The 224,970-nt window shown below is 67.3% G+C and carries 233 protein-coding genes, 2 tRNA genes and 4 pseudogenes (2 of these 239 running past the window's edge); 101 read left to right on the top strand and 138 right to left on the bottom strand.

From position 1 onward, the window contains the following. Positions 1-1,545, top strand: the 3' portion of a protein-coding gene (locus tag ACIUM1_RS18160) for a gamma-glutamyltransferase family protein (RefSeq protein ID WP_406814009.1). Its footprint begins 39 nt before the window's first position; the window shows 1,545 of its 1,584 coding nt (coding positions 40-1,584); its start codon lies beyond the left edge, outside the window; its stop codon occupies positions 1,543-1,545. Between the two features lie 16 nt (positions 1,546-1,561). On the opposite strand, the gene purD is transcribed toward ACIUM1_RS18160, so the two are convergent. Further along, positions 1,562-2,830 (bottom strand): phosphoribosylamine--glycine ligase, encoded by a 1,269-nt coding sequence (gene purD / locus ACIUM1_RS18155; protein ID WP_406814008.1) that lies wholly within the window; start codon positions 2,828-2,830, stop codon positions 1,562-1,564. Positions 2,831-2,881: 51 nt separating this feature from the next. After that, positions 2,882-3,289, bottom strand: a complete 408-nt coding sequence (locus tag ACIUM1_RS18150; RefSeq protein WP_406814006.1) for a MarR family winged helix-turn-helix transcriptional regulator — start codon at positions 3,287-3,289, stop codon at positions 2,882-2,884. A gap of 73 nt (positions 3,290-3,362) precedes the next feature. Here ACIUM1_RS18150 and ACIUM1_RS18145 point away from each other — a divergent pair, with 73 nt between their 5' ends. Continuing rightward, positions 3,363-4,457, top strand: a complete 1,095-nt coding sequence (locus ACIUM1_RS18145) for an aldo/keto reductase (RefSeq protein WP_406814005.1) — start codon at positions 3,363-3,365, stop codon at positions 4,455-4,457. A gap of 10 nt (positions 4,458-4,467) precedes the next feature. Here the strand turns inward: ACIUM1_RS18145 and ACIUM1_RS18140 are convergent, their stop codons facing one another. From ACIUM1_RS18140 to ACIUM1_RS18125, 4 genes are read right to left on the bottom strand one after another with little or no spacing between them, the layout of a single operon-like run. Further along, complete coding sequence (locus ACIUM1_RS18140) at positions 4,468-4,896, bottom strand: carboxymuconolactone decarboxylase family protein (protein ID WP_044487447.1); 429 nt, start codon at positions 4,894-4,896, stop codon at positions 4,468-4,470. Then, positions 4,896-5,753: an NAD(P)-dependent oxidoreductase gene (locus tag ACIUM1_RS18135; protein ID WP_406814004.1), complete on the bottom strand. Its 858-nt coding sequence runs from the start codon at positions 5,751-5,753 to the stop codon at positions 4,896-4,898. The genes ACIUM1_RS18140 and ACIUM1_RS18135 overlap by 1 nt, the downstream gene beginning before the upstream one ends. Then, entirely contained in the window at positions 5,750-6,499 is a 750-nt protein-coding gene (locus tag ACIUM1_RS18130; protein WP_406814003.1) for an SDR family oxidoreductase, read from the bottom strand. Before ACIUM1_RS18130 ends, ACIUM1_RS18135 begins: the two co-directional genes overlap by 4 nt. 30 nt (positions 6,500-6,529) lie before the next feature. Then, a complete protein-coding gene (locus ACIUM1_RS18125) occupies positions 6,530-7,999 on the bottom strand; it encodes an aldehyde dehydrogenase (RefSeq protein WP_406814002.1) in 1,470 nt (489 codons plus the stop codon). A gap of 210 nt (positions 8,000-8,209) precedes the next feature. Here ACIUM1_RS18125 and ACIUM1_RS18120 point away from each other — a divergent pair, with 210 nt between their 5' ends. The 9 genes from ACIUM1_RS18120 to ACIUM1_RS18080 all read left to right on the top strand — a co-directional run bounded on the left by ACIUM1_RS18120 (position 8,210) and on the right by ACIUM1_RS18080 (position 15,211). Beyond that, entirely contained in the window at positions 8,210-8,839 is a 630-nt protein-coding gene (locus tag ACIUM1_RS18120; RefSeq protein WP_406814000.1) for a TetR family transcriptional regulator, read from the top strand. Continuing rightward, positions 8,840-10,057 carry a cytochrome P450 gene (locus ACIUM1_RS18115; protein ID WP_406813999.1) on the top strand — a complete coding sequence of 406 codons (1,218 nt, stop codon included), beginning with the start codon at positions 8,840-8,842 and terminating at the stop codon, positions 10,055-10,057. It abuts the gene before it with no gap. Then, positions 10,058-10,888, top strand: a complete 831-nt coding sequence (locus tag ACIUM1_RS18110; RefSeq protein ID WP_406813998.1) for an SDR family oxidoreductase — start codon at positions 10,058-10,060, stop codon at positions 10,886-10,888. It begins immediately after the preceding gene. After that, positions 10,881-12,251 carry a cytochrome P450 gene (locus ACIUM1_RS18105; protein ID WP_406813997.1) on the top strand — a complete coding sequence of 457 codons (1,371 nt, stop codon included), beginning with the start codon at positions 10,881-10,883 and terminating at the stop codon, positions 12,249-12,251. Before ACIUM1_RS18110 ends, ACIUM1_RS18105 begins: the two co-directional genes overlap by 8 nt. 12 nt (positions 12,252-12,263) lie before the next feature. Beyond that, complete coding sequence (locus tag ACIUM1_RS18100; RefSeq protein WP_406813996.1) at positions 12,264-12,473, top strand: ferredoxin; 210 nt, start codon at positions 12,264-12,266, stop codon at positions 12,471-12,473. Between the two features lie 2 nt (positions 12,474-12,475). Next, complete coding sequence (locus ACIUM1_RS18095; protein ID WP_406813995.1) at positions 12,476-13,021, top strand: nuclear transport factor 2 family protein; 546 nt, start codon at positions 12,476-12,478, stop codon at positions 13,019-13,021. 152 nt (positions 13,022-13,173) lie between these two features. Further along, positions 13,174-14,301: an NDMA-dependent alcohol dehydrogenase gene (locus ACIUM1_RS18090; protein WP_406813994.1), complete on the top strand. Its 1,128-nt coding sequence runs from the start codon at positions 13,174-13,176 to the stop codon at positions 14,299-14,301. Between the two features lie 29 nt (positions 14,302-14,330). Then, positions 14,331-14,768: a ketosteroid isomerase family protein gene (locus tag ACIUM1_RS18085; protein WP_406813993.1), complete on the top strand. Its 438-nt coding sequence runs from the start codon at positions 14,331-14,333 to the stop codon at positions 14,766-14,768. 38 nt (positions 14,769-14,806) lie between these two features. Then, positions 14,807-15,211, top strand: coding sequence for an HIT family protein (locus ACIUM1_RS18080; protein WP_406813992.1), 405 nt, complete (start codon positions 14,807-14,809; stop codon positions 15,209-15,211). Here ACIUM1_RS18080 and ACIUM1_RS18075 read toward each other — a convergent pair. Together ACIUM1_RS18075 and phoP are read right to left on the bottom strand one after the other, a co-directional pair. Then, positions 15,199-16,641 (bottom strand): sensor histidine kinase, encoded by a 1,443-nt coding sequence (locus tag ACIUM1_RS18075; RefSeq protein ID WP_406813990.1) that lies wholly within the window; start codon positions 16,639-16,641, stop codon positions 15,199-15,201. The genes ACIUM1_RS18080 and ACIUM1_RS18075 overlap by 13 nt on opposite strands. Before the next feature lie 39 nt (positions 16,642-16,680). Continuing rightward, the gene (gene phoP / locus ACIUM1_RS18070; protein ID WP_406813989.1) at positions 16,681-17,400 is read right to left on the bottom strand and encodes a two-component system response regulator PhoP; all 720 of its coding nucleotides are present in this window, start codon (positions 17,398-17,400) and stop codon (positions 16,681-16,683) included. Between the two features lie 157 nt (positions 17,401-17,557). On the opposite strand from phoP, the gene ACIUM1_RS18065 reads away from it, so the two are divergent. Both ACIUM1_RS18065 and ACIUM1_RS18060 read left to right on the top strand, forming a co-directional pair. Further along, on the top strand, positions 17,558-18,274 hold the full coding sequence (locus ACIUM1_RS18065; RefSeq protein WP_406813988.1) for a hypothetical protein: 717 nt from the start codon (positions 17,558-17,560) through the stop codon (positions 18,272-18,274). A 27-nt stretch (positions 18,275-18,301) separates the two neighbouring features. After that, positions 18,302-18,373 (top strand) — tRNA-Thr (locus ACIUM1_RS18060). A gap of 75 nt (positions 18,374-18,448) precedes the next feature. Here the strand turns inward: ACIUM1_RS18060 and ACIUM1_RS18055 are convergent. Both ACIUM1_RS18055 and ACIUM1_RS18050 read right to left on the bottom strand, forming a co-directional pair. Beyond that, a complete protein-coding gene (locus ACIUM1_RS18055) occupies positions 18,449-19,633 on the bottom strand; it encodes a tyrosine-type recombinase/integrase (protein ID WP_406813987.1) in 1,185 nt (394 codons plus the stop codon). A 4-nt stretch (positions 19,634-19,637) separates the two neighbouring features. Then, entirely contained in the window at positions 19,638-20,285 is a 648-nt protein-coding gene (locus ACIUM1_RS18050) for a hypothetical protein (RefSeq protein WP_406813986.1), read from the bottom strand. Positions 20,286-20,474: 189 nt separating this feature from the next. Here ACIUM1_RS18050 and ACIUM1_RS18045 point away from each other — a divergent pair, with 189 nt between their 5' ends. The 15 genes from ACIUM1_RS18045 to ACIUM1_RS17975 all read left to right on the top strand — a co-directional run bounded on the left by ACIUM1_RS18045 (position 20,475) and on the right by ACIUM1_RS17975 (position 28,417). Next, entirely contained in the window at positions 20,475-20,669 is a 195-nt protein-coding gene (locus ACIUM1_RS18045; RefSeq protein ID WP_406813985.1) for a helix-turn-helix transcriptional regulator, read from the top strand. Between the two features lie 292 nt (positions 20,670-20,961). Next, positions 20,962-21,279, top strand: coding sequence for a DUF2742 domain-containing protein (locus ACIUM1_RS18040; RefSeq protein WP_406813984.1), 318 nt, complete (start codon positions 20,962-20,964; stop codon positions 21,277-21,279). Beyond that, complete coding sequence (locus ACIUM1_RS18035) at positions 21,276-21,773, top strand: hypothetical protein (RefSeq protein ID WP_406813983.1); 498 nt, start codon at positions 21,276-21,278, stop codon at positions 21,771-21,773. The genes ACIUM1_RS18040 and ACIUM1_RS18035 overlap by 4 nt, the downstream gene beginning before the upstream one ends. Further along, the gene (locus ACIUM1_RS18030; RefSeq protein ID WP_406813982.1) at positions 21,770-22,978 is read left to right on the top strand and encodes an AAA family ATPase; all 1,209 of its coding nucleotides are present in this window, start codon (positions 21,770-21,772) and stop codon (positions 22,976-22,978) included. Before ACIUM1_RS18035 ends, ACIUM1_RS18030 begins: the two co-directional genes overlap by 4 nt. A gap of 157 nt (positions 22,979-23,135) precedes the next feature. Beyond that, on the top strand, positions 23,136-23,504 hold the full coding sequence (locus ACIUM1_RS18025; protein ID WP_406813981.1) for a hypothetical protein: 369 nt from the start codon (positions 23,136-23,138) through the stop codon (positions 23,502-23,504). After that, positions 23,501-23,764, top strand: coding sequence for a hypothetical protein (locus tag ACIUM1_RS18020; RefSeq protein WP_406813980.1), 264 nt, complete (start codon positions 23,501-23,503; stop codon positions 23,762-23,764). Before ACIUM1_RS18025 ends, ACIUM1_RS18020 begins: the two co-directional genes overlap by 4 nt. Before the next feature lie 124 nt (positions 23,765-23,888). Beyond that, positions 23,889-24,173, top strand: coding sequence for a hypothetical protein (locus tag ACIUM1_RS18015; protein WP_406813979.1), 285 nt, complete (start codon positions 23,889-23,891; stop codon positions 24,171-24,173). Positions 24,174-24,290: 117 nt separating this feature from the next. Next, the gene (locus tag ACIUM1_RS18010) at positions 24,291-24,599 is read left to right on the top strand and encodes a hypothetical protein (protein WP_406813978.1); all 309 of its coding nucleotides are present in this window, start codon (positions 24,291-24,293) and stop codon (positions 24,597-24,599) included. Continuing rightward, a complete protein-coding gene (locus ACIUM1_RS18005; protein WP_406813977.1) occupies positions 24,596-24,787 on the top strand; it encodes a hypothetical protein in 192 nt (63 codons plus the stop codon). Before ACIUM1_RS18010 ends, ACIUM1_RS18005 begins: the two co-directional genes overlap by 4 nt. Then, entirely contained in the window at positions 24,784-25,227 is a 444-nt protein-coding gene (locus tag ACIUM1_RS18000) for a helix-turn-helix domain-containing protein (protein WP_406813976.1), read from the top strand. The genes ACIUM1_RS18005 and ACIUM1_RS18000 overlap by 4 nt, the downstream gene beginning before the upstream one ends. A 2-nt stretch (positions 25,228-25,229) precedes the next feature. Further along, entirely contained in the window at positions 25,230-25,931 is a 702-nt protein-coding gene (locus ACIUM1_RS17995; RefSeq protein ID WP_406813975.1) for a hypothetical protein, read from the top strand. 28 nt (positions 25,932-25,959) lie between these two features. After that, positions 25,960-26,397, top strand: a complete 438-nt coding sequence (locus ACIUM1_RS17990) for a hypothetical protein (protein ID WP_406813974.1) — start codon at positions 25,960-25,962, stop codon at positions 26,395-26,397. A gap of 178 nt (positions 26,398-26,575) precedes the next feature. Then, on the top strand, positions 26,576-26,758 hold the full coding sequence (locus tag ACIUM1_RS17985; protein ID WP_406813973.1) for a hypothetical protein: 183 nt from the start codon (positions 26,576-26,578) through the stop codon (positions 26,756-26,758). 14 nt (positions 26,759-26,772) lie between these two features. Then, positions 26,773-28,173 (top strand): hypothetical protein, encoded by a 1,401-nt coding sequence (locus ACIUM1_RS17980; protein WP_406813972.1) that lies wholly within the window; start codon positions 26,773-26,775, stop codon positions 28,171-28,173. A 13-nt stretch (positions 28,174-28,186) separates the two neighbouring features. Then, a complete protein-coding gene (locus ACIUM1_RS17975; RefSeq protein ID WP_406813971.1) occupies positions 28,187-28,417 on the top strand; it encodes a hypothetical protein in 231 nt (76 codons plus the stop codon). A 48-nt stretch (positions 28,418-28,465) separates the two neighbouring features. On the opposite strand, the gene ACIUM1_RS17970 is transcribed toward ACIUM1_RS17975, so the two are convergent. Both ACIUM1_RS17970 and ACIUM1_RS17965 read right to left on the bottom strand, forming a co-directional pair. Continuing rightward, positions 28,466-28,825 carry a hypothetical protein gene (locus ACIUM1_RS17970; RefSeq protein ID WP_406813970.1) on the bottom strand — a complete coding sequence of 120 codons (360 nt, stop codon included), beginning with the start codon at positions 28,823-28,825 and terminating at the stop codon, positions 28,466-28,468. An 11-nt stretch (positions 28,826-28,836) separates the two neighbouring features. Further along, positions 28,837-29,658, bottom strand: coding sequence for a zeta toxin family protein (locus tag ACIUM1_RS17965; RefSeq protein ID WP_406813969.1), 822 nt, complete (start codon positions 29,656-29,658; stop codon positions 28,837-28,839). A 271-nt stretch (positions 29,659-29,929) separates the two neighbouring features. Here ACIUM1_RS17965 and ACIUM1_RS17960 point away from each other — a divergent pair, with 271 nt between their 5' ends. Further along, a complete protein-coding gene (locus ACIUM1_RS17960) occupies positions 29,930-31,459 on the top strand; it encodes a serine/threonine-protein kinase (protein WP_406813968.1) in 1,530 nt (509 codons plus the stop codon). Between the two features lie 689 nt (positions 31,460-32,148). On the opposite strand, the gene ACIUM1_RS17955 is transcribed toward ACIUM1_RS17960, so the two are convergent. The 4 genes from ACIUM1_RS17955 to ACIUM1_RS17940 all read right to left on the bottom strand — a co-directional run bounded on the left by ACIUM1_RS17955 (position 32,149) and on the right by ACIUM1_RS17940 (position 36,516). Further along, the gene (locus ACIUM1_RS17955) at positions 32,149-33,183 is read right to left on the bottom strand and encodes a putative sugar O-methyltransferase (RefSeq protein WP_406813967.1); all 1,035 of its coding nucleotides are present in this window, start codon (positions 33,181-33,183) and stop codon (positions 32,149-32,151) included. Positions 33,184-33,438: 255 nt separating this feature from the next. Further along, positions 33,439-34,284 carry a hypothetical protein gene (locus ACIUM1_RS17950; protein ID WP_406813966.1) on the bottom strand — a complete coding sequence of 282 codons (846 nt, stop codon included), beginning with the start codon at positions 34,282-34,284 and terminating at the stop codon, positions 33,439-33,441. Next, positions 34,281-35,714, bottom strand: a complete 1,434-nt coding sequence (locus ACIUM1_RS17945) for a tyrosine-type recombinase/integrase (RefSeq protein ID WP_406813965.1) — start codon at positions 35,712-35,714, stop codon at positions 34,281-34,283. Before ACIUM1_RS17945 ends, ACIUM1_RS17950 begins: the two co-directional genes overlap by 4 nt. A gap of 382 nt (positions 35,715-36,096) precedes the next feature. Next, entirely contained in the window at positions 36,097-36,516 is a 420-nt protein-coding gene (locus ACIUM1_RS17940) for a hypothetical protein (RefSeq protein WP_406813964.1), read from the bottom strand. Between the two features lie 822 nt (positions 36,517-37,338). Between ACIUM1_RS17940 and ACIUM1_RS17935 the strand changes: the two genes are divergently transcribed. Then, positions 37,339-37,839 carry a universal stress protein gene (locus ACIUM1_RS17935; RefSeq protein ID WP_406813963.1) on the top strand — a complete coding sequence of 167 codons (501 nt, stop codon included), beginning with the start codon at positions 37,339-37,341 and terminating at the stop codon, positions 37,837-37,839. A gap of 51 nt (positions 37,840-37,890) precedes the next feature. Here ACIUM1_RS17935 and ACIUM1_RS17930 read toward each other — a convergent pair whose 3' ends face one another. From ACIUM1_RS17930 to ACIUM1_RS17900, 7 genes are all read right to left on the bottom strand, one after another. Then, positions 37,891-38,928, bottom strand: coding sequence for an NAD(P)-dependent alcohol dehydrogenase (locus tag ACIUM1_RS17930; protein WP_406813962.1), 1,038 nt, complete (start codon positions 38,926-38,928; stop codon positions 37,891-37,893). 73 nt (positions 38,929-39,001) lie between these two features. After that, positions 39,002-39,229 (bottom strand): hypothetical protein, encoded by a 228-nt coding sequence (locus tag ACIUM1_RS17925; RefSeq protein ID WP_406813961.1) that lies wholly within the window; start codon positions 39,227-39,229, stop codon positions 39,002-39,004. After that, positions 39,219-39,347 (bottom strand): hypothetical protein, encoded by a 129-nt coding sequence (locus tag ACIUM1_RS17920; RefSeq protein ID WP_406813960.1) that lies wholly within the window; start codon positions 39,345-39,347, stop codon positions 39,219-39,221. Before ACIUM1_RS17920 ends, ACIUM1_RS17925 begins: the two co-directional genes overlap by 11 nt. Beyond that, complete coding sequence (locus ACIUM1_RS17915) at positions 39,344-40,339, bottom strand: hypothetical protein (protein WP_406813959.1); 996 nt, start codon at positions 40,337-40,339, stop codon at positions 39,344-39,346. The genes ACIUM1_RS17920 and ACIUM1_RS17915 overlap by 4 nt, the downstream gene beginning before the upstream one ends. A 31-nt stretch (positions 40,340-40,370) precedes the next feature. Continuing rightward, positions 40,371-40,943: a carboxymuconolactone decarboxylase family protein gene (locus ACIUM1_RS17910; protein ID WP_406813958.1), complete on the bottom strand. Its 573-nt coding sequence runs from the start codon at positions 40,941-40,943 to the stop codon at positions 40,371-40,373. 151 nt (positions 40,944-41,094) lie between these two features. Next, entirely contained in the window at positions 41,095-41,958 is an 864-nt protein-coding gene (locus ACIUM1_RS17905) for a helix-turn-helix domain-containing protein (RefSeq protein ID WP_406813957.1), read from the bottom strand. 101 nt (positions 41,959-42,059) lie between these two features. After that, a complete protein-coding gene (locus tag ACIUM1_RS17900; RefSeq protein WP_406813956.1) occupies positions 42,060-42,848 on the bottom strand; it encodes a DUF732 domain-containing protein in 789 nt (262 codons plus the stop codon). 155 nt (positions 42,849-43,003) lie between these two features. Here ACIUM1_RS17900 and ACIUM1_RS17895 point away from each other — a divergent pair, with 155 nt between their 5' ends. Beyond that, positions 43,004-43,939 carry a transglycosylase SLT domain-containing protein gene (locus tag ACIUM1_RS17895; protein ID WP_406817731.1) on the top strand — a complete coding sequence of 312 codons (936 nt, stop codon included), beginning with the start codon at positions 43,004-43,006 and terminating at the stop codon, positions 43,937-43,939. A 14-nt stretch (positions 43,940-43,953) separates the two neighbouring features. On the opposite strand, the gene ACIUM1_RS17890 is transcribed toward ACIUM1_RS17895, so the two are convergent. The 5 genes from ACIUM1_RS17890 to ACIUM1_RS17870 form a co-directional block, all read right to left on the bottom strand. After that, a complete protein-coding gene (locus ACIUM1_RS17890) occupies positions 43,954-44,193 on the bottom strand; it encodes a hypothetical protein (RefSeq protein ID WP_406813955.1) in 240 nt (79 codons plus the stop codon). 109 nt (positions 44,194-44,302) lie between these two features. Continuing rightward, positions 44,303-45,328, bottom strand: coding sequence for an MAP_0585 family protein (locus ACIUM1_RS17885; RefSeq protein ID WP_406817730.1), 1,026 nt, complete (start codon positions 45,326-45,328; stop codon positions 44,303-44,305). A 40-nt stretch (positions 45,329-45,368) separates the two neighbouring features. Then, positions 45,369-45,845, bottom strand: coding sequence for a lipoprotein LpqH (locus tag ACIUM1_RS17880; protein WP_406813954.1), 477 nt, complete (start codon positions 45,843-45,845; stop codon positions 45,369-45,371). Positions 45,846-46,016: 171 nt separating this feature from the next. Further along, a complete protein-coding gene (locus ACIUM1_RS17875; protein ID WP_406813953.1) occupies positions 46,017-46,685 on the bottom strand; it encodes a S1 family peptidase in 669 nt (222 codons plus the stop codon). A gap of 88 nt (positions 46,686-46,773) precedes the next feature. Next, positions 46,774-47,649 carry an alpha/beta fold hydrolase gene (locus ACIUM1_RS17870; protein ID WP_406813952.1) on the bottom strand — a complete coding sequence of 292 codons (876 nt, stop codon included), beginning with the start codon at positions 47,647-47,649 and terminating at the stop codon, positions 46,774-46,776. Between the two features lie 129 nt (positions 47,650-47,778). On the opposite strand from ACIUM1_RS17870, the gene ACIUM1_RS17865 reads away from it, so the two are divergent. Next, positions 47,779-49,269, top strand: a complete 1,491-nt coding sequence (locus ACIUM1_RS17865; protein ID WP_406813951.1) for an amidase — start codon at positions 47,779-47,781, stop codon at positions 49,267-49,269. A gap of 16 nt (positions 49,270-49,285) precedes the next feature. Here the strand turns inward: ACIUM1_RS17865 and ACIUM1_RS17860 are convergent, their stop codons facing one another. From ACIUM1_RS17860 to ACIUM1_RS17850, 3 genes are read right to left on the bottom strand one after another with little or no spacing between them, the layout of a single operon-like run. Beyond that, positions 49,286-49,462, bottom strand: a complete 177-nt coding sequence (locus ACIUM1_RS17860; protein WP_406813950.1) for a hypothetical protein — start codon at positions 49,460-49,462, stop codon at positions 49,286-49,288. A 22-nt stretch (positions 49,463-49,484) separates the two neighbouring features. After that, positions 49,485-49,670 (bottom strand): hypothetical protein, encoded by a 186-nt coding sequence (locus ACIUM1_RS17855; protein ID WP_406813949.1) that lies wholly within the window; start codon positions 49,668-49,670, stop codon positions 49,485-49,487. A 57-nt stretch (positions 49,671-49,727) separates the two neighbouring features. Further along, positions 49,728-50,879, bottom strand: coding sequence for a TDT family transporter (locus tag ACIUM1_RS17850; protein WP_406813948.1), 1,152 nt, complete (start codon positions 50,877-50,879; stop codon positions 49,728-49,730). Between the two features lie 107 nt (positions 50,880-50,986). Here ACIUM1_RS17850 and ACIUM1_RS17845 point away from each other — a divergent pair. Together ACIUM1_RS17845 and ACIUM1_RS17840 are read left to right on the top strand one after the other, a co-directional pair. Continuing rightward, positions 50,987-51,208 (top strand): annotated as a pseudogene (locus ACIUM1_RS17845) (hypothetical protein); the annotation flags it as partial. Positions 51,209-51,560: 352 nt separating this feature from the next. Next, positions 51,561-53,129 carry an LCP family protein gene (locus ACIUM1_RS17840; RefSeq protein WP_406813947.1) on the top strand — a complete coding sequence of 523 codons (1,569 nt, stop codon included), beginning with the start codon at positions 51,561-51,563 and terminating at the stop codon, positions 53,127-53,129. Positions 53,130-53,220: 91 nt separating this feature from the next. Here the strand turns inward: ACIUM1_RS17840 and ACIUM1_RS17835 are convergent. The 6 genes and pseudogenes from ACIUM1_RS17835 to ACIUM1_RS17810 all read right to left on the bottom strand — a co-directional run. Then, a pseudogene (locus ACIUM1_RS17835) lies at positions 53,221-53,316 on the bottom strand (hypothetical protein); the annotation flags it as partial. After that, a complete protein-coding gene (locus ACIUM1_RS17830; protein ID WP_406813946.1) occupies positions 53,288-54,079 on the bottom strand; it encodes an SDR family NAD(P)-dependent oxidoreductase in 792 nt (263 codons plus the stop codon). The gene ACIUM1_RS17830 and the pseudogene ACIUM1_RS17835, both read right to left, overlap by 29 nt. Positions 54,080-54,093: 14 nt before the next feature. Then, the gene (locus ACIUM1_RS17825; RefSeq protein ID WP_406813945.1) at positions 54,094-54,939 is read right to left on the bottom strand and encodes an SDR family oxidoreductase; all 846 of its coding nucleotides are present in this window, start codon (positions 54,937-54,939) and stop codon (positions 54,094-54,096) included. A 102-nt stretch (positions 54,940-55,041) separates the two neighbouring features. Next, positions 55,042-55,977, bottom strand: a complete 936-nt coding sequence (locus tag ACIUM1_RS17820) for an enoyl-CoA hydratase (RefSeq protein WP_406813944.1) — start codon at positions 55,975-55,977, stop codon at positions 55,042-55,044. Positions 55,978-56,087: 110 nt separating this feature from the next. Next, positions 56,088-56,876 carry an ABC transporter permease gene (locus ACIUM1_RS17815; RefSeq protein ID WP_406813943.1) on the bottom strand — a complete coding sequence of 263 codons (789 nt, stop codon included), beginning with the start codon at positions 56,874-56,876 and terminating at the stop codon, positions 56,088-56,090. Beyond that, entirely contained in the window at positions 56,876-57,640 is a 765-nt protein-coding gene (locus tag ACIUM1_RS17810) for a phosphate ABC transporter ATP-binding protein (protein ID WP_406817729.1), read from the bottom strand. Before ACIUM1_RS17810 ends, ACIUM1_RS17815 begins: the two co-directional genes overlap by 1 nt. A gap of 79 nt (positions 57,641-57,719) precedes the next feature. Here ACIUM1_RS17810 and ACIUM1_RS17805 point away from each other — a divergent pair, with 79 nt between their 5' ends. The 3 genes from ACIUM1_RS17805 (at position 57,720) to ACIUM1_RS17795 (ending at position 60,020) form a co-directional block, all read left to right on the top strand. Further along, positions 57,720-57,884 (top strand): hypothetical protein, encoded by a 165-nt coding sequence (locus ACIUM1_RS17805; RefSeq protein ID WP_406813942.1) that lies wholly within the window; start codon positions 57,720-57,722, stop codon positions 57,882-57,884. Then, positions 57,885-59,366 carry a trehalose-6-phosphate synthase gene (locus ACIUM1_RS17800; RefSeq protein WP_406813941.1) on the top strand — a complete coding sequence of 494 codons (1,482 nt, stop codon included), beginning with the start codon at positions 57,885-57,887 and terminating at the stop codon, positions 59,364-59,366. It abuts the gene before it with no gap. Positions 59,367-59,441: 75 nt separating this feature from the next. Next, entirely contained in the window at positions 59,442-60,020 is a 579-nt protein-coding gene (locus ACIUM1_RS17795) for a hypothetical protein (protein ID WP_406813940.1), read from the top strand. Positions 60,021-60,035: 15 nt separating this feature from the next. Here ACIUM1_RS17795 and ACIUM1_RS17790 read toward each other — a convergent pair whose 3' ends face one another. From ACIUM1_RS17790 to ACIUM1_RS17735, 12 genes are all read right to left on the bottom strand, one after another. Then, on the bottom strand, positions 60,036-60,527 hold the full coding sequence (locus ACIUM1_RS17790) for a mammalian cell entry protein (protein ID WP_406813939.1): 492 nt from the start codon (positions 60,525-60,527) through the stop codon (positions 60,036-60,038). Beyond that, entirely contained in the window at positions 60,527-61,234 is a 708-nt protein-coding gene (locus ACIUM1_RS17785) for a mammalian cell entry protein (protein WP_406813938.1), read from the bottom strand. The genes ACIUM1_RS17790 and ACIUM1_RS17785 overlap by 1 nt, the downstream gene beginning before the upstream one ends. Beyond that, positions 61,234-62,961 (bottom strand): virulence factor Mce family protein, encoded by a 1,728-nt coding sequence (locus ACIUM1_RS17780; protein WP_406813937.1) that lies wholly within the window; start codon positions 62,959-62,961, stop codon positions 61,234-61,236. The genes ACIUM1_RS17785 and ACIUM1_RS17780 overlap by 1 nt, the downstream gene beginning before the upstream one ends. A 13-nt stretch (positions 62,962-62,974) precedes the next feature. After that, positions 62,975-64,129, bottom strand: a complete 1,155-nt coding sequence (locus ACIUM1_RS17775; protein ID WP_406813936.1) for an MCE family protein — start codon at positions 64,127-64,129, stop codon at positions 62,975-62,977. Beyond that, positions 64,126-65,568, bottom strand: coding sequence for a virulence factor Mce family protein (locus ACIUM1_RS17770; RefSeq protein WP_406813935.1), 1,443 nt, complete (start codon positions 65,566-65,568; stop codon positions 64,126-64,128). Before ACIUM1_RS17770 ends, ACIUM1_RS17775 begins: the two co-directional genes overlap by 4 nt. After that, positions 65,565-66,629, bottom strand: coding sequence for a virulence factor Mce family protein (locus ACIUM1_RS17765; protein WP_406813934.1), 1,065 nt, complete (start codon positions 66,627-66,629; stop codon positions 65,565-65,567). The genes ACIUM1_RS17770 and ACIUM1_RS17765 overlap by 4 nt, the downstream gene beginning before the upstream one ends. Further along, positions 66,619-67,671, bottom strand: a complete 1,053-nt coding sequence (locus ACIUM1_RS17760; protein WP_406813933.1) for a virulence factor Mce family protein — start codon at positions 67,669-67,671, stop codon at positions 66,619-66,621. The genes ACIUM1_RS17765 and ACIUM1_RS17760 overlap by 11 nt, the downstream gene beginning before the upstream one ends. Further along, positions 67,671-68,873 carry an MCE family protein gene (locus ACIUM1_RS17755; protein ID WP_406813932.1) on the bottom strand — a complete coding sequence of 401 codons (1,203 nt, stop codon included), beginning with the start codon at positions 68,871-68,873 and terminating at the stop codon, positions 67,671-67,673. Before ACIUM1_RS17755 ends, ACIUM1_RS17760 begins: the two co-directional genes overlap by 1 nt. 20 nt (positions 68,874-68,893) lie before the next feature. After that, positions 68,894-69,736: an MlaE family ABC transporter permease gene (locus tag ACIUM1_RS17750; protein ID WP_406813931.1), complete on the bottom strand. Its 843-nt coding sequence runs from the start codon at positions 69,734-69,736 to the stop codon at positions 68,894-68,896. Between the two features lie 19 nt (positions 69,737-69,755). After that, positions 69,756-70,520, bottom strand: a complete 765-nt coding sequence (locus tag ACIUM1_RS17745; protein WP_406813930.1) for an MlaE family ABC transporter permease — start codon at positions 70,518-70,520, stop codon at positions 69,756-69,758. Between the two features lie 236 nt (positions 70,521-70,756). After that, positions 70,757-71,671, bottom strand: a complete 915-nt coding sequence (locus ACIUM1_RS17740) for a 3-oxoacyl-ACP reductase (protein ID WP_406813929.1) — start codon at positions 71,669-71,671, stop codon at positions 70,757-70,759. 44 nt (positions 71,672-71,715) lie between these two features. Further along, positions 71,716-71,907, bottom strand: coding sequence for a ferredoxin (locus ACIUM1_RS17735; protein ID WP_064951960.1), 192 nt, complete (start codon positions 71,905-71,907; stop codon positions 71,716-71,718). Positions 71,908-72,119: 212 nt separating this feature from the next. Here ACIUM1_RS17735 and ACIUM1_RS17730 point away from each other — a divergent pair, with 212 nt between their 5' ends. From ACIUM1_RS17730 to ACIUM1_RS17710, 5 genes are all read left to right on the top strand, one after another. Then, positions 72,120-73,298: an acyl-CoA dehydrogenase gene (locus ACIUM1_RS17730; RefSeq protein ID WP_406813928.1), complete on the top strand. Its 1,179-nt coding sequence runs from the start codon at positions 72,120-72,122 to the stop codon at positions 73,296-73,298. Between the two features lie 38 nt (positions 73,299-73,336). Continuing rightward, positions 73,337-74,434, top strand: a complete 1,098-nt coding sequence (locus ACIUM1_RS17725) for an acyl-CoA dehydrogenase family protein (protein WP_406813927.1) — start codon at positions 73,337-73,339, stop codon at positions 74,432-74,434. Positions 74,435-74,439: 5 nt separating this feature from the next. Then, positions 74,440-75,951, top strand: coding sequence for a long-chain-fatty-acid--CoA ligase FadD17 (fadD17, locus tag ACIUM1_RS17720; protein WP_406813926.1), 1,512 nt, complete (start codon positions 74,440-74,442; stop codon positions 75,949-75,951). A 58-nt stretch (positions 75,952-76,009) separates the two neighbouring features. Further along, complete coding sequence (locus ACIUM1_RS17715) at positions 76,010-76,243, top strand: hypothetical protein (protein ID WP_406813925.1); 234 nt, start codon at positions 76,010-76,012, stop codon at positions 76,241-76,243. Between the two features lie 139 nt (positions 76,244-76,382). Next, a complete protein-coding gene (locus ACIUM1_RS17710) occupies positions 76,383-77,096 on the top strand; it encodes a hypothetical protein (protein WP_406817728.1) in 714 nt (237 codons plus the stop codon). Here ACIUM1_RS17710 and ACIUM1_RS17705 read toward each other — a convergent pair. From ACIUM1_RS17705 to ACIUM1_RS17690, 4 genes and pseudogenes are all read right to left on the bottom strand, one after another. Further along, a complete protein-coding gene (locus ACIUM1_RS17705) occupies positions 77,082-78,632 on the bottom strand; it encodes an acetolactate synthase large subunit (RefSeq protein WP_406813924.1) in 1,551 nt (516 codons plus the stop codon). The two genes, ACIUM1_RS17710 and ACIUM1_RS17705, sit on opposite strands and share 15 nt — an antisense overlap. Then, positions 78,629-79,456 (bottom strand): amidohydrolase family protein, encoded by an 828-nt coding sequence (locus tag ACIUM1_RS17700; protein ID WP_406813923.1) that lies wholly within the window; start codon positions 79,454-79,456, stop codon positions 78,629-78,631. Before ACIUM1_RS17700 ends, ACIUM1_RS17705 begins: the two co-directional genes overlap by 4 nt. Positions 79,457-79,495: 39 nt before the next feature. Continuing rightward, positions 79,496-80,263, bottom strand: a pseudogene (locus ACIUM1_RS17695) (fructosamine kinase family protein). Positions 80,264-80,293: 30 nt separating this feature from the next. Next, the gene (locus tag ACIUM1_RS17690; protein ID WP_406813922.1) at positions 80,294-81,952 is read right to left on the bottom strand and encodes an acyl-CoA synthetase; all 1,659 of its coding nucleotides are present in this window, start codon (positions 81,950-81,952) and stop codon (positions 80,294-80,296) included. A 163-nt stretch (positions 81,953-82,115) separates the two neighbouring features. Between ACIUM1_RS17690 and ACIUM1_RS17685 the strand changes: the two genes are divergently transcribed. Next, positions 82,116-82,850 (top strand): crotonase/enoyl-CoA hydratase family protein, encoded by a 735-nt coding sequence (locus tag ACIUM1_RS17685; protein ID WP_406817727.1) that lies wholly within the window; start codon positions 82,116-82,118, stop codon positions 82,848-82,850. A 71-nt stretch (positions 82,851-82,921) separates the two neighbouring features. Here ACIUM1_RS17685 and ACIUM1_RS17680 read toward each other — a convergent pair whose 3' ends face one another. Then, the gene (locus ACIUM1_RS17680) at positions 82,922-84,145 is read right to left on the bottom strand and encodes a cytochrome P450 (protein ID WP_406813920.1); all 1,224 of its coding nucleotides are present in this window, start codon (positions 84,143-84,145) and stop codon (positions 82,922-82,924) included. Positions 84,146-84,187: 42 nt separating this feature from the next. Between ACIUM1_RS17680 and ACIUM1_RS17675 the strand changes: the two genes are divergently transcribed. Further along, positions 84,188-84,910 carry an acetoacetate decarboxylase family protein gene (locus ACIUM1_RS17675; RefSeq protein WP_406813919.1) on the top strand — a complete coding sequence of 241 codons (723 nt, stop codon included), beginning with the start codon at positions 84,188-84,190 and terminating at the stop codon, positions 84,908-84,910. A gap of 149 nt (positions 84,911-85,059) precedes the next feature. Here the strand turns inward: ACIUM1_RS17675 and ACIUM1_RS17670 are convergent, their stop codons facing one another. Beyond that, positions 85,060-86,091, bottom strand: coding sequence for an LLM class F420-dependent oxidoreductase (locus ACIUM1_RS17670; RefSeq protein ID WP_406813918.1), 1,032 nt, complete (start codon positions 86,089-86,091; stop codon positions 85,060-85,062). 66 nt (positions 86,092-86,157) lie between these two features. Between ACIUM1_RS17670 and ACIUM1_RS17665 the strand changes: the two genes are divergently transcribed. The 5 genes and pseudogenes from ACIUM1_RS17665 (at position 86,158) to ACIUM1_RS17645 (ending at position 89,936) form a co-directional block, all read left to right on the top strand. Continuing rightward, a complete protein-coding gene (locus ACIUM1_RS17665; RefSeq protein WP_406813917.1) occupies positions 86,158-87,153 on the top strand; it encodes a Zn-ribbon domain-containing OB-fold protein in 996 nt (331 codons plus the stop codon). A gap of 15 nt (positions 87,154-87,168) precedes the next feature. Next, positions 87,169-88,233 (top strand): thiolase domain-containing protein, encoded by a 1,065-nt coding sequence (locus ACIUM1_RS17660; RefSeq protein ID WP_406813916.1) that lies wholly within the window; start codon positions 87,169-87,171, stop codon positions 88,231-88,233. Continuing rightward, on the top strand, positions 88,233-89,432 hold the full coding sequence (locus tag ACIUM1_RS17655; RefSeq protein ID WP_406813915.1) for a thiolase domain-containing protein: 1,200 nt from the start codon (positions 88,233-88,235) through the stop codon (positions 89,430-89,432). The genes ACIUM1_RS17660 and ACIUM1_RS17655 overlap by 1 nt, the downstream gene beginning before the upstream one ends. Continuing rightward, positions 89,425-89,530, top strand: a pseudogene (locus tag ACIUM1_RS17650) (hypothetical protein); the annotation flags it as partial. The gene ACIUM1_RS17655 and the pseudogene ACIUM1_RS17650, both read left to right, overlap by 8 nt. Then, positions 89,529-89,936 (top strand): nuclear transport factor 2 family protein, encoded by a 408-nt coding sequence (locus ACIUM1_RS17645; protein WP_406813914.1) that lies wholly within the window; start codon positions 89,529-89,531, stop codon positions 89,934-89,936. The pseudogene ACIUM1_RS17650 and the gene ACIUM1_RS17645, both read left to right, overlap by 2 nt. Here the strand turns inward: ACIUM1_RS17645 and ACIUM1_RS17640 are convergent. After that, positions 89,933-90,457, bottom strand: coding sequence for a gamma carbonic anhydrase family protein (locus tag ACIUM1_RS17640; RefSeq protein WP_007772475.1), 525 nt, complete (start codon positions 90,455-90,457; stop codon positions 89,933-89,935). The genes ACIUM1_RS17645 and ACIUM1_RS17640 overlap by 4 nt on opposite strands. Before the next feature lie 126 nt (positions 90,458-90,583). Here ACIUM1_RS17640 and ACIUM1_RS17635 point away from each other — a divergent pair, with 126 nt between their 5' ends. Next, entirely contained in the window at positions 90,584-91,762 is a 1,179-nt protein-coding gene (locus tag ACIUM1_RS17635) for a Rieske 2Fe-2S domain-containing protein (protein WP_406813913.1), read from the top strand. Positions 91,763-91,767: 5 nt separating this feature from the next. After that, positions 91,768-92,220, top strand: coding sequence for a hypothetical protein (locus ACIUM1_RS17630; RefSeq protein WP_406813912.1), 453 nt, complete (start codon positions 91,768-91,770; stop codon positions 92,218-92,220). A gap of 92 nt (positions 92,221-92,312) precedes the next feature. Here ACIUM1_RS17630 and ACIUM1_RS17625 read toward each other — a convergent pair whose 3' ends face one another. From ACIUM1_RS17625 to ACIUM1_RS17595, 7 genes are all read right to left on the bottom strand, one after another. Then, the gene (locus tag ACIUM1_RS17625; protein WP_406813911.1) at positions 92,313-93,458 is read right to left on the bottom strand and encodes a sulfotransferase family protein; all 1,146 of its coding nucleotides are present in this window, start codon (positions 93,456-93,458) and stop codon (positions 92,313-92,315) included. Next, the gene (locus ACIUM1_RS17620; protein WP_406813910.1) at positions 93,458-94,240 is read right to left on the bottom strand and encodes an SDR family oxidoreductase; all 783 of its coding nucleotides are present in this window, start codon (positions 94,238-94,240) and stop codon (positions 93,458-93,460) included. Before ACIUM1_RS17620 ends, ACIUM1_RS17625 begins: the two co-directional genes overlap by 1 nt. Continuing rightward, entirely contained in the window at positions 94,237-95,364 is a 1,128-nt protein-coding gene (locus ACIUM1_RS17615; RefSeq protein WP_406813909.1) for a hypothetical protein, read from the bottom strand. Before ACIUM1_RS17615 ends, ACIUM1_RS17620 begins: the two co-directional genes overlap by 4 nt. 88 nt (positions 95,365-95,452) lie before the next feature. After that, positions 95,453-95,764 carry a hypothetical protein gene (locus ACIUM1_RS17610; RefSeq protein WP_406813908.1) on the bottom strand — a complete coding sequence of 104 codons (312 nt, stop codon included), beginning with the start codon at positions 95,762-95,764 and terminating at the stop codon, positions 95,453-95,455. A 62-nt stretch (positions 95,765-95,826) separates the two neighbouring features. Next, positions 95,827-96,885 carry a 4-hydroxy-2-oxovalerate aldolase gene (gene dmpG / locus ACIUM1_RS17605; RefSeq protein ID WP_406813907.1) on the bottom strand — a complete coding sequence of 353 codons (1,059 nt, stop codon included), beginning with the start codon at positions 96,883-96,885 and terminating at the stop codon, positions 95,827-95,829. A gap of 81 nt (positions 96,886-96,966) precedes the next feature. Then, positions 96,967-97,899, bottom strand: coding sequence for an acetaldehyde dehydrogenase (acetylating) (locus tag ACIUM1_RS17600; RefSeq protein WP_406813906.1), 933 nt, complete (start codon positions 97,897-97,899; stop codon positions 96,967-96,969). A 52-nt stretch (positions 97,900-97,951) separates the two neighbouring features. Then, on the bottom strand, positions 97,952-98,737 hold the full coding sequence (locus tag ACIUM1_RS17595; RefSeq protein WP_406813905.1) for a 2-keto-4-pentenoate hydratase: 786 nt from the start codon (positions 98,735-98,737) through the stop codon (positions 97,952-97,954). Between the two features lie 72 nt (positions 98,738-98,809). Between ACIUM1_RS17595 and kstD the strand changes: the two genes are divergently transcribed. Both kstD and ACIUM1_RS17585 read left to right on the top strand, forming a co-directional pair. Next, positions 98,810-100,492 carry a 3-oxosteroid 1-dehydrogenase gene (kstD, locus tag ACIUM1_RS17590; RefSeq protein ID WP_406813904.1) on the top strand — a complete coding sequence of 561 codons (1,683 nt, stop codon included), beginning with the start codon at positions 98,810-98,812 and terminating at the stop codon, positions 100,490-100,492. Position 100,493: 1 nt separating this feature from the next. Continuing rightward, positions 100,494-101,354 carry a MaoC/PaaZ C-terminal domain-containing protein gene (locus tag ACIUM1_RS17585; RefSeq protein WP_406813903.1) on the top strand — a complete coding sequence of 287 codons (861 nt, stop codon included), beginning with the start codon at positions 100,494-100,496 and terminating at the stop codon, positions 101,352-101,354. A gap of 64 nt (positions 101,355-101,418) precedes the next feature. On the opposite strand, the gene ACIUM1_RS17580 is transcribed toward ACIUM1_RS17585, so the two are convergent. From ACIUM1_RS17580 to ACIUM1_RS17550, 7 genes are all read right to left on the bottom strand, one after another. Then, a complete protein-coding gene (locus ACIUM1_RS17580; RefSeq protein WP_406813902.1) occupies positions 101,419-102,264 on the bottom strand; it encodes a hypothetical protein in 846 nt (281 codons plus the stop codon). A gap of 152 nt (positions 102,265-102,416) precedes the next feature. Continuing rightward, positions 102,417-103,586, bottom strand: a complete 1,170-nt coding sequence (locus tag ACIUM1_RS17575) for a lipid-transfer protein (RefSeq protein ID WP_406813901.1) — start codon at positions 103,584-103,586, stop codon at positions 102,417-102,419. After that, positions 103,586-103,987 (bottom strand): MaoC family dehydratase, encoded by a 402-nt coding sequence (locus tag ACIUM1_RS17570; protein ID WP_064935917.1) that lies wholly within the window; start codon positions 103,985-103,987, stop codon positions 103,586-103,588. The genes ACIUM1_RS17575 and ACIUM1_RS17570 overlap by 1 nt, the downstream gene beginning before the upstream one ends. Continuing rightward, the gene (locus tag ACIUM1_RS17565; RefSeq protein ID WP_406813900.1) at positions 103,984-104,937 is read right to left on the bottom strand and encodes a bifunctional MaoC family dehydratase N-terminal/OB-fold nucleic acid binding domain-containing protein; all 954 of its coding nucleotides are present in this window, start codon (positions 104,935-104,937) and stop codon (positions 103,984-103,986) included. Before ACIUM1_RS17565 ends, ACIUM1_RS17570 begins: the two co-directional genes overlap by 4 nt. Next, complete coding sequence (gene fadE29, locus ACIUM1_RS17560; RefSeq protein ID WP_406813899.1) at positions 104,934-106,097, bottom strand: acyl-CoA dehydrogenase FadE29; 1,164 nt, start codon at positions 106,095-106,097, stop codon at positions 104,934-104,936. Before fadE29 ends, ACIUM1_RS17565 begins: the two co-directional genes overlap by 4 nt. Then, positions 106,088-107,113, bottom strand: a complete 1,026-nt coding sequence (locus tag ACIUM1_RS17555) for an acyl-CoA dehydrogenase family protein (RefSeq protein WP_406813898.1) — start codon at positions 107,111-107,113, stop codon at positions 106,088-106,090. The genes fadE29 and ACIUM1_RS17555 overlap by 10 nt, the downstream gene beginning before the upstream one ends. After that, entirely contained in the window at positions 107,113-108,363 is a 1,251-nt protein-coding gene (locus ACIUM1_RS17550) for a cytochrome P450 (protein WP_406813897.1), read from the bottom strand. Before ACIUM1_RS17550 ends, ACIUM1_RS17555 begins: the two co-directional genes overlap by 1 nt. 133 nt (positions 108,364-108,496) lie before the next feature. Between ACIUM1_RS17550 and ACIUM1_RS17545 the strand changes: the two genes are divergently transcribed. Genes ACIUM1_RS17545 through ACIUM1_RS17535 form a run of 3 tightly spaced genes read left to right on the top strand, consistent with a single transcriptional unit; the run spans position 108,497 to position 110,577 of the window. Next, positions 108,497-109,660, top strand: a complete 1,164-nt coding sequence (locus ACIUM1_RS17545) for a steroid 3-ketoacyl-CoA thiolase (protein ID WP_406813896.1) — start codon at positions 108,497-108,499, stop codon at positions 109,658-109,660. Between the two features lie 23 nt (positions 109,661-109,683). Continuing rightward, the gene (locus tag ACIUM1_RS17540; RefSeq protein ID WP_406813895.1) at positions 109,684-110,076 is read left to right on the top strand and encodes a hypothetical protein; all 393 of its coding nucleotides are present in this window, start codon (positions 109,684-109,686) and stop codon (positions 110,074-110,076) included. 45 nt (positions 110,077-110,121) lie between these two features. After that, complete coding sequence (locus tag ACIUM1_RS17535; RefSeq protein WP_406813894.1) at positions 110,122-110,577, top strand: nitroreductase family deazaflavin-dependent oxidoreductase; 456 nt, start codon at positions 110,122-110,124, stop codon at positions 110,575-110,577. Here ACIUM1_RS17535 and ACIUM1_RS17530 read toward each other — a convergent pair. After that, positions 110,574-111,479: an SDR family oxidoreductase gene (locus ACIUM1_RS17530; protein ID WP_406813893.1), complete on the bottom strand. Its 906-nt coding sequence runs from the start codon at positions 111,477-111,479 to the stop codon at positions 110,574-110,576. The two genes, ACIUM1_RS17535 and ACIUM1_RS17530, sit on opposite strands and share 4 nt — an antisense overlap. Positions 111,480-111,493: 14 nt before the next feature. Beyond that, complete coding sequence (locus ACIUM1_RS17525; RefSeq protein ID WP_406817726.1) at positions 111,494-112,252, bottom strand: SDR family oxidoreductase; 759 nt, start codon at positions 112,250-112,252, stop codon at positions 111,494-111,496. A 98-nt stretch (positions 112,253-112,350) separates the two neighbouring features. Between ACIUM1_RS17525 and echA20 the strand changes: the two genes are divergently transcribed. From echA20 to ACIUM1_RS17495, 6 genes are all read left to right on the top strand, one after another. Then, the gene (gene echA20 / locus ACIUM1_RS17520) at positions 112,351-113,109 is read left to right on the top strand and encodes a (7aS)-7a-methyl-1,5-dioxo-2,3,5,6,7,7a-hexahydro-1H-indene-carboxyl-CoA hydrolase (protein ID WP_406813892.1); all 759 of its coding nucleotides are present in this window, start codon (positions 112,351-112,353) and stop codon (positions 113,107-113,109) included. Further along, positions 113,106-113,990, top strand: a complete 885-nt coding sequence (ipdA, locus tag ACIUM1_RS17515) for a cholesterol ring-cleaving hydrolase subunit IpdA (RefSeq protein WP_406813891.1) — start codon at positions 113,106-113,108, stop codon at positions 113,988-113,990. Before echA20 ends, ipdA begins: the two co-directional genes overlap by 4 nt. Positions 113,991-113,998: 8 nt before the next feature. Continuing rightward, positions 113,999-114,742 carry a cholesterol ring-cleaving hydrolase subunit IpdB gene (gene ipdB / locus ACIUM1_RS17510; RefSeq protein WP_406817725.1) on the top strand — a complete coding sequence of 248 codons (744 nt, stop codon included), beginning with the start codon at positions 113,999-114,001 and terminating at the stop codon, positions 114,740-114,742. An 85-nt stretch (positions 114,743-114,827) separates the two neighbouring features. Beyond that, entirely contained in the window at positions 114,828-115,901 is a 1,074-nt protein-coding gene (ipdC, locus tag ACIUM1_RS17505) for a (3aS,4S,5R,7aS)-5-hydroxy-7a-methyl-1-oxo-octahydro-1H-indene-4-carboxyl-CoA dehydrogenase (protein WP_406813890.1), read from the top strand. A 63-nt stretch (positions 115,902-115,964) separates the two neighbouring features. After that, the gene (locus ACIUM1_RS17500) at positions 115,965-116,612 is read left to right on the top strand and encodes a SatD family protein (RefSeq protein ID WP_406813889.1); all 648 of its coding nucleotides are present in this window, start codon (positions 115,965-115,967) and stop codon (positions 116,610-116,612) included. Continuing rightward, positions 116,609-117,349, top strand: coding sequence for a hypothetical protein (locus ACIUM1_RS17495; protein WP_406813888.1), 741 nt, complete (start codon positions 116,609-116,611; stop codon positions 117,347-117,349). Before ACIUM1_RS17500 ends, ACIUM1_RS17495 begins: the two co-directional genes overlap by 4 nt. Before the next feature lie 248 nt (positions 117,350-117,597). Here the strand turns inward: ACIUM1_RS17495 and fadA6 are convergent, their stop codons facing one another. From fadA6 to ipdE1, 4 genes are all read right to left on the bottom strand, one after another. Beyond that, a complete protein-coding gene (fadA6, locus tag ACIUM1_RS17490) occupies positions 117,598-118,758 on the bottom strand; it encodes a steroid 3-ketoacyl-CoA thiolase FadA6 (RefSeq protein WP_406813887.1) in 1,161 nt (386 codons plus the stop codon). Position 118,759: 1 nt separating this feature from the next. Beyond that, the gene (gene kstR2, locus ACIUM1_RS17485) at positions 118,760-119,362 is read right to left on the bottom strand and encodes a TetR family transcriptional regulator KstR2 (RefSeq protein ID WP_406813886.1); all 603 of its coding nucleotides are present in this window, start codon (positions 119,360-119,362) and stop codon (positions 118,760-118,762) included. 65 nt (positions 119,363-119,427) lie between these two features. Then, positions 119,428-120,216, bottom strand: coding sequence for a (5R,7aS)-5-hydroxy-7a-methyl-1-oxo-2,3,5,6,7,7a-hexahydro-1H-indene-carboxyl-CoA reductase (gene ipdF, locus ACIUM1_RS17480; RefSeq protein ID WP_007772408.1), 789 nt, complete (start codon positions 120,214-120,216; stop codon positions 119,428-119,430). Then, on the bottom strand, positions 120,213-121,361 hold the full coding sequence (gene ipdE1, locus ACIUM1_RS17475) for an acyl-CoA dehydrogenase IpdE1 (protein ID WP_406813885.1): 1,149 nt from the start codon (positions 121,359-121,361) through the stop codon (positions 120,213-120,215). The genes ipdF and ipdE1 overlap by 4 nt, the downstream gene beginning before the upstream one ends. 84 nt (positions 121,362-121,445) lie before the next feature. On the opposite strand from ipdE1, the gene fadD3 reads away from it, so the two are divergent. From fadD3 to ACIUM1_RS17450, 5 genes are all read left to right on the top strand, one after another. Next, the gene (gene fadD3 / locus ACIUM1_RS17470) at positions 121,446-122,981 is read left to right on the top strand and encodes a 3-((3aS,4S,7aS)-7a-methyl-1,5-dioxo-octahydro-1H-inden-4-yl)propanoate--CoA ligase FadD3 (RefSeq protein WP_406813884.1); all 1,536 of its coding nucleotides are present in this window, start codon (positions 121,446-121,448) and stop codon (positions 122,979-122,981) included. Then, the gene (locus tag ACIUM1_RS17465) at positions 122,981-124,126 is read left to right on the top strand and encodes an acyl-CoA dehydrogenase family protein (protein WP_406813883.1); all 1,146 of its coding nucleotides are present in this window, start codon (positions 122,981-122,983) and stop codon (positions 124,124-124,126) included. Before fadD3 ends, ACIUM1_RS17465 begins: the two co-directional genes overlap by 1 nt. Next, positions 124,123-125,067, top strand: coding sequence for an acyl-CoA dehydrogenase family protein (locus tag ACIUM1_RS17460; RefSeq protein WP_406813882.1), 945 nt, complete (start codon positions 124,123-124,125; stop codon positions 125,065-125,067). Before ACIUM1_RS17465 ends, ACIUM1_RS17460 begins: the two co-directional genes overlap by 4 nt. Before the next feature lie 79 nt (positions 125,068-125,146). Beyond that, positions 125,147-126,097: an acyl-CoA dehydrogenase family protein gene (locus ACIUM1_RS17455; RefSeq protein WP_406813881.1), complete on the top strand. Its 951-nt coding sequence runs from the start codon at positions 125,147-125,149 to the stop codon at positions 126,095-126,097. Next, on the top strand, positions 126,094-127,260 hold the full coding sequence (locus tag ACIUM1_RS17450) for a pyridoxal phosphate-dependent aminotransferase (RefSeq protein ID WP_406813880.1): 1,167 nt from the start codon (positions 126,094-126,096) through the stop codon (positions 127,258-127,260). The genes ACIUM1_RS17455 and ACIUM1_RS17450 overlap by 4 nt, the downstream gene beginning before the upstream one ends. Before the next feature lie 18 nt (positions 127,261-127,278). On the opposite strand, the gene ACIUM1_RS17445 is transcribed toward ACIUM1_RS17450, so the two are convergent. Continuing rightward, positions 127,279-128,112: an arylamine N-acetyltransferase gene (locus tag ACIUM1_RS17445; RefSeq protein ID WP_406813879.1), complete on the bottom strand. Its 834-nt coding sequence runs from the start codon at positions 128,110-128,112 to the stop codon at positions 127,279-127,281. Between the two features lie 130 nt (positions 128,113-128,242). Here ACIUM1_RS17445 and ACIUM1_RS17440 point away from each other — a divergent pair, with 130 nt between their 5' ends. Then, a complete protein-coding gene (locus ACIUM1_RS17440) occupies positions 128,243-128,731 on the top strand; it encodes a hypothetical protein (protein WP_406813878.1) in 489 nt (162 codons plus the stop codon). A gap of 7 nt (positions 128,732-128,738) precedes the next feature. Here ACIUM1_RS17440 and hsaB read toward each other — a convergent pair whose 3' ends face one another. From hsaB to hsaA, 4 genes are read right to left on the bottom strand one after another with little or no spacing between them, the layout of a single operon-like run. Then, positions 128,739-129,305, bottom strand: coding sequence for a 3-hydroxy-9,10-secoandrosta-1,3,5(10)-triene-9,17-dione monooxygenase reductase subunit (hsaB, locus tag ACIUM1_RS17435; protein WP_406813877.1), 567 nt, complete (start codon positions 129,303-129,305; stop codon positions 128,739-128,741). A gap of 10 nt (positions 129,306-129,315) precedes the next feature. Beyond that, entirely contained in the window at positions 129,316-130,218 is a 903-nt protein-coding gene (gene hsaC / locus ACIUM1_RS17430; protein WP_406813876.1) for an iron-dependent extradiol dioxygenase HsaC, read from the bottom strand. After that, positions 130,215-131,090, bottom strand: coding sequence for a 4,5:9,10-diseco-3-hydroxy-5,9,17-trioxoandrosta-1(10),2-diene-4-oate hydrolase (gene hsaD, locus ACIUM1_RS17425; RefSeq protein WP_406813875.1), 876 nt, complete (start codon positions 131,088-131,090; stop codon positions 130,215-130,217). The genes hsaC and hsaD overlap by 4 nt, the downstream gene beginning before the upstream one ends. 2 nt (positions 131,091-131,092) lie before the next feature. After that, positions 131,093-132,277 (bottom strand): 3-hydroxy-9,10-secoandrosta-1,3,5(10)-triene-9,17-dione monooxygenase oxygenase subunit, encoded by a 1,185-nt coding sequence (gene hsaA, locus ACIUM1_RS17420; RefSeq protein WP_406813874.1) that lies wholly within the window; start codon positions 132,275-132,277, stop codon positions 131,093-131,095. A 158-nt stretch (positions 132,278-132,435) separates the two neighbouring features. Here hsaA and ACIUM1_RS17415 point away from each other — a divergent pair, with 158 nt between their 5' ends. Both ACIUM1_RS17415 and ACIUM1_RS17410 read left to right on the top strand, forming a co-directional pair. Then, a complete protein-coding gene (locus ACIUM1_RS17415) occupies positions 132,436-133,530 on the top strand; it encodes a 2Fe-2S iron-sulfur cluster-binding protein (protein WP_406813873.1) in 1,095 nt (364 codons plus the stop codon). Positions 133,531-133,577: 47 nt separating this feature from the next. Further along, a complete protein-coding gene (locus tag ACIUM1_RS17410) occupies positions 133,578-134,111 on the top strand; it encodes a hypothetical protein (RefSeq protein ID WP_406813872.1) in 534 nt (177 codons plus the stop codon). A gap of 5 nt (positions 134,112-134,116) precedes the next feature. On the opposite strand, the gene ACIUM1_RS17405 is transcribed toward ACIUM1_RS17410, so the two are convergent. Next, entirely contained in the window at positions 134,117-135,274 is a 1,158-nt protein-coding gene (locus ACIUM1_RS17405) for a transcriptional regulator (RefSeq protein WP_406813871.1), read from the bottom strand. Positions 135,275-135,752: 478 nt separating this feature from the next. On the opposite strand from ACIUM1_RS17405, the gene ACIUM1_RS17400 reads away from it, so the two are divergent. The 3 genes from ACIUM1_RS17400 to ACIUM1_RS17390 all read left to right on the top strand — a co-directional run bounded on the left by ACIUM1_RS17400 (position 135,753) and on the right by ACIUM1_RS17390 (position 138,096). Continuing rightward, the gene (locus tag ACIUM1_RS17400) at positions 135,753-136,175 is read left to right on the top strand and encodes a hypothetical protein (RefSeq protein ID WP_406813870.1); all 423 of its coding nucleotides are present in this window, start codon (positions 135,753-135,755) and stop codon (positions 136,173-136,175) included. Further along, positions 136,172-136,549, top strand: coding sequence for a hypothetical protein (locus ACIUM1_RS17395; RefSeq protein ID WP_406813869.1), 378 nt, complete (start codon positions 136,172-136,174; stop codon positions 136,547-136,549). The genes ACIUM1_RS17400 and ACIUM1_RS17395 overlap by 4 nt, the downstream gene beginning before the upstream one ends. Positions 136,550-136,617: 68 nt before the next feature. Continuing rightward, positions 136,618-138,096 (top strand): ThiF family adenylyltransferase, encoded by a 1,479-nt coding sequence (locus ACIUM1_RS17390; RefSeq protein WP_406813868.1) that lies wholly within the window; start codon positions 136,618-136,620, stop codon positions 138,094-138,096. A gap of 68 nt (positions 138,097-138,164) precedes the next feature. Here ACIUM1_RS17390 and ACIUM1_RS17385 read toward each other — a convergent pair whose 3' ends face one another. Continuing rightward, on the bottom strand, positions 138,165-140,288 hold the full coding sequence (locus tag ACIUM1_RS17385) for an acyl-CoA dehydrogenase family protein (RefSeq protein WP_406817724.1): 2,124 nt from the start codon (positions 140,286-140,288) through the stop codon (positions 138,165-138,167). Between the two features lie 341 nt (positions 140,289-140,629). Here ACIUM1_RS17385 and kstR point away from each other — a divergent pair, with 341 nt between their 5' ends. Beyond that, positions 140,630-141,229, top strand: coding sequence for a cholesterol catabolism transcriptional regulator KstR (kstR, locus tag ACIUM1_RS17380; RefSeq protein ID WP_406813867.1), 600 nt, complete (start codon positions 140,630-140,632; stop codon positions 141,227-141,229). 12 nt (positions 141,230-141,241) lie between these two features. Here the strand turns inward: kstR and ACIUM1_RS17375 are convergent, their stop codons facing one another. Continuing rightward, complete coding sequence (locus ACIUM1_RS17375) at positions 141,242-142,321, bottom strand: LacI family DNA-binding transcriptional regulator (RefSeq protein WP_406813866.1); 1,080 nt, start codon at positions 142,319-142,321, stop codon at positions 141,242-141,244. Positions 142,322-142,462: 141 nt separating this feature from the next. Here ACIUM1_RS17375 and ACIUM1_RS17370 point away from each other — a divergent pair, with 141 nt between their 5' ends. From ACIUM1_RS17370 to ACIUM1_RS17355, 4 genes are read left to right on the top strand one after another with little or no spacing between them, the layout of a single operon-like run. Further along, entirely contained in the window at positions 142,463-143,173 is a 711-nt protein-coding gene (locus ACIUM1_RS17370) for a sensor domain-containing protein (RefSeq protein ID WP_406813865.1), read from the top strand. Between the two features lie 60 nt (positions 143,174-143,233). Next, positions 143,234-143,992: a LamB/YcsF family protein gene (locus ACIUM1_RS17365; RefSeq protein ID WP_406813864.1), complete on the top strand. Its 759-nt coding sequence runs from the start codon at positions 143,234-143,236 to the stop codon at positions 143,990-143,992. Beyond that, on the top strand, positions 143,992-144,909 hold the full coding sequence (locus tag ACIUM1_RS17360; RefSeq protein WP_406813863.1) for an MBL fold metallo-hydrolase: 918 nt from the start codon (positions 143,992-143,994) through the stop codon (positions 144,907-144,909). Before ACIUM1_RS17365 ends, ACIUM1_RS17360 begins: the two co-directional genes overlap by 1 nt. Before the next feature lie 11 nt (positions 144,910-144,920). Next, positions 144,921-146,162: an SLC13 family permease gene (locus ACIUM1_RS17355; protein WP_406813862.1), complete on the top strand. Its 1,242-nt coding sequence runs from the start codon at positions 144,921-144,923 to the stop codon at positions 146,160-146,162. Here the strand turns inward: ACIUM1_RS17355 and ACIUM1_RS17350 are convergent. Next, positions 146,159-148,801: a LuxR C-terminal-related transcriptional regulator gene (locus tag ACIUM1_RS17350; protein ID WP_406813861.1), complete on the bottom strand. Its 2,643-nt coding sequence runs from the start codon at positions 148,799-148,801 to the stop codon at positions 146,159-146,161. The two genes, ACIUM1_RS17355 and ACIUM1_RS17350, sit on opposite strands and share 4 nt — an antisense overlap. Before the next feature lie 170 nt (positions 148,802-148,971). Here ACIUM1_RS17350 and ACIUM1_RS17345 point away from each other — a divergent pair, with 170 nt between their 5' ends. After that, positions 148,972-150,381, top strand: coding sequence for an FAD-dependent oxidoreductase (locus ACIUM1_RS17345; protein WP_406813860.1), 1,410 nt, complete (start codon positions 148,972-148,974; stop codon positions 150,379-150,381). On the opposite strand, the gene ACIUM1_RS17340 is transcribed toward ACIUM1_RS17345, so the two are convergent. The 6 genes from ACIUM1_RS17340 to carD are packed head-to-tail and all read right to left on the bottom strand — an operon-like array spanning position 150,378 to position 155,471. Further along, positions 150,378-151,370 carry a glycerophosphodiester phosphodiesterase gene (locus ACIUM1_RS17340; protein ID WP_406813859.1) on the bottom strand — a complete coding sequence of 331 codons (993 nt, stop codon included), beginning with the start codon at positions 151,368-151,370 and terminating at the stop codon, positions 150,378-150,380. The genes ACIUM1_RS17345 and ACIUM1_RS17340 overlap by 4 nt on opposite strands. Before the next feature lie 5 nt (positions 151,371-151,375). Then, positions 151,376-152,308: a 23S rRNA (guanosine(2251)-2'-O)-methyltransferase RlmB gene (gene rlmB, locus ACIUM1_RS17335; RefSeq protein WP_406813858.1), complete on the bottom strand. Its 933-nt coding sequence runs from the start codon at positions 152,306-152,308 to the stop codon at positions 151,376-151,378. Next, entirely contained in the window at positions 152,309-153,727 is a 1,419-nt protein-coding gene (cysS, locus tag ACIUM1_RS17330) for a cysteine--tRNA ligase (RefSeq protein WP_406813857.1), read from the bottom strand. 49 nt (positions 153,728-153,776) lie between these two features. Beyond that, positions 153,777-154,256 carry a 2-C-methyl-D-erythritol 2,4-cyclodiphosphate synthase gene (ispF, locus tag ACIUM1_RS17325; protein WP_406813856.1) on the bottom strand — a complete coding sequence of 160 codons (480 nt, stop codon included), beginning with the start codon at positions 154,254-154,256 and terminating at the stop codon, positions 153,777-153,779. Next, on the bottom strand, positions 154,253-154,966 hold the full coding sequence (gene ispD / locus ACIUM1_RS17320; protein ID WP_406813855.1) for a 2-C-methyl-D-erythritol 4-phosphate cytidylyltransferase: 714 nt from the start codon (positions 154,964-154,966) through the stop codon (positions 154,253-154,255). Before ispD ends, ispF begins: the two co-directional genes overlap by 4 nt. 16 nt (positions 154,967-154,982) lie before the next feature. Beyond that, positions 154,983-155,471 (bottom strand): RNA polymerase-binding transcription factor CarD, encoded by a 489-nt coding sequence (carD, locus tag ACIUM1_RS17315; protein ID WP_003419482.1) that lies wholly within the window; start codon positions 155,469-155,471, stop codon positions 154,983-154,985. A gap of 322 nt (positions 155,472-155,793) precedes the next feature. On the opposite strand from carD, the gene ACIUM1_RS17310 reads away from it, so the two are divergent. The 3 genes from ACIUM1_RS17310 to disA are packed head-to-tail and all read left to right on the top strand — an operon-like array spanning position 155,794 to position 158,917. After that, a complete protein-coding gene (locus ACIUM1_RS17310) occupies positions 155,794-156,351 on the top strand; it encodes a hypothetical protein (RefSeq protein WP_406813854.1) in 558 nt (185 codons plus the stop codon). Between the two features lie 49 nt (positions 156,352-156,400). After that, positions 156,401-157,837, top strand: coding sequence for a DNA repair protein RadA (radA, locus tag ACIUM1_RS17305; protein WP_406813853.1), 1,437 nt, complete (start codon positions 156,401-156,403; stop codon positions 157,835-157,837). Between the two features lie 6 nt (positions 157,838-157,843). After that, on the top strand, positions 157,844-158,917 hold the full coding sequence (gene disA, locus ACIUM1_RS17300) for a DNA integrity scanning diadenylate cyclase DisA (protein ID WP_406813852.1): 1,074 nt from the start codon (positions 157,844-157,846) through the stop codon (positions 158,915-158,917). A 21-nt stretch (positions 158,918-158,938) separates the two neighbouring features. Here the strand turns inward: disA and ACIUM1_RS17295 are convergent, their stop codons facing one another. Together ACIUM1_RS17295 and ACIUM1_RS17290 are read right to left on the bottom strand one after the other, a co-directional pair. Further along, positions 158,939-159,748: a hypothetical protein gene (locus ACIUM1_RS17295; protein WP_406813851.1), complete on the bottom strand. Its 810-nt coding sequence runs from the start codon at positions 159,746-159,748 to the stop codon at positions 158,939-158,941. Positions 159,749-159,874: 126 nt separating this feature from the next. Continuing rightward, entirely contained in the window at positions 159,875-160,492 is a 618-nt protein-coding gene (locus tag ACIUM1_RS17290; RefSeq protein WP_406813850.1) for a carbonic anhydrase, read from the bottom strand. Between ACIUM1_RS17290 and ACIUM1_RS17285 the strand changes: the two genes are divergently transcribed. Next, the gene (locus tag ACIUM1_RS17285) at positions 160,491-161,390 is read left to right on the top strand and encodes an A/G-specific adenine glycosylase (protein WP_406813849.1); all 900 of its coding nucleotides are present in this window, start codon (positions 160,491-160,493) and stop codon (positions 161,388-161,390) included. The genes ACIUM1_RS17290 and ACIUM1_RS17285 overlap by 2 nt on opposite strands. Positions 161,391-161,507: 117 nt before the next feature. Here the strand turns inward: ACIUM1_RS17285 and ACIUM1_RS17280 are convergent, their stop codons facing one another. From ACIUM1_RS17280 to ACIUM1_RS17270, 3 genes are all read right to left on the bottom strand, one after another. Beyond that, the gene (locus tag ACIUM1_RS17280; protein WP_406813848.1) at positions 161,508-161,960 is read right to left on the bottom strand and encodes a DUF1931 family protein; all 453 of its coding nucleotides are present in this window, start codon (positions 161,958-161,960) and stop codon (positions 161,508-161,510) included. A gap of 82 nt (positions 161,961-162,042) precedes the next feature. After that, complete coding sequence (locus ACIUM1_RS17275) at positions 162,043-162,231, bottom strand: hypothetical protein (protein WP_406813847.1); 189 nt, start codon at positions 162,229-162,231, stop codon at positions 162,043-162,045. A gap of 311 nt (positions 162,232-162,542) precedes the next feature. Further along, positions 162,543-163,313: an alpha/beta fold hydrolase gene (locus tag ACIUM1_RS17270; protein WP_406813846.1), complete on the bottom strand. Its 771-nt coding sequence runs from the start codon at positions 163,311-163,313 to the stop codon at positions 162,543-162,545. Positions 163,314-163,376: 63 nt separating this feature from the next. Between ACIUM1_RS17270 and mhuD the strand changes: the two genes are divergently transcribed. Next, positions 163,377-163,697, top strand: a complete 321-nt coding sequence (mhuD, locus tag ACIUM1_RS17265; RefSeq protein WP_406813845.1) for a mycobilin-forming heme oxygenase MhuD — start codon at positions 163,377-163,379, stop codon at positions 163,695-163,697. Next, positions 163,672-165,036: a serine hydrolase gene (locus ACIUM1_RS17260; protein WP_406813844.1), complete on the top strand. Its 1,365-nt coding sequence runs from the start codon at positions 163,672-163,674 to the stop codon at positions 165,034-165,036. Before mhuD ends, ACIUM1_RS17260 begins: the two co-directional genes overlap by 26 nt. 3 nt (positions 165,037-165,039) lie before the next feature. On the opposite strand, the gene ACIUM1_RS17255 is transcribed toward ACIUM1_RS17260, so the two are convergent. The 18 genes from ACIUM1_RS17255 to ACIUM1_RS17170 form a co-directional block, all read right to left on the bottom strand. Beyond that, entirely contained in the window at positions 165,040-165,588 is a 549-nt protein-coding gene (locus tag ACIUM1_RS17255; RefSeq protein ID WP_406813843.1) for a histidine phosphatase family protein, read from the bottom strand. After that, entirely contained in the window at positions 165,585-166,376 is a 792-nt protein-coding gene (locus tag ACIUM1_RS17250) for a CbtA family protein (protein ID WP_406813842.1), read from the bottom strand. Before ACIUM1_RS17250 ends, ACIUM1_RS17255 begins: the two co-directional genes overlap by 4 nt. A 9-nt stretch (positions 166,377-166,385) precedes the next feature. Further along, entirely contained in the window at positions 166,386-166,601 is a 216-nt protein-coding gene (locus ACIUM1_RS17245) for a CbtB-domain containing protein (protein WP_406813841.1), read from the bottom strand. A gap of 236 nt (positions 166,602-166,837) precedes the next feature. Next, positions 166,838-169,384, bottom strand: coding sequence for an ATP-dependent protease ATP-binding subunit ClpC (gene clpC1, locus ACIUM1_RS17240; RefSeq protein WP_406813840.1), 2,547 nt, complete (start codon positions 169,382-169,384; stop codon positions 166,838-166,840). Positions 169,385-169,718: 334 nt separating this feature from the next. Continuing rightward, positions 169,719-170,057: a histone-like nucleoid-structuring protein Lsr2 gene (gene lsr2, locus ACIUM1_RS17235; protein ID WP_008263502.1), complete on the bottom strand. Its 339-nt coding sequence runs from the start codon at positions 170,055-170,057 to the stop codon at positions 169,719-169,721. Between the two features lie 128 nt (positions 170,058-170,185). Continuing rightward, positions 170,186-171,682 (bottom strand): lysine--tRNA ligase, encoded by a 1,497-nt coding sequence (lysS, locus tag ACIUM1_RS17230; protein WP_406813839.1) that lies wholly within the window; start codon positions 171,680-171,682, stop codon positions 170,186-170,188. Positions 171,683-171,758: 76 nt separating this feature from the next. After that, positions 171,759-172,574, bottom strand: a complete 816-nt coding sequence (locus ACIUM1_RS17225) for a type III pantothenate kinase (protein WP_406813838.1) — start codon at positions 172,572-172,574, stop codon at positions 171,759-171,761. 2 nt (positions 172,575-172,576) lie between these two features. Beyond that, positions 172,577-173,005: an aspartate 1-decarboxylase gene (gene panD, locus ACIUM1_RS17220; protein WP_406813837.1), complete on the bottom strand. Its 429-nt coding sequence runs from the start codon at positions 173,003-173,005 to the stop codon at positions 172,577-172,579. Then, entirely contained in the window at positions 173,005-173,940 is a 936-nt protein-coding gene (panC, locus tag ACIUM1_RS17215; RefSeq protein ID WP_406813836.1) for a pantoate--beta-alanine ligase, read from the bottom strand. The genes panD and panC overlap by 1 nt, the downstream gene beginning before the upstream one ends. Further along, the gene (locus tag ACIUM1_RS17210; RefSeq protein WP_406813835.1) at positions 173,937-174,848 is read right to left on the bottom strand and encodes a Rossmann-like and DUF2520 domain-containing protein; all 912 of its coding nucleotides are present in this window, start codon (positions 174,846-174,848) and stop codon (positions 173,937-173,939) included. The genes panC and ACIUM1_RS17210 overlap by 4 nt, the downstream gene beginning before the upstream one ends. A gap of 115 nt (positions 174,849-174,963) precedes the next feature. Continuing rightward, positions 174,964-176,394: a DUF6779 domain-containing protein gene (locus ACIUM1_RS17205; protein WP_406813834.1), complete on the bottom strand. Its 1,431-nt coding sequence runs from the start codon at positions 176,392-176,394 to the stop codon at positions 174,964-174,966. 123 nt (positions 176,395-176,517) lie between these two features. Continuing rightward, positions 176,518-176,994, bottom strand: a complete 477-nt coding sequence (locus ACIUM1_RS17200; protein ID WP_406813833.1) for a DUF3180 domain-containing protein — start codon at positions 176,992-176,994, stop codon at positions 176,518-176,520. Continuing rightward, positions 176,994-177,542 (bottom strand): 2-amino-4-hydroxy-6-hydroxymethyldihydropteridine diphosphokinase, encoded by a 549-nt coding sequence (gene folK, locus ACIUM1_RS17195; RefSeq protein WP_406813832.1) that lies wholly within the window; start codon positions 177,540-177,542, stop codon positions 176,994-176,996. The genes ACIUM1_RS17200 and folK overlap by 1 nt, the downstream gene beginning before the upstream one ends. A gap of 43 nt (positions 177,543-177,585) precedes the next feature. Continuing rightward, the gene (gene folB / locus ACIUM1_RS17190) at positions 177,586-177,987 is read right to left on the bottom strand and encodes a dihydroneopterin aldolase (RefSeq protein ID WP_406813831.1); all 402 of its coding nucleotides are present in this window, start codon (positions 177,985-177,987) and stop codon (positions 177,586-177,588) included. After that, positions 177,980-178,831, bottom strand: coding sequence for a dihydropteroate synthase (gene folP / locus ACIUM1_RS17185; RefSeq protein WP_406813830.1), 852 nt, complete (start codon positions 178,829-178,831; stop codon positions 177,980-177,982). Before folP ends, folB begins: the two co-directional genes overlap by 8 nt. Beyond that, positions 178,828-179,442: a GTP cyclohydrolase I FolE gene (folE, locus tag ACIUM1_RS17180; RefSeq protein WP_406813829.1), complete on the bottom strand. Its 615-nt coding sequence runs from the start codon at positions 179,440-179,442 to the stop codon at positions 178,828-178,830. The genes folP and folE overlap by 4 nt, the downstream gene beginning before the upstream one ends. A 16-nt stretch (positions 179,443-179,458) precedes the next feature. Then, the gene (ftsH, locus tag ACIUM1_RS17175; protein ID WP_406813828.1) at positions 179,459-181,885 is read right to left on the bottom strand and encodes an ATP-dependent zinc metalloprotease FtsH; all 2,427 of its coding nucleotides are present in this window, start codon (positions 181,883-181,885) and stop codon (positions 179,459-179,461) included. 349 nt (positions 181,886-182,234) lie between these two features. Further along, on the bottom strand, positions 182,235-182,648 hold the full coding sequence (locus ACIUM1_RS17170) for a VOC family protein (RefSeq protein ID WP_406817723.1): 414 nt from the start codon (positions 182,646-182,648) through the stop codon (positions 182,235-182,237). Positions 182,649-182,751: 103 nt separating this feature from the next. Between ACIUM1_RS17170 and ACIUM1_RS17165 the strand changes: the two genes are divergently transcribed. The 5 genes from ACIUM1_RS17165 (at position 182,752) to ACIUM1_RS17145 (ending at position 188,485) form a co-directional block, all read left to right on the top strand. Then, on the top strand, positions 182,752-183,714 hold the full coding sequence (locus ACIUM1_RS17165; protein WP_406813827.1) for an alpha/beta fold hydrolase: 963 nt from the start codon (positions 182,752-182,754) through the stop codon (positions 183,712-183,714). Next, positions 183,711-184,898 carry an LLM class flavin-dependent oxidoreductase gene (locus ACIUM1_RS17160; RefSeq protein WP_406813826.1) on the top strand — a complete coding sequence of 396 codons (1,188 nt, stop codon included), beginning with the start codon at positions 183,711-183,713 and terminating at the stop codon, positions 184,896-184,898. The genes ACIUM1_RS17165 and ACIUM1_RS17160 overlap by 4 nt, the downstream gene beginning before the upstream one ends. Continuing rightward, positions 184,898-185,911 carry a zinc-binding dehydrogenase gene (locus ACIUM1_RS17155; RefSeq protein WP_406813825.1) on the top strand — a complete coding sequence of 338 codons (1,014 nt, stop codon included), beginning with the start codon at positions 184,898-184,900 and terminating at the stop codon, positions 185,909-185,911. The genes ACIUM1_RS17160 and ACIUM1_RS17155 overlap by 1 nt, the downstream gene beginning before the upstream one ends. A 53-nt stretch (positions 185,912-185,964) precedes the next feature. Beyond that, on the top strand, positions 185,965-187,548 hold the full coding sequence (locus tag ACIUM1_RS17150) for a DUF222 domain-containing protein (RefSeq protein ID WP_406813824.1): 1,584 nt from the start codon (positions 185,965-185,967) through the stop codon (positions 187,546-187,548). 196 nt (positions 187,549-187,744) lie between these two features. Next, positions 187,745-188,485, top strand: a complete 741-nt coding sequence (locus tag ACIUM1_RS17145; protein ID WP_406813823.1) for an SIMPL domain-containing protein — start codon at positions 187,745-187,747, stop codon at positions 188,483-188,485. 23 nt (positions 188,486-188,508) lie between these two features. Here the strand turns inward: ACIUM1_RS17145 and hpt are convergent, their stop codons facing one another. From hpt to dacB, 4 genes are read right to left on the bottom strand one after another with little or no spacing between them, the layout of a single operon-like run. Continuing rightward, a complete protein-coding gene (gene hpt, locus ACIUM1_RS17140) occupies positions 188,509-189,120 on the bottom strand; it encodes a hypoxanthine phosphoribosyltransferase (RefSeq protein WP_406813822.1) in 612 nt (203 codons plus the stop codon). A gap of 50 nt (positions 189,121-189,170) precedes the next feature. Further along, entirely contained in the window at positions 189,171-190,145 is a 975-nt protein-coding gene (gene tilS, locus ACIUM1_RS17135; protein WP_406813821.1) for a tRNA lysidine(34) synthetase TilS, read from the bottom strand. After that, a complete protein-coding gene (locus ACIUM1_RS17130; protein ID WP_406817722.1) occupies positions 190,124-191,197 on the bottom strand; it encodes a zinc-dependent metalloprotease in 1,074 nt (357 codons plus the stop codon). Before ACIUM1_RS17130 ends, tilS begins: the two co-directional genes overlap by 22 nt. Further along, on the bottom strand, positions 191,194-192,579 hold the full coding sequence (gene dacB, locus ACIUM1_RS17125) for a D-alanyl-D-alanine carboxypeptidase/D-alanyl-D-alanine-endopeptidase (protein ID WP_406813820.1): 1,386 nt from the start codon (positions 192,577-192,579) through the stop codon (positions 191,194-191,196). The genes ACIUM1_RS17130 and dacB overlap by 4 nt, the downstream gene beginning before the upstream one ends. Positions 192,580-192,732: 153 nt before the next feature. Between dacB and ACIUM1_RS17120 the strand changes: the two genes are divergently transcribed. After that, positions 192,733-193,221 carry an inorganic diphosphatase gene (locus ACIUM1_RS17120; RefSeq protein WP_065030725.1) on the top strand — a complete coding sequence of 163 codons (489 nt, stop codon included), beginning with the start codon at positions 192,733-192,735 and terminating at the stop codon, positions 193,219-193,221. Between the two features lie 89 nt (positions 193,222-193,310). Further along, entirely contained in the window at positions 193,311-194,003 is a 693-nt protein-coding gene (locus ACIUM1_RS17115; protein WP_406813819.1) for a hypothetical protein, read from the top strand. Positions 194,004-194,070: 67 nt separating this feature from the next. On the opposite strand, the gene ACIUM1_RS17110 is transcribed toward ACIUM1_RS17115, so the two are convergent. Beyond that, positions 194,071-195,144: a DUF475 domain-containing protein gene (locus ACIUM1_RS17110; RefSeq protein WP_406813818.1), complete on the bottom strand. Its 1,074-nt coding sequence runs from the start codon at positions 195,142-195,144 to the stop codon at positions 194,071-194,073. A 130-nt stretch (positions 195,145-195,274) separates the two neighbouring features. Between ACIUM1_RS17110 and ACIUM1_RS17105 the strand changes: the two genes are divergently transcribed. Genes ACIUM1_RS17105 through ACIUM1_RS17095 form a run of 3 tightly spaced genes read left to right on the top strand, consistent with a single transcriptional unit; the run spans position 195,275 to position 197,635 of the window. Then, positions 195,275-196,543: a hypothetical protein gene (locus tag ACIUM1_RS17105; RefSeq protein WP_406813817.1), complete on the top strand. Its 1,269-nt coding sequence runs from the start codon at positions 195,275-195,277 to the stop codon at positions 196,541-196,543. Positions 196,544-196,578: 35 nt separating this feature from the next. Next, positions 196,579-197,280 (top strand): glycosyltransferase family 2 protein, encoded by a 702-nt coding sequence (locus ACIUM1_RS17100; protein WP_406813816.1) that lies wholly within the window; start codon positions 196,579-196,581, stop codon positions 197,278-197,280. Between the two features lie 13 nt (positions 197,281-197,293). Further along, positions 197,294-197,635 (top strand): DUF2304 domain-containing protein, encoded by a 342-nt coding sequence (locus tag ACIUM1_RS17095; RefSeq protein WP_406813815.1) that lies wholly within the window; start codon positions 197,294-197,296, stop codon positions 197,633-197,635. Here the strand turns inward: ACIUM1_RS17095 and ACIUM1_RS17090 are convergent. Beyond that, the gene (locus ACIUM1_RS17090) at positions 197,632-198,576 is read right to left on the bottom strand and encodes an NAD-dependent epimerase/dehydratase family protein (RefSeq protein ID WP_406813814.1); all 945 of its coding nucleotides are present in this window, start codon (positions 198,574-198,576) and stop codon (positions 197,632-197,634) included. The genes ACIUM1_RS17095 and ACIUM1_RS17090 overlap by 4 nt on opposite strands. Here ACIUM1_RS17090 and ACIUM1_RS17085 point away from each other — a divergent pair. Next, complete coding sequence (locus ACIUM1_RS17085) at positions 198,542-200,359, top strand: hypothetical protein (protein WP_406813813.1); 1,818 nt, start codon at positions 198,542-198,544, stop codon at positions 200,357-200,359. The two genes, ACIUM1_RS17090 and ACIUM1_RS17085, sit on opposite strands and share 35 nt — an antisense overlap. A gap of 15 nt (positions 200,360-200,374) precedes the next feature. Here ACIUM1_RS17085 and ACIUM1_RS17080 read toward each other — a convergent pair. Together ACIUM1_RS17080 and ACIUM1_RS17075 are read right to left on the bottom strand one after the other, a co-directional pair. Next, positions 200,375-200,450 (bottom strand) — tRNA-Thr (locus ACIUM1_RS17080). 64 nt (positions 200,451-200,514) lie between these two features. Next, positions 200,515-201,723 (bottom strand): DNA polymerase III subunit delta', encoded by a 1,209-nt coding sequence (locus tag ACIUM1_RS17075; RefSeq protein ID WP_406813812.1) that lies wholly within the window; start codon positions 201,721-201,723, stop codon positions 200,515-200,517. Positions 201,724-201,876: 153 nt separating this feature from the next. Between ACIUM1_RS17075 and ACIUM1_RS17070 the strand changes: the two genes are divergently transcribed. Next, the gene (locus tag ACIUM1_RS17070; protein ID WP_406813811.1) at positions 201,877-203,505 is read left to right on the top strand and encodes an adenylate/guanylate cyclase domain-containing protein; all 1,629 of its coding nucleotides are present in this window, start codon (positions 201,877-201,879) and stop codon (positions 203,503-203,505) included. On the opposite strand, the gene topA is transcribed toward ACIUM1_RS17070, so the two are convergent. From topA to cspA, 3 genes are all read right to left on the bottom strand, one after another. After that, a complete protein-coding gene (gene topA / locus ACIUM1_RS17065) occupies positions 203,502-206,309 on the bottom strand; it encodes a type I DNA topoisomerase (protein ID WP_406813810.1) in 2,808 nt (935 codons plus the stop codon). The two genes, ACIUM1_RS17070 and topA, sit on opposite strands and share 4 nt — an antisense overlap. Before the next feature lie 203 nt (positions 206,310-206,512). Then, the gene (locus ACIUM1_RS17060; protein ID WP_406813809.1) at positions 206,513-207,112 is read right to left on the bottom strand and encodes a hypothetical protein; all 600 of its coding nucleotides are present in this window, start codon (positions 207,110-207,112) and stop codon (positions 206,513-206,515) included. A gap of 168 nt (positions 207,113-207,280) precedes the next feature. Then, a complete protein-coding gene (cspA, locus tag ACIUM1_RS17055) occupies positions 207,281-207,484 on the bottom strand; it encodes a cold shock protein CspA (RefSeq protein ID WP_007166602.1) in 204 nt (67 codons plus the stop codon). A 283-nt stretch (positions 207,485-207,767) separates the two neighbouring features. On the opposite strand from cspA, the gene ACIUM1_RS17050 reads away from it, so the two are divergent. Together ACIUM1_RS17050 and ACIUM1_RS17045 are read left to right on the top strand one after the other, a co-directional pair. Further along, positions 207,768-210,107: a DEAD/DEAH box helicase gene (locus ACIUM1_RS17050; protein WP_406813808.1), complete on the top strand. Its 2,340-nt coding sequence runs from the start codon at positions 207,768-207,770 to the stop codon at positions 210,105-210,107. Positions 210,108-210,388: 281 nt separating this feature from the next. Further along, positions 210,389-211,426 carry a PAS domain-containing protein gene (locus ACIUM1_RS17045; protein ID WP_406813807.1) on the top strand — a complete coding sequence of 346 codons (1,038 nt, stop codon included), beginning with the start codon at positions 210,389-210,391 and terminating at the stop codon, positions 211,424-211,426. On the opposite strand, the gene ACIUM1_RS17040 is transcribed toward ACIUM1_RS17045, so the two are convergent. The 7 genes from ACIUM1_RS17040 to ssd are packed head-to-tail and all read right to left on the bottom strand — an operon-like array spanning position 211,423 to position 215,922. Then, on the bottom strand, positions 211,423-211,725 hold the full coding sequence (locus ACIUM1_RS17040; protein ID WP_406813806.1) for an Rv3654c family TadE-like protein: 303 nt from the start codon (positions 211,723-211,725) through the stop codon (positions 211,423-211,425). The two genes, ACIUM1_RS17045 and ACIUM1_RS17040, sit on opposite strands and share 4 nt — an antisense overlap. 31 nt (positions 211,726-211,756) lie before the next feature. Continuing rightward, a complete protein-coding gene (locus tag ACIUM1_RS17035; RefSeq protein WP_406813805.1) occupies positions 211,757-212,029 on the bottom strand; it encodes a TadE family type IV pilus minor pilin in 273 nt (90 codons plus the stop codon). 53 nt (positions 212,030-212,082) lie between these two features. After that, positions 212,083-212,283: a DUF4244 domain-containing protein gene (locus ACIUM1_RS17030; protein WP_406813804.1), complete on the bottom strand. Its 201-nt coding sequence runs from the start codon at positions 212,281-212,283 to the stop codon at positions 212,083-212,085. 18 nt (positions 212,284-212,301) lie between these two features. After that, complete coding sequence (locus tag ACIUM1_RS17025; RefSeq protein ID WP_406813803.1) at positions 212,302-212,895, bottom strand: type II secretion system F family protein; 594 nt, start codon at positions 212,893-212,895, stop codon at positions 212,302-212,304. Beyond that, the gene (locus ACIUM1_RS17020) at positions 212,892-213,689 is read right to left on the bottom strand and encodes a type II secretion system F family protein (RefSeq protein ID WP_406813802.1); all 798 of its coding nucleotides are present in this window, start codon (positions 213,687-213,689) and stop codon (positions 212,892-212,894) included. The genes ACIUM1_RS17025 and ACIUM1_RS17020 overlap by 4 nt, the downstream gene beginning before the upstream one ends. Then, positions 213,686-214,861: a TadA family conjugal transfer-associated ATPase gene (locus tag ACIUM1_RS17015; protein ID WP_406813801.1), complete on the bottom strand. Its 1,176-nt coding sequence runs from the start codon at positions 214,859-214,861 to the stop codon at positions 213,686-213,688. The genes ACIUM1_RS17020 and ACIUM1_RS17015 overlap by 4 nt, the downstream gene beginning before the upstream one ends. Beyond that, positions 214,858-215,922 carry a septum site-determining protein Ssd gene (gene ssd, locus ACIUM1_RS17010; RefSeq protein WP_406817721.1) on the bottom strand — a complete coding sequence of 355 codons (1,065 nt, stop codon included), beginning with the start codon at positions 215,920-215,922 and terminating at the stop codon, positions 214,858-214,860. The genes ACIUM1_RS17015 and ssd overlap by 4 nt, the downstream gene beginning before the upstream one ends. Before the next feature lie 488 nt (positions 215,923-216,410). Here ssd and ACIUM1_RS17005 point away from each other — a divergent pair, with 488 nt between their 5' ends. Next, positions 216,411-217,268 (top strand): HAD-IB family hydrolase, encoded by an 858-nt coding sequence (locus ACIUM1_RS17005; protein WP_406813800.1) that lies wholly within the window; start codon positions 216,411-216,413, stop codon positions 217,266-217,268. Between the two features lie 461 nt (positions 217,269-217,729). On the opposite strand, the gene ACIUM1_RS17000 is transcribed toward ACIUM1_RS17005, so the two are convergent. From ACIUM1_RS17000 to ACIUM1_RS16975, 6 genes are all read right to left on the bottom strand, one after another. Then, on the bottom strand, positions 217,730-218,488 hold the full coding sequence (locus ACIUM1_RS17000; protein ID WP_406813799.1) for an oxidoreductase: 759 nt from the start codon (positions 218,486-218,488) through the stop codon (positions 217,730-217,732). Between the two features lie 4 nt (positions 218,489-218,492). Next, positions 218,493-220,112, bottom strand: coding sequence for a dipeptide ABC transporter ATP-binding protein (locus ACIUM1_RS16995; protein WP_406813798.1), 1,620 nt, complete (start codon positions 220,110-220,112; stop codon positions 218,493-218,495). Beyond that, positions 220,109-220,972, bottom strand: coding sequence for an ABC transporter permease (locus ACIUM1_RS16990; RefSeq protein ID WP_406813797.1), 864 nt, complete (start codon positions 220,970-220,972; stop codon positions 220,109-220,111). The genes ACIUM1_RS16995 and ACIUM1_RS16990 overlap by 4 nt, the downstream gene beginning before the upstream one ends. Continuing rightward, positions 220,965-221,891, bottom strand: a complete 927-nt coding sequence (locus tag ACIUM1_RS16985) for an ABC transporter permease (protein WP_406813796.1) — start codon at positions 221,889-221,891, stop codon at positions 220,965-220,967. Before ACIUM1_RS16985 ends, ACIUM1_RS16990 begins: the two co-directional genes overlap by 8 nt. A 3-nt stretch (positions 221,892-221,894) precedes the next feature. Further along, complete coding sequence (locus ACIUM1_RS16980; RefSeq protein ID WP_406813795.1) at positions 221,895-223,532, bottom strand: ABC transporter substrate-binding protein; 1,638 nt, start codon at positions 223,530-223,532, stop codon at positions 221,895-221,897. A gap of 96 nt (positions 223,533-223,628) precedes the next feature. Beyond that, positions 223,629-224,171, bottom strand: a complete 543-nt coding sequence (locus tag ACIUM1_RS16975; RefSeq protein ID WP_406813794.1) for a DUF4232 domain-containing protein — start codon at positions 224,169-224,171, stop codon at positions 223,629-223,631. A gap of 151 nt (positions 224,172-224,322) precedes the next feature. Between ACIUM1_RS16975 and acs the strand changes: the two genes are divergently transcribed. After that, positions 224,323-224,970: the 5' end (the start) of an acetate--CoA ligase gene (acs, locus tag ACIUM1_RS16970; protein WP_406813793.1), read on the top strand. Its footprint extends 1,305 nt past the window's final position; only the first 648 of its 1,953 coding nucleotides appear in the window; the start codon lies at positions 224,323-224,325; its stop codon lies beyond the right edge, outside the window.

The following is a 224,970-nucleotide window of genomic DNA, read 5'->3' as shown; positions in this document are numbered from 1 at the left end:
CCACGCAAGCCCATCTTGGCGGAAAACGTTGTGTGCACCTCGCAACCGCTCGCCGCCCAGGCGGGGCTGCGGATGCTCGCGCAGGGCGGCAGCGCGGTGGACGCGGCTATCGCCACGGCCATCACCCTGACAATCGTGGAGCCGGTGTCCAATGGCATCGGTTCGGACGCGTTCGCCATCGTGTGGGACGGCAGGCAACTGCATGGCCTCAACGCCTCGGGCCGCTCGCCCGCGGCCTGGACGCCAGAATACTTCGGCGGCAAGGGCGTTCCGGTGCTGGGCTGGAATTCGGTGACCGTGCCCGGCGCGGTGTCGGCGTGGACCGAGCTGCATGCCAAGTTCGGCAAGCTGCCGTTCGAGCGGCTCTTCGAGCCGGCAATAGCTTACGGCCGCAATGGCTTTCCGGTATCGCCGACAGTCGCGGAGCAATGGTCGGCGCAGGTCCCGCTCTTTGCAAGCCAGCCCGGTTTCGCCCAGGCGTTCCTGCCCGGCGGCCGGGCGCCGAAACCGGGCGAACGATTCAGCTTGCCGGATCATGCCGCGACGCTCGAGACGATCGCCGCCACCAAGGGTGAGGCGTTCTACCGTGGAGAGCTGGCCACCAGGCTGGAAGCGCATGCGCTGGGCAACGGCGGGGCCATGCGGGCCGGCGACCTGGCGGCTCACCGTGCCGACTGGGTGGGCACGGTCGACGGCGGCTACCGCGGATACACGGTGCACGAGATCCCGCCCAACGGTCAGGGCATCGTCGCGCTGATCGCCCTGGGTATCCTGCAGCATTTCGACATGGCCTCGCTGCCAGCGGATTCCGCCGACAGCGTGCACCTGCAGATCGAAGCGGTGAAGCTGGCGTTCGCCGACGCCCAGGCCTACGTGGCCGACATCGAGCACATGCCGCTGGGCCCGGAACGCCTGTTGGACGCGGAGTACCTCAGGCAGCGCGCGGGGCTGATCGACCGCGCGCGGGCCAAGCCGGCATCCGCGGGAGCCCCGTCAGGCGGAACCGTCTACCTGACCGCGGCCGACGCCGCGGGGATGATGGTGTCGATGATCCAGTCGAACTACCTGGGATTCGGCTCGGGCGTGGTGGTGCCGGGCACCGGGATCTCGCTGCAGAACAGGGGCGCGAACTTCGTTGCTTCTCAAGGGCATCCGAATACCGTGGCCCCGAACAAGCGTCCCTACCACACCATCATCCCGGCGTTCGTGACCAAAGACGGCGCACCGGTGATGAGCTTCGGTGTGATGGGCGGGATGATGCAGCCCCAGGGTCACGTGCAAATGATGGTGCGCATCGCCGACCACGGGCAGAACCCGCAGGCGGCGTGCGACGGCCCGCGGTTCCGGTGGGTCGAGGGTATGCAGGTCAGCTGCGAAAAGGGCTTCCCGGACACAACACTGGACGAATTGCGCCGGCGCGGACACGATCTGGTTGCCGTCGACGACTACAACCAATTCGGCAGCTGCCAGGCGATCTGGCGCCTCGAGGACGGCTACTTCGCGGCCAGCGATCCGCGCCGGGACGGACAGGCCGCCGCGTTCTAGACGCTTCTAGACGCTTCTAGACTCGGATCTTCCCGTCGGCCGCCAATTCGGCGATGTCCCTGCGGAAATGGCTGCCCGGCAGCCGAATTGATCGCACGACCTGGTAGGCATTGGCGCGCGCGGCCGTCAGATCGGCGCCCGTGCCCACCACCGAAAGCACCCGGCCGCCCGACGAGACGATCTCACCGTCCTCGCGCCGCGCCGTTCCGGCGTGCAACACCCCGTCGGCCTCCGAGCCGACGATGACGTCTCCTACCCGGGGGCGTCCGGGATAGCTCTCCGCCGCGACCACCACCGTCACGGCGGCACCGTCGTGCCAGCGCAGCTCGCCGAAGTCGGACAGTGTGCCGCTACCGGCGGCGTACAACAGCTGACCGAGTGGCGATTCCAGCAGCGCCAGCACCGCCTGGGTCTCGGGATCGCCGAAGCGGCAGTTGAATTCGACCACCGCGGGCCCGTTAGCGGTGATCGCGAGTCCGGCGTACAACAGTCCGCTGAACGAGCTGCCACGCGCAACCATCTCGGCCGCAACGGGTTCGACGATGTTGCTGACCACGTCGCGATACACCTCGTCCGGAAGCCACGGGACGGGCGCGTAGGCACCCATACCGCCGGTATTGGGTCCGCTGTCGCCATCGCCGACCCGCTTGAAGTCCTGCGCGGGCAGCAGCGGCACCACGGTTTCGCCGTCGACGACGCAGAACAGCGACACCTCCGGGCCGTCCAGGTAGGACTCCAACAGCACCGGGTGGCCGGCCTCGAGCAGCCCGGCGGCGTGCGCGCGGGCGACACCGCGATCCGCGGTCACCACCACGCCCTTGCCGGCCGCCAGGCGGTCGTCCTTGACCACCCAGGCCGCATCCCCCACCGGGGGGCCGAACCGGTCCAGGGCGGCGTCTAAATGCGCCGGGGTATCGACGATTTCACTGGTCGCGGTCCGCACCCCGGCCGCGGCCATGACCTCCTTGGCAAAAGCCTTTGAGCCCTCGATGCGGGCGGCGTCCTTGCTGGGGCCGAAACAGACGATGCCGGCCGCGCGGACCGCGTCGGCCACCCCGAGGACCAGCGGCACCTCGGGACCGATGATCACCAGGTCGGCGCGGACCTCGCGGGCCAGGGCGACGACGTCGTCCGCCGAGGTGATGTCGACGTCGTGCTGCTCGGCCAGCCGAGCGGTGCCCGCGTTGCCCGGCGCGATCGCCAGCCCCGTCACCTGCGGATCTTTGCGGAGCGCCAACAGCAGAGCATGCTCACGGGCACCGGAACCAATTACCAGGACGCGCACGACACGTCAGACTAGCCCCGCCGACGGGCCGACGCCCACCGTCCCGACGATTCAGAGGATTTTCTCCAGCAGTCCCTTGAGTTCGTTGCGCTGCGCGGCGGTGAGGCGGCCGAGGCGCTTGTCGAACTCGTCGGAGAGCAACGACAGCCCCTTGCGGGCTGCTTGGCGCCCGGCCGGGGTGAGCAGCAGCCGGTGGCGACGCAAATCGGCCGGGTCTATCTCGCGGCGCACGAACCCCGCGGCCTCGAGCCGCTTCAAATACAGCGTCACCGTCGCCTTGGGCATGCTCAACGCCGCGGCCAGCTCGGCCGGATAGGGGTGCTCGTCGATCTCGGCGAGCAGGAACAGCTCCTTGGACTCGAGGCCGAGCGCGCAGATGTCGGCCTCGGCGCACGAGATGACCGACAGCAGCACCCGGTAGTTGAGTGACCAGATCTTGGCCGCATCCACTGCAGACATCGACTTGCCAGATCGTTCAGGAATGAACTAGTTTTGATATGAACAACCTCATAGTCGAACAACCTACCAGGGAGTGGACCTCATGCCGCTGGATCAATACGTGACACTCGGACGATCCGGTTTGCGCGTCAGCCCGCTGTGCCTGGGCGCGATGACGTTCGGCGAAGACCTCGGCTGGGGCACCAGTGTGGAAGAGTCCCAACAGATTATCGATCGATACATCGAGCTCGGCGGCAACTTCATCGATACCGCCAACTTCTACACGCGTAGCCACTCCGAGAAGATTATCGGCGACCACGTCGGGCGCCACTCCGCCCGTCGCGACCGGTTGGCGATTGCCACCAAGTTCAGCGGCAACCTGTATCCGGGTGATCCCAACGGCGGCGGCTCGGGCCGTAAATCGCTGGTCAACGCCTGCGAAAACTCGTTGCGCCGCTTGCAAACCGACTACATCGACCTGTACTGGTTGCACATCTGGGACGCGAATACGCCCATCGAGGAAACCATGGCGGCACTCGAGGACCTGGTCCGCGCCGGCAAGGTGCGCTACATCGGCGTCTCGGACACCCCGGCGTGGAAGATCGCCCAGGCCAACCTGATCGCCGGTTTCCGCGGCTGGTCGGCGTTCGTCGGGCTGCAGGTCGAGTACTCGCTGCTGGAGCGCGCCATCGAACAGGATCTCGTGCCGATGGCGTCGGAATTTGGCCTGGGCATCACGCCATGGTCACCGTTGAAGAGTGGCGTGCTGAGCGGCAAGTACACCCGGGCCAACAGCGGCCGGCACACCGCCGACCGCGGCGCCATGGTCGACGCCTTCCTCAATGAGAAGACCTACACCGTGATCGACGAGCTCGAGGTCATCGCGAAGGCACACGAGACCAACGTCGCCAGCGTCGCGCTGGCCTGGGTGCGCGCGCAGCAGGCCGTCTCGTCCGTCATCATCGGGGCCCGCCGGCTCTCCCAGCTCGAGGACAACGTCCGGGCCGTCGACGTGGATCTGAGCGCCGACGAGCTGGCCCGGCTCGACGAGCTGACCAAGCCGCGGTTCGGGTTCCCGCACAATATGCTGGAGATGGCTCCTGGCATCATCAACGGGGGCACGACGATCAACGGCAGCGCCGGGCCGATCTCTGAGTACGTGATGCCCGAAGGCGTTCAGCCGTACTGAGTCTGGTGGCTTACTCGCCCGAGTGCATCTTCAGCGCGGCGTCCACGTTGGCCTTCTTGTCCTCACCGGAACCCTTTGCCGCGGCCTTCTTGCGCTTGGCGACGACGGCATCGACCGCGCCGTTGAGCGCCGACCCGAGCGGAAAGCCCAGGTAGTGGGTGAGGAAGACGGCCATCTCCTTCAGCTCGGTCTCGGTGAGCTCGCCGTTGAGAAGCGCCGCGTTGATCTGGATTTCGGCCAGGTCGCGGTTTCCGATCGCGGTCACCGCCGTCAGCGTCATGATCCGCTTGTCGCGCATCGACAATCCCGGCCGCGTCCAGATGCTGCCGAACAGGTGGTCGACGGTCAGGTCGAAGTACGCGTCGCCCTCGATGTTGGGCATCTCCCAGCCATAGACCTCGTTCATCTTCGCGAGGCCCTTGCTGCGCAGTTCGTCCATTACGCCTCTTCCTTCTTGTGTGGCACCCCGAGGCCGGCGGCCAGCCGTTGGTAGGCCAACTGGGCCAGCGGCAGCTCGACCGAGACCGTCTCGCCGAGGGAAAGCGCCAGGCTCAGGTCCTTCTCGCCGAGCCCGCGAGTGTGCAGGAAAGGCTCGTACAGGAAGTTGTCCGGCTCAATGTCTTTCATGTTGTCGCGCACCATGATCGCGCCCGGACCGCCGGTGAGCGCGTCGGTGTGGCGGACCACCCGGCCCAGGGTCTGCAGATCCAGCCCCGCGGCCTCGGCCAGCTTCATGGCCTCGCATGCCGCCGCGTACGAGGTGAACGTCAACATGTTGCGGGCCAACTTCATTCGGGTACCCGCGCCCGGCTCGCCGGCGTGGACGACCACCGCCGCCCAGTGTTTGAACGCCGGCTTGATCTTCTCGTAGACCTCACGCTCGGCGCCCACCATGGTGGCGAGCTCGCCCTTCGCCGCCGCCGCGGCCCCGCCGCTCACGGGCGCGTCGACGATGTGGATGCCTTGCGGCTTGAGCTCGGCCGCGAATTCGACCGCGGTGGTGTCGCTGATGGTCGAGTGGATCGCGATGACGGTCCCGGGCTTGGCGTGCGCCGCCAGCTCACCGACCACCTCACGCACCTGGGCGTCGTTGAGCACAGTGACATGGACGATGTCGGCCGCGGCGACGTCGGCGACGCTGTCGGCCACGCCGGCTCCCTTTTCGATCAGCGGGGTCATCGCCTCGGTACGGATATCGTAAACCGTTATGCCGCCAGGCCATTCGGTCATCTTCGTGGCCATGGGCGCACCCATGTTGCCCAGCCCGATGTAGCCGAGCTTCAATTCGTCGGTCATGATCGGATTATCTGCCCGCCGTCAACATTGAAGATCTGCCCGGTGATCCAGGACGCCTCGTCGGAAAGCAGGAACAGGCACATGCCGACCAGATCCTCCGGCGTCCCCATCCGCGACAACGGCAGCCCCTTGACGATGTCGTCGACAATCTCTTTGGGGGTAGAGGTCCGGTTGGCCTCGGTGTCGATGGGGCCGGGAGCGATGGCGTTGATCCGGATCTTCTGGCCACCCAGCTCACGGGACAGCTGCTGGGTCAGGCCGTTGAGCCCGACCTTGGCCAGGCCGTAATAGTTCGCGTAAACCCATGCGGCGGTGGATGATTGGTTGACGATCGCTCCGCCGCCGCGCTTGGCCATCTTCTTGTACACCGCACGCGTGCACCACAGCGCTCCGTCCATGTTGACGCTCATGAACCTGCGGTAGTACTCCGGGTCGATGGTGAGCAGGAAGTCCAGCTTCATGCCGCCGAAGATCGCGGCGTTGTTGACCAGGTAGTCGATGCCGCCGAATTCGGCCAGCGTGCGGTCGGCCATCTCCTTGGCCGAGGCGGGGTCGGACACGTCGACCGGAACGCTGATGGCGGTTCCGCCGTCGGCAACGATCTGCTTGGCGACCGCCTCGGCAGCCTCGGCGTTGATGTCGGCGATCACCACCGCCGCGCCCTCGCGGGCCAGCGCCTGCGCGTACGCCTGCCCGATGCCGCCACCTGACCCGGTGACGATGCCGACCTTATTCTCGAATCGCATGTTTTCCTCTCGGTCGCCTTTGTGGCGCGGTCACTGCACGGCGGTGGCAATGGTTTTGACTTCCAGGTACTCCTCGAAGCCGGCCACGCCCATTTCTCGTCCGTTCCCGGACTGCTTGTATCCGCCGAACGGCGCGTCGGCGGAGTACCAGACACCACCGTTGACGTTGACGGTGCCCACCCGCATCCGGGAGGCGAAGTTGGCCGCGCGGTCGGGGTCGGCACCGAACACGGTGCCCGACAGACCATATGGCGAGTCGTTGGCGATGCGCAGTGCGTCGTCCTCGCCGTCGTAGGCGATCACGGTCAGCACCGGCCCGAAGATCTCCTCGCGGGCGGGCCGCGCGTCATTGGTCAGGCCGGCGATCACGGTGGGCTCGATGAAGAAGCCGCGGTCCCGGTCAGCCGGGCGGCCACCGCCACAGGCGAACGTCCCGCCCTCGGCGATCGCCAGATCGAGGTAGCTCTGCACGCGCTCCCGCTGCCGGGCGGAAATCACCGGCCCGCACACGGTTCCGGAGTCGTCGGGGTCGCCGGGCTTGATCGAGGCCATGGTGCCCGCGGCGATGGCGACGGCCTCGTCGTAGCGGTCCCGCGGCACCACCAGCCGGGTCGTGATGGCGCAGCCCTGCCCGGCGTGCATGGCCGCGGTGAACGCCGACATCGAGCATGCCCCGCCCAGGTCGGCGTCATCGAGGACGACGAACGCCGACTTGCCGCCCAGCTCCAGGAACACCCGCTTGATGGTGGCGGCGGCATCGGCCATCACACTGCGGCCGGTCGCGGTCGATCCGGTGAACGAAACCATGTCCACCCGAGGGTCTTTGGATAACAGCGCGCCGAGTCGATGGTCGTTGGATGTGACGATGTTGACGACGCCGGGAGGGAAGTCGGTGTGTTCGGCGATGATTTCCCCGAGCACGGCCGCGCACCAGGGCGTGTCCGGTGCGGGCTTGAGCACCACGGTGTTGCCGGCCGCCAGCGCGGGGCCCAGTTTGGCGAGGTTGATCTGGTGCGGGAAGTTCCACGGGGTGATGGCACCGACGACCCCGACGGCTTCGCGCGCGATCGTGCGCCGGGTCGGGATGCCCATCGGCGATGCCTGCCCGAGGTCTTGGTTCCACTCGTAGGACTCGGCGGTGTCAGCCGCGAAGCTCAAGTCGCCGACCGGTCCCTCCAACTGGGCGGCCGAGGTGAGCATCCGCGGGGCGCCGACCTCGGCGATGGTGATGTCGCGCAGTTCTTCGATGTGGTCGCGCATCGCGTCGCGCAGCTGCCGGATGCACCGCACCCGCAGCCCGGTGTTGCGGGACCAGTCCGTCTCGTCGAAGGCGCGTCGCGCGGCGTCGATGGCGCGGTCCATGTCGGTGGCGTCGGCGTTGGCGGCGACGCCCAGCACCTCCTCGGTGGCCGGGTTCACCGTCGGGAAGTTCCCGGCGCTACCGGCCGACAGCTTGCCGTCGATGAAGAGTTCACTCACGCCGTCGGCCAACAAGGCCATGTCCCGCTCCCGTCTGTGCGCGGTTCACCCGGCACGCCAACCTAGTGGACAGTTGTCCGATATTGTCCGCTCGAACCATAGCCGCCAGGGCATCGCCGCGGCAAGGGCCGAACCCGGACGGCGCCGGAACTACGCCGGAAAATGCGGCGTCAGCTGGATATTTGCCGGACAGGCTTGCTTCGCCCCGTTTTGATCGATTAGCTTGGACATGTGTCCAGCGACGCACTGGTGACAATCACTTCAGACGGCGGCCGCCGGACCGGTCAGCCGGAGCGCAATCGTCGCCAGGAGGAGACGTTTCGCAAGGTGCTGGTGGCCGGCATCGAGACGCTGCGGGAGAAGTCGTACGCCGACCTGACGGTGCGCGCGGTCGCCGCCCGCGCCAAAGTGGCCCCGGCCACCGCGTACACCTACTTCTCGTCGAAGAACCACCTGATCGCCGAGGTCTATTTGGACTTGGTGCGCCAAGTTCCGTTCTTCACCGACGTCAACGACCCGATGCCGGTCCGGGTGGACAAGGTGTTGCGTCACCTGGCGCTGGTGGTCGCCGACGAGCCCGAGGTCGGCGCCGCATGCACGACGGCACTGCTCGGCGGCGGCACGGACCCGGCGGTGGGTGCCGTGCGCGACCGCATCGGGGCCGAGATCCACCGCCGCATCGCGGCGGCCATCGGGCCCGGCGCCGACCCGAACACGGTGGCCGCGCTCGAGATGATGTTCTTCGGCGCATTGGTGCAGGCCGCCAGCGGCCAGTTCACCTACCACCAGATCGCCGACCAATTGGCCTATGTAGTGAGCCTGATCCTGCCCGGGCGGACAAACCAGGAGACGAAAAGCTAAATGACCGTCCATGTGGGCGACCACGAGTTGGTCCTCGACCCCTACGACTACGACTTCCACGAAGATCCGTACCCCTACTACAAGCGGCTGCGCGACGAGGCTCCGCTGTATCGCAACGACGAGCTGAAGTTCTGGGCATTGTCGCGGCACCAGGACGTGCTGCTGGGATTCCGCAACAGCACAACGCTTTCCAACAAGTACGGCGTCTCGCTGGACCCGGCGTCACGCGGCCCACACGCCAGCAAGACGATGTCCTTCCTGGCGATGGACGATCCAGCTCACCTGCGGCTGCGGACGCTGGTCTCAAAAGGCTTCACCCCGAGACGGATTCGCGAACTCGAGCCACGCGTCACCGAGATCGCGGTGCAGCATCTCGACACCATGCTCGACAAGGCCGAGGACGGCGCGGTCGACTACGTCGACGAGTTCGCCGGCAAGCTGCCGATGGACGTCATCTCCGAGCTGATGGGCGTGCCCGAGCCGGATCGGGATCAGGTGCGGGCCTGGGCCGACGGGGTGATGCACCGCGAGGAAGGCGTCACCGACGTGCCACCCGAGGCGGTCGAGGCCTCCCTCAACCTGATCGTCTACTACCAGGAGATGGTGGCCGAGCGGCGCGAAAAGCTGACCGACGATCTCACCTCGGCGCTGTTGGAGGCCGAGATCGACGGCGACCGGCTCACCGACGACGAAGTGCTCGGCTTCATGTTCCTGATGGTGATCGCCGGCAACGAGACCACCACCAAACTGCTTGCCAACGCCGCCTTTTGGGGTCACAAGAATCCGGATCAGCTGACGCCGGTGTACGAGGACCCGTCGCGGGTGCCACTGTGGGTCGAGGAGACCCTGCGCTACGACACATCCAGTCAGATCCTGGCCCGCACCGTGTCCGGCGAGCTCACCCTCTACGACACCACCATTCCCGAGGGCGACGTCCTGCTGCTACTCCCCGGGTCCGGGCATCGCGACGAGCGGGTCTTCGACAATCCCGACGACTACCTGATCGGGCGCGACATCGGGCCCAAACTGTTGAGTTTCGGTAGCGGCGCACACTTCTGCCTGGGCGCGCATCTGGCGCGGATGGAAGCCCGGGTCGCGCTCACCGAGTTGTTCAAGCGAATCCGCGGATACCAGGTGGACGAGGCCAACGCCGTCCGCGTCCACTCGAGCAATGTCCGCGGATTCGCTCACCTACCAATGACCGTGGAGGTCCGCTGAATGCCCCGCTTTGCACCCTTGCCCGAACGCCGGCCCGCCATCGTGGCCGGCGCTTCCTCCGGCATCGGAGAGGCAACCGCCATCGAACTCGCGGCGCACGGTTTCCCGGTCGCGCTGGGCGCCCGCCGGGTGGAGAAGCTCAACGACATCGTCGGCAAGATCAATGCCGAGGGCGGTGAGGCGGTCGGATTCCACCTGGACGTCACCGACCCGAACTCGGTGAAATCGTTTGTCGCACAGTCGACCGAGGCGCTCGGCGAAATCGAGGTACTGGTGGCCGGCGCCGGTGACACCTATTTCGGCAAGCTTGCCGAGATCACCACCGACGAGTTCGAGTCACAGCTGCAGATCCATCTGGTCGGCGCGAACCGGCTGGCCGCTGCGGTGCTGCCGGGCATGCTCGACCGGCAGCGCGGCGACCTGATCTTCGTGGGTTCCGACGTGGCCCTGCGCCAGCGTCCACACATGGGCGCCTACGGCGCGGCCAAGGCCGCGCTTGTCGCGATGGTGACCAACTTCCAGATGGAGCTTGAGGGCACCGGCGTGCGGGCCTCGATTGTGCATCCCGGCCCGACCAAGACGTCGATGGGCTGGAGCCTGCCCGCCGAGAAGATCGGACCCGCCCTGGAGGACTGGGCCAAATGGGGTCAGGCCCGACACGACTACTTCCTGCGCGCGGCGGATCTGGCGCGGGCCATCACCTTCGTCGCCGAGACGCCGCGCGGTGGCTTCATCGCGAACATGGAGCTTCAGCCCGAAGCACCGCTGGCCGACAACAAAGATCGCCAAAAGCTCGCGCTCGGCGAAGAAGGGATGCCAGGACATGGCTGACGCAACCACGGCGAACACCGCCGTCGTGCCCCGGGTTTCCGGCGGCGAGGAAGAGCACGGTCACCTCGAGGAATTCCGCACCGACCCAATCGGTTTGATGAAGCGCGTCCGGGAGGAATGCGGCGACGTCGGCTGGTTCCAGCTGGTCGACAAACACGTCATCCTGCTGTCCGGCGCCCAGGCCAATGAATTCTTCTTTCGCTCCGCCGACGAGGACCTGGACCAGGCCGCGGCGTATCCGTTCATGGCGCCGATCTTCGGCAAGGGCGTGGTGTTCGACGCCAGCCCGGAGCGGCGCAAGGAGATGCTGCACAACTCGGCGCTGCGCGGCGAGCAGATGAAGGGCCATGCCGCGACCATCGAGGCTCAGGTCAAGGGGATGATCGCCGACTGGGGCGACAAGGGCGAGATCGAGCTGCTCGACTTCTTCTCCGAGCTGACCATTTATACCTCGACGGCCTGCCTGATCGGCGTCAAGTTCCGCAACCAGCTCGACCACCGGTTCGCCGAGTACTACCACGAGCTGGAGCGCGGCACCGACCCGCTGTGCTACGTCGACCCCTACCTGCCGATCGAGAGCTTCAGGCGCCGCGACGAGGCCCGCGTGAAACTCGTTGCGCTGGTGCAGGAGATCATGAACGAGCGGCTGGCCAACCCGCCGAAGGACAAGGCGGACCGGGACATGCTCGACGTGCTGGTGTCGATCAAGGACGAGGAGGGCAAGCCGCGCTTCTCGGCCGACGAGGTCACCGGAATGTTCATCTCGCTGATGTTCGCGGGGCACCACACCAGTTCCGGGACCTCTGCGTGGACACTGATCGAGCTGATCCGCCACACGGACGTCTACGCCGAGGTGCTGGCCGAGCTCGACGAGCTCTACGCCGACGGGCAAGAGGTGAGTTTTCATGCGCTGCGGTCGATCCCGAAGCTGGACAACGTGGTCAAGGAGACCCTGCGGCTGCACCCCCCGCTGATCATCCTGATGCGGGTGGCCAAGGGCGAGTTCGAGGTCGAGGGCTTCCCGATTCACGACGGTGACTTCGTCGCGGCATCGCCGGCGATTTCGAACCGGATCCCCGAGGACTTCCCCGACCCGGACGCGTTCAAGCCAGACCGCTACAACAAGCCCGAGCAGGCCGACATCGTCAACCGGTGGACCTGGATCCCGTTCGGCGCGGGCCGGCACCGCTGCGTCGGCGCTGCGTTCGCCCAGATGCAGATCAAGGCGATCTTCTCGGTCCTGTTGCGCGAGTATGAATTCGAGATGGCGCAGCCGGCGGACAGCTATCACAATGACCACTCCAAGATGGTGGTGCAGCTGGCCCGGCCGGCCAAGGTCCGGTATCGCAAGCGCAGCGCGTAAGGAGCTACTCCGATGGGCGGATTCAGGATCGAGGCGGATCTGGATTTGTGTCAGGGCCACGCCATGTGCGAGTTGGAGGCGCCGGATTACTTCCGGGTGCCCAAGCGGGGCAAGGTGGAGATCCTCGACCCCGAACCACCCGAAGACGCCCGCGACGAAGTCGAGCGCGCGGTCGATATGTGCCCAACGCAAGCACTTTTCCTCAAAGAGAAAGAAGATTGACGATGGCGTCACACTCGCGTGAAGAACTCGAGGCATGGGTCGACCGTTGGCTGCAGGTCAATAAGGACTGCGAGAAGGCCGGTGACTGGCGACCGTTGGCGGACTTCTACGCCCAAGACGCCACGTACGGCTGGAACATCGGCCCCAAGGAAGACGTGATGTGCGTAGGGGTCGACGAAATCCGTGACATCGCCCTGGGCTTGGAGATGGAGGGCCTGGAGAACTGGGTGTATGAGTATCAGAAGGTGCTCATCGACGAGAAGCAGGGCGAGATCGTCGGCTTTTGGAAGCAGATCGTCAACAAGACCGACGGCACCCGGGACGAGATCTACGGCATCGGCGGCAGCTGGTTCCGGCTCAACGCCGAACAGCAGATCGAGTGGCAACGCGACTTCTTCGACTTCGGTCACGTCGCGTACATGTTCGGCAAGCTCATCGAATCCGGGGACCTGAGCGAGGGCATGCAGAAGCGGATCGAGCGCAGCATCGCCGGCGAAAAGCTGCCCGGCTACTACCCGCTTGGCGAGGCCCCCGTCCCCATCTGGTGACCTCCCGACCGGTTGGTGGTCCCCCCCTCTTTACAGCCCGGTGACGAAGGTCATAATGGTCTGCGAATGAGAACACGTTCTAACTTGCCGTCCGGCACCGGCCGGCCCCTTTCACCGACACTCGGGTCAGGGCATGCTGATGGAGGTCCTTCATGAAAACAAAAGGCGCACTGATCTGGGAGTTCAACCAGCCCTGGTCCATCGAGGAAATCGAGATCGGCGACCCGCAGGCGCACGAGGTCAAGATCCAGATGGAAGCGGCCGGGATGTGCCATTCGGATCACCATCTAGTTACCGGCGGCATACCTATGGCCGGCTTCCCGGTGCTCGGCGGGCATGAGGGCGCCGGCATTGTCACCGAGGTCGGTCCGGGCGTCGAAGACATCGCCCCGGGTGACCACGTCGTGCTGTCCTTCATCCCGTCGTGTGGTCAGTGTCCCACCTGTCAGGCGGGCATGCGCAACCTGTGCGACCTGGGCGCCGGTCTGCTCGGCGGCGCCGCGGTGTCCGACGGCACCTTCCGCATCCAGGCCAAGGGCCAGAACGTCTACCCGATGACACTGCTGGGCACGTTCTCCCCGTACATGGTCGTGCACCGCAGCTCGGTGGTGAAGATCGACCCGTCGGTGCCGTTCGAGGTGGCCGCGCTGGTCGGCTGCGGCGTCACCACCGGCTACGGTTCGTCGGTCCGCACCGCTGACATCCGCCCGGGCCAGGACGTCGCCATCGTCGGCGTCGGCGGGGTCGGCATGGCGGCGCTGCAGGGAGCCGTCAACGCCGGCGCCCGCTACGTCTTCGCGATCGACCCGGTGGAGTGGAAACGGGACCAGGCACTGAAATTCGGCGCCACCCACGTGTACCCCGACATCATGGCCGCGATGGCGGGCATCGCCGAGGTCACCTACGGCCTGATGGCGCACAAGGTCGTGGTCACCGTGGGCGAGCTGCAGGGCGCCGACGTCGACAACTACCTGAACATCACCCAAAAGGGCGGCACCTGCGTGCTGACCGCCATCGGCAGCCTGCTGGACACCAACGTCAACCTGAACCTGGCGATGCTGACCCTGATGCAGAAGAACTTGCAGGGCACCATCTTCGGCGGCGGCAACCCGCAGTACGACATTCCGCAGCTGCTGTCGATGTACAAGGCCGGCAAGCTGAACCTGGACGACATGATCACCCGCCAGTACAAGCTGGAGCAGATCAACGACGGCTACCAGGACATGTTGGACGGCAAGAACATTCGCGGCGTTATCCGCTTTACCGACGCCGACCGCTAGCCGCCGATCAGCCGCGTCCGTGGAGTGAAATGACCGAAACCACGAAAGCCCAAGAGTCCCAGGCGTCCCCGGCCCTGGCCGCGTCGCAGTCGTCGTGGCGGTGCGTGCAGGCGCACGACCGGGAGGGCTGGCTGGCGCTGATGTCCGACGACGTCGTCATCGAGGACCCGATCGGCAAGTCCGTCACCAACCCCGACGGCGCCGGCGTCCGCGGCAAGGAGGCCGTCGGGGCGTTCTTCGACACCAACATCGCCGCAAACCAGCTCTCGATCACCTGCGAGGAGACCTTCCCCTCGAGTTCGCCCGACGAGATCGCCCACATTCTGGTGCTCAACAGCAAGTTCGAGGGCGGCTTGACCAGCTCGGTGCGAGGCGTGTTCACCTACAAGGTCAACGACGCGGGGCTGATCACGAACATGCGCGGCTACTGGAATCTCGAGATGATGCAGTTCGGCCAGGAAGGGTGAGCCACGGGCGATAAAGTCGGCGCACCTATGCTGTGCACATGGCGTCGATCTTCACCAAGATCATCAACCGTGAACTCCCCGGCCGCTTCGTCTACGAGGACGACGACGTCGTCGCGTTCCTGACGATCGAGCCGATGACCCAGGGCCACACGCTCGTCGTGCCGCGCGCCGAGATCGACAACTGGCAGGACGTCGACGGCGCGGCCTTCGCCCGGGTCATGTCCGTGAGCCAGTTGATCGGCAAGGCGGTGAGCAAGGCCTTCAGAACCGAGCGGTCCGGCCTGATCATTGCCGGGCTCGAGGTGCCGCACCTGCACGTGCACGTGTTCCCCACCCGCAGCCTCAGCGACTTCGGCTTCGCCAACGTCGACCGCAACCCGTCGGCGGAATCGCTGGACGAGGCCCAGGCCAAGATCAAGGCGGCGCTGGCTCAGTTGACGTGAACCGGCTCCGGCGCGGACACGTCACTGATGCGCGGCAGCGTCACCCGGAAGCGGCAGCCCTCACCCGGCGCGGTGGTCACGCTGACGGCACCGCCGTGCGCGCGCACCAATGACTCGACGATGGACAGCCCCAGTCCGGTGCCGCCGCTGGCCCGCGCCCGCGACGAGTCGGTGCGATAGAACCGCTCGAAGACGCGGGACGCGTCCTCCTGGTTCATGCCGGGGCCCTTGTCCGCTACTTCGAGCACCGCATCGTTGCCGTCGGTGCCGACCCGCACGGTGACATCGGCGCGTTCCGGGGTGTGCTGCACGGCGTTGGCGACGAGGTTGCTCAGCACCTGCCGGATCCGTGCTTCGTCACCGAGCACCTCGGGGGTGCCCGGCCCGTCGAGCACCTCCATGGTGATGGTGCGGTTGGGGGCCATCGCCTGCCCGTCATGGACGGCGTCGCTGGCCAGCGCCAGCAGGTCCACCCGATGGTGCTCGAGCGGTCGTTGCACATCGAGGCGGGCCAGCAGCAGCAGGTCGTCGACCAGTAGGCCCATCCGGGAGGCCTCGCTTTCGATCCGCGACAGCAGCATCGCGACGTCGCGGGCGGCACCCTGGCGGTACAGCTCGGCGAAGCCGCGGATGGTCGTCAGCGGCGTGCGCAGTTCGTGGCTGGCGTCGGTGATGAACCGCCGCATCCGCTCCTCGGAGCTGCGGGCCTTCTCCGCGGAAGACTCCGAGGACGCCAGCGCCTGCTGAATCTGCGTCAGCATTCCGTTGAGCGCCTGGGACAACCGGCCCACCTCGGTCCGCGGATCCCGTTCTGGCACACGCCGATCCAGCTGGCCCGCGGCGATGTCGGCGGCGGTGTGTTCAACCTCGGTCAGCGGCCGCAGGCTGCGCTGCACCACCGCGAAGCTGGCGATCCCCACGACGGCCAGCACCGCCGCCCCGATGCCCACCTGCAACCAGACCAGCGAGCTGACCGTGTGCTGAACGTCGGACAGGTCGATCGCGACCGTGGTCAGTCCGTGCGGGCCGTGCACCGAGACGGCCCGCCACTGGATGTCCGAGCCGTTCACCGAGGGCAGCGTCGTCGGGTTGGGGCCCACGTCGTTGTCGGGCGGTAGCGCCGGTTCGGCGTTGCGGTCATTGATGGCGGTGAACGGGGTGCCGTTGGTGCCGACACCGCGCACGTAGAACTTCGACGGCGGCCGGCCCGGATCGGGGCCCTCGTAGGGCGGCGGCGACTGGCGCCGCGGATTCTGTGCCCAGCCGCGGGACGCGTCGAGCAGTGTGGAGTCGATGCGGCTGACCAGGCTGTGCCGCAGGATCGACGTCACCGCGATGCCGGACACGGCGAGACCGCAGGCGACCAGGGCCAGGGTGGCGGCGACGAGCCCTATCCGGAGGGGCAATTCACGTCGAGGCTTGGTTCCCATCTACCCCTTCTTCGCTACCGGTGCCGGCCACGCGCCGGCTCAGCGCGGTTCCCGCAGCACGTAACCCACTCCGCGCAGGGTGTGCAGCAGCCGCTTTTCCCCGGTGTCGATCTTGCGGCGCAGATACGACACGTAGGACTCGACGACATTGACGTCACCTCCGAAGTCGTAGCGCCACACGTGGTCGAGGATCTTCGGTTTGCTCAACACCGTGCCCGCATTGATCACAAAGTAACGCAACAGGGTGAATTCGGTCGGCGACAGCGACACCGGCTGACCGGCCTTCCACACTTCGTGGGTTTCCTCGTCGAGCTCGATGTCGGCGAAAGTGAGCCGCGCGCTACGCGGTTCGGCCCCGCCCTTGCCTGCGCGGCGAAGGATGACCCGCAGCCGGGCGACCACCTCTTCGAGGCTGAACGGCTTCGTCACGTAGTCGTCCCCGCCCAGCGTCAGGCCGGCGATCTTGTCCTGCAGGGAATCCCGGGCGGTCAGAAACAGTGCGGGGGCGTCGATACCGTCGGCGCGCAGTCGCCGCAACACCCCGAAACCGTCCATGCCCGGCATCATCACGTCGAGGATCACCGCGTCGGGACGCGCCTCGCGCGCCCGATCCAGGGCCTGGGCGCCGTTGGTTGCCGTATGAACCTCGAACCCCTGGAACTTGAGACTCACCGAGAGCAGCTCGACGATGTTGGCTTCGTCGTCGACCACGAGGACGCGAGCCTCCGGTTTGCTGTCAGTGGGGGTTGCCGATGTCATCTGATGTTCATGTCCCTTACTTGAACGTTTGCTATGTGACGGTTGTGCACTTCCTGAAAGCTCAGTGCCAACCAACTGATAGTAGTCTGCCAGGAATCGTCGCATTGCCTTGGACGTAGCGCCCTTGCCGGCCTGCGTCGCGAATACACTCGGGACCATGAGCCTCGCCAGAAACATCGCGTCGGCCGCGACCGCGCCCGCCCGGGTGGGGCTGGCCGCCGCGGATGTGAGCCTGAGCGTCGCGAGCGCGGCCGTCGGCGTGGCGAAACGGGCTCTGGGTGAGGGCGGAACCGCCGGCACCAGCGCGATGACCTCCATGCTCGGCATCGACGACGCGATCGTCCGGGCCAACCGGCTGGCCAGGCTGCTCGACGACGACGCCCCGCTGGGCCGGGCCATCGCGGCGGACGGCCCGATCGACCGCTTGCTGCGCCCCGGCGGGGTGGTCGACATGCTGACGGCCGAGGGCGGCCTGCTGGACCGGCTCACGGCCGAGGGCGGCGCCCTGCACCGCACGCTGCAGCCCGGCGGGCTGGCCGATCAGCTGGTCGCCGAGGACGGTCTGATCGAGCGGCTGCTGGCCGAGGACGGGCTGGCCGACCGGTTGCTCGCCGAGGGCGGCCTGGTCGACAAGCTGACGGCGAAGAACGGCCCGCTGGATCAGCTCGCCGACGTCGCCGACACCCTCGCCCGGCTGACGCCCGGGATGGAGGCGCTCGAGCCCGCCATCGCCACGCTGCAGGACGCCGTCATCGCGCTCACCATGGTGGTCAACCCACTGAGCAACATCGCCGACCGAATTCCGCTGCCCGGGCGCCGGCGCCCCTCGTCGCGGGCGGTGCGCTCAACACGCGTGATCGACACCGACAACTGACCGATTAGGCTGGGTCCGTTCAACCCCGCCTCCTTAGCTCAGTGGTAGAGCACTCGCCTTGTAAGCGAGCGGTCGTCAGTTCAATCCTGACAGGGGGCTCAGCCAAATCATGGTGTTCACCTGCGATGACTTCCATGAGGCCGCAGCGCAAGCGTGTTCGAAGATCGCTCAGTGTCACGACAGTGTCACAACCTTCTGCAAAGTGGCCGCCGCCGCCTGCAAGGCGTCGTTCTGAGCGTGCACATAGGTCCGCATAGTGAATGCCGGGTCAGCGTGACCGAGCCATGCTGAGATGACTGCAATCGGCACGGCCTGTGCGTGCATGATGCTGGCGCAGGAATGGCGCGCGTCGTGGAGGCGGATCTGCCGCACCTTGGCCTCCCCGCAAAGTTCACGCCAGAAGTCGCTCAAGGTGTCCGGATGGTACGGACGACCCGCGTCATCAACGACGACGTGGTCCCCCTCTCCTACGTAATGGGGACCAAGCTGCAGCCGCTCCGCGGCCTGGACGGCTTTGGCTCGCTTGAGCGCCTTCGCCAGTGCCGGCGTCAACGGGAGCGTCCGCGCCGACCGCTCAGTCTTTGGATTCTTGTCATGGATTTTGCCGCCGACCGACACCCGGTTATGCGCGACGGTCAGCGTTCCAGCGTCGCCATCGGGATTGAGCTCCACGTCTGACCAACGCAACCCGCTGATCTCTCCCCGCCTCAAACCAGCCAGGGCGAGGTGCCATGCATGGCCAAGTCGATTGTTCTCGACGTGCTTAAGCAACTGGCGGACCTCCTTCTCATCGAAGGTCTTCAACTTCGCCTCCGGCCGCCTCAGCCGCTTGACCAACGCAGCGACATCGCGCGCCAGCGCGCCTTGTCTGACCAGATCGGCGAGCACACGTGAGATGAGGTTCAGCATCGGGTTAATCGAGTTGGCAGTCCACGGTCTCTTCTGATCGGGGAACGATCCGTCAACCAGGTCAGTAACGAGTCGGTCGAGATGGGACTTGGTGAGTTGCTGCACCGGCATCTCGCCATGACGATCGCGCAGCGGCTTCAGGGCGTGCGTGTAAGCGGCACGTGTCGTTGGCTCGATATCGTGCATTCCAGCGAGCCAGTCCCGGCACGCCTTCTCGATCGTGAGAACCGAGCGAGCGACGAACGTGCCATCAATGGCGCCGCCGGTGATTTCTGCCAGCGCCTTGCGCGCTTCGCGTTCGGACGCGTAACGCCGTCGCACCTGGCGGCGCCTCCCGTCCGCGGCCTGACCGGCATCAACTGTGAGCTGGTAGCGCACAACACGCTTCCCCGTCTTACGGTCGCCTATGTCAACCTTCTTGATCTGAGGTGGTAACTGCTGCCGACTCATGGCCTCACGCCTTTCGCATGCCCTTGTGCGTCTTCGGGAGCAGGCCGTCACTGCGGCATAACTCGACGTAGCGGGCCGCCGTCCGGTAGGAGACGTCAAACTCGTCGCGGACCGCCTCTAATGGCCTTGTTGCAATGTTTTCCCGGTACACCTCTGCCGTCTTTCGGAGCAGCTCCTGCGTGACCTTGCGCCGGCCGGCCTTCCGGGCGTGTTCAATCGCCTTGCGACCGCTTCGCTCACCCGAAACGCTGCGAAAGCCGTCTTGCGTCAACCGATATGTGCATTCGGACAGGATGTCTTCGATCCAGTTTGAAAGATCTATGGCTTCCAGGTCGGACGGCCGCAATCCTCGACCGTCCGACCTCGCGACGAGATGGATCTCCGTACACTCTGGAATACCTTGCCGGACTGTAATTTTCAGCTTTCGGATCGGTGCACTACGGTCGCGTGAGAAGTCGACGTCGACTTCGCCAGGAATGAAGACGCCGTCTGATCCGATCGGCACCAGACTGTTGAAGACGTAGTTCGCTTTGCCAAACGGCAGGTCTATTACAAACGGCATGTCAGGGCCGATTACTGGCCGGCCATCCTCCACGTCGCCGCGGATTTCGGCCAACGCTCCCGCGATCACATAGTTGGAAACCTCATCCACAGCGCGCTTTTCCTGTGTTCGGATCTGCCGAGTCCGCTCACCTCGTTCTTTCGTCGACGCCGCTCCACCCTCACATCTATGCCATTAAAACCTTGCCATTGTCACTAGCGTGAGTATGCCACTGCATCTGAAGATGTCAATAGACCGCTGACACACAAGCGGAAATGACGGAATAGCAGCGGAGGATCAATGAGCGGCATGACACGTCGCCTGGTATCGATACCAGACGCCCGGTTGGAGCTCGGCGGCATCGGCCACACCACGCTTTATGAGCTCGTTAAACGCGGCGAACTCAAGAAGGTGAACATCGGACGACGCGGTTTCATCACCGCGGAATCCCTTGTGGCCTATGTGGATCGCCTCACTGAAGCGGCAACGGCATGAGCCCACCAAAAGAAGTCAAGGGCCGAACCCCGAACCACCAGGACCGACCCTCAACCAATCACATCAATGGCCACCACGCCACCACCGTCGATTCTAAGGCATATCGACGACAAGACGGCTACACAGCGCTGAACACCGAGGACCTCCAGGACGGGGCTGTCCTCGCCGCTGCTGCCGAGCGCGGCTATCGGATCGCAGTGCGATGCCTTGACTGCGGACACTGGCTTGCTGCGCCCGTCTCCGTGGCCGCTCACCGCGGCCCGCGCTGCCGTGCTCGGGTAGGTGGCGTCGGATGACGATCATTGGTTCACAGCAGGTCTCCTGGCCTGAAGTGCATCGCTATCTCGAAGCCGTGCTTGCCCAAGCCAACGCCGGACCGTTGCCGTGGGCCGGCGCACCCGAGTGGTGTGCGATGTCTGACGGCGACCCTCGAAAACTGCTCGCTCTTGCAGTCGATGGAGAACACCACGTCCTCCGCAAAGAGGTAGCCCAGGCGGCCCACGCTGAGGCCAGTAGGGCGATCTCGGCGGCCGCCGACTGGTCTGGTATCGGCAACGAGATTCGCCGGCGTCGCGGTTCGTCGCGCTTACCGCGGCGGGGGGTCGCGTGAATATAGAGCCGGATATCAACTGCCCGCACTGCGGGCCGGTCATCTTGTGCCCCCACACGAGCTCCAACGTCAGTGCAAGTTCGAACCAGGCTCCCACCAATTGGGGCGACTTCAACTGGACAGGCAACTTCCTCGAGAACAGCCGGCGCATCAAAGCATCGGCCGAAACGCAAGAAGCGAATCCAGGCCCAGGACGGATCGATGCGGCGCCTCCCGGTGGAAACCCCACCTATGTCAGGGCCGCAATCGGTGCAGAGCTGCAGCGGCTCGCTTCGTCCCGCGAGGGTTCTCGGAACGACACGCTGCTCCGGGTTGCTTGCAACGTCTACGAGTTCGTCAAAGGCGGCCACGCGAGCCAGACGGCGGTGCACACCGAACTGACACGGATCGCTGCCGCAATCGGCCTGCAGCAGAGCGAGATCCGCGCCACATTGCGGTCAGCATGGGAACGGGTAGGGCCCCGCGACGTGCCTTCGTTGAGAGGTGCAGTGTGACCGCGGCAAACCTCGACAACATCATCATTGGCAACAATGGCGAGCCGGTCGACCTGCACGAACTCGCAGTCTTAGACGAAGTTCGTAAACTCCGAGCCCGCCGGGACGCGCGCCGGTGCCTCAACGCCGAAGACCGGCCTGCCCTTGCGCCTCCGCCAGTCAAACCGTTTGCAGACTGGATCAATCAGCCCGTTAACCCGATCAGGTATCGGATTGAAAGCTTGGCCCCAGCCAATGCGCGCGTTCTGCTCGCCGCGCAGTTCAAAGCGGGCAAGACAAGCCTTATTGCCAACCAGGCCCGGGCCCTGACTGACGGCGACCCATTCTTGAACAACTTCACGGTCAATGCCCCAGCGAGGCACCTCGTCGTGATCGACGACGAGCTCGATGAGGACATGCTGCGGGAGTGGCTTCGCGCGCAGAATATTCGCAACACCACCGCGATCGCTGAAGTCATAGCGCTGCGCGGGCTAGTCGCCTCGTTCAACATCCTGGACGATCATGTCCGCGACCAATGGGTGCGCCGGCTACGTGACCACGCCTGCGACTACTTGATCCTCGACTGCCTGCGTCCCGTCCTGGACGCGTGCGGGCTTGACGAGAGCCGAGATACTGGCCAATTCCTGCTGGCATACGACGAATTGCTCAGCCAGGCAGGGATCGGTGACTCAACCATCGTTCACCACATGGGCCATAGCAACGAGCGATCTCGTGGGGACTCGCGGCTTCTCGACTGGCCCGACGTGCTGTGGAAGATCGTGCGTGAGAACGAGGACCCAGCATCCAGTCGGTACTTCTCGGCCTACGGGCGTGGCGTCGATGTGCGCGAGGGCAGATTGACGTACGACGTCGACTCACATCGCCTTACCTACGTCGGTGGCTCTCGTGGCGACGCTGAGTCAGAAGCCGCGTTCCCGGCGGTCATTCAACTACTCGCGGCATTGGCCAAGAGCGGTGAAGACGATGGGCTGAGCAAGAACCACATCGAAGGCGACCTCCGGTTCAGTGACCACAAGCAAAAGGCCGTCCGCGGAGCCATCAGGGCATCCGTCGAACGCGGCCTAGTCGAAGTGATGCCAGGCCCGCGTAACTCGCAATTGCACCGCATCAAGCACCCGTGCGCTGACTGCGGCTTCCCAGTCACCACCGGCGAATCGCGCCACAAATCCTGTGAACTCGAGACAGAAGGATTGTCGTTGAAATGAGCCCAGTTCGTCAGCTCGTCAGACCTCGTCGCCAGTTCGTCAACGAAGTCACGAATCCAGTTCGTCAGTTCGTCAGTTCGTTTATAGAACGAACTGAACTGACGACGTACACGAGTAACAAGCACCCGTCCCAGTTCGTCAGAAGGCAGCACTGATCATGGGCCGCACCCGAAAATCAGCCAAGGCCGCCGGCACTCGCTTCGAAACCACCATCGCCAGAGCGCTAGCCGCAGCACTCGACGATGACCGGATCGAACGTCGCACCCGAAACGGTGCGCGAGACCGAGGAGACATCGGCGGCATTCGCCTTCACGGCCAGCGGGTGGTCATTGAAGTCAAAGACTGCGGCCGCGTGGACCTTCCGGGCTGGACTGCCGAAGCACACCTCGAGGCCGGCAACGACGACGCGCTCGTCGGCCTGGTCGTCCACAAGCGCCGCGGCGTTGGAGATCCCATGGCCCAGTGGGTTACGTGCACTGTCGCCGACCTTGTAGCGATTCTGACTGGACAGCGGGCCGAACTGTGAACAGCAGCGGCTTATTCGATGCACTCGGCAGCATCCCCGAATTGACCGGCGCGCGCTGCCGCGGTCAAAGCCAAGTATTCGACGAAACCGACGACCCCGATCTCGTCGAGTACGCGCAAAGCCTCTGCCAAACGTGTCCAGCGCTGCTGGCCTGCACATCCTGGCTGGCCTCGCTGCCGCCCCGAAAGTGGCCGTCCGGCGTTGTTGCCGGCCAGGTCCGTACCGCGCGCCGTGGCAGACCGAAAGCGGTGTCCGCGTGACCACCGCATCAGTTGAGTGCCCCTGCGGCGCCACCACCATCGTCGGCCCCAACCAACTCTGGGCACATTGCGACGGACGTGGGCTGATCATCCGTCGACCAATCACCACCACGAAGGAGAAACCATGAGCAACTTCGACTTTCCCGTACTCGACGCGCCACGCTTACACGCCAATAACGAATTTGGCCGTTTCGTCATCGAGACCCTCGGCGCCGTCGATGCATACCTCGAGGAGACAGACTATTGGACCTCGATTCCCGTCCGACTCGTTCACGACCAAGCGAGCGGCATGCACATCGAGTGCGGCCCATACGGGCTCGCCCGCGACGACATCGAAGTACTACGTGCGGCCATCGCCGCCTACGACCTGGCCACCCGGCCGCTCGGACAACCAGGGGACGCGAAGTGACAACCGCCGAGGTGCCCACCCCCCTGTTTTTCTTGAGACGGGGGGTGGGTCAAGGCGACCGCCCTTGGGTCATGTCCCTCCCCCCGTCGCCAATTCCACACTTTTGGAGGTAGTCCGATGACTGATAAAAGCGTTACTGATGGCACGAATACTTCTGTTGTGCAGGATAATTCGGTTGAATCAGCGGCCAGGTCAGGCGACTCGTCAGCTACATTGGTCGCGCTTCGCGATCGTTTGGCCCGCGAGATCGACGAATGCCGGTCTAAGCGGGATTTGGCGGCGCTGTCCGCTCGGCTGTCCGCTGTCTTGACGCAGATTCAGGACATGCCTCATCCGGTGCCGTCGAAGCGTGATGAAATCGCTCAAAAACGCGCTCGGCGCCAAGCTGAGGCCGCAGCCCGCTCGCTTGTGGAGGGCCAGTCGTGAAGCTCAAGCCTCGTGACAACGTGGGTTTCGCGGCGTGGGGGTGGAGGGGCCGCGTGCAGATTCAGCTCGCGGGGATTCGCTTCACCGCCACACCCACAGAGGCCGTTGCCTTCGCAAGCGAGTTGATCGCCGCAGTAGATGCAATCAAGGCCGACACGGTCGAAGCCGGTGCAGCGGGTGCGGGATGACCACAGCAGACGATATTCAAGCCAGCGTCCGCTCCGCGGTGCGCCCGGTCAACACGATCCAGATCCACCCCGATTTAGCCCGCTGTATCGTTCGCTGGCTGGGGAAGCACATCGAGTTCACGCGGCAGCCCGGACACCCGGGCGTTCCCGCGCTGTTGATTGAGACACAGAAGGCTCTCGCCGAAGCGGTTGCTGCCATTGATGACTCGCGTCAGCGCGAGCAAGAGAGACTAGCAACGGCGGAAATCGTAATTTCAGGTTATGACGCGTGCGTGGGTACAGCCGAGGCCAGTGCCGAACTTGGGATTTCGGCTGATGCTGTGCGCTGGCATATCCGGAGAGGAAACCTCGCAAGCCGCAAGGTCGGTCGGCAGTTGATGGTTACCACGTCATCGCTTGACAGATTGAAAGACCGGCTAGGCGAACGAAAGAAGGCGTAACAGTGGCAGAGGAAATCCAAGTCCCACGGTCCGAGGTCACGAGGCTCCTCGGCCTGCCGGCCGATGCTAGTGATGCGGCCATCGCCGCGGAGATGGAGGTTGCGATGGCTCGGCGGAAGGCTGTCGAGGCTGCCAGCGCGGAGGAGCAGCGGTTGCGCGCTGAAGATCGCCGGCTGGTGAACGCGGCTTTCAACGACGGCCGAATTACCAATGACTCCCGCGAAAAGTGGGTTCGCTATCTTGCCTCCGACCGCGCGGCGAACCGGGTGCTTCTAGCGTCTTTGGCGCCGGGGCTGCGTCCCGATGAGCGGATCGTCATCGACCCGGAGCTCGAGCAAATCCATGATCGGGTGGTAGGCCGGTTGGGTATCAATCCAGCAGTCACCTCCACCCCGGCACCGCGGACGGTAGCGGCGTCCTATCAGCCGCCATCAGCCTCAGGCACCCCGGTCGTCGACATGCTCGGCGTGCCGATACCCCAAGTCCCACCACCAGTTCGCATCTCGAAAGGAACGCCTCCGGAGCAGTGGACCGAGAAGCAACGCCAAGATGCGATGTTGCGCCGACTAGGTCCGCGGTTTTACCCGGGTACGGAACGTCCACCTAAAGGCGATGTCTGGTACCAGCCTGGTCCGAACGACGTCTCAATCTATGTCGAGGGCGAAGGGTGGAAGGAAAACCCTAACTACCTGCCCGGCAGTTAGAAGGCATTGGATTCCAAGGAGCAGAAGCATGACCACGTTGACACCCACGAACTTGCCGATGGGCATTGCCGGTGAGTGGAAGCCCAAGTTTCGAGTCACCGCGCCACTAGTGATCGCTAAGGACCAGGCAGGACGCCTGCACCACTGCTACCAGGGCTCGCTGCTCGGATGGCTGAGCGACCAACAGGCGCAACATTTTCTGAGTCATGGGCTCGTCGAGCGCATCGAGGACAGCGCCGACGTGGTGGAGCTTCCCGCGTCCGTGACCATTGCCGAGTGCGTCGCCGCTCTGAACGATTTAGGCGTCGAACTTAAGGCCGGGGCGCCTACGGCGCGCGCTGCGCTGCGGGACGCCGGTCGGAGGTTTAGCAACGAAGCCGTCGCCGCTGCCGTTCGCCTACGCAAGGCGGCGCTGACTCGACGGGCCGACGACGGCGAGGCGTTCGAAGAGGTCATCGCGCGGTGAGCGCGCAACTATCCGCCCGCTGTCCGGGACACCCAATCCACTCGCCCGTATCCCACGACGGCGCGCATCCCGATGCGCGCGATACGGGCGCTGGCCACCGGCCGCTCTGCGACTGGGGGCGTCGATGCTGCCCCCAGCGCGGGCGGCCGGTGAGACCTCACAAAGTAAGGGGAGAGTGATGGACGGTCAGCGCCACGCAGACGCGATGGCAACGCAGCAGCTGTTGGCCGGCATGAGCGACACCCCGGGACAGATCCGCGCCCAGCCCTTTTCCGGCCTCTTCAAACAAGCCGAACGCGCCTGGCACGAGCAACATTTCGGCGCCGACGGCAGTATGAACTACCTAACGATTCCCTTCTGAAACCGCTGAAGACGATGAGCACAGTGACAGTCCAGTACGGTATAACGCCTGCGTTCGCGGACCTGCTTCTCAGCTCCCTCAACGGCGCGCAGCCGACCGTCCCGATCACCTGTGTGCAGTTGCATGATGGCGACCCGGGGCCGCAAGGCACCAGCAACGTGTCGGCGGTCGGGTCGCGCGAGGAGATGACGTTCACCTCGGCCGGCGAAGGCACCACCTCGCTGGCCGGCGGGGTCCCCACCTGGGCGATCACCACACCGGACACGCTCGCCGCGGTCAGCCTCTGGTCGGGATTCGACTCGTCGGCGATCTGCCTGTTCACCCTGCCGCTGAAACCGGCCGTCCAGGTCGCAGCCGGGGACACGGTCATCCTCGGAAACTGCCAGCTGACCTGGTATGAGCAGGCGTACAGCCTGTGGCCGCCCACTGAGGTGGTGTCGGCCCCGTCGGCGCAGGCGAGCGCGGGGATGCTGGGCCCGTCGCTGTCGCTCGACCAGGCCCTCACGGCACCCACGATGCTCGCCGCCTGCGCCATGCCGCAGCCGACGATCCTCGAGGGTGCCATTATTGCCGCGCCGACGATGAACGCAGTTGCGGCAATGCTTTTCCCGCCGATCCCAGTCCCACTCATGACCGGGAACGCTCAACCGTTCGCGCCGACCACCTTGGTGCTGACGCTAATTTCGGCACCGCTGCTGAACGCCACGGCAGCAGCATTGGCGCCGACCGTAGGGGTGAGCACAACCGCGCCAGCCATGCCCGGTACGGCACACATGCTGACCCCCAGCGTTTCCGCGCTGAACCCTGTCACGTATGACGCCGTCGGCGCTGGCGCGACTCATGGGGGCGCTGCAACCACCACCGAATCGCACACCCTCGGCGCGTCGGCGACCGCCATCGTGGTGCTCGTCTCGATTTACAGCAGCTCCGGAACCCCCACGGTGTCAGCCCAGATCGGCAGCACCACCCTCACGGCGCTGGGAAACACCGGGCTTGTCAGCGGGGTCGGACTGTGGCTGTTCGGACTCATCAACCCCCCCACCGGAACGCAAACCGTCTCCGTCACGGTGTCGGGAGGAGCCACTGACGTGACAGCGTTCAACTCCGTCTCTTACAGCAATGTGTCCAGCTTCGGCACCGTGCAAACCGCCTCCACCCCCTCGGGGTCATCCGTAACCCAGACCGTCTCCGCGGCGGCCCTCAACAAGGTGGTGCAGGCGTTCACCAACGGGACCGCCGGCTCAGGCAGCTTCAGCGCATACAGCCAAACCCAGCGCTCCAACATCGCCTCATCCGGCTCCAATGAGGCGCTCGTTATCGGTGACGCCGCCGGCGCAGCGTCTGTCACCTTCTCCGCGACCGCACCCAACAGCGGCTCCAGCACCACCGCCATCGCCGTCCCTCTGATTCCGTAGAAGGACCTCCCACATGTCAGAGATCATCTCAGTGCCCCCGCTAATACAACGCTGTGACGTCCGAAGTGACCTCGTCCTCGACGACAATGGCACCCAAATCGCCCTCTATTCAGTCGCATTCGAAGCTGTCGGCGGAGCGACCACAACCCTCGGTTTCAGCAGCGACGGGGTCAGCACGCTCATCCGCCTGCTGCAGGAAGTGCTCGCTGGCACACTCGAGAAACAGTTTGACGCGGGGCCGTGATGGAGCGTGTGCCGTCAGGATTTTATGGCCCCGCGATGATGAAGATTCTCAGGCGCGGCGACGAGACTCGGCGGCCCGACGCGCTGCGGGGCGTAGGCGTCCACTCCAGGAACCGCGAGTAGAGCCGGCAGGCGCAGGGCCACCGGCCACGGCGCGGCCTGGATCTTCGGCGAGGGCGTGGACTAGCTGTTTGTAGTCGTGGTACTTGATGACGTGTTGCCGGTAGGCGACGTCGATCCAAAACTTGTCGTTGTCGCCGGGCACTTCCTCGGCGCGGCGGTAAGACTGTGCAATGGTAGGCACGAGTGGTCGCGATGCGGAGGAGATCGCACGCAAACTTTCGGTCACCTCATCCAAAGTGACCTGATCGGCCTTCAACAGCGCCATTAGCCCTCGCACCGTATCCATGCAACCTCACCTTACGCCGACTGAGCCCACCGCGTCCCTGTGACGCGGCGAAGTATCGCCTCCGTACCCGAATTGTCATACTCGACTGTCGAATGGAAATCGTCTCTGACCTGGCAAAACACCTCATGATTACGGGACGAATATCGCGCCAGCAGCGGTTGGCTGTCGGCAAACACACTTGCCGGGACATATCGGCCGCCGTAGAGCTGGTGCAAGTCGGTGGCTTCGCCCTTCGCGTACGCCTCCTGGTCTTCCCGGTATCTTTTCATCGCTCGTTCGGCGCCGGTCTGGATAGGAACGTCGACGAAGACTGCGTCGATGGCCGCGTACTCTGCGTCTCGCAACCATTCGATGCGCAACCTCACCTTTTTGGTGTCGCCCATGGTTATGTCCCATAGCAAGTTGATTTGCTCTTCGTAGGCCATCGCGGCAAGGGTGTAGGCCAGTTCGCTGGCTTCATCGTGGACGATCGGCGAAGCCTCCATCGGAGACAACCCATCGATTTCCGGGATCATTCCGCGAGCGGCCATCGCTAACTTGATGTCGTCGGGGTTGACGATTAGATACTCGGAACGAGTGAGTCCCGCTGGTCCATCGAGCACTGTCGTTTTTCCGGCGCCGGCCATGCCGCCGGCAATAACCGCGTTACGCCCACGGGGAACATCGCGAGCTCCATCCCATAGCTCGTCGATGAGCCCCTGCTGCGCGTTAGCCCGTTCTTCCTCCCAAAGCCCGAGCTCGTCCGCGAACCGCGTCGTGGTGGGCTCTTGGCCAGCAAGCGCTCGTTCGACGAATTCAATGTGGTGTTGCCACTGCTCCTCCGAGAGGGTCACCAGCGACCTCTCATCACCTCGAGGCGGGGATTTTCCACGCCGTTCAGGGTATGTCCGACTCGGCGGCGGATGGGCCGTGTTGGGATAAGAGAATTCTGACGGACTGCCGGGGCCGAAGTACCCGCCGGTCGAGGCAGTGGGCAGTGGCCCACATTCCAGGAACGCTCCGACAGCGCCACGCCAAGCCTGGCGCGGATATAGTCACCCTCGCCTGGCGCGGACGACACGCCCGCCGGGTTGGCGTGTGAGGCGGGTCGGGTATAGGTGAGTGGTGCCTCGTGGAACCGAACTGCCGCCCGGAACAGAACTGGCGCTAACGAAAGGCAAGTGGACAATCGAAGGGCCGCTGCCGGGCGGCAAAGGTGGCTTCGGCTATCTGTACATCGTCCACGGCGACCGAGGCGCCGAAGCGGTCGCAAAGCTGGTCGAGAAGGACCCGGGCGCCGACCGCGAACTGCTAATCGGTGCTGCCATCAACGCCGCGGGATACGCCAACGTGGTTCCGGTGCTCGATCACGGCGAGCATGGCGACGACTTGGTGCTAGTTATGCCGCGGGCAGAGACCAACTTGGCGGATCACCTGAAGGACCACGCTCGGTTAGCTGTCGACGAAGTGATCGCGGTCCTCGTCGACGTGGCGACCGCGCTCGACGCGATCTCCAACGATCTCGTGCACAGGGACATCAAGCCGAAGAACATCTTGCTCCTGGACGGCAAATGGTGTCTGGCTGATTTCGGGATTTCCCGCTACGCCGAGGCGACGACCTCGCCGGATACCCGCAAGTTCATGATGTCGTACCCGTACGCCGCGCCGGAGCAATGGCGATCGGAGCACGCCACGTCGGCCGCCGACGTGTACGCGTTCGGGGTCGTGGGATACGAGCTTCTGGCTGGCCAGTTGCCGTTTCCAGGCCCGGACGGCGCGGATTATCGAAACCAGCATTTGAACGAGCAGGCACCGTCGCTGACGGTCGGCCCATCCGGACTGCGAGACCTCGTCGAAGAGTGCCTCTTCAAGCCCCCCGAGGCCAGGCCGACACCGTCGGCGATCGTCCGACGTCTGGCCAGGGCGGCGCAACCGACAACCGCAACCGCCGGCTTGGACAAACTCGCGCAAGCGAATCGCGCCGTGATCCAGACCCAAGCGACTGAACATGCGGAGGCATCGTCAGAGCAGCAACGCCAGCAGTGGCGACAGCGCTTGTACGACACCGCGACCCAGATGTTTGACCGGGTACGGCGCCAACTGGTCGACAACATCCAAGACATCGCGCCGGCCGCGACGATCGAGTCGGGCCCGGCACCGGCGAGAAGCTTTCGCCAAACGGAGGGAAAGCTCTTCGTCGCCACGTTGAACGGCGCCCAAATCGGCCTTGACCAACCACAGCCGAGCCCGTCGAAGTGGACCACGCCGTTCACGGTCATCGCAGAATCGGTCATAGCCGTCACACGGCCACAGCAGACCCGAGACGGCTGGGCCGGTCGCAGCCATTCGCTCTGGTTCTGCGATGCCAAGGAAGAAAATCTATTCGAGTGGTACGAGCTGGCATTTTGGGACGGCCCGTATAGCCATCCCACGATGGAGCCGTTTGCAGGCTCGGCAGCAGGCAACCACGTAGCGTTCGAGCCAGTGATGGCCAACCGTGCGCTCGCATGGCCCATCACCGTGCTAGACCGCTCCGACCTGTCGGAGTTCATCGGCCGCTGGCTGGGGTGGTTCGGCGACGCCGCCAGCGGCAGTCTTCAACGTCCGAACGGGATGCCGGAACGGCCCGCAGAGGGGTCATGGCGCAGGACCTAAATCAGTCCGGCGACCCACCCACGCGCTGAGCAATGCCGGGAACGCACCGCCGCACCACCACCCAGCGCGGGCTCGGCCACCGGCACAAGCAGCAGGTCGCGCACCTCAAAAGCGTGCACGTCGAGGGAACTCCGTGCTGGTGGTGTGGCGAGCCCATGTACCTATCCCAAGGGCTCTCCGGCGACCACAGCATCCCCCGCGCCATCGCCGGCCCCACCGCCCTGGCCGACCGCCTACTGCACGGACCCTGCAACACCGAGCGCGGCGATGGTAGCCGCGACCACCTACGACCAGCTCTCACCGGCCGCAGAACAACACAACAGCAACCCGACCTCGGGCGACTTGTCATGAGGTGGCCATGACCCCTCAGCAAACTATGTACCACCCTTTGTACCCCCTCCCCTCGAAAAATACGGGGTGGGGGTATGCCGAAGCGACCGCCTGCCCGTCGACTTTTTTTACGTACGCCCCAAAAAGTTATGGGATTGGCCCCGATGGATCAGTCTGAAACAGCAGGTCAGAAGCTTATTTCGACCAAGCTTGCGCATCCTGCGGCGAGAACACTTTTTGGTTGTCGTCGGGGGGTTCCAAGGCGGCGATCCCGTTGAAATTACTGGTCCGTGGACAACTGTCCGCAGAATCTCTCAGCAAACCGGCAATCGTGCAGCGGAATCACTCCAAGAAAGTGGTCAGGTGCGGACGTAGAGTTCTTCAACGTAGCCGGGCCGCATGCAATGCGGAGCCCGGTACACGCACGCCATCCCGGGCAGCTTGAGGTCGCGCACCCGGTATGGGTTTGCCTCATGGTTCAGGGATAGAAACGCCCGCGCATGGTCGGCGATGAAGTCGGCGTAATCCTGGGCTGTCGCTTCATCGAGTTCGGTGAGGCCGTCGGCATTGACGACGATGTCCACTGGCCCGATGTCGGGGAGCTGGTCGGGCCGCAGCAGCCGCACCGCCCCAGTTTGGGGTGTTTCCCCGGAGAGTGTGACTTGATCTGGGCTGAGGGTTTGGCCGAGGAACGCCGCCTGCGCGGCCCCCGTCAGCGGGATGTCGACGATCGTGTACGAGTCGACGCCGAAGCGGTGGGAATAGTAGGCGCTGCGGCCGAGGCCGCCGCCGATTTCGAGAACTCGTCCACCGTAGAGGGACGCGAGGTTTTTGGTCCGCCACGCCTGAAAGAGCGCGTGCAGTGCACGGTACGAGGCGATTCCGCGACGCGTGGCGATTCCGCGCTCCGCAGGGAACGGCGTGGGGAAATCAATGGGCCCTAGCACTCGCTCGACGTGATCGAGCAAGTCATCGCCGTTGGCCGGCGGCAGGACGGCGGCGACCCCATATTCCGGGTTAGGCACGGGAACCGACCCGACGGCGTGGGCCAGGGCAATGAGTTGGCGCGTCAGTTGCGCGGCAAGCCGCCACCGCGACAGCGGCGGCCGTCTGACGCGAGCGGCGAACAAGTCATCGAACCCGTAGAAGAAGTCCGTACACCCGGGATCAAGCAGGACATCCTGAAGACGATTCCCTCCTTCCAGGAGCGCGTCGTGAACGTCGCGTTTACGCGCATTGATTCCCTCCCACATCGACTCCCCGAGGTGTTGGCCGGGAGCCGACCGGTAGGCGTCGGCGATCCGGTCGACCAGCTCGGGCTCGATCTTCGGGCATCCATCAGCGATGGCAATCGGGTTGCGCCGCAGCCGCATCCGATGCAGCGCCGTGCCCACCGGGCCCGACCCGACCATCACAGTAATGCCACCCATTCATCGCCCCTTCTTAGGTCGTGTCGATCGTACGGCCCCGTGGAAGCGCAGGGGCGGCATCGGCCAGTTCCCTTCGCCCGCATGGGTTGAGCAGTTGCTGCTGCCCCATGGTGGTGTTGCACAAATACCCATAAGTCGGAGCATGACCACCGAGTAAGCACGCGGCTATCGTGGCTGCGTCCCGCGCGCTCGGCGCCTGCAACGGTTGTGAAATGCGGGTCACCAGATGACTACTTCTGCGTTGTCGCCGCCGTAGCAGCGCGTGGATACCTTCGTCGAGCCGTCGCTGAAATACGCGGGATACCTTCCGACGCAGGTCATTTCGTAACCGTCACCAGTCACCGGGGAGAACGCAGTGAAATTAGTGGCCATGCCTGACGCGTAGAAGATTTGGCGAACGTTGGCGGCGAAGGCACAGGTGGTGTGGCCGCCGACGACGCCTTCGTGCCCGTCTGGACAGATGGTGAAGACGTCGGTGCCACCAGGGGGCGGCAGTACCGGAGCCGGTTTCACTGCAGGGGCTGGTGGGGGAGCAGCCTGCACGGTGACCGTCGCCGGCGCTGGGGGCGTCACGGTCACCGTCGATGGGGCCGCAGCGGTGACCGTCGGCAGTGCCGCCGGAACGATCGTGGCCGGTCGTGTGGCTTCCGTGACTTTCGTCGGCTTGGCCTGGTCGTGCAGGAAGATCGCCAGCCACGTCACGAGACCGATTACGACAGCGACCGCCGCAGCGCCGAGGACGATGATGCTGGCGCGTTCAGCAGCCCGCCCCCACGAGTAACCCTCGGTGTACACGTCCTCGCCACTGTCGACTGACCACGCCAGCTCGCGCGCCGCAATCTGGTGGTCTAATTCGGTCGCTTCGGGCGACGGCACGATCACGGTCTCGTCGGACGGGGCGTTGCCAGCGCGTGTGGGTGCGCTTTCGTCATCGTGGGAGGTCATAGAGCAGCGCCATTCACTACGGGTTAGCTGACCTTCGTATTGTGCGCAGATGCCATCAGTGCTGTCCGGGAGTTCGCCGACAAACTTGGATATGGGCGGCTGTCCCTGAATCGAGTTCATAGCCGTGTGATGGAGCATGCGTCGTCGAGTCGGTCGAACTCTCGCTCACATAGTCCGCAGCAAAACCGCGGGGCTGCCCGCAGGGCGGCACGCACCCAACTGGATTTGTGCCGCCCGCACATCAGCGCTTGCTCGCAGCCGTGAAGATTTAAGCGCCAGTTCGCTGGACGCCGGCACGGGTCGCCTTGGTGGGTGGGCATCTCGCAGCGGGCGACTCTGTCCCACGCCGAGATCACAGCTTCAAAGCTGACGTCGCAACCGGCGACGCCAGATCTGGTGTCGAGATTGTGGCCAGCGACAGCTCCATTTCGAACACCTCCGTCCAGTTCCCGCTCCTCTGTCCGATCCATCACGGAGTCGAAGATGTCCGCCTCGGCCAGGCCAATACCGCTGCTGTCCACCGGGTACGGGTTGCCTTGGGTGTGGTCAGACACAGAGCGATTCGGAACATACTTGGCGTCCGCCTCCGCCATCTGCACGTAAGCGTCGTCTTCTTCGATGTCGTCCTCAACGATCAGTTCTTCTGCGAGCGCATCAGATTCGGCGTCAGGTGTCCGGTTTCCAGACAGCTCAAGTGGCACGTTTTGCACCACCGGCTCGCCGATAGCGTTCGGATTGGGATCGGTCTTTATTACGGCCTGGGTAAAAACCTTCGGCTGAATAGGCCATGCCGCAGCCTCAGACACCGCGCGTAGGTCACGTTGCGCCACAGCGGTATAGCGCTGCGTCGTCGCAACCGACGTATGACCCAACGCCTCCTGCACCGCCCGCAGATTCCCCGTGCCCAGGAAGCCTCGGGTTGCGAAGCGGTGCCGAAGTTTGTGCATCGACCATCCCTGGGGCATCGCTTTACTAACGAGGCGCCCGACATAGTCGGGGCTTACATGCCCGTCGATCTGGCCTGGAAACAGGAAGCGGCTGCGGGAAGTGAATTCGGCAGTCAGTGTCGCAGCCAATTCCGCAGACAGGGGAACGGCACGCTGTTTGCCGCCCTTGCCATGCACAATGAGCTGCGGCCCGTCGGCATCGTCGATCACATCATCGGAGTGAACCTTGGCCACTTCCGCGCGCCGCAGGCCGGCCTCGCACGCCAAACGGGCCATCAGCAGGGTGCGTTTGTCGGCGGTCGCCAGGATCTGTTTCCATATCTCGTCGGTCGCGGGCTTGGGCGCCGCGCACGGGGCGCTCACCTTCGGCAGACCAGCGGCCACATCGAGCGGGCAGCAGCCCGTGGACGCACACCAGCCAAAGAACGACCGAAAGCTAGCACCAAGGCTGCGGCGGTATTCGTTGGTACCGGCTGCTCCGACGACACGCACAAGATCCGTTTCCGAGACCGCAGCCGGGGACGCCGCTCCGAGCCGGCGCGCCATTGATCGGATATGCGCGCGGCGTATGCGACGAGTCTGTGCGCTCGTGCCCTTGGCCATCAGCCAAGTAAGCCAGCCATCGATAGATTCATTCCACGGCTGCGGCAAAACGTAACTCTGCCGGTGCATTTCATCGCCCCAATTTTCGTGATGCGTGTGTCGATTCCACGGTCATAACGCGAGAGCGTACGACATCGAAACCCGCTCGTACAGAGGAACTTTCAAAATGTCACAAGTGGTCAAAATGTCACAAGGGTCAAAATAGTGCAATGCATCGTGTCATTCACGAGGAAGCGTGATATTCACAAGTATGCGTAACCTGCGGCTACTCGCTAAGCGTGTCGAATTTCATCTCCGGCTACACGCTCAGCGTGTAATAACGCATTCGCGTTTCGACGGAATCGGGCCACCCCGGGAGAGCGAGGGGCGGCCCGATCAGTTGCTAGGACGCAGACGGAGGAGGATCGGTTCCGCGGCCGCGACGGGGTTCTCCGCGTCGTCTGCGGCCTTCCACGCGCGCGGCGGTCAGGAACCGGCTATGCGCCGGGACGAGTAAACCGTTGAGGGCTACTAGCTCGGCGGTCGTCAGGGCTTGCAAGCCCATAACGCCGATCATCGTTTCAGTCATGCGAAGGTAGTGCGCGCGGCAGCCCTCTTCGAGGCCGGTGCTCTCCAATGCTGCGGTGACCCTTGCGTTGATGTCTTGGCGTTCCCATCGGGCGCTCGCCAATTTCTGCGCGGTGTTCAGCAGTTCCTCCGGCGGCCTGCCGCCGTCTTCGAACTTGGTCAGCCATTCGATCTGTTTCGGCGTGAGCTGTTCGGCCAGGTCACGCCAGCCGGGTGTAGGCGGTGCGATACACATGGTGTCGAACTCCATTCCAGTTCGGCCAATCCCCGGGGCTGTTTGCGCAGCCGCCGGGGCCTTCCGCATTTTGCGGGAAGTCTTGTCTCGTTGAGCGGAGCACCGCGACTCGCAGCGCCAGGCTCTCGGTGTCACGACGATGTCACAAGTCGCGCTAAACACCTTGGCAATATCGGCGGACACCCGTGAACGTGCACGGATGTCTCTGGCCTGGTCAGAAGCTATTTTCGCCAATACGGCGAACACACACGAATAGCGGCGGATATGGGCTGGGCCGCCTTGTAAGCGAGCGGTCGTCAGTTCAATCCTGACAGGGGGCTCCCACTTTCGTGTGTGACTTTGGCTGATGCTTAACGGATCTATGTCGGGTGATGCCTGACAGTGTTTGGTGCTGTACGACGTCGCACTGTGTGTCGTCGCGGGGCCCTTGGCCCTTTCGCACCCTGGCCATGCCCGCGTACCATCAATCGCACTAGTGGCACCTCGATTCGGCGAGACGTAGGCGTCCGGAATCGGGTCTAAGCCCCGGCAGGACGTGAGCGTCCGCGGCGCATATATCAAAAATTCCTTCTGTCCGAGAAGGCGCCATGAATCGGCTCCGCGATGATCTACACCATGCTCGAGGCTGGCCAGATCTTCACCTGGGAGATTTACGTCAGCCAGACGATCCCGGACTTGTAAGCGGCCTACCCGTGCACTCATGGGCGACGCGGTCACCGCAGAGCTTGCCCGGGCGGCCATCCGGGCGGGAAGCGGGCCGCATCCTCGGAGACGTGCTGTCGAATTGACTCGGGGGCTGGAAACAATGGCTGGAGGAAAAATATGACTGCCTATCAGACCGTGGTGGTCGGCACTGATGGCTCAGACACGTCGTTTCGTGCGGTGGACCACGCAGCCGCGTTTGCCGCAGAAAATAATGCGAAATTGATCATCGCGATGGCGCACTTGTCTTACCTGGGAAAGGGAGAAAAGGGAGGGTGGGGAACACCGGCCCGGCCAGATCGTGTGCTTGATGGCCGCGCCGAGGTCATCCTCGGAGGCGAGGGGGACTACAAGGTGCACGGAATGGCCCCCGTCTATGCGATCCTGCGGGAGGCCCAGTACCGAGCCAAGGCGGCTGGGGCCAAAGATATTGAGGCGCGACCGATTCGGGGTGATCCGGTACACGCGCTCTTCCACCTCGCCAAGGACGTGAACGCCGACCTGTTAGTGGTTGGCGACGTGGGACTCGGCACGCGCAGCGACAAGTGGCTTGGCTCGGTGCCCGGCAAGGTCTTACACAGGTCCAAGACCGACGTGCTACTCGTCCACACCACTGACTGAGGGATCGTCAAGAACGGGGCTGAAAACCTTCGCCGGCACGGGTGTCAACGCTCAGTCGATTCGGATGACGATCTTGCCGATGTGTTGTCCTTCACGTAGCCGCTCGAACGCCGCCCGCGCCTCGGAAAAATCAAAGACATCGTCAATGACCGGCTGCAGGCCGGAGGTCGCGACAGCGCGCACGAGGTCCTGCAGATCGGTCCTGTCGCCGACGGTGATGGACCGAGTTGTCGCATCGGCGCCCTTCAGCAGGAAGTAGTCGATGCCGGGATTGTCTTCACTGAGAAACCCGATCAGGGACACCTCTCCGCCCGCGGCGACCGCCCGCAGCGACTGGTTGATAGTGGCTGGACCCCCGACCTCGATGACGCGGTCGACGCCGCGGCCGTCGGTCAAATCGCGCACCCGCTCACCCCAGTCGGGGTTCGTCCGGTAGTTGATCACCTCATCGGCGCCCAGAGCAGAAAGGGACTCGGCCTTCTCGGCGCTCGACGTGGTCGCGATGACCCGGGCGCCGAGGAGCTTTGCCAACTGCAACGCAAAGATCGATACTCCGCCGGAGCCCAGGGTCAACACAGTTTGTCCGGCCCGGATCGGCGCCGGGCCGCCGAGCGCGTTCCACGCGGTGACACCGGCGCAGGGCAGTGTGGCGGCCTGCTCGTCAGTCACCGACGCCGGCACCGGAACCACGGATTCTCGCGAGATCACTTTGTATTCGGCGAGCCAACCATCCTGGCCGTTGCCGTAACTTTCGGTGTTCGCGGTGGCTGGCAGCGGGCCGCCGAACCAGCGGGGATGAAACGCGCCGACGACGCGGTCTCCCCTGCGGTAGTCGTCAACGCCCTCGCCGACCTCAACAACTTCCGCGGCTGCGTCGCTACAGGGCACCAGGCCGACCTTGCTGTCGCGAACGTAGCGGCCCAACGGGATGGCGATGTCTCGGTAATTCAACGAGACCGCCCGGATCTTCAGCAGCAATTCCCCTCGTTGCGACGACGGGACCGGTTCGTCCTGCAATTGCAGACCCTCCAGCCCGTCGAAGCTGACGAAGCGGTACACCCGCATGACGGCGAACCCCCTTGTGTCCAAATCGGTTCCAGTTAAGGCCTGCAACCGGTGCAACACCCGGTTGATTCCAACTGACCGGCAATGATTGAGCTCCTCACGTTCGGGGCAACGTGCGCAGGTAGCCGATCACCGCGGCGGCGACCGCGGCGGGCTGCTCAGGAAACAGCGCGTGGCTGGCGTCCTTGATGACCGTCGAGGCAACCCGGGCGCCCAACCGGGTGCGCAGCTCCGTCCACTCATCTTTTTGATGGAACGGGTCGAGCGCGGCGATGATCTCGAAGATCGGCGCCGTACCGGCCGCCCAATAACGATCAATGTCCACAATCATCGCCGCCGTCGCGGCCGTACGACGGGATCAGCACGACGGTGGGTCCGGTGCCGTCAACGTAGGTTTCGATCGATCCGGCCCCGGCGGTGATGATTTCGCTGTGGCGGCTCATGACATCTGGCTGTGTGATTGCGGCAGTATCTCGACCCGCAGCAGCGCGGCGTGACGCACCACCCCGTCGGGCGGCGCGGTCGTGCCGCCGTCGGTGGTCACGTAGATAACCCGCCCAGCTTCGCCGGCCCGGCGGCCCCAGGCGGCGCTGGACGGGCCGACCAGGGCGTCGTCGAACGGGTCGCCGGCGAGGTGGCGGACCTCGCTGCCGTGGCGTGGCTGCAGCGGAACCCGGTCGAAAGTGTTGGCTCGGTGGCGGGTGACATAGGCGAACCCGGCCGCTTCGTCGATGCAGAAGTCGTCGGCGTTGTCGACGGCGGCGACGAACTCGGCGCCGCCCGCAGGGTCGAGCGTCACCGGGTGGACCGGCGCCCGCATAAACACTTTCTGCGCGGTCGACGTGTAGTACAGGTAGCCGGACTTCGGCCCGAAGCGCACACCATTGACGCCGGGTTGTGGCGGCGGGGCGACTTCGCTGTCCGGATCGTCGGCCATGGTGTCGTCCTCGAGCCAGATGCGGGCGGTGGCACTTCGCGCGCCCGGCCCCAGATCGATACGCCAGATGAAGCCGCCGAAGCAATCGGCGGCCAGCATGACCCGCGGGCCGAGCAGGCAGCTGCCATTGAGCGCGCGCACCCGGTCATCAAAGGTGTAGATGATCTCCGGTCGCACCGGCTCGCCGGGCGTCCAACCGGTGAGATCGATTCGCGCCAAACGAGATTCGTGGGTGGTGTAGCCCTCGGTGAGACTGACGATGAACACGTCGGCCTCGGCCTCCACGATGCCGGCGACTGGATGCTCGAAGGTGTGCACCAGCACCGGAGGAACGTCGGCGCCCAGGTCGGGGTTGGGAACGCACCACAGCTCCTTTTGCAGCACCGCGGTGATCAGCACCGAACCGTCGGCACGCACGGCCAGGTTTTCCAGGAAGTACTTTTCCGGAAAATACGCAACCGGGGTCAACGTGACGGCAGGAACAGGGGTCATGGGCATGCGGCACCTCGCTTTCGGCTGGGTGCGGTTGTTATTGGTCGAGTCCGACCGCGTTCGCGGGGACGTCGTAGGCCATCAGCGTCAGGGACACGGCGGTGAACCAGCCCATCAGGACGGTCACGTCGACGATGCCCGCGTCGCCGAGCAGCCGTTGTGCTCGGTGAAAGAGCCCGGTGGGTACGACGCGGGGCTGAGCCAACGTCGACGCGAGTTCGTAGATGACCTGCTGGCGCGGGTCGTCGAAGGATGTCGGCAGACCCGCGATCAGCCGCTGCACCTTCTCGGGGGCCAGCCCACCGAGGTCTTCGGCGATCCATTCGTGCTCGTAGTTGGCGTAGGCCGCCAGCCAGCGTCCGTTGATAACATTGGTGGCGATCTCGATCTCCGCCTTGGTCAGCGTGGAATCGGTTTGGAAGTACGCGCCGGTTCCCACAATCGTCTGCGACAGCTTGGGATTGGCGAGCCAGATCTTGTGTGGGCCCGGAACCAAGCCGCGCAGTTGCATCGTGAAGTCGTATGCCTTCTTCATCTCCGGAGACATCTGCGCGACCGGGGTCTCCACGAACCGGCCGAAGGTGCCGAAGTCAGATGAGTTGGTGGACAAGGTATTTCCTTTCGCTCAACGGTGCGATCGGGACAAATCTGACGCTAGGCGTCTCGCGGTGGCCTTGCCACACCGCGGTAGGGGTATCCCTGCGAGGGTCAGCCTCCATGCGCGCCGGCGGCCGTCGCCGATCACCTGAATCGGTATGTGGCTATAAAGCGGGTTGCGTGTTGGCGAGCGTCTTGAGCCGCTTCAGCTTGCGCTCGTCGGCCCCGCCCGGGGTGGGGAAGGCGATTCCCAGCGATTGCCCAACAACCCCCGCGACCGGGAAGGACTCGAAATTCAAGGTGATGGGCCCGACGACGGGGTTGTTGAAGCGCAACTGACCGGTGGTGAAGGAGGTGGCGTCGTGGCGGTTCCACAGGTCGCGAAACTGCGGGCTCTGGCCGGAGAGCTCATCGACGAGCTGGCCTAAATGTGTGTCTCCGATGTCGGTGCCGGAGTCCGCGCGCAACGTCGAAACCGCTTGCCGCGCAAGCTGTTCCCAATCGATGACGCGTTCGCGCGCACGGGGGTCGAGGAACAGAAACCGTAATAGATTCTCTCCGGGCGTGTAGGCGTCGTGCAGCACCTGCGCGAGCCGATTGGCCACCAGCACATCCCGGTAGCGGCCGATGACGAGGGCGGCCACGTCCTGCAGGCCGGACACAAGCTGCGCCACCGTGCTTCGCACGGCTTCCTCGCCGGGCGGGCGGCTCTCGGTCGGGACCTGCCCGGCGAGGCGCTTGAGGTAGGCGAATGTCTCTTCGTCGAGACGCAGCGCCTGGCCCAGCGCGTCGAGGACCTGCGCCGACGGGTGCCGATCGTGGCCCTGCTCGAGGCGGATGTAGTAGGGCGAACTGACGCCGGCCAGCATCGCCAGCTCTTCGCGGCGCAGGCCCGGGGCCCGCCGCCGGCCGGTGCTGGGGATGCCGGCATCTTCAGGTGTGACGAGCCGGCGGCGCGCCCGGAGAAACTCGCCGAGTGCGTTCTGGGCACGCGGGACGCGCGGCTTCCTCGAGCCCGGCTCCGCCATGGGGGCCACCGTATCGCGTCAGATGGCAACTGGTAGCCGCTGCGAAACGCCCGGCGGTTCGGTCGGACGCGTGGGTTTCAGAAGGCCCGGGTTCCGCGGTCCTACGGATGGCCCGGGATGCCGTCCAGACCACCTTGGATGTCGTGCAGCTTGCCCTGAATGCCCTGCAGGTTCCGTTCGATGTCCTGCAGGTCGGACAGAGACTTCTGATAGTCCGGCTGCATCGGGTCAGGACCTGTGGGCCGAGACTGCGGGCAGTAGGAGACGATGGCGCCCGCGGTGACCTTCGCGCTCTGATCCGCATCCCAGATCGACGTTCGTTGCACGAACCCGACCGCGTCGGCGAAATTCGGTTGGTGCGCCAGGAAGTCGCAGACCGCGTGCCCTTGGTTCGCCACGTATTCCTGGCTGGGAACCGGCACGCCTTCCTGCTTCAACGCGGCGACGAACGTCGCGTCGGCGACGTTGACCGCCGGAGCGGACGCCTTCGGCGGCAACGGGGTGGAGGGCGCTGCCGACGGCGGGCTGTCCTCCGGCGGTGCCGACGAATCCTGGCGGTGCAGCGCGAACATCACCACCACCGCGGAAACGATGCCTACCAGAGACAGCGGTAGCGCCGCGAACAGACCCAAGCGGCGCAGCGCGGCGACCTTACGGCGCCGAGACGCGATGGCGCGGGTTTTCGTGTCGCGCAACGGGGCGGCGGCAAGAACCTCGGTTTCCCAGTCTGGGAACGCGTCGGGCTGCGCCGCCCCGACACTGTGGGCCAAGAGTTCGTCGAGCAGTGCGTCGGCCTCCCACGACGACGGCTGACCGCCCTGCTCGCGGATCGCTTGGCGCCGCAGCGCGATGAGCCGCAATTCGGAGTCGATCTTCTCGCGGTCGCGCATATCAATCAGTTTGAGAGCCCGTCGCGATTGTCACAACTCCCGGTGAACAAAAGGCCGTCACGGCATTGATGTAGGAGGCTCCGATGCGACAGACTCGCGGTGAGCCAACCAACCGGCGCCGTGCGCATTCGAGGCAGTGGACGGACGTGATCATCGTGAGCCCTAACCGGCGCACCGCGCCGCTCGTCGTCGGCGCGATCGTGTTGGCGCTCGCCGGTTGTTCGGCGTCGCACCCGACGACCACCAGCGCGACCACATCCGCACGCGTCGCCGCGCCACCGGCACGGATGGTGCCCGCCGATGCGGGGACGCCCGGAGGTGCGCAGCCTCGCCTGGCGGCGGACCCCGCGCAGCTGGCCGACGACCTCGTCGCCGATGAGCGAGCGCTGCGGAATCCGGGGACGGCCGAGCCCGCGCTGACGGCGGCGGCGCATCGCGAGCAGGCGGCTTACCGCGCCATCGGACGCCACCCCGAATGGGACGTCACCACGCGCCCGCACATCCCCCCGGAACTGACCGACGTCTACGACCGCAACGTCGACGCCCGTCGCCAACTCACCGCCTTGACCCCGGTGCGAGCGACCCTGCCGGCATGGCGCATCGAGCCGCCGGCGCCGGCCGACGAACTGATGAGCTACTACCACCAGGCGGAAGCGGACTCCGGCGTCAGCTGGAATTACCTGGCCGCGATCAACTTCATCGAAAGCCGCTTCGGCAGCATCGTCGGCGCGAGCACCGCCGGCGCTCAAGGCCCGATGCAGTTCCTGCCATCGACGTTCGCCGGCTACGGCCAGGGCGGCGACATCCACTCACCCCACGACAGCATCCTGGCGGCGGGCCGCTACCTGGCCGCCAACGGCTTCGCCAACGATCATGATCACGCCATCTACGCCTACAACCACGCCGGCGAATATGTGCGTGCGGTGGACCAATACGCAGCGCTGATCGCTTCCGATCCCGCGACGTTCGCCGCGTACTACCGGTGGGACGTCTACTGCCTGACGACGGCCGGCGACGTTTTGCTGCCCATCGGCTACAACGAGGCGTCGCCGATTCCGGCCGCCGAATACGTGGCCGCCCACCCCCAGTAGCCGCGGGGACGCGATCAGACGTACTTGCGGGCGATGTCCTGCAGGTGTGAGCGCACGTCTTGACCGGTGGCCTGCTCGAGCCTGATCCCGAGCTCTCCCGCGAGATTGACGAAGCCCATCAACAGCATCAGGTCGCCGTCGGGCTCGTCGAGCACGTTCTCGACCAGCCGGCTCCAGATGAAGTCAGGGCCGCCGTCGGACGACCAAGCCGTCATCACGTCGATGGCCCGGCGAACGTTCTCTCTCACGTCCATTCCCGGAGCCTGCCATGGCGGCGCCACCGGCGCAGGACGGAGACACCCCGAGGAACGCGTCAGCGGGCGCGCCGATCAATGGCTACGCCCGCTGACACTCGATCAACGATCAGTAAAGCGGCACCCACACTCCGAAGAACCAGTAACCCCAACCCCCGTACTGCCAGTTGAAGACCGGGATGGCGGTAAAGGTGTTGTAGTTGAAGGGTCCGAAGTCGGCCCGCGCCGCCGCCACATCACGCGGCGGCCCACCCCACGGCCGGTTCCAGCCTCCCGGAGGCGGCGGACCGTCCCAGCCCCCCGGAGGCGGCGGGCCCTCCCAGCCGGGCGGCGGGTGGTGCGGAGGCGGACCGTCGTTCCAGCCGTAGCCACGCTCGCGCGGCGGCGGCGGCGCACCGCGGCCGGGGATGCTGAATTGGACGTTCGGGCCGGCGGGGCCGCCGATCTGTGCGTTGGCGGTGACCACGTCGTGGCGCGGAATGTACGGCGGGTGCGGCGGCTGCGTGGCCGGTGGGTTCAGCGCCTGGTACCGCTGCCTGTTGTTCGGCGGCGGGTTCTGGTTCGCCGGCGCGTTGTTCTGCCCACCCTGTTGCGGGTTCTGGCCATGCTCATTGGGCGCGTTGTTCTGCCCACCCTGTTGCGGGTTCTGGCCATGCTCATTGGGCGCGTTGTTCTGCCCACCCTGTTGCGGGTTCTGGCCGTGCTCATTGGGCGCGTTGTTCTGCCCACCCTGGGGCGGGTTCTGACCGTGCTCATTGGGCGGCGGGTTGTTCTCGCCGCCCTGCGGCGCGTTGTGCTGTCCACCCTGCGGCGGGTTGTTCTGCGCCGGCGGGTTGTTCTGCGCCGGCGGGTTGTTTTGCGCCGGCGGGTTGTTTTGCGCCGGCGGGCTGTTGTGCCCACCCTGCGGCGGAGCGTTTCCGCCGCCCTGCTGGCCGCCCGGGGCGCCCCCCGGCTGCGCGCCGGGCCCGCCGCCCGGACCGCCCGGGTTGCCCCCGCCGCCGCCACCGCCGCCGTGGCAGTTCGGGCACGGGGGCGGTGGGTCCAGCGGGGCGGAGTAGGCCGACCCGGCGTTCAGCGTCGCTGCGGAGATACTCAGGCCCGCGGCCAACGCGGCGGCGCTCACGGCACGTTTCATAGACATAGCTGCGTCCCCTCTTGGGAATTATCGGCCTGCACTACGGGCAGGTGACATCCAACTCGAATGGCTTGGTTACCTGCTGTGGTTGCTGCGGGTTGCTCAAGTCGGTACCGGTAGCGGTGCCCTTGATCGCCCAGTCCTTGCCGTTGACCGCGGCCCCGGCGTTGCCGCTTTGGTTCGGCGCGGCGTCGGAGAAGCCGAGTGCGACGCCGTTGACGGTGCCCAGGCCGACGGAGTGCACCAGCGGCGGGTTGCCATTGCTGACCACGGCGCCGAGGCCGTTGGTCGGGTCACCGATGCCGATGGTGATGTTGTCACCCGCGGTGGTGCAGGTTACCTGCCCGCTGATGTTCTGATTCTGCCCGTCGACGGTGAGCACCGGCCCCGCCGCTGCCGCCGCCGAAGACGACGGCGAGCCGGACGACCCGGTACTCGATTTGTTGCTCGAACATCCGGCGCTGGCCGCGACCACCACGGCCACCCCGGCTACGCCGACCACGATCCCACGCTTCACTACTGCTTCCCTTCGTGTCGCTGGTTCCGCTGCCTCTTTACGTTGGCCGCGTCAACACAGTGAACTACCTGGCCCCTGCGGCCGACGCGTTACGGCCGTTGCAGCTGATACCCGATACCTGAGAATTGCAAACGCTACGTTACGTACCACTGGTCAGCGGCCCGTGGGGTCTCACGGAAGCACATGAAGGCCCCACTTGCCCAGCAGTGGATTGATGAGCATGAAGTAGGTCGTGTAGTCATCGCCGTCGGGCGATGACATCAGTAGACCGACCGCGCTCACCGTGCCGTCAGGGTTCATCACGAAGCCGGGACTGCCGCTGTCGCCGTCCAGGCTGAACACGCTGGCTTCGACCACGTCGCCATTGATGCTTTTGATGACACCACACGTCTCGCCGGTCACCGCGCCGATCTTGCAGAACGGCATGCCGGCCTGAATCTGCTGGCGGCTCAACACATCCCGAACTTGATACCTGCCGCCGACGTCGCCCACCGGCATCCCGACACTCGGCTCCAGGCGGATGATCGCGGCGTCTCGCTTGTCGCCGTCGTGCTCGCTGGCGGAGATTCTGCCGAGCGGGGCGTCATTGCCGTACGTCCATTCGGTGCCGTCATGGGCGTCGCAGTGCCCGCTGGTCATCAGGTAGTAGCTGCCGTCGGCACCTTGCGCGGCGAATCCGGCTGTGCACCTGCCTGATTCGTGATCGACTCCGATACCCGGCGAGGGCGGCGGCGCCGGCAGAGCCGGGGGCGGCGCTGCCAGAGCGGATTTCGCCACCGCCGTCGCGGCCACCATCACGGCTCCCAACAGCCCGAGCCCCCGCAACCACGGTATGGTCACACCGTCCTCCTCCGCTTGCGCCCGGCAGATAGTAGCAGCGCTGCTGACCTGAAATGAGCTGGACACCAGTCTGTTCCGTGCATGCGGTTCACCCGGCGTCGACGTGCCGGGCGAGGAAGTCCAGCACAGCATCCGCAAAGATGTCGTTGCGGTCACCGGCCACCATGTGGCCGGCGCCGCGGACATCGGTGAACTCGACCTGCGGGAAACGCGCGAGGAATTCGTCGGCGCGCTCCTGGCTGACCAGGTCGCTCATCTGCCCGCGAACCAGCAGGATGGGCACACCGCCGCGCAAAATCGCCTCGACAGCGGCGTGCATGCGGTCGGGGTCGGTGACCTCAAAAGGGGGGAATGCCGCAGTGCCGCTGATGAATTGCGGATCCCAATGCCAGTACCAGCGATCGCCGCGGCGACGCAGGTTGGTGGTCAGGCCTTCCAGATCGGTTGGTCGCGGCCGGTGCGGGTTGTACTCGGCGATCGCATCGGCGACTTCATCGAGTGAGCTGAAGCCCGACTCCACCCGGTCTGCCATGAACGCATGGATCCGGTTCGCCCCGGACTGATCCATGTTGGGCACGATGTCCACCAGCACGACCGCACTGGCGATGCCCGGGGACAGCTCCCCGGCGAGCAGCATCGACGTGAAACCGCCCAGGGAGGCGCCGACCAGCACCGGCTGCGGGGGCAGCGTGCGCAGCACTTCTTGAACGTCGGCGGCGAAACTGACGACGCGGTAGTCGCCGTCGCCGGACCAGTCCGATTCGCCGTGGCCGCGCAGGTCGACGGTGACGGCCTGCCACCCCCGCGCGGCGACGGCCGCGGCCGCCTTGCCCCAGGATCGGCGGGTCTGTCCGCCGCCGTGCAGGAACACCACGGCGCGCGCCTGTGGATCCCCCAGGCGGTCAGCGACGATCTGCACCCCGCCGGGGCCCTGGATCGTAAACGGTTCAGCTGCCGTGGGCATCAGGTGATACTAAGGCGCCCCCGCGGAAAGCTCGCGTTGGCTTAACGTCAACGGGCGCAGCGGCGTCATCAAGAGATGTAGGGCGTTGGCCGCACCGGCGCGCTATCGGACTGGAGCGAAGGAGAACGCATGCGTCTTGACGAGTACATGGCGCTGGATGCAACCGCGCTGGCCGAGCTGGTCGAACGAAAAGAGGTCACCCCGGCGGAGCTTCTCGCATTGGCGCGCCAGCGAGCGGACGCGGTGAATCCGCGGCTGAACGCCATCGTCTGCCGCCTCGACGACGTCGCCGACCGGCGAGCCGCCGACCCGAACTTGAGCGGGCCGTTCGCCGGCGTGCCGTTCCTGTTGAAAGACCTCGGCCAGGAATACCGCGGCTTTGCCACCTCGTGCGGGTCCCGCTCGCTGGCCCACGACGTGGCCGACCGGCATGCCCTGGTCACCCAGCGGTTCCTCGACGCGGGCCTGGTGATCTTCGGGAAGACCAACACCCCGGAGTTCGGGGCCAAGGGCGTCACCGAGTCCGACTACTGGGGTCCGGCACGCAACCCGTGGAACACCGGACACACGCCCGGCGGCTCGTCGGGCGGATCCGGGGCGGCGGTGGCGGCGGGCATCGTTCCCGCCGCGGGCGCCAACGACGGCGGCGGGTCGATCCGCATCCCCGCCGCGTGCAACGGGCTGGTCGGCCTCAAGCCCGGCCGGGGACTGGCACCCTATGGCCCGCAGACCGGTGAACTGATGTTGGGCATGGCGACCCAGGGAGTAGTGTCGCGCACCGTACGCGACAGCGCGGCGCTGCTCGACGCGATCATTGGGCCCGACCCGCGCGCCGGCTACCGAGTCGCATTGCCCGACAAGCCCTTTGGCGAACAGATCAGACACCGCCCGGGAACCCTGAACATCGGATACTCGGCACGATCGGCCATCAACGCTCGTCCCGACCGCGAGGCCGTCGCCGCGGTGGAAAGCACCGCGGCGCTGCTTCGCGAGTTAGGCCACCAGGTCGAGGAGGTTGCGCCGCCCTACGACGACGCCGCGCTGGGGCGTGACTTCTTGACCATCTGGTTCGCCCAGCTACACCAGCAAGTCGCCGACATCAAACAGCGAACCGGCGCCCGTGACAGCGACTTTGAGGCCGATACCCTGGCCATTGCCGAACTCGGCCGATCCGGTGGTGTGCTGCCCGTCATGTCCGCGCTGGAGAACCGCAACAACTACATTCAGTCGCTGGCCGCGTTTCACGACAGCTACGACTTCTTTTTGACCCCTACCCTGGCCACCCCTCCCCTGGCGATCGGCGCCACCGCGACACCGGCCGCGTTGCAGCGAGTGGCCAGGCTGGTCAGCAAGGCGCGCGGCGGAAAATTGATGGGACTCAGCGGAATCCTGGACAACCTCATTCAGGACAGCCTGGGCTGGGTGCCCTACACGCAGCTCGCCAACCTCACCGGCCGCCCAGCGATCAGTGTGCCGCTGCACTGGACGGATTCCGGTCTCCCGCTGGGTGTGCAGTTCGTCGGAGCGCTGGGCGCGGACGGCGAACTACTGAAGCTGGCCGCGCAACTCGAAGAGGCGCGCCCATGGGCCCACCGGCACCCCGCACCCGCGGCGAATTAGCCTGTGGCTGCAGGGGTTACCCGGGGTGCCCGGTGTCGTCGGTACCACGGCGGCCCCGCCACCGGCTGGCGAAGCGCCGGGCGATGTCGGCGAGGCGTCCGCCGGCGTGCTGTGAAGCCTTGATGCGGCCGAGGGTCTCACGGCCCTCGTTCGCGTAGTCCTTGACGTTTTCGTCGCCTTCTTCGGCGCGCATATCTGCTCCGATCCTGTCGTCTCTATTCCGGCGCCTGACGCTCCGGCGGTTCCGACGGCGTCACGCGCTCGGGCGGTTCTGCCGGCGTGAGCCGTTCAGGCGTTTCCGTGGGCGTGAGCCGCTCCGGCGTCTCGCTGGGCGTGCCCGGCCGCGGCTCCGAACTCTCCGGCCGCTTCGCCGAAAACGGCCTGAGGCGTGTGTCGATCATGCTCAGTCCTTTACTCGGCTCATGGCCGCGTACCCGCCGCACCCGGGCTCCCAAACGCTAGGCGGGTGCCGAGTCCTTGTGCGCCTTGATCGGCGCGGCGCTGGGCGCCACCTTGAGCAGATTGCCGCGCACGCTGCCCCGCGTGGTGCGGGCCGTCACCAGCAGCCAGGTGAACAGCAGACCCGCGTACGCGATGGCCGCCGCCACCTTGAAGGCGGGCAGCTGGGTGTGACCGGCGAGCTGGGAGGTCCCGGTGACGAAGGTTCCGACCGGGAAGGTCAGGCTCCACCACGTCAGGGCGAAGGGCATTCCCCGGCGCAGCGTGCGAACCGTCAACGCGGTGGCGAGCGCGATCCACAACACCGCGAAGCCCCACACCGGCACCCCGAACAGGATCGCGAACGCATTCAGCGCCTCGGCCAGCCCGGGGTCGACGGCCAGCGTCGCGTTAGCCCCCAAAAGGCCTGCAGCCGTGATGGATTGGCCCAGGGGACCCAACACGATCCACAGCGTCGGCACCCGCGTCGAACCCGAGGTGCCGTACAGGGTCAGCCGGCTCCAGATCATCGCGATGATGTTCAGCGAGGCCGCCAACGACAACCCGAACATCGCGTAACAGCCGTACAGCATTGTCGTGCGCCCGGTGCCCGCCGCCATATGAGGAAGCAGCAGCGCCCCCGTCGCCGCGGTCACCATCGGGGGAACGACCGGCATCAGCCATCCACCGAACGCGGCGTCGGGCTCGACGTCGTACTGGGTGAACATCAGGAACGGAATGCTGACGGCGGTGAACAGCCCACCGAGGGTGCCGGCAGTCCACAGCACCCAGTCCAGGTCGACGGCAAGGCGCTCACCGAGCAAATCCCGGCCGACCAGTGCGGCTCCCGCGCCGACCGTCATCAGCGCCATCGGCGCCGCGCCGTAGAAGTGAGCCATCTGCGGATTGCGCGCGTGGGTGCGTGCCACGGTCGGATGACGCAGCCAATGGCCGCCGACCACCGCGATCAGCACCACCAGCAGCGCGGCCGCGATCACCCAAACCACTTGCGCGAATGCCCGCAGCCCCACCACGTGGACGGGCAGGGCGGCCCCCGCGGTCGCAACGATGCCGGTGCCCATCACCGAGGCGAACCAGTTGGGTCCGATGTTGCCGAGTACCTCGACTCGGGTATGCGCCGGGGGCGTGTCGTGCGGGTTCGCGATGGCCACAGCTGAAAAACCCTACTGCGCGGCGCGGGTAAACCGCTGGACACGCCGCCTACACTCCAACCGTGGTCAATTCGGCGCAACCGAGGGCGGCGGCGCCCAGGGTCCCGCTGATCGTCAGCGTTGCCGTCGCCGTACTGCTAGCCGTGTTCGCGGCACCGGTCAAACAACGATGCGGAGCGCCGGGCTTGTCGTGCGCGTCGGCGCTGGACAACGCCGGCAACATCCACTACTACTTCGAGGTCGAGCCGGTCGGGGTCTACCTGGCCGAGATCGTCATCGGCAGCAACATCCCCCTCTTCTACACCTCGGGAGAGGACGTGGTCAGAGCCGATAGCCGCCAGTGGCGGTTTGCTGGCCAGGGTGATGCGGCAACCGGCCGCCGGGTCGTCTCCAATCGATAACGAGTTCGGCTCGATTGGCGCGACGATGTGGCCGGCTCGAGACCCCGCGGAGACCGTCGCGGCCACGTCCGGACAGAACATGCTGGTAGGACGGGTGTAGCAGCCACGAATCGCGCGTAATCGGCCCGACGGACGCGCCCGCAAGGACCGTGTGACGGGTGCTCTCGATTGGGGGCTTCACAGCAAGCTAACGCATACTTGTCGTCATGCTTGAAGCGACATCGCCGCAAAGCACCGTTGCGGTGCCCGGTGATGTGCTGGGCGTGGGCAGAGGTTTGTGATGGCCCGCTCGGGCGGCGCCCATCGCCGTCATCGAGCCGTCCGTCAACCCTCCCGTTTCCGTAAGGGGCTGACGCGCACCCTGGGCGCGCTCGTCTCCGTAGCGGCGGTGGGGCTGACCGGGGCCGGGTATTACGTGGCGCACGGTGCGCTGGGCGGCATCACCGTGTCGAATGCGCTGCAGCCCGACGATCCGCGGTCCAGCGGCGACAACATGAACATCCTGCTGATCGGGCTGGACTCGCGTAAAGACCAGGACGGCAACGACCTGCCCTACTCGATCCTGAAGCATCTGCACGCCGGCGACTCCGACGACGGTGGCTACAACACCAACACGATGATCCTGGTGCACGTCAGCGCTGACAATAAGGTCGTCGCCTTCTCGATCCCCCGTGACGACTGGGTGCCCTTCACCGGGGTCCCCGGATACAACCACATCAAGATCAAAGAGGCGTACGGGCTGACCAAGCAGTACGTCGCCCAGAAGCTGGCCAACCAGGGCAACAGCACTCAGAAAGAACTCGAGACCAAGGGCCGTGAAGCCGGCCGGGCGGCGACGCTGCGCGCGGTGCGAAACCTGACCGGCGTCCCCATCGACTACTTCGCCGAGGTCAATCTGGCCGGGTTCTATGACCTGGCCCAGACGCTCGGCGGCGTCGACGTCTGCCTGAATCACCCCGTCTACGACTCGTATTCCGGAGCCGACTTCCCGGCCGGCCGGCAGCGGCTGGACGCGTCCGAGGCGCTGTCGTTCGTCAGGCAGCGGCACGGCCTGGAGAATGGGGACCTGGACCGCACCCACCGGCAGCAGGCGTTCATCTCGTCGGTCATGCAGGAGCTGCAGGCCTCGGGCACCTTCACCAACATCGACAAGCTCAAGAACCTGATGGCGGTGGCGCGCAAGGACGTGGTGCTGTCGGCGGGCTGGAACGACGACATGATCCAACGGCTCGGCGGGCTGGCCGGGGGCAACGTCGAGTTCCGGACGCTGCCGGTGGTGCGCTACGACAACATCGACGGCCAGGACGTCAACATCGTCGACCCGGCCGCGATCAAGGCTGAGGTTGCAGCGGCGATCGGCTCCGACACCCCGACGACCGCGCCGGCCACCACCGCCGCGAAGCCCGACCCGTCCACGGTCGTCGACGTGGTCAACGCCGGCAGCATGAGCGGTCTGGCCAGTGAGGTGTCACGCACGCTGAAGAAGAAGGGCTATACCCCGGGCCAGGTCCGCGACCGCGAGTCCGGCGACCCGACCACCACCACGGTGGAGTACGGCGCCGGCGCGCAGACCGATGCGCAGAACCTGGCCAACCTGCTCGGTGTGGATGCACCCAAGCAGCCCAGCCCCAGCGTCGCCGCCGGACACATCCGGCTCACCGTCGACACCAACTTCTCGATGCCCGCCCCCGACGAGACCCAGATGGACGACACCACCAGCACCAGCTCCAGCACAAGCACGACGTCGACCAAGGCCAAGAGCTACTACTACAACGGCACCACGACCACCTATCCGACGCCCGATCAGGGGAAGCCGATCGACGGCGGCGGAGTGCCCTGCGTCAACTGACTAGGCGTGCGGCGATCGCAAGCGCGGCGAAGCCGGGCGCTGGGGGCACCTCCCGCTTGCGGGGGCCGGGTCGCCGCCATCAGGCGTGCGGCGATCGCAAGCGCGGCGAAGCCGGGCGCTGGGGGCACCTCCCGCTTGCGGGGGACGGGTCGCCGCTATCAGGCGTGCGTGCCGCCGTCCATCCGGATCTCGGTGCCGGTGATCCAGGCCCCGTCGTCGGACACCAGCATGGCGATCACGCCGGCGACCGCGTTGGGTTCGGCCATTCCCGCACCGCTGGATTCCGCGGTGGTCGGCAGGATCGGCATCAACCGGGGGAACAGCGACCAGTCGGCGTCTTTGGGAATGTATCCGCCGGTGGCATCGGTGATCCCGGACTTGATGCTGCCCGGGGCGACGCACGCCGCGCGTAGACCGTCCTTGGCGTATTCCAGCGCCAGGGAATGCGTGAAAGCCTGGATGCCGCCCTTGCTGGCGGCGTAGGCCGCCATGTACGGATGGGCGAACGACGCCGAGGTCGAGCTGAAGTTCACGATCGCGCTGCGGGCGTTCGCCAGCAGCGCCGGCAACGCTTCCCGGACCACCAGGAAGGTGCCGGTCAAGTTCACGGCGATGATCTGATTCCACTGCTCGAGGGTGGTCTCGTGGGTATGCCAGGCCCGCAGGATGCCCGCCGCGTTGACCAGCGAATCCAGCCCGCCCAGCTGCTCGACGGCCGCACTCACACCGTCGATCACCGAGTCCTCGTTGCCGACGTCGATCGCGATGGTGGTGAGCCGCTGACCCGTCGCCGCCTCGTCGGCGCTCGCCTGGGTGATGCGCAGACCGTCGGTCGAGACGTCGGCGGCCACGACGGCGGCGCCCTCGCTCAGCAACCGCAACGCGGTGGCCTGGCCGATCCCGGACGCTGCGCCGGTAACCAGGATCCTCTTGCCCTCAAGTCTTTTCATCTGGTTCTCCCGGTTCAGACCACTCCGCGCAGTGCGTCCTGGCCGAACATCTGCACCATCATCGAGGAGTAGTCCGGGCCGCGGCGCAGGATGTGGCCGCCGTCGACGTTGATGCACTGCCCGGTGATCCAGGCGGCCGCATCACTGAGCAGGAACATGGCCAGGTTCGCCACGTCCTCTACCTCACCCACCCGGGGCAGCGGCGTGCACAGCGCGTAGTCCGCGCTGATCTCCGGGGACTGAATCACGCTTGCGTCAACAAGATCGGTGCGAATCAGGCCCGGGCGGATGCTGTTGACCCGCACCCAGGACTCCCCCAGTTCGTCGGCCGCCAGCATCATCATGTGGTCGATGGCCGACTTGGTGACGCCGTACGGCCCGAACCAGCGGTGGGTGTTGCTGGCCGCGATCGAGGAGATCCCGATGAACGAGCCGCCGCCGCCACGCACCAGCTCCCGCCCCACGTGCTTGAGTACGTACATGGTCCCGTTGATGTTGAGGTCGACCGTGTTTCGCCACGCCTCCGAGTCGGTATGGGTGATCGGCCCGACGGTCAACGAGCCACCCGCGCAGTGCACCGCACCGTTGAGCCGGCCGTGCCACGCCGCAGCGGCGTCGACCGCACGGGCCACTTCGTCCTCATTGGTGACGTCGGTGGGCTCATAGCGGATCGCGCCGCCTCTACCGGCACTGGCGGCCAGCGGCTCGATTTCCTCGACGGCGCCGGCCAGCCGGTCCGGATTGCGCCCGACGATCATGACGGAGGCCCCGGCCGCAACCAGGCCCGCGGCTACACCCTTGCCGATTCCGCTGCCACCGCCGGTGATCAGGTAGGTCCGGTCTTCGAAAGATAGCTGCACGCGATGCCCTCTCAAACTGGAACAAGTTCTAGCTATAGAAGCATGTTCCCTCGAGGCGAATATCGCTACCCCCGGTCTCGTTAGGCCCGGCGCGGCGCGGCGCTACGGCGTGTCGCGGCGCGCCACCTTGGTCGGTTTCGCGTCACGCCAATCCTCGACGTGCGGAGGCTGGCCGACCGGCCACCGGTTCTCGTTGAACGCCGCCCAGTGGGCATGCCCCAACAGATGCACGTGGAACGCGTGCCGCAGCGCCTCGGTGTAACCCATCGCGTCGGACGCGGCGTTGACCGAATCCTTGATGAGCAGCGAGGCCATCGTGGGCCGCTCGGCGATGCGGCGCGCGAATTCGAGTGTCTTTTCCTCTAATTCGTCGACGGCAAAAACCTTGGACACCATGCCCAGCCGATACGCCTCATCGGCGTCCAGCGAATCCCCGGTCAGCAGCAGCTCTTTGGCCTTGCGTGGCCCGAATTCCCAAGGGTGAGCATAGTATTCGACGCCTGGCATACCCAGCCGTACCGCGACCACATCGCTGAACTTCGCGTTGTCGGCCGCGACGATCAGGTCGCACGCCCAGATCAGCATCAGGCCGGCCGAAATCGCGTTGCCCTGCACCTGGGCGATCGTGATCTTGCGCAGATCGCGCCAGCGGCAAGTGTTTTCAAAGAAGAAGTGCCACTCCTGGTGGTACAGCTTCTCCATGATCGGCTCGTACGTCGCGCCGTGTGAGCGAAAGGTCGGATGCTGCCCCGGTCCGGGGGCCCGCTCCGCCAGGGCCTGCTCGGAGCCCAGGTCATGGCCCGCGGAGAAGTTCCTGCCGCGCGCCGCGAGAATGACCACGCGCACCGTGTCGTCGGCCTCGGCCCGGCCGAACGCCTCGTCAAGCTGAACCAGCAGGCCGCGACTCTGCGCATTGTGGGCTTCGGGGCGGTTCAGCCAAATCCGGGCGATACGGCCCTCGTCGAGGGTTTCATAGGCCACCAACTCCGGGGACTTGGCGTCGGCCGCCCCGGCGTCGGCTTGCTCGGAGACTGTCATTCCGCCCACCTCGTTCGTCGTTGAATTCGCCTTCTTTACAGATTACGGCGAGTGTGTAAGCGGGCCCGCGCTGGGGTGACGGCGGCCCGGCCCTACCGGCCCCTGCGTTCTCAGTTACCGGTCTCGGGCCGCCGACTCAGCGGCAGCAGCCGATGATCGCGGGTGAACACCAGGCGGACGATGCCCATCGCGACGACCACGGTGGTGGCCGCGACCGAACCCAGGATCAAGAACATCACCACGGCCTGCACCAGCACGGCCTGCAACGGCGGCACTCCGGCGAGAATCAGGCCGGTCATGGCGCCGGGCAGGAACACCAGTCCGGTGGCCTTGGTCGTTTCGATCTGCGGAGATATCGCCGACCGCAAGGCGATTCGCAGGTACGGCGACGCGGCCTGTCCCGACGGTTGTCCGAGGGCGAGGCGGGCTTCGACCTCGTCGCGCTTGTCGCGCAGCTCGTCGACCAATCGCCGGGCCACCAACACCATGGCGGTCATCGAGTTGCCGATCATCATCCCGGCGACCGGCACCAGAGTGCGCCCCTGCAGCGGGAACACCCGCAAGCCGAAGATCACCCCCAGCGTCACCACCGCCGCGCCGGCGAACGCGGCCACGGCCAGCGGCGCGAACTGCGGCACCTCCGGCGCCCTGCGGCGGGCGACATCGCCGGCGTAGGCCACCATCAAGGCGACCCACGCCCACGACCACCACAGCGACCGGCCCGGCTCGAACAGCAGCGTCAGCGCACCGCCCACCAGCAGCAGTTGGACCAGAGCGCGGGCCGCGGCCCACAACAGCTGGCGCTCCAGCCCCAACCGCCGCCACAACGAGATCCCGGCCGCGAAGGCCACCAGGATCAGCGACATCGCCAGCCCGACCCAGCCGACCTGATCGGTCATCACGCCACCGAGCCGTCGCCGGGCTTGGACGCGACCGGGCCCAGCCCCAGGCTGCGGCCGCACTTCAGCCGCAATACCCGGTCGGCGGCCCGTTCCACCTGGGCCGCGTTATGGGTGACCCACAGGGCGGGAATGCCGTCAGCGGCCAGTTCGCGCACCGCGCGCTCGATGACCTCGGCCGCCTCGGTGTCGACGGCGGAGGTGGGTTCGTCCAGCAGCAGCACCTCGGGCCGCGCCATCAAGGTGCGGGCCAGGCACACACGTTGCGCTTCGCCTCCCGAGAGCCCCGCCACGTCGCGGTCCAACCACGAGCCGGTCAGCGCCACCCGGGCCAGCGTTTCCCGCATCCGTGCCTCGGACGCGTCGGGATCGGCGGCCCGCAGGTTGTCGGCGACCGTGCCCGGAAACGGCGTCGGACGCTGGAAGCACATGCCCACCCGGCGCCGCAGCGGCAGCGGGTCCAGCCCGGCGATGTCCGCACCATAGAAAGACACCCGCCCGCTGGTCGGCAGCTCCAGCCGGTTACACAGCCGAAGCAGCGTCGATTTGCCCGACCCGGACGGCCCGAATACCGCCGTCACACCGTGCGCCGGGATGGCGACGGTCAGCCCGTCCAGAGCCCGCACCCCGTGCCGTTCCACCACGACATCGACGAACCCGAACACCACGTCGTCATCGGCGACCTGATCGACCACCTGCTTATCCTGCATCACCGCGGCGATGGTCGATCGTGTCTTCGCGAGCGGCGCGGCGAAACCCTGCAAACCAGCCATGACTGCGGGTAGAGCCCGTTAGCTGGTGAGACGGCTGCGACCGGTCAGAACCGTCGCCTACAGTTAAGTTATGCCTACAAAATCTGATCCTGGCGAAATCGGCGACGTCGAGCCGGTGGCCGACAGCACTGCGAGCCAGGCCAGGCGCGTCGTCGCGGCGTACGCCACCGACGCCGACGAGTGCCGGGTGTTCCTGTCCATGCTGGGTATTGGGCCGGCGAAGCTCGACGTGTAAATGTCTCCCGGGTCAGCGCGCAGCTCCAAGGCAGCCAAATACGGGAATTCTGACTTCGTCGTGGTCGCCAACCGGCTGCCCGTGGACCAGGAACGGCTGCCCGACGGCACCACCGCGTGGAAACGCAGCCCCGGCGGACTGGTCACGGCCCTCGAGCCGCTGCTGCGCCGCCGGCGGGGGGCGTGGGTCGGCTGGCCCGGGACGGTCGACGAGGACACCGACCACGATGACGAACCCATCGTCCAGGATGACCTGGAGCTTCGGCCGGTCAAGCTGAGCGCCGACGACGTCGCCGAATACTACGAGGGTTTCTCCAACGCCACGCTGTGGCCGCTGTACCACGACGTGATCGTCAAACCGCTCTACCACCGCGAATGGTGGGAACGCTACGTCGACGTCAACCGCCGCTTCGCCGAAGCCACCTCCCGTGCCGCCGCCAAAGGCGCGACGGTCTGGGTGCAGGACTATCAGCTGCAGCTGGTGCCTGCGATGCTGCGCGAACTGCGGCCCGACCTGACCATCGGGTTTTTCCTGCACATCCCCTTCCCGCCGGTCGAGCTGTTCATGCAGATGCCGTGGCGGACCGAGATCATCGAGGGCCTGCTGGGCGCCGACCTGGTCGGGTTCCATCTGGCGGGCGGCGCGCAGAACTTCCTGTTCCTGGCCCGACGGCTGATCGGCGCCAACACCTCCCGCGGGGCGGTCGGTGTGCGGTCACGCTATGGGGAGGTGGAGCTCGACTCCCGCGTGGTTCGGGTGGGCGCCTTCCCCATCTCCATCGATTCCAGCTCCCTCGACCAGGCGGCCCGGCACCGCGACATCAAGCGTCGCGCCCGCGAGATCCGCGCCGAGCTGGGCAACCCTCGCAAGGTGCTGCTCGGCGTCGACCGTCTCGACTACACCAAGGGCATCGACGTTCGGCTGAAAGCCTTTTCGGAGCTGCTCGCGGAAGGGCGCGCCAAACGCGACGACACGGTGCTGGTTCAACTGGCGACACCGAGCCGCGAACGCGTGGACAGTTATCAGCAGCTGCGCAATGACATCGAACGCCAGGTGGGCCACATCAACGGCGAGTACGGCGAAGTCGGGCATCCGGTGGTGCACTACCTGCACAGGCCGGTCCCCCGCGACGAGCTCATCGCGTTCTTCGTGGCCGCCGACGTCATGCTGGTCACCCCGCTGCGCGACGGGATGAACCTGGTCGCCAAGGAGTACGTCGCGTGCCGCAGCGATCTCGGCGGTGCGCTCGTCCTGTCCGAATTCACCGGCGCCGCCGCCGAACTCCGGCAGGCGTATCTGGTCAACCCGCACGACCTCGACGGGGTCAAAGACGCAATCGAGGCCGCGCTGAACCAATCCGTCGAAGACGGACGGCGTCGGATGCGGTCACTGCGCCGCCAGGTTCTCGCTCACGACGTCGACCGCTGGGCGAGGTCGTTCCTCGATGCGCTCGCCGAACCCCGACCCGGTAACGGCGATTAGCGCGGTTGCGCAAGACCCCATGGTGTTGGCGCCCAAACGCTGTGATACTCAAAACGGCGTGGAGGGAAAAGTCGCATGAAGCTCCGTCACGGGATGGCCGCGGGTGCCGGTATCTGCACCGCAGTCGCGGTGGGAATCGCGCTGCAATCGGGTGAACCCGCCAAGGCGCTCGGACCACCGGCGGACGGCACCTACAACTTCAACGAGGCCGGCGTGTCCGGGGTGACCTGGACAATCTCGGCGCTGTGCGATCAGCCCTCGGGCACCCGGAACATGAACGACTATTCCGACCCGATCGTGTTCGCGATGAACTGCGCGCTGAACATCGTGAGTTCGACGCCCGAGCAGATCAGCGCCGCGGACAAGCTGCAGAACTTCAGCGGCCGGGCCCGGATGTCCAGCATGCTATGGACTTTCAAGGTCGACAAGGCTGATGGCGTGGCATGCCCGGGCGGTGGTACGGGACCCTCCACCGAGACCTACGCGTTCAGCGACGAGACGATGAGCGGCACCCACACCACGCTGCATGGCGCCGTGTGCGGCTTGCAGCCGGGCATGAAGAAGGAGCCGTTCTCGCTGGCGCTGATCGGTCCGCCGCCCAGCCCGATCAATCGTTACCCGTTGTACTGCAACGGGATTGCGATGTGCTACTGACGTCGACCGGTAAGACTAGATCGGCGTGATGTAGGCGATCAGCCACTGCTTGCCGACTTTCTTGAAGTCGACCCGCAACCGGCTGCCGTCGTACAGCGGCTGGCGTGACTTGTCCGTCACGGTCCGGTTCATGAAGACCATCACCGATGCTGATTCCCGTTTTGCCGACATCACCCCCACGCCAACGACATTGGCCTGCACCACCACTTCGCGCTTCTTGGCCTCGGGGATGATCTGGTTGTTGGCGCTCTTCTGGAACTCCGCGCGATAGTCCGGGGTCAACAACGGGTACGCCGCCGACAGGCTGCGCTCGACGGTTTGGTAGTCGTACGCGAAGACTTCGGGAATTTCCTTAGCCGCCAGGCCCGGCAGCACCGAACGCGCTGCCTGCTCGCCACGGGTCTGCACCCGGTCCCAGTACATCCAACCGGCCACCGCGGACAAGCCGACGAACGTCACCGCCAGGAGGTAACCCGCGACGACCAGCAGCCAACGCCGCCATCGCATCAATTACCCCCGTCTGGATATTTCAGGTCGTAGCCGGTCATCTTTCCGGCGTCGTCTTCGTGCACGATGACGCGCAGGCGGTAGGGCATGGAGGGCTTGTTGACGCCGTCGATGTCTGCGACCGTGACGCGCACCGAAACCAGCACCGACGCGTTATCGGTAACGGCGTCAATGCCTTCCAGCGCGGCGCCGTTGATGACGGCCTCCGACGTCGCATTGGTGGAGCGGAACAGGCCCTTGAGGTTCTCGACGTTGTTGTTGGCGCCGAGCATGCCGCGCAGCGGGCCGCTGGTGCCGTTGACGAAGCGGTTCACGCTCTCGTCGATGTTGTCCTGCTTGTAGCTGAACATGTTGACCACCGTCTGAGTGGCGGTGTCGACGAAACGCTGATCGCGCGCCTGCGCCGCGGTGGCGTGACGCTGCTGGATCAGCAGTGTCACCACCCCAGCGGTCAGCACGCCGACCGCCAGCAGGGCCGCCGCGAACGAGATCCATGCCACCAGGGTGCGGTGCGGCTGCCGTCGTGGCGGCGGCTTGATGGACTTGAAGGTCTTGGCGGGTTTCGCGGGCGGCTTGGGCGGAGCGGGGACCTCGGTCCGGACGGTGGCGTCCCGGGCCGGCTCACCCTTGGCCGGGCCCGCCGCACGCGAAGCTCGTCGACGAACCCGCGGCGTGGTCTTCGGTTCGTCTGCCACGGCAGGGTCCATTACATCGGCCTTGGATCAAGCATGAGGTCCACCCAGTTCTCGGCGCCGGAGGTACCGGTGGCGCCGGCCGCGAAGATACCAGTGCCACCGGCCGGATCGACAAACGCGCCGGTCTTTTCGTCGTAGGTCGCGTAAGTCGGCGGCCCGCTGGCCTGCGGCTGCCCGCCGGGCGGCGGACCCCACGGCTTCTCCGGTCCCGGACCGGCCGGCGGCGGGCTGATGCCCTCCGGCGCCGGTGGCGGGGGTAGCCACTTCGGATACGGCAGCTGGGGCGGCACCGGGGGCACCCCGGGGGGCTGCCACGACGTGAACGGTGGTGGCGGCCCGTTGTCGTTGGGCGGCGGCGGGTCGAAGGCCGGCTGCTTGTTCGGCAACGGTCCCGGACCGGGCGCCACCCCCGGCGGCGGGGGCCCGACGATTGGCGTACCCGGATCGGGCTCGGCGCCGGGCGGAATATACGGGAACTTGTTGGGCGGCAACACGTTCAGGCCATTGGTGACCGGGGTGTCGTACGGCACCGGCGGGCCGCGCCACGGATTACGGCCGATCGGCACGTAGCCCTTCGGATCGCGGCACAGCTGAATCGTCGGGGCGCGCTTGCCGGGGAACTCCTGGCATGGGTAGTTGCGGGCGCCGCGCACGGTGCTGGGATCGTTTTGCGCGGTCTTGCAGTACATGTCCTTCGGGAGTTCGCGCACCGTCTGGTCGGCCGGTGTGCGCATCAACGGCGGCGGCAGGAAGCCGACGGCGCATGGCGGCGGGTCATTGAGGTCCAGCTTGAAGTCGAGCTTGGCGCCTTCGTCTTGCGGCCCGCCACCCGCGGCGGTGGTGATCGCGGCGAACAGCGCCGGCAAGACGACCAGCAGCTGCTCAATCGACTTGTGGTAGATCACGCCGACCCGGCCGAGGTTGGCCAGGCTGGCGGCCAGGGCCGGGAACGAGGGACGGATACCGGAGAACGCGGTGCTGGCCTCGTCGGTGGCGCCCGGAGCGGTCGCCAGGGTGTCGCGAAGCTGCGGGTCGGCCTGACGCACCTCGGAGGTGAAGCGCGCCAGCCCGTCGGACAGCGACTTGATGTCACCGCCGGCGCGAATCTGGGCCTGCAGGAACGGGCCGGCCTGATCGATCAACTGCGAGACTTGCGGATAGTTGGCGTTGGCCTCGTCCACCAGCAGCCGGGCGGACTCGAAGAGCCTGGCCAGCTCGGGGCCGGAGCCGTTGGCCGCGATGAACGTCTCGTGCAGCAGCTCCCGCAGCCGGGTATCACCCAGGCTGTTGACCAAGGTCTCCGAGCGCTTCAGCAGGTCGGCCACGTCCTGGCCGATCCGGGTGTTCTGCCGCTGGATGCGAGATCCGTTGCGCAGCTTGGTCGTCGCCGGTGAGCTCGGCGGCACCAGGTCGATGTACTGCTCGCCGACGGCCGACACGCTTTTGACGGTGGCGGTCACGTTGGACGGGATGGCGGTGCCGCTGTTCAGCCGCATGTCGGCGATGACGCCGTTGGGGCTCAGGCCCACCGACTCGACGCGGCCGACGGCAACGCCGCGGTAGGTGACGTTGGCGTTCTTGTACAGACCGCCGCCGGCAACGAAATCGGCGCTCACGCCGTAGGTTCCGATGCCGAATGTCGCCGGCAGCCGCAGGTAAAAGATCGCCATCACGGTCAGGGTGATGGCCGTGATCACCGCGAAGATCGCCAGCTGGATCTTGGTGAGTCTGTCGTGCATCTGCGCCCGCCCCCTACTGTCCCGACGCCGTGCCGGGCGGAATCTTGAACGGGTCCGCGGCCTGCCCGGACAGGTTGGCCAGTTCACCGGTCAAGAAGTCCGGCGGATTGAGGATCTCGTTCATGTGGGCCATGTTCGGGTCGAAATACGCTGTGGTGAAGAACGTTTCACCAAGGCGGCGCAGGGTGAGGTCGAAGGTGGTGAACACGTTGAGGTAGTCGCCGCGGACCGCCTGCTTGATACCGAAGTTGGGGAACGGGAACGTCAGCAACAGCTGCAGCGAGGTGACGAAGTTCCTCCGGTTGTCGTTGAGCGCTTTGACGACCGAATACAGATCCTTCATGTCTGCGGCGAAGTCCACCTTGGTTTTGGCCAGGATGTTCGAGGTGACGTTCGCCAGTTTGTGTAGCGCGCCGAAGGCCTCGACGATGTGGCCGCGGTTCTTGTTGAGCACGCGAATCGCCTCGGGCAGCGTGTCCAGCGCCCGGCCCAGGTTGTCCTTGTCGTGCGCCAGGCTCGCCGAGAATCGGTTCAATCCGTCGACGGCATCGATGATGTCGTTGACCTGACGGTTGAGCCCCGAGGTCAGTTCCGCGAGCCGGGGGATCAGGTCGACGAACTGGTCCTCGCGGCCGGCGACCGCCCGGTAGGTCTCGTCGGTGATCTCTTCCAGAGCGCCGACGTTGCCCTTGTTCACCACCACACCGAGCGCCGAAAGCACCTCTTCGGTGGTCGGATAGCGACCGGTGTTGGCCTCCGCGATCTTCGAGCCGTCCTTCAGCTTGCCGACGGCCGGCTTGTCCTTCGGGCGGGCCAGATCGATGTGCATCGAGCCGAGCAGCGAGGTCTGCGCGACCGTCGCCGTCGAGTTTGCGGGCAGCACGACGTTTTTGTCGAGCGCCAATTTCACTGCCGCGTAGAAGGATCCGTCGGACCGCTGTTCGGCCGAGATGCCGGCGACGCTGCCGACGGTGACGTCGTCCACCATGACCGGCGAGTTCTGCGGCAGGGTCGCCACGTCGGGTAGTTCGACGGTGATCGAGTAGGCGCCGCTGCCGTGACCGGCGGTGCCGGGCATCGCCAGTGAGTTCAACCCGCTGAATTGGCAGCCGGCCAGCAGCACGCTGCCGGTCGCCAATCCACCGGCGCGCAGCCACATTCGGTTCATCCGCCACCGCCCAGGTCGGCCGCGGGACCGCTGGGTGCCTGGCCCGGGGGCGGACCAGGCAGCGGACCGAACGCGCTTCCGGGAGCGGGACCGGGGGCAGGAGCGGCGCCCGCGGGCGCCGGTTGGCCGGGCGCGGGGGCGGCCTGCGGGGCCGTCGGGACCAGCAGGGCCTGCAGATCCGCCGGATTCTGGGTGGCGGGCGGCGTCTGAGCACCCTTGGCCGGGATCCAGGTCAGCTGCGGTACCGGGGTGGCGGACTTGGCCTGCGTCTCCGGGGTGTCGTAGATGATCTGACCCTTGTACGCCGTAATCGTGTTGAGCGGGTGGAACATCAGCGGCGGGTAGTTCACGGTGAGCCGGCGCAGCACCGGTCCCAGCCGCTCACGGCAGAGTTCGGCGCGCTTGAAGTAGTCCGGCGCCCGCGGCCCGCCGGCGGTTTCAAACGATCCACCACAGATGAACTGCACGGGGTTGGCGAACTCCGGGATCGACAGCAGGCCGTTGAGCGTGCCCTGGGCGGGGTCATAGATGTTGTAGAAGTTGGCGATACCCGGACCCGCTACGTGCAGCACCTGCTCGATGTTGTCGCTCTGGTCGCTCAGCGTCTTCGCGAAATCGTTGAGGTTGTTGACCGTATCGACGATCGTGGAGTTGTTCTCGTGCAGGAACCCCCGAATGTCCGACAGCGCTTTGTTCAGCGTGCCCAGCGTGGTGTCGAGGTGACGCGAGCTGTCGGCGAGCACCTGCGACACCGAGGCGACGTTCCCGGCGAACTGGACGATCTGCTCGTTGCTGGACGACAGCGCGTTGACCAGGACCTGCAGGTTTTTCACCGTGCCGAAGATGTCTCCGCGCGAATCCCCCAGCCGCCCAGCGGCTTGCGAGAGCTCACGCAAGGCGTTGTGGAACGACTGGCCCTTGCCGTCGAAGGTGTCGGCGGCCTGGTTGATCGCCGCGCCCAACGGTCCCTGCATTGATCCGGCTGTCGGGCCCAGTTGCACTGCCAGCTGGGTCAGCGACTCCTTGACCTCGTCCCATTCCACCGGGACCGCGGTGTGCCCAAGGCCGATGCTGGCGCCGTCGGCCATCACCGGGCCACCGGTGTAGGCCGGTGTCAGCTGAATAAACCGGGCCGCCACCAGGTTTGGCGACATGATGATGGCCTTGGCGTCCTTCGGGATCTTCACGTCCTTGCTTACCGACATGGTGATCTTCACGTCGGACGGCCGCGGGTCGATCGAGTCGATGGTGCCGACCGGGACACCGAGGATGCGCACCTGGTCACCGGGATACAGGCCGACCGCGGAGGTGAAATAGCCGACGATCTTACGGTTATTCGCTTGCGACGAAAGCACATACACACCACCCACCAGCACCGCGACCAGCGCGATGATGGTGGCGTAGCGCAGCCCCCGGCTGCCGGTGATCCGCCGGATCATGGTGACTTCGGCCTGATGATCCAGCGCTCCTGAATCAGGCCGCGCAGGTAATCGGCGAGGCTGGCAGGCAGCTTGCCGGGCTGATAGAAGAAGTCGAACATGGTGGCAAGCAGCGGCGCGGGGATCACGCCGTAGACGTTGACATTGAATCCGGGGCCGGACCCGACCACCTCGCCGAGCTCGGTGGCGTAGGTGGGCAGTCGCTTGAGGGCCTCGGTGATGTAGTCGCGGCGCTCGTTGAGGTTGGACAGCACGTCGTTGAGCTTGTTCAGCGCCGGACCGAATTCCTTGCGGTTGTCGGCGACGAAGCCCGAGATCTGCGTGGACAGGTCCTGGATCCCCGAGATCAGCTCAGACAGGGCGCTGCGCCGTTCGTCGAGGGCGGCGAACAACTCGTTCCCGTCGTCGACCAGTTTGTTGACCTGGTCGGCGCGCTGCGACAAGACACCGGTGACCGACTTCGCGTGTGCCAGCAAGCTTTGCAGCGCCTCGTCGCGGCGGTCCAGCGTGCGCGACAGCGACGTCACGCCGTCCAGCGCACCGCGCAGCTGCGGGTTGGCGTCGTGCAGTGTGTCGGTCAGGACGTTCAGCGCCTTCTCGAATTGCGGCTTGTCCAGGTTGTTGGCGTTCTGGCCCAGATCCTCGAGGGCGCCGGCCAGCGTGTACGGCGTCGTCGTGCGGCTGAGCGGGATGGTGGTTGCCTTGCCGCCGCCGGCCGGGGTCACCGAGACGGAGCGCTCACCGAGGATGGTGTCGGTGCGGATCGCGGCCAGCGACTGGTCACCGACGGCGACGTGACGGTCGACGCTGAAGCTGATCTTGGCGCTGTCGCCGGCCAGACCGACCGAGGTCACCTTGCCGACCTTGAAACCCGAAACATAAACGGCGTTGCCGGGGTTGATGCCCCCGGCGTCGGTGAAGTAGGCGTCATAGATCTTGCCCTGCGGCCAGAACGGTAATCCAGAGTAGCCGAACGCAATGAGCACGACGCACACCACCAGCACCACGCCGAAGATGCCGGTGCGCAATGGATCGCGCTCACGCCTAGCGTCACTTGACAAAAGCGCACCTCCCCTTGCTGGGGTCCACCTGGCCACCAAGCGGCAGCAGTATGTCGCTACCGGCCGGGCCGTTGATTTTGATCGTCACGGAGCAGAAGTAGATGTTGAAGAACGATCCGTAGGCGCCGAGGGCGGACAGCCGCAGGTAGTCCTCGCCCAGCTGCTCGACATCGTTGTTCACCTCGGCCTTACGGTTGTCCAGTTCGGTGGCCAGCGGCCGGGTGTTCTCCAGGATGCCCTGCAGCGGGCGGCGCGAATTCTTCAGCAGCTCAGTGAGATCCGTCGTCGTCGACGCCAGCGGTGGGATGGCACCGGCGATGTCGTCCTTGTGCTGAGCCAGCCCGGTGATCAATTGTTGCAGCTGATCGACGCTGGCCGAGAATTGTGCGCTGCGCTGGTCCACGGTCGTCAGCACCGTGTTGAGGTTGTTGATCACGTCGCCGATGAGCTGGTCGCGCTGGCCCAGCGCCGAGGAGAACGCGCTGGTGTCGGCCAGCACGTTCGACAAAGCCCCGCCCTGACCCTGCAGCAACTGGATGACCGCGCTGCTGATGGTGTTGACCTTGTCGGCGTCAAGACCTTTGAGCACCGGTCGCAGTCCGCCCAGCAGCGCGTCGAGATCCAGTGCGGGCTGAGTGTGTTGACTGTTGATCGTCGCGCCGGGCGGTAGCTTCCGCAGCTCCCCGGGGCCCGACGTGATCTCCAGGAACCGGTCGCCGACCAGGTTTTCGTAGCGGATCACCGCGCGCGTGGACGAATAGAGCGTGTAGCGCTTGTCCACGCCGAACTTCACGTCGATGGTGTTGTCGGGGTTGAGCTTGACGCCCGACACCGCGCCGACCGGGACACCGGCGATGCGCACCTTCTGGCCGGACTTGAGCCGTGACACGTTGGTAAACGTTGCGTGGTAAGTGCTTTCGGGCCCGAAGCGGAAGTCGCCGAACACCACCACCAGCCCCGCCGATACCAGCAGCATGGCCACCGCGAAGATGCTGACCTTGATCATCATCTCGCGGTGCGACGGCAGTCCCGAGCCGGCCATCAGAAGTCATCCCGTTCCGCGAAGGCGCCGTGGAACAAGAACTGCAGCGTGGAGGGTGCGTCGAATTGCAGTTCGGTGAATGGCTCGTACGGGATGTTGGCGTTATCGGTCACCAGGAATTTCGACCGGTAGAACGATCCGCCGGTCTGCTTGGTCGGGATGTCGGGCAGTCCGCGGCAGTTCGGGCCGCCGGAGGCGTTGACGATGGGCAGCGATTCCGGATAGGTGTACGCCGGCGCGCCCAGCACGAAGCTCGACGAGGTGAACAGGCCCGCCTTGCGAACGCCGATCAGCGGGGCGAATTCCTTGATGCCGCGCTCGATTCCGGCGAACAGGCAGCCCAGTTCCGGGGAGTAGTCGGCGGCCACCTTGAGCGGGGCCCGTAGCCGGTTGATGGTGTCGATGAAGTCCTGCTCGGCCGGCGCCAACGTGTCGTACGCGTTGTTCGACAGGCCGATGGTGGCCAACAGTGTGTCGTTGAGATTGTTCTGCTGGTCCACGACGGTCTTGTTGATCGTCGGCAGGTTGTCGATCACGGTGGTCAGGTCGGGGGCGGCGTCGGCGTAGGTGTTGGCCACCACTGCGGTTTTTCGGAAGTCCTCCTGCAACGCGGGCAGTTTCGGGTTTGCCTGGCGCGTCAGTGTATTCAAGCCCGACAGGATGCCGCCCAAGTCGTCGCCGTGACCGCGCAGGCCTTCGGCGAACGCGCTCAGCGTTCCGTTCAGTTCGACGGGGTCGATCTTGTGCAGCAGATCCATCAACGACTGGAACAAGGTGTTGACTTCCAGCTGCACCGACGAGGCCGCAACGTGCGCATCCGGACGCAAAGACGTCGGCGAGGGCGCTTGCGGGGGAATGAATTCCACCGCCTTAGCGCCGAAGATGGTGTTACCCGCGATGTGCACCGTGGCGTTGGACGGGATGAAATGCAGGTCGTCGCTGTTGATGCCCAGCGTCAGCCGCGCCTGGTCACCGGAGTAGTCGATGGTCTCGACCTTGCCGATCTGGATGCCCCGGTATTTGACCTTGGCGCCCTCCTCCATCACCAGTCCGGCCCGGGGCGCCGAGACCGTGACGGTGTCGATGGACGCGAAGGCCGCTGTGTAGGAAAGGTAGGTCAGCACAGCGAAAGCCACCAGCAGGCTGGCAAGCACTGCTGCTGCCAGTCTGACGGTTGTGCGTCGCGAGTCTGTTTCTGCCATGTCCCTGTTAAGCGGTCCTCTTATCCGGAGAGGTTGAAGTTACCGGACGCCCCATATACCGCGAGCGAGATGAACAACGTGATGACGACCACGACGATCAGCGAAGTCCGCACGGCCTGGCCGACCGCGATGCCGACGCCGACCGGACCGCCGTGGGCGTTGTAGCCGTAATAGGTATGGATGAGCATGACCGCGATGGACATCACGATGGCCTGCAGGAATGACCACAACAGGTCCGACGGGATAAGGAATGTGTTGAAGTAGTGGTCGTAGAGGCCCTTCGACTGACCGTTGATGTACACCGTGGTGAAGCGGGCGGCGAAGAACGCGGCCAACACCGACAGCGAGTACAGCGGGATGATCGCGATCAGGCCGGCGATCAGGCGGGTCGACACCAGGTAGGACACCGAGTGCACCGCCATGCATTCGACGGCGTCGATCTCCTCGGACACCCGCATGGCTCCCAGTTGAGCGGTGGCGCCGGCGCCGATGGTGGCCGCCAGCGCGATGCCGGCGATCACCGGCGCGACGACCCGGACGTTCAGGAATGCCGACAGGAACCCCGTCAGCGCCTCGATGCCGATGTTGCCCAGCGACGAATACCCCTGCACGGCGATGACACCGCCGGAGGCCAGGGTCAGGAAGGCCGCCACCCCGACCGTGCCGCCGATCATGACGAGCGCTCCCGCGCCCATGGTCATCTCGGCGATCAGCCGGATGGTCTCCTTGCGGTAGCGGGTGAGCGCGTTGGGGACGTACCGCATGGTCTGCCCGTAGAACAATGCCTGCTCGCCGAAGTCGTCAACCGGCTCTTGCAGCCGGGTGAAGAGTCGACGAAACCGCAGCGTGGCGTCGTAACTCATCGCGTGCTCACTCGTCCCATCACTTCGCCGAGATCCGCACGCCGACGGCGGTCATCACCACGTTGATCACGAATAGACAGATGAAGGCGTAGACCACGGTTTCGTTGACCGCGTTGCCGACGCCTTTGGGCCCTCCCTTGACGGTCAGGCCGCGGTAGCAGCCGACCATGCCGGCCATCACGCCGAACAGCAGTGCTTTGACTTCGGCCAACACCAGTTCGCGCAGCCCGGTCAGCACGGTCAGGCCGTTGATGAAGGCGCCGGGGTTGACGCCCTGCAAAAAGACCGAGAAGACGTAGCCACCGGAGAGCCCGATGGCGCACACCAATCCGTTGAGCAGCAGCGCCACCACAGTGGAAGCCAGCACGCGGGGCACCACCAGCCGCTGGATCGGGTCGATGCCGAGCACCCGCATGGCGTCGATCTCTTCGCGAATGGTGCGGGCGCCGAGGTCGGCACAGATCGCGGTTGCACCGGCGCCGGCCACGACGAGCACGGTCACCACCGGACCCAGCTGGGTGATGGTGCCGAACGCCGTACCGGCACCGGACAGGTCGGCCGCGCCGATCTCGCGCAACAGGATGTTGAGGGTGAAGGCGACCAGGACCGTGAATGGGATGGACACCAGCAGTGTGGGGACCAGCGACACGCGCGCGATCATCCACGTCTGGTCGAGAAACTCACCAATTTGAAACGGCCGGCGGAAAGCCGCGCGGCCGGTGTCCAGCATCATTTCGAAAAATCCGCCGACGGCGCGGGCGGGAACTGCGAGCTGTTCCCTCAACGCGGTTCCCCCCTCGGTCTGGTCTCGGCGAAGTCTATGTGTGGCCTTTGCGTCGTCTGCGGTCGCACGGGGCTCGGTGTGAGCCGGATCATATTAACTCAGAACAAGTTCACCATGTCAATGAACAGCACTTCCTTATCCGAACCGTTAATTCACCAGGTCAGAAGCACTTGTCAGGTGTAAAACTGACACACGTTCTACCCGGTGATTCCCCCCGATCAACCAGCGTTTTACCGCTATTGCTCCATCAGCGCGCCCGCGGCGAAATTGTGCTCAGGGTCACGGCCAGCAAAGTAATTCTGCAGCGTCGAACTCAGCTGGGCAGGGTCCCAGGCGGGGCCCTCGGCGCTGAATTTCCGCTCCGCGGTCGGCGCGGCGACCAATGTCACCTGTGGACCGTAGACGATGAAGACCTGACCGTTCACCTCGGCCGCCGCGGGCGACGACAGGAACTGCACCAGATTGACCACATGCTCGGGCGACAGCGGGTCGATGCCGCCCGCTTCCACCTCGGGTGCGTCGCCGAAGACGTCGGCGGTCATCGCGGTGCGCGCGCGGGGACAGATGGCGTTGGCGCACACGCCGTAGCGGCCCAGCGCCCGGGCGGCCGTCAGGGTGAGGGAGATGATGCCCGCCTTGGCGGCGCCGTAGTTCGCCTGCCCCACCGGACCGACCAGGCCGGCCTCCGACGCGGTGTTGACGATCCGCCCGAAAATCTGGCCGCCCGCCTCCTTGGCCGCCGACCGCCAGTAGGCCGCCGCGTTGCGGGTCAGCAGGAAGTGCCCGCGCAGGTGCACGGCGATGACCAGATCCCACTCCTCGTCGGACATGTTGAACAGCATCCGGTCGCGCGTGATCCCGGCGTTGTTGACCACGATGTCGAGCCCACCCAGCGCGTCGGCCTGAGCAACGAGTTCGTCGGCGGTCGAGCGTTCGCTGACGTCACCGGCCACCGCGACGGCCTTGGAGCCGGCGGAGTTGATTTCGTCGATGACGTCGGAGGCGTTCAATGCCGCGGCGATGTCGTTGACGACGACGGTGGCGCCCTGGCGGGCGAGGCCGAGCGCCTCGGCGCGTCCCAGGCCCGCGGCCGCACCGGTGACCACCGCGACCTTCCCGGACAGATCGGTCGCGTTCGTGCTGCTAGTCAATTTATGAATACCTCTAGTTTCGGCTTACGCGTTCTGGGCTCGGATTAGTCGCCGCGCAGGAGTGCCGCACGCGGGCATTCGGCGATCGCCTGCTCGGCCAGTTGCTCCTGATCGGCGGGAATGGGGTCGAGCTTCACCACGGCGTAGTCCTCGTCGTCGAGGTCGAAGATATCTGGGGCAATTCCCAAGCACACTGCGTTACCTTCGCACCGGTCACGGTCCACGATCACCCGCACAGCATCCTCCTTGAACCTGGCCTTCACTGCAGGACTTGCCTCTTCAATAGGTAAGTCCACCATAGGACCCCGATACCTCTGGGGAAACGGTCGCTGGATTCCCAGACTAGAACGTGTTACAACCGGGGAGGCGAACGGGTAGCCGTTGGTCGAGCTGCAGCCTGTGACGAGGGTTGTTACTCCGAACGTCGTTAACTTCGAGGACGGCCGAAATGCGTATCAGTTACACCCCGGAACAAGAGGAGCTGCGTCGCGAGCTGCGGTCGTACTTCACCCAGCTGATGACCCCCGAGCGCCGGGAGGCGCTGACCTCGACCGAGGGCGAGGTCGGGACGGGCACCGCGTACCGCGACACCGTCGCGCAGATGGGCAAGGACGGGTGGCTCACGCTGAACTGGCCCAAGGAGTACGGCGGCCAGGACCGCTCCCTGATGGACTCGCTGATCTTCACCGACGAGGCCGCCATCGCCGGCGTGCCGGTGCCGTTCCTGACCATCAACAGCGTCGCGCCGACCATCATGGCGTTCGGCACCGAGGAACAGAAGAAGTTCTTCCTGCCCAAGATCGCGGCCGGTGAGCTGCACTTCTCCATCGGCTATTCGGAGCCAGGTGCCGGCACCGACCTGGCCAACCTGCGCACCACCGCGGTGCGCGACGGTGACGACTACGTCATCAACGGACAAAAGATGTGGACCAGCCTGATCGCCTATGCGGACTGGGTGTGGCTGGCGGTGCGCACCAACCCCGAGGCCAAGAAGCACCGCGGCATCTCGATGCTGACCGTGCCGACGACCGCCGAAGGGTTCTCCTGGACGCCGGTGCACACGATGGCCGGGGTGGACACCAGCGCCACCTATTACTCCGACGTGCGCGTCCCGGTGACCAACCTGATCGGCGAGGAGAACGGCGGCTGGAAGCTGGTGACCAACCAGCTCAACCACGAGCGGGTCGCGCTGGTCTCGCCGCAACCGATCTTTCTGGCCCTGCGCGAGGTTCGCGAATGGGCGCAGAACACCAAGGACGCGGGCGGCGCCCGGCTGATCGATTCCGAGTGGGTGCAGATCAACCTGGCCCGGGTGCACGCCAAGGCCGAAGTGCTCAAGCTGATCAACTGGGAACTGGCCTCGGCGGCAAGCGAAGACCTGTCGCCCGCCGATGCGTCGGCGGCCAAGGTGTACGGCACCGAGCTGGCCACCGAGGCCTACCGGCTGCTGATGGAGGTGCTGGGTACCGCCGCGACGGTGCGCCAGAATTCGCCGGGCTCGAAGCTTTCAAGCCGGGTCGAGCGCATGCATCGGGCCTGCCTGATCCTGACCTTCGGCGGCGGCACCAACGAAGTGCAGCGCGACATCATCGGCATGGTCGCCCTCGGCCTGCCTAGAAACCGTTAAGCACCGCTGAGCCGCTACGTAATAGAAGGACGGACGTCATGGATTTCACCACCACCGAAGCGGCGAACGACCTCGGCAAGCTGGTCGACACCATCGTGGACTCGGTATGCACCCCCGAACACCAGCGTGAGCTCGACGGGCTCGATCAACGGTTCGACCGCGACCTGTGGCGAAAGCTGATCGACGCCGGCATCCTGTCCAGCGCATCGGCTTCGTCGCTGGGCGGCGACGGCTTCGGGGCGCTCGAGCAGGTGGCGATCCTGGTTGCGCTGGGACACCAGCTGGCCGCGGTGCCCTACCTGGAGTCGGTGATGCTGGGCGCGGGGGCGCTGGCCCGGTTCGGCTCCGAGGAGCTGCAACAAAGCTGGGGCGTGCCCGCGGTCAACGGCGAGAAGACGCTCGCCGTCGCCCTCGACGGCGAGATGGGCGACGGCCCGGTGCAGGCGACCGGCGCCGACGCCGGGTACCGGCTGACCGGAACCCGCACCCAGGTCGGCTTCGGCCCGGTGGCCGACGCGTTCCTGGTTCCCGCCGAAACCGATTCCGGCACCGCGGTTTTCCTGGTCGCCGCCGATGATCCCGGCGTCACGGTGACCGCACTGGAAACCACCGCCCTGGGCAGCGTCGGACATCTCGCGCTGGAGGGTACCGAGGTGGACGAAGGCCGCAAAGTGGGCGGCGCCGAGGTCGTGACATGGCTCGGCACGCTGGGCACCTTGGGCCGCAGCGCTTTTCAGCTCGGCGTGCTCGAGCGGGGCCTGCAGATGACGGCCGAATACGCGCGCGAGCGCGAGCAGTTCGACCGCCCAATCGGCAGCTTCCAGGCGGTGTCGCAGCGACTGGCCGACGGCTACATCGACGTCAAGGGGCTGCGGCTCACGCTCACGCAGGCGGCCTGGCGCGTCTCGGAAGACATCCCGGCCGAGATCGACGTCGCCAGCGCGGCCTTCTGGGCGGCCGACGCCGGCCACCGGGTGGCTCACACCATCGTGCACGTGCACGGCGGTGTCGGTGTCGACACCGATCACCCCGCGCACCGCTACTTTTTGGCCGCCAAGCAGACCGAGTTCGCCCTGGGCGGTGCCACCGGACAGCTGCGCCGGATCGGCCGGGAGCTGGCCGAGACGCCCGCTTAGGCGCGATGGAACTCACCGATGACCTGACGGTCACCAAGCTGCTGGAGCCGCTGGCCGAGATCGACGATCGGGGTATCTACTTCGAGGACTCGTTCACCAGCTGGCGCGATCACCTGCAGCATGGCGCCGCCATCGCCGCGGCGTTGCGTGCGCGGCTTGACCCCAGCCGGCCGCCGCATGTCGGTGTGCTGCTGGAGAACACCCCCTTCTTCTCGGCGATGCTGGTGGCCGCGGGCATGTCGGGCATCGTGCCGGTGGGGCTCAACCCGGTGCGGCGCGGCGAGGCGTTGCAACGCGACATCGCCCGGGCCGATTGCCAATTGGTGCTGGCCGACTCGAAATCGTCTGAAACGCTGGGCGATATCGAGCATGTGAACGCCGACTCCCCCGAGTGGGCCGGCGAGGTCGCCGCGCATCGCGACGCGCAGGTCTGTTTTCGGGCCGCCTCGCCCGCGGACCTGTTCATGTTGATCTTCACGTCGGGCACCAGCGGCGAGCCCAAAGCGGTCAAGTGCAGCCACGGCAAGGTCGCGATCGCGGGGGTGACGATGTCACAGCGCTTCGGCCTCGGCAGCGACGACGTCTGCTACGTGTCGATGCCCCTGTTCCATTCCAACGCGGTGCTGGTCGGCTGGGCGGTGGCGGCTGCCTGTGCGGGCTCGATGGCGTTGCGGCGCAAGTTCTCCGCCTCGAACTTCATCGTCGACGTGCGTCGCTACGGCGCCACCTACGCGAACTACGTGGGCAAGCCACTGTCGTATGTGCTCGCCACGCCGGAGCGGCCCGACGATGCGGATAACCCGTTGCGGGCGGTGTATGGCAACGAGGGCGTGCCCGACGACCTCGAGCGCTTCGGGCGCAGATTCGGGTGCGTCGTGCAGGACGGGTTCGGTTCCACCGAGGGCGGCGTGGCCATCGCGCGCACGCCCGATACGCCGGCGGGTTCGCTGGGTCCTCTTCCCGAGGGCATCGACATCATCGACCCCGACACCGGCACCTCCTGCCCGCCGGGCGTGGTCGGCGAGTTGGTCAACGCCGCGGGACCGGGGCGCTTCGAGGGCTACTACAACGACGAGTCGGCCGAGGCCGAGCGAATGGCCGGCGGCGTGTACCACAGCGGGGATCTCGCCTACCGCGACGACGCCGGCTATGCGTACTTCGCTGGGCGGCTGGGTGATTGGATGCGGGTCGACGGTGAAAACCTCGGCGCGGCCCCGATCGAGCGGGTGCTGCTGCGCCACCCAGACGTCACCGAGGTCGCGGTGTACCCGGTGCCGGACCCGATAGTCGGCGACCAGGTGATGGCGGCGTTGGTGTTGGCGCCCGGCGCGGAGTTCGAGGACGAGAAGTTCCGCGCGTTCCTGGCCGAGCAGCCGGATCTGGGGCCGAAGCAGTGGCCGTCGTATGTGCGGATCACCGCCGAACTCCCGCGGACGGTGACCTTCAAGGTGTTGAAGCGACAGTTGGCCGCGCAGGGTGTCGACTGCGGCGACCCGGTCTGGAAGATCCGGCGTTAGCGGCCCGCGGCGGGCGTTGCCGCCGGATGCGCCGTCATGGCAGTAAACTCAGCGCTTGATGAAAATCCGCAAAGTGATCGCCGGCGTGATGCTGGGTGGCTCGCTGGGTGGCGCTGCGCTAGGGCTGGGCGCCGGTTTCGCCATGGCGGAGCCGCCCCCACCGCCGCCGCTACCACCGCCGCCGCCGCCGCTGGTGTGGTCACCGCCGACACCGGATCCCGAACCGTGGGAAGCTCCTCCCCCGCAGGAGCCAGGGCCCCCGCTGCCGCCGCTCCCGCCGCCGTCGGGCTGACGATTCCGGGCCGGCACACGTAGTAGTTGAGCGCGGAAACCGCAATGAACACGCCGCAAGGACAAGGAGACGCGATGGTGGATGCGCCGGTCGCCCACCCCTGCGTCACCGTCAGCCGCGCCGATTGCCGAGCCGGCACATGACCGCACGGCCTCTGGAGCTCGCGCTGGAAGCGAGCTTCGAACAGCTTTCCGCCGCGGTGCCGGCGAACATCGGCGTCGCGATCGCCCGGCCGGACAGAACGTTCTCCCTGGGCAGCTGGTGGTCGGGCGTCGCCTGGTCGACCATCAAGGTGCCCCTGGCGATAGCGGCGCTGCGCAACGATTGGCTGGGCGCGCGCGATCTGGTCGTGAAGGCCATCACCGAATCCGACAATCGCGCCTCCGAACAGCTTTGGTCGCAACTGGGCGAGCCGGTGGATGCGGCGCGCCGGGTTCAGGTCGTGGTGGCCGAGGGCGGTGATACCGCGACCGTGGTCGAATCACGCCGACTTCGCCGTGGCTTCACCGCTTTCGGTCAAACCCAATGGAGCCTGCAGCGCCAGGCGCGGTTCGCCGCAGAGCTGTCGACGATCCCCGACGCCGCCGAAGTGATCGACCTGATGCAACGCCTGGTCACCGGTGATCAGTGGGGGCTGGCCGCCAAAGGCCTTGCCGCGAAAGGCGGTTGGGGTCCAGGTGTGCATGGTGGATACCTGGTCCGCCAGTTCGGCATTGTTCCGACGCCGTCCGGTGAATGGGGCGTGGCGCTGGCGGCGGACGCCGACGACGGCGCGTTCGAGACGGGCGTCGACGTGGCCAATACGATGGCGGACTGGCTGCTGAGCCGGCTCCCGACCCTAGCCCGTTATTGACGGCACCACGGCGTCGATCAGATGCGGGCCGGGTTCGGCGAAGGCGGCACGCAGCGCATCGGCCAATTCCTCGGCGGTGGTGACGCGGCGCGCGGGCACTCCCATGCCCTCGCTGATCTTCACGAAATCCATTGTGGGGTCTGATAGATCGAGTAGCGCCAGCGCTTCGGGCCCGGGCGCGGACCCGGCGCCGACGCGTTGCAGTTCGATCCGCAGGATGTCGTAGGCGCTGTTGTTGTACAGCACGGTGGTCACGTTGAGATTCTCCCGGGCCTGGGTCCACAATCCCGAAATCGTGTACATCGCCGAGCCATCGGATTCCAGACACAGCACCGGACGATGCGGGGCGGCCACCGCGGCGCCCACCGCTGCCGGGATGCCGTAGCCGATCGCCCCGCCGGTCAGGGTCAGCCAGTCGTGTGCCGGCGCCCCGGCGGTCGCGCCCGCAAGCAACACACCGGAGGTGTTCGACTCGTCGACAACGATGGCCTCTTCGGGCAACAACGCCCCGATCACGTCGGCGGCCGACGCGGAGGTCAGCTTGCCCGTCGGCAGCTGGGGACGCGATGCGGCCGCCAACGGCGCCTCGGTGCCGGGCGCCACCTGATCGGCCACGGCGATCAAAGCGTCTGCCGCACCGCTGTATTCGGCGAGCACGTGCACCTCGCAGCCGGCCGGTACCAGATCGCTGGGCATGCCGGGGTAGGCGAAGAACGACACCGGCGATTTGGCGCCGGCCAGCACCAGGTGCTTGGCGCCGTCCAGCTGGGCCGTGGCGGCCTCGGCGAAATAGGCGAGCCGCTCGACCGCGGGCACACCGGCGCCGCGCTCCAGCCGGGTCGGGAAGGTTTCGCACAACACGCGGGCGCCCGTGGCCGCCGCGATGCGGGTCGCCGCCGCCAGCCCCGCACGGCGGGTGGCGTCGCCGCCCACCATGATCACCGTCGGCTCGCCGGAACGAAGCACCTCGAGCACCTCCGGCGCCAGCAGCGGGTCGGCGCCCGTCGGCTGCGCCTCCAGGTTGGAGAACAGCTGAGCACCATCGGACCAGGACACGTCGGCGGGCAAGATCAGCGTCGAGATCTGCGATCCCGACCGGCTGGCCGCGATCCCCTCGACCGCATCGGCCGAAACCTGGGCGGCGTCACTGGTGCGCCGCACCCAGCCCGAGACGCTGCCGGCGAGCGCGTCGATGTCGGATTCCAGTGGGGCGTCGTACTTTTTGTGATACGTGGCGTGGTCGCCGACGACCACCACCATCGGCACCCGCGCGCGACGGGCATTGTGCAGGTTGGCCAGTCCGTTGCCCAGCCCGGGGCCCAAATGCAGCAGCACCGCGGCCGGGCGATCGGCGATGCGGGCATAACCGTCGGCCGCGCCGGTGGCGACCCCCTCGAACAGCGCCAGCACGCCACGCATCCGCGGGACGGCGTCCAGCGCGGCGACGAAGTGCATCTCCGAGGTGCCCGGGTTGGCGAAGCACACGTCGACGCCGCCGTCGACCAGGGTGTTGATCAAGGCCTGCGCACCGTTCACTTCATTGCCTCCAGTCGGAAAACTCGTTCGGCGTTGCCGCGCAGGAAATCTCGGCGACCGTCATCGGACAGCCCGAGTTCGTCCATTCCCGTCAGCGCGTGCTCGTGGGTGATCATCGGATAATTGGTGCCGAACAACACCTTTCGCTGCCCGGTGCCGGTCTTCATGAACCTGACGAGTTCGTCCGGCAACCGCTTGATGGTGTACGCCGAGGTGTCGATGTAGACGTTTTCGTGCTTGCGGGCCACCGCGACCATTTCCTCGGTCCACGGGTAGCCGACGTGGCCGCAGACGATCACCAGTTCCGGGAAGTCGAGCGCCACCTGGTCGATGTACGGAATCGGTCGGCCGGTCTCCGACGGGCGCAATGGGCCGGTATGGCCGACCTGGGTGCAGAACGGCACGCCGGATTCCACGCACTGGGCGAACAGCGGGTAGTAGCGGCGATCGGTGGGCGGGGCGTTCCACAACCACGGCACCACCCGCAGTCCGACGAATCCTCCGTCGGCGATCCGGCGCCGCAGCTCCCGGACGGCGTCCATCGGGCGGTCGAGGTCCACGGTGGCCAGGCCGGCGAGCCGATTCGGGTGTGCGGCAACCCATTGCGCCACCTCGTCGTTGGAGACCAGGTCCGCTCCACCCGGCCCGCGCCAGGCGCTGAGCACACCAAATTCGACGCCGGCGGCATCCATCGACGCCAGGGTCGTCTCGATCGGGATGTCGGTATCGGGGATGGTCTCGCCCGTCCACCGCCGCAGGGAGGCAAGCATGTCGCTGCGCAGGAACCGCGCGGTCGGATGCTGCATCCAGACATCGATCGCCATGCGATTGGACTCTAGACCGGGGCCGGCTGCCCGCCGCGCTCAGATGGTCAGCGCCGCGCGGGCGCAGGCGTGGGTCTGTTGCGCGTACCCGCCGCCGAACAGCACGACGTGCGCCAGCAGCGGGAAGAGCTGGTGCAGGCCGGTGCGTTCGCGCCAACCGGGCCGTAGCGGTCGGACCCGCTGGTAGCCGTCGATCACGGCGTCGTAGTGCGGACAGCCGAACAGCGCGAGCATCGCCAGGTCGGTCTCGCGGTGGCCGGCGTGCGCGGCCGGGTCGATGAGCACCACACCGTCGGGAGTCCACATCACGTTCCCGCTCCACAAATCGCCGTGTAGCCGGGCCGGCCGGTCGTCGTCGTCGAAATCGCCCGCATGGCAACGGGCCGCGACGGATTCGACGGCGCCGCGGGTGGCCGCGTCAAGTCACGGGGCGGCGAGGTCGGCCATCGGCCGCAGCCGTTCCTCGGCGTAGAACTCGCCCCAGCTACGGTGCCGGCGCAGCGACATCGGCAAGGGCTGCGACAGCGGTCCGAAAAAGCCGGGCCCGCCCCAGCCGTCCGGTCCCGCGCCGAAAGCCTGGCCGCCGGCGTCGTGCGTGGCGGCCAGCCGGCCGCCGAAGGTGCGCGCGGCCTCGGGGGTCGGGCTCACCGATTCCAGGCGCCGCAGCGTCAGGCTCGCGTCGTCGACGGAGACGACCCGCGCACAGGGCACGCCGCCGGCGGCGGCGGAAAGCCATTGCAGCCCCGCGGCTTCCCAGGCGAAGAAACCGTCGGGCGCACCAGAACGGCGCTTGACGAAGTCGGTCACACCGCGCGGGGGCCTAGCGCTGAAAACACATCACGCGGTGGCGTGTGCGGCGTGTACGTCGTCGGCCGGGCGGGCCTCGGTCTGCTCCTTGGCCCAGCGGTAGTCGGGCTTACCGGCCGGCGACCGCTTGACCTCGTCGACCAGCCACAGGCTGCGCGGCACTTTGTAGCCCGCGATCTCGGAGCGCACGAAGCTGTCCAGCTCGGTCAGCGTGGGCCGGGCGCCCGCCCGGGGCTGTACGACGGCGGCGACGTGTTGCCCGTACCGGGGATCGGGCACGCCGACCACCAGCGCGTCGAAGACGTCGGGGTGGCCCTTGAGCGCGGCCTCGACCTCCTCGGGGTAGATCTTCTCGCCGCCGCTGTTGATCGACACCGAGCCGCGGCCCAGCATCGTGACAGTGCCGTCCTCCTCGACCGTGGCATAGTCGCCGGGGATGGCGTAGCGCACGCCGTTGAAGGTCTTGAACGTCTCGGCGGTCTTCTTCTCGTCCTTGTAGTAACCGACCGGGATGTTGCCCTTCTTGGCGATGAAGCCGCGCACCCCGGAGCCGGGCTTGACCTCGTTGCCCTCCTCGTCGAGGACGACCGTGCGGTGGTCGATCGTCACCCGTGGGCCACCGGCGTGCGGCGCGTCCTTGGCGACGATGCTGGTTCCGCCGAACCCGGTCTCCGAGGAGCCGATGGAGTCGGTGATGACCCGGTTGGGCAGCAGTTCGAGGAACTTCTCTTTGATGCTCGGCGAGAACAGCGCCGCGGTGGAGGCGAGCAGGAACAGCGACGACAGGTCGTATGCTTCCCCTTCTGCGCTTTTCTGCGCTGCCAGCAGCGCGTCGAGCAGGGGACGTGCCATCGCGTCGCCGGTGAAGAACAGCAGGTTCACCTTGTGTTTGTGGATCGTGCGCCACACCTCGTCGGCGTTGAATTCCGGTGCCAGCACCGTGGTTTGGCCCGAGAAGATCGACATCCAGGTGGCCGACTGGGTGGCGCCGTGGATCATCGGCGGAATCGGGTGGCGGATCATCGGCGGGTTGGCAGCGGCGGCCTTGGCCAGGTCGTACTCGTCCTCGACGAATTCGCCTGTGGCAAAGTCAGTTCCGCCGAACAGCACCCGGTAGATGTCCTCGTGACGCCACATGACGCCCTTCGGAAAGCCGGTGGTGCCGCCGGTGTAGAGCAGGTAGATGTCGTCGGCGCTGCGCGGGCCGAAGTCGCGCTCGGGCGAGCTCTGCGCGATCGCGGAGTAGAACTCGACGCCGCCGTAGCGGGTGAAGTCGTTGTCGCTGCCGTCCTCGACGACCAGGATCGTCTTGACGTCGGGGGTGTCCGGCAGCACGTTGGCCACCCGGTCGGAGTACTGGCGCTCGTGCACCAGCGCGACCATGTCGGAATTGTCGAACAGGTAGCGCAGCTCGCCCTCGACATAGCGGTAGTTGATGTTCACCAGGATGGCGCCCGCTTTGACGATGCCGAGCATCGCGATGACGATCTCGATGCGATTGCGGCAGTACAGTCCGACCTTGTCGTCCTTCTTCACCCCCTGCTCCATCAGATAGTGGGCAAGGCGGTTGGCCTTCTCCTCTAACTCGGCATAGGTCAACTTCTCGTCGCCGCAGATCAGGGCGACACGGTCGGGCACAGCGTCGATGGCGTGCTCTGCAAGGTCGGCAATATTCAAGGCCACGGCCACCAAATTAGAACGTGTTACATTTCGTGGCAAGCTCGTGCCCATTGTCGAGGGAAAGGCGGTAGCCGTGACCGTGGAGAATGCCGGAACCCCAGCAAACACCGAAAACGGGGATACCGGACCGGACGCGCTGGTGGAACAACGTGGTCACACCCTCATCGTGACCATGAATCGCCCGCACCGCCGCAACGCCTTGAGCACGGAAATGATGGAAATCATGGTCCAGGCCTGGGACCGCGTCGACAACGACGAAGACATCCGCTGCTGCATCCTGACCGGCGCCGGTGGCTACTTCTGCGCGGGCATGGACCTCAAAGCGGCAACCCAGAAGCCGCCCGGCGAGTCGTTCAAGGACGGCAGCTACGACCCGTCGCGAATCGATGCGTTGCTCAAGGGCCGGCGGCTGAAGAAGCCGCTGATCGCCGCCGTCGAGGGCCCGGCCATCGCCGGGGGCACCGAGATCCTGCAGGGCACCGACATCCGGGTGGCCGGTGAGAGCGCCAAATTCGGCATCTCCGAGGCCAAGTGGAGCCTGTACCCGATGGGCGGATCCGCCGTCCGGCTGGTCCGCCAGATCCCCTACACCGTGGCGTGCGACCTGTTGCTGACCGGGCGGCACATCACCGCCGCCGAGGCCAAGGAGATCGGCCTGATCGGTCACGTCGTGCCCGACGGGCAGGCGCTGACCAAGGCGCTCGAGATCGCCGAGGTCATCGAGAACAACGGGCCGTTGGCCGTGCAGGCGATCCTCAAGACGATCCGCGAGACCGAGGGGATGCACGAGGAAGAGGCCTTCAAGCCCGACACCGCCAACGGCATCCCGGTGTTCCTCTCCGAGGACTCCAAGGAAGGCCCCCGGGCGTTCGCCGAGAAGCGCAAGCCCAACTTCAAAAACCGTTAGCCGCGCGCCGGGTGCGGGGTCGGCGCCCCGCCTCCCGGTCCACTCCCCTTCCGCGAGCGAACGACCCGAATTCAGCTCAGCAGCGGCGCACTCGGGGTGAACACCACCGGCATCGATTCCAGGCCGCTGACGAAGTTCGCCGGCCGCAGCGGCAGGGTGGAGTCGTCGTCGGCCAGCCTGAGATCCGGCAGCCGCTTGAGCACCCGCTCGGTCATCATCGACAACTCCAGTCTGGCCAGCTGGTTGCCCAGGCAGAAGTGCGTACCAAAGCCGAAAGCCATGTGGCTGTTGGGGTTCCGCCGGATGTCGAACTTGTCCGGCTCGTCGAACACCGACTCGTCGAAGTTGCCCGACTCGAACAGCAGCATGATCTTCTCGCCCTCACGCAGCGAGGTGCCGTGAAAGTCCGTATCTGCAGTGAGAGTTCTGCACATGTTCTTCACCGGCGACGTCCAGCGCAGCATCTCCTCGATGGCGCCGGGCAGCAACGAAGGGTCGCGCACCAGGGCATCCCACTGATCGCGGTGACGCACCAGCTGCTCTGTCCCTCCACTCAAGGTGTGCCTGGTGGTTTCGTCGCCGCCGATGAGGATGAGCAGCGTCTCCATCACGATCTCGTCGTCGGACATCCGCTGCCCCTCCACCTCGGCGTTCACCAGGATGGAGAACAGGTCGTCGGTGGGCTCGGTTCGCCGCTTGGCGATGATGTCCATGGTGAAGGCGGTGTAGGCGGCGAAAGCCTGCATAACGGTTCGGAATTCGGCCGATTCCGGGTCGATGTGCGAGCTCAGCCCGCACACCAGGTCGTCGGACCACTTCAACAGCATGCTGCGTTCGGAGGGCAACACGCCCAGCATGTCGCCGATCACCGCCATAGGCAATGGGGCGGCGATGTCGCGGACGAAGTCGCACTCGCCGCGCTCGCACACCGCGTCGATCAGGGTGTCGCACAGCGTGGCGATGGACGGTTCCTTCTCCTTCACCCGCTTGCGGGTGAAGCCGGCGTTGACCAGCTTGCGCCGCAACAGATGCGCGGGATCGTCCATGTCGATCATGTAGGGCATGCCCGGCTGATCGGGGCGGATGCCGCCCGTGCTGGAGAAGAGTTCCGGATTGCGCTCGGCGTCGAGGATGGCTTGATAGGTGGTGGCGCCGGCCAGGCCGTTGCGATCACGAAACACCGGCTGGTTGGCGCGCATCCAGCGATAGGCCTCGCGCGAGGTGTGCCGGTCTGCGTAGAAATTACCGTCTGCCAGGTCGATGTTCGAGATTGCTTCCGGGATGGTCGAACTCATCTACAGCCTCCAAATATTGACGAGCGGATTACAGTAACCGGCATGGCCGAGTCACAACACGTAGTTGCAGGGACAGTCCTCACCATGCCGGTGCGGATACGAAAAGCGGACGTGCACACCGCGATGTTCTCGGTGAATGCGCAAGCGGCGCAACGCCTTATCGACTACAGCGGCCTGCAAGTATGCCAGCACCGCCCCGGCCGGGCGGTGGTGAACCTGATGCTGGCGCGTTATATCGACGGCGACTTGGGGCAGTACCACGAATTCGGCACCGCGGTCATGGTCAATCCGCCCGGCTCGACGGCGCGCGGGTTGCGGGCGCTCGGTGATGCGGCCGCGTTCATCCACCATCTGCCCGTCGACCAGAGTTTCACGCTGGAAGCCGGCCGCTCGATCTGGGGATTCCCGAAGATCATGGCGGACTTCACCGTTCGCGAGCAGGGCCGGTTCGGATTCGACGTCAGCGCCGACGGCACACACATCGCCGGCATCGACTTCGCCCGCGGATTGCCGGTGCCCTCGATGTTCACCTCGCGGCCGCAGGTGCTCAAGACCTACACCTTCGCCGACGGCACCACCCGGGAAGTGCCCTGGGAGATGCGGGTGCGCGGGCTGCGTGGCCGGCCCGGCGGGGCGGCGTTGCGCCTGGGCGATCACGCCTACGCCAGGGAGTTGGCGTCGCTGGGGCTGCCGAAGCGGGCGATGGTCGCTGGATCGGTCGGCCACGTCGAGATGACTTTCGGCGACGCGCACCCGCTCGGCTGACCGGCCGGCCCGGCAGCGACTGCCCGGCTCTCCCCCATATCGCGCGGCGCACTGCGTCGTCGTCGCCCGTGCCATCCGGACAATCTAGAACGCGTTCTAAGTCCCTGGCAAGGAAATTAGAACGCGTTCTATTTTGCCGTGGGCGGACCTCAGATCAGCGTCGCCAGCTCGCGGACCTGCTCCGTACTGCGGCCGGAGACCACCATCATGGTGACTCCGGCGGCCTCCCAGGCCTTGATCTGCTTACGCACGTAGTCCAGGTCGCCGACGATCGCGGCGTCGTCGATCACCTCGTCGGGGATGATTTCCGCGGCCTTGTCCTTCTGGTTGCTGCGGAACAGCTTTGTCACGTCGTCGACAACCTCGGAGTAGCCCATCCGGCGGTAGACGTCGGCGTGGAAATTGGTGTCTTCGGCACCCATTCCGCCCATGTAGAGCGCGATGTAGGGCTTCATGGCCGCGAAGGCGGCGCCGCGGTCCTCGGTGATGACGATGTTGGCGGTCGCGCAGATCTCGAAGTCCTCGCGGCTGCGGCGGGCGCCCGGCCGGGCGAACCCCTCGTCCAGCCACTCGTTGTAGGTGTCGGCCATGCGCGGCGTGTAGAAGATCGGCAGCCAGCCGTCACAGATCTCGGCGGCCAGCGCGACGTTCTTCGGCCCCTCGGCGCCCAGCATGATCGGGATGTCTGCCCGCAGCGGATGAGTGATGGGCTTGAGCGGCTTGCCCAGACCCGTTGCGCGCTCACCGGTCAGCGGCAGCGGGTAGTGCGGCCCGGCACTGGTCACCGGCGCCTCGCGCGCCCACACCTGCCGGATGATGTCGATGTATTCACGGGTGCGGGCCAGCGGCTTGGGGAACGACTGGCCGTACCAGCCCTCGACCACCTGCGGACCGGAGACGCCGAGGCCGAGGACGTGCCGGCCGCCGGACAGATGGTCCAGCGTCAAAGCCGCCATGGCGCAGGCGGTCGGGGTGCGGGCGGACAGCTGGACCACCGAGGTGCCCAGCCGAACCCGGGACGTCGAGGACCCCAGCCAGGCCAGCGGTGTGTAGGCGTCCGAGCCCCAGGCCTCGGCGGTGAAGACGGCGTCGTAGCCGGCGTCCTCGGCCGCGGCGACGAGCTCGCCGTGGTTCTGCGGCGGCTGAGCGCCCCAATATCCCAGCTGCAATCCCAGCTTCATTCTCGTTGCCCTTCCGTGGTGGACCCGATGTTGAATCCGTTCTTAGAACCTGTTCTACTCGATGGCGTGACAGCCAGCTCGAGTAGCCCGCCCCTGATGGATCACCCTGAGCCACCACTCGCCGCACCACTGACGTTGGCCTTCGACTACACCCGTTCGGTCGGTCCCACGCTGAGCAAGTTCTTCACCGCACTGCGTGACCGTCACGTCCTGGGCGTGCGCGGATCGGATGGCCGGGTGCATGTGCCGCCGCCGGAATATGACCCGGTCACCTACGAGCCGCTGGGCGAGATGGTACCGGTGTCCAGCGTCGGCACCGTGGTCTCGTGGACGTGGCAGCCCGAACCGCTGGAGGGCCAGCCACTGGACCGGCCGTTCGCCTGGGCGCTGATCAAATTGGACGGCGCCGACACCCCGCTGATCCACGCCGTGGACGCGGGCGACCCGAAGGCCATCAAGACCGGCACCCGGGTCCATGTGCACTGGGTCGACGAGCCGGTGGGCGCCATCACCGACATCGCGTATTTCGCACTCGGCGAGGACGCCGAAACGGTGACCGAGCGGTCCGACGGCGACAAAGACCCGGTGACCATGATCGTCACGCCGGTCTCGCTGACCATCCAGCACAGCGCCTCGCACGAGGAGAGCGCCTACCTGCGCGCCATCGCGCAGGGCAAGCTGCTCGGTGCGAAGACGGGCGAGAACGGCAAGGTCTATTTCCCGCCGCATGGCGCCGACCCGGCCACCGGCCAGCCGACCACCGAGTTCGTCGAGTTGCCGGACAAGGGCACCGTCACGACGTTCGCGATCATCAACATCCCGTTCCAGGGTCAGCGCATCAAGCCGCCCTATGTGGCGGCCTACGTGCTGCTCGACGGGGCCGACATCCCGTTCCTGCATCTGGTCGCCGACATCGACGCCCACGAGGTCCGGATGGGCATGCGCGTCGAGGCGGTGTGGAAACCTCGCGAGGAGTGGGGATTTGGCATCGACAACATCGAGTACTTCCGGCCGACCGGGGAACCCGACGCCGACTACGACACCTACAAGCACCACCTGTAAAGGGCTTACCTGCACATGAGCGCTCGCAACGTTGCGGTCGTCGGCTTTGCCCACGCCCCCCACGTCCGCCGCACCGACGGCACCACCAACGGTGTCGAGATGTTGATCCCGTGCTTCGCCCAGCTGTACGAGGAGCTGGGCATCGAAAGGACCGACATCGGCTTCTGGTGTTCGGGATCATCCGATTATCTTGCCGGCCGGGCATTTTCATTCATCTCCGCGATCGACTCCATCGGTGCCGTCCCGCCGATCAACGAATCGCACGTCGAGATGGACGCGGCCTGGGCACTTTATGAGGCCTACATCAAAATTCTGACCGGCGAGGTCGACACCGCGTTGGTGTACGGCTTCGGCAAGTCCTCGGCCGGCATCCTGCGTCAGATCCTGTCGCGGCAGACGGACCCCTACACCGTCGCGCCGTTGTGGCCCGATTCCATCTCGATGGCCGGACTGCAGGCGCGCATCGGGCTCGACTCCGGCAAGTGGACCCAGGAGCAGATGGCCCGGGTGGCCTTCGACTCCTTTGCCAACGCCCGCCGGGTGGACAACGTGGAGGGGTCCATCAGCGTCGCCGAATTGCTGGAGCGGCCGTTCGTCGCCGATCCGTTGCGGCGTCACGACATCGCTCCGATCACCGACGGGGCCGCGGCCATCGTGCTGGCGGCCGGCGACCGGGCGCGCGAGCTTCGCGAAAACCCGGCGTGGATAACGGGAATCGAGCACCGCATCGAAACCCCGTCGCTGGGCGCGCGTGACCTCACCGAGTCCCCGTCGACCCAGGCCGCGGCCCGGGTGGCCACCGGCGGCCGGACGGACAACCTCGATGTGGCCGAAATCTGCGCGCCCTTCACCCACCAGCATCTGATCATCGCGGAAGCCATTCGGATCCCGGGACCAACCAAGGTCAACCCGTCCGGCGGAGCGCTGGCGGCCAACCCCATGTTCGTCGCCGGACTCGAACGCATCGGCTTTGCGGCACAACACATCTGGAACGGTTCGGCCGAGCGGGTGCTGGCGCACGCCACCAGCGGGCCTGCGTTACAGCAGAACCTGGTCGCGGTGATGGAAGGAAAGAACTGATGGCCGGTGCAGGGCCAAACGTTGCTGCGGTACTAGGTACCGGACAGACAAAGTACGTCGCCAAACGCCAAGACGTTTCGATGAACGGCCTGGTGCGCGAGGCAATCGATCGGGCGCTGGCCGATTCCGGCAGCACCTTCGACGACATCGACGCGGTCGTGGTCGGCAAGGCGCCGGACTTCTTCGAAGGCGTCATGATGCCCGAGCTGTTCATGGCCGACGCCATGGGCGCTACGGGCAAGCCGATGATCCGGGTGCACACCGCCGGATCGGTGGGCGGGTCCACCGGGGTGGTGGCCGCCAGCCTGGTGCAGTCCGGCAAGTACCGCCGCGTGCTCGCGATGGCGTGGGAGAAGCAGTCGGAATCAAACGCCATGTGGGCGTTGTCGATTCCGATCCCCTTCATCAAGCCGGTGGGTGCCGGTGCGGGTGGATACTTCGCCCCACACGTGCGTTCCTACATCCGCCGGTCCGGTGCGCCGCTGAACATCGGTGCCATCGTCGCGGTCAAGGACCGGCTCAACGGCAGCAAGAACCCGCTGGCACACCTGCAACAGCCAGACATCACGGTGGAGAAGGTGATGTCGTCGCCGATGCTGTGGGACCCGATCCGTTACGACGAAACCTGCCCGTCGTCCGACGGCGCCGCCGCCGTCGTGATCGGCAACGAAGAGGCCGCCGAAGCCCGACTGGCGCAAGGACATCCGGTGGCCTGGATTCACGCCACCGCGTTGCGCACCGAGCCGCTGCAGTTCTCCGGGCGCGACCAGGTCAGCCCGCAGGCCGGCCGCGACGCGGCCGCGGCGCTGTGGAGGGCCGCCGGCATCGAGAGCCCGATCGATGAGATCGACGCCGCGGAGATCTATGTGCCGTTCTCCTGGTTCGAACCGATGTGGTTGGAAAACCTCGGCTTTGCCGCCGAGGGCGAAGGCTGGAAACTCACCGAAGCCGGCGAAACCAAGATCGGCGGCCGGTTACCGGTGAACCCGTCGGGCGGCGTGCTGTCGTCGAACCCGATCGGCGCCTCCGGCCTGATTCGCTTCGCCGAGGCGGCCATCCAGGTGATGGGCAAGGGTGGTGACCACCAGGTGCCCAACGCACGAAAGGCGTTGGGGCATGCCTACGGCGGTGGCTCGCAGTACTACTCGATGTGGGTGGTGGGGGCTGACAAGCCCGCGGCCCAGAAGGTCGATGCGTGACTGCGCCGACGACGATGCAGTGGGGGCACCTCCCGCTTGCGGGGGACGCAGCGATGAGGTGGGGGTACCACCCGCTTGCGGGGGAGAGCGGCGCCGTTGACTGAGCATCCCGCGCACGAGGCCGGCCGCCGCTCCCGCGAGGCGGTGGCGGCCCGGGACAAGGACGCGTGGCTGGCGGTGTTCGCCGACGACGCCATCGTCGAGGACCCGATCGGTCCCTCGGTGTTCGACCCCGAAGGCCTGGGACACCGTGGCCGGGATGCGATCTCGGCCTTCTGGGACAAGGCCATCGCGCCGACCACGAAGATCGAGTTCTTCTTCCGCGACACCTATCAGTGTGGCAACGAGGAAGCCAACGTCGGGCACATCCTCATCACCACGGGCGAGTACCAGACGACCGCCGAGGGCGTCTTCACCTACCGGGTCAACACCGAGGGCAAGATGGTGGCCCTGCGTGCGTACTGGGAGATGGAGCGCGCGGCGGCCAACACACGCAAGGTCTAGAGCGGTTCCAGCCCGGCCAGGTGTCGCTGGGCAAGCTCGCGGTAGGCCTGCGGGTTCACCTTCACCCACATTTCGGCGCCGGTCCCGGCGACCGGTCCCCTGATCTGGGCCGGCGCGCCGACGGCCAGCATTCCGGCCGGGATCTGGGTGCCGGCCGTCACCAGTGAATGCGCGGCGACCAGGCTGCGCGCGCCGATCACCGCGCCGTCCAGCACGGTGGCGTGGTTGGCGATCAGCGCCTCCTGCCCGACGTGGACCCCATGAATGACACACAGATGCGCGACCGTCGCGCCGGGACCGATGTCGACCGGAATACCGGGCGGCGCGTGCAGAACCGACCCGTCTTGGACGTTGGCGCCTTCGCGCACCACGATGGGCCCGTAGTCGCCCCGCAATACGGCGTTGAACCAGACCGAGGCCCCCGCCTCCACCACGACGTCGCCGATCAGAGTGGCCGTCGGGGCCACGAAAGCGGTGGGATCGACCCGTGGTGCACGGCCCTCGAACGCAAACAGCGGCATCGTTTACATATACCCCAGTGCGCATAGGTCGCGGAAAACCCCAGCCAGGCGCGCCGTCGTTGCGCGCCCCCGGCGCAAAACTGTAACGTGTTCTAGTTAGAGGGCCCAGCGAGTTGGAGGTAACAGGTGAGTACCGACACCAAGGCGGTCGGCATCCGGGAAATCGATCCCGGCGCCTTGCCGACCAGATACGCCCGCGGCTGGCACTGCCTGGGTGTTGCAAAGGAGTTCCAGGACGGTAAGCCGCATTCGATCGAGGCGTTCGGCACCAAGCTGGTGGTGTTCGCCGACTCGCAGGGTGACATCAAGGTCCTGGACGGGTACTGCCGCCACATGGGCGGGGACTTGTCGGAAGGCACCATCAAGGGCGACGAGATCGCCTGCCCGTTCCACGACTGGCGCTGGGGCGGTGACGGCCGCTGCAAGCTGGTCCCCTACGCCAAGCGCACACCCAAGACGGCGCGCACCCGGTCGTGGACGACCGACGTGCGCGGCGGCCTGCTGTTCGTCTGGCACGACCACGAGCAAAACCCGCCGGATCCCGCCGTGCGCATTCCGGACATCCCGGAATCCCACAGCGACGAGTGGACGGAGTGGCGGTGGAACCGCATCCTCATCGAGGGGTCCAACTGCCGCGACATCATCGACAACGTCACCGACATGGCGCACTTCTTCTACATCCATTTCGGGTTGCCGACGTACTTCAAGAACGTCTTCGAGGGCCACATCGCGTCGCAGTACCTGCACAACGTGGGCCGGCCCGACGTCAACGACCTCGGCACGTCATACGGCGAGGCGCATCTGGATTCGGAGGCGTCCTACTTCGGGCCGTCGTTCATGATCAACTGGCTGCACAACAGCTACGGCGGGTACAAGGCCGAGTCGATCCTGATCAACTGCCACTACCCGGTGACTCAGAACTCGTTCGTGCTGCAGTGGGGCGTCATCGTCGAAAAGCCCAAGGGCATGGACGAAAAGATGACCGACAAGCTGTCGAAGGTCTTCACCGAGGGCGTCAGCAAGGGCTTCCTGCAGGACGTCGAGATCTGGAAGCACAAGACCCGCATCGACAATCCGCTGCTGGTCGAAGAGGATGGCGCGGTCTACCAGCTGCGTCGTTGGTACCAGCAGTTCTACGTCGATGTCGCCGACATCGAGCCGGAGATGGTGGAACGCTTCGAAATCGAGGTGGACACCACCCGCGCCAACGAGTACTGGAACTCCGAGGTCGAACAGAACCTCAAGGCCAAGGACTCCGAGGCGGACGAGACGGCTACCGACGACGTGCCCGCCGAGCAACACTAGCGTTCATGGGCGACGACCAGCCGGCGGTACCCGACGTCGATCAGCTCGCGCGGTCGATGTTGTTGCTGCATGGCGATCATCACGACCACGACGAGCAGCCGTCCGGCTCGGAACGCAAGGGTGGATCCTGGTCGAAGTCAAGCGATTTCGTCAACGATCCGCAGCGCGCCGCGGCCGTCGCCGAAGCCAGCCGCGCCGACCGCGAGCGTTATCTCAACTCGGGCCTGCTGCCGGTGGACTGCCGGTTCTGCCATGTGCGGGTCACCGTCCGCAGGCTCGGGCCGGGACACACCGCCGTGCAATGGAACACCGAAGCGTGGCAGCGCTGCGCACACTTCACCGAGGTACGTCAGGCCGGGGGTGATACCGCGCGCACCCGGTCGTGCCCCAAACTCGCTGACAGCATTGAGCATGCGGTCGCCGAGGGCTACCTCGACGACGACCCGGACGACGACTGAGCGACCGTCGGGCCTCGGGCCCAGCGCCCTGCCCCGCGCCCTTCGCTCGGCGGCATGGGTATTGTGCCCGCCAACCCCAGAAGCCCCTGTGATTACAGGCCGGCGAACCGCTCCTTGACCATCTCGGTGCTGAGGCCGTAGTCGGCCAGCGAGTAGGTGTGTTTGGGCGCCCGGGCGCCGGACTGGCTTTCGGCGTGGGTCTTTTCCATGGCCGCTTTGGCCTCGTCGGTCAGCGTGATACCGAAGTGCCGGTAGATATCTGCGACCGTGCCCAACGGGTCGGCGATCAATTCCTTGTAGTCGACGTCATAGAACTGCGCCGGGCTGTATTTGGCCCTGGCGGTGTTGAACCGCTCCAGCCCTCGCGACCAGGTTTCCATTGCGTCAGCACCGATCTGGGCGCCGGTGAAGGACGTTGACCATCCCTCGGCGGTGTGCTGCGCCAGTGAGCACATCGAGGCCATGATGGTCTCGACCGGACGATGGGTCTGGATCACCAACGCGTCGGGATAGGTCGCCATCAACGCGTCCAACGCGAACAGGTGGCTGGGGTTCTTCAGCACCCACCGCTTGTCGGCGTCGTTCAGCCCGATCAGCTGAAGGTTGCGGCGGTGCCGCCGATACGACGGCGTCCAGTCCTGCCGGGACAGCCACTGCGAGTAGGTGGGCAGGTGCGCCAGGGTTTCGTAGGACGCCGAATGCAGCGACTGCCGCAGCAGCTGCCAGCACTCCTCCAGCTCGTACGCCGCCATGAAATGCAGACCCGTGTAATCCGGATTTTCGGCATGGTGCTTGTTGAACTGCGCGTTCAGCTGGCTGTAATACGGGTTGGAATCCCAGGTTTCACGAGGCGGACGCGGCTGCGGGAATTCGGCCAGCCACAGATGCAGGCCCTGGTGCGCTGGATCGGCGCCCAGCAGCCGGTGCAGGGCGGTGGTGCCGGTGCGCACCAGTCCGGTGACGAAGATCGGCCGCTCGATGACGACGTCGGCGTGCTGAGGGTATTGCTTCCAGGCAGCTTCGGAAAGCAGCCTGGCGACCAGCGCACCGCGTAGGAAGAACCGATTCATCTTGCTGCCCAATGGCGTCAAGTCGGCGTCGCGCCGGTAGGAGTCAAGCAGCACTTCCAGCGCTTCGAGGTAGTTGTCGTCGTTGCTACCGAAATCGTCGAGCCCAATCATCATGCTGGCCGACGCCTTCAGGTCGTCAACGGTGCCGACATCGGTACGTTCCGCCATCAGGTGTGGTACTCCCCGCAATTGACGTCCAGGGTCTGCCCGGTGATGCCGCTGGACAGGTCGCTGGCCATGAACAGAATCGCCGAGGCCACCTCGTCCTCGGTCGGCAGCCGCTTAAGGTCGGAGCCGGCCGCGGTGGCCTGGTAGATCTGCTCGGCCGTGGTGCCGTACTTGCCGGCCTGGTGGTTGAAGTAGCCCTGCAGCGTTTCGCCCCAGATATAGCCGGGCGCAACGGAATTGACTCGAATCCCCTGCTCGCCCAACTCGGTGGCCAGCGAATGCGACATGGACAGCAGCGCGGACTTGGCCATCTTGTAGGCGCCGTACTTCGCCTGCGAGTGCCGCAGCACCATGGAGTTGACGTTGACGATCGAGCCCTTCGACTCGGCCAACGCCGGCGTGAACCCCTGGATGAGCCTCAGTGCCCCGAGCGCGCTGAGTTCGATCGCGTCGCGGATATGCTGAAAGCTGGTGCCAGAGAACGGTTTCAGCGACGGCACCCGGAACGCATTGTTGATCAGTACGTCGACCTTGCCGTAGGCCTCCATGGTGGCATCCACCAGGTTAGTCACCTGGTCGTCCTCGGTGATGTCGGCGCGCACCGTTGTGGCACGGCCTCCGAGGTCGGCGATCTGCTTGGCGACGTCGTCCAGTCGTTCCTGCGTGCGGGCTGCCAGCACCAGGTCGGCGCCTTCTCGCGTGCACCGGTGCGCCAGCGTGGTACCCAGGCCCGGGCCGACGCCGCTGATCACCACCACCTTGCCGTCGAGCAACTTCGTCATCCCAGCATCCTTGCCTGAATCTGTTGGTGGCGCAGCGCAATACGGGCGCGCCAGTCGTCCTCTGAAATTTTGTTGTGGTCGAAGTACGGCAACGCGGCCGGAACCTTGTCAATGTCGACCACCTCGACCGTCGGACCGTCGGCGTCGGTGAGCTGACGCGACACCCGCTGCCAGCGGAACTGCAGGAAGCCTCGCCGGTGGCCGACCGTCTCCGCCCAGTTGGTCACTCCCGGGTTCTGCTCGGCAACCACGATGCGGACCTTGCCGTCCGGATCCGCCTGGGCCTGAGTGTTGTTCAGCGAGGTCTGGTGGTTGATGTAGTCCAGGGAGATGTACCAGAGGCTGCCCAGCTGGAAACCGAGGTAGGGCGCATCGGAGACCGGGATGGTGATGACCATCGCCTGATCCGGGCGCAGGTCGAAGTGCCCGACCGACGAGTACTGCGTGGACAGTCCGCCCGGAGTCAGCCGCGGCGGCACCATGGTGTTCACCGGCAGGTCGAGATAGAACCATTGCGGGAATTGCAGCCAGGTCTTCACTCGCTGGACAAGTTGCTTTCCGGCTGTGGCGTAACGCTTTTCGATGAGCTCACGGGTCAACGGCGGCGGCGCGGTGCCTGCCGTGTCGAGCCGGGAGATCGCCAGCGTGCCGCGCTGCGCCGACCAGTCGCCGTACACCTCGCGGATCACCAACTGTCCGGGGCTGGTCGGTCGCACCCGCCACTCGAAGCTGCCGTCGGACGCGATCTCGAGCTCGCGATCGTCGAACGCGGCCTGGCTGACGGGCACGAAGTCGTCCGTGTACTCGCCGCCGAGTAGCTGAAAACTCAGGTCGGTGGTGGTTCCGCGCCTGCCCGTGACGACGTAGTCGTGGTTGGCGTGCACCCGGGTACCGAAGTAAAGCGTGTCGGGGTTGTCCAGGCCCATCTTGGTGAACGGCCCGGTGCCCGACTGCAGGAAGGGATGGTCGCGGTCGTAGTCGACGGCCAGATGGATGCAGCCCGAGATACAGCCGGCCAAATACTGCAACCCTTCGAGCAGGTCGGCCTCGGTCTCGATGAACGGTGCGCCGGCCACCAACTGCTCGGCCTCTGCGATCGCTTTGGTGAGGGAATCAGAGAACACGCCTAGACGCTAGAACGTGTTCTACTTTTTCGTCAATGGCGAACGTTCCCGCGCGTCGGCCACGGCGTTCAAGGACGACGCCGACTCACTAGGGCGGGCAAGAGTGAGACAGGTCGATCAGGTGCTGGCGGACGTCGGGATGACGATTGAGGTAGTCGATCACGTTGCCGTTACCGCCGTCAGCCGACGCCTTGGCTTGCAGTTGCTGGTGGAGGTCGGGATGCCGCTGCAAGTACGAGTTGATGGATGATCCCACGTCTTGATTGCATTGCGGATCCGCGTTCGCTATGCCTGCCACGGGCAAAGCGATCACCGTTGCGGCGGTAGCGGTCATCAATCCCCCGGCGAGCAGGCCGTACAGCCCGCGGCGACGGGCGCCGACTGTCTTGGATGTGCTCATGACCGCCAGGTTACTCGCGGTAGCTATGCGGCGCCTGTGTGTGCCGTCGGCGAGCGGCGAGGTCAGAGCGTTGTCGCGGCGCCGCTTTCTTGCTCACGCTTGATCTCCAGCGCGATGTCGATGAGCTGGTCTTCCTGGCCGCCGATGAGTTTGCGCTGGCCGGCGCGGTGCAACAGCTGGTGCGCGGGCACACCGTAGCGCTCGGACTGGCGGATGGCGTGCTTGAGGAAGCTCGAATACACCCCGGAATAGCCCATGATCAGGGCGTTGCGGTCGAGCAGGCACTCGGCGGGCATGGCGGGGGCGACCACCTCTTCGGCCGCGTCGGCGATGTCGAAGAAGTCGATACCGGTCTTCACGCCGATCTTGTCGAACACCCCGATCAGCGCCTCGACGGGAGCGTTGCCGGCCCCGGCGCCGAACCGGCGACACGACCCGTCGATCTGCTTGGCCCCCGCCCGGACCGCCTCGACACTGTTGGCCACCCCGAGCCCGAGGTTCTCGTGGCCATGGAAACCCACTTGAGCGTCCGACCCCAATTCGGCCACCAGCGCCGCGACCCGGTCACGCACGCCCTCGAGCACCAGCGCCCCGGCCGAATCGACCACATAGACGCACTGGCAGCCCGCGTCGGCCATGATCCGGGCCTGCGCGGCCAGCTTCTCGGGCGAAATCGTGTGGCTCATCATCAAAAACCCGACGGTTTCCAGGCCGAGCTCGCGGGCCAGGCCGAAATGCTGGATCGACACGTCCGCCTCGGTGCAGTGGGTGGCGATCCGGCAGATCGAGCCGCCGTTGTTCTGGGCCTCTTTGATGTCTTCCTTGGTGCCGACGCCGGGCAGCATCAAGAAGGCGATCTTGGCCTCCTTGGCCGTCTCGGCGGCCAGCTTGATCAGCTCCTGCTCGGGCGTCTTGGAGAACCCGTAGTTGAAGCTGGACCCGCCCAGGCCGTCGCCGTGGGTGACCTCGATGACCGGCACTCCCGCGGCATCCAGGGCGGCCACGATGGCCCCGACCTCGTCGGTGGTGAACTGGTGGCGTTTGTGGTGGGAACCGTCCCGCAGCGAGGTGTCGGTCAGCCGGACGTCCCAGACCGGGTTGAAGAAGATGTCAGAAGTCATGGCGCCACTCCTCCTCATCCCTGCGTCCCCCTCGCCGCTGCGCGGCTGGGGGTGCCCCCACTGCATCGTCGTTGGCGAGACTCACGATTGCGCTCCTCCGGCCGTCGCGCTCAAGGACTCCTTGGCGATCTCCTCGCCGACTTTCGTGGCCGCGGCGGTCATGATGTCGAGATTTCCAGCGTAAGGCGGCAGGTAGTCGCCCGCACCCTCCACTTCGACGAACGTGGTGACCAACGCCTGGCCGCCGGAGTTGAGCGACGGGTCGTCGAATTGGGGCTCGTTGAGCAGCCGGTAACCGGGCACATAGGTCTGCACCTCGGCCACCACGTCGTGGATGGACTTGGCGATGGCGTCCCGGTCGGCGTCCTCCGGGATGGCGCAGAAGATGGTGTCGCGCATGATCATCGGCGGGTCGGCCGGGTTCAGGATGATGATCGCCTTGCCGCGCTTGGCGCCACCGATCGTCTCCACACCCCGGCTGGTGGTCTTGGTGAACTCGTCGATGTTGGCCCGGGTGCCGGGGCCGGCCGACAGCGAGGCGACCGACGCGACGATCTCGGCATACGGCACGCCGCCGAGCTCGGCGACGGCGCGTGATACCGCATAGACGATCGGGATGGTGGCCTGTCCGCCGCAGGTGATCATGTTGACGTTCGGCGCGTCCAGGTGCTGACGCAGGTTGGCCGGCGGGATCACCGCGGGACCCACCGCGGCCGGCGTCAGGTCGATGGCCCGGATCCCGGCGGCCTCATACTTGGGCGCGGCGTCGCGGTGCACGTAGGCGCTGGTCGCCTCGAACACCAGGTCGGGCTTTTCCGACTGCGCCAACAGCCAGTCCACTCCCTCATGGGTCGTCTCCAGACCCAGCTTGCGGGCCCGGGCCAGGCCCTCGCTCTCCGGGTCGATGCCGACCATCCAGCGCGGTTCCAGCCAGTCTGATCGCAACAGCTTGTAGAGCAGGTCAGTGCTGATGTTCCCCGACCCGACAATGGCCACAGTCGCCTTAGTCGGCATGATGCTCCTTTTCGAAGCGTTTGAGATTTAAGTTAGACGATTTAATTCGAGCTTATTCGAACGACAAACGCACCGAACCGAGGCCCGCGAAGTCGGCGACGAAGTTGTCACCGGGGTGTGCGTCGATCGCTCGCGTGCACGATCCGGGCAGCACTACGTCGCCCTTGCGCAGGCGCACGCCGAAGCCGTCCACCTTGCGGGCCAGCCAGGCCACCGCGGTGACCGGGTTGCCCAGCACCGCGTCGGTACGACCTTCGGCGACGATCTCACCGTTGCAGCGCAGCACCGCGTCGATCCCCTTGACGTCGATGTCACGCGGGGAAACCCGCGCCTCACCGAGCACGAAACCTGCCGACGACGCGTTGTCGGCGATGGTGTCGCACAGCTCGATCTTCCAGTCGGTGATCCGGGTGTCGATCAACTCGATCGACGGCACCAGCGCCTCGGTCGCCGCCAGCACGTCGTCCTCGGTGCAGCCGGCTCCCGGCAGGTCCGCGTTCAGGACGAAGCCGACTTCGACCTCCACCCGCGGATACAGGTAGCGGTTCGCCTTGACCGGGACGTCTTCGAACAGCTGCATCTCATCGAGCAGGTGTCCGTAGTCCGGCTCGTCGACGCCCATCATTTGCTGGATCGCTTTCGACGACAGCCCCACCTTGTGGCCCAGCACCCGGGCCCCTTCCGCGACTCTCTGGCGGATGTTGATCAGCTGGATCTCGTAGGCGTCGACGACGTCGATGTCCGGATAGGCCGCGGTAAGCGGGGCGATCGGCTCGCGGCTCCGCTCGGCTTGCGCCAAGTCGGCAGCCAGCTCGTCGCGCGTGGCAACACTGAGCATTTCTCCAAATCTCCTCGTACGGTCGACCGGGCAAGTAGCGGCCGCCCTGGGCAATTCTATAACGTGTTCTACATGTCAGCGCAGGAGTACGACGTCGTCGTGGTCGGGAGCGGCGGAGCCGGCATGGTGGCCGCCCTTACCACAGCTCACCGGGGTCTTTCCACCATCGTCATCGAAAAGGCCCCGCACTACGGTGGCTCGACCGCCCGCTCAGGCGGCGGCGTTTGGATCCCGAACAACGAGATCCTCAAGCGTGACGGGGTCCGCGATACAGCCGAGGCTGCGCGCACCTATCTGCACGGGATCGTCGGCGACGTGGTCGAGCCGGAACGCATCGACACCTACCTCGAGCGCGGCCCCGAGATGCTGTCATTTGTGCTGAAGCACACCCCGCTGAAAATGTGCTGGGTACCGAAGTATTCCGACTATTACCCCGAGTCGCCGGGTGGCCGCGCCGAGGGCCGATCGATCGAGCCGAAGCCGTTCAACGCCCGCAAGCTCGGCGCCGACGAAGCCGGGCTCGAACCTGCTTATGGCAAGGTCCCGCTCAACGTCGTGGTGATGCAACAGGATTACGTGCGGCTGAACCAGCTGAAGCGTCACCCGCGCGGCGTGCTGCGCAGCCTGAAGGTCGGCGCACGCACCATGTGGGCCAAAGCGACCGGCAAGAACCTCGTCGGCATGGGCCGGGCGCTGATCGGTCCGCTGCGCATCGGGCTGCAGCGGGCCGGGGTTCCGGTGGTGCTCAACACGGCGCTCACCGACCTCTACGTCGAAGACGGTGTGGTGCGCGGTGTCTACGTGCGCGGGGCCGGCGATGCCGAATCGGGTGAGCCCCAGCTGATCCGGGCCAGGCGGGGCGTGATCCTGGCGTCGGGTGGGTTCGAACACAACGAGCAGATGCGGGTGAAATACCAGCGCGCACCGATCACCACCGAGTGGACCGTCGGTGCGGTGGCCAACACCGGTGACGGGATCCTGGCGGGTGAAAAGCTCGGCGCCGCATTGGATCTCATGGAGGACGCCTGGTGGGGGCCGACCGTCCCGCTGGTGGGTGCACCCTGGTTCGCGTTGTCCGAGCGCAATTCGCCGGGGTCGATCATCGTCAACATGTCGGGCAAGCGGTTCATGAACGAGTCGATGCCCTATGTCGAAGCCTGCCACCACATGTACGGCGGCGAATACGGTCAGGGTCCGGGGCCGGGCGAGAACATCCCCGCGTGGCTGGTGTTCGACCAGCAGTACCGGGACCGCTATATCTTCGCGGGACTGCAGCCCGGGCAACGTATTCCGCGCAAGTGGCTGGAGTCCGGCGTCATCATCCAGGCCGACACGCTGGCCGAGCTGGCGCAGCAGGCCGGCCTTCCGGTCGGTGAATTCACCGCGACCGTGGAACGTTTCAACGGCTTCGCCCGCTCCGGCGTCGACGCCGACTTCCATCGCGGTGAGAGCGCCTACGACAGGTACTACGGCGACCCGACCAACAAGCCGAACCCCAATCTCGGCGAGATCAGTCACGCGCCGTATTACGCGGCCAAGATGGTGCCCGGTGACCTGGGCACCAAGGGCGGCATCCGCACCGATATCCATGGCCGGGCCCTGCGCGACGACGGCAGTATCATCGAAGGCCTTTACGCCGCGGGCAACGTCAGCGCTCCGGTGATGGGCCACACGTATCCCGGTCCGGGTGGCACCATCGGTCCGGCCATGACGTTCGGCTACCTTGCGGCGTTGCATATAGCGGGGGGTAACTGACATGCCAATCGATGTGGAAGTCGCGCTGAATGCCGAGCTGGATCCCATCGAATTCTCTTGGGCCAGTAGTGATGTGCAGCTCTATCACTTGGGGCTGGGTGCGGGGACCGATCCGATGGACCCGCGCGAGTTGCGCTACCTGATCGACGACACCCCGCAGGTGCTGCCGACGTTCGGCAACGTGGCCGCCACCTTCCATGCCACGAAACCGCCGACGGTCAAGTTCCCCGGCATCGACATCGAGCTAGGCAAGGTGCTGCATGCCAGCGAGCGGGTCGAGGCGCCGGCGCCGCTGCCGCCGTCTGGCTCGGCCAAGGCGGTCACCCGGTTCACGGACATCTGGGACAAGGGCAAGGCCGCGGTGATCTGGAGCGAGACGACGGTGACAGCGCCGGACGGCACGCTGTTGTGGACGCAGCGACGGTCGATCTTCGCCCGCGGTGAAGGTGGATTCGGCGGCGAGCGTGGTCCCTCGACGTCAGACGGCGCACCGGACCGGGCTCCCGACCTCGAGCTCGACATGCCGATTCTGCCGCAGCAGGCGTTGCTCTACCGGCTGTGCGGCGACCGCAACCCGCTGCACTCCGATCCCGGATTCGCCGCCGCCGCAGGCTTTTCCCAGCCCATCCTGCACGGGCTGTGCACCTACGGCATGACGTGCAAGGCGATCACCGATGCGCTGCTCGATGGTGATGCCGCAGCGGTGGCGGCCTACGGCGCGCGTTTCGCCGGGGTGGCCTTCCCCGGCGAAACACTCAAGGTGGGCATCTGGAAGGAGAACGGCCGCTTCCTGGCCAGCGTCGTCTCGCCCTCGCGCGACAACGCCGTCGTCTTGTCCGGCGTCGAACTGGTACCCGCCTAGAGGGTTTGGCGTCTCTCGGTCGCCGAGCGCCCGGCTCGCCGGGCCTACGCGTTCGAGCGCCCCGCTAGCCGGGGCGTCGGCCAGCACGCGCGGCGCGAACCCTGCGGACGATGTCGCCCGGCCGATCACCAGCGACCACTCGCACGAGGATCCAGCCGCGACGTTCCAGCAGTTCCCGTCGGCGTATGTCCCAGGTGTACTGCTGGCGGCTGTTTCGATGCTGCTCACCGTCGTACTCCACGGCGATTTTCACGTCTTCCCAACCCATGTCCAGGTACGCGAAGACACCGCCGAACTCGTCGAGCACCTCAATCTGGGTTTGCGGCCGCGGCAGGCCGGACTCGATCAGCACGACGCGAAGCCACGACTCCTTCGGCGACTGCGCCCCGGCGTCGAATAGTCCCGCGGCTCGGCGTGCTTGCGCGATGCCGCGCCGTCCCGCGTACCGGCGAGCGAGCAGCTCGAGATCAGCGGCTTTGATTTCCGTCGCCGCGGCCAGCGCATCGATTCCCGCCACAGCAGTCGTCATCGGATACCAGCAACCGAAGTCCAGCGCTGTCCTCGTCGGCGATGTAACCGCGACGCCGCCGAGCATTTCGACTTCGTCCGCCTCGACGGTGTCTCTATGCAGCTGCACCCCAGCCGGGCAATGATGGTTGTTGTGGATCAACTCCACCGCTCTTCGGTCGTCGACCCAGCTGCTTCCGTGCATCGCAGCCGCAGAGAAGCCCGCCACAATTCCCCGACGGCCCGTCCATAACCAGCCAGCCTTCGCGCGCACCGCGGCAGTGAGCTCAGCGTCGCGGTCAATGTAAACGCCGCGGAACAGCCGAATGAAGCGCGTTTCCAGTTGACTCTTGGTCAGCAATCCACTCGCAATGGCTTCGCTCCCGACAAAAGGCTCACCCATCGCCGCAGCGTCGCATGGCGCACAGCACACGTCACTTCAGTGGTCGAGTGCCCGGTTAGCGGGGCGTTGAGCCGCGACGGCCCGGCTGGCCGGGCGCTCGGCGGGAGAGGAGCGCTCGGCGGGAGAGGGACCCCTAGCCCGCGCCCCGGCCCCTAGCCGAGGATCAGGCCGGAGGTGGGCACGCCGGTACCGGCGGTGACCAGGACGTGCTCGACGTCGGGCACCGGGTTGACCGAGGTGCCCCGCAGCTGCCGCACCCCCTCGGCGATGCCGTTCATGCCGTGGATGTAGGCCTCGCCGAGTTGGCCACCGTGGGTATTGATCGGCAACCGCCCACCGATCTCGATGGCACCGTTCGCGATGAAGTCCTTGGCCTCGCCCTTACCGCAGAATCCCAACTCTTCCAACTGAATCAGCGTGAACGGCGTGAAGTGGTCGTACAGCACGGCGGTCTGGATGTCGGTCGGCTTCAACCCCGACTGCTGCCACAGCTGCCGGCCCACCACGCCCATCTCGGGCAGACCGAGCTCCGGCCGGTAGTAGCTGACCATCGTGTACTGGTCGGGGCTGGAGCCCTGCGCGGCCGCCTCGATGATCGCCGGCCGCTGCTTGAGATCCTTCGCGCGCTCCGGCGACGTCACCACGATCGCGACCGCGCCGTCGGTTTCCTGGCAGCAGTCCAGCAGCCGCAGCGGTTCGGCGATCCACCGCGAATTCTGATGATCCTCAATGGTTATCGGCTTCTCGTAGAAGTACGCCTTGGGGTTCTTGGCCGCATGCTTGCGGTCGGCCACCGAGATCGCGCCGAAGTCCCGGCTGGTCGCGCCGGACAGATGCATGTAACGCTGGGCGATCATCGCTACCTGCGCGGCCGGCGTGGAGAGCCCGTGCGGGTAGGAGAAGGAATTGTCGGCCGCCGTCGAATCGGCCTGCACGCCGGCGTTTCCCGCCAGCCGGGTCTGCACCTGACCGAACCGCATGCCCGAGCGCTCGTTGAACGCCCGGTACGCGACGACGACGTCGGCCACCCCGGTGGCCACGGCGATCGCCGCCTGCTGAACGGTCGCGCACGCGGCACCGCCGCCGTACCCGATCTGCGAGAAGAACTTCAGGTCACCGATGCCGCAGGCCCGCGCGACGGCGGTCTCGTTGTTGGTGTCCATCGTGAAGGTGGTCAGGCCGTCGACGTCGGACGGGCTCAGCCCGGCGTCGTCCAACGCATCCAGAACCGCCTCGGCGGCCAGCCGCAGCTCGCTGCGGCCGGAGTCCTTGGAGAAGTCGGTGGCGCCGATACCGACGATCGCAGCCTTACCCGACAACATCAGGCACCCCCGATCGTGAGCGTCACGTTCGCGATGACGTGGTCGCCAAGGCTGTTGCGCCCGAACACCTTCAGCGTGATCAGGCCGTCGTCGATGGCGGTCACCTCACCGGAGAAGGTGACCGTGTCGTAGGCGTACCACGGCACGCCGAGCCGCAGCCCGATCGACTTGATCAGCGCCGTCGGACCGGCCCAGTCGGTGACGTAGCGCTGCACCAGGCCGGTGTCGGTGAGGATGTTGACGAAGATGTCCTTGGAACCTTTGGCCTGGGCCAGGTCCCGGTCATGGTGCACATCCTGAAAGTCTCTGGTGGCCAACGCCGTCGAGATGATGAACGTCGGCGTGCCGTGCAGTTTCAGTTCGGGCAGGGTGGTGCCCACTTCAACAACGGGTGCACTCATGCGTCAGGCTCCCAGGCGTAGAGGCTCCACTCCGGGCCGGACTCGCCGGCCGGGAAGTCGATATAGGTTGCGCGGACCGCCATCCCGATCTTGATCTCGGCGTGGTCGACGTTGCGAAGCTCGCCGAGCATCCGAACGCCCTCTTCGAGCTCGATCAGTGCGATCACGAACGGCAGGGTGCGGCCTGGCACCTTCGGCGCGTGGTGCACCACGAAGCTGAAGACGGTGCCGCGGCCGCTGGCCACCGCGTAGTCGATGGGCGCGGCCTTGTCCTCCCACACGGCCGGCACCGGCGGGTGTTGCAGGGTGCCGTCGGCGAGGCGCTGAATGCGCAGTTCGTGCGCCTTGACGCCCTCCCAGAAGAACGCGGTGTCACGAGACACCGCGGGACGCATCATGGCGTCGGCGTCCAGGTCCTGTGGGACGGAGCCGGCGGCGCCGGACTCCTCGCGGGGCCGGAATTTCAGGATGCGCCAGGCCATCTCGGCGACGTCCTCGTCACCGACCCGCCAGGTGATGTGCTGGTTGATGAACCAGCCCTCGCCGAGCCCGGTCTGCTTGGGGCCCACCACGTCGCGCATCTCGGAGGTGACGGTGACCTGCTCACCGGGCTGCAGATACCGGTGGTAGGTCTGCTCGCAGTTGGTCGCGACCACACCTATGTAACCGGCCTCGTCGAACAGCTGCATGATCGGACCCATGGGGTCGTCGGTCGGGCGTTCGCCACCCAGGCCGAACATGGTCCATACCTGAATCATGGCCGGCGGGGCGACAATTCCGGGGTGACCGGCGGCCTTGGCGGCGGCCTCGTCCACGTAAATCGGGTTGCGGTCGCCGAGCGCCTCGACCCAGTTGTTGATCGTCGGCTGGTTCACCGGATCCCGGGCGTCTCGCGGCTTGGCGACGACGGTGGCCGTGATTTCCGCGATGGCGTCCTGAATGTCGGTCATCGAGGCACCCTCGGGACGTTGAGCCCGGATGCGGCGATCATCTCGCGCATCACTTCGTTCACTCCCCCGCCGAAGGTGATCACCAGGTTGCGCTTGGTCTGCGAGTCCAGCCAGTTGAGCAGGTCGGCGGTGTCCGAGTCGGCGGGGTTGCCGTACTTGCCGACGATCTCCTCGGCGAGCCGGCCGATGTACTGGATGCGCTCCGTGCCAAACACTTTGGTCGACGCCGCATCGGCCACGTTGATGTCCTCACCCGCGGCGGCCACCTGCCAGTTCAACAACTCGTTGATCCGCCACATCGCGTGGATCTCACCGAGCGCCCGCTTGACGTCCTGGTGGTCGATCGGCGTGACGCCGTCGCTGCCCGGCTTGGACGCCCACGCGTGCACCCGGTCGTAGATGCCCGCGGTGCGGCCGGCTGGACCCAGCATGACCCGTTCGTTGTTGAGCTGGGTGGTGATCAGCCGCCATCCGCCGTTCTCCTCGCCGACCAGCATGTCGGCGGGTACCCGTACGTCGTTGTAGTAGGTGGCATTGGTGTGGTGAGCACCGTCGGACAGGATGATCGGCGTCCAGGAGTAACCCGGATCCTTGGTGTCGACGATCAGGATCGAAATGCCCTTGTGCTTCACGGCTTCCGGGTCGGTGCGGCAGGCCAACCAGATGTAGTCCGCGTCGTGGGCACCGGTGGTGAAGATCTTCTGCCCGTTGACGATGTATTCATCGCCATGCCGGACCGCGGTGGTGCGCAGGGAGGCCAGGTCGGTGCCCGCCTCGGGCTCGGTGTAGCCGATCGCGAAGTGAACCTCGCCGGCCAGGATGGCGGGTAGAAACTTCTTCTTCTGCGCATCGCTGCCGAACTGCTGCAGCACCGGGCCGACCGTCTGCAACGTCACCGCGGGCAGCGGCACGTCGGCACGGTGCGCCTCGTTGACGAAGATCGACTGCTCGATCGGGCCGAAACCCAAGCCGCCGAATTCCTTTGGCCACCCGACGCCGAGCTTGCCGTCCCGGCCCATCCGGCGGATCACCGCACGGTAGGCCTCGTTGTGACGGTCCTGCTCCATGGCCTTCATCTCGTCCGACGAGATCAAGTTCGAAAAGTACTCCCGCAGTTCGGCTTGCAGCTGGCGCTGCTCCGGGGTCAGGTCTATGAACATTGCGCTCCCACCAGGTCGAGACGATGAGAAGGACCGCCCAACAACCTGGACAGGTCCTTGATCGTGGAGTAGTACCGGTGCATCGGATAGGTGATGTCCATTCCCATCCCGCCGTGCAGATGATGGCAGATCTGCATCGCCGGCGGCGCCTGCGAGGTGATCCAGTAACCGAGGATATCCAGGTCGTCTTGTACTTGAGGGGCGGATCCGCCCCTTTCCGCCAGCCCCCAGGCTACCGACTTCGCCACCAAATCGATGGTGCGCGAGGCGATGTAGACCTCGGCCAGCTGGGCCGCCACGGTCTGGAACGTCGACAGCGGCTTGCCGAACTGCTTGCGGTTGGCCACGTAGTCGGCGGTCAGGCGCAACGCCCCCGCCACCAGCCCGTCGGCGTAGGCGCCGATGGCGGCCAGCGCCAACTGGTTGACCCGGGGCGCCGTCGCGCCGGTCAGAACGTCGGAGTCGTCGACCGCGACGTCGGCGAACGTGACGGTGTACTCCTCGGAGTCGTTCGAGGTCGGGGTTTGAACCAAGTCGACCCCGTTGGCCTTCGCCGACACCACGACGACAGCGCTATCGGCGGTGACGATGAGCCAATCCGCTTGTCCGGCATAGCCAACGCCCACCTTGGTACCCGACAACCGCCCGTTGGCGAACGTGGTCGAGGGCCGGTCGGGCAGGGCGGTACCCGGCTCGTTGAGCGCGGCGGTCAGGACGGCACCCTTGGCGACTCCGGCCAGAAATCGGTCCTGCTGCTCGTCGGAGGCCAGGTCGAGCAGCGGCAGCACGCCGAAGCCCAGCGTGGCCAGGGCCGGCGTGATGGCGCCGTGGCGACCGACCTCGGTCAGCACGGTGGCAACCTCGAGCAGACCGACGCCGTCGCCGCCCAGACGTTCGGGCACCGGCAGTGCCGTCACACCGCCGTTGACCAATGCGTCCCAAGTCAATTCGCGGTCGGCTACCGACGTCACCACATCGGCTACGGCCTGTTGCGTCGCGGTGAGGTCGAAATCCATCAGGACGTCACCGCCGGCTTGCCGGCGTAGTCGACCTGCCAGTGCTTGATGCCGTTGAGCCAGCCCGACCGCAACCGCTCGGGTTCACCGATCGGCCTGAGATCCGGCATGTGATCGGCGACCGCGTTGAAGATCAGGTTGATCGTCATGCGGGCCAGGTTCGCGCCGATGCAGTAGTGGGCTCCGGTGCCGCCGAAGCCGACGTGCGGGTTCGGGTCGCGCAGGATGTTGAAGCTGTGCGGGGCGTCGAAGACCTCTTCGTCGAAGTTGGCCGACCGGTACGACATCACCACCCGCTGGCCCTTCTTGATCTGCACGCCACTCAACTCGGTGTCCTCAATGGCGGTGCGCTGGAACGCCGAAACCGGAGTGGCCCAACGGATGATCTCGTCGGCTGTGGTCGCTGGGCGCTCCTTCTTGAACAGCTCCCATTGATCGGGGTTGTTCGCCATCGCGATCATGCCGTGGGTGATCGAGTTCCGCGTGGTCTCGTTGCCCGCGACGGCCAGCATGACCACGAAGAAACCGAACTCGTCATCGGAGAGTTTCTCACCGTCGATGTCGGCCTGGACGAGCGTGGTGACGATGTCGTCGGTGGGGTTCTTGCCCCGCTCCTCGGCCATCGCCATCGCGTAGGTGATCAGCTCCATCGACGACTGCGCGGGGTCGACGTGCGCGTACTCGGGGTCGGTGCCGCCGGTCATCTCGTTGGACCAGCGGAAGAGTTTGTCGCGATCCTCCTGCGGAACGCCGAGCAGACCAGCGATGGCCTGCAGGGGCAGCTCGCACGAGACCTGTTCGACGAAGTCGCCGCTGCCCTCTTTGGCGGCGGTCGCAGCGATGTTCTGCGCGCGCTCGGCCAGTTCGGCTTCCAGCCGTCCGATCGCCCGCGGCGTGAACCCACGGGAGATGATCTTGCGCAGCCGGGTGTGGTGCGGCGCGTCCATGTTGAGCATGACGCTGCGCTGCAGCTCGACCTGCTCGCGCTTCATCTCCGGCGGCCAGGTGGGGATGGCGCCGTTCATCCAGCTCGAGAAGATATCGCTGCGCTTCGACACCTCCTTGACGTCGGCGTGCTTGGTGACAAGCCAATATCCGTGGTCCTCGAACCCGCCGGCCCCGTTCGGGATGTCGACCCAGTGGATCGGCTCTGCCTGACGCAGCTGGGCGAGTTCCTCGACGGGCAACCCGGCGAGGTTGACGTCCGGGTCCAGAAAGTCGAAGTCAGCGGGAATGTTGGGGGGTGCCATGTACGGTGCGCTCCTTTTAACAACACTAATTGCAACGTGTTCTAGTGCCAGTAAAACACGCCTCCTGCGCAGATAAAAGGCAGGTCACCATCCTCGCTTGTCAGAGTAATGAAACGTGTTCTAGCCTGACGGAATGGGTAACCCTGTCATCGTTGAAGCCACTCGTAGCCCCATCGGCAAGCGAAACGGCTGGCTGTCCGGTCTGCACGCCACCGAGTTGCTGGGCGCCACGCAGAAGGCTCTTGTGGAGAAGGCCGGCATCGACGCCGGCGACGTCGAACAGATCGTCGGTGGCTGCGTCACCCAGTACGGCGAGCAGTCCAACAACATCACCCGGGTCAGCTGGCTCGTCGCCGGGCTGCCGGAGCACGTCGGCGCCATGACGGTGGACTGTCAGTGCGGCAGCGGTCAGCAGGCCAACGGCCTGGTCGCCGGCCTGATCGCGGCGGGTGCCATCGACATCGGCATCGCGTGTGGAATCGAGGCCATGAGCCGCGTCGGGCTCGGCGCGAACGCCGGTCCGGACCGGACCATCCTGCGACCGGCGTCGTGGGACATCGATCTGCCCGACCAGTTCACCGCGGCCGAGCGGATCGCCAAGCGGCGCGGCATCACTCGTGAGGAGATCGACGAGTTCGGCCTGGCGTCCCAGACCAAGGCGAAGCAGGCCTGGGAAGAAGGCCGCTTCGACCGCGAGATCTCCCCGATCGAGGCCCCGGCGCTGGACGAGAACAAGCAGCCGACGTCCGAGCGCGTCACCATCAGCCGTGACCAGGGCCTGCGCGACACCACGCTGTCGGGACTCTCCGCGTTGAAGCCGGTGCTGGAGGGCGGAATCCACACGGCGGGAACGTCGTCGCAGATTTCCGACGGCGCCGCGGCCGTGCTGTGGATGGACGAGGACAAGGCCAAGGCGCTGGGCCTGCGGCCACGCGCCCGAATCGTCAGCCAGGCGCTGGTCGGCGCGGAGCCGTACTACCACCTGGACGGGCCGGTGCAGTCGACGGCGAAGGTGCTGGAAAAGGCCGGGATGAAGATGGGCGACATCGACATCACCGAGATCAACGAGGCATTCGCTTCAGTGGTGCTGTCCTGGGCGCGGGTGCACGACCCGGACATGGCCAAGGTCAACGTCAACGGCGGGGCTATCGCGCTGGGCCACCCCGTCGGCAGCACCGGCAGCCGGCTGATCACCACCGCGCTGCACGAGCTGGAACGCTCCGATCAGACCACCGCGCTGATCACCATGTGCGCGGGCGGCGCCCTGTCGACCGGCACCATCATCGAGCGCATCTAGCGCTCGACCGTTTCAGCTTCCCGGTGACCGTCTCCGACGACAGCCGCATCGCCGCGGCCCAGTCCTACATTGATGCGTTGGTCAGTCACGACGGTGACAGCGTCCCGTTCGCGCGCGGGTGCACCCGCATCGAGCAGGGCATCAAGAACGGTTTCTCCGGAAACCATCTGCGGCGCAGCCTCAATCGGGGACTGCAGTACCGGTTGCTCGCCGACACCACGCCACCGGACTACCGCATCGACGGTGACGAGGTGCACGCGGTGTACCAGGTGCTGACCAAGGCGGCGTTCGGCGGCCGGCGGCTGGCCGCGCGCGTCACCGAGACCTTCGTCATTCCGGCCGAAAGCCCAACCGGGAAGGCCGAAATCCACCACATCAAGGTTCGCTTCCAACCGCTCATCCAGCACCGCCGGTGACGACGGGTGCGAACAGCAGGCCAGACCGAGCACAGAGGAACTCCCATGCCGAAACCGAAGCCACGTGCCCTGAACTCACCCTGGGTCAGCTTCTTCATCAAGTGGATGGCCAAGGTCAACGCGTGGATCTACCAACGCAGCAACGGAAGATTCGGCGACACCTTCCAGAAGGCCCCGGTCGCTCTGCTCACCACCACGGGCCGCAAGAGCGGCGAACCCCGGGTGAGCCCGCTGCTCTACCTGCGCGAGGGCAACCGGGTGATCCTGGTCGCCTCGAGGGGCGGCAGCGACAAACACCCGCAGTGGTACCTGAACCTCAAAGCCAATCCCGAAGTCTCCGTTCAAATCAAAGATGAGGTGCTGCAGCTGCAGGCCCGCGACGCCACCGAGGCGGAACGCGCCGAGTACTGGCCCAAGTTGGACGCCATGTATCCCTCGTTCGACGACTACCGGGCCTGGACGGATCGCGTCATCCCGGTCGTGATCTGCGACCCTCGCTAGGCGCCATACACCGGGACCGGCCGGCGCGCCTTGGCGAGCAGATCGGCGACGACGCGGCCCAATTCGGCGGGATCCCACCTCGCGCCCTTGTCGATCTCGGGCCCGTGCGCCCAGCCCTCGGCGACCCGGATCTTGCCGCCCTCGACTTCGAACACCTTGCCGGTGACGTCGCGTGATTCGGCGCTGCCCAGCCAAACCACCAGCGGCGCAATGTTTTCCGGGGCCATGGCGTCAAAGTCCTGATCTTGCGTCGCCATCATTTCGGCGAAGACCGTCTCGGTCATCCGGGTGCGGGCCGAGGGCGCGATGGCGTTGACGGTGACACCGTAGCGTCCCATCTCGGCGGCGGCCACCAAAGTCAACGCCGCGATGCCCGCCTTGGCGGCGCTGTAATTGCCCTGCCCGACGCTGCCTTGCAGGCCGGCGCCCGAACTTGTGTTGATGATCCGTGCGTCGACGGTTTTGCCCTCTTTGGACAGCCCACGCCAATACGACGCGGCGTGGCGCATCGTGGCGAAGTGTCCCTTGAGATGCACGGCGATGACGGCGTCGAACTCCTCTTCGCTGGTGTTGGCGATCATCCTGTCCCGCACGATGCCGGCATTGTTCACCAAAACGTCCAGGCCCCCAAAGTTTTCGACGGCGGTCTGGATCAGGCTCGCCGCCTGGTCCCAATCCGCGATGTTGGAGCCGTCCGCGATGGCTTCGCCACCGGCGGCGGTGATTTCGTCGACGACGCTCTGCGCGGCGCTGCCGCCGCCGGCCGGCGAACCGTCCAGGCCGACCCCGATGTCGTTGACCACCACCCGCGCGCCTTCTTCTGCGAAGGCCAACGCATGCGCGCGACCGATACCGCCGCCCGCTCCGGTGACGATGACGACCCGGCCGTCAACCACTCCCATAGTTCTTGTCTCCTCTACTTGATCGCGCTCGCGTTCGTGGTGGCCAGATAGTGCGGAGGCTCGCCGCCGCCGTGCACCTCCAACGAGGCCCCGCTGATATAGGACGCCGCGTCGGAAGCCAGAAAGGCTGCGGCCCAACCAATATCGGCAGGCTGCGCCAGCCGGCCGAGCGGCACATTCTTCGAGATCGCGGCTATCGAGTCGGCATCCCCATAGAACAGTTCGGACTGCTCGGTCTCCACCATGCCGACCACGCAGGCGTTCACCCGGACCTTCGGGCCCCATTCCACCGCCAGGGTCTGGGTGAGGCTTTCCAGGCCGGCCTTGGCCGCGCCGTAGGCGCCCGTTCCGGGAGAGGGGCGGCGGCCGCTGAGGCTGCAGATGTTGATGATCGACCCGCCGTGCTGCTGGCTTTGCATGTGGGCGTTCGCGTGCTGCGAAACCGACAGCGCACCAATCAGATTGAGCTCGATGATCTTGCGGTTGAACTTGGCGCTGGACTCCGCGGTCGGCACGTAGGGCGATCCCCCGGCATTGTTGACGACGACGTCGAGGCACCCGTGCCGGTCCACGATGGTGTCGATCAATGCCTTGACGGCGCCGTCGTCGCGGACGTCGCAGGAGTGAAATTCGTAGGGCAATCTCTCGACCGCTCGTCGCGCGCAGGTGACGACGGTGGCGCCCTGCCGGGCGAAAACGGCGCTGATGCCGGCGCCGACCCCACGCACACCGCCGGTGACGAGAACCACCCGCCCGGCCAGCCCCAAGTTGATGGCTTCCAAACCTGGGGGGCCTGCTTCGGCGCGAGTCACTGTGCTAGCGTACCAAGCAAGTGCTTGCTTAGGTAGTTACCCCACAAGGAAGTGGCGCCTTGCCCATCACATCCACCATCACCGAACCGGGCATCGTCGCGGTCACCGTCGACTTCCCGCCCGTCAATGCCATCCCGTCGCGCGGCTGGTTCGAACTTGCCGATGCCATCACCGCGGCCGGCCAAGACCCCAACACCCACGTGGTGATCCTGCGCGCCGAGGGCCGCGGCTTCAACGCCGGGGTCGATATCAAGGAGATGCAGCGCACCGAGGGATTCACCGCGCTGATCGACGCGAACCGCGGCTGCTTCGCCGCATTCCGCGCTGTCTACGAGTGTGCGGTGCCCGTCGTCGCCGCCGTCAACGGATTCTGCGTCGGCGGCGGCATCGGCCTGGTCGGCAACTCCGACGTCATCGTGGCCTCCGACGACGCCACCTTCGGGCTGCCGGAAGTGGAACGCGGCGCGCTGGGCGCGGCGACACACCTGTCGCGACTGGTTCCGCAGCACCTGATGCGGCGGCTGTTCTTCACCGCGGCCACCGTCGACGCCGCGACGTTGCACCACTTCGGTTCGGTGCACGAGGTGGTGCCGCGCGACGAGCTCGACGAGGCCGCCCTGCGGGTCGCCCGCGACATCGCCGCCAAGGACACCCGCGTCATCCGGGCGGCCAAGGAGGCGCTGAACCTGATCGACGTGCAGCGGGTCAACTCCAGTTACCGCATGGAGCAAGGCTTTACGTTCGAACTCAACCTCGCCGGGGTGTCCGACGAGCACCGCGACGCGTTCGCCGGCACGACGAAGGGTGAGAAGTCTTGAGCGACAAGAGAACCACCGTCGATGAGGCCGTCGCGCAGTTGCGCAGCGGCATGACGATCGGTATCGGCGGCTGGGGATCACGGCGCAAGCCGATGGCGTTCGTGCGTGCGCTGCTGCGCACCGACATCACCGACCTGACCGTGGTCACCTACGGTGGGCCGGACCTGGGGCTGCTGTGCTCGGCCGGCAAGGTCAAGCGGGTCTACTACGGATTCGTCTCGCTGGACTCGCCGCCGTTCTACGACCCCTGGTTCGCCAAAGCCCGCACCCACGGCGCTATCGAAGCCCGCGAGATGGACGAAGGCATGCTGCGCTGCGGTCTGCAGGCCGCCGCACAACGCCTGCCATTCCTGCCGATTCGGGCCGGGCTGGGCAGCTCGGTGCCCGACTTCTGGCAGGGCGAGCTACAGACGGTGACCAGCCCCTATCCCACGCCCGGCGGCGGGCACGAGACCCTGATCGCGATGCCGGCGCTGCGCCTCGACGCCGCGTTCGCGCACCTCAATCTCGCCGACGCGCAAGGCAATGCGGCCTACACCGGGATCGACCCGTACTTCGACGACCTGTTTCTGATGGCCGCCGAGCAGCGCTTCCTGTCGGTGGAGCGCGTCGTGTCCACCCAGGAGTTGGTCAAGGCGGTCCCCCCGCAGGCGCTGCTGGTGAACCGGATGATGGTCGACGGCGTGGTCGAGGCACCCGGGGGCGCCCACTTCACCACCGCCGCACCGGATTACGGCCGTGACGAGAAATTCCAGCGGCACTACGCCGAAGCGGCCGCCACCGACGAGGGTTGGCAGCAGTTCGTGCAGACCTTTTTGTCGGGCAGCGAAGAGGACTACCAGGCGGCCGTGCGCGCTTTCCAAGAGGAGGCCTCTTCATGAGCGGCGATGTGATCACTCGACCCGAGATCTGCGCGGTCGCCTGCGCCGAATTGTTCCGGGATGCCGGCGAAATCATGGTCAGCCCGATGACGAACATGGCCTCGGTGGGCGCACGACTGGCCCGGTTGACCTTTTCACCGGACATCCTGTTGACCGACGGAGAGGCGCAGCTGCTGGCCGAGACGCCGGCCCTGGGCGCGTCCGCTCCCGTCGAGGGCTGGATGCCGTTCGGCCGGGTCTTCGAAACCCTGGCCTGGGGCCGGCGTCACGTGGTGATGGGCGCCAATCAGGTTGACCGCTTTGGCAATCAGAACATCTCGGCGTTCGGTCCGCTGCAGCAACCCAAACGTCAGATGTTCGGCGTCCGCGGCGCGCCCGGCAATGCCATCAACCACGCGACCAGCTACTGGGTGGGCAACCACTCCAAACGGGTGTTCTGCGAGAAGGTCGACGTCGTCTGCGGAATCGGCTGGGACAACGTCGATGCCGACAACCCGGCCTTCCGCTTCGCCAACACCTACCGGGTGGTGTCCAACCTCGGCGTGTTCGACTTCGGCGGACCGGACCGCACCATGCGGGCGGTGTCCCTGCATCCCGGCGTCTCGCCCGACGACGTCGCCGAGAACACGTCGTTCGACATCGACGGCCTGGACGGCGCCGCGGAGACCCGACTGCCCACCGATGACGAGCTGCACCTGATCCGTGAGGTCATCGATCCAAAGGCATTGCGCGACAGAGAGATCCGATCATGATGATTTCGCCTCCTCATCCCCGCAAGCGGTTGGGAGCACCTCCCGCTCCTGGGGGCGTATCACCACTGCATCGTCGGCGGTGGCGATGAAGTTACGCACGCCGCTGACCGAGCTGGTCGGTGTCGAGCACCCGGTGGTCCAGACCGGCATGGGCTGGGTGGCCGGCGCGCGGCTGGTCGCGGCCACCGCCAACGCCGGCGGGCTGGGCATCCTGGCCTCGGCCACCATGACGCTGGACGAGCTGGCGACGGCCATCAAGAAGGTCAAGGCCGCCACCGACAAGCCGTTCGGGGTGAACATGCGCGCCGACGCCGCCGACGCCGGTGACCGCGTCGAGTTGATGATCCGCGAAGGCGTCAGAGTCGCCTCCTTCGCCCTGGCGCCCAAGCAGGAACTGATCGCCCGCCTCAAAGAGGCCGGCGCGGTGGTCATTCCGTCGATCGGCGCGGCCAAACACGCGCGCAAGGTGGCGAGCTGGGGCGCCGACGCGATGATCGTGCAGGGCGGCGAGGGCGGCGGGCACACCGGCCCGGTCGCCACCACCTTGCTGCTGCCCTCGGTGCTGGACGCAGTGCAGGGCAGCGGCATTCCGGTGATCGCGGCGGGCGGCTTCTTCGACGGTCGCGGCCTGGCGGCCGCGTTGAGCTACGGCGCCGCCGGCGTCGCGATGGGCACCCGCTTCCTGCTCACCTCGGATTCGACGGTGCCCGACGCGGTGAAACGCCGCTACCTGGAAGCGGCGCTGGACGGCACCGTCGTCACCACGCGTGTCGACGGCATGCCGCACCGGGTGCTGCGCACCGGTCTGGTCGAAAAGCTGGAAGGCGGTTCGCCGGTACGCGGACTCACCGCGGCGGTGCGCAATGCGGCCAAGTTCAAGCACATGTCGCAGATGACCTGGCGGTCGATGATCAGCGACGGCCTGGCGATGCGCCGCGGCAAGGAGTTGACCTGGTCGCAGGTGGTGATGGCGGCCAACACCCCAATGCTGTTGAAAGCCGGCCTGGTTGACGGCAACACCGAAGCCGGCGTGCTGGCTTCCGGGCAGGTGGCCGGCATTCTCGAGGACCTGCCGTCGTGCGCCGAGCTGATCGAGTCGATCGTGCGCGACGCCGTCAAGCACCTGCAGGCCGCATCCGGGCTGATCGAGGGGCCTTAACCCCGGGACCGCGCCGGTGAAGCTACTAGCTAAATCTCCGCATAATTAAGCTATAATCTTCAAATGGTCGGGATGAAGCGGGACACTTCACCACGCGCGACACTCATCGGGGACGTCGTGGGGTCCCGGCGCGCCGCCGACCGCTCCGAGCTGCACCGGGTCCTGGCGAGCGCGCTGCGGCAGGTCGCCCGGGACGCAGTCGACCCGCCGGCGTTCACCGTTGGCGACGAGTTTCAGGGCAGCTACCCGACCGTGGGAGCAGCGATCGATGCAGCCCTGTCGCTGCGGCTGGCGGTCGGCCCCGAAATCGACGTCCGGTTCGGCATCGGCTGGGGCGCGATCACCGTCCTCGATGCCGACGCCGGAATCCAGGACGGGCCGGGCTGGTGGACCGCGCGAGAGGCCATCCAGCAGACCGCGGCGGCTCAGCGGCAGCCGGGCTTCACGCTGGTACGCACGACGTTCCGGGCGGAAACCGAGACTCGCAGCGACACCGCCGCGATCAACGCGGCCCTGATCTGTCGGGACCATCTGCTTGGATCGCTCGATGAGAGATCGTTACGGATTGTGCGGGGACTGATGGCAGGCCGGACCAAAAAGGAGCTCGCCGCCGATGAGGGCATCAGCCCGTCGGCGGTATCGCAGCGCGCGAACCGCGACGGCCTGGACCTGATTATCCTTGCCAGCCAATATCTTCGGAGTCTGCCGTGAGCGCCATCGCGGTACTGCTCATCGCACTCGGGGTGGCCGACCTCTGCCGGCGAGCGAGCCGCGCCGTCTGGCCGCCGCTGTTGATCGGACCGGTCGTCCTGCTGGCATGCGCGGCGCTCGGGGCGCTGTGGCATGCCGGTGACATTGCATTACTCACGTTGGCGGCCGCGGCCGTCGTCGCCTGGGAATGGCTGTGCGCGCGGAGCGAGCGTAGCGGCACCGCCCAGGGTGCACCGTTGGCCGTGTTCGGCGCCGCGCTGGCGCTGCTGGCGGTGTTGTCCGGCTGGTCCTCGCCCGTCAACGGCGTCGTCGGGCGGTGGTCGGCCTGGGCACACCTGCCGGTCGGCCATGTCACACCCACCCGGCTGCTGATGCTCGCCGGCGTGGTTGTGGTGCAGTTCGCCACCGCAAATCAGCTGGTGCGCTTGGTCCTTGGCTCGGTGGGCGCGGTGCGCCCGGCCGGTGAGCCGCAGCCGTCGGACCGGCTGAAGGGTGGTCGGCTGCTCGGACCGCTGGAACGCCTGCTGATCCTGAGCCTCGGCGTCGGCGGACAGGTGGCCGCGGCCAGCGCCGTCGTGGCGGCCAAGGGCATCATCCGGTTTCCGGAATTGAACGCCCAGACCGACCGCAACGGCGGCGTCGGGATCGACGAGGTGACCGAGTACTTCCTGGTCGGCAGCTTCACGAGCTGGCTGCTCGCGCTGGGCAGCATCGGACTGGTGGTGGCGACGCGATAAGCCGCAATGCGGTCAGGCTGCAGGACTCAACGCCTAGTTCGCAATGGCCAGTTTGGAACGGACACGCACCAGCGGCGGGCGGGGATTCCCCGGCTGCGGAACGGCGGCCAAACTGAAGTCCGCGATCACCCCTGGGCGGAAGATGAGACGCGTGCGCCGTGCCTCGAGACTTAAACCACGCACACCATTCACGGCGCGTCGTGTGCGTGGTTTAAGTGTCGCGTCGAAAGACCAGTCGGCGCAGCGGGTTACAACCGCTCGATGATCGTGACGTTCGCCGTGCCGCCGCCCTCGCACATCGTCTGCAGGCCGTAGCGACCACCGATGCGCTCCAGCTCGTTGAGCATGGTGGTGAACAACTTGGCCCCGGTGGCGCCCAGCGGGTGACCGAGCGCGATCGCGCCGCCGTTGGGGTTGACCTTCTCCGGGACCGCCTTGATCTCCTTGAGCCACGCCAACACCACCGGCGCGAACGCCTCATTGATCTCGACGGTGTCGATGTCGTCGATGGACAGCCCGGCCTTGTCCAGCGCGTAGCGGGTGGCCGGGATGGGCCCGGTCAGCATGAAGACCGGGTCGGCGGCGCGGGCGCTGATGTGGTGGATGCGGGCCCGCGGCGTCAAATTGTGTTCCTTGACCGCCTTTTCGGACGCCAGCAGCACCGCGCTGGCGCCGTCGGAGATCTGGCTGGCCATGGCCGCCGTCAGCCGGCCGCCCTCGACCAGCGGCTTGAGCCCGGCCATCTTTTCCAGCGACGACTCGCGCGGACCCTCGTCCACCCGGAACGGCCCGGATTCCGTTTCGACGGTGATGATCTCGTTGTCGAAGTGGCCGCCGCGGATGGCCGCGAACGCGCGCTCGTGACTGGTCAGCGCGTAGCGCTCCATCTCCTCGCGCGACAGGTTCCACTTCTCGGCGATCAGCTCGGATCCGCGGAACTGCGAGATCTCCTGATCGCCGTAGCGGTGCAGCCACTGCTTGGACTCGTTGGTGGGCGAGGTGAATCCGAACTGCTCGCCCACCGTCATGGCCGACGAGATCGGGATCTGGCTCATGTTCTGCACGCCACCGGCGACGATCAGGTCGGCCGTGCCGGACAGAACCGCCTGTGCGCCAAAGGAAATAGCCTGCTGGCTGGAGCCGCACTGCCGATCGACCGTGACGCCGGGGACCTCTTCGGGATAGCCGGCGGCCAGCCACGAGAGCCGGGCGATGTTGCCCGCCTGCGCACCGATGGCATCGACGCAGCCGGCGATCACGTCGTCAACGGCGGCGGGATCGACGTCGACCCGGTCGAGCAGCCCGCGCCATCCCAGGGCGCCGAGATCCACCGGGTGAATCCCGGCCAGCGATCCGCCGCGCTTGCCGACCGCGGTACGCACAGCGTCGATGACGTACGCCTCAGCCATTTCAGACTCCTTCGTTGGTGATCCCGCCAAGAACGATGGCGAGGTATTGCTGACCGACTTGTTCGGCGGTGAGCGGCCCGCCCGGCTGATACCAGCGCACCGACACCCAGGTGGTGTCCCGAATGAAGCGGTAGATCAGGTCGACGTCGAGGTCGGGGCGAAAATAGCCCTGCTCGACGCCCTGGTTGAGCAACTCGAGCCACATCTTGCGCTGCTGCCGGTTCATGTCCTCGATGTAGGCGAACCGGGGCTGGGACAGCAGCCGCTGGGCCTCGTCCTGGTAGATGACCACTTGGGCATGCCGGTGCTCGATCGCCTCGAACGAGGCCATGAACAATCCTTTGAGCCGCTCCAGGGGGTTGGCCTCGCTGTCTACGATCTCGCGGTAGCGTGCGAACAACCAGTCCAGGAAACTGCGCAAGACCTCGTCGACCATCTCCTCTTTGGAAGAGAAGTGGTGATACAGACTGCCGGACAGGATGCCGGCGCTGTCGGCGATATCGCGCACGGTGGTGGCGCGCAACCCGCGCTCGGCGAACATCGTCGCGGCGAGCTCCAAGAGCTCGTCTCGCCGGCTGTTGGCCTGACCGGGCATTCGGTCCACCCGACCAGAGTATCAACCAAGCGCTTGCTTGGCCACCGAGGCCGGTTTCCCGTCCCCGGGCACCCTCACGGGTGCTGGCTGGATACCGAGATGACTTCGCCGGTGAGGTAGCTGGAGTAGTCGCTGGCGAGGAAGGCGATGGTGGCCGCCACCTCCCACGGCTCGGCGGCGCGCCCGAAGGCTTCGCCGGCCGACAGCCGGTCGAGCAGCTCCGACGACGACGTCTTCTCCAGAAACTTGTGCCGCGCGATGCTCGGCGACACCGCATTGATCCGCACGTCGTATTCGGCGGCTTCGATTGCGCTGCAACGGGTCAACGCCATCACGCCGGCCTTGGCGGCGGCATAGTGCGACTGCGAGTGCTGGGCCCGCCAGCCGAGGACGCTGGCATTGTTGACGATCACCCCGCCGTGCGGCGCGTCGCGGAAGTAGCGCAGCGCCGCGCGGGTGGCGCGAAACACCGACGTGAGGGTCACGTCCAGGACGCGGTCCCATTCCTCGTCGGTCATGTCGACCACCGGCGTCTGCCCGCCCAGCCCGGCGTTGTTCACCAAAACGTCGATGCGTCCCATCCGCGCGGTGGCCGACGCGAACAGCGCATCAATCTGCGCCGTCGACGTCACGTCGCACAGCACGCTTTCGACCCGGCCCTGTCCCAGCGCGGCCAGCTCGTCAGCGGTCTCCCCCAGCCGGCGCTCGTGGTGATCGGAGATCACCACGTCGGCTCCCTCGGCCAGCGCCCGTCGCGCCGTCGACGCGCCGATGCCGGTGCCGGCGGCCGCCGTCACCACCACCACCTTGCCCTGCAGAAGTCCGTGTCCGGCAATCTCTTTCGGGGCTTCGGACAGGCTCATCCCTTTACCTCTCGAGGTAGGCCGAGCACCCGCTCGGCGATGATGTTGCGCTGGATCTCGTTGGATCCGCCGTAGATGGTGTCGGCGCGGCTGAACAAGAACAGCCGCTGCCACTCGTCGAACTCTCCGTCGGCCAGCACCAGTCCCGGCTTGCCGATGACGTCCATGGCCAGCTCACCCAGATCACGATGCCAGTTGGCCCACAACAGCTTCGACACGTTGTCCTGGCCGGGTTGCTCGACGTCCATGGTGGCCAGCGCGTAGCTGCGCATCGCGCGCAGCCCGGTCCACGCCCGGGTGAGCCGCTCGCGGATGGACGGGTCGTCGGCGGCGCCGGTGCGCTGGGCGAGCTCGGCCAGGTTGGAAAGCTCACGGGCGTAACGGATCTGCTGTCCCAGCGTCGACACGCCGCGCTCGAAGGTCAGGGTCCCCATCGCGACCCGCCAGCCGTCGCCGGGCTCGCCGACCACCAGGTGAGCCTCGGTGCGGGCGTCGTCGAAGAACACCTCGTTGAATTCCGAGTCACCGGTCAGCTGGATGATCGGGCGGACTTGCACGCCCGGCTGATCCAGCGGCACCAGCAGATACGACAGCCCGGCGTGGCGCTTGGAGCCCTTCTCGGTGCGCGCGACCACGAAGCACCACTGCGCCCAGTGCGCCAACGATGTCCACACCTTCTGGCCGTTGATCACCCACTCGTCGCCGTCGAGCTCCGCCGTGGTCGCCACGTTGGCCAGGTCGCTGCCGGCGCCGGGCTCCGAGTAGCCCTGGCACCACAGCTCGGTGACGTCGAGGATCTTGGGTAAGAAACGCTGCTGCTGCTCGGGTGTGCCGAAGGCGATCAGCGTGGGGCCGAGCAGCTCCTCGCCGAAGTGGTTGACCTTGTCCGGGGCGTCGGCCTTGGCGTACTCCTCGTAGAAGGCGACCCGGTGCGCGGTGGACAGCCCCCGGCCGCCGTGCTCGACCGGCCAGCCCAGGCAGGTCAGCCCGGCCTTGGCCAGGTGCTGATTCCATGCCCGGCGCTCTTCGAACGCCTCGTGCTCGCGTCCGGGCCCGCCGAGGCCCTTGAGAGCCGCGAATTCGCCGACCAGATTGTCGGCGAGCCACTGCCGGACCTCCGCCCGGAACTCCTCGACGTCCTGCATGCCCTGTAGGCTAACCTACCAAGCACTTGCTTTGTTAGGCCGTCGGTGGCTGCGCTTCGCGGACGGAACTCGCTAGGAGCATTGATGACCAACGATCCGCGCACGGTGCCCGCGGCGCTGGATCGTTTCGCCGACCGGCTCCCCGATCACGACGCGCTGATCACCGACGAGCGGTCGTTCACGGCCGCCGCCCTGCGCGACGAGGTGCACCGGGCCGCCGCCGCCCTCATCGACCTCGGTGTGCAGGCGGGTGACCGGGTGGCCATCTGGTCGCCGAACACCTGGCACTGGGTGGTGGCCTGCCTGGCGGTCCACCACGCCGGGGCGGCGATGGTGCCACTGAACACCCGCTACACCGCCGCCGAGGCCAGCGACATTCTGGCCCGAACCGGCGCGCCGGTGTTGTTCGGGATGGGCCGGTTCCTGGGCAACGACCGGCTTGCCGACCTGGACCGTGCCGCACTGCCCGCGCTGCGGCACGTCGTGCGGATCCCGATCGACGCTGACGACGGAACCTGGGACGAATTCGTCGCCCGCGGCACCGACCTCGGCGCGGTCGCCGCTCGCGCATCCGCCGTCGAACCCGATGACGTGAGCGACATTCTCTTCACGTCCGGTACCACCGGCCGCAGCAAAGGCGTGTTGTGCGCCCACCGTCAGTCGCTGTCGGCGTCGGCGGCCTGGGCGGCCAACGGCAAGATCACCAGTGACGACCGCTATCTGTGCATCAACCCGTTCTTCCACAATTTCGGCTACAAGGCCGGCATCCTGGCCTGCCTGCAGACCGGCGCGACGCTGATCCCGCACCTGACCTTCGACCCGCTGCGCGCGCTGCAAGCCATCGAGCGGCACCGCATCACCGTGCTGCCCGGACCGCCCACGATTTACCAGACGCTGCTGGATCATCCGGCACGCAAGGACTACGACCTGAGCTCGCTGCGGTTCGCCGTCACCGGCGCCGCGACCGTGCCCGTCGTGCTGGTCGAGCGCATGCAATCCGAGCTCGACATCGACATCGTGCTCACCGCCTACGGGCTGACCGAGGCCAACGGCATGGGCACCATGTGCCGCGCCGACGACGACGCCGTCACCGTCGCCACCACCTGCGGAAGACCGTTCGCCGACTTCGAATTGCGCATCGACGCAGCGGCACCCGGGGAATCGGGCGAGGTGTTGCTGCGCGGACCCAACGTGATGCTGGGCTATCTGGAAGACCCGGAGGCCACCGCGGCCGCGATCGACGCCGACGGGTGGCTGCACACCGGTGACATCGGCACCGTCGACGCCGCCGGTAACCTGCGCATCACCGATCGGCTGAAAGACATGTACATCTGCGGTGGATTCAACGTCTACCCCGCGGAGGTCGAGCAAGTGCTGGCGCGGATGGAGGGCGTGGCCGACGTCGCGGTGATCGGAGTTCCCGACGAGCGGCTCGGCGAAGTCGGACGCGCGTATCTGGTTACCCGGCCCGGTGCCCAACTCGACGAGCAATCTGTGATCGCTTACACCCGTGAGCATTTGGCGAACTTCAAGGCACCGAGATCGGTGCGGTTCGTCGACGCGTTGCCGCGCAATGCCGGCGGCAAGGTGGTCAAACCACAACTGCGAGAGCAAGGCTGATGGATCTGGAACTCGACGAAGAAACCCTGGCCTTCCAGGCGGAGGTGCGGGAATTCCTTTCGGCCAACGCCGATGCGATCCCGACCAAGTCATACGACAACGCTGAAGGCTTTGCCCAGCATCGGCATTGGGACCGCGTACTGTTCGACGCCGGCCTCTCGGTGATCAACTGGCCCCGCAAGTACGGTGGCCGCGACGCGCCACTGCTGCACTGGGTGGTGTTCGAGGAAGAGTACTTCCGGGCCGGGGCGCCGGGCCGAGCCAGCGCCAACGGCACCTCGATGCTGGCGCCGACGCTGTTCGCGCACGGCACCGAGGAGCAGCGGATGCGCATCCTGCCGAAAATGGCGAGCGGCGAAGAGATCTGGGCGCAGGCGTGGTCGGAGCCCGAATCCGGCAGCGACCTGGCGTCGCTGCGGTCCACCGCCACTCAGACCGAAGGCGGCTGGCTGCTCAACGGCCAGAAGATTTGGAGCTCGCGAGCGCCGTTCGCGGAGCGGGGTTTTGGGCTGTTTCGCTCCGACCCCGACGCCGAGCGACACAACGGGCTGACGTACTTCATGTTCGACCTGAAGGCCAAGGGCGTCACGGTGCGGCCCATCGTGCAGCTCGGCGGTGACACCGGCTTCGGCGAGATCTTCCTCGACGACGTCTTCGTGCCCGACGAGGACGTCATCGGCGCCCCGCACCAGGGCTGGCGCGCGGCCATGAGCACGTCGAGCAACGAGCGCGGCATGTCGCTGCGCAGCCCGGCCCGCTTCCTGGCCACCGCCGAGCGGGTGGTGCAGCTGTGGAAGGACATTGGCTCACCCGACGCATTCGCCGACCGGGTCGCCGACGGCTGGATCAAAGCGCAGGCCTATCGGCTGCAGACCTTCGGCACGGTGACCCGGCTGGCCCTCGGCGGCGAGCTGGGTGCCGAATCGTCGGTGACCAAGGTGTTCTGGTCTGACCTCGACGTCGAATTGCACCAGACCGCGCTCGACCTCCTCGCCGCCGACGGAGAGCTCGCCGGCCGGTGGACCGAGGGTCTGCTGTTCGCGTTGGGCGGACCGATCTACGCCGGTACCAACGAGATCCAGCGCAACATCATCTCCGAGCGGCTGCTGGGCCTGCCGCGCGAGAAGTCCGGGGGCAAGAAGTGAAATTTGCGCTAGACGAACAGCAGCGCGACTTCGCGGCCAGCATCGACGCGGCACTGGGCGCGGCGGACCTGCCCGGCGCGGTGCGCGCGTGGTCCGCGGGCGATACCGCACCGGGCCGCAAGGTGTGGGAGCAGCTGGCCAACCTGGGCGTCACCGCCCTGGCCGTGCCGGAGAAGTTCGACGGCCTCGAGGCCCATCCGGTCGACCTGGTCGTCGCCATCGAGCGGCTCGGGCGTTGGTGCGTACCGGGTCCGGTGGCCGAATCCATCGCTGTGGCACCGGTTTTGCTCGCCTCTGGAGATCGAGCCGACCGATGCGCCGGGTTGGCCTCCGGTGAGCTGATCGCCACCGTCGCGCTGCCGCCGCAGACACCGCGCGCGGTGGACGCCGAAGCGGCCGGGCTGGTATTGCTGGCCAGCGGCGACGGCGTTACCGAAGCAACGCCCGGTGAGGTCCACGAGTCCGTCGACCCCAGCCGGAAACTCTTCGACGTGACCGCCACCGGCCAGGCGTGGCGCGCGGACATCAAGCGCGCCTACGAGTTCGGTGCATTGGCCACCGCGGCCCAGCTGATCGGTGCGGCCGAAGCGCTGCGCGACGGCGCCGTCGACTACGCCAAGCAACGCACCCAGTTCGGCCGTGTGATCGGCTCGTATCAGGCGATCAAGCACAAGCTTGCCGACGTGCACATCGCCATCGAACTGGCCCGGCCGCTGGTGTACGGCGCGGCGCTGACGATGGACCCGCGCGATGTCAGCGCGGCCAAGGCGGCCGCCTCCGAGGCGGGGCTGTTGGCGGCGCGGTCGGCGTTGCAGACCCACGGCGCAATCGGTTTCACCCAGGAGCACGACCTGTCGCTGTTGCTGCTGCGGGTGCAGGCATTGCGGTCGGCCTGGGGGACGCCGGCGGACCATCGGCGGCGAGTGCTGGAGGCGCTATGACCATGACGCGCGCCGCGACGATGCGGAGCACAAGCGATGTGGGGGCACCTCCCGCTTGCGGGGGAGAGGAGCGGCGCCCATGACTGAGGAACGCGAGCTACTCCGCGAGACCGTCGCCGCTTTGGTCGCCAAGCACGCCGGCCCGGCCGCCGTGCGCACGGCCATGGAATCCGACCGCGGATACGACCAATCACTCTGGCAACTGCTGTGCGAGCAGGTCGGCGCCGCGGCCCTGGTGATACCCGAGGAGTTGGGTGGCGCCGGCGGCGAATTGGCCGATGCCGCAGTCGTTTTGCAGGAGCTCGGCCGCGCCCTGGTGCCCTCCCCGCTGCTGGGCACCACGCTGGCCGAGCTGGCGCTGCTGAGCGCGCCCGAGCCGGACGCCGCAACGCTGGAACGCCTCGCCGAGGGCGCCTCGATCGGTGCGCTGGTGCTCGATGCCGATTATGTGGTGAACGGCGATATCGCCGATGTGGTGGTCGCCGTCGAGGACGGCCGGCTGAACAGGTGGACCCGCTTCGCCGCCCAGCCCGTCACCACCATGGACCCGACCCGGCGCCTGGCACGGGTCGAAGCGGAGCAGACCGAGCCGATCGGGTCCGACCCGGGATTGGCGGACCAGGCGGCCGTCCTGCTGGCCGCCGAGCAGATCGGCGCGGCCGAACGCTGCCTGGAACTGACCGTCGAATACACCAAGGACCGGGTGCAGTTCGGCCGGCCGATCGGCAGCTTCCAGGCCCTCAAGCACCGGATGGCCGAGGAGTACGTCACCGTCGCCGCGGCCAAGGCCGTCGTCGCCGAGGCGTGCGAAAACCCCACCCCCACCAACGCCGCCGCCGCCCGCCTGGCCGCCACCGAGGCGCTGAACACCGTGGCCGCCGAGGGCATCCAGCTACACGGGGGCATCGCGATCACGTGGGAACACGACATGCACCTGTACTTCAAGCGTGCGCACGGCAGCGGGCACCTGCTGGATCCGCCGCAAGAACTGCTTAGGCGGCTGGAATCCGAGGTACTCAAGACGCCGTGACCGACCGTGTCTCGCTGCGCGCCGGCATCCCACCCTTCTATGTGATGGATGTCTGGCTGGCCGCCGCGGAACGCCAGCGCAGCCACGGCGACCTGGTCAACCTGTCGGCGGGCCAGCCCAGCGTGGGGGCGCCCGAGCCGGTGCGAGCGGCCGCGGCCGCCGCCGTCCATTCCAACGAACTGGGTTACTCGGTGTCGTTGGGCATCCCAGAGCTGCGCGCCGCGATCGCGGCGGACTACCAGCGCCAACACGGGCTCGACGTCGAAGCCGACGCGGTGGTGATCACCACCGGCTCCTCGGGTGGCTTCCTGCTGACCTTCCTGGCCTGCTTCGACGTCGGCGATCGGGTGGCGCTGGCCAGCCCCGGCTACCCGTGCTACCGAAACATCTTGTCGGCGTTGGGCTGTGAGGTGGTGGAGATCCCCTGCGGACCGCAGACCCGCTTCCAGCCGACCGCGCAGATGCTCGCCGAGCTCGACCCCCCGGTGCAGGGCGTCATCGTGGCGAGCCCGGCCAACCCGACGGGCACGGTCATCGAGCCCGCGGAGCTGGCCGCCATCGCCTCCTGGTGCGATGCGTCCGGGGCGCGGCTGATCAGCGACGAGGTCTACCACGGCCTGGTCTACGACGGAGCGCCGCAGACCAGCTGCGCGTGGCAGACGTCACGAAATGCCGTAGTGGTCAACAGCTTTTCGAAGTACTACGCGATGACGGGCTGGCGGCTGGGTTGGCTGCTGGTGCCGGCCGAGTTACGCCGCGCGGTGGACTGCCTCACCGGGAATTTCACCATCTGCCCGCCGGTGCTGTCACAACTGGCCGCGGTGGCGGCCTTCACCCCGGAGGCCACCGCCGAAGCGGACGGTCACCTGCACCACTACGCGGCCAATCGCTCACTGGTGCTGGACGGGCTGCGCAGCATCGGTGTCGAGCGCCTGGCCCCTACCGACGGCGCCTTTTACGTATATGCCGACGTCTCTGAATTCACCGACAACTCGATCGGGTTCTGTTCAAAGCTGTTGGAAGAGACCGGCGTTGCGATCGCACCGGGCATCGACTTCGACACCGCGCGCGGGAATTCCTACGTGCGGCTGTCCTTCGCGGGGCCGACGAACGACATCGAGGAGGCGCTGCGCCGGCTCGGCCCTTGGCTGTCGGCCCGCTAGCGAAAGCCGGCCGGGCGCCTAGGCGTCGTCGAGCACCTGCGCGATGCGCGCCTCGAGCGCAGCACGGTCGCCGATACCCGACACGTCGATGCCGAACCGTTCACCCAGCACATCGACGACCGCGGCCGCGTCGTCCAGCCGGATCTTCTCGCTGCCGTCGCTGCGGTGGATGGTCAGGTCCCGGCCGGCCAGGTTGTAGCGGGCGTCGCCGGTGGTCTTCGCGACCATCAGGCCGGTCACGAACATCGACGTCGGATGCGTCGACACATACCAGCTGCCCACCCTGAGATCGATCGGCGGCACGGTCTGGGTGCCGAAGATGTACAGCGGTTGCCACTCGTCCCGGACCAGGGCTTGCAGGACCAGGCCGTCGCCGCGGTCGTTCAGCCGGTACGGCTCATGGGTGGTCTGCTGGGCGTTGCCAATTTGTAAGCGGATCGGAGAGGTCAGCGTCTGGCCACCAAAGCCGACGTCGACCAGGAACGGACCCTGTGAACCGGGGAACGTCACCGCCAGCACGGTGTGCGTCTGGGCGCCCACCGGCCTGTCGGGCGGCAGCATCCAGACCACCCGGCCGGCCAACCGCCGCACCCGGAACCCGATCTCGGTCAGCACGTACCCCATCAGCCCGTTCTGCTCGTAGCAGTAGCCGCCGCGGCGCCGCCGGACCAGCTTGTCGGTCAACGCCTCCGGACTCAGGTCGTCGACCGGCACGCCCATCAACGGGTCGAGGTTCTCGAACGGGATCGAACCGGTGTGCGCGGTCATCAGATCCTGCAGCACCTCGAGGGTCGGCTCGGCGGCACCGCGGTAACCGATGCGGTCGAAGTACGCGCTCAGATCCAGCGTCATGACACCATTCTGGCCCGCGGTGATCGCCCGACGCAGCGGGCCTCGGCATCGGTAGTTTGGTTCCTGTCGAATAGGGCAACCCGCCAGATTGGGGCCTTAGCGCTGCCAATACCGATAACTGGAGCCCGTCATGAACACCGTATGGATCATCATTGCCGCAGTCGTGGCCGTTCTCGTGATCGTCGCGCTCGTCATCGCCGCCCGCACCGCGAGCAGGCGCCGCCGCGCACGGGAAGCCGAGAGGATTCGCGAACAAGCCAAAGTGGAGACCGCCAAGGTGGAGCGCCGCGCGGCGCTGGCCGCGGAGACGGCAGCGAAAGCCCGTGCTGCACAAGCGGAAGCCGAGGCCAAGGCGGCCGAAGCCGCCCGGCTGCAGGATCGAGCGTCGGCGCATCAGAGCGAAGTGACGTCCTCGCGCGAACAACTCGACGAGCAGTTGCAGCGGGCGGACAGCCTGGACCCGAGGGTGAAGGCGGAGAAGGACTCAGCCGTCGGCGAGGAGGGCGCGGACCGCGACGCCGCGTGGAGCCAGGAGCAGCCGATGCCGGACAACTCGCCCACGGTTAACCTGTCGGGCAATGACCGCGAGGGCGGCGGTCATCGCGCCGCGCCCAGGTAGAAGATCGCTATAGCCAGGTGTCCTGGGTGGTGGTGGTCAGGAAAGCTTCCAGGTCGTCGCGCCATTGCGCCGGCGTCGTCTTGTCCGGCTCGATGCCGGTGTATTCGCCGCGATAGAACAGCAGCGGCCGCGGCTTGATCTTCGGTGCCTCCGAAAGAGCTTGCACCGCACCGAAAACCACGAAGTGATCGCCGCCGTCGTGCGCGGAAGCCACCGTGCAGTCGATGTAGGCCAGCGAACCGTCGATGATGGGCGAACCGAGCGCGGAAGGGTGCCAGTCGATCCCGGCGAACTTGTCGGGCTCCTTGGAGCCGAACCGGGCGCAGATGTGCTTCTGCTGTTCGGTCAGCATGTTGACACAGAATCGGCCACTGGCTTCGATGGCCTTCCACGACCGCGACACCTTGGTGGGACAGAACAGCACCAGCGGCGGGTCCAGCGACAGCGCCGCGAAGGACTGGCAAGCGAAGCCGACCGGAACGTCGTCGTGCACGGTGGTGATGATGGTGATCCCGGTGCAGAACTGGCCGAGCACGCTGCGGAACGTGCGCGGGTCGATCGGCGCGGCAGTCATGACTTCGAAATTACCCCTTGAAGCCGACGCTGAAGTCGTGGCCCCACAGGCTGATCGCCGTGCTTTCCCGGGCGATCCAATCGTCGTCGGCGACTTGCCTTCCCTCGCAACCGAATTCGATGTCGAATCCGCTGGGCGTCTTCATGTAGAAGGACAGCATCAGGTCGTTGACGTGGCGGCCCAGGGTCGCTGACATCGGCACCTTGCGGCGCAGCGCCCGGTCCAGGCACAGGCCCACGTCGTCGGCTTCCTCCACCTCGACCATCAGGTGCACGATGCCGCTGGGGGTCTGTCCGGGCATGAAGGCCAGGCTGTGGTGGCGCGGGTTGCAGCCCAGGAAGCGCAGCCAGGCCGGCGGCCCGTCGGCGGGCCGGCCGACCACCTGCGGCGGCAGCCGCATCGAGTCACGCAACTTGAAGCCCAGCACATCCCGGTAGAAGTGCAACGTCTCTTCGTCGTCGCGGGTGGTCAGCACCACGTGCCCCAGGCCCTGCTCGGCGGTGACGAACTTGTGCCCGTACGGGCTGACCACGCGGCGGTGTTCCAGCGCGGCGCCGTGGAAAACCTCCAGGCAGTTGCCGGACGGATCGGAAAACCGGATCATCTCGTCGACCCGGCGATCGGCCAGTTCGGCGGCGGTAGCCTCCTTGTAGGGAGTGCCCTCGACATCGAGCCGGTTGCGAATCTCTTGCAGCCCAGCCGCATTCGCGCACTCCCAACCGGCTTCGATGAGCCGGTCCTGCTCCCCGGGCACGATCACCAGGCGGGCGGGGAAATCGTCCATCCGCAGATACAGCGCACCCTCGGTAGCGCCCTTGCCCTCGACCATGCCGAGGACCTTCAGGCCGTAGTCGCGCCAGGCCGCCATGTCGGTGGCCTCGATACGCAGATAGCCCAGCGAGCGGATGCTCATCGCGCACCTCCCAGGAAATCGATGGTGAGCTTGTTGAACTCGTCGAACTTCTCCACCTGCGCCCAGTGCCCACATTGCCCGAAAACGTGCAGCTGTGCGCGCGGAATGGTTTTCAGTGCGACCAAGGCGCCGTCCAGTGGGTTGACCCGATCCTCGCGGCCCCAGATCAGCAGCACCGGCTGACGCAGCCGGTGCACCTCGCGCCACATCATCCCGAGCTCGAAATCGGCTCCGGCGAACGACATTCCCATCGCGCGGGTCGCCGTCAGCGATTCGGGCGTGCTGGCCAACTCGAAACGCTGGTCGATCAGTTCGTCGGTGATCAGTTTCTGGTCGTAGACCATCACCCGCAGGAACGCCTCCAGGTTTTCGCGGGTGGGCTCGGCGGAGAACTTGCCCAGCCGTTTGACGCCCTCGGTCGGGTCGGGGGCGAACAGGTTGACGCTCACGCCACCCGGCCCCATCAGCACCAGGCGCCCGGCCCGGTCCGGGTAGTCGAGGGCGAACCGCACCGCGGTGCCGCCACCCAGCGAATTCCCGACCAGCGGAACGCGTCCGAGGCCCAACTGGTCGAACAGGCCCTTGAGCGCGCGCGCCGCGTAGTGGTTGAACTGGCCGTGCTCGGCGCGCTTGTCGGAGTGGCCGTAGCCGGGTTGGTCGACGGCCAGCACGTGAAACCGCTCGGCCAGCACCGGGATGTTGCGGGAGAAGTTCGTCCAACTCGCCGCGCCCGGGCCGCCGCCGTGCAGCAGCACCACCGTCTGCTCGTTGCCCACCCCGGCCTCGTGGTAGTGCAACTTCAGCGGTCCGTCGACGTCGACCTCGGTGAAGCGCGAGGTGGACTCGAACGTGAGTTCCTCGGTTGCGGTCATGCCTAGACCATGGTGTCGCCGGGCGGCAACCCGAACTCGTTGTTCCCGAAGATCTGGTAGGCCCGCTCGGGGTCGTTGGCCGCGTGCACCCGTCCGGCGTGCGCGTCTCGCCAAAACCGTTGCACCGGTTGGTCATTGCCCAGCGCGGTGGCGCCGGATGCCTCGAACAGCCGGTCGATGGAGGCGATCGCACGGCCGGTGGCGCGGACCTGGTCGCGGCGAGCGCGGGCACGCAGGTCGAACGGGATCTCCTTGCCGGCCGACAGCAGCGCGTACTCGTCGGCGACGTTGCCGCTCAGCTGGCGCCAGGCCGCGTCGATGTCGCTGGCCGCCTCGGCGATGCGGACCTTGGCGAACGGATCGTCCTTGGCCTTCTCGCCGGCGAACGCGGCGCGCACCCGCTTGCCCTGGTGCTCGACGTGCGCGTCGTACGCGCCGTAGGCCATGCCCACGATCGGGGCCGAGATCGTGGTGGGATGCATTGTGCCCCAAGGCATCTTGTACACCGCGGCGGTGTTGGTCCGGTATCCGCCGGCGGTACCGTCGTTCATCGCTTTGTAGGACAGGAAGCGGTGCCGCGGCACGAACACGTCCTTGACGACGACGGTGTTGCTGCCGGTGCCGCGCAACCCGACGACGTGCCACACGTCGTCGATGCGGTACTCGCTGCGCGGGATCAGGAAAGAGCCGAAGTCGACCGGGCGGCCGTCCTTGATCACCGGACCGCCGAGGAACGCCCACGTGGCGTGGTCACAACCCGAGGACCAGTTCCAGGCGCCGTTCACCAGGTAACCGCCATCGGTCACCACGCCCGCACCCATCGGTGCATACGACGACGAGACCCTGGTCTTGGGATCCTCGCCCCAGACCTCTTCCTGCGCCTGCTGGTCGAACAGCGCCAGGTGCCAGTTGTGCACACCGATGATCGAGCTCACCCAGCCGGTGGAGCCGCACGCGCTGGCCAGCCGCCGCACCGCCTCGTAGAACAGCGTCGGATCGCACTGCAACCCGCCCCACTGCTCGGGCTGCAACAGCGTGAAGAAGCCCACATCCTGGAGGTCCTGAACGGTCTCGTCGGGCAGTCGCCGAAGATCTTCCGTCGCCTGAGCGCGTTCCCGAATCTGCGGGAGCAGATCATCGATGCCAGCCAAAACGGACTGCGCATCACGCTGTTGAATGGACGTCACGTACGTTTGCCTCCTGCGCCAGACTTACTCAGCGGACTTACACCAGAGACTAGAACACGTTCCGATTTGTGTCGAGCAGGGTATTCCTGCGGCTGGTAGCGATACGAATCCACGTTTCTATAACATGTTCTAGTTGCATCGAGAGGAAGGGACGGGCCTTGACCGAGGCGGATCTGGACCAAGCACCCGACGAACCGTTGGGTGACCACGTCCTGGAGCTGCAGGTCGCCGAGGTCATCGCCGAGACCGACGATGCGCGCTCGCTGGTGTTCGCGGTACCAGACGATGCCGGCGACCCCGACATCCCGCCCGAGCGGCTGCGGTACGCGCCGGGCCAGTTCCTGACGCTGCGCATTCCCAGCGAGCGCACCGGTTCGGTGGCCCGCTGCTATTCGTTGTGCAGCTCGCCGTTCACCGACGACGCGCTCACGGTCACGGTCAAACGAACCGCGGACGGTTACGCGTCCAATTGGCTGTGCGACCACGCCAAGGCGGGCATGCGGATCCATGTGTTGGCCCCGTCGGGCAACTTCGTCCCCAAAACGCTGGGCGACGACTTCCTGCTGATGGCCGCGGGCAGCGGCATCACCCCGATCATGTCGATCTGCAAGTCGGCGCTGGCCGAGGGCAGCGGGCAGGTGACGCTGGTCTACGCCAACCGTGACGAGAAGTCGGTGATCTTCTCCGACGCGCTGCGCGAGCTGTCCGCCAAATATCCCGACCGGCTCACCGTGCTGCACTGGCTGGAATCGCTGCAGGGCCTGCCCAGCGTGCCCGCCCTGGCGAAACTGGCCGCTCCCTACACGGATCGGCCCGTCTACATCTGCGGTCCTGGCGCTTTCATGGATTCGGCGAGACAAGCCCTGGAGACGCTGAAAGTGCCTGCGCCGCAGATACATATCGAGGTGTTCAAGTCGTTGGACTCCGACCCGTTCGCGGCGGTGAAGATCTCCGACACCGCCGAGGGTGACGAACCGCCGGCGACCGCGGTGGTCGAGCTGGACGGTGAAACCCACACCGTGTCGTGGCCGCGCAACGCCAAGCTGCTCGACGTGCTGCTGGCCAAGGGCCTCGATGCGCCCTTCTCCTGCCGCGAGGGTCACTGCGGCGCGTGTGCGTGCACCTTACGCAAGGGCAACGTGAGCATGGAGGTCAACGACGTGCTCGAGCAGCAGGATCTGGACGAGGGCCTGATCCTGGCCTGTCAATCGCACCCGGAATCTGATTCGGTAGAAGTCACCTACGACGAATAGTCGCCGGGGTTAGGTTCAGCCTGGGGTCAGAGAAAAGGGGAGCATCGATGATGCGGCTGGTATCGGGATTCGCAGTCGTCGCGGTGCTACCCATGTTGTTGCCCAACGCGGTGTGCGCCGCGGCGAGCAACACCGCCACCACGCTGTTCCCGCTGGACGGACCCAATCAATTGGAGACGCGCGTCATCCTCAATTGCTTCAAAGCCGACGGCCACTGCGACTTCACCGCCGGGGCGGACATGCTGACTCCCGACGGGGTGACCGGCTTCCCGCCCGGCCTCTGGGCCCGGCAGACCACCGAGATCCGGTCCTCGAACCGGCTGGCATACCTGGACGCGCACGCCGACGGCCAGTACGAGCGGGTGATGAAGTCGATGGGTTCTGACGAGATCACCACCATCTACATGGGCGAGGGCCCGCCGGAGAAGTACCAGACGCACGGGCGCATCGACTCCACCGATTGGCAGACCGGCCAGCCCAAGACGGACAACAACGTCATCGCCTGCAGCCACATCCAGGTGGTCTACTCCGGTGTCAACATCACGTCGCCGAGCACCTGCGCGGTCACCACGTTCTCCTGACCCCGCTAGACACGTGCTCGCGGATTCCGTCCGAGGATTGCCGCAGCCAAATCCACGGATTCGCGCAGCTTCCCGAAACGGGACCAATTACCCGTGTAGTGACCATACTGGCCTGCAACGACGCCAACAGACAAATTCGTCTTATTGGCAAATCGCTCAATATCAGCTTTCGTCGTCAACAGTACTAATTCACAGCGTTGTCGGTCGGAGAGGAAAATATCCGCAGCAAATGCATCAGCTGCCGTCTCTTGTTGATCGTGATTGTCAACGACAGTCCTCGCGCGATCAAAATGCATGAATGTCGCTCGCTTAGGGTGTAGTAACACGTGCGCAATTTCATGAATCATTGTGAACCAAAAGATGTCCACGAATTTATACCTGCCACTTAAAGCGATAATGGGGTGCGATGGCGTTAACCACCATGTGGCACCCGATATTCGAGTTTCTGCGATCTCTGGGACAAAAACTAGCAATACTCCGGCACTCGACAGCATGTCCCGCGCAGCACGGAACCCTCGGCCGACTTCCAAGCGGCTCAACGCTGGTAAGCGCTGTGCGACGACACGCAAGGCGGCTGGATCGTACTCTTCCGAAGTGGTCGCCAACTTCTCGGCTTGAACCTCAGAAAGTCGGCGCCACAGCGCCGTGGCGTAGGGGTCGACGGTGAATTTCTGACTGCGACGATAATTGACCTGCGGCGCTAGCCATATTCGGTCGAATGCCTTTTCGTCCGCAACTCTGAAAAAGCGCAAAAGTTCGTCGACTCGTTCCGCCATTCCTTTTGTGAAGTCGACAACCCTGTGATCTCTGAGTACGTTCTGAGGGAACCTGCTAAACCATCGATCTAGTCCTGCCAATGTGGTCGCTGACGTTCGTCTAACTTTCTCCGCTTGCCATGTTGCGTCCATCTTGAGAGTTATCTCAGCGGCAATGCCGAGCACGCGCTCTAGTGACACTGCAATCTCAGGCGACAACGGTACGTGTCCGTTAAGCAATTGATTGAAGTGCTTAGTACTGATATTGGCCCGTGCAGCTACGTCGGATTGTGAGTATTCAAGTGCATCTAACTCAGCTTTTATCAGTGAGCCGGGCGGAACGGCCCAATCCGGCTCGAACCTGCCGGCCACATAGGTGACTGCAGGGTCGGAACCTGACCCCGACATCAGCCGACGTCTCGGAGGAGGCTGGCACCGTCGGTATAGAGATCGTCCACGCGAAGCGCAGACTCCGTCGAAGCCGCGGCCCAAAACTCCTCGCCGCCCTGAAGTAATTGGCCACCCTTGGTCAAAACTGCGGCATGCATAACTACCTCCTTGTGCTCAACCACGACGCGCCCTAGCGCTGGGTCGCCTGGTAGGACTTCCATACTGCGCAACCGGGCGACCGAGCGCAGATCGGGGGCATGTCCCACAACCGAAAGCAGCAGCCGCACAGCATCGGCCGAAGCGGGGGACACCCGAATCAGCAAGTCGCGTGTCATGCAGATGCGGCGCAAGTCAGCGGACAGCCAAGCCAGAAAGATTTATTACCTCCTAGGTAACAGGAATATCGTGTAGGATCGGCTACCAGTTACACCAAAGATACCGCTGGCACCGCCGATCGGAAGTGCCGACACGTGTTCGAACGGACAGGAGGCCGACTATGGCCGCACTGCACATCACCATCGATGACGTCGATTACTCCACCCCTGACGCTTACCAAGAAGCCGCATCGTTGCTACGCCTCGCTGGCCGCGACCCGAAGAACTATGACCTGTTCCTTATCGACAAGGACGGCGCCGAAGTCCACATCAAGGACAAGCAGATCGTCGATCTTCACGACGGCGAACGATTCCGCGCGCGCCGCAAGGTCCACTTCAGCATTGACGGCGAACAGCACACCACCTGGGACGACCAGCAGACTGCTACGGCGCTGCTGGAGCTGGCCGGGGTTGACCCGGCTAAATACGACTTGGCTCGGGTCAATGGTGCCGGTGGGCCGGAGACGTTCGTGGGGGATCAGATGGTGACCATCCATGATGATGACGAGTTCGTCACTGCTAAGCACACCGGACCGGTCGCGTGACTGAACTGCCGCCGCCCGGTTCGGCAGCGCGCCGCTTCGCCGACGAAATGACCGCCGCCGGGGCGCCCGTACGCGCCGAGCCTGGTCGCTTGATGTACGAGGTGCTCGCCGTCGGTGGCGCATTGGCCGGACAGTTGATCGAGACCGGTGTCAGCCTGGTCGAAGTACAGAACTGGCCCCTAGTGCCACCACACTGGGTGCACTTGCCAGACACTGTTGAATTCGACGCCACCAACTGCGACACCACGGACTGCCCTCCCGGGTGGCGACGGCACTCGCGTCAGTTCGCCTTCACCGACATGTCGATCCCACCGGCGACGGCATGGTTGCGTCACGTGCGCGGCCTGCTGTCAATGGCAGTTACACCCGCCTAGGCCGTGCTCGACTTCGAGCAAGCGGCCCCGATGCTCCAGGAGACGATTTCGTGCGGTACTCGGTGGCTATGACCGGCGCGGTGCACGCGGCGATGTGCAAGCACTTGAACCGTGACGACGGCCAAGAGGATGTGCTTGCCGCGACGTACGTGATGTCCACGGGGGTCAAGCGGACCACGGCCGTGCTGAAGACCGTGATCTTGCCCCTAGACGGCGAGCGGTTGCTGCACGGAACCGCATCTTTCACCAGTGCATATGTGCTACGCGCGGCCGCTGATGCCCGTAGTCGAGATGAAGGACTAGTACTGCTGCACTCCCATCCCGGCGGTCGCGGATGGCAAGGCCTAAGCCGGACCGACCACGAGACTGAGGCCGAGTACGAACGCGTTGCCCGCGCCTACACGAAGATGCCCCTGGTCGGCATGACTCTGGCTGGAGGCGATGTTCGGTGGTCGGCCCGGTTCTGGTTCGAACGCACACGCCCCACCTGGGTCGAGTCCGTGCGGTCCGTATCCGACAAGCTGGTAGTGACCTGGAATGACGTTCAGCGGCCGGTGCCGGAGCCGACCCGATCGCAACTGCGCACCGTGTCGGCGTGGGGGGACAAAGCGCAGGCTTCGATCGCTCGCTTGCGGGTCTTGGTCGTCGGCGTCGGCAGCGTCGGACTTGATGTCGCGCAGCGTCTAGCCGCGACTGGACTGCTCGAAGTCGGCGTTATGGATTTCGATGCGGTCGAACCCATCAATTTGGATCGAATGATCGGCGCGACGCGGCTTGACGCCGCCATAGGTCGTGCGAAAGTCGCTGTCGCTGAACGGCTCATGACCTCGGGTGCCACCGCGGACGGTTTCAGACCGATCATGCATGAGAGCAGTGTCAGCGATCCTGATGGCCTGCGTTCCGCGCTTGACTACGATGTCATCTTTTCCTGCGTTGACCGGCCATGGCCGCGGGCGGTTCTGAACCTGACGGCCTACGCTGATCTGATCCCAGTCATCGACGGCGGAATCGCGCTCGACACTTTTGCAGATGGTCGGATGCGTAGTGGGATTTGGCGCGCGCATTCCCTTGTACCCGGCCGCCCGTGCATGGTCTGCTTGGGCCAACTCGATCTCGGCGAGCTCAGCCTCGACAAGCAGGGCCTACTCGATGATCCTAACTACGTCGCCGCTAGTGGAAGGACGGCTCCGGCCAGTCAGAACGTTGCCGCTCTGTCCGCCAGCGTGAGCGCTGCCCTACTTGCTCAGTTCGTAAGTCTTGTCGCCCACCCCGGCGGACGCGGCGTCCCGGCACCGCTGCGCTACCTTCTCGCACCACACCGGCTCGAACATTCCTCTGCCACGACCGGGCAGTACTGCAGCTACGAATCCGAGACCGCGACCGGAGACGATCGCCCAACACTGACAGAACCTCAAGACCAATGGCGCCGAACTGTCGCCGAACGAAATCACCGGAAACTACCGTTGCGGCTGCGTGTGCTCGACCGAGCCGAACGGGCACTGCAAAGTCTGACCCAGCGAATCGCCCATGACTTACCGCGCCGCTGAATAGGCCGATCCATCCAGCAATGCCCTCGCGCACCGACCGAATTACGGGCCGCCGCAGCAGATCTCGGCTAGCGCGGCAGCCCGAGCAGCCGCTCCGCGGCGACGGTGAGCAGGATCTGTTCGGTGCCGCCGGCGATGGTGAGACAGCGGGTGTTGAGGAAATCGAACACCGCCTGGTTGTGCACCAGGCCGCCGCCCTCGGACACGTCCATGGTGAATTCGGCCAGGGCCTGCCGGTAGCGCACGCCGATGAGCTTGCGCACGCTGGACTGCGCCCCGGGGTCTTGGCCGCCGACGGCCAGCTGGGCGATCCGCTGGTCCAGCAGCGCACCGGTCTGCGCGGTGACGATCAACCGCCCCAACCGATCTTGCTCCGCGGCATCGAGGTCGAGCTCGGCAAGCACCTCGAGCAACTCCTCCATCGGATTGCCCAGCGCCGTTCCATTTGCCATCGCGACCCGCTCGTTGGCCAACGTGGTGCGGGCCAGTCGCCAACCGTCGTTCACCTCGCCGACGACCAGCTCGTCGGGCACGAACACGTTGTCCAGGAACACCTCGTTGAACAACGAGTCACCGGTGATCTCACGCAGTGGACGGATCTCGATGCCCGGTGAGCTCATTTCCACCAAAAAATAGGTGATGCCTTTGTGTTTCGGCGCATCCGGATCGGTGCGGGCCAGGCACACGCCCCACTTCGCCTTCTGCGCGGCCGACGTCCACACCTTCTGCCCGGTCAGGTTCCAGCCGCCGTCGGTGCGAACCGCTTTGGTGCGCAGCGAGGCCAGGTCCGAGCCGGCCCCCGGCTCGGAAAACAGCTGACACCACAGGAATTCGCCGCGCGTGGTGCCCGGCACGAAGCGTTCGACTTGCTCGGGGGTGCCGTGCTCGAGGATGGTCGGGGCCGCCCACCAGCCGATCACCAGGTCGGGCCGGGTGACACCGGCCGCCGCGAGTTCCTGATCGATCAACAGCTGCTCGGCCGGCCCGGCGCCGCGCCCGTAGGGCGGCGGCCAGTGCGGCGCCTGCAGGCCCGCCTCGGCCAGGGCCGCCTGCCGCTTCTCCTCGGGCAGTTCGGCGATCTGAGCGACGGCGGCGGCGATCTCCGCCCGCTGGTCCTCGACCTCGGTGAGGTCGATCCCCAGCCGGCGCCGCACACCGGCCTGGGTCAGCGCGGTGATGCGACGCAACCACGTCTCGGCGCCACCCAGGAACCGGCCGATGGCATGAGCCCGGCGCAGGTACAGATGCGCGTCGTGCTCCCAGGTGCAGCCGATGCCGCCGAGCACCTGGATGCAGTCCTTGACGTTCGCCTTCACGGCGGCGATGCCGGTGCTCGCGGCCAGGGCCGCGGCGATGGAGAACTGGGCTTCGTCGTCCTCGGCGGCGGCGCGCGCGGCATCGGCGGCCGCGACCTCGGCCTGCTCGGCTCGGCACAGCATTTCGGCGCAGATGTGCTTGATGGCCTGGAAGCTGCCGATCGGCTTGCCGAACTGCTCGCGGACCTTGGCGTAGTCGACGGCGGTCTGCAGTGACCAACGGGTGATGCCGGCCGCTTCGGCCGCCAGGATCGTGGCGGCCAGCTCCTCGACGCGGGCGCGGGTGTCCGACACCACTTCGGCCGGCGCCGCGTTCAGCACCACGCGGGCCAGCGGCCGGGAGAAGTCGCTGGCCTGCAGCGGCTCGATCTGCACGCCCTCGCCGCCGGTGTCGATCAGCAGCCACTTCCCGCCGGCCGGCGCCAACAGCACGGCTCCGTCCGCGACGCCCAGCGCGAACGGCAGCGTGCCCGACGCCTTCGACGTCGCGCCGTCGAACGCGATGTCGCCTTCCAGCGCCAGGCCGGCGAAGCGTTCGCCGGAGGCGAGGGCGCCCAGCAGCTCGGGATCAGAGACAACCAGCGTGGCCAGCGCGGTGGTCGCCACCGGCCCGGGGACCAGCGCTTTCGCCGCTTCCTCGACCATCGCGCACAGGTCTTCGATGCTCCCGTCCGCGCCGCCGAGCTGCTCCGGGATCGCGACGCCGAAGATCCCGAGGTCGGCCAGCCGGGAGAACACCGGCCGCCAGGCGTCGGCCTCACCCTGCTCCACGTCGCGGATCGCCGCGGTGCCGCCCGGGCCGGACGTCGAATTGCGGGCCCAGTCGCGCACCAGGGCGCGCGCGGCAAACTGCTCGTCGGTGACGGTCGCTACCACCCTGAGGACCTCCACGTCCTTGACTCGACGTGACAAGGGTCGCACCCCTTGTCCTGATTGTGCGATCTGCCCGCCAAGCGGGTACCTCTCCATCGCGTGTTCGCACGCAACGCGCTCTCCGCAGACTAGAACGTGTTCTAATAGTGCCAGTGTTCGACCGTCAAGTCGAACGTCATTACAGCAGCACAGCGCTTGTCCGCGGCGGTACGGAGGTGGGAAATTCACACGCAGAATGCGTATCGTTTGCTAACGAACCGCCGGGAACAGGAGCAAACCGTCACATGCCAGCCAACGCACATTCGAGGCGCGTTTCTGACTCGCAGCCCCGCGAGGTCATGAACGTGGCGGTACTGGCGGAATCCGAACTGGGGTCGGAGGCGCAGCGCGAACGCCGCAAGCGCATCCTCGATGCCACCATGGCCATCGCGTCCAAGGGCGGCTACGAGGCAGTTCAGATGCGCGCGGTGGCGGATCGCGCCGATGTCGCGGTGGGGACGCTGTACCGCTATTTCCCGTCGAAGGTGCACCTGCTGGTGTCGGCGCTGGGCCGCGAGTTCAGCCGCATCGACGCCAAAACGGACCGTTCGGCGATGACCGGGGGCACGCCGTTTCAGCGGCTCAACTTCATGGTGGGCAAGCTCAACCGCGCGATGCAGCGCAATCCCCTGCTGACCGAGGCGATGACCCGCGCCTACGTGTTCGCCGACGCGTCGGCGGCCAGCGAGGTCGACCAGGTCGAGAAACTCATCGACTCGATGTTCGCGCGGGCGATGGCCGACGGCGAACCGACCGAGGACCAGTACCACATCGCCCGGGTGATCTCGGACGTCTGGCTGTCGAACCTGCTGGCGTGGCTCACCCGGCGGGCGTCGGCCACCGACGTCAGCAAGCGGCTGGACCTGGCCGTGCGGCTGTTGATCGGCGACACCGAACAGACCTAGCCTCCAACCGGCTCAGGCCGGCGGTCCGGCGGTGCGGCCCCGGATGAGCTCGGTGTCCAAGAGTTCGACGGACGGCAGCCCCGATCGCGGCGGTTTCAACAACAGCTCGCCGGCCCGGCGACCCTTCTGCAGGCTCGATTGCGACACCGTGGTCAGGCCGCGGTTGATGGCGTCGGGTACACCGTCGAATCCGGTGACGGTCATCTGACCGGGCACGTAAATGCCATGTGCCCGCAGGTAATCCATCGCGGACAGGGCCAGGATGTCCGCGGTGCACATGAGCGCTGTGATCCGCGGATTGGCCTCCAGGGCCGCCTTGGCGGCCGCGCCGCCCGACTCGGGCAGATGCTCGTAGCTTTCCACCACGGTCAGGGAATCCGGGTCGACGCCGGCGGCCGTCATCGCCTCCCACACGCCGATGATGCGTTCGCGTTGCACGTCGAAGGCGGGCGAGCGCAGCCGGTCGGTGCCCACCAGGCCCTGTCGCCGGTCCCGGCCCAGCCGCATGGTCAGCAGCCCGATCTCGCGATGTCCCAGGCCCAGCACGTAGCCGGCGAGCTCGCGCATCGCGGCGCGGTCATCGATGCCCAACCGGGACACGCCGGCCAGGTCCTTGGGCTGGTCGACCACCACGACCGGCAGCCGGCGCTGCAGCACCACCTGCAGGTAGGGATCCTCGTGGCACACCGAATAGACCACGAAGCCGTCCACACTCGCCGAGAGCACGGCGGCCGTGCCGTCTTTGAGGCTGCGGCTGGGCCCGACGGCCACCAGCAGCAGCCCCTGCCCCTGCGCCTCGCATGACTGCGCCACCCCGGTGACGAAGTCCCGCGCGGCTGGGTCGCTGAAGAAGTAGGTCATAGGTTCGGCCATCACCAGACCGACCGCGCCGGCCTTGCGGGTGCGCAACGATCGGGCCACCGGGTCGGGGCCGGCGTAACCCAACCGCTTGGCCGTCGCGAGCACGCGCTCACGCAGATCCGGGGAGAGCTGGTCGGGCCGGTTGAAGGCATTCGAGATCGTCGTGCGCGAAACGTTGAGTTCGTCGGCCAACGACGCCAGAGTCGCACGCCGGCGCGGTGTGGGACTCACGTTCGGTGAGGCTACAGCGGATCGCGGCGCGCGCGTACCAGCTTCCGGTTTCTGATTCATCTGGTCCGCTGGTTGATCGGTCGCCGGGGCGGGTTCGCCGCCTAAACTGGGGCACAGATTGGCCCCAACGTCCGGAAGGCAATGGTGCGCCGGCGGATCGCGTTCCTGATGCAGGCGGCGGTGTCCGCCCTGGCGACCGGCTGCACCACCGTCGTCGGCGGCAGCGCGTCGCCCGCGGACCACGCCGGCCCGCTCCCCCAGCCTCCGGTGGCGGCCGCGTCCCTGGACGGCCTGCTGCTCGACGTGGGCGAGATCAATTCCTTGCTCACGGCCGGGATGCGGCTGCGCTATGGCACGCAGGCGATGTGGGACTGGAGCCCGACGTTCAGCGACACGAGCTGCCTGGCGATGGACGGCCCGGCCCAGGAAGCCGTCTACGCCGACACCGGCTGGACCGCGATGCGCGGACAACGCCTCGACGACAACTTCGATGACCCGAGTGTCCGCAACGATTCCGCCATCCAGGCCGTGATCGCCTATCCCTCCGCGCGCAAGGCCGACACGTTCTACGACACCTCGGTGCGACGGTGGTTCGGCTGCGCCAACCGCAAGTTTTCCGAACATCCCCCGGACAAGCCCGAAATCGTGTGGACGGTGGGCGAGGCGCATAAGGTCGACGGCACGCTGAGCACCTCCGAAATCCAGGAAGACAGCAACGGCTGGACCTGCCAGCGGGCGCTGACCGCGCGCAACAACGTCGTCATCGACGTCGCCACCTGCGGCTCCTTCCTGCCCGGCGGGTCGGCCGTCGACCTCGCCCAGCGGATCGCCGCCAGGGTCGCCAGGCAGTAGCCGGGCGTGCACCACCTCCTCGCCTCGGCCGGCGCCCGGGCGCTCCCATAAGCTGAGCGAGTGGCCGGCATCGACCTCAACGCCGATCTGGGCGAAGGCTTCGGCGTCTGGCGCCTAGGTGACGACGACGCCATGCTCGACATCGTCAGCAGCGCCAACGTGGCCTGCGGTTTCCATGCCGGCGACCCCGCGGGCCTGCTGCGGGTATGCCGGTCGGCCGCCCGGCGCGGGGTCCGCATCGGGGCCCAGGTGAGCTACCGCGACCTGGCCGGGTTCGGCAGGCGCTTCATCGACGTCGCCGCCGAGGACCTGGTCGCCGACGTGATGTATCAGATCGGCGCGCTGCAGGCCATGGCACACGCGGCCGGCTCGGCGGTGTGCTACGTGAAACCGCATGGCGCGCTCTACAACACGATCGTCACCCACACCGAGCAGGCCGCCGCCGTGGCCGAGGCGGTGCGGTTGGTGGATGCCGGACTGCCGGTGCTGGGCATGTCGGGCTCGGCGTTTTTCGACGAGGCCGTCCGCCGCGATTTGCGCACGGTCGCAGAGGCTTTCGCCGACCGAGCCTACCGGCCGGACGGCCGGCTGGTGTCCCGTCGGGAGCCAGGCGCGGTGCTGCACGACCCGGCGGCGATCGCCGACCGGGTGGCGACCCTCGTCACCTCGGGGCAGGTCACCGCGATCGACAGCACCCCGCTCACGCTGAAAGCGGAATCGGTTTGCGTGCACGGCGATTCACCGGGAGCCGTACAGATCGCCACCGCCGTTCGCGAACGCCTCGAGACGGCCGGCGTCGAGATCAAGGCCTTCTGCTGATGCGGCTGAAACTCGGCCGCCCAGACATCGCGCGGTATGCGGACCGGTTCGACGCGCCCGCCGCCGGTCCCGGCACGCCCTCGGTGACCTGGATGGGCGTGGCGACATTGCTGATCGACGACGGCTCGTCGGCGTTGATGACCGATGGCTACTTCTCCCGGCCCAGCCTGGCCAAGGTCGCCGCCGGAAAGGTGGCGCCGTCGCCGCCCCGCGTCGACGGATGCCTGGCCAGGGCCAAGGTCTCGCGGCTGGCGGCGGTCATTCCGGTGCACACGCACATCGACCACGTGCTGGACTCCGCGCTGGTCGCCGACCGCACCGGCGCGCAGCTGGTCGGCGGGCGGTCCGCGGCCAATGTCGGACGTGGGTACGGGCTGCCGGAGAACCGGATCGTCGTCGCGGTCGACGGCGAACCGATTCAGTTGGGCGCCTACGACGTGACCCTGATCGAATCGCACCACTGCCCGCCCGACCGTTTTCCCGGCGTCATCGACGAACCGGTGACCCCGCCGGTGAAGGCGTCGGCCTACCGATGCGGGGAGTCCTGGTCGACGCTGGTCCACCACCGGCCCACCGGCCGGCGGCTGCTGATCCAGGGCAGCGCCGGTTTCGTCAAGGGCGCCCTGGCCGGCCACCGCGCCGACGCCGTGTACCTATCCGTCGGGCAGCTGGGTCTGCAGCCGCGGTCATACATGATCGACTACTGGACCGAGACCGTGCGCGCGGTGGGGGCGCGCCGGGTGATCCTCATTCACTGGGACGACTTCTTCCGCCCGCTGACAAAACCGTTGCGCGCCTTGCCCTACGCGGTCGATGACCTGGACGTCTCGGTCGGCGTCCTCGACGAGCTGGCCGCACAGGACGGTGTCGCGGTGCACCTGCCCACGGTGTGGCGGGGCGAAGACCCATGGAAGTGAAGCGCTAGACGTTGGCCCTGACGCTTGCGTTGCTGCTGCTGGCTGTGGTCCTGGCCTTCGCGGTCGTGCGCCCCGGAGGCTGGCCCGAGGCGCTGGCCGCGGTCCCGGCGGCCCTGATCCTGATTGCGGTCGGCGCGATCTCGGTTCACCAGGCGGGCCAACAGATCGCCGACCTGTCCGGGGTGGTGGCATTCCTGGGTGCGGTGCTGGTGCTGGCCAAGCTGTGCGACGACGAAGGCCTGTTCGAGGCCGCGGGCGCGGCGATCACGCGGGGGCGGGTCGGGTCGGGCGGCCTGTTGCGGCGGGTGTTCGTCATCGCCTCGGCGATCACCGCGGTGCTCAGCCTGGACGCCGCCGTGGTGTTGCTGACGCCGGTGGTGCTGGCCGCCGTCCGGCGACAGCGCACCCGGGTGCGGCCGTACGCCTACGCCACCGCACACCTGGCCAACGGCGCCTCGCTGTTGCTGCCGGTGTCCAACCTGACCAACCTGCTGGCCTTCCACACCGCGAACATCTCGTTCACCAAGTTCACGCTGGTGATGGCGGCGCCGTGGGTGGGCGCTGTGGCCGTCCTCTACCTGATCTTCCGATGGTTCTTCGCCGGCGACCTTCGGGTGCAGCCGGATCCGAAGGAATCGGGCGCACCGCCGCGGCCGCCGGTGTTCGTGTTGGTGGTCGTCGCGCTGACGCTCGCCGGGTTCGCGGTGGCCCAGTCGGTGGGGATCGCGCCGGCCTGGGTGGCACTGTGCGGCGCCGCGGTGCTGGCCGTGCGCAGCCTGCGTCATCGACACACCTCGGTGGCCGACATCGCGCGCTCGGTCAACGTGTCGTTCCTGGTGTTCGTGCTGGCGCTGGGCGTCGTGGTGCAGGCGGTCATGCTCAACGGGATGGACCGGGCGATGAAGGCGGTGCTGCCGTCGGGTTCGGGGCTGCCCGCGTTGCTGGCCATCGCCGCGATAGCCGCCGCCCTGGCCAACGTCGTCAACAACCTGCCCGCCACGCTGGTGCTGCTGCCGCTGGTCGTGCCGAGTGGGCCGGTGGCGGTTCTGGCGGTGCTGATCGGGGTGAACATCGGCCCCAACCTGACCTACGTCGGTTCGCTGTCGAACCTGTTGTGGCGGCGCGTGTTACGCCAGCACGACGTCGACGCCGGGGTGGTCGAGTACACCCGGCTCGGCGTGTGCACGGTGCCCGCCTCGCTGACGGTGGCGGTGCTCGCGCTGTGGGGCTCGGCGCGGCTGTTGGGTCTCTAGGGCGCGGCGGAGCCGCAGGGGCCCGATCGGATGATCGACGCCAGCTCCTCGCGCGACTGCGCCCCCACCCGCTGGCAGGCCCGGTACACGTGGCCCTCCACGGTGCGCACCGACATCACCAGCTTCTCGGCGATCTCGCGGTTGGACAGACCGGCCGCCACCAGGTCGACGACAGCGCGCTGGCGGCCGGACAGCTTCAGGCCCGTCGGGGTGTGCAGCGCCGGGGTGTGCAAGCCACCGCACTCATCGGCCAGTTCCCTGGCCAGCGCCGCGGCGTAGAGCCCGCGGCGATGGTGTTGGCGTTGGTCGAACATCACCGCAGCCTGCGCCGCCGCGTCGGCGGCCGCGACCCGATCGCCTATGCCCCGGTACGCCGCCGACGCCGCCAGCAGGCCCTCACCGTTGCAGGCCGACAGCGCCTCCGCGTGCGATGCGACGGCGTCGGCCAGCGGCAGTCGCAGCGCCTCGGCCAGCTCTCGCGCCCGGGCCGCCTGCGAGGCATCGCCCCATTGCGCCGCCGCCTGGATACACGCCAGCTCGTGCGTGGGCTGGACCCGGTCGCGGGCAAGCCGCGCCGCCTCCGCCACGCATGCCACGGCCTCGCCCAACCGGCCGCTCGCGGCCATCGCCCACCCGTCGGCCAGCGACAGGCCGGTATGCATGAACAAAAAATCGGCCGGCACGCATGACCGCGCCGCGTCGACCGCGTCGTTCGCCTCGCCGGCCTGCCCGAGCTTGGCGTGCGCCTCGGCCAACGCGAAATAGCTCGCCGGGCGCAAACCCGTTGTCACATAGTGTGTTTGCACACCGGCCACGGCCTCGTGCACCAGCCTGGCCGCCTCGGCGACGGCGCCGCGAGCCAGCTCGGCGTTGCCCGAGAGGAGGGCCAGGTTCGCATACGCCAGACCCGGAATGTCGCGGGACGAATCGGCCAATTGTCTTGCCGTGCTGACGAATTCATCGATTCGACCGGTCAACCGGCAGGCGCGCCCGTAGACGGCGCCGAACCAGAACCGCATGTGTGAAGCCTGAAACGACGTCGTCGCCCGCCGTAGCGTCTGCTCGGCCACCCCGGCGAGCTCGTCGACCTGACCCAGCGCCCCCATCGCCATGATCAACGCGAGCGAGGCCATCATCGCGTGGAAGCCCGGGAGCTCGGGGAAAGCCAGGGCAGCTCGCGCGTTGTCGGCCGCGCGCTCACAGCGCGCCGCTGCCGCATCCAGGCACGCCTGCACCGCCAACCGCTCCGCCCGCTGGCCCGGCGTCTCTGAATTCGACGAGGCAAGACGGTCGAGGATCGTCGCCGCGTCTGCGGGGTTGAACAGATTCCACATCAGGTTGGCCGCCCGCACGGTCGCCCAGTGGTGGCCGTCGGGCTCGTCGTCATCGGCCATCGCGCGCAGCGCCGACTCGGCCGGCTCGCCCCGCCCGAGCAGCGCCAGGTTCATCGCCCGCACCCCCGCCGCCCCGGGCGCACCGGCTTGCGCGGCGGCGGTGGCGAACCGGTCGGCCAGATCCAGGTCCAGCAGGGTCATCGCATGCCGTGCCGATTCCAGGTACAGCGCGGGATCGGGATCGAGGTCGGACTCGAGACGTAGCAGGGCGCGGCGCACGGTGGCCTGCACGTCGGCGTCGCCGTCGACGCCCAGCCGCGCCGCCAGCCTGCCCCGGATTTCCGACAGATACAGCTCGCCGGCGCTCGCGCGGCGCAGCTCCCCGAACAGCGGGTGGGCAAGCCTGGCCATCAACCCGGCGCCGGTGCGTTCGACATTCACCAGGCCCATCCGCTCGGCTGCCGCCAGGTCGGCGCGCCGGGCCAAATCGCACAGCACCGCCACCGGCAGCGGCTCGCACTGCGACAGCGTGTCGATCACCAACGCGATTTCCGGGCTGAGCCCACCCATTTGGCGGCCCACTATGTCGGACAGGCTCGCCGAGACCGCAACGCCGCCGTCCCACATCCACACCCCGGCGGTTTTCCGCATCCGCCCGGCGGCCACCTGATCGGCCAGCAGCTGCCGCAGGAACAGCGCGTTACCGCCGGTCAGCTTCTGGAACCGCATCGCGCTGCGCGCCTCGACCGGACCACCCAGTTTGCTCTCGATGACCTCGCGTGTCGCCGTTGCCGAAAACGGTTTGAGATCAAACCTTGCCAACAGCCCGTCTTTCCACAGCGCCGTCACCGCGTCCGGTTCGTCACTGCCGGTACGGACGGTGACCACAAGCCGGACCCCACCCGATTGCGCCAACTGGTGCACGACGAGCGCAGACAGGCCGTCCAGCAGGTGCGCGTCGTCCACCCCTACCAGCACGCGGCGCTGACGCTGTTGTGCGACAAACGAATTGATCACCCGTCGCACGTCGGTTAAAGGATTCGACTGCGCCGCATTCATGGCCTCGGTCATCACACCGATGAACGCTCCCAGCGGCAGCGCCTGCGCCGAGTCGGTGCCCACGATCCACGTGGTCCGCTCCCCCGCCGTTTCGGCGCGCCGCAGCACCTCATGGGCGAGCCAGGTCTTGCCCACGCCGGCGGCTCCGGCGATCACCACGCCCACGTGGTTGCCGCCCGCGCCCAGTGCGCGGCGGATCATTCCCAGTTCGCTGTCGCGTCCGGCCTGCGGCTCGGCGCCGATCACTCGGCGACTATAACGGTGCGCGCGCGCTTTCCGGGTTGCTTTGTCGGCGTTCGGGGTCTCGCCTGTGGTCGCCGCGGGTGGCAATGGCGTAGTCGACTACGCTGTCGGCCCCCCGATCGGGTCAAGAGCATGGTTTCTGTCGGATATGCGCTCAGCACAGGCGGTGGGCTATGGCACAGATCGGTAATCACGCATTGGTATTGGGAGCGAGCATGGCCGGTCTGGTGGCCGCGCGCGCGCTCAGCGAGTTCTTCGACACTGTCACGGTGGTGGAACGCGACCCGCTGCCCGACCTCCCGCCCGAAACCGCCGCCGCTCGCCGGGGCGTGCCGCACGGCCGCCACCTGCATGCCCTGCTGCCGCGCGGCGCTGTCGTCCTCGAGCAGTTGTTCCCCGGCGTCCTCGACACGATGGTCATCGACGGCGCACACCATTTCGATGGCAGTGACCTCTCGCAGCTGTACTACCGCATGGGCGAGCATCTGATGGTGCGCTCGGGCGGCGCCCCCTCCTTCGCCGCTTACCTGGCCACCCGACCGTTCCTCGAGGAACACGTCCGTGCGCAACTGCGCCGCATCCCCAACATCACGCTGCTGGACGAACACGACATCGTGGACCTGGCCACGACACCTGACCGCCGCCGCGTGACCGGCGCCCGGCTGGTCGACCGTTGCACCCGCCACGACGTCACGCTGCACGCGGACCTGGTGCTCGATGCCACCGGCCGCGGCGCCCGCACCCCGGCGTGGCTGAACGCCCTGGGCTACCAGCGTCCGCCCGAGATTCAGGTACCGGTGCACCTGACCTACGTGAGCCAACGCCTGCGCATGACACCCGGCGCGCTGCACGAATCCGGCTTCCTCGTCGGAGCAGTGCCGGGCCGTCCGCGCGGGCTGGGCATGCTGCGCTCGGAGAACGACACCTGGATGCTCACCGTCTATGGCATAGCGGGCCACGGGCCGCGGCCGGACCTGACGTCGATGTGCGAGTTCGTCGAGGACTGTGCACCGGCTCATCTGCTGGCCGCCGTCCGAGCCGCCGAACCTGTCGGTGAGCCCACCCGGCACTGTCAGCCGTCCAGCCGGTGGCGCCGCTACGACAAGATCCGGCGCTTTCCCGAAGGCCTGCTGGTCATCGGCGACGCGATCTGCAGCTTCAATCCGATCTACGGCCAGGGCATGACGGTCGCCGCGCTCGAGGGAGTGGCGCTGCGCGACTGCTTGGCCGACGGCACACAGGATTTGGCGCGGCGATTCTTCCGGGCCGCCGCGGTACCGATCCGTCAGGCGTGGGAGCTGTCGGCCAACCCCGATCTGTGCCTCCCCGAAATCGAGGGCACGCCAACGCTGCTCACCCGGGGGCTCAACGCCTACGTCGATCGCATACTCACCGCGACCGAATACGATCCCGTCGCGGTCGATCGGTTCCTCAGGGTCACCGGGCTCATCGATCCCGCTTCGCGGCTGCTGGGCCCGGGCATGATGTGGCGGGCCGCCCTGGCCCACCGTCGCCGGGCGCGACACGGCGCCGCGCAGCCGGCTCGCGGGGACGGCGACCTGGCCGGCAGCGTGTCCCGCTAGCCGCGCCGGTAGGCCGTCGGCAACGGCATCGCCAGTTCGGCGAGCACGGCGCGCGCCAGCGTCGGATAGTCGGTGATGATGCCGTCGACGCCGAAGCCGATCTGCTGACGCATGGCGGCGGCGTCGTCGACGGTCCACGGAATCACCTTGAGCCCCAGTGCATGCGCTCGGTCGACGTACGGCCCGCCGCCGACCAGCCGGTAGTCGGGTGACACGATGCCGGCGCCCACTAACCGCGCGCCGACCAGCGGATCGCCGATGAGTGCCGGGCTCTCGCCGGCCAGCCAGGGCGAGTCCGGTGCCCAGGTGTGCTCGTCATACAGGGCCACCAACGGGATTGCCGGCTCGGCGCTGCGCACCATCGGCAGGGTGCGCCAGTCGAAGCTCTGAATCTCCACCCGGTCGACCTTGCCCGCCGACCTGACCGCGGCCAGTATCACGTCGACGAACTCTTGCGGTTCGGCCGACGCGCCGGGCCGGTCGGCCTCCACCTTGGTTTCGATGTTGTAGCGGATCGCATCGGCGCGGTAGGAGTCGGCGAGCGCAAATACCTGCGGCAGCGTCGCAATCCTGTTGCCCCGCACCACTTCGGCCCGGGGGAAGTCATCCAGCGGGCGCCCACAGTCCAAGGTGTCGACCTGCGCCAGGGTGAGCTCGTGCACGAGCTTGCCGACGTACGGGTATTGCGGGTCACCAACGACCGCGGGAGCGGTGTCGGCGCACTTGTCGGCCTGGATCACCGGGTCATGCCACACCAGCGGTTGTCGGTCCTTGGTCAGCACGATGTCGAGTTCCAGAGTGCTGACGCCTAATTCGAGCGACTTGGCGAAAGCGCGCAGCGATTCCTCGGTGGTCTCTCCGCGTCCCCCGCGGTGGGCCTGCAAATCGAAGTCGCCGGCCTGGGCGCCAGCAGCGACAACCGGCCACAGCGCGACGGCCAGCAGCACCACCACCAGCACGGCAAGAAGACGCGCGGGCCGGCCGGGCATCGGAGTTATCTCCTGCGCTGGCGCGTGATTTCGGCGAGCACCACCCCGGCGGCCACCGACGCGTTCAGCGATTCGGTGTTGCCGGCCATCGGGATGGACACGACTTCGTCGCAGTTCTGCCGCACCAACCGCGACAGCCCCTTACCTTCCGAGCCGACGACGACCACCAGCGGATCGGTGCCGTCGATGTCGTCGAGCGTGGTGTCACCGTCTGCGTCCAGCCCCATCACCCGCAACCCGCGGCCGGCCCAATCGGCCAGTGTCCGAGTCAGATTGGTGGCGCGCGCCACCGGGATGCGGGCCGCGGCCCCGGCGCTGGTGCGCCACGCCACCGCCGTCACCGAGGCGGACCGCCGCTGCGGGATCAGCACCCCGTGGCCGCCGAACGCCGCCACCGAACGGACGATGGCGCCCAGGTTGCGGGGGTCGGAGATGTTGTCCAGGGCCACCAGCAACGCCGGCGGCGAGGCAAGCGCGGCGGCCACCAGATCGTCGGGGTGGGCGTAGTCGTAGGGCGGCACCTGCAGGGCGATTCCCTGATGCAGGTGGTTGCTGGTCATCCGGTCCAGATCGGTACGCGGCACCTCGAGGATGGAGATGCCCGAATCTGCTGCCCGGGTGACGGATTCGGTGAGCCGTTCGTCGGCCTCGGTGCCCAGCGCCACGTAGAGCGCGGTGGCCGGCACCCCGGCGCGCAGGCATTCCAGTACCGGGTTGCGGCCCAGCACCGTCTCGACTTCGTCGGTCCGCCCCCGCGCCGGCCGGCGGCTCTGGGCCTTGGCGCGCTTGGCTGCCGGATGGTTGGGACGCAGGTGCGCGGGCGGGGTGGGGCCGCGGCCTTCCAGGCCGCGGCGGCGCTGGCCGCCCGAACCTACGGTTGGGCCCTTTTTGGTGCCCTCCTTGCGGATCGCCCCACGGCGACGCGAGTTGCCGGCCATCTACTTGTCGCGCTTGTCTTCATGGGCCGACAGCTCCCACTGCGGTCCGTCGGCGGTATCGGTGACCTCGATGCCGGCGTACTTGAGCCGGTCGCGGATCTCGTCGGCGAGCGCCCAGTTGCGTTGCTCGCGCGCCTTCTGCCGATTCTCCAGCTCCGCCTGGACCAGCACGTCGACGGCGGCCAGCGCCGCCGACGTTTCGTCGCGGGTCTCCCAGCGTTCGTCCAGTGGGTCGCAACCCAGGATGCCCATCATCGCGCGGATCGCGCGCGCATGTTGCAGTGCGCCTTCGTGATCGCCGGAGTCCAGCGCCCGGTTGCCTTCGGCCCGGGCGTGATGCACTTCGGCCAGCGCGGCCGGCACCGCCAGGTCGTCGTTGAGGGCTTCGGCGAACCGCGGGGTCCATTGCCCGGGTTCGACGCCGCCGACCCGCACCCGAACGCGGTGCAGAAACTCCTCAACGCCGACATAGGCTTTCACGGCGTCCTGCAGGGCGTTGTCGGAGAATTCCAGCATCGACCGGTAATGGGCGCTGCCCAGGTAGTAGCGCAGTTCGGCGGCGCGCACCCGCTGCAGCAGCGCCGGTACGGCCAGCACGTTGCCCAGCGACTTGCTCATCTTCTCGCCGCCCATCGTCACCCAGCCGTTGTGCAGCCAGTAGCGGGCGAATCGGTCGCCGGCGGCGCGGCTCTGGGCGATCTCGTTCTCGTGGTGCGGGAAAACCAAATCCATTCCGCCGCAATGGATGTCGAATTCGGGCCCCAGATAGGTGCGGGCCATGGCGGAGCATTCCAGGTGCCAGCCCGGGCGTCCGCGGCCCCACGGGGTGGGCCAGGACGGCTCGCCGGGCTTGGCGGCCTTCCACAGGGTGAAGTCCCGCTGATCGCGTTTGCAGGTGGCCACGCCCTCGCCCTGATGGACGTCGTCGATCCGGTGCCCGGACAGCTGCCCGTATTCGGGATAGCTGAGCACATCGAAGTAGACATCACCGCCGGCGGCGTAGGCGTGATCGGTTTCGATCAGCCTGTCCATCAATTCGATCATCTGGGGGATGTGCCCGGTGGCTCGCGGTTCGGCCGACGGCGGCAGCACGTCCAGGGCGTCGTAGGCGGCGGAAAAGGCGCGCTCATAGGTGGCCGCCCATTCCCACCATGGCCTGCCCGCCGCGGCGGCCTTGTTGAGAATCTTGTCGTCGATGTCGGTGACGTTGCGGATGAACGCGACGTCGCAGCCGCGCGCGATCAGCCACCGGCGCAGGATGTCGAAGGCCACCCCGCTGCGGACATGGCCGATGTGTGGCAACCCCTGGACGGTGGCGCCACACAGGTAGATGGAGACGTGACCCTCGCGCAGCGGAATGAAGTCACGCACGGCGCCGGTTGCCGTGTCGTGTAGCCGCAAACGGGCGTCATCGGTCACGACGTGCCAGCTTACCGGGTAGTTCTCCGGCGCCCGGCGGTGCGCGGGCTTACCCGGTGGCGATCACCAGCGCGGTGGCGATGGCGGCGATGCCCTCACCGCGTCCGGTCAGCCCTAACCCGTCGGTCGTCGTGGCCGCCACCGAGACCGGCGCACCCAGCAATTCGGACAGCAGCCGCTGTGCCTCGTCGCGACGTGGACCGACTTTGGGCCTGTTCCCGATGACCTGCACGGCGGCGTTGCCGACCCGGAAGCCTTGCCGCGAAGCCAGGTCCGCGACGTGGCGCAGCATGTCGGCGCCACTGACGCCTTTCCAGCGCGGATCGTCGACCCCGAACACCGCACCCACGTCGCCCAGCCCGGCCGCCGACAGCACCGCATCGCACAGCGCGTGCGCCCCCACGTCGCCGTCGGAATGGCCCGCACAGCCATCGGCGTCGTCGAAAAGCAGACCCAGCAGCCAGCACGGCCGTCCGAGTTCGATGGGGTGCACGTCGACGCCCAGGCCGACCCTCGGCAGCGCGGTCATCGGCGCACCACGGTCTCGGCCAGCAACAAGTCGAGCTGGGTGGTGATCTTGAATGCCAGCGGGTCGCCGTCGACCACCTGTACCCGGCCGCCGACGTGCTCGACCAGCGACGCGTCGTCGGTGAAACCGGCGCCACCACCGGCCTGATAGGCCCCGTAGGCGCGCAGCAGCAGGTCGGTGGCGAAGCCCTGCGGCGTCTGCACGGCGCGCAAACCGGCGCGCTCGGGTGTCCCCAGCACCACGCCGTTGGCGTCCACGGCCTTGATCGTGTCATGCAGGCGCAGCCCGGGCACCACGGCGTCGTGACCGGCCCGCAGCGCCGCCACCACGCGGGTGACCAGCGCCGGCGGCGTGAGCGCCCGGGCGGCGTCGTGAACCAGCACGAACTCGGGCGCCGCCAACGGGAGGGCCGCCAGGGCCAGCTTGACGGATTCGGTGCGGTCGGGCCCGCCGGCGACGACGGTGGTTCGCCCGGCGCCGACGTGGCCATCCAGAACCTGGTTGGCCTCGTCGATGCGCCCGGCGGGAACCGCGACCACGACTTGGTCGACAACCCCGGAGTCCAGCAAGCCGGCGACGGCGCGCTGCAGCAGCGTGCGGCCGTCAACCAAACAAAATGCCTTGGGAATTCCTGCGGCCAGTCGCTGCCCCGACCCTGCGGCGGGGACGACTGCGACTACTTTGCCTGAGGTGCCCGTCTCCGGGGCCACCGAAGTGTCAGGGCCTTCAGGAAGCGGCGGCCAGAACCTCGTCGAGGATGGTCTCCGCCTTGGCGTCGTCGGTGCTCTCGGCCAGCGCCAACTCACCGACCAGGATCTGACGGGCCTTGGCCAGCATCCGCTTCTCGCCGGCCGACAGACCGCGCTCCTGATCGCGACGCCACAGGTCGCGGACTACCTCGGCCACCTTGTTGACGTCGCCGGAAGCAAGCTTTTCGAGATTCGCCTTGTAGCGGCGCGACCAGTTCGTCGGCTCTTCGGTGTGCGGGGCGCGCAGCACCTGGAAAACCTTGTCCAGACCTTCTTGTCCGACCACGTCGCGGACACCCACATACTCAGCGTTCTCGGCGGGAACTCGAACCGTCAGGTCACCCTGCGCCACCTTCAGGACGAGATATTCTTTCTGTTCCCCTTTGATCGTCCGGGTTTCGATCGCCTCGACTAACGCAGCACCGTGATGCGGGTATACAACGGTGTCGCCGACCTTGAAGATCATCTGATTCGAGCCCCTTTCGTTACTTCATCCTAACACGGCCGCCTAACTACGCGCGAAGCAACGATGCAGGTCAGGGGCACAACACGCGCAGATTAGGGGTTGACATGGGGAGCAAGTCGTGCAGTGCAGCACATTACCAACGTCGACGACGTGGCCCTGCGGTGGTCCGTCAGTGGTCCGTCAGTGGTCCGTCAGGGGTCGGTCAGGGGCACGTACCGGCGCTCCTGCGCTGGTCTGGCGCCCCGCGCTATCGCGCGCGGGGCGTCCCTACTACTGTGCATAGTTGCATCAGTCGAACCGGCTCAGCAGGAGGCCTGAGAGAGTGAACCGCTTCAAGATCCGCCTCGGCCTTCCCGCGCTCGCCGTCGCCGGGGTGACGGCCGTGCTGGCCGCTCTGCTCAGCGGTTGCGGAGCCGGTCAGGTGTCGCAGATGGCGGTGCAGGAGCCGGCCGTCAACGGCAACAAGGTCACGTTCAACAACGTCGCCCTGCGCGACATCAGGATCCAGGCCTACCAAACCGGCGATTACCTGCAGCCGGGCCGGAGCGTGGACCTGGTGCTGGTGGCCGTCAACCTCTCCCCGACCTCCGCCGACCGGCTGGTCGGCATCACCACCGACATCGGCACGGTGACGGTCAGCGGCGACACCCGGCTGCCGGCCGGCGGGTCGCTGTTCATCGGCACGCCAGAGGGGCAGAAGGTGGCGCCGGGCCCGGTCGGGTCCAACACCGCCGCGGCCAAGGCGACCGTCAACCTGGCCAAGCCGATCTCCAACGGCCTCACCTACAACTTCACCTTCAGCTTCGAAAAGGCCGGCCAGGGCAGCGTCGCGGTGCCGATTTCGGCCGGGTTGGCGCCTCAGCAAAACCAAGCGGGGTAACCGCCTGTCGTGACTCGGGCTTGTCGTAGGGGCTCGCTACCGTCATGACGTGGCAACTGCGCGCTCGCAATACCGCTGTTCGGAATGCCGGCATGTCACCGCGAAGTGGGTCGGCCGCTGCATGGAGTGCGGCACCTGGGGCACCGTCGACGAGGTCCCAGTTCTCAGCGCGGTCGCCGGCCGTCGCGGCGGCCTGGCCACGGCGTCACCGGCCGTGCCCATCACGTCCATCGAGCCGAGCGCGAGCCGGCACCGCACGACGGGGGTAGGCGAACTCGACCGGGTGCTCGGTGGCGGCGTGGTGCCCGGCTCGGTCACACTGCTGGCCGGCGATCCCGGGGTGGGTAAGTCGACGCTGCTGCTCGAGGTGGCACACCGCTGGGCGGGATCCGGCCGCCGCGCACTGTACGTCTCCGGCGAGGAGTCCGCGGGCCAGATCCGGCTGCGCGCGGACCGCATCGGCTGCGGCAGCGACGAGCTCTATCTGGCCGCCGAATCCGACCTGCACACCGTGCTCGAGCACATCGCCACGGTGCGGCCCGCGCTGGTGATCGTGGACTCGGTGCAGACCATGTCCACCACCGAGGCCGACGGGGTGGCCGGCGGGGTCACGCAGGTGCGCGCGGTGACCTCCGCGCTGACCGCCGCCGCCAAAACCAACGGAGTCGCGCTGATCCTGGTCGGGCACGTCACCAAGGACGGGGCCATCGCCGGGCCGCGCTCCCTGGAGCACCTCGTCGACGTGGTGCTGCACTTCGAAGGCGACCGCAACGGCTCGCTGCGCATGGTCCGCGGGATCAAGAACCGATTCGGGGCGGCCGACGAGGTCGGGTGTTTCCTGTTGCACGACAACGGGATCGAGGGCGTCGCCGACCCGTCGAACCTGTTCCTGGATCAGCGTCCGGCCCCGGTTCCGGGCACCGCGATCACCGTGACGCTCGACGGGAAACGGCCGCTGATCGGCGAGGTGCAGGCCCTGTTGGCCACCCCTGCCGGCGGTTCACCGCGGCGCGCGGTCAGCGGCATCGACCATTCCCGGGCGGCGATGATCACCGCGGTGCTGGACAAGCACGCCAAGCTGCCGGTGTCTATCAACGACATCTACCTGTCCACCGTGGGCGGCATGCGGCTGACCGATCCGTCGTCGGACCTGGCCGTCGCGGTCGCGCTGGCCTCGGCGCTGGCCGACCTGCCGCTGCCCACCACGGCGGTGATGATCGGCGAGGTGGGGCTGGCCGGGGACCTACGGCGGGTCAGCGGCATGGAGCGGCGCCTGTCCGAGGCCGCACGCCAGGGCTTCAGCATCGCGCTCATCCCGGACGGGGACGATCCCCGGCGCGAGATCGTGCCGAACGGGATGCGGGCGCTGCGGGCACCCACCATCGTGGCGGCGCTGCAGCACATGATCGACATCGCCGACCACCGCGGCCGCAAGCCCGCAAACGTGCGCTGGCTGGACGGACGGCGCGTTGGGCCTGAAGAATGACACGTTGTGACTCGTCCGACGCTGCGTGAAACTGTCGCCCGCCTGGCTCCGGGCACCGGGCTGCGCGACGGCCTGGAACGCATCCTGCGTGGCCGTACCGGCGCGCTGATCGTGCTCGGCAACGACGAGGCCGTCGAGGCCATCTGCGACGGCGGTTTCGCCCTGGATGTGCGCTACGCACCCACCCGGCTACGCGAGCTGGCGAAAATGGACGGCGCCGTCGTGCTGTCCACGGACGGCAGCCGCATCGTGCGGGCCAACGTGCAACTGGTCCCGGACCCGTCCATCTCCACCGACGAGTCGGGAACCCGGCACCGCTCCGCCGAGCGGGCCGCAATCCAGACCGGATACCCGGTGATCTCGGTGAGCCACTCGATGAACATCGTCACCGTCTACGTGGGCGGGGAGCGCCACGTGGTGGCCGACTCGGCGACCATCCTATCGCGGGCCAACCAGGCCATCGCCACCCTGGAGCGTTACAAGACCCGGCTCGACGAGGTCAGCAGGCAGCTGTCGCGCGCCGAGATCGAGGACTTCGTCACCCTGCGCGACGTCATGACGGTGGTGCAACGCCTCGAGCTGGTCCGGCGGATCGGCCAGGTGATCGACAACGACGTGGTCGAACTCGGCACCGACGGGCGCCAACTGCGGCTGCAGCTCGACGAGCTGCTGGGCGACAATGACAACGCCCGCGAATTGATCGTGCGCGACTATCACGCCAGCCCGGAGCCGTTGTCGGAGGTACAGATGACGGCCACGCTGGACGAGCTGGATGCGCTGTCGGATACCGAACTGCTTGACTTCACCATCCTGGCAAAGGTTTTCGGCTATCCGACGACCACCGAGGCGCAGGATTCGGCGGTCAGTCCGCGCGGCTACCGGGCGCTGGCCGGCATTCCGCGGCTGCAGTTCGCCCACGCCGACCTACTGGTCCGTTCGTTCGGGACGCTGCAGAACGTGCTGGCGGCCAGCGCCACCGACCTGCAATCGGTCGACGGCATCGGCGCGATGTGGGCCCGGCACGTGCGGGAAGGACTGTCCCAGCTGGCCGAGTCGACGATCACCGACTCATTGAGCTAGGTGAGCTGATGTGCGCTGGCCTCAGCCGGCCGGCGGCGGGGGCATTGGCGGCGCCTCCGGCTGCGGCACGGCGCCCGGCTGCCCCGGTCCGGGCACCGGACCCGGCGGCGGTGGCGGCTGGTTCATGATGAACGGAACCGGCAACGAGCGCAGGTTGCCCAGTTGCACGACGAGGTTGTAGGTGCCCGGGCCGATGGCCGGGCGCGGCAGCGGGCAGTGCGGCGCCGAGCCCATCCCCGTCCAGGTCACCGCGGTGGTCACCTGCTCGCCCGGGGTGAAGGTCTTGATCAGCGTCTCGTTGGACGGCGCGCAGTCCAGATTCGACCACAGTCGCTTGTTGTCCAGCGAGTAGACGTAGGCCGCCAGCACCGCGGCGCCGACGTCGCGCTTGCAGGCCACCAGCCCGATGTTGGTGACGACCATGGTGAACTTGGGCTGATCACCGATGAAGTACTGCGGCGCGTTGGTCAGACCCTTGACTGCCAGCGTCGAGTCCGGGCAGTCGTCGCCCTCCTTCAGCACCGGCGGCGGCTGCACCGCCGCGGTGGGGGTGGGCGTCTCGGGATTTTGCCCCTGCGCCGGGGGCACCACCGGAGCGGGGCCCTCGGGTCCGGCCGGTGGGGGTGCCTGCGGCGCAGGCGATCCCGGTTTGTTCTGAGCGGCAGCGGGTTTGTCGGCATTGGCGGGCTTGGCGCCCGCGTTATGCCCCATGAAGGCGATGACGATGGCGGCCACAATCCCGATCACGACGACCGCGATACCAATGGCCAGGCCTCGGCGCCGCCAATAGATCTCGGTGGGTAGCGGGCCACGCGGTTCCAGATCGAGCACGTTCGCAGCGTAAGCCCAGGTCACATCGATTCGGCTGACCCGCCTCGGCGTGTCGCCGGGTTTGCTGGGCAACCGCCGTGTAGTAGCGCGCGGGTACCCGGGCCTGCCGGGCCGTATTCGCCGCTGTTACTCGCCCAGGTCGCCCGCGTGGTCGGTCAATTCGGCCCGCCCGTCGGCGAGCTGATAGGTGACGCCGGCGATCGCCAGGGTGCCCGCGGCCAACCGCTCGGCGATGATCGTCGACCGGGACGCGAGCTGCGCGACGGTTTCACCGACGTGCCGCTTCTCGAACTCGTCGACGCTGCTCAAGCCGTCGCGACGGCCCACCAGGATCGACGGGGCGACGCGTTCCACCACATCGCGCACGAAGCCGCCGGGTACCGCGCCGTCATCGATCGCTCCCACGGCCGCCTTGACCGCACCGCAGCCGGAGTGGCCGACGACGACGACGAGCGGAACGTTGAGCACCGCCACCGCGTACTCGATGGAGCCCAATACCGCCGCGTCGATCGCCTGACCGGCGGTGCGCACCACGAAGATGTCACCCAGCCCTTGGTCGAAGAGGAGCTCGGCGGCCACCCGGCTGTCCGCGCAGCCGAACACCGCCGCGATCGGCTGCTGGCCCAACGCCAAACTCGCTCGGCGCTCGACACTTTGATGGGGATGCTCGGGACGGCCTGCGACGAATCGCTCGTTACCCTCTTTGAGTGTTTTCCACGCTGTTACCGGACTGGTGTTGGGCATGGCACACATCATGCCGCACGACCGGATGACCGTCTGCGCAAGCGAACTTCTCGATTGGTACGACCGGTCGAGTCGCGATCTGCCGTGGCGGCAGCCCGGGGTGAGCGCCTGGCAGATCCTGGTCAGCGAATTCATGTTGCAGCAGACGCCGGTCTCCCGGGTGCTGCCGATCTGGACCGACTGGGTGCAGCGCTGGCCCACCGCGTCGACCACGGCTGCGGCCAGTACCGCCGACGTGCTGCGCGCCTGGGGCAAGCTGGGTTATCCGCGGCGGGCCATGCGATTACACGAGTGCGCGATCGTGATCGCGCGCGATCACGGCGACGAAGTTCCCCGCGACGTCGACACCCTGCTGACGCTGCCCGGCGTCGGCAGCTACACCGCCCGCGCAATCGCCTGCTTCGCCTACGGCCAGACGGTGCCGGTGGTGGACACCAACGTGCGCCGGGTGGTGACGCGCGTGGTGCACGGCCTGGCCGACGCCGGCGCTCCGTCCGCGGCGCGCGACCACGCCGACGTGTCGGCGCTGCTGCCCGCCGACGGGACGGCGCCGAAGTTTTCCGTCGCGCTGATGGAACTGGGCGCGACGGTGTGTACGGCGCGGGCGCCGCGCTGTGGGCTGTGCCCGCTGGGCCGGTGCGCGTGGCGGCAGGCCGGCTATCCGCCCGCGCAGGGCCCGGCCCGTCGCGTCCAGACCTACGCCGGAACCGACCGTCAGGTCCGCGGCCGGTTGATGGATGTGCTGCGCGCCAACGCTTCTCCGGTGACTCGCGCCGACCTGGATGTGGCATGGCTGGCCGATACGGCGCAGCGCGACCGCGCGCTGTACTCGCTACTGGCCGACGGCTTGGTGACGCAGACGCGCGACGGCCGGTTCGCGCTGGCCGGTGAGGAGTAGCCACGGCACTCCATGCCCGCTGGCAGGTAGGCGAATACTCCCCCTGGTGGACCCCTCCGATGGGTGCCAACGGCGCGAGGTCTGTGCGCTCGACCACACGGTTAAGCCGAGACCGGCTTAAAACATCAACCGGAAGAGCGTGAAGACCTGGTCCCACTGCTGGGTCGACGGGGTTTCCAGCGTCGAATCCAGCACTCGAAACGACCGGGCCAGCGCGATACTCAGCCCGCCGAACAGCTCGGGCAGCAGCCTTTCAGTGTCCTCATCGAATGTGACATCCGCGGGTGGTCGCCGCACCGCCTGGCGCAACAACTCGCGGATCTCCTCGGCCTCGTCGAGCTTGTCGAACTCGCGCATCCGCTCCTGGACGCCTTTGGTGATCGGTAGGTCCTGCGGCACGATCACGTCGCGTCCATTCCACTTCGCCGAGTCCCGTGCGGCGATGGCGATGTCATCGATCTGCTCGTCAACGAACTCCTGGAAGCGCCGCACGTCGTTCTTGCCGATCTTGATGCCGGCGACCGAGCGAAAGAACCGTTCGAACGCCGGCACACCTGATGGATGGGTCATCGGTATACCTCCTGATGATTCGAGCAATGACTACGGTCACGGCGCCCGGGCGCCGTGGGGCCGACTCGGGATCCGGCCGAGATCACAAGGTCATCGCGTGGGCAGGCGGGCAATCGCCCCGACGCAACTGCAGGAACTGTTCGGCCAGCCACACCAGGGCGGGACCATTCGGGTCCACGCCCGAGAGACGATCCAGCATCTGGTGTGCGTCGCCGACGCATTGCACGAGAAAATCGCGCTCTTTCTTTTCAAGGCCGACCTGTGTCGTCATTGTGCGCTCCTGACAAGTCGTCGTGCTGGGCGGCGAGGACCACCGTCCCGAAGTAGTTTGCGCGACCGCGGTGTCCGCACACATGAGCCTCGAGGTACGAGTAACCGGCATTCGGATGGACCTCGCAAGACAATGGGCCGTGCCTGCGCCGCGAGCACCGGCCGTAACGCGACATCATCGACGGCACCCTTGGGCTGGTATCGGTGTAGCTGCGCTGCGCCGGGGAGCGGCCGGGAACCGAGCGAGAACAAAGGCGAATCGCGCGCCGGAGTTCGGTGCCTAGCTGTCGTGAGCCTGGATGCCGGGTATCGTCACCGGGCTGGCGGTAGTTGGGCCAGAAACGACTCGACCGCCTCGCGGTACAAGCTCGGCGCGTCGTCGTGAATCAGGTGACCGGCTTCCGGAGCTTTCAAATACGCTGTGTCGTGGCCTATTTCAGCCATCTCCTGCATCTGACCCTGCGGTGTGACCGAATTGCCGGCCTCGATGAGCAGCGCGGGGGCGCGCACCGCGCGCCACTGCGCCCAGTAGTCCCGGGTGCCCCACTCCGCGGCGATCTCGATCCAGCGCGCGGTGTGACCGTGCAGCCGCCAACCGGTTTCGGTGCGGTCGAAGGCCTCCAGGAAATATTGGCCCGCGACGGGCCCGAATTCGGCGAAAACCTGTTCGGCCGAGGAGAATTCGACTGGAAGCGCGTGTAGCCACGGTTCCCACGGCCCGGTGGTGCGGCCGCGGAAGTCCGGCGCCATGTCCTCGACCACCAGCGCCGAAACCAGATCCGGACGCTCCGCGGCCAGACACCATGAGTGCAGGGCGCCCATCGAGTGTCCGACCATCCGGACCGGCACCGCCAGCGTGCGCACTGCGTCCGCCAGATCGGCCACGAACCGTTCGGTGCTGATCGGGTGCGGGTCGTCGACGTCGCGGCCCCGGTGCCACAACGCGTCGTAGGTGTAGACGGTGCCCAGCCGGGTCAGCCAGGGCAGCTGCCGCGGCCAGGTGGTGCCGCGCCCCATCAGGCCGTGCACCAGCACCAGTGGCTCGCCGTCTCCCCCATGGCAGGTCAGCAGATGGCTGGGCATAGCACCATCTTGCGGGTACCGCCCTGGGCTTGAGCACGCGGATGGTCGGGGTAGCCTAGCGGCATGTCGCCAGTGGTGAAGATCAACGCCATCGAAGTACCCGCCGACGCCGGCCCGGAGCTGGAGAAGCGGTTCGCCCACAGGGCGCACGCCGTCGACAACCAGCCCGGCTTCCTGGGCTTTCAGCTGCTCCGCCCGATCAAGGGTGAAAACCGCTACTTCGTGGTCACTCAGTGGGAGTCCGAGGAGGCATTCCAGGCATGGGCGCAGGGGCCGGCCATCGAAGCGCATTCCGGTGAGCGGGCCAAGCCGGTGGCGACCGGGGCCTCGCTGCTGGAATTCGAGGTTGTGATGGACGTTGCCGGCAACAAGCAGGGTGGCTAGCGGGCTCCCGGCCTGGCGCCGCGCATTGACGCTGAGCGCGGCCGCCGCTTTGGTAGTGACATTGGCGCCCGGTTGCGCCCCCAACCCCTCCCCGCAGGCCAACGCGGCGAATCCGGGACGCCAGATCGACATCCGGACCCCGCCCGGAATCCGGGCTCAGCAGACGTTGGACATGCTCAACTCGGACTGGCCCATCGGGCCGGTCGGCGTCGGGACCCTCGCCGCACCCGACAAGGTCGAGTCGGTGGAGACCACCATGGAGGCGCTGTGGTGGGACCGTCCGTTCACGCTCAACGGGGTCGACCTCGGCGCGAGCGTGGCGACCCTGCACCTCACCTCGTCCTACGGTGCGCGCCAAGACATTCGGATTCACACCGACGACGGCGGCTATGTCGATCATTTCGACCTCGACACCCAGGCGCCCACGATCAACTCGTGGCATGACATCGACGCGGTGTTGAGCAAGACCGGTGCGCGCTACTCGTATCAGGTCGCCAAGGTCAACGACGGGCATTGCGACCCGGTGGCGGGCACCAACACCCGCCAATCCTTGCCGCTGGCATCCATTTTCAAGCTGTACGTGTTGCATGCGCTGGCGGGCGCGATCAAGGACGGCACGGTGTCTTGGGACGACCAGCTGACGGTCACCGAGAAGAGCCGGGCCGTCGGCTCGTCAGGCCTGGCATTGCCGGCCGGGGCGCATGTTTCGGTGCGCACCGCAGCCGAGAAGATGATCGCCACCAGTGACAACATGGCCACCGACTTGCTGATCGGCAGGATGGGCACGCATGCCATCGAGGAAGCGCTGGCCACCGCCGGCCATCACGACCCGGCCAGCATGACGCCGTTCCCCACCATGTACGAGTTGTTCTCGGTGGGCTGGGGCAGGCCCGACCTGCGCGAGCAATGGGAGCACGGGTCACCGCAAGTCCGCGGGCAGTTGCTCGAGCGGGCGAATTCGACGCCCTATGACCCGGATCCGATGCGGGCGCACTCGCCGGCGTCCTCCTATGGCGCGGAGTGGTACGGCAACGCCGAGGACATCTGCCGGGTTCACGCGGCGCTGCAGGCCGACGCCGTCGGCAAGGCCGCACCGGTGCGCGACATCCTGTCCGCGGTCGCGGGTATCCAGCTCGACCACAGCGTCTGGCCGTATATCGGCGCGAAAGCCGGTGGCCTACCGGGCGATCTGACGTTCAGTTGGTACGCCGTGGACAAGACGGGGCAATCATGGGTGGTGAGCTTTCAGCTGACCTGGCCGCGCGATCACGGGCCGACGGTGACCGGCTGGATGCTGAAGATCGCCAAACAGGCCTTCGCGCTGATCGCCCCGCACTGAGCCTCACACGCGCAGCGTCCAGCGGCCGCCCCGGAAATGCATCACGACGCGGCCGACCGGCTGCACGTCGACCCGCCAAAACGAGGCCGGGGCGACGTCCAGCGCCGCCACGATCGCCGCGCGGATCACCGCCGGGTGCGTCACCGCCACCGTGCGTAATGGGTTGGCGGTCAACGATTCCAGCCACCGCGCCACCCGGTGGATGAGATCGGTGATCGACTCACCGCCGTGCGGCGCGGCGCCCGGCTGGCTCAGCCACGCCTCGAGTTCGCCGGGCGTCAGCGCCGCGAGTGCTTGGCCGCGCCACCGTCCGCAATCGAGGTCGGCCAGCCGCGGCTCGGTTTGGGCTTGCAGGCCAAGCAGTTCCGCGGTCTGCCGGGCGCGCTGTTCGGGTCCGCAAAGCGCACGCTGCGCGGCACCGGCGACACCGTCGGCCTCCTCGACCTGGCGACGCCCGATCGCGTTCAGCGGTTCGTCGGCGGGAAAACGGCCGTCCGCCACGGCATCCGTCATGCCATGCGAGAGCATGGTAAGCCGGACGACGTCGGTCACGCCGCGATGCTCGACGCCTGCCCGCCCGGCGCCCGCTCCCCGAGCAGCCGCCCGCTGATGGTCGCGAACACCAGGCCGATGCCAGCCCACAGCACCAGCTGCGTGGCCAGGGACAGCAGCCTGAACTCGTAGAGGACGTCGGCGGGAAATCCCGGATAGACGATCGTGCCTCCGGCATCACGAAGCGGCTCGGGTGTCTCGTCCACGGTCGGCAGCAGCAGCGCCACCACGACGACCGCCACCAGATAGGCTGCCGCCGCAAGCAATTTGGCGTTCCACGCGCCGAACCGGGCGGCGAGGCGCCCGGCCAGCCATACCGCGCCGATTGCCAGCACCACCGACACCAGCACCATCACCAGGTACCAGCCGGTGCGCGTCCCGATCGTGTCGGCCTGCCCAACCGCCGGCGGGTTCGGCGGATATTTCACGAACGGCACCACGTATACGGCGCCGAATGCACCGGCCGCCAAGACCAGCGAAAGCGCTTGCGGCCGGCTGATTTCCATTCGCGCGTAGACGACGCTGAACAGTACGGCGAACAGCGCGCCCATGGCGAGACCGAAGATCAGCACACCGAACCCCAGCCCGGGGCCCGACTGCACGCCGCGGCTGAACAGCTCGGCGCCGTGCTCGTGCACGCCGTGCGCATTCTCGGCGTCGGTGCGGCCGTCCTCAAAAGCGATCGCGCGGCCGATGACGGGCTCGGCGCACAGGCGGGCGAAAACAAACGCCAGCACCGAGCCGACAGCGCCCGCCAGAAGACCGCCCGCGATTAGGCGTTTCTCCACGGGACCGGGTCAGTGGCAGGGGAAGCCGAGGAGGTGCCGTGCGTCGTGCACGAACTCGTGTACGTGCGAGTCGCTGCCGAACAGCGAGACCGCCCCCTGGTCGACGCCGACGAAGTACAGCGCCAGCAACGCGAGGAAGACGGTCGCCGCCAACCAGAGCGCGGTGCGTGCCGCGGACAGATCAACCAATCGGGTGCGGCTGCCGGTGAGCTGCGGGTGGGACACAATCGACTCCTTCTGGGGATAACGCGTCCCCGCTGGGTATGACGAGTCTCGGGTCTGACTTTAGACAGTGGCGCGACCGTTCTGGATTCTCACCAGATTCCGTTACACGTCGATGACAACGGTCAGTCTAAACCCCGCGGTTGGCCGAGCAAACGGTGATCGGTCGCCCCGATCAGCGCAACGAAAACGGGCGGTCAGCCCCGACTGGAACTGACCGCCCGTTTTCTGTTGGTTCGCTACTGTGCGTCCGGCCCCTGGTCGCCGGCGCTGTGCGCTCCGGCTTTGGCCAGGTCCGGCTCGGCCGGCGGCTTGCGGGTTCCGGTGAACGTGAACGTCGCGTCGTCACCGGCGCTTTCGCCGTCCCAGTTGGCCACGTCGACCGTGACGACCTGACCGGGACCGACCTCCTCGAAGAGGATCTTCTCCGAAAGCTGGTCCTCGATCTCACGCTGAATGGTGCGCCGCAGCGGACGCGCACCCAGCACGGGGTCGAAGCCGCGCTTGGCCAATAGTGCCTTGGCCTTGTCCGTCAGCTCGAGGGCCATGTCCTTGGTTTTGAGCTGGGTGGCGACGCGGTTGATCATCAGGTCGACCATCCGGATGATCTCGTCGCGAGTCAGCTGGTGGAAGACGATGATGTCGTCGATGCGGTTGAGGAACTCCGGGCGGAAATGCTTCTTCAGCTCGTCGTTGACCTTCTGCTTCATCCGCTCGTAGTTGTTCTCACCGCCACCCTGGGTGAAGCCCAGGCCCACCGGCTTCGAGATGTCGCCGGTGCCGAGGTTCGAGGTGAAGATCAGCACGGTGTTCTTGAAGTCGACCGTGCGGCCCTGACCGTCGGTGAGCCGACCGTCCTCCAGGACCTGCAACAGGCTGTTGTAGATCTCCTGGTGGGCCTTCTCGATCTCGTCGAACAGCACCACCGAGAACGGCTTGCGCCGCACCTTCTCGGTGAGCTGGCCACCCTCTTCATAGCCGACGTATCCCGGTGGGGCGCCGAACAGCCGCGACGCGGTGAACCGGTCGTGGAACTCACCCATGTCGATCTGGATGAGCGCGTCGTCGTCGCCGAACAGGAAGTTGGCCAGCGCCTTGGACAGCTCGGTCTTACCGACACCGGACGGGCCGGCGAAAATGAACGAACCCGACGGGCGCTTGGGGTCTTTCAGCCCGGCCCGGGTGCGGCGGATCGCCTTCGAGACCGCCCTGACGGCGTCCTCCTGGCCGATGATCCGCTTGTGCAGCTCGTCCTCCATGCGCAGCAGCCGGGTGGTCTCGGCCTCGGTGAGCTTGAACACCGGGATACCGGTCCAGTTACCCAGCACCTCGGCGATCTGCTCGTCGTCGACCTCGGCGACCACATCGAGGTCGCCTGAGCGCCACTGCTTTTCCCGCTCGGCACGCTGGCCCACCAGTTGCTTCTCGCGGTCGCGCAGGCTGGCCGCCTTCTCGAAGTCCTGGGCGTCGATCGCCGATTCCTTCTCCCGGCGCGCCTCGGCGATCTTCTCGTCGAATTCACGCAGGTCTGGCGGCGCAGTCATCCGGCGGATTCGCATCCTGGCGCCGGCCTCGTCGATCAGGTCGATCGCCTTATCGGGCAGGAAGCGGTCGTTGATGTAGCGGTCGGCCAGGGTGGCCGCGGCCACCATCGCGCCGTCGGTGATCGACACCCGGTGGTGCGCCTCGTAACGGTCGCGCAGACCCTTGAGGATCTCGATGGTGTGCTCCACCGTCGGCTCACCCACCTGCACCGGCTGGAAGCGGCGTTCCAGCGCGGCGTCCTTCTCGATGTACTTGCGGTACTCGTCGAGCGTGGTGGCACCGATGGTCTGCAGCTCGCCGCGCGCCAGCTTCGGCTTGAGGATGCTCGCCGCATCGATCGCGCCCTCGGCGGCGCCGGCACCCACCAGGGTGTGCAGCTCGTCGATGAACAGGATGATGTCGCCGCGGGTGTTGATCTCCTTGAGCACCTTCTTCAGGCGCTCCTCGAAATCACCGCGGTAGCGGCTGCCCGCCACCAGCGAACCCAGGTCCAAGGTGTAGAGCTGCTTGTCCTTCAGCGTCTCGGGAACCTGGCCGTGCACGATGGCCTGCGCCAGCCCCTCGACGACGGCGGTCTTGCCGACGCCGGGCTCGCCGATCAGCACCGGGTTGTTCTTGGTGCGCCGGCTCAGCACCTGCATCACCCGCTCGATTTCCTTCTCGCGGCCGATGACCGGGTCCAGCTTGCCTTCCATCGCGGCGGCCGTCAGGTTGCGGCCGAACTGGTCGAGGACCAGCGACGTGGACGGACTGCCGGATTCGCCCCCGCGGCCACCGGTGCCGGCCTCCGCGGCCTCCTTGCCCTGGTAACCGCTCAGCAACTGGATCACTTGCTGGCGCACCCGGGTCAGCTCGGCGCCCAGCTTCACCAGCACCTGCGCGGCCACGCCCTCACCCTCGCGGATCAGGCCCAGCAAAATGTGCTCGGTGCCGATGTAGTTGTGGCCGAGCTGCAGCGCCTCGCGCAGGCTCAGCTCCAGAACCTTCTTGGCGCGCGGCGTGAACGGAATGTGCCCGGACGGGGCCTGCTGGCCCTGGCCGATGATCTCCTCGACCTGGCTGCGAACACCCTCGAGCGAGATGCCCAGCGACTCCAGCGACTTCGCCGCGACGCCTTCACCCTCGTGAATCAAACCCAGCAGGATGTGCTCGGTGCCGATGTAGTTGTGGTTGAGCATCCGGGCCTCTTCTTGCGCCAGGACGACGACCCGCCGTGCTCGGTCGGTAAATCTTTCAAACATCGGGTTACCTGCTCTCCCTCACATCGGTACAAACCTGTTGGCGGCCCCGCTAGAAACCAAGCCGGTTCCCTGTTGGCCGGAATCGCGTACCTGTCTCCACTGTAATGGTCGGCTTGCCAGCGGGCCTAACCTTGCCGTGCTTCTTCGCGGCCGGCTCGGCCAGTCTTTCCGGGGCCAATCTCACCCGCGACTGCCTGCGGCGTTGCTCGCCGTAACTGAAGAAACGCTGCGAAGCTCCATTTCGTTTCCTCAACCGCCCGACGATTGTTTCGCGCCCAGCGAAACGACAAACCGGCGCCCCGGCTTTGCAGCCCGGGCGCCGGTTTGAGGACGGCTAGGTGGCCGCGTGGAAGGCGTCGATAACGTCGGCCGGGATGCGGCCACGCGTCGACACGTTGTGCCCGTTCCGGCGCGCCCACTCGCGGATGGCTGCGCTCTGCTCACGATCGATCGCGCCACGGCCGCGTCCCGAGCCGGAACGCCCACGCCGGCGACCGCCGACGCGGCGGCCGGCCTCCACCCATTGCTTCAGATCCCCGCGCAGTTTCGCGGCATTCTTAGACGAAAGATCAATCTCGTAGGTGACCCCGTCAAGCCCAAATTCCACCGTTTCGTCGGCCGCGCCGGCACCGTCGAAATCATCGACCAAGGTGACGGTCACTTTTTTTGCCATTGGCTTACCCTCGCATTTCATCCTGAGCGGTTACTGAGCAGATCGGATCGGCCTCCCCGGGTCACCAATGTGCCATAACAACGAAGCATACTCAATCTGTACGGAAGCCGCACAGGGGAAACTTTCAACTACGACTGCGGCCGAACAATCGGGAACAAAACTGTCTCTCGAATTGACAGTCCAGTCAATGTCATCAACAACCGGTCGATACCCATTCCCGTTCCGGTACATGGCGGCATCGCATACTCGAGTGCGGCAAGGAAATCCTCGTCCAGCACCATGGCTTCGTCATCGCCGGCGGCGGCCGCGCGGGCCTGAGCCGCAAATCTTTCGCGCTGCACGACGGGATCGTTCAATTCGGAATACCCGGTGGCCAGTTCGATCCCGCGCACATACAAGTCCCACTTCTCGGTCACGCCTGGGATACTGCGGTGCTGACGCGTCAAAGGTGTTGTCTCAACCGGGAAGTCCCTCACGAACGTGGGAGCGACGAGCGTATTGCCCACGGTGTGCTCCCACAGTTCCTCGACAATCTTTCCGTGTCCGTAGCCGCGGTCGGCGGGAATCTCGACGCCCAGCCGATCGGCGATTCTGAGCAGTCGTTCGACAGATGTCTCAGGCGTGATCTCTTCACCGAGTGCCGCCGACAGGGAGGGGTACATTTGAACGGAAGCCCATTCTCCGTCTATGTCGTAGACACTGCCGTCTGGCAGCTGCAGTTGTCGGGTTCCGATCGCCTCATCCGCTACCTCTTGAATAAGCTCACGTGTCACTACTGCCGAATCGTCATACGTTCCGTACGCCTGGTAGGTCTCCAACATGGAGAATTCCGGCGAATGGGTGGAATCCGCACCTTCGTTTCGGAACACGCGATTTAGTTCGAAAACCCGGTCGAACCCACCAACGACGCAGCGCTTGAGGAACAGTTCCGGCGCGATCCTCAAGTAGAGATCGATGTCCAGCGCATTGGAATGCGTGATGAACGGCCGCGCGGCCGCGCCACCGGCCAGCGTCTGCAACATTGGGGTTTCGACTTCGGAAAACCCGCGGCGTTCCAACGCGTTGCGTATCGCACGGATGACGGCGATCCGCTGCCGCGCCACCGTGCGTGCCTGCGGGCGCACGATCAGGTCGACGTAGCGCTGCCGGACCCGCGCCTCTTCGCTCATCTCCTTGTGCGCGACGGGCAGCGGACGCAACGACTTCGACGCCATCTGCCAGGAGTCGGCGAGCACGGACAATTCGCCGCGCCGCGAGCTGATCACGTTGCCGTGCACGTACACGATGTCACCGAGGTCGACGTCGGCCTTCCACGCGTCGAGGGATTGCCGGCCGACCTTGTCGAGGCTGATCATCACCTGCAGGGTGGTGCCGTCACCCTCCTGGAGCGTGGCGAAGCAGAGCTTGCCCGAGTTGCGGGCAAAGATCACCCGGCCCGCCACACCGACGACGTCGTCGGTGGCGGTATCCACGGGCAGGTCGGCGTGGGCGGCGCGGACCTGGGCCAGCGTGTGGGTGCGTTCGACGGCGACCGGGTAGGGGTCGTGCCCCTCGGCGAGCAGCCGAGCGCGCTTATCGCGGCGAATTCGGTACTGCTCGGGAATATCCAGATCGTCGGCACTCACGACGTGCCAGCTTAAAGGACTGGCCTTTGAAGCCGCGCCGACGGCTTTGCCTGCGCTGCGGTGTGACGCCGGTGCGTCAGCGCGCCGGCTTCAGCCGGCCGCGCTGGGCGTCGCGGTTGCGTTCGAAGATCAGCCGTAGTCCGTGCAGGGTCAGGTGCTGATCGTAGTGGCTGACGGTCTGCAGCTCGGGCAGCAGCAGCGGCGCGGTGTGGCCGGTCGCGATGATCGCGACGTCGTCGCCGGCGAAGCCGTCCACGTCCTCGCGGATGCGCCCGACCAGGCCGTCGACCAACCCGGCGAAACCGAACACCGCGCCCGCCTGCATGCATTCGACGGTGTTCTTGCCGACCACCGAACGGGGTCGGGTGAGTTCCACCCGGCGCAGGGCGGCCGAGCGGGCCGCCGCGGCGTCGGAGGACACCTGCAATCCGGGCGCGATGGCGCCGCCGAGGAATTCACCCTTGGCCGACACCACGTCCACGCAGATCGACGATCCGAAGTCGATGACGATGGCGGGGCTGTTGAACCGGTGGAAAGCCGCCAGGCAGTTCACGATTCGGTCGGCGCCGACTTCCTTGGGATTGTCGACGAGTAGCGGGATGCCGGTGCGCACCCCCGGCTCGATCAGCACGTGGGGCACCTTTGGCCAGTACTGGTCGAGCATCAGCCGCACCTCGTGCAGCACCGAGGGCACGGTGGACAACGCCGCGGCGCCGGTGAGCCGTTCGGAGTCGTCGCCGATCAGACCGTCGATGGTCAGCGCCAATTCGTCGGCGGTGATTTCCGCTTCGGTGCGAATCCGCCATTGCTGCACGACGTTTGCGTGCTCTTTGGAGCCCGATATCAGCCCGACGACGGTGTGGGTGTTACGGACGTCGATCGCCAGCAGCACGGCTACCGCGCAACGATCCGGGGATCCAGTAACTCGGCTGCGTCGGATATGTCCAAGGGCACGAATGCCGGGTCGTGGCCGAGGTCGACCGGCTTGTTGCCCGCGTCAACGAAGACGATGCGCGGCTGGTACGACCGCGCCTCCGCCTCTTCCATGGTGCCGTAGGCGATCAGGATCACCAGGTCACCGGGGTGAACGAGATGCGCCGCCGCACCGTTGATTCCGATCACACCGCTACCACGTTCCCCGGTGATCGCGTAGGTGACCAGCCGGGCGCCGTTGTCGATGTCGACGATGGTGACCTGTTCGCCCTCGAGCAGATCCGCGGCGTCCATCAGATCGGCGTCGATGGTCACCGAGCCGACGTAGTGCAGGTCGGCCTGCGTGACGGTGGCCCGGTGGATCTTCGACCTGAGCATCGTCCGTAACATCAATTCCTCCAAGGTGATTGGGCGTATTCGTGACCGTCCGGCCCAGCGGTGCCGGCGGGTGTTTCGATCTGCATCTCGATGTTGTCCAGCAGCCTGGTGGTGCCCAGCCGGGCCGCCACCAGCAGCCGGGCCGAACCGTGGGCGGGCGCCGGGCCCAGCCCGGCGTCGCGCAGCTCGAGGTAGTCGACGGTCAGGTCGGGCACGGCGTCGAGCACCGCGCCGGCTGCCGCCAGCGCGGCCGCGGCGCCGTGGTGCGCGGCGTGCGCGCCGGCCGTCAGCGCCGCCGAAAGTGTCACGGCCAGTTCGCGTTGCGTGGGGTCCAGGTAGCGGTTGCGCGACGACATCGCCAGGCCGTCGGGTTCCCGGACGGTGGGCACCCCGATCACCTGGACGTCGATGTTGAGGTCGGCAACCATCTGGCGGACCATCACCAGCTGCTGATAGTCCTTCTCGCCGAAGAAGATCCGGTCGGGTCGCACGATCTGCAGCAGCTTGCACACGACGGTGAGCATGCCGGCGAAATGAGTCGGCCGGACAGCGCCCTCCAGCTCGGCGGCCAGCGGGCCCGGTTGCACGGTGGTGCGCAGACCATCGGGATACATCGCGGCGGCCGTCGGGGTGAAGACGATCTCGACGCCTTCGGAGCGCAGCAGTGCGACGTCCTCGTCGAGGGTCCGGGGGTAGGCGTCCAGGTCCTCGCCGGCGCCGAACTGCAGCGGGTTGACGAAGATCGACACCACAACCACCGCGCCGGGCACCCGTTTGGCCGCCCGCACCAGCGCCAGGTGCCCGTCATGCAGCGCGCCCATGGTGGGCACCAACATCACCCGGCGCCCGGTGTGGCGCAGGGCGCGGCTGACGTCGGCGACATCGCGCGGCGCGGAGTAGACGTTGAGTTCGCCCCCCGTGAAGGCCGGTGGCCTGCCGGGTCTCATGGCGCCAGCACCTCCACGACGTCCTTGGGGGCGTGCGCGCGCTGGGCTGTCCGCAGAGCGTTCACCCGGTAGGCCTGCGCCACCTCCGGCCCGACCCGATTCAGCGCGGCGAGATGCGCCGCGACCGCGGCCGCGTCGCCGCGCGCGACCGGACCGGTCAGCGCGGCCTGCCCGCGTTGCAGAGTGTTCTCCAGCGCGGCCCTGGCCAGCGGCCCGATGATGCGTTCGGCGATGCCACCCGGCTGGTCGTCGACGGACTGTTGACCGAGCAGTTCGCTGCCGCGCAGCGCGGCACGCAGCGCGTCGAGCGCGTCGGCGAGCACGGTCACGATGTGGTTGCCGGCGTGGGCCAGCGCGGCGTGGTACAGCACCCGGGCGTCCTCGGCGACGCAGAACGGTTCGCCGCCCATCTCCAAAACCAGCGACTGCCCGATCGCGTATCCGATCTCGTCGGCGGCGGTGACGCCGAAGCAGGAATCCGCCAGCCGGCTGATGTCTTCGTCGGAGCCGGTGAACGTCATGGCCGGGTGGATCGCCAGCGGGATACAGCCGTCCCGGGCCAGCGGCTCGAGAATGCCGATCCCGTTGGCGCCGGACGTATGGACCACGATGGTTCCGGGCCGCACCGCCGACGTCGCGGCCAACCCGGAAACCAGGCCGGCAAGTTCGCTGTCGGGAACCGCGAGCAGCAGCAGCTCGGCACCGGCCGCCACATCCGGCGGCGTCGCCACCGGCGTGTCGGGCAACCGGCGCTGAGCGCGCTGCCGCGACGCATGGGAGATGGCACTGCACGCCACCACCACATGGTCCGCGCGCTCCAGCGCGACACCGAGGGCGGTGCCGACCCGGCCGGCCGAGATGATTCCCACCTTGAGCCGAGCGGGGCGCAAACCGTCGAACTGCCCCATCGCAGACGACCTCACAGATATCTTGTTTCGTTCCGGTCCCACCTGGTGGGTACCGTTCGGTCACTACGACTGTAGTCGATTACCAGGCGTTACCCAATGTGAGCAAGCTCCCAGCTCAGTCTTCGCGGCGACGTCGCCGGCCGCCCTCGGAGGGCTGCACCTGTAGGCGAGCCAGCAGATCGGCCACCGACTGAGCGCCGGTGGAGGTGCCTTCCGTGGTGCTGTCGGCGGCGTCTTGCTGCGGGTCACCGCCGTGCCGAGGCGCTTGCTCCGGTGCCGGCGGCGGAGCCAGGCGTGGCGGCGGGGGCGCGCCGGCGGACGGGCCCGGGTGCACCGGCGGGGCCGGTGGCGGGGGTGGGGGCGTCGCCGCGGCCGGCGCAGGTCCGTCCGGCGGCTCGTCGGCGGGCGAGAAGCTCCGCGCCCCGTAGTCGCGGTACTCCGCCGAGTGGCGCGACCGCGCCCGGCGCCCCGAGTCGTCGTACGGCGGCGGCACCGGCTCAACGGGCTGGCCATTCCAGGCTTCGTCGGCGCCGGAATGCCGGGCGCGTCGCCGTCCACCGGCCGAATCCGCCGGGGAATCGGCGCCGGTCCAATTGCTGCCCGGGGTGCCGGGCGGCAACCACAGGCCATTCGCGGCGGCCGGCTGCCAACCCTGGCCAGGCCAGTGCGCCTGGGGTCGTTGCGGTTCCGGCGCGGGCTCTGGTTCGGGCTGGGCTTCGGGTTCCGGCCGGGGCTCCGGTTGGAACTGTGTCGTCGGCGCGGGCGGCGGTTGCTGACGGGGCTCGAATCGAGGCTGCGCCGGGTAGGGAGACTCCTCGGCGTAGGACGGTTGTTCGGCGTACGCCGGATCCGGTCCCGGTTCGTACTGGTAGCGGTCCCGCTCCCGCCGGGGAGGCGGCTGCTGGCGCGGCGGGATCAGCGGCTCTTCGGGCACGTCGATGATGGCGTCGTCGGCGCGGCCGGCGCCGTCTTGCGGCACCGAGGTCAGCCGGTCGCTGGACACCCAATCGACGGGGGTGCCGCGCGGGGTTTCGCCGTTGCGCTCCCACTCGCTGTACGCGCGCTCCGGTTGCGGCTCGGCCTCGGGGGTGCCGCCGAGGGCCGGGCGGTGCGCGAGGTCGGTGTCGAACAGGATTTCCAGGCTGGTTCGCAGGGCGGAGAGCTCCGCGCGCAACTCGGCCAGGTCGTCGGCGGCCTGGGCGCGCAGCTCGGAGGCCAGCTCGCGACGCAGCTGCGACTCCACGGTCAGTTCGTACTCACGCCGGGCCGAGATCTCCCGGTCCAGCTGCAGGTCGTAGACGAGCTTGAGGTCGCGGACCCGGGACTGGTCGGCATCACTCTGGCGGCGATACAGCACGGAAACGAAGGCGCCGGCGACTGCGGCCCACAGCGCCAGGATTACAGCGAGCTTGAGAAGTTCCACCCGATTGGTGAAAACCAGTGCGGAACTGGCCCCAATCGCGAGGACCAGCAACGCGGTCAAGAGCACCCATCCCGGCCTGCGGCCGCCGCGCCGCATCCGGGCGCCGCGGGACAGAACGGTCATGGCCTGAGAGTACCTGTGCGAGGTCAATCCGCGTGTCGCGCGGCTCCGGCGATTCTCGCGAGGGTTGCCGGCTGGGGCGCGAGAGCCGACCGCCCCCGCCCTGCGGCAATCCCGGCGGGCGGGCTAGCTTTCCGCACCCTCGCCGTGCTCAGTCGGATCCTGCGGCGACTTGCAGCAATGTTGCAGCCACAGCGCGGCAACCAGCAGCGCCAGCGCGCTGACGGCCGCCACCACAGTCCCCGAGGTGTCCTCGGCGGCGGCACGCAACCACGACTTGCGCGGCAGGAAGTACACCAGGATGCCAACCCACCAGCCCAGCATCGTCGCGCCCACCCAGGCCGAGGCCTTGGCGACCATCAGGCTGCGCGCCACCGCCAGCGGGTGCAGCCAACCCGGGCCGGATCCGATTTCGCCCTCGCTGATCCGGGCGCGCACGTACCGCGCCCACAGCGCCTCGACGACCGCCACCGCCAGCAGCGACAGCCCGGTCCACACCGTGATCGGCGGAAACCACCGGTAAAGGCCCTTGACCAGCAGGTACCCGACCACCGCGGCGCCGACCACCGCGACGGTCAGGTCACGCTTGCGGGTGGGTCCCATCAGGCCGTCGGCTCCCGATCGCCCGGCGGCTTCCCGTTCGGCCGAAGCGTCAGTCCGGTCGGCCGCACGCCGTCCCGGTCGGCCGCCTCCAGCTGGCCGAGCAGGGCGGCAACCGGTTGCGGCCCGTCGGCCAGCGTCAGCCGCGCGTCCGGGTCGATATCCAGCCACGGGATGAGCACGAACGCCCGTAGGTGGGCCAGCGGGTGCGGCAACGTCAGGTTGTTCTCCCGGGAGATCAGCTCGGTGGGTCCGTAGCAGGCGATCAGGTCGACGTCGAGGGTGCGCGGGCCCCAGCGCTCGCCGCGCACCCGGCCCGCCTCCCGCTCGAACTCCTGCGCCCGGCGCAGCCAGCCCTGCCCGTCGCAGGCCGGGTCGTCGGCGATCAGCACCGCGTTGAGGAACGGCGCCTGGTCCACCCGGCCCCAAGGGTCGGTCTCGTACACCGGTGACACGGCGAGCACCTTGTCCCCCAGCCCGTCGACGACCGACTGCAGCCGCGCCAGCCGGTCGCCCAGGTTGGAACCGATGGACAGCACCACTCTGGTCATGGCAGCCGCTCTCCGCCGGCCGAGCCGGCGCCGTCGTCACGTGTCATAGCGTCCCGCCTGCCGGGACCACCGAACCGCGGCCGCCGCGGCGCGAGCGGCGCACCACCACCGCGACGTCGGCGAACTGCTGGGGGATCGGAGCCTGGGGCTTGTGCACCACCACCTCGACGGCGTGCACGCGCTGGTCGTCCATCACCTGGTCGGCGATCTGGGCTCCGACGGTTTCGATCAGATTGCGGGCGGGCCCGGCCACCACGTCGGCCGCCAATCGGGCCAGCGCGGCGTAGTCGTAGGTGTCGGCAAGTTCGTCGCTGGCCGCCGCGCCGGCCAGGTCGATCCACACGGTGATGTCGACGACGAAGTCCTGACCGTTGGCGCGCTCGTGGTCGAAAACTCCGTGTTGACCGCGAACCTTCAACCCGCGCAATTCGATTCGATCAGCCATTGTCTCCAGCCAGTTCAGTGTGCGACCCGTCGGTCCAGGCCGCTACGACCTTGACCGCATCGACCGTGGCCCGCACGTCGTGCACCCGCACCCCCCAGGCCCCGTGTAATGCGGCCAGCGCGGAAACCACCGCGGTGGCGGTCTCACGCCCATCGGGCGGACGCGGGGAACCGTCGGGCCCGGCTAACAACGTACCGAGGAACCGTTTGCGCGATGCACCCAGGAGCACCGGGATGCCGGTGGCGACCAACTGCGGCAGGGCATGCAGCAGGGCCCAATTGTGTTGTCCCGTCTTGGCGAAACCCAATCCGGGATCGATCATCAGCTGACCGGGGTCGACACCGGCGGACACCGCGGCGTCCACGCTGGCCAGCAGCTCGTCACGCACCTCGGCGACCACGTCGTGGTACTGCGGCGCGGCGTGCGGCCGCTCGGCCGATACCGATCGCCAATGCATCAGCACCCAGGGCACCTTCGCGTCGGCCAGCAGCGGCGCCATCGCGGGATCGACGCGGCCGCCGGACACGTCGTTGACGATCCGCGCTCCGGCGCACAGCGCCGCCCGCGCGACATCGGCGTGCATGGTGTCGATGCTGACGGTAACGCCCTGTGCCGCAAGGTCTTTGATGACGGGGATGACTCGAGACGTTTCGACGCGCGGATCGATCCGGGTGGCGCCGGGCCGGGTCGACTCTCCCCCGACGTCAATGATGTCGGCGCCGTCGGCGACCAGGGCCAAACCCTGCGCGACGGCCTTGTCGGGGTCCAGATAGCGGCCGCCGTCGGAGAACGAATCGTCAGTGACGTTCAGAACTCCCATTACCTGCACAGGCGCCAGGCTCACTTACGCAGGATCAGGTCGAGCGCTTCGGCTCGAGAAGCTGCGTTGGTTTTGAACAGACCGCGCACCGCCGAGGTGGTGGTCACCGCGCCGGGCTTGCGGACCCCGCGCATCGCCATGCACAGATGCTCGGCCTCGACCACGACGATCACGCCGCGCGGATTGAGCTTTTTCACCAGCGCGTCGGCGATCTGGCTGGTGAGTCGCTCTTGTACCTGGGGTCGCTTCGAGTACAGGTCGACCAGCCGCGCGATCTTCGACAGGCCGGTGACCCTGCCGTCGTTGCCCGGGATGTAGCCGACATGGGCCACCCCGTGGAACGCCACCAAGTGGTGCTCGCACGTGGAGTACAACGGGATTTCCTTGACGAGCACCAGCTCGTCGTGATCCTCGTCGAACATGGTGTTCAACACGCTGTCGGGATCGGTGTAGAGCCCGGCGAACATCTCGCGATAGGCGCGGGCGACGCGCGCCGGCGTTTCCCGCAGGCCGTCCCGGTCGGGGTCTTCGCCGATCGCGTGCAGCAGCTCACGGACCGCGGCCTCGGCGCGGTCCTGATCGAACACCCGCGTCGTGGGCGTCGCAGTATCCGGCCCCGAACCGTTTATGGCCATCGAATCCTCCGTTTGCTCAGCCGTGGGCCGGCGGGTTGGACCGGCTCACGTCGTCATCCTGCCGCTCGGGCGAGGCACCCTCCGGGGCGGGTTGGCCGGGCGGCGGATACGGCGGGTACGGCGGGTAGGCGGGGCGCGCCTGACCGGGGTGACCCGCGCCGCCCTGGTGACCGGGATAACTTTGCTGACCACCCGGGTGACCCTGCTGTCCGGGGTAGCCCTGCGGGCCGGGGTAACCGCGGGCCGGTTGCTGCCAGTAGGGCTGCTGCCCCGAATGCGCGGGCGGATGCCAGTAAGTGGGCTGTTGCTGCTGCGGTGGCCATCCCGGCGCACGCCAGCCGGCCGGGGCGCCGTAGTCGGGTTGGGTAGGCCCCTGCGGCTCGCCCTGACGGTTACCGCTGCCTTGCCCACCATGAGAACCGTTGCCGCCGTTGGCGTTTCGATCAGCCTCCACCCGGGCGGCTTCGCTGGCCCGCGCGATGGCCGCCTTGAAGGCCGGCTCGGGGGTGGGCGGCGGCCAGGGCTCGCCGCGCTCGATGGCCAACTCGCCGGGCGTCTTGATCGGCGGTTTGTCCGACGGGATGCGGCCGCCGAAGTCGTCGAACATGGTGAGCCGGGGCCGCTTTTCTACGCCGGAGAAGATGCTCTCCAGCTCGGCCCGGTGCAGGGTTTCCTTTTCCAGCAGCTGGCCGGCCAGGATGTCAAGTATGTCGCGGTATTCGGTGAGGATCTCCCACGCTTCGGTGTGGGCGGCCTCGATCAGCTTGCGGATCTCGTCGTCGATATCGCGCGCGACCTCGTGTGAATAGTCCGCCTGCGTTCCCATGGTGCGGCCCAAGAACGGGTCGCCGTGTTCCGAACCGTATTTGACGGCACCGAGTTTGGAGCTCATGCCGAATTCGGTGACCATCGCGCGCGCGATCTTGGTCGCCTGCTCGATGTCGGACACCGCGCCGGTCGTCGGCTCCCGGAAGACCAGCTCTTCGGCGGCGCGTCCACCCATGGCGAACACCAACTGCGCGATCATCTCCGAGCGGGTCCGCAGGCCCTTGTCTTCCTCGGGTACCGCCACCGCGTGCCCGCCGGTCCGGCCCCGGGCCAGGATCGTCACCTTGTATATCGGCTCGATATCGGGCATCGCCCAGGCCGCCAGGGTGTGCCCGCCCTCGTGGTAGGCGGTGATCTTCTTTTCCTGCTCGCTGATGATCCGGCCCTTGCGGCGCGGCCCGCCGATCACCCGGTCGACCGCCTCCTCCAGCGCGGCGCTGGTGATAACGGTGCCGTTCTCGCGGGCGGTCAGCAGCGCCGCCTCGTTGATGACGTTGGCCAGGTCGGCACCCGTCATCCCGACGGTCCGCTTGGCCAGTCCGGCGAGGTCGGCGTCCGGGCCGATCGGCTTGCCCTTGGAGTGCACTTCCAGCACCGCTTTGCGGCCCGCCAGGTCCGGGTTGGACACCGGGATCTGGCGGTCGAAGCGGCCCGGGCGCAGCAGCGCCGGGTCCAGGATGTCCGGCCGGTTGGTGGCCGCGATCAGGATGACGCCGGCGCGCGGGTCGAAGCCGTCCATTTCCACCAGCAGCTGGTTCAGCGTCTGCTCGCGCTCGTCGTGGCCGCCGCCCAGGCCCGCGCCGCGTTGGCGGCCCACCGCGTCGATCTCGTCGACGAAGATGATGCACGGGTTGTTCTGCTTGGCCTGTTCGAACAGGTCGCGCACCCGGGAGGCTCCGACACCGACGAACATCTCGACGAAGTCGGAGCCCGAAATCGTGAAGAACGGAACTCCCGCCTCTCCGGCGACCGCGCGGGCCAGCAGCGTCTTACCGGTGCCCGGCGGCCCGTACAGCAGCACGCCCTTGGGGATCTTGGCGCCCAGGGCCTGGTAGCGGCCGGGGTTTTGCAGGAAGTCCTTGATCTCGTAAAGCTCCTCGACCGCCTCGTCGACGCCGGCGACGTCGGCGAACGTGGTCTTGGGCATGTCCTTGGAAAGCTGCTTGGCGCGTGACTTGCCGAACCCGAAGCCCATCCGGGCGCCGCCCTGCATGCGGGAGAACATCACGAACAGCCCCACCAGCAGCAGCAGCGGCAGGACGTAGACCAGCAGCTCGCCCAGGATGCTGCCCTGGTTGACGACGGTGCTGACCTTCGCGTTCTTGGCGCTCAGCGCATTGAACAGGTCCACCGCGTAGCCGCTGGGAAACTTGGTGATGACCTTGTCGGAATTGTCGGTGTCCCCATTGCCCTTTTTCAGGGTCAATCGCAGTTGCTGTTCCCGGTCGTCGATTTGTGCGCTTTTGACGTTGTCGCCGTTGATCTGGGACATCGCCACGGACGTGTCGACCGGCTTATAGCCGCGGGTGTCGTCGCTGAAGTAGAAGAACGACCAACCGAGCAGCACCACGACAGCAATTGCCGTGATGGTGCGAATAACGTTTTTCCGGTTCATCAATCATCGGCCTTGTCGGCCAGGTCCTTCCCCGATATACACGCAGCTGGAAAAGTCCAGGCTACCGCTAGCGGCGATCGCCAGCTCCGGCAGAGCCGGGGCGCAGCGGGTCGCCGCCATCGTGCCCGGCGGCGATCGCCAGCTCCGGCAGAGCCGGGGCGCAGCGGGTCGCCGCCATCGTGCCCGGCGGCGATCGCCAGCTCCGGCAGAGCCGGGGCGCAGCGGGTCGCCGCCATCGTGCCCGGCGGCGATCGCCAGCTCCGGCAGAGCCGGGGCGCAGTCCTCCCGCAAGCGGGAGGTGCCCCCAGGTCGCCGCCGTCCTTCTCAGTTAACGACGGGCAGTTCCCGACTACTCGTAATACCGGGCCTCAATCACATTGCCGTCCGGATCAGCGAAGTAGTACCCCTGCGGCGCCCACCCCCGCGCGCCGAAGCTGCGGTTCAGCCGCGCGCTGGTATTTACGCCTTCGGCCTGCAGCCGCCGGTCCAACGCGTCGTATTCGGCCTTGGGCAGTGCCAGGCAGACATGATTGACCGGGTGCCCGGCGCTGCCCTCGACGCGGGTCAGAGTCTCGGTGGCCGAGACGCTTTCGGCCGGCATCAAGTCGATGATGGAATCCGCGCAGACCCGCACGCTGGGGAACGGCGCGTCGCCTGCCTCGAATTCGTCGAACCGGACGGGCTCGAGCCCGACGACGCGGGTGTAGAAGTCCATCGCGATCGGCGGGTTTTTCGTCCAGAGCACCACATGGTCCAGTCGCATCGAGCCGAGTATTCCCGGCTTTCGACCCATCGGTGCCGCTATTCGGCTAAGCCGGACCGGTCGGGGCCTTCTCAGCCAGCAACCGTTGTGCTTTGGTGGGACGGTGCCCCCGACCGAACGGTTAGTAGAGACCAATGGTGTGCGATTACGGGTGCTCGAAGCGGGCGACCGCGGGGCGCCCGTGGTGCTCCTGGCGCATGGCTTCCCGGAGCTGGCCTACTCCTGGCGCCACCAGATATCCGTCCTCGCCGACGCGGGCTACCACGTGCTGGCGCCCGATCAGCGCGGCTACGGCGGTTCGGATCGTCCGGACGCCGTGGACGACTACGACATTCATCAGTTGACCGCCGACCTGGTCGGCCTGCTCGACGACGTCGGCGCGCCGCGCGCCGTGTGGGTCGGGCACGACTGGGGTGCCGCCGTGGTGTGGAATGCCCCACTGCTGCACCCGGACCGGGTGGCGGCCGTCGCCGCGCTGAGCGTGCCGGTGACGCCACGCCCGCACGTGGCGCCGACGAAGGCGTGGCGCAAGATGTTCGGCGAGAACTTCTTCTACATCCTGTACTTCCAGGAGCCCGGTGTCGCCGACGCCGAATTGAACGCCGATCCCGCCCGGGTGATGCGACGCATGATGGGCAGCCTGCGAACCGACGGCAAGGATGCGCTGGTTCGGATGGCCACCCCCGGGCCGGAAGGTTTTGTCGATCGGTTGCCCGAGCCGGACGGACTGCCGGACTGGATAACCCAGGACGAGCTCGATCACTACATCGCCGAGTTCAGCCGCACCGGCTTCACCGGCGGCCTGAACTGGTATCGCAATTTCGACCGCAACTGGGAGACCACCCCGGAACTGGACGGCGCGAAGATCTCGGTCCCGTGCTTGTTCATCGGCGGGACTGCCGATCCCGTGTTGTCGTTCACCCGCACCGACCGGGCCTCCGACGCGATCTCCGGCCCGTACCAACAGGTGATGATCGACGGCGCCGGACATTGGCTACAGCAGGAGCGACCCGACGAGGTGAATGCGGCCTTACTGGAATTTCTCAACGGATTGGATCTGCGATGAGCGCGCCCCTGCGTTTCGGTGTCTTCGTCACCCCGTTTCATCCCGTCGGCCAATCCCCAACGGTGGCATTGGAATACGACATGGAACGCGTCGTCGCGCTGGACCGGCTCGGATTCGACGAGGCGTGGTTCGGCGAACACCACTCCGGTGGCTATGAGCTGATCGCCTGCCCGGAGGTGTTCATCGCGGCGGCGGCCGAGCGAACCAAACACATCCGGCTGGGCACCGGCGTGGTATCGCTGCCCTACCACCATCCGCTCATGGTGGCCGACCGCTGGGTGCTGCTCGACCACCTGACCCGCGGGCGGGTGATGTTCGGCGCCGGGCCGGGCGCGCTGCCCTCGGACGCCTACATGATGGGCATCGACCCCATCGAGCAGCGCCGGATGATGCAGGAGTCGCTCGAGGCGATCCTGGCGCTGTTTCGCGCCGCGCCCACCGAGCGCATCGACCGGCACTCCGACTGGTTCACCCTGCGAGACGCGCAGTTGCACATCCGGCCCTACACCTGGCCGTATCCCGAAATCTCCACGGCGGCAATGATTTCCCCGTCGGGCCCACGGTTGGCCGGCGCGCTCGGCACCTCGCTACTGTCGCTGTCGATGTCAGTGCCCGGGGGCTACGCGGCGCTGGAAACCACCTGGGACGTGGTTCGCGAACAAGCCGAGAAGGTCGGCCGGGACGAGCCGGACCGCGCCGACTGGCGCGTCCTGAGCATCATGCACATCGCGGACAGCCGTGAACAGGCGATCGACGATTGCACCTACGGGTTGCAGGATTTCGCGAATTACTTTGGCGCCGCCGGATTTGTGCCGCTGGCCAACAGCGTGGAAGGCACCCAGACGCCGCACGAGTTCGTCGCCGACTATGCGGCGAAAGGAAACTGCTGCATCGGCACGCCTGAGGACGCCATCGCCCACATCGAGGACCTGCTCGACCGCTCCGGCGGCTTCGGCACCCTGCTGATGCTCGGCCACGACTGGGCCTCGCCGCAAGCGACGTACCACAGCTACGACCTGATGGCCCGCAAAGTGATTCCACACTTCAAACGACAACTCGAAGCTTCGCGCTCGTCGCATGACTGGGCCAGGGGCAAGCGCGACCAGCTGATCGGCCGGGCCGGCGAGGCCGTCGTCAAGGCCATCAGCGAGCACGTCGACGAGCAGAAAGACGCGGTGCACTGATGCGCGCAGCGGTATTGCGGGACGGCCGCATGGTCTACCGGGACGACGTACCCGACCCGATACCCGAAGCCGGCCAGGTGCTGGTGGGCGTGTGCGCCTGCGGAATCTGCGGCTCCGACCTGCACTTCGCCGCGCACGGCGCGCAGGTGCTGGAGATGAGCGATCGGGTGGCCGGCGGATCTGGCGCCATGCAAGTCGACCTGAACCACGACGTCTTCATGGGTCACGAGTTCAGCGCCGAGATACTTGAAGCCGGGCCGGATACCGAGACCCATCCACCGGGCACTCTGGTCACCTCGTTGCCGGTGCTGTTGTCCGCCAAGGGCGTCGAGCCGATCGTGTACAGCAACCACACCATCGGCGGTTACGCCGAACGGATGCTGTTGTCGGCGCCGCTGTTGCTGCCCGTCCCCAACGGCCTGGACGCCAAACGCGCATCCCTCACCGAGCCCATGGCGGTGGGACTGCACGCGGTCAACAAGTCCAATATCGCGCCCGGAGAGACGGCGCTGGTGCTCGGTTGCGGCCCGATCGGAATCGCCATCGTCGCCAGTCTGCGAGCGAAAGGCGTTGAAACCATTGTGGCGTCTGACTTTTCGCCCAAGCGGCGGGAGCTGGCCACCGCGATGGGAGCCCACCAGGCGCTGGACCCGGCGCAGGGCTCGCCCTTCGACACCGTCAAGCCCGCGGTGGTCTTCGAGGCAGTCGGCGTGCCCGGCGTCATCGACGACGTGCTGCTGCGGGCGCGGCCCGGCACCCGCCTGGTGGTCGCCGGCGTGTGCATGCAACCCGACACCGTGCATCCGTTCTTCGCGATCGCCAAAGAGATCAATGTGCAATTCGTCCTCGCTTACACCCCCAACGAATTCGGCGAGTCGCTGCGGGCGCTGGCCGAAGGCCACATCGACGTCAGCCCGCTGATCACCGGCGAGGTGGGGCTCGACGCGGTCGGTGCGGCATTCGACGACCTGTCCGACCCCGAACGGCACTGCAAGATTCTGATCACGCCCTGAGGTTTGTCGGGTCGGCCCTATCAATGTCAGTGGAGCTCGCTATAATCGAACGTATGTTCGAGTTACCGCCCGAGCCCTCCGCCCTGCTGGGGCTGATCGAGTCGACGCACCGCGAGGAATCGACTCTGGTGGCCCGCCGGCTGGCAGCGGTGGCCGCGTTGCTGCGGCACCGCGTGGCGACCGCTGAACGTCCGGAACGGGAGTACGCGGAAATCGACGGCTTCGAGCAGACCGCCGCCGAGATTGCCGCCGCGATGAACCTCTCCCCCATGGGCGCCAGCTACCTGGTGTCCTATGCGGAGGCGCTCGACGTCAGGCTGCCCAAGATCGCGGCCCTGCTGACAGCGGGCCGAACGGATTGGCGCACAGTGCGATTGATAATCGGTCGCACGGATCTGGTGACCGATGAAAAGCTCATCGCCGAGCTTGACCACTCGCTCGCCGACCGCATCGGCAACTGGCACGGCTGGTCCAGGCAGCGCATCGTCAACGCCGTCGACGCCGCCGTGCGAGCCACCGATCCCGATGCCGCACGCGAGCGTCGCCTCGCCGCCGAGGACGAGCGTTACGTCGCGATCAGCGCCGCGGCCGACGGGATGGCAGAGATTCACGGCTCGGTCGCGGCCGCCGCCGCGATGGCCTTCGACCGACGCTTGTCGCAACTCGCCAAGCAGGTGTGCCCCGCGGACCCGCGAACAATGGATCAGCGACGAGCCGATGCGTTGGCCGCGCTGGCTGACGGTCGTGAATTGAGTTGCGCCTGTGCACAAGGTGAGTGCCCGGCACGCGCTGATGGCCACGATCCCGTCGGTGATCGGGCTGGGGCGCGCGTCGTTATCAACGTCGTGGCCAGCGAACAGACCGTCCATGCCAACGGGACCGAGCCCGGCTATCTGGAAGGCTATGGCGTCATCGATGCCGAGCAGGTGCGCCAATTGGCCACGGCCGCATCGGTGCTCGTGGCAGATCCGGTCACCAGTCCGGTCGATGCTCTGCGGTACCAGCCAACGGCGGCATTGGAACGCGCCGTCCGGTGCCGCGACCTCACCTGTCGCTTCCCCGGATGTAGCCGGCCGGCGGTGCTCTGCGACCTCGACCACACGGTTCCGTTCAACCACCAGAATCCGGCGGCGGGTGGGCGCACCACCGCGGACAACCTCAAATGCCTTTGCCGTCAACATCATCGGCTGAAGACCTTCGGAGGATGGCGAGACGAACAACTCAGCGACGGCGCCGTAGTGTGGACGTCGCCGAGTGGACGGACCTATCGCACCTCGCCCGCCGGCGCGGACCTGTTCCCACAGCCGCACCGCCCGCCATGCGCGGCTCCCGTCCCACAGCGGCGAACCAGGTCACGGCAGCGAAGTGCGCGAATCACCCGAGCCCGCAGCCACAACCGCGAGCAGCGGCCGATCAACGAGGCCCGGACGCGGCTGGAGCAGGCGCGCCAGGAAGAAATCGCATCGCGTAAGTTCCGGAATCACATGCGCGACATGCTTTTCCTGTTCAAGGGCGCACCGAGCACCAGCCCATTCTGCACCTGGGTGAACGATCCTCGAGAACCGGAGGAGTTGCCGGCGGATTGGCGCCCGACGGGTCCGGCCCTGCAGCCCCTGCCGGACGACCCGCCGTTCTAGAACACCCTGCCGCCGGCGCTGATAATCGGGCTGCTGATCGTGATGGCTATCGTGTCAAACGGACTGTCGCGCCTCATCATTCGCATTTGCGATCTGACCGAAGCCGCTGGCGCCGGTCACCACATCGACAACGTTGCGGCGCGCTGGGACGAAATCCGATCCCACCGACGGCGGCCCAGCGGCTAGGGTGCCAGGCATGCCGATCGCAACGACCGTCTCTGAGTTGACCCGCCGATCGATCGCGGCGGCCGCGGCCGGCCTGATGATCGCCGCAATCTCGGCGTGCGATAAGCACAACCCACCGCAGCCCGGGGTCAACCCCCGCCAGGTCACGGTGGTGGGCACCGGGCAGGTGCAAGGCGTGCCGGACACCCTGACCGCCGACGTCGGCATCGAATTCAGTGCACCCGACGTCACCACCGCGATGAACCAGACCAACGATCGTCAACAGGCGGTCGTCGACGCACTGACCAAAGCCGGCATCGACCGCAAGGACATCAGCACCACCGAGGTCACGCTGTCGCCGGAATACAACAACCCGGCACCCAGCGGCACCGCGGCCATCACCGCCTACCGCGCCACCAACGCCATCGCGGTCAAGATCCACCCGACGGATGCGGCGTCGCGCCTGCTGGCCCTCATCGTGGACACCGGCGGTGACGCCACCCGGATCAAATCCGTCCGCTATTCCATCGCCGACGACTCGCAGCTGGTGAAGGACGCCCGGTCGCGCGCATTCAACGACGCCAAGAGCCGCGCCGACCAGTACGCCCAGCTGTCCGGGCTCCGGCTGGGCCGCGTGCTGTCCATCTCCGAGGCCACCGGCACCACCCCGCCTCCGGCCGGGGCGCCGCGGGCCATGCCGTCGATGGTGCCGCTGGAGCCCGGGCAGCAGACGGTGAACTTCTCGGTGACCGCGGTTTGGGAGCTGGACTGAGCCCGACGAGGCGGGACCACGGGCTACTGCTGGTAGACCCTGGGGTCCAGGGTGCCGATGTAGGACAGGTCCCGGTAGCGCTCGTCGTAATCGAGGCCGTAGCCGACGACGAAGTCGTTGGGAATGTCGAAGCCCACGTAGGCGATGTCGACGTGAGCGCCCTGCGCGTCGGGTTTGCGCAGCAGCGTGCACACCCGCAACGAACGCGGATGCCGCGTTTTGAGGTTGCGCAGCAGCCAGGACAGCGTCAGGCCCGAGTCCACGACGTCCTCCACGATCAACACGTCGCGGCCCTCGATATCGCGGTCCAGGTCCTTGAGGATCCGCACCACACCCGACGAGGACGTCGATGACCCGTACGAACTGACGGCCATGAATTCGAACTGGGTGGGCAGCGGGATCGCGCGGGCCAGATCGGTGACGAAGATCACAGCGCCCTTGAGCACGGTGATCAGCAGCAGGTCCTGTCCCGTCTCGGCGGCGGCGTCGCGGTAGTTGTCCCCGATCTCGCGGCCGAGTTCGGCGATTCGCGCCTGAATTTGCGCCGACGTCAGCAGGACAGACTTGATATCCCCCGGGTACAGCTCCGCGGGCTGGGTTGGGGTGATCGCCGAGGAGATCTGGGCCACGCCCACAGAGTGCCACGACGACGGGCGAATAACCAACGGCAGCCCCGATATTGCGGCTAATGGATGGCTTTGCCGACCGGCTCGCGCCACAGCGTCAGCACGCCGTCGCGGCGGCCCGCGAACAATCGTTGATCCGGCACCGATGACCCCACGGCCACCCCGCCCTGCCCGTGCCACCCGGTGACCAGGGCGTCGACCCCGCGAATCTGCTTGTCGGTCAGGTTGGTTGCGCCACCTGCCAACAGCCAGGCGCGGATCACCCGGCGCCGCACCGGGGCAGCCAGCGTCGCCAAAGCCCGCACGTGCAGGCCGGCGTCCGTCGTGGCGTCGGACAGCGCCCGCGCGGCCAGCGCGTCGATCAACTCGGAGTCCTCTCGCAACGCCGTCGCGGTGCGGGCCAGCGCCTCGGCCACACCGCCGCCGAGCACGTCCTCGAGCAGCGGCAGTACCTCGTTGCGCAGCCGGGACCGGGTGAACCGGCGATCATCGTTGTGCGGGTCCTGCCAGGGGGTCAGCCCCAGCTCCCGGCAGGCGGCGTGCGTGACGGCGCGTCGCACCTCCAACAACGGCCGGCACCACGGCGGGTCGTAGGGACGCATCCCGGCAATCGAGCGCACCCCGGACCCGCGGCCCAGCCCCAGCAACACCGTCTCAGCCTGGTCGTCGAGGGTGTGACCCAACAGCACCGGGCCGCTGTGGGAGGCGCTCAGCGCGGCGTAGCGGGCCGCGCGGGCCGCCGCCTCGGGACCACCCTGGTTGCCCACCTGCACCCGGACCACTTGGGCGCCAACGCATCCCAACGAGATGGCCTGCGCCCGGGCGGTGTCGGCGACGGCCGCGGAACCGGGTTGCAGGCCGTGGTCGACGACCACCGCCGTGGTGGGCCGCAGCTGGGCCGCGACCGCGGTGAGCGCCAGGGAATCGGGGCCACCGGACAGCGCCACACACCACTGGTCGACGGTGGCGAGGTGGGTCTTGCCGAACGCCTCGACAGCCGCGCGCAACCGGCCTACAGCACCCTGTCGATCCATCGCCGGGGTTCTTCGATCTCGGTGGGCAGCGGCAGCGTCTCGGGGCCCGTCCAGATGGCGTTGAACCGCGCCATCCCCACCTGGCCGACGACGTGGTCGACGAACGCCTTGCCGCGGGTGTACTGGCTGAGCTTGGCATCAAGCCCGAGCAGTGCGCGCAGCAGACGCTGCAGCGGCGGCTGCTTGCGGTGGCGGCGCTCGTCGAACCGGCGGCGGATGGTGGCCACCGACGGCACCGCCATCGGGCCGACGGCGTCCATGACGTGGTCGGCATGGCCCTCCAGCAGGGTGCCCAGCACCAGCAGCTGGTCGAGCGCCTGCCGCTGCGGTTCGGACTGCACCGCGCGCACCAGCCCGAGGATCCCCGACGAGTTGGCATCGGAAGCCGCGTTCCCGTCGCCCCGGTTGCGGACGTAGTCGGCGAGCCGGCCGATCACCTGCCCCAGATCCTCACCGGCGTCACGGGTCAGCACGCCCAGCGCCTGCGACATGTAGTCGGGCAACCACGGGTTGGCGGTGAACTGCACTCGATGGGTGACCTCGTGCAGGCACACCCACAGCCGGAAGTCGGACGGCTCGATCCGGAGCTGCCGCTCGACGGCGATGACGTTGGGATACACCAGCAGCAGGCAGCCGGTCCTGGACCCGTTGGTGGCGGCGAACGGGTCGTATTGGCCGAGAATCCCCGACGACACGTAGGCCAGGACGGCACCCGTCTGTGCGCCGGTGACCCGACCGGTGAGAAACCCGCGCGGCTTCTCGGCGCCGTTCATCATCACCCGCATCGACTCGGTGGCGGCGGCGATCCAGTCGGGGCGGTCGACGATGCGGGCGGGCGGCACCTGGCCCTTGTCAAAGCCGTCGGTGACCAGGCCGGTGACCTCGCGGACCAACGGTTCGGCTTTGACGGACGCGCCGGCGAGTTCGTCGACCACCTGGCGGCGGGTGTAGTCGCTGGACGGCGGACCCGGCCGGGCCAGCCGCCGGCCGACCGTGGCCGCGAACCGCCAGTCGACGGCGGTACCCAGCGTCAGATCCGGCGCCGGCGTCATGAGCACCCGCAGGACCACAACCGGGTCGCCAGCGCGTCCATCACGTTGCGGCCGTTCGGGCCGGCGTTGTTGGAGATGAACGCGAAGGTGAGCACCCGGCCGCTGCGGTCGGTGAGCACGCCGGCCAGCGCGTTGATGGCGGTCAGCGAGCCGGTTTTGGCCCGCAACCAGCCCGCGGGGCCCTGGGCGGTGGAGGCGTCGGTGAAGCGATCGGCCAACGTGCCGCTGCCGGCGGCGATCGGCAGCAGATCCAGCAACGCCCGCAGCGACGGCTGGTCGGGCCCCGCCGCGGCCTGCAGCACGCCGTCGAGCGTCTTGGCCGTCAGCCGGTCGTCGACCGAGAGCCCACTGGAATCCAGCAGCGCCACGCCCGTGGTGTCGACGTGGGCGGTGGTCAGCCGGTTGGTCACCGCGTCGGCGGCGCCGGCGAAGCTGCGCGGCCGATTGATCGCGGCCGCCACCTCGCGGGCGATGCTTTCGGCCAGCACGTTGTCGGAGTGGTCCATCATCTCGGACAACCGCTGGACCAGCGGCGCCGACTGCACGACCGCCAGCTGCCGAGCGCCCGACGGCGCGTTGGCGATCGTCACGGCGTTCGGGTCCAGACCCAGCGCCTTGGCCAGCTCCCGGCCGGCATCCAGGGCCGGGGTCCGGGACCGCCTCGAGTTGACCGTCGATGGCTGGATGCGGCCGGCATCGATCATCACAGACTCGATCGGCGCGATGTCGCCGTTGTCGACGTCGGCGAGGTCCCAGCCCTGCGCCATCGTCGGCCCGCTGAACGCCGAGGTGTCGACCTGCACCGCGGTCGGCGTCACGCCGCTGCGGCGGATCTGTTCGACGAGGTCGCTGAGCCGCGCCGACCCCCGATACCAGGTGTCCACGCCCGGCGGCGCCGCCGACAGCGCGGGATCGCCCGCACCTACCAACACGACGGGGCCCTGGGCGTTCTGGCTGCCGGCCACCACGCGGGTGCTGATCCGGGCCTGACGATCCAGCGTCAGCAAGGCGGCCGCCGCCGTGAGCACCTTGTTGGTGGACGCCGGCACCAGCGGCATGTCGTCGGCCACCTGCCACAACTCTTTACCGGTGATGGCGTCGGTGACCCGTCCGCCCAGCCGGCCCAGGTTGGGATCGCCGGCCACCGGTGCCAGCATCGCGCTGACTCCCGGTCCGCTGGGTAGCTCGGCGGTGTCGCTCACCGGGACCATCCCCGGCTTCACCGTCGGCGCGTGCGGGGGCGGTATCGGGGCATGCGCGCTGTTGGCGCCGTGCCCGGCCGTGGTGAAGAACGTCGCCGCGACCACGACGGCGGCGACAAACACCAGCACGCCCAACCCGATGAGCACTGGGGTGGATTTTTGCCAGCGAGTACGGGCCATCACTCTCCTGACTGTCTGAACCCATTCTGCCGAATCGGCGCCGATGCGCTCGACTAGGGTGTAGCAGAGCAAAATTGGCCTGCCCGATCAGACACCTTCCCGACCAGACCCTTCCTCAACAGACGCCTGCTTAACAGACAAGGAGCCGACGCGGTGGAATTCGACGTGACCATCGAGATCCAAAAGGGCCAGCGGAACAAGTACGAGGTCGACCACGAGACTGGACGGCTACGTCTGGACCGCTACCTGTACACCGCGATGGCCTACCCGACCGACTACGGCTTCATCGAGGACACCCTCGGCGAAGACGGTGACCCGCTGGACGCGATGGTGTTGCTGCCGCAGTCGGTGTTTCCCGGCGTGATCGTGGAGGCTCGCCCGGTGGGCATGTTCCGGATGACCGACGAGAAGGGCGGCGACGACAAGGTGCTGTGCGTCCCGGCCGGCGACCACCGCTGGGAGCACATCCAGGACATCGGCGACGTTCCGGAATTCGAGCTGGACGTGATCAAGCACTTCTTCGTGCACTACAAGGACCTGGAACCGGGCAAGTTCGTCAAGGCCGCGGACTGGGTTGGCCGCGAGGAGGCCGAGGCGGAGATCCAGCGCTCGATCGAGCGGTTCAAGGCCGAAGGACACTGAACCACCCCGGCGCCCGCTGACGGCGCATTGATGCTGTCGGCGTAACCGCGCCGGCGCCGCGGCGGGATTCTCGGTGGCATCCTGGCGATGTGACCCCGGCGCTGCATTTCGCCGCCAACTTCTGGTGGCTGGTTTTTCCGCTGGGCGGTGTGATCGGCGGCGCACTGCGGGCCATCGGCGCCGCGAACGAGCGGCGAGCCGAGCGCCGGATGGAGCGGTACCGGTTGAAGCAGCAGGCCAAGATCGCGGTGGCCGAGGCGGCCGGGCGCGGGCGGACCAACGAGCAGGCCGACCGGCGCGAACTCGCCAAGCTCGTTGCCGCGCACGACCGTACCGACGCCCGGTGGTTCGACTACGAGGTCGACATCGCGAAGCTGTTGGACTTCCCGCTGATGACCAACATGCGCGACCCGCTCACCATCGCGTTCCACAAGGCGAAGCGGCGCGCCGATTTGCTGCGGCCGGAACCGCCCGACGCTCTGGTGGGCAACCGGGATGCGCTGCTGGACTATCGCGATGCCGTGCACGAGTACCTGAGCGCGTTCGAGATCGCCGAGACCGAGGCGATCCGGCGGCGGCGCAGCGACTTCTCGGCCGACGACCAGCAGCGGCTGGCGCGCGCGGCGAACCTGCTGCACCTGGCCAACGACGACGCGGCGACGCGTGAGGAACGCCAGAACGCCTATGCGCGGGCGACCAAAGAGCTGGACGGCCTGATCGCACTTCCCGCCCCCGCCCGGGCCGCCATCGAACAGCGCATCGCGGGGCAGATCGAGGCCTAGCGGCGATCGCGAGCGCGGCGCAGCCGGGTGAAGCGGGTCGCCGCCATCCAGGCCTAGCGAAGGCCGGTCACGCCCCGGCGCGAGCGACGCGGCGATTGCGCAGGATGCTCCAGCCCAGCGACGCCGCGATGAACACCACGCCGACCGAGGCGGTGACCGCCTCGGGCACCTCGAAGCGCGGCTCGACGGAGGCCAGCATGATGACGGCCAGCGCCCCGATCGCCCAATGTGCGCCGTGTTCCAAGTACACGTACCGGCCCAACGCCTCCTGCCGGACCAAATAGATGGTGATCGACCGGACGAACATCGAGCCGACCAGCCCCAGCCCCAGCGCGATGACGACGGGGTCGGAGGTGATGGCGAACGCGCCGGTGACGCCATCGAAGGAGAAGGCGGCGTCGAGCACTTCGAGGTACCCGAACAAGGCCAGACCGGCCCAACCGGTCGCCGCACCGGGCGCACCGGCGTCGGTGTCGGACGGCCGAAACGCCCGGCTCAATCCGTTGACCACCAGGTAGGTGACCATGCCCAGCAGGCCGGCGGTCAGCACCGTGGCCGCCTCGTCACCCGAGTGCGTCAACCGGGTGCCCACCAGCACCAGCACCACACCGGTGACCACCAGCGACACCTGCCCGAGCCGCCCGATGCGTGCGAAGGGGATTTCAATCCACTTGAGCCACTTGATGTCTCGGTCAAAAAAGACGAAATCCAGGAACAGCATCAAGAGGAAGATTCCACCGAACCCGGCGATCTGCGGGTGGGCGGCGATGACCAGCTTTTCGTAGCTGGGCGACCCGTCGGGAAACTCCAGCGCGCCGTGCGGCGGTGGATGCAGGGCCAGCTCCATCGCGCGCACCGGGTCGAGCCCCGCGGTCGCCCAGACGATGAGCAGCGGGAAGAGCAGTCGCATGCCGAACACCGCGACGAGGATCCCGATGGTCAGGAACATCCGCTGCCAGAAGCGGCTCATCCGTTTCAGGACCGAGGCGTTGATGATGGCGTTGTCGAACGACAACGACACCTCGAGAGCGGCCAGCACCAGCAGCAGGTAAAGACCCTTGAAGCCGCCGTAGGCGTATCCGAGGCCCAGGGCCGCCGCGGTGACCACCAGCGAAATCCCGAAGGTGCGCAAAGCGGACATGGATCCTTCCCCCGACAGCCGCCCACACTAGCGAACCGGATCGTCGCGGCGGGCATTCGCCGCGGGCCGCATAGAATTTTCAAATTGTGGCGATAGATCGGGGTAGTCGGCCGAGCGCGCCGCCGTCCCGATGACCGAGATCAGTGCCTCACAGGGGCCGGTGGCGCGCGGCAGCATGGCCCGGGTCGGCACCGCCACCGCAGTGACGGCGCTGTGCGGTTACGCGGTGATCTATCTGGCCGCTCGTGACCTGGCGCCGAGCGGTTTCTCGATATTCGGGGTGTTCTGGGGGGCTTTCGGACTGGTCACCGGCGCGGCCAACGGGCTGCTGCAGGAAACCACCCGGGAAGTCCGCTCGACTCCGTATATCAGCGACCTGGCCGCGTTACCGGTGCCCGGCGAACCCCGCACCCACCCGATGCGCGTCGCCATGCTGGTCGGGGTGGCCGCCGCCGTCCTGATCGCCGGCAGCTCGCCGCTGTGGAGCGGGCGGGTGTTCGTCGACGCGCGGCTGCTGTCGGTGGCACTGCTGTCCGTCGGGCTGGCCGGGTTCTGCGTGCACGCCACCCTGCTGGGCATGCTGGCCGGCACCAACCAGTGGACCCGCTACGGCGCGTTGATGGTCACCGACGCCGTCATCCGGGTGATGGTGGCCGCGGCCACCGTGGCGCTGGGATGGCGCCTGGTCGGTTTCCTGTGGGCGACGGTGGCGGGCGCGATCGCCTGGCTGATCCTGCTGGTGGCCTCGCCCGCGACCAGGGCCACCGCCCGCCTGCTGACCCCCGGGGGCACCGCGACATTTCTGCGCGGCGCGGCGCATTCGATCACCGCGGCGGGCGCCAGCGCCATCCTGGTGATGGGGTTTCCGGTGCTCTTGAAGCTGACCAGCGCCGAGCTCGGCGCGCAGGGTGGGGTGATCATCCTGGCCGTCACGCTGACCCGCGCGCCGCTGCTGGTGCCGCTGACGGCCATGCAGGGCAACCTGATTGCGCATTTTGTCGACGAGCGCAGCGACCGCCTCCGGGCGCTGCTCGCCCCGGCGGCGATCGTCGGGGCGATCGGCGCGGTAGGGGTGTTGGCCGCGGGCGTGGTGGGCCCGTGGCTGTTGCGGGTCGCCTTCGGGCCGCAGTATCACGCCAGCAGCGCGCTGCTGGCGTGGCTGACCGCGGCCGCGGTGGCGATCGCCATGCTGACGCTGACCGGGGCGGCGACGGTGGCCGCCGCGTTGCACCGCGCCTATTCACTGGGCTGGGTGAGCGCCACGGTCGCCTCGGGACTGCTGCTGTTGCTGCCGTTGTCCCTACAGACCCGCACCGTGGTCGGGTTGCTGTGCGGGCCGGCGGTGGGGATCGGCGTCCATCTGGCGGCGCTGTCCCGCGCCACGCGCTCTACCGGCTGATATGACCTGCACCAGCGTGTACCTTGTGGGCTTAGATGGGTACTGCAACGCATTATTCGGTCGTCTGGGTCGTCATTCCCGCCTTCAACGAAGCCGCTGTCATCGGCGAGGTGGTCGCCGATGTGCGCTCGGTATTCGACCATGTCGTCTGCGTGGACGACGGCAGCACCGACGACACCGGTGAGATCGCCCTGCATGCCGGAGCTCACCTGGTCCGGCATCCGATCAATCTCGGGCAGGGTGCGGCCATCCAGACCGGCGTGGAGTACGCCCGCAGGCAGCCGGGGGCCGAGCTCTTCGCCACGTTCGACGCCGACGGTCAACACCGGGTCAAGGACCTGGCGACCATGGTCGACCGGCTGCGCGCGGGTGACGTCGACGTCGTCATCGGTACCCGGTTCGGCACCCAGCAGGGGGCCCGGCCGCCGTTGGTCAAACGGATCGTGTTGCGGACCGCCGCGCGGCTGAGCCGCCGCGGCCGCCGGCTCGGGCTGACCGACACCAACAACGGGTTGCGGGTGTTCAACAAGAAGGTCGCCGACGGGTTGGACATCACCATGAGCGGCATGAGCCACGCCAACGAGTTCATCACGTTGATCGACGAAAACCATTGGCGCGTCGCTGAAGAACCGATCGAAGTGCTCTACACCGAATACTCGAGGTCGAAGGGGCAGCCCCTGCTCAACGGCGTCAACATCATTTTCGACGGGTTCCTGCGAGGGCGGCTCCCGAGATGAAAAGGGTTGGAAGATGAACTGGATTCAGGTGCTGCTGATCGGATCGATCGTCGCGCTGCTGGTCTACCTGCTGCGCTCGCGCCGCAACGCGCGGTCCCGGGCGTGGGTCAAGGTCGGCTATGTGGTGTTCGTGCTGGCCGGCATCTACGCGGTGCTGCGGCCCGATGACACCACGGTGGTGGCGCACTGGTTCGGGGTGCGCCGCGGCACCGACCTGATGCTCTACGCGTTGATCATGGCGTTCTGCTTCACCACGCTCAGCACCTACATGCGGTTCAAGGACTTGGAGCTGCGCTATGCGCGGCTGGCGCGAGCGGTGGCGTTGGACGCCGCGCAGGTGCCCGAAGCGGGTTAGCCGGCCCGGCTTTGCCGGAAGAATTCCACCGTGCGGGCCACCCCGTCGGATAGCTTAACCTTGGGCTTCCAGCCCAAAACCTTTGCGGCCGCGTCGATGTCGAGGCAGGAGCGCTTGAGGTCGCCGAGCCGCGGCGGCGCGAATTCCGGGTCGTCGGGTCCCCCGACCGCGGCCGCCACCGCCGAATGCAGTTGGCGGTCCGAGGTTTCGATGCCGGTGCCGACGTTGAAGCGCTGCCCGCCGCCGGCGTCCCCGGCCGCCTTGACGAAGGCGTCCACGACGTCGTCGACGTAGACGTAGTCGCGGGTGTTGCTGCCGTCCCCGAAAACCTTGGTGGGCTTACCCGACAGCAGCGCCTGCGCGAAGATCGCCACCACGCCGGCCTCGCCGTGCGGATCCTGGCGGGGGCCATAGACATTCGCCGGGGCGATGTGCGAGCAGTCCAGCCCGTACAGGTGGCGGAAGGTGTTCAGGTAGATCTCGCCCGCCACCTTGCCCGCGGCATACGGCGACGCCGGATCGGCCGGCACGGTCTCGGGAGTGGGGTACCGCGGTGGGGTGCCGTAAATGGATCCGCCCGAGGAGGTGTGCACGATCTTGCGGACCTGCGCCCGGCGGGCCGCCTCGGCCAGGCGCACCGTGCCGATCACGTTGACCGAGGCGTCGAATTGCGGGTCGGCCACCGAGTGCCGCACGTCGATCTGGGCCGCCAAGTGAAACACCACCTCCGGGCGGTGCTCGTCGAGGATGGCCTCCAGGTCGGAGGTCACGATGTCCGCCTCGACGAAGGCGTAAGCCGGGTTGTCGGCCAGATGCTCGAGGTTGGTCGCGCGGCCGGAGGCGAAGTTGTCCAGCCCCACCACCGCATGACCGTCGGCTAACAGACGGTCGACTAGCGTCGAGCCGATGAATCCGGCTGCCCCGGTAACCAGTGCACGCACCGGCCCACCATACATAGCGACCGCGGCCGGCGCGCTCATCGCGGTGCAGCTGGCGGTGCGCGCGGTGCTGGCGTTCGGCGGCTACTTCTACTGGGACGACCTGATCCTCATCGGCAAGGCCGGCACCCACAACCTGCTGGCGCCGTCGTATCTGTTCGACGACCACGACGGGCACGTCATGCCCGGCGCATTTCTGCTCGCCGGCACCATCATCCGGCTGGCGCCGCTGAACTGGACCTGGCCGGCGGTCAGCCTGCTGGCGCTGCAACTGCTGGCGTCGCTGGCGTTGTTGCGCGCGCTGTACGTCATCCTGGGCTGGCGCCCGGTGCTGCTGATCCCGTTCACGTTCGCGTTGTTCACCCCGCTGGCCGTGCCCGGATTCGCGTGGTGGGCTGCGGCGCTGAACTCGCTGCCGATGCTGGCCGCGCTGGCCTGGGTGTGCGCCGACGCGGTCCTGCTGGTACGCACCGGCAAACAGCGGTACGCGGTGACCGGGGTGTTGGTCTACCTCGGCGGGCTGCTGTTCTTCGAGAAGGCGGCGGTGATCCCGTTCGTCGCGTTCGCGGTGGCAGCGCTGCTGTGCCACGTGACCGGCGATCGGAGCCCGAAGTCGGCGCTGGCGACGGTGTGGCGGGCCGGCCTGCGACTGTGGATCGCCGCCCTGGCCCTCACCGCGGCCTGGATCGCGCTGTACCTGGCGGTGGTCAACCAGCGCCGGTGGAGTTCGGACCTGTCGATGACGTGGCGGCTGCTGATGCGCTCGATCACGCACGGCATCGTGCCCGGGCTGGCCGGCGGGCCGTGGCACTGGGACCGGTGGGCGCCGGCCTCCCCCTGGGCGACGCCGCCGCCGTCGGTGATGGCGCTGGGCTGGCTGGTGCTGGCCGCGATCGTGGCGGCGTCGCTGCTGCGCAAGGAGCGCATCGGGCCGGTGTGGCTGATCGCCGTCGGCTACGCCGTGGCCTGCCAGGTGCCGATCTATCTGATGCGGTCGTCGAAGCAGACCGCGCTGGAACTCGCCCAGACGCTGCGCTACCTGCCGGACCTGGTCGTGGTGCTGGCGCTGCTGGCCGCCGTGGCGTTGAGCGCCCCCAACCGGCGGGCCGGACCGCGCTGGCTCGACGCCTCCCCGCGACGCACCGCGGTGGCCGCGACTTTGGCGGTGCTGTTCACGGCCAGCAGCCTGTACTCGACGGCCACGTTCCTGACCCGCTGGCGCGACAACCCCGCCCAGCCCTATCTGCAGAACGCCCGGGCGGCCCTGGCCGCCGCGCACGCCGCCTCGGACGCGCCACTGTTGGATCAGGAGGTCGATCCGTTCGTGCTGCAACGGGTGGCCGCACCGGAGAACTTGGCCAGCCACCTGTTCGCCCTGCTGCGCGATAGGCCCGAATTCGCGCCCGCGACAACGCGATTGCGCATGTTCGACAGCTCGGGCCGGCTGATCAGGGCGCGGGTCACCTGGATCCGGACCATCACGCCCGGCCCGATGCCGCGGTGCGGCTACTTCGCCCAACCGGACAAGCCGGCCCGCATGGTCCTCGACGGCCCACTGCTGCCCGCCGACTGGACCGTCGAATTGAACTACCTGGCCAACAGCGACGGCTCGATGATGTTGAAGATGACGCAGGGCCCCGAGGTCAAGGTGCCGGTGCGTCCCGGACTCAACCGAGTCTTCGCCCGGCTGCCGGGCGCCGGGGACGCGATCACCGTGCGCGCCAACACCACCGCGCTGGCATTGTGCATCGCGTCGGGCCCGGTGGGGTTCGTCGCGCCGGCCTGAAAATGCCTGAAACTGTGGAGCCGCCTGGGGGAATCGAACCCCCGACCTATTCATTACGAGTGAATCGCTCTACCGACTGAGCTAAGGCGGCATACCCGCACGCCGGGCGGCACGAGTCTACGGCAGAAGGGCAGGCACTCCCAAGCCGCCCGCAATCAGTCGCGCAGTTCCTGGCCGATGGTGGCGACCATGGCGTCGACGGCGAACTTGGGCTTGACGTTGATCGCCAGCGCCTCGCGGCACTCGAGCACCGCTTCGATGCAACGCAGCAGCCGCTCGGGCGGCGCGTGGGCGGCCAGCGCCGCGACCCGATCGGCCATATCAGGGTGGTTGGCCCTCACCAACCCGGCGTTGGCGGCGGTCATCAGCGCGTCCCGGAAGTAGGTCGCCAGGTCGATCAGCGCGCGGTCCAGCGCATCACGCGAGGCGCGGGTCTGCCGCGACTTCTGCCGTCGCTCAAGGTCCTTCATCGCCCCCGCCGCACCGCGCATCGCGCCGGCGGTGCCCTTACCGGTGCCGCCGGCGCCCAGGGCCGTGCGCAACTCCTCGGTCTCGGCCTCGGCGCGGTCCGCGGTCAGCACGACGGCCTCGGCTTCAGCCGCGGCGACCAGTTCCTCGGCGGCGGCGTAGGCGCGCGACGGGGTCGCGGCGTCGCGCACCAGTGTCAGCGACCGCTCCCGGCGCACCCGGGCCTCGGGGTCGGTGGCCAGCCGGCGGGCCCGGCCCACGTGGCCACCGCTGACCGACGCCGCCCAGCTCGCCGTGTCGGGAGTCAGGCCGTCGCTGTCGACCAAGACCCGCGCGATCGCCTCGGTCGACGGCGTCACCAGCGCCACGTGCCGGCACCGGGAACGCAGCGTGATGGCGATGTCCTCGGGATCCACCGACGGCGCGCACAGCAGGAACACCGTCGACGGCGGCGGTTCCTCGACCACCTTCAGCAGCGCGTTGGCGGCGCCCTCGGTCAGCCGATCGGCGTCTTCGATCACCACGATCTGCCGGTGACCGGTGGCCGGGCGCCGCGACGCGATCTGCACGATCGCCCGCATCTCGTCGACGCCGATGGACAGGCCTTCCGGAATGACGCGTCGCACGTCGGCGTGGGTACCGGCCATGGTCGTCGTGCAGGCGTGGCAGCGGCCGCAGCCCGGCTCGCCGTCGGACGTGCACTGCAACGCGGCCGCGAAGCACAACGCCGCCACCGAACGTCCCGAGCCGGGCGGGCCGGTGATCAGCCACGCATGTGTCATAGTCCCGGCGCCGGCGCCGCTGTGGCCTGAGTCACCACGCGCGGCTCTGGCGGCGGCCAGCAGCTCGGCCGTCACCGCGTCCTGGCCTACCAGCCGCGTAAACACCCCGGACATCAGCGGTAACAATAGTGGCGGTGCCGACAGATACCGAACGGACACCGTACCGCGACCGTTCCGTTATTTTCGACGCGGCCGGGGCGCCCGGGCGACTTGCCGAGATCCTCATTAAGTTTCCGAGAGGTCACCGGTGACCGATACGGTGGGTTAGTGACAACGGCGGCGGCACTACCGGGGCGGATCAGCGCATTCGTCCGCTGGGTGATGCGCACGCCGTGGCCGCTGTTCTCGCTCAGCATGCTGCAGGCCGACATCATCGGCGCCCTGTTCGTGCTCGGCTTCCTTCGCTACGCGCTGCCGCCCGAGGACCGCATCCAGCTGCAGGACCTTCCGGCGCTGAACCTGGCCATCTTCGCCACCGCACTGGTCGTCGTCTTCCTCACCGGTTTGGCCGTGACACTGCGGCTGCTCTTGCCGGTGTTCCGGTGGCAGCGCCGCGACAACATGCTCGCCGAGGCCGACCCGGCAGCCACCGAACTGGCCCGCAGCCGCGCGCTGCGAATGCCGTTCTACCGCACCTTGATCAGCATCGTGGCCTGGGCCATCGGCAGCGTGGTGTTCATCATCGCCAGCTGGTCGGTGGCCCGCTTCGCTGCGCCCGTGGTGGCGGTGTCCACCGGGCTCGGCGCCGCCGCCACCTCGATCATCGGCTACCTGCAGTCCGAACGGGTGCTGCGGCCGGTGGCGGTGGCCGCCCTACGCAGCGGGGTGCCCGAAAACGTCAAGGCGCCCGGCGTCATCCTGCGGCAGATCCTGACCTGGATGCTGTCCACCGCGGTGCCGGTGCTGGCGATCGTGCTGGCCGTGGTGGCCGACAAGACCTCGCTGCTGCATGCCACGCCGGAGAAGTTGTTCACCCCAATCCTGTTGCTGGCGCTGGCGGCGCTGGGCATCGGGTTGGTCAGCACGCTGCTGGTGGCCATGTCGATCGCCGATCCGCTGCGCCAGCTGCGCTGGGCACTCTCGGAGGTGCAGCGCGGAAACTACAACGCGCACATGCAGATCTACGACGCCAGCGAACTCGGCCTGCTGCAGGCGGGCTTCAACGACATGGTGCGCGACCTGTCCGAGCGGCAGCGGCTGCGTGACCTGTTCGGCCGCTACGTCGGTGAGGACGTCGCCCGCCGGGCGCTGGAGCGCGGCACCGAGCTGGGTGGCCAGGAGCGCGACGTCGCGGTGCTGTTCGTGGACCTGGTCGGCTCCACCCAGCTGGCCTCGACCCGGCCACCGGCCGAAGTCGTCCACCTGCTCAACGAGTTCTTCCGGGTGGTGGTGGAAACCGTTGGCAAGCATGGCGGTTTCGTCAACAAGTTCCAGGGCGACGCCGCACTGGCCATTTTCGGCGCGCCGATCGAACACCCCGACTCGCCCGGCGGAGCGCTGGCCGCGGCCCGCGAATTGCACGACGCGCTGCTGCCGGTGATCGGTTCGGCGGAGTTCGGCATCGGGGTGTCGTCCGGGCGGGCCATCGCCGGCCACATCGGCGCGCAGGCCCGCTTCGAGTACACGGTGATCGGCGACCCGGTCAACGAGGCCGCCCGGCTGACCGAGCTCGCCAAATTGGAGCCCGGCCACGTGCTCGCGTCGGCGATCGCGGTCAGCGGCGCGCTGGACGCCGAGGCCCTGTGCTGGGATGTCGGCGAGGTGGTCGAGCTGCGCGGCCGTCGGGCGCCCACCCAGCTGGCGCGCCCCCTGAACCTGGCCGGAACCACCGACTCCGAGCCCAGTCACGCTCGCGCCGAAGAGATGTCCGGCGAGACCATCGGACCCGGCTACTAACCCCGCTTGGCAGTCTTTTTGGCGGCGGCCTTCTTGGCCGGCGCCTTGCGGGTGGCCTTCTTGGCGGGACGCTTCGCCGGGCCGCGAGCCCGGCGATCGGCCAGCAGCTCGGCGGCCCGCTCGTCGGTGATCGACGCCACGTCATCGCCCTTGCGCAGGCTGGCATTCGTCTCGCCGTCGGTGACGTACGGACCGAACCGGCCGTCCTTGATCACCATCGGCTTGCCCGTCGCCGGATCGTTGCCCAGCTCGCGCAGCGGCGGCGCGGCGGCGCCCTGCCTGCCGCGGCGTTTGGGCTCGGCGTAGATCTTCAGCGCTTCCTCGAGTGTGATGTCGAACATCTGCTCCTCGGACGCCAGCGAACGAGAATCGGTGCCGCGCTTGAGGTATGGGCCGTAGCGGCCGTTCTGCGCCGTGATCTCCTCACCGGTGGCCGGGTCGACACCGACCACCCGCGGCAACGAGAGCAGCCGCAGCGCATCCTCGAGCGTGACGGTCTGCAAGTCCATGCTGCGCAGCAGCGAACCGGTGCGAGGCTTGGGACCGGTGGGCTTCTTGCCCTTCTTCGCGGGCGCGCCGCTGCCGTCATCGTCGGGTGGCGGCTCCGGCAGGATCTCGGAAACGTATGGCCCGTAACGGCCGTCCTTGGCGACGATCTCGTGGCCCGTCTCCGGGTCCACCCCCAGCACCCGGCCCTCCTGCGGCGTGGCGAACAGCTGCTCGGCCACCTCCAGCGTCAGCTCGTCGGGGGTCAGCGAGTCGTTGAGGTTGGCCCGCTGCGGCTTGGGCTCGCCGTCATCGCCGGTCACCATGCGTTCCAGGTAGGGCCCGTTCTTGCCCACCCGGACGTAGACCGGCCGGCCCTGCTCGTCGTCAAAGAGCCTGATGGAGTTGACTTCTCGGGCGTCGATGCCCTCCAGGTTGACGCCGACGAGTTTCTTCAGGCCACCCGAGCGGGCCACCGAGTCGGCCACCCCGTGCTCGCCGCCGAAGTAGAAGTTGTTCAGCCAGTCGGTGCGTCGTTCCTGCCCCGAGGCGATCGCGTCGAGCTCGTCTTCCATTGCGGCGGTGAAGTCGTAGTCGACGAGGCGGCCGAAATGCTGTTCCAGCAAACCGGTTACGGCAAACGCCACCCACGAGGGCACCAGCGCGCTGCCCTTCTTGTGCACGTAGCCGCGGTCCTGAATGGTCTTGATGATCGACGAATACGTCGACGGCCGGCCGATGCCCAGCTCTTCGAGCGCCTTGACCAGCGACGCCTCGGTGTAGCGCGCCGGAGGGTTGGTGGCGTGGCCATCGGGGGTGAGTTCGACGGCGTCCAGCCGCTGACCCTGGGTCAACTGCGGCAGCCGGCTCTCGGCGTCGTCCGCCTCCCCGCCGGCCAGTTCGTCCACCGTCTCCACGTAGGCCTTCAAGAAGCCCGCGAAGGTGATGGTGCGTCCGCTGGCCGAGAAGACGACCTCACGTCCGCCCGATTGGCCGTTGATGCGCAGGCTCAGCGTGGTGCCGCGGGCGTCGGCCATCTGCGAGGCCACCGTGCGCTGCCAGATCAGCTCGTAGATGCGGAATTCGTCGCCGTCGAGTTCGCGGCGCACCGCATCCGGCGTCGCGAACGTCTCACCCGCGGGGCGGATCGCCTCGTGGGCCTCCTGGGCGTTTTTGACCTTGCGGGTGTACTGGCGCGGCGACGGCGACACGTATTCGGCGCCGTAGAGCTGGCGGGCCTGGGTGCGGGCGGCGTTGATCGCCGACTCCGACAGCGTGGTGGAGTCGGTACGCATATAGGTGATGTAGCCGTTTTCGTAGAGCCGCTGGGCGATGCTCATCGTGCGCTCGGAAGAGAACCGCAACTTGCGGCCGGCCTCCTGCTGCAGCGTCGAGGTCATGAACGGCGCGTAGGGGCGGCGGGTGTAGGGCTTTTCCTCCACCGACGCGACGTTGAGCTGGGCGCCGCGCAGACCGGCGGCCAGCTGCGTCGCGCTCGCCTCGTCGAGAACGATCACCTCGTCGGCCTTGCGCAGCTGACCGAGCGAGTCGAAGTCACGGCCGGCGGCCACCCGCTGTCCGTCGACGCCGGTCAGGCGGGCGGTGAAGGTGGGCGGCGAGGCCTGTGGATCGGACACGCTCGCGTCGAGCTGGGCCACGATGTCCCAGTAGGACGCGCTGCGAAACGCCATGCGGTCGCGTTCGCGCTGCACGATGATCCGGGTGGCCACGGACTGGACCCGGCCCGCCGACAGCTTGGGCGCGACCTTCTTCCATAGCACCGGGCTGACCTCGTAGCCGTACAGCCGGTCCAGGATGCGCCGGGTTTCCTGCGCGTCGACCAGGTCGATGTCCAGGTCGCGGGGGTGTTCGGCGGCCTCCAAAATCGCCGGTTCGGTGATCTCGTGGAACACCATCCTCTTGACCGGAATGTTCGGCTTGAGGGTTTCCAGCAGATGCCAGGCGATGGCCTCGCCCTCGCGGTCACCATCCGTGGCCAGATAGAGCTCGTCGACTTCCTTGAGCAGACCCTTGAGTTCGGTGACCGTGCTCTTCTTCTCGGGGCTGATGATGTACAGCGGTTCGAAGTCCGCGTCGACGTTGACCCCGAGGCGGGCCCAGGGCTCCGACTTGAACTTCGCCGGCACGTCGGCGGCGGCCCGGGGCAGGTCGCGGATGTGACCGCGCGACGATTCGACGATGTACCGCGAGCCCAGGTAGCCGGCCAGCTTGCGCGCCTTGGTGGGCGACTCGACTATCACGAGTCGCCGGCGGGTGCCATTCCCGCTGCCGGTGTCTTTTAGTTTCGGGTCAGCCAACTGCCCTTACGCTCCATCCCTGATTGGTCCCCCCTGCGAGACCACCTGCAGGAAGAATGACAGGTCGGCATCGAAAATTCCGGTGAAATCCAGCTACGCGGCCGTTCCTTCGCCCTGCGGCACCTGACAATTTCGCACCCTTGGGCGGGCCTGCGCAAACTGACATCCGCGAAAAGGACGCAAACTCGGGCGTGATGTCCAGGCTAGACGCGCGGCCAGCGGGATAACGCCTCGGCGCCGTCCGGCGGTTCCCCGATGTTCTCTACCAGGCGCGATAGCCGACGGCGGCCGCTGATCCGCAGCGCCGGCCGGCCACCGCGGGTACCGATCAGGGTTGGCGCGATCCCCACGCGCATCAAAGCCGACGCCAGCGGCGAGTGGGTGTCCGGCGCGTGCGGATCCAGCGCCAGCAGGTAATGCTCGCCCTCGGGGTTTCCCGCCGCCAGCGTCCACGCCCGCAGCTCGCGCGGGCCGGGCAGCCAGCGCGGCGGCACCGTCTTGACCGCACCGCGCGTCCATTCGGCGGCCAGTGTGCTCAGTGAGGGGTCCACCGCCGTACGCACCAACGGGGTGTCCTCGTCGGTCCGGCCGATCTCGGCCTCCAAGCCCGCCTCCCGGATCATCTCGGCCAGCGCCGAGGCGCGCCACGACTGATCCACCACTACCGAGAGCCGGGCACCCGCAACGTGGCTTTCGCCGGTGGCACCGACGGTGACGATCTGCCCGGACGCAGCCAGCACCCCGGAAAGGTCGGCGACCGCGGGCGGCACCGACTCCGCTGTAAAGAAGGAAAGCTGGCTCACGCCACCGACAGTAGGCCAGGGGGGCCATCCGCGTCTTGAGGCAACCGGCGCGGCGCCCCGCGACGACGCGCGCGCCTACCTGGTCGCGGCGGTAAAAGAGGAAACCCCCCGGCTGGGACCCGTCGGGCGGGTCTGCACGGGGGGTTATCCGTTCAGGTCTGCTCTGTCTTAGACGGAGCGGACTCCGGTGGCCTGGGGGCCCTTAGGGCTGTGGCCGATCTCAAACTCGACCTTCTGGTTCTCTTCGAGGGTGCGGAAGCCCGAACCCTGGATCTCCGTGTAGTGGACAAACACGTCTGCGGAACCGTCTTCGGGGGCGATGAACCCGAAGCCCTTCTCCGCGTTGAACCACTTCACAGTTCCCTGTGGCATCTCTCGATCTTTCCTTTTCTTCTGGGTGCGAGGCATCGCCTTTCGATGCCCCGGGCCTGGTACGACCGCCATACCTCGCTGAGTCGCCGGAACTTCACCCGACCGATTAACCTCGCAGGAACCGCGGCCGCAACGTCGATCCTGCGAAAGTTTGACACGAACACAGAAGCTGCGACCGCAAATAGTCAACCATGTTCATCGCGTCGGCGACAGACTTGTGTCGTCCGCCGATTCGAAGGCCGATTCCAGGGCCGACTTCACAACGGATTGCGGAGGGAGTGAGATGGCGAGTTTCGGCAGTGACCTGCTTGCCGCCGCACTCGCCGGAACCGCGTCAGACGAGCATCCGCTGCGCCACGTCGCCGAACTGCCGCCGCGCGGCGGCCGGCCGCACGATTGGCCGGCCTGGGCCGAGCCCGACGTGGTCAGCGCGTTCGCCGACCGCGGCATCACATCACCGTGGTCGCATCAGTTCGCGGCCGCGGACCTGGCGTACGCGGGCCGTCACGTGGTGCTCAGCACCGGTACCGCGTCGGGCAAGTCACTGGCCTATCAGCTTCCGGTGCTCAACGCGCTGGCGACCGATCCGCGGGCCCGGGTGCTGTACCTGTCACCGACCAAAGCGTTGGGCCACGACCAATTACGGGCCGCGCACGCGCTCACCGCGGCGATTCCCCGGTTGCGTGACGTCGCACCCACCGCATACGACGGCGACAGCCCGGACGAGGTCCGCCGCTTCGCGCGGGAACGTTCGCGGTGGTTGTTCTCCAACCCCGACATGATCCATTTGTCGATCCTGCGTAACCACGCCCGCTGGGCCGTTCTGTTGCGTGGTCTGCGATTCGTGATCGTCGACGAATGTCATTACTATCGCGGGGTTTTCGGGTCCAACGTGGCGATGGTGCTGCGCCGCCTGCTGCGGCTGTGCGCTCGCTATTCGTCGTCACCGACGGTGATCTTCGCCAGCGCCACAACGGATTCGCCCGGCGCGACGGCCGCCGAACTGATCGGCCTGCCGGTCGAGGAGGTCACCGAGGACGGTTCACCACAGGGCGCCCGGACCGTGGCGTTGTGGGAACCCGCGCTGCGCGCCGACCTGACCGGTGAGAACGGCGCGCCGGTGCGCCGCTCCGCCGGTGCCGAGGCGGCGCGCGTGATGGCCGACCTGATCGCCGAGGGCGCTCAGACGCTGACGTTCGTGCGGTCGCGCCGCGCCGCGGAATTGACCGCGCTGGGGGCCCAGGCGAGGTTGGACGACATCGCTCCGGAGCTGTCGCGAGCCGTTGCGTCGTATCGGGCCGGATACCTCGCCGAGGACCGCACCGCGCTGGAACGGGCGCTGGCCGAGGGCCGGTTACGGGGCCTGGCCACCACCAACGCGCTGGAACTGGGCGTAGACATCGCCGGGTTGGACGCGGTGGTGCTCGCCGGTTTCCCGGGCACGGTCGCCTCCTTCTGGCAGCAGGCCGGCCGGTCCGGGCGGCGCGGCCAGGGCGCGCTGGTGGTGCTGATCGCCCGGGACGATCCGCTGGACACGTACCTGGTGCACAACCCCGCCGCACTGCTGGACAAGCCGGTCGAGCGGGTGGTGATCGACCCGGCCAACCCCTACATCCTGGGCCCGCAACTGCTGTGCGCGGCAACCGAACTGCCACTGGACGAGTCCGAGGTGCGCGGTCTGGACGCCACCGAGGTGGCGGACGGCCTGGTCGATGACGGGCTGCTGCGGCGGCGCAGCGGGAAGTACTTCCCGGTGCCCGGCCTGGAACCGCATGCCGCCGTGGACATCCGGGGCTCGGTGGGCGGCCAGATCGTCATCGTCGAGGCCGACACCGGAAGGCTGCTCGGCAGCGCCGGCGCCGGACAGGCACCGGCAACCGTCCACCCCGGCGCGGTGTACCTCCATCAAGGCGACAGCTACGTGGTGGACTCGCTGGACACGGAGGCAGGCATCGCGTTCGTGCACGCCGAGGACCCTGGTTATGCGACGTTCGCGCGCGAGATCACCGATATCGCCGTCACCGGTAGCGGTGAGCGCCTGACGTTCGGGCCGGTCACGCTGGGCCTGGTTCCGGTCAGGGTCACCCATCAGGTGGTGGGGTATCTGCGCCGCAGGCTGTCCGGGGAGGTGATCGACTTCATCGAATTGGACATGCCGGAACACACCCTGGCCACCATGGCGGCGATGTACACCGTTACCGAAGATGCATTGCAGCGCAAGGGCATTGAAGCGACGCGGATACCCGGGGCGCTGCATGCCGCCGAACACGCGGCGATCGGACTGCTGCCGCTGGTGGCCAGCTGCGACCGCGGCGACATCGGCGGACTGTCCACCGCCGTCGGACCGGATCCCCTTGGCCTGCCCAGCGTCTTCGTCTACGACGGCTATCCGGGCGGCGCGGGTTTCGCCGAGCGGGGCTTTCGCCAGGCCCGCACCTGGCTTGGTGCGACAGCGGCCGCCATCGAAGCATGCGAGTGCCCGCGGGGCTGCCCGTCGTGCGTGCAGTCCCCCAAGTGCGGCAACGGCAACGACCCGCTTGACAAGGCGGGCGCGGTGCAGGTGCTGAAGCTGGTACTCGCGGAATTGGCGCAGGGGCCACGGCAGTGCAAACCCCGCGGATGACGACCGACCCCTCGACGGTCGACCCCTGGGTTTGCCTTACCAGCCGAGAACGCATTCCCTGCTGCTCAAGAAATGCCGGCGTGCTGTCGCATTGGACGCAAAACGAATAGGTGCGCGCCGTCCACAACCCCGACGCTGCCGGCGCAGCAGGAAGGTACCAAGGCCCCGGCGGCACCGCAAGCGCTGCGGCGCCCGTGATCGCGTCGATTATTGCGAACGCGACACCCGACGAGCCCGCCCGCACTCCCCTACACCCGTCCCGTCCCCGTAAAATCAGCCGCATGGCCCACGACTGGTTGCTCGTGGAGACACTCGGGGGTGATCCCACCGTGGTGGCGCAGGGCCGACAGCTCAAGAACCTCGTCCCGATCACCACATTCCTGCGCCGCAGTCCCTACCTTGCCGCGGTTCGCACGGCGATCGCCGAGTCGGTGCAGGCAGGACAGGCCATGACCAGCATCACGACCAAGCGCGACCGGATCATCCGCACCGAACCGGTGGTGATGTCCGACGGTTTCATCCACGGCGTGCATGTCTGGACCGGTCCCGCCGACATCGAACCGCCCGAGCGACCGATCCCGGGGCCGCTGAAGTGGGACCTGACCCTGGGCGTCGCCACCGACACCCGCGAATCGCTGATCAACAGCGGAAAGAATCCCGAGGTCGAAGTCACCTTCGGCAGGGCCTTCGCCGAGGACCTCCCGTCGCGTGAGCTCAATCCGAACGAAGCCAAGGTGCTGGCCATGGCCGTCAAGGCCAAGCCCGACCAAACCCTCTGCAGCACCTGGGATCTCACCGACTGGCGGGGAGGGGCGATCCGGATAGGTTTTGTCGCACGCACGATTCTGGAACCCGGACCCGACGGCCGGGAGCACTTGGTGGCGCGGGCAATGAACTGGCAGTCCGAACTGAAGGGTCCGGAGGTCTCGACCGACGATCTCGCGCGGCGCATCCTCAGCGGTCTGGCCCAGGCCGGGGTGCACCGCGCACTGATCGACCTCAACACCTGGTCGCTGCTGAAGTGGCTGGATGAGCCGTGCACCTTCTACGACTGGCGCAGCAGTGAAACTGGCAAGCCCCGGGTTCACCCCGACGACCAGGATCTGATGTCCACCATGACAAGGGAATTCAGCGGTGGCGCCACCAGTCGGGTGTTGCGGATGCCCGGGCACAACGGGGATTGGGTGCCGGTGCATGTCACCGCCAATCGGGTGGAACTGGAACCGGATACGTACGCCGGCCTGGTCTCGCTGCGCCTACCCACCGACGAGGAACTGGCCACCGCGGGGTTGTCGCCGAGCCCCGATGCCGCGCCCTAGCCGGATTCGCGGGTCACCGGCCCCGCCCGCGCGGCGGCGCGGGCCGCGCCGCCGAAGGCGACCGACACCCGTGCCGTGACGACGACATCGAGACCGTCCACCGCGCAACCGATGTCGTCGACGCGCATCCGGCGGGCCACGCCCGCGGCTCTGGCGCAGGCCGCATCCGCTCCGGAAGCCAGCCGCGCCGCGCCCGCCAGGGCGGCCAGGTCGGCGCCCGCCTGGGCGCGGTGCCGTGCCACCACGGCCGAGCCCAGGTAGGCGCCGGATCCGGTCACCGTCAGCAGCAGCACGATCATCCATGCCGCGACCAGCGTGGCCGAGCCCCGATCATCGTGACGGCTCGGCCGCCGAGACCGCTGTGGCGGCAATGTCGATGGTGGGCAATACCTTCGAATGCGCGACGACGGAGGCCACCAGGAAGTCGCCGTCGCGGCGCAGGTCGATTCGTGCGCCTCCGGGCGCGAGCCGGCGCGCGGCGGCCACCGCGGAGCGTTCGTCGCCGCGGGCCGCCAGCCGGGCGGCCTCGCGGGCGGCATCGACGCAGCGCACTTGCATCGATACCGCGGTGACCCCGGCCAGGCACAGCACCAGCACCACCACGAGCGCGGCGATGCCCAGTGCCGCCTCAACGGTGCTGGCGCCGGCACTGTCGGCTACACCTTGGTGTTGAGCGCACGGCCGATGATGTTGGTCAGCGCCGAGACGATCGAATCGCCGGTGACGACGGTGTAGAGCACCGCGCCGAAGGCGGCCGCCGCGAGGGTGCCGATCGCGTACTCGACCGTCGACATGCCCGACTCGTCGGCCGCCAACGCGACGATGCGTGCGGAGAATTGGCGAAACATCTTGAGCATTAAGGACTTCCTTTCGTTTCACAGCAGGCCCGACTGCAGGACATCACCGGCCAAGCCGGCCACCACCGGGACGATGCCCAGGCATACGAACGCCGGCAGGAAGCACAGGCCCAACGGGCCGGCGATCAGGACGCCGGCCCGCTCGGCGGCGGCGGTCGCCGCGTGCGCGGCGTCGTGCCGACACTCCTGCGCCAACTCGGTGACGCCTCCGGCCAGCGCCGCGCCCGAGGATGCCGAACGCCGGGCCAACCGCAGCAGCGCATCGATCTGCGGGTCGGCCGCGTTCGGCGAGCCGGACGGAATGGACCACGCGACAGCGGGGTCCGCCCCGAGCGCGAGCAGGTCGGCCGCGCGGCGCAGCACCCTGGCCAGATTCCGCGGCGCGGACGGGGCGGCGGCGGCCGCGGCCGTCGAGACAGCCATGCCCGCCCCCAGGCAGACGGCCAGCACGTCCAGGCAGGAGGCCACCGCGAGCGGATCGGGGCCGCGTGACGGCGCCGTCCCTCGCGGCAGTCGACCACCCCGCCACGGCGTCCCGGCGCGGCTGCGCACCAGTGCGGGGCCGGGCCCGATCCACAGCGCCACCGCCAGCAGCACCGCCGCGAGGTTCACGACGCCACCCGATCGGCGATGCGGTCCGACCACAGCAGACCGACGCAGGCCAGCGTCGACCCGATAAGCAACAGCCACCCACCCCCGTGCCCGCCCAGCAAGAAGCCCAGTGGCCGGGCCCCGATGAGTTGGCCCAGCAGCACGCCGAGCGCCGGCAACGCGGCCAGTATCACCGCGGTGGCACGCGGGCCGGCCATGCTCGCGGCCACGCGGTCCGAGAACCGTTGCCGCTCAGCGATATCGCGCTGGGCGGCGCGCATCAGGGTGGCTATTCCCAACCCGTTGTCGCTGGCCAGCCGCCAGCACAGCGCGAGCCGCTCCCAATGCACGGGCAGAGCCGAGCCGCGCGCCGCGGCGGCCAGGCCGACCGCGACGTCGGCACCCAGCCGGGCCCGCGCCGCCACCGAACGCAGCGACACCGCGACCGCGCCCTCGGCGTCGTCGGCGGCGACGCCGAATGCGTGTACCGGATGCGAGCCGGCCCGCAACTCACCGACAAGCACCTCGAGTGCCGATCCAAGCGCGTGGCCCTCAGCTGCGGCCCGCCGGATGCGGCGACGGCGTCGATAACGCAGACTTGCGGTCGCGCCCACGATCGCGACGCACAGGACGGTTGTCAGCGGCAGCACGATGACCGCGGCTCCGCCGATGCCCGCGACGACCCAACTCGCCTCGCGAAGCCCGATGTTCGGGAGTCGCCGGCGTGGTGACGCCGAGAGTCGTCGTCGCGGCGAGGGCCCAACGAAGATGAGCGCCAGCGACAACAGCAGGGCGCCGGCCAGCGGTCCGTTCACGCCGGCATCCGGCTCTGCAGCAAGCGCCGCAACTGCGCGGCGGCGTCCGTCATCCCCCGATCCGCATGCCACACGGTGACCGCGCGCACCCGCCCTTGATCATGTTGCAGCGCAGCGATTTCGGTGAGCCGGCGCCGGCCGGTGCGGTCGCGCGCAACGTGCAGCAACACCTGCACGGCGGCCGCGAGTTGGCTGTGCAGCGCTGCCCGGTCCAGGCCACCGAGCGCGCCCAAAGCCTCCAGGCGGGCGGGGACCTCCCCGGGGCTGTTGGCGTGCACGGTGCCCGCGCCGCCGTCGTGTCCGGTGTTCAGCGCGGCCAGCAGGTCGACCACCTCGGCGCCCCTCACCTCGCCGACCACGATGCGGTCGGGCCGCATTCGCAAGGCCTGCCGGACCAGTTGACGTACCGGAACTTCGCCGACGCCTTCGATGTTGGCGCAGCGGGCGACCAGCTTCACCAGATGCGGATGCCGCGGCGCAAGCTCTGCGGCATCCTCGACGCAGACGATCCGTTCGGTCGCCGGTACGGCGCCCAGCATCGCGGCGAGCAGTGTCGTCTTGCCGGCACCGGTGCCACCGCTGACCAGGAACGCCAACCGGGCGTCGATGATGTCGGTGACCAGCGCCGCGGCCGCCGGGTCGATCGCCCCTGCGGCGATCAGGGCCGCCAAATCCTGGCTGGCGGGCCGCAGCACGCGGAGCGACAGGCAGGTGCCCGCGGCCGCCACCGGCGGCAACACCGCGTGCAGCCGCACCGCGAACCCGCCGGCACCGATGCCGGTCAGCTCGCCGTCGACCCAGGGCTGCGCGTCGTCCAGCCGGCGGCCGGCGGCCAGCGCCAACCGTTGCGCCAATCGCCGCACCGCCGCCTCGTCGGGGAAGCGAACATCGGTGCGCCGCAATGCGGTACCGTCGTCAACCCACACCGCATCCGGCGCGGTGACCAAGACGTCGGTCGTGCCGTCCGCGCAGAGCAGCGGTTGCAGAATGCCGGCTCCGGTGAGCTCGGTCTGCAACACACGGAGATTGGCCAGCACCTCGGTGTCGCCGAGCATCCCACCGGACTCGGCCCGGATCGCGGCGGCCACCACCGAAGCGTCCAGCGGGGCTCCCGCCGCGCTGGCCTCCCCGGCCAGCCGCTCACGGACACGTTCGATCAGCGAACCGCTCACGCCGCCTTGCCGTTCCGCCCCGCCCGCCGCCGCCTCCCTGCGGGTGGTAGCAGGCCGAGCACTTGACGAGCCGCCACCGCGAGCGCCGAACGTCGCCCCAGCCGCAGGCCCCCGCGGTCGACCTGCGCGCCGAGTTGCGGCTGCGCTTTGATCGCGGCCAACAACGGCAGGCCCACGATCTCGGCGATCTCGGCCGCCCGCAATCCCCCGGGCGACGGGCCCCGCACCACCAGGCCGATGTTGGGATTGATGGACGCCAGGACCGGGGCCAGCGCCCCTGTCGCGGCGCAGGCGCGCACGTCACAGCGGCTGACGACGACGACCAGGTCGGCCGCGCTCAGCGCGGCTTGGGACGCGTCGGTGAAACGACGGGGAAGGTCGCAGATCACGGTGACCGCCCCGCGCCGGCCGGCGTCGATGACGGCGTGCACCGGCCCGGCGGCCAGCTCGTAGCCGCGTCGCGTGCCGCTCAGCACACTGACTCCGCGGTGCCGGGGCAGCGCGTCGCGGACGGCCGACCAGTTCAGCCGGCCGCCCCGCAACGCCAGGTCCGGCCAGCGCAACCCCGGGGCGGTTTCGCCACCCAGCAACAAGTCCAGACCACCACCCCACGGGTCGAGGTCCACCAGCAATGCGTCGGTGGCGGCCTGCGCCAGCGCGACGCAGAGCAGGGAGGCACCCGCCCCGCCGCAGCCCCCGACGACCGCGACCGCGTGACCGCGCGACCCGTCGTCGCGCGACGACTCGGCGGCTTCGGCGAGCGCGCCGACCAACTCTCCTTCTTCCTCGGGCAGCCGCAACACACGCTCGGCGCCGACTTCGACGGCGGCGGCCCACGTCGTCATCTCCGGTTCGGCCATCGTCAGCACGGTCACATGATCGCGGCGCGGCAGCGCCCACCGCCCGCAGCGAGCCGCCGCCCGCGCGTCCAGCACGACGGCCGCGGCCGCCACCCAACTCTTGCGGCTCACCGGAGCCGCGTCTCCGGCATGCACCACGCGGACACCGGCGGCGGCCGCCACCCTGTCCAACTCGGCGCGCAGGTCGGGCTCCGCCAACACCGCCAGCACACCCGCGGAACCCGTCACATCAACTCCGGAACTGCTGACCACCACACCACTGTGCGGGGCCGCGACCTTGGCACAACAGTCCCAAATGCGGATTTGTGGATAGAGACGCGAGTGTGCACAAAGGCGCCGCGGAGCGCGCCGCCAGCGACGACGGACAAACTGTCCCGCAACGCACCGAAAGCGGAGCCCGACGCCGTGCAGCGGGGAAAACTGACCGTAGAAAAGGGACGACCCCCGCCAGGGGGGGAGGAGGCGAGGGTCGTCGTGCATCAGCCCCGGGGGGTCGGGCTGATACACCCTCGGCTCAGGGCCGAGTAATGCTTACTATACACATGACAAGCCGGAGTAACGCAAGGCTCGTTTTCTGAAAAAACAGCTTGAGCCGCGTAAACACTGCTCCTGCGGCTCCCCGAAGCCCTGAGCGGCCATTTCCGGTGCGGGATCACCGCCTCGCGCGACCATCGACCTATGCTGGGTCGGTGACCGTCTTCGACCCAACCGCGGAGCAGTCGGCCTCGGAGCAATCACCGGCAACCACGGCCCCCCACGCCCGCACGGCGGCCTTCTTCGACCTGGACAAGACGATCATCGCCAAATCCAGCACCCTGGCGTTCAGCAAACCATTTTTCAACCAGGGCCTGCTCAACCGCCGGGCGGTGCTCAAGTCCAGCTACGCGCAGTTCATCTATCTGCTCTCCGGTGCTGATCATGACCAGATGGATCGAATGCGTGCCCACATGACCAATATGTGCACCGGCTGGGACGTCGAACAGGTCAAGTCGATCGTCAACGAGACGCTGCACGACATCGTGACTCCGCTGGTGTTCGCCGAAGCCGCCGATCTGATCGCGGCCCACAAGTTGTGCGGGCGGGACGTCGTGGTGGTGTCGGCCTCCGGGGAGGAAATCGTCGCCCCCATCGCCCGGGCCCTCGGTGCCACCCACGCGATGGCGACGCGGATGGTCGTCGAGGACGGTCGGTACACCGGCGAGATCGCGTTCTACTGCTACGGCGAGGGCAAGGTGCAGGCAATCCGGGAACTGGCCGCGCGGGAGGGCTACCCGCTGGAACATTGCTACGCCTACTCCGACTCGATCACCGATCTGCCGATGCTCGAGTCGGTCGGCCACCCCAGCGTGGTCAATCCCGACCGCGGGCTGCGCCGGGAAGCAGTGGAACGCGGCTGGCCGGTGATGTCGTTCTCCAGGCCGGTGTCCTTGCGCGACCGCATCCCGGCGCCATCCGGTGCCGCGATCGCCACGACTGCCGCGGTGGGCATCAGTGCGCTGGCCGCCGGCGCGGTCACGTATTCGCTGTTGCGCCGGTACGCGTTCTGAGCCCAGCGGCACCAACAGCAAACTCGATAAACGGGCTATCCCAAAACGATTCGGCGCTGTTCGCAATTGGGCCTTGCTGCGCCCGGGGTCTAGTAGTACAAAGGAAACCACGGAAGCCCGGTGAGGCCTAGATCGATCCGGAAGAGAAGGTTCGTTCTCCCGACCCGGGCGCCCAGCACGGTGCTCGGCACCCACGCGGAGTCATAGCCGCGAAGATGGCAGAAGTGTTGCGGGCCTGCGAAATTACGAAAATGCGGACGGTGTCGACGACCCTTTGGGTGGGGTTGCAACCATAAGCGTCGTGAGATCGCCGAGGCCAACCCACGCAACCCCGAGATGCACGCTTGGTAACCGAGTCCCGTGCTAGCGGGCGGCGGACCGAACATTCGGAACGTCGCCCGCTCTACATTTTTCCGGGCTTTTTGCGGGTGCCGTTTTCCGGGCCTCCGGCTCGGCTTCAGCTATCGGTTCGACATTGAGTCGGCGATCGACACAGCCTCCTGCGCACCGGCTTTCAGCGCACGGCAACACAGCACCAGCCAGGCCCCCACGCCCTCCGGTGTGCCGCTGGCGAAGCCCTGCGCGGCGTCGCGATACGCGGCGGGCTGGCGCATCCAACTGACCTCGGGCACACCGAGCCCGTGCGGGTCCAGCCCGCTGGCGATGGTCACCAACCTCGACACCGCGCGGGCCACCACACCGTCGGAGCTGCCGAACGGCTTCAGCGTCAGCAGTTCGCCGTGCGCGACGGCGGCAAGCACCGGCGCCGGCACCTGGGTGCGGCCGTTCACCAGGTCGGCCAACAACTCCAGTCGCGGCCCCACGCCGTCACCGGCGCGCGGGCGCCCCAGCCGCTCCTCGTCGACCTGTTCCGCGGCGGCCAGCACATGCAGCCGGGCGAGCGCCTGCAGCGGTGCCCGTCGCCAGATGGCGATGACCGGGCCTTCGCCGCCTTCGAGCGCCTGGGCCACCCGAAGCGCCCCGGCGAAGACCGGATCACTGATCTGCCCGGCATCGGCCAGATCCTCCAGCCGAACCGGTCCACCGTCCAGCACCGAGGAAGCGCGCGCCGCCCGCAGCGCCGCCTCGGCGGCGGTCACGGGCCAGCCCCGCAGGTTGGCGCGGTGGCGGTGGGCACGCCCGAGCGCCTCGCGGGCGCGGTCACTGGCCTCGGCGACGCCGGGCAGTTCCATCAGGGGGGCCAGCGGATCAGCTGTCACAACGTCACAACCTATCCCCGTCGGATTCCGGTGCGTGCGGGATGGCGTCCAGCAACCGCCGGGTGTATTCGTGCCCGGGGTCGGTGAAAAGGCGCTCGGTGGGCGCGTGTTCCACCACCCGACCCGACCGCATCACCAGGACGTCGTCGGCGATCTGCCGGACCACCGCCAGGTCATGGCTGATGAACAGGTAGGCCAAGCCCAGTTCGGTCTGCAGCTGCGCGAGCAGGTCGAGGATCTGCGCCTGGACCAGGACGTCAAGTGCCGACACGGCCTCGTCGCACACCAGCACCTCGGGCCGCAGCGCCAGCGCCCGTGCGATCGCGACCCGCTGGCGTTGGCCGCCCGACAGCTCGCGCGGCAACCTGCTGAGCACCGACGAGGGCAGCGCCACCTGGTCGACGAGTTCGCGCACGGCTTTCTCGCGGTGTCGGCGGTCTCCGACGCGATGGATCCGCAACGGTTCCTCGATCGCACGAAACACCGAGTACATGGGGTCCAGGCTGCTGTAGGGGTTCTGGAAGACCGGCTGCACGCGCCGGCGAAAGGTCATCATCGAGTCCCGGTCCGCCGCGTCGGAGATCCGCATTCCGTCGAAAACGACTGTGCCCGAGCTGGGTTGGAGCAGGCCTAGCACCATGCGGGCCACCGTCGACTTTCCGGAGCCGGATTCACCGACGATGGCCAGGGTGCGGGCCCGCTGCAGCCGGAACGACACCGCATCGACGGCGCAAAACTCGCCGCGCCGCCACGGTGCGCCGTGCGAATCCCGGTACACCTTGGTGAGCTCCGAGGCGACCAGGATGTCGTCGGTCGGAGTGCCCGGCGGCCGGCTCCGGCGCGTCAGTGACGGAGCCGCCGCCACCAACCGCTGGGTGTACTCGTGTTGCGGATCGCGCAGAATGGTCGGCGCGGCACCGGATTCGACCACGGCGCCACGGTGGACGACGACGACGCGCTCCGCCCGTTCGGCGGCCAGCGCCAGATCGTGCGTGATCAACAGCAGCGCGGTGCCGAGTTCGGCGGTGAGCCCCTGCAGGTGGTCGAGCACCTGCCGTTGCACCGTGACGTCCAAGGCTGACGTCGGTTCGTCGGCGATCAGCAGCTGCGGACGACCCGCCAACCCGATGGCGATCAGCGCGCGCTGGCACATACCGCCCGACAATTGGTGCGGATACTTACCGGCCTGCCTCGCCGGATCCGGCATGCCGGCCTGGCTGAGCAGCTCCATCGCCCGTCGTCGGGCCTGGCGGCCATCGGTGTTGGCCCGCAACGCTTCCCGGATCTGAAAGCCGACCTTCCAGACTGGGTTGAGGTTGGTCATCGGATCTTGAGGCACGTAGCCGATGCGACGGCCCCGGATCGATCGCAGCAGCCGGCGGTCCGCCGCGGTGATGTCGAGGCCGTCAAAGGTGATGCGGCCGGCCGTGATTCGGCCTCCCGGGGGTAGGAGCCCGAGGATGGCGGCGGCGGTGGTGGATTTCCCGGATCCCGACTCGCCGACCACAGCGACCGTCTGGCCGCGTTGCACGCTCAGATCCACTCCGGCCACCGCGGGGGCGTGGTCGCCGAACCTGACCTCCAGGCCTTCGACCGTCAACAGTGACGTTGCCCCGGTATTCATGCGCGCCTGGCCCGCGAGGCCGGATCCAGAGCGTCGCGCAGCGCGTCGCCCATCATCATGAAGGCCAGCACCGTCACCGCCAATGCGCCGGCGGGATAAAACAGGATGGGCGATCCGGCGCGCAGCCGCGTCTGGGCGAGGTTGATGTCGCCGCCCCAGGACACCACCGAGCTCGGCAGGCCGACACCGAGGTAGGACAACGTGGCCTCGGTGACGATGAAGGCCCCCAGCGCGATGGTGGACATCGCGATCACCGGCCCCACCGCGTTGGGCAGGGCGTGCCGGAGCAGCGTTTGAAACCTGCTCATCCCCAACGCCTTAGACGCCAGCACATAGTCGGCGCCACGCACCTCCAGCACGGCGCCGCGAGCGATCCTGGCTATCTGCGGCCAGCCGAACAGGGCCAGGATGGCGATCACCGTCCACACGGTTCGATGGTGCAGAACCTGCATGAGGACGATGGCGGCCAGCAGCAGCGGCAGGCCGAAGAACACGTCGGTGAGCCGGGAGACCACCGCATCGATCCAGCCCCCGTAAAAGCCGGCGAATGCGCCCAACGCACCGCCGAGGACGAACACCAGCAGCGTGGCGCCCAGCCCGACCGTCACCGAGGCCCGCGCCCCATAGATGGTGCGCGCGTAGATGTCGTGGCCCTGTAGGTCGGTGCCGAACCAGTGCGCCGCCGAAGGGCTGCGCAAGCTTTGGCTTGGATCCGCATAGCTGGGGTCGGCGTGGGTGAACAACGCGGGAAACAGTGCGACAAGCAGAATGAGGGCGATCAGCGCGGCGGCGACGACGAACTTCGGACGGCGGTGCAGCTTTCGCCAGGTTTCAGCCCAGAAGCCCGAGTGCTCAGCCATAGCGGATCCTCGGGTCCAGGGCCGCGTAGAGCAGATCCACCATCAAATTGGTGATCAGGTAGATCAGCACCAGCACGGTCACGATCGACACCACGGTCGGGGCTTCCTGCCGGGTGACGGCCTGGTAGAGCACGCCGCCGACGCCGTGGATGTTGAAGATGCCCTCGGTCACAATGGCCCCGCCCATCAGCGCACCCAGGTCCGCGCCCAGGAAGGTCACCACCGGGATCAGCGAGTTGCGCAGGATGTGCACGGTCACCACCCGGGGCCGTGACAATCCCTTGGCGGTGGCGGTGCGCACGTAATCGGCGTGCGCATTGGCGGCCACCGCCGACCGGGTCAACCGGACGATGTAGGCGAATGACACTGAGCCCAAGACGATTCCGGGAAGCAGCAGGCGTGCGAATGTCGCCCGCTCACCCACGGTGACCGGCGCGATGCCCAGTTTGACCCCGAACAGGAACTGAGCCAGAAAGCCCAGCACGAAGATCGGGATCGCGATGATGATCAGCCCGGCGATCAGCACCGTGGCATCGAAGAGTCCCCCCTGGCGCAACCCGGAAATCACCCCGAACCCGATGCCGAACACCGCCTCCACCACCAAGGCGATCAACGCCAGCCGGATCGTGACCGGAAACGCATGCGCCAGAACGGCACTGACCGGCAGACCGGAATAGGCGCGGCCCAGGTCGCCGCGCACGACGCCGCCGAGGTAGCGCAGATACTGCAGCATAAACGGATCGTCGAGGTGGTAGCGCGCCCGCAGCGCGGCGGCCACGGCCGGAGTCAGCGGCCGGTCCCCGGCGATGGCGGCCAGTGGGTCGCCGGGCAGCAGGAAGACCATGCCGTAGATCAGCAACGTGGCGCCCAGGAAGACGGGCACCATGACCACGATCCGCCGCGCGATGTACCAGCCCATGTCCTAGCCTTTGACCAGGTTCTCGTAGTCGGGCAGCCCGTTCCAGGTGACCTTGACTGCACTGACCTCTGGTGACCATCCCACCACGGCAATGTAGTACCACAGCGGCACGGCGGGCATGTCGTGCAACAGGATTCGCTGCGCGACGTTAACCAGCACGTCGGCCTGCCGTAGGTCGGGAGCCGCCTCGGCGGCGGCCAAGCCGGCGTCGAACTCACGGCTGGAGTACCCGACGTCGTTAGATCCGGCACCGGTGGCGTACAACGGAGCGAGGAACTCGATCATCGACGGATAGTCGCCGATCCAGCCGGCCCGGAACGCGGTGTCGATGGTGCGGTTGGTGATCTGGGTACGAAACCCGGCGAAGGTGGGCTGCGGCGAACCGACGGCGTCGATGCCCAGCACGTTCTTGATGCTGTTGGCCACCGCGTCCACCCACTCCTGATGGCCGCTGTCTGCGTTGTAGGCGATGGCGTACCGTCCGGTCCACGGCGAGATCGCGTTGGCTTCTGCCCAGAGTTGTTGTGCCCGTTGCGGGTTGAAGTCCAGCGCGTCGCTGCCCGGGATGTTTGGATCGAATCCCGGCAACGAGCTGGCGGTGAAGTCGCGGGCCGGGCTGCGGGTGTTGTTGAAGATCTGCCGACAGATCTGCGGACGGTTGATGGCCGCCGACAACGCCAACCGGCGCAGCCGGCCTTCCTCACCGCCGAAGTGCGGCAGCCGCAGCGGCGTGTCGAGCGACTGGCTGACGGCGACGGGCCCGCTGGCGGTGTTGCCGCCCAGGTCGCGCTGGTAGATCGTCAGCGCGCTGGACGGAATCGTGTCCAGCACATCGAGATTGCCGGACAGCAGATCGGCATAGGCGGTGTCCAGGTTTGCGTAGAACTCGAACCTCAGCCCCTTGTTGTGTGGCTTGCGATTGCCGTGGTAATCGGGGTTGGGCCGCAAGTCGATTCGGACGTTGTGCTCCCACGCGGGTCCGTCGGGACCGTCGGCGAGTTGGTAGGGCCCGTCGCCGATCGGGTGCTGCCCGAAGGCAGCCATGTCCCGAAAAGCCGCCTGCGGCAAGGGATAGAACGCGCTGTGCCCTAGTCGAAGTGTGAAGTCGATGGTGGGAGCCTTCAGCCGGACGGTGAATTCCCGGTCGTTGATCACTCGTAGGCCGGACATGGTGGTGGCCGTCGGCTTGCCGTCGCCGCTCAGCCCGGCGACCGCGTCATACCCGTCGATGGGGCTGAAAAAGCTTTGCTGCAGTTGGGCATTGGTGCTCAGCGCCCCATAGTTCCATGCGTCGACGAAGGAATGGGCCGTCACCGGCGAGCCGTCGGTGAACGTCCAACCTGGTTTGAGGATGATCCGGTAGTTGACGTTGTCGGTGGTATCGACCGACTGGGCGACCTCCGGAGACGGATTGCCTGCGGCGTCGTAGGACATCAGCCCGGCGAAGAGACGATCGAGGATCCGGCCGCCCTGGCTGTCGTTGGTGCCGGTGGGAATCAGGGGGTTCGGCGGTTCCCCGCCGTTGACCACCACCAGGTCCGGGCTCAGCACGCCGCCACCGCAGCCGGCCGCCGCGGCGATCGTCAGCATCGCGGCCGCCATCGTGGCCCGCAAGGCCACCGGGCCACGCATCCGACGCATGACACCCGACCCTAGGGCCTGAAGCCGCGCGCCGGTGCAGTGCCCCGACCGGCGCCGGCGCGGGCCTACCGCCTGGTCAGAGCCGATTGACGCGGCTCAGACCGCGGTGATCGGGTGGACCTGTAGCGCGCAGGCTTGGATGGTGGCCGCCACCGTCACCGCCTGGGTGGTGTCCGGCGGATTGATGACCAGGTCGGTGTAGGTGGGGCACGACTCGCCCTCGGCGCCGACCGCGATGCCCTCGACGATGGCTTGCCCCTGGGTCGATATGGACAGGATGACGGTGGGCGGCACATTGACGTCGGGCGGCAGGCCGCCCAGGTATCCGCGCGGGGTGGGCTGGGCATGGATCAACGGGCCACCCGCGCCCGAGTCGACCCCGGCGTATCCGGTCAGGGTGCAGGGGTCGGCGCCGCCGGCCAGGCTGAACACCAGGGTCAGCGCGCGATGCCCCACGGCGGCTCCGGCGGGCGCGGCGGTTACGGCGATCTGGTCCGACCAGCAGGGCGTCGGCGCGTCGGCGTTGTCGGTGGGCATGGCCGCCGCGGGCCATCCGAGCGTGACGGACGCTGCATAATTCGCTGCGGCCGCGGCAACGCTGGGGATGAGTCGGCGGATGCCCCGCCCATGACCCGGCACACGCGTGATTATCCGGCATCAAGGCGCAGCTTGACCCCGGATTCGCGCCGCGGTTACCACTCGCACAGCTGCGCGTCACCGGGCTAGGCTCGCAGTCGGCCAAGAGCGCAAGGCCTCCGCACGGCGCAGTCTCGACACAGGAGAGAAGCCAGTGACCGCCAGCCATACCGCAGGCCCGTCGTCGTATCCGCCGCCGGCGCAATTCGTCGAGCAGGCCAACGCCGGGGAGGAACTGTACCGCGAAGCCGAGCGGGACCGGCTGGCCTTCTGGGCCGAGCAGGCCAATCGGCTGTCGTGGGCGACGCCGTTCACCGAGGTGCTGGATTGGTCCGAGGCGCCGTTCGCCAAGTGGTTCGCCGACGGCGAGCTCAACGTGGCCTACAACTGCGTGGACCGCCACGTGGAGGCCGGGCACGGGGATCGGGTCGCCATTCATTGGGAGGGCGAGCCGGTCGGCGAGAGCCGCAGCCTGACCTACTCCGATCTGCAAGCGGAGGTATGTAAGGCCGCCAACGCGCTGACCGAGCTGGGTCTGGTTGCCGGCGACCGGGTGGCGATCTACCTGCCGCTGATTCCCGAAGCGGTGGTCGCGATGCTGGCCTGCGCGCGGCTGGGCCTCATGCACAGCGTGGTGTTCGCCGGCTTCACCGCAAAGGCGTTGCAGGCCCGGATCGCCGACGCCCAGGCCAAGCTGCTCATCACCAGCGACGGCCAGTTCCGCCGGGGCAAGCCGGCACCGTTGAAGGATGCGGCCGACGAGGCCGTCAAGGACGCCGACAGCCCCGTCGAGCACGTGCTT

The sequence above is a fragment of the Mycobacterium sp. M23085 genome (assembly GCF_045343915.1).
Taxonomy (GTDB): Bacteria; Actinomycetota; Actinomycetes; order Mycobacteriales; family Mycobacteriaceae; genus Mycobacterium.
The sequence above is the reverse complement of the archived record's forward strand: the minus strand, read 5'-3'. Positions and strand labels throughout refer to the sequence as shown.

Coding starts and splice junctions, on each gene's coding strand:
- ACIUM1_RS17110 (WP_406813818.1), bottom strand. CDS start 195,144: ATGTCCGCTTTGCGCACCTTCGGGATTTCGCTGGTGGTCACCGCGGCG.
- folE (WP_406813829.1), bottom strand. CDS start 179,442: ATGGCCATAAACGGTTCGGGGCCGGATACTGCGACGCCCACGACGCGG.
- ACIUM1_RS17775 (WP_406813936.1), bottom strand. CDS start 64,129: ATGAACCGAATGTGGCTGCGCGCCGGTGGATTGGCGACCGGCAGCGTG.
- ACIUM1_RS17700 (WP_406813923.1), bottom strand. CDS start 79,456: ATGGCGATCGATGTCTGGATGCAGCATCCGACCGCGCGGTTCCTGCGC.
- ACIUM1_RS17440 (WP_406813878.1), top strand. CDS start 128,243: ATGAACACCGTATGGATCATCATTGCCGCAGTCGTGGCCGTTCTCGTG.
- ACIUM1_RS17755 (WP_406813932.1), bottom strand. CDS start 68,873: ATGGCAGAAACAGACTCGCGACGCACAACCGTCAGACTGGCAGCAGCA.
- ACIUM1_RS17040 (WP_406813806.1), bottom strand. CDS start 211,725: ATGATCGTGCTGCTGCTGACGGTGACCGGATCCGGCGCCTACCTGGGC.
- ACIUM1_RS17340 (WP_406813859.1), bottom strand. CDS start 151,370: ATGCCCGGCCGGCCCGCGCGTCTTCTTGCCGTGCTGGTGGTGGTGCTG.
- ACIUM1_RS18080 (WP_406813992.1), top strand. CDS start 14,807: ATGGCGTCGATCTTCACCAAGATCATCAACCGTGAACTCCCCGGCCGC.
- ACIUM1_RS18000 (WP_406813976.1), top strand. CDS start 24,784: ATGACCACAGCAGACGATATTCAAGCCAGCGTCCGCTCCGCGGTGCGC.
- ACIUM1_RS17565 (WP_406813900.1), bottom strand. CDS start 104,937: ATGACCGACATTCAGGACGCCATCGCGGAAATCACGGCCACCGTCGTC.
- ACIUM1_RS17770 (WP_406813935.1), bottom strand. CDS start 65,568: ATGATCCGGCGGATCACCGGCAGCCGGGGGCTGCGCTACGCCACCATC.
- ACIUM1_RS17920 (WP_406813960.1), bottom strand. CDS start 39,347: ATGAGCCGCCACAGCGAAATCATCACCGCCGGGGCCGGATCGATCGAA.
- ACIUM1_RS18040 (WP_406813984.1), top strand. CDS start 20,962: ATGACGATCATTGGTTCACAGCAGGTCTCCTGGCCTGAAGTGCATCGC.
- ACIUM1_RS17980 (WP_406813972.1), top strand. CDS start 26,773: ATGAGCACAGTGACAGTCCAGTACGGTATAACGCCTGCGTTCGCGGAC.
- ACIUM1_RS17105 (WP_406813817.1), top strand. CDS start 195,275: ATGACCGAGATCAGTGCCTCACAGGGGCCGGTGGCGCGCGGCAGCATG.
- ACIUM1_RS17710 (WP_406817728.1), top strand. CDS start 76,383: ATGACCGCACGGCCTCTGGAGCTCGCGCTGGAAGCGAGCTTCGAACAG.
- ACIUM1_RS17860 (WP_406813950.1), bottom strand. CDS start 49,462: ATGCGCGCCGAAGAAGGCGACGAAAACGTCAAGGACTACGCGAACGAG.
- ACIUM1_RS18140 (WP_044487447.1), bottom strand. CDS start 4,896: ATGGACGAACTGCGCAGCAAGGGCCTCGCGAAGATGAACGAGGTCTAT.
- ACIUM1_RS17940 (WP_406813964.1), bottom strand. CDS start 36,516: ATGTGTATCGCACCGCCTACACCCGGCTGGCGTGACCTGGCCGAACAG.
- ACIUM1_RS17790 (WP_406813939.1), bottom strand. CDS start 60,527: ATGCGATGGCGGCGTTGGCTGCTGGTCGTCGCGGGTTACCTCCTGGCG.
- ACIUM1_RS18110 (WP_406813998.1), top strand. CDS start 10,058: ATGCCCCGCTTTGCACCCTTGCCCGAACGCCGGCCCGCCATCGTGGCC.
- panC (WP_406813836.1), bottom strand. CDS start 173,940: ATGAGACCCGGCAGGCCACCGGCCTTCACGGGGGGCGAACTCAACGTC.
- ACIUM1_RS18045 (WP_406813985.1), top strand. CDS start 20,475: ATGAGCGGCATGACACGTCGCCTGGTATCGATACCAGACGCCCGGTTG.
- fadD3 (WP_406813884.1), top strand. CDS start 121,446: ATGACCAACGATCCGCGCACGGTGCCCGCGGCGCTGGATCGTTTCGCC.
- ACIUM1_RS17280 (WP_406813848.1), bottom strand. CDS start 161,960: ATGACCCATCCATCAGGTGTGCCGGCGTTCGAACGGTTCTTTCGCTCG.
- ACIUM1_RS17445 (WP_406813879.1), bottom strand. CDS start 128,112: ATGACGCTGGATCTGAGCGCGTACTTCGACCGCATCGGTTACCGCGGT.
- lsr2 (WP_008263502.1), bottom strand. CDS start 170,057: ATGGCAAAAAAAGTGACCGTCACCTTGGTCGATGATTTCGACGGTGCC.
- ACIUM1_RS17275 (WP_406813847.1), bottom strand. CDS start 162,231: ATGACGACACAGGTCGGCCTTGAAAAGAAAGAGCGCGATTTTCTCGTG.
- ACIUM1_RS18025 (WP_406813981.1), top strand. CDS start 23,136: ATGGGCCGCACCCGAAAATCAGCCAAGGCCGCCGGCACTCGCTTCGAA.
- folK (WP_406813832.1), bottom strand. CDS start 177,542: ATGACCAGAGTGGTGCTGTCCATCGGTTCCAACCTGGGCGACCGGCTG.
- ACIUM1_RS16990 (WP_406813797.1), bottom strand. CDS start 220,972: ATGGCTGAGCACTCGGGCTTCTGGGCTGAAACCTGGCGAAAGCTGCAC.
- ACIUM1_RS18065 (WP_406813988.1), top strand. CDS start 17,558: ATGAGCCTCGCCAGAAACATCGCGTCGGCCGCGACCGCGCCCGCCCGG.
- ACIUM1_RS17970 (WP_406813970.1), bottom strand. CDS start 28,825: ATGGATACGGTGCGAGGGCTAATGGCGCTGTTGAAGGCCGATCAGGTC.
- ACIUM1_RS17290 (WP_406813850.1), bottom strand. CDS start 160,492: ATGCCCAACACCAGTCCGGTAACAGCGTGGAAAACACTCAAAGAGGGT.
- ACIUM1_RS17530 (WP_406813893.1), bottom strand. CDS start 111,479: ATGGGAGTGGTTGACGGCCGGGTCGTCATCGTCACCGGAGCGGGCGGC.
- phoP (WP_406813989.1), bottom strand. CDS start 17,400: ATGACATCGGCAACCCCCACTGACAGCAAACCGGAGGCTCGCGTCCTC.
- ACIUM1_RS17500 (WP_406813889.1), top strand. CDS start 115,965: ATGGTCGGGATGAAGCGGGACACTTCACCACGCGCGACACTCATCGGG.
- ACIUM1_RS18015 (WP_406813979.1), top strand. CDS start 23,889: ATGAGCAACTTCGACTTTCCCGTACTCGACGCGCCACGCTTACACGCC.
- ipdE1 (WP_406813885.1), bottom strand. CDS start 121,361: ATGCAGGACGTCGAGGAGTTCCGGGCGGAGGTCCGGCAGTGGCTCGCC.
- ACIUM1_RS17370 (WP_406813865.1), top strand. CDS start 142,463: ATGGTGCGCCGGCGGATCGCGTTCCTGATGCAGGCGGCGGTGTCCGCC.
- ACIUM1_RS17915 (WP_406813959.1), bottom strand. CDS start 40,339: ATGCCCATGACCCCTGTTCCTGCCGTCACGTTGACCCCGGTTGCGTAT.
- ACIUM1_RS17270 (WP_406813846.1), bottom strand. CDS start 163,313: ATGCCCAGCCATCTGCTGACCTGCCATGGGGGAGACGGCGAGCCACTG.
- ACIUM1_RS17465 (WP_406813883.1), top strand. CDS start 122,981: ATGGATCTGGAACTCGACGAAGAAACCCTGGCCTTCCAGGCGGAGGTG.
- ACIUM1_RS17400 (WP_406813870.1), top strand. CDS start 135,753: ATGGCCGCACTGCACATCACCATCGATGACGTCGATTACTCCACCCCT.
- ACIUM1_RS18095 (WP_406813995.1), top strand. CDS start 12,476: ATGGCGTCACACTCGCGTGAAGAACTCGAGGCATGGGTCGACCGTTGG.
- ACIUM1_RS17885 (WP_406817730.1), bottom strand. CDS start 45,328: ATGAAACGTGCCGTGAGCGCCGCCGCGTTGGCCGCGGGCCTGAGTATC.
- ACIUM1_RS17050 (WP_406813808.1), top strand. CDS start 207,768: ATGGCGAGTTTCGGCAGTGACCTGCTTGCCGCCGCACTCGCCGGAACC.
- ACIUM1_RS17155 (WP_406813825.1), top strand. CDS start 184,898: ATGCGCGCAGCGGTATTGCGGGACGGCCGCATGGTCTACCGGGACGAC.
- ACIUM1_RS17045 (WP_406813807.1), top strand. CDS start 210,389: ATGGCCCACGACTGGTTGCTCGTGGAGACACTCGGGGGTGATCCCACC.
- ACIUM1_RS17555 (WP_406813898.1), bottom strand. CDS start 107,113: ATGGATTTCGACCTCACCGCGACGCAACAGGCCGTAGCCGATGTGGTG.
- ACIUM1_RS18085 (WP_406813993.1), top strand. CDS start 14,331: ATGACCGAAACCACGAAAGCCCAAGAGTCCCAGGCGTCCCCGGCCCTG.
- ACIUM1_RS17575 (WP_406813901.1), bottom strand. CDS start 103,586: ATGTTGTCGGGTAAGGCTGCGATCGTCGGTATCGGCGCCACCGACTTC.
- ACIUM1_RS17640 (WP_007772475.1), bottom strand. CDS start 90,457: ATGCCGCTGTTTGCGTTCGAGGGCCGTGCACCACGGGTCGATCCCACC.
- cspA (WP_007166602.1), bottom strand. CDS start 207,484: ATGCCACAGGGAACTGTGAAGTGGTTCAACGCGGAGAAGGGCTTCGGG.
- mhuD (WP_406813845.1), top strand. CDS start 163,377: ATGTCGCCAGTGGTGAAGATCAACGCCATCGAAGTACCCGCCGACGCC.
- ACIUM1_RS17535 (WP_406813894.1), top strand. CDS start 110,122: ATGCCGAAACCGAAGCCACGTGCCCTGAACTCACCCTGGGTCAGCTTC.
- ACIUM1_RS17840 (WP_406813947.1), top strand. CDS start 51,561: ATGGCCCGCTCGGGCGGCGCCCATCGCCGTCATCGAGCCGTCCGTCAA.
- clpC1 (WP_406813840.1), bottom strand. CDS start 169,384: ATGTTTGAAAGATTTACCGACCGAGCACGGCGGGTCGTCGTCCTGGCG.
- ACIUM1_RS17160 (WP_406813826.1), top strand. CDS start 183,711: ATGAGCGCGCCCCTGCGTTTCGGTGTCTTCGTCACCCCGTTTCATCCC.
- ACIUM1_RS18105 (WP_406813997.1), top strand. CDS start 10,881: ATGGCTGACGCAACCACGGCGAACACCGCCGTCGTGCCCCGGGTTTCC.
- ACIUM1_RS17975 (WP_406813971.1), top strand. CDS start 28,187: ATGTCAGAGATCATCTCAGTGCCCCCGCTAATACAACGCTGTGACGTC.
- ACIUM1_RS17200 (WP_406813833.1), bottom strand. CDS start 176,994: ATGGGACCCACCCGCAAGCGTGACCTGACCGTCGCGGTGGTCGGCGCC.
- ACIUM1_RS17620 (WP_406813910.1), bottom strand. CDS start 94,240: ATGACGAAGTTGCTCGACGGCAAGGTGGTGGTGATCAGCGGCGTCGGC.
- ACIUM1_RS18115 (WP_406813999.1), top strand. CDS start 8,840: ATGACCGTCCATGTGGGCGACCACGAGTTGGTCCTCGACCCCTACGAC.
- ACIUM1_RS17030 (WP_406813804.1), bottom strand. CDS start 212,283: ATGCTCAAGATGTTTCGCCAATTCTCCGCACGCATCGTCGCGTTGGCG.
- ACIUM1_RS17145 (WP_406813823.1), top strand. CDS start 187,745: ATGCCGATCGCAACGACCGTCTCTGAGTTGACCCGCCGATCGATCGCG.
- ACIUM1_RS17285 (WP_406813849.1), top strand. CDS start 160,491: ATGGCACACATCATGCCGCACGACCGGATGACCGTCTGCGCAAGCGAA.
- ispF (WP_406813856.1), bottom strand. CDS start 154,256: ATGACCGCGCTGCCGAGGGTCGGCCTGGGCGTCGACGTGCACCCCATC.
- ipdC (WP_406813890.1), top strand. CDS start 114,828: ATGAAGTTACGCACGCCGCTGACCGAGCTGGTCGGTGTCGAGCACCCG.
- ACIUM1_RS17150 (WP_406813824.1), top strand. CDS start 185,965: ATGTTCGAGTTACCGCCCGAGCCCTCCGCCCTGCTGGGGCTGATCGAG.
- ACIUM1_RS18055 (WP_406813987.1), bottom strand. CDS start 19,633: ATGAGTCGGCAGCAGTTACCACCTCAGATCAAGAAGGTTGACATAGGC.
- ACIUM1_RS17950 (WP_406813966.1), bottom strand. CDS start 34,284: ATGAACTCGATTCAGGGACAGCCGCCCATATCCAAGTTTGTCGGCGAA.
- ACIUM1_RS17870 (WP_406813952.1), bottom strand. CDS start 47,649: ATGCCCACGGCAGCTGAACCGTTTACGATCCAGGGCCCCGGCGGGGTG.
- ACIUM1_RS17675 (WP_406813919.1), top strand. CDS start 84,188: ATGGCCGAGTCACAACACGTAGTTGCAGGGACAGTCCTCACCATGCCG.
- ACIUM1_RS17865 (WP_406813951.1), top strand. CDS start 47,779: ATGCGTCTTGACGAGTACATGGCGCTGGATGCAACCGCGCTGGCCGAG.
- ACIUM1_RS17785 (WP_406813938.1), bottom strand. CDS start 61,234: ATGGACCCTGCCGTGGCAGACGAACCGAAGACCACGCCGCGGGTTCGT.
- ACIUM1_RS17360 (WP_406813863.1), top strand. CDS start 143,992: ATGCGGCTGAAACTCGGCCGCCCAGACATCGCGCGGTATGCGGACCGG.
- ACIUM1_RS18150 (WP_406814006.1), bottom strand. CDS start 3,289: ATGTCTGCAGTGGATGCGGCCAAGATCTGGTCACTCAACTACCGGGTG.
- ACIUM1_RS17800 (WP_406813941.1), top strand. CDS start 57,885: ATGTCTCCCGGGTCAGCGCGCAGCTCCAAGGCAGCCAAATACGGGAAT.
- ACIUM1_RS17545 (WP_406813896.1), top strand. CDS start 108,497: ATGGGTAACCCTGTCATCGTTGAAGCCACTCGTAGCCCCATCGGCAAG.
- ACIUM1_RS17390 (WP_406813868.1), top strand. CDS start 136,618: ATGACCGGCGCGGTGCACGCGGCGATGTGCAAGCACTTGAACCGTGAC.
- ACIUM1_RS17725 (WP_406813927.1), top strand. CDS start 73,337: ATGGATTTCACCACCACCGAAGCGGCGAACGACCTCGGCAAGCTGGTC.
- hsaD (WP_406813875.1), bottom strand. CDS start 131,090: ATGACCGCAACCGAGGAACTCACGTTCGAGTCCACCTCGCGCTTCACC.
- ACIUM1_RS18010 (WP_406813978.1), top strand. CDS start 24,291: ATGACTGATAAAAGCGTTACTGATGGCACGAATACTTCTGTTGTGCAG.
- ACIUM1_RS17205 (WP_406813834.1), bottom strand. CDS start 176,394: ATGACCGTTCTGTCCCGCGGCGCCCGGATGCGGCGCGGCGGCCGCAGG.
- ACIUM1_RS17660 (WP_406813916.1), top strand. CDS start 87,169: ATGAGCGCTCGCAACGTTGCGGTCGTCGGCTTTGCCCACGCCCCCCAC.
- ACIUM1_RS16985 (WP_406813796.1), bottom strand. CDS start 221,891: ATGGGCTGGTACATCGCGCGGCGGATCGTGGTCATGGTGCCCGTCTTC.
- panD (WP_406813837.1), bottom strand. CDS start 173,005: ATGTTACGGACGATGCTCAGGTCGAAGATCCACCGGGCCACCGTCACG.
- ACIUM1_RS17750 (WP_406813931.1), bottom strand. CDS start 69,736: ATGAGTTACGACGCCACGCTGCGGTTTCGTCGACTCTTCACCCGGCTG.
- ACIUM1_RS17795 (WP_406813940.1), top strand. CDS start 59,442: ATGAAGCTCCGTCACGGGATGGCCGCGGGTGCCGGTATCTGCACCGCA.
- ACIUM1_RS17900 (WP_406813956.1), bottom strand. CDS start 42,848: ATGCGCGACCGCGAGAAGATCGACTCCGAATTGCGGCTCATCGCGCTG.
- ACIUM1_RS17945 (WP_406813965.1), bottom strand. CDS start 35,714: ATGGCCAAGGGCACGAGCGCACAGACTCGTCGCATACGCCGCGCGCAT.
- ACIUM1_RS18130 (WP_406814003.1), bottom strand. CDS start 6,499: ATGCGATTCGAGAATAAGGTCGGCATCGTCACCGGGTCAGGTGGCGGC.
- ACIUM1_RS17670 (WP_406813918.1), bottom strand. CDS start 86,091: ATGAAGCTGGGATTGCAGCTGGGATATTGGGGCGCTCAGCCGCCGCAG.
- rlmB (WP_406813858.1), bottom strand. CDS start 152,308: ATGGCCGGCAACTCGCGTCGCCGTGGGGCGATCCGCAAGGAGGGCACC.
- ACIUM1_RS17410 (WP_406813872.1), top strand. CDS start 133,578: ATGATGCGGCTGGTATCGGGATTCGCAGTCGTCGCGGTGCTACCCATG.
- ACIUM1_RS17680 (WP_406813920.1), bottom strand. CDS start 84,145: ATGAGTTCGACCATCCCGGAAGCAATCTCGAACATCGACCTGGCAGAC.
- hsaC (WP_406813876.1), bottom strand. CDS start 130,218: ATGAGCATCCGCTCGCTGGGCTATCTGCGTATCGAGGCCACCGACATG.
- ACIUM1_RS17685 (WP_406817727.1), top strand. CDS start 82,116: ATGAATCGCCCGCACCGCCGCAACGCCTTGAGCACGGAAATGATGGAA.
- dmpG (WP_406813907.1), bottom strand. CDS start 96,885: ATGACTTCTGACATCTTCTTCAACCCGGTCTGGGACGTCCGGCTGACC.
- ACIUM1_RS17610 (WP_406813908.1), bottom strand. CDS start 95,764: ATGAGCACATCCAAGACAGTCGGCGCCCGTCGCCGCGGGCTGTACGGC.
- ACIUM1_RS17210 (WP_406813835.1), bottom strand. CDS start 174,848: ATGGGGCAGTTCGACGGTTTGCGCCCCGCTCGGCTCAAGGTGGGAATC.
- ACIUM1_RS17580 (WP_406813902.1), bottom strand. CDS start 102,264: ATGGGTGAGCCTTTTGTCGGGAGCGAAGCCATTGCGAGTGGATTGCTG.
- carD (WP_003419482.1), bottom strand. CDS start 155,471: ATGATCTTCAAGGTCGGCGACACCGTTGTATACCCGCATCACGGTGCT.
- ACIUM1_RS17760 (WP_406813933.1), bottom strand. CDS start 67,671: ATGGCCGGCTCGGGACTGCCGTCGCACCGCGAGATGATGATCAAGGTC.
- ACIUM1_RS17730 (WP_406813928.1), top strand. CDS start 72,120: ATGCGTATCAGTTACACCCCGGAACAAGAGGAGCTGCGTCGCGAGCTG.
- ACIUM1_RS17595 (WP_406813905.1), bottom strand. CDS start 98,737: ATGCTCAGTGTTGCCACGCGCGACGAGCTGGCTGCCGACTTGGCGCAA.
- fadE29 (WP_406813899.1), bottom strand. CDS start 106,097: ATGTTCATAGACCTGACCCCGGAGCAGCGCCAGCTGCAAGCCGAACTG.
- ACIUM1_RS16995 (WP_406813798.1), bottom strand. CDS start 220,112: ATGAATACCGGGGCAACGTCACTGTTGACGGTCGAAGGCCTGGAGGTC.
- ACIUM1_RS17905 (WP_406813957.1), bottom strand. CDS start 41,958: ATGGCGGAGCCGGGCTCGAGGAAGCCGCGCGTCCCGCGTGCCCAGAAC.
- ACIUM1_RS17100 (WP_406813816.1), top strand. CDS start 196,579: ATGGGTACTGCAACGCATTATTCGGTCGTCTGGGTCGTCATTCCCGCC.
- fadD17 (WP_406813926.1), top strand. CDS start 74,440: ATGGAACTCACCGATGACCTGACGGTCACCAAGCTGCTGGAGCCGCTG.
- ACIUM1_RS17550 (WP_406813897.1), bottom strand. CDS start 108,363: ATGGCACCCCCCAACATTCCCGCTGACTTCGACTTTCTGGACCCGGAC.
- ACIUM1_RS17855 (WP_406813949.1), bottom strand. CDS start 49,670: ATGATCGACACACGCCTCAGGCCGTTTTCGGCGAAGCGGCCGGAGAGT.
- ACIUM1_RS17570 (WP_064935917.1), bottom strand. CDS start 103,987: ATGAGTGCACCCGTTGTTGAAGTGGGCACCACCCTGCCCGAACTGAAA.
- ACIUM1_RS17085 (WP_406813813.1), top strand. CDS start 198,542: ATGAATCCGGCTGCCCCGGTAACCAGTGCACGCACCGGCCCACCATAC.
- ACIUM1_RS18100 (WP_406813996.1), top strand. CDS start 12,264: ATGGGCGGATTCAGGATCGAGGCGGATCTGGATTTGTGTCAGGGCCAC.
- ACIUM1_RS17655 (WP_406813915.1), top strand. CDS start 88,233: ATGGCCGGTGCAGGGCCAAACGTTGCTGCGGTACTAGGTACCGGACAG.
- ACIUM1_RS17345 (WP_406813860.1), top strand. CDS start 148,972: ATGGCACAGATCGGTAATCACGCATTGGTATTGGGAGCGAGCATGGCC.
- hsaB (WP_406813877.1), bottom strand. CDS start 129,305: ATGACTGCCGCGCCGATCGACCCGCGCACGTTCCGCAGCGTGCTCGGC.
- ftsH (WP_406813828.1), bottom strand. CDS start 181,885: ATGAACCGGAAAAACGTTATTCGCACCATCACGGCAATTGCTGTCGTG.
- ACIUM1_RS17095 (WP_406813815.1), top strand. CDS start 197,294: ATGAACTGGATTCAGGTGCTGCTGATCGGATCGATCGTCGCGCTGCTG.
- ACIUM1_RS17455 (WP_406813881.1), top strand. CDS start 125,147: ATGACTGAGGAACGCGAGCTACTCCGCGAGACCGTCGCCGCTTTGGTC.
- ipdF (WP_007772408.1), bottom strand. CDS start 120,216: ATGAGCCTGTCCGAAGCCCCGAAAGAGATTGCCGGACACGGACTTCTG.
- ACIUM1_RS17600 (WP_406813906.1), bottom strand. CDS start 97,899: ATGCCGACTAAGGCGACTGTGGCCATTGTCGGGTCGGGGAACATCAGC.
- ACIUM1_RS17170 (WP_406817723.1), bottom strand. CDS start 182,648: ATGCGACTGGACCATGTGGTGCTCTGGACGAAAAACCCGCCGATCGCG.
- dacB (WP_406813820.1), bottom strand. CDS start 192,579: ATGGCCCGTACTCGCTGGCAAAAATCCACCCCAGTGCTCATCGGGTTG.
- ACIUM1_RS17890 (WP_406813955.1), bottom strand. CDS start 44,193: ATGGACGTGAGAGAGAACGTTCGCCGGGCCATCGACGTGATGACGGCT.
- ACIUM1_RS17405 (WP_406813871.1), bottom strand. CDS start 135,274: ATGTCGGGGTCAGGTTCCGACCCTGCAGTCACCTATGTGGCCGGCAGG.
- ACIUM1_RS17075 (WP_406813812.1), bottom strand. CDS start 201,723: ATGTCCGGGGTGTTTACGCGGCTGGTAGGCCAGGACGCGGTGACGGCC.
- ACIUM1_RS18090 (WP_406813994.1), top strand. CDS start 13,174: ATGAAAACAAAAGGCGCACTGATCTGGGAGTTCAACCAGCCCTGGTCC.
- ACIUM1_RS17625 (WP_406813911.1), bottom strand. CDS start 93,458: ATGGCGGAACGTACCGATGTCGGCACCGTTGACGACCTGAAGGCGTCG.
- ACIUM1_RS17630 (WP_406813912.1), top strand. CDS start 91,768: ATGGGCGACGACCAGCCGGCGGTACCCGACGTCGATCAGCTCGCGCGG.
- ACIUM1_RS17585 (WP_406813903.1), top strand. CDS start 100,494: ATGCCAATCGATGTGGAAGTCGCGCTGAATGCCGAGCTGGATCCCATC.
- folB (WP_406813831.1), bottom strand. CDS start 177,987: ATGGCTGATCGAATCGAATTGCGCGGGTTGAAGGTTCGCGGTCAACAC.
- fadA6 (WP_406813887.1), bottom strand. CDS start 118,758: ATGGCTGAGGCGTACGTCATCGACGCTGTGCGTACCGCGGTCGGCAAG.
- tilS (WP_406813821.1), bottom strand. CDS start 190,145: ATGGATCGACAGGGTGCTGTAGGCCGGTTGCGCGCGGCTGTCGAGGCG.
- ACIUM1_RS17935 (WP_406813963.1), top strand. CDS start 37,339: ATGACTGCCTATCAGACCGTGGTGGTCGGCACTGATGGCTCAGACACG.
- ACIUM1_RS17805 (WP_406813942.1), top strand. CDS start 57,720: ATGCCTACAAAATCTGATCCTGGCGAAATCGGCGACGTCGAGCCGGTG.
- kstD (WP_406813904.1), top strand. CDS start 98,810: ATGTCAGCGCAGGAGTACGACGTCGTCGTGGTCGGGAGCGGCGGAGCC.
- ACIUM1_RS17830 (WP_406813946.1), bottom strand. CDS start 54,079: ATGAAAAGACTTGAGGGCAAGAGGATCCTGGTTACCGGCGCAGCGTCC.
- ACIUM1_RS17815 (WP_406813943.1), bottom strand. CDS start 56,876: ATGACCGATCAGGTCGGCTGGGTCGGGCTGGCGATGTCGCTGATCCTG.
- ACIUM1_RS18135 (WP_406814004.1), bottom strand. CDS start 5,753: ATGACCGACGAATTGAAGCTCGGCTACATCGGGCTGGGCAACATGGGT.
- ACIUM1_RS17780 (WP_406813937.1), bottom strand. CDS start 62,961: ATGCACGACAGACTCACCAAGATCCAGCTGGCGATCTTCGCGGTGATC.
- ACIUM1_RS17130 (WP_406817722.1), bottom strand. CDS start 191,197: ATGACGCCGGCGCCGGATCTGACGCTGGGTACCGCCGTCGACTGGCGG.
- ACIUM1_RS17715 (WP_406813925.1), top strand. CDS start 76,010: ATGAAAATCCGCAAAGTGATCGCCGGCGTGATGCTGGGTGGCTCGCTG.
- ACIUM1_RS18125 (WP_406814002.1), bottom strand. CDS start 7,999: ATGGCCTTGTTGGCCGACGGCGTGAGTGAACTCTTCATCGACGGCAAG.
- ACIUM1_RS16980 (WP_406813795.1), bottom strand. CDS start 223,532: ATGCGTCGGATGCGTGGCCCGGTGGCCTTGCGGGCCACGATGGCGGCC.
- ACIUM1_RS18075 (WP_406813990.1), bottom strand. CDS start 16,641: ATGGGAACCAAGCCTCGACGTGAATTGCCCCTCCGGATAGGGCTCGTC.
- ACIUM1_RS17990 (WP_406813974.1), top strand. CDS start 25,960: ATGACCACGTTGACACCCACGAACTTGCCGATGGGCATTGCCGGTGAG.
- ACIUM1_RS17820 (WP_406813944.1), bottom strand. CDS start 55,977: ATGACAGTCTCCGAGCAAGCCGACGCCGGGGCGGCCGACGCCAAGTCC.
- ACIUM1_RS17985 (WP_406813973.1), top strand. CDS start 26,576: ATGGACGGTCAGCGCCACGCAGACGCGATGGCAACGCAGCAGCTGTTG.